Annotated in this window: 199 protein-coding genes, 5 pseudogenes and 1 riboswitch (2 of these 205 running past the window's edge); of the genes and pseudogenes, 117 read left to right on the top strand and 87 right to left on the bottom strand. The window is 71.9% G+C overall.

All coding sequences use genetic code 11. The annotated features are described in order from the left end of the window. From ACFY93_RS02120 to ACFY93_RS02100, 5 genes and pseudogenes are all read left to right on the top strand, one after another. Positions 1 to 894: the 3' portion of a polysaccharide deacetylase family protein gene (locus ACFY93_RS02120; RefSeq protein ID WP_391352967.1), read on the top strand. 48 nt of this gene lie to the left of the window's left edge; the window shows 894 of its 942 coding nt (coding positions 49-942); its start codon lies off the left edge, out of view; its stop codon occupies positions 892 to 894. Further along, entirely contained in the window at positions 891 to 1640 is a 750-nt protein-coding gene (locus ACFY93_RS02115) for a polysaccharide deacetylase family protein (protein WP_391352779.1), read from the top strand. The genes ACFY93_RS02120 and ACFY93_RS02115 overlap by 4 nt, the downstream gene beginning before the upstream one ends. A 300-nt stretch (positions 1641 to 1940) precedes the next feature. Beyond that, a complete protein-coding gene (groES, locus tag ACFY93_RS02110) occupies positions 1941 to 2249 on the top strand; it encodes a co-chaperone GroES (RefSeq protein ID WP_101389639.1) in 309 nt (102 codons plus the stop codon). A gap of 119 nt (positions 2250 to 2368) precedes the next feature. Continuing rightward, on the top strand, positions 2369 to 3991 hold the full coding sequence (groL, locus tag ACFY93_RS02105) for a chaperonin GroEL (protein ID WP_391352776.1): 1623 nt from the start codon (positions 2369 to 2371) through the stop codon (positions 3989 to 3991). 194 nt (positions 3992 to 4185) lie between these two features. Next, positions 4186 to 4302 (top strand): annotated as a pseudogene (locus ACFY93_RS02100) (type II toxin-antitoxin system Phd/YefM family antitoxin); the annotation flags it as partial. Between the two features lie 101 nt (positions 4303 to 4403). Here ACFY93_RS02100 and ACFY93_RS02095 read toward each other — a convergent pair. From ACFY93_RS02095 to ACFY93_RS02070, 6 genes and pseudogenes are all read right to left on the bottom strand, one after another. Continuing rightward, positions 4404 to 4523, bottom strand: a pseudogene (locus ACFY93_RS02095) (ATP-binding protein); the annotation flags it as partial. Positions 4524 to 4799: 276 nt separating this feature from the next. Further along, a complete protein-coding gene (locus ACFY93_RS02090) occupies positions 4800 to 5264 on the bottom strand; it encodes a hypothetical protein (RefSeq protein WP_391352774.1) in 465 nt (154 codons plus the stop codon). 2 nt (positions 5265 to 5266) lie between these two features. Beyond that, complete coding sequence (locus tag ACFY93_RS02085) at positions 5267 to 5764, bottom strand: hypothetical protein (protein WP_391352773.1); 498 nt, start codon at positions 5762 to 5764, stop codon at positions 5267 to 5269. 44 nt (positions 5765 to 5808) lie between these two features. Further along, positions 5809 to 7113: a hypothetical protein gene (locus tag ACFY93_RS02080; protein ID WP_391352771.1), complete on the bottom strand. Its 1305-nt coding sequence runs from the start codon at positions 7111 to 7113 to the stop codon at positions 5809 to 5811. 144 nt (positions 7114 to 7257) lie between these two features. Beyond that, positions 7258 to 7716 (bottom strand): hypothetical protein, encoded by a 459-nt coding sequence (locus ACFY93_RS02075; RefSeq protein WP_391352769.1) that lies wholly within the window; start codon positions 7714 to 7716, stop codon positions 7258 to 7260. Between the two features lie 234 nt (positions 7717 to 7950). Continuing rightward, complete coding sequence (locus ACFY93_RS02070) at positions 7951 to 9048, bottom strand: hypothetical protein (RefSeq protein ID WP_391352767.1); 1098 nt, start codon at positions 9046 to 9048, stop codon at positions 7951 to 7953. A gap of 187 nt (positions 9049 to 9235) precedes the next feature. Between ACFY93_RS02070 and ACFY93_RS02065 the strand changes: the two genes are divergently transcribed. Both ACFY93_RS02065 and ACFY93_RS02060 read left to right on the top strand, forming a co-directional pair. Beyond that, positions 9236 to 9457: a Scr1 family TA system antitoxin-like transcriptional regulator gene (locus ACFY93_RS02065; protein WP_391352765.1), complete on the top strand. Its 222-nt coding sequence runs from the start codon at positions 9236 to 9238 to the stop codon at positions 9455 to 9457. Further along, positions 9454 to 9714 (top strand): DUF397 domain-containing protein, encoded by a 261-nt coding sequence (locus tag ACFY93_RS02060; protein WP_391352763.1) that lies wholly within the window; start codon positions 9454 to 9456, stop codon positions 9712 to 9714. Before ACFY93_RS02065 ends, ACFY93_RS02060 begins: the two co-directional genes overlap by 4 nt. 71 nt (positions 9715 to 9785) lie before the next feature. Here the strand turns inward: ACFY93_RS02060 and ACFY93_RS02055 are convergent, their stop codons facing one another. Further along, positions 9786 to 10085, bottom strand: a complete 300-nt coding sequence (locus tag ACFY93_RS02055) for a DUF7008 domain-containing protein (RefSeq protein WP_391352762.1) — start codon at positions 10083 to 10085, stop codon at positions 9786 to 9788. A gap of 301 nt (positions 10086 to 10386) precedes the next feature. Between ACFY93_RS02055 and ACFY93_RS02050 the strand changes: the two genes are divergently transcribed. Both ACFY93_RS02050 and ACFY93_RS02045 read left to right on the top strand, forming a co-directional pair. Beyond that, positions 10387 to 10989, top strand: coding sequence for a hypothetical protein (locus ACFY93_RS02050; RefSeq protein ID WP_391352760.1), 603 nt, complete (start codon positions 10387 to 10389; stop codon positions 10987 to 10989). A gap of 112 nt (positions 10990 to 11101) precedes the next feature. Further along, positions 11102 to 11287 carry a hypothetical protein gene (locus tag ACFY93_RS02045; RefSeq protein ID WP_391352758.1) on the top strand — a complete coding sequence of 62 codons (186 nt, stop codon included), beginning with the start codon at positions 11102 to 11104 and terminating at the stop codon, positions 11285 to 11287. A 142-nt stretch (positions 11288 to 11429) separates the two neighbouring features. On the opposite strand, the gene ACFY93_RS02040 is transcribed toward ACFY93_RS02045, so the two are convergent. From ACFY93_RS02040 to ACFY93_RS02015, 6 genes and pseudogenes are all read right to left on the bottom strand, one after another. After that, positions 11430 to 12062 (bottom strand): RloB domain-containing protein, encoded by a 633-nt coding sequence (locus ACFY93_RS02040; protein WP_391352756.1) that lies wholly within the window; start codon positions 12060 to 12062, stop codon positions 11430 to 11432. Continuing rightward, positions 12016 to 13386 (bottom strand): AAA family ATPase, encoded by a 1371-nt coding sequence (locus tag ACFY93_RS02035; protein ID WP_391352754.1) that lies wholly within the window; start codon positions 13384 to 13386, stop codon positions 12016 to 12018. Before ACFY93_RS02035 ends, ACFY93_RS02040 begins: the two co-directional genes overlap by 47 nt. Before the next feature lie 97 nt (positions 13387 to 13483). Beyond that, the gene (locus tag ACFY93_RS02030; protein ID WP_391352979.1) at positions 13484 to 14071 is read right to left on the bottom strand and encodes a hypothetical protein; all 588 of its coding nucleotides are present in this window, start codon (positions 14069 to 14071) and stop codon (positions 13484 to 13486) included. Positions 14072 to 14222: 151 nt separating this feature from the next. Continuing rightward, positions 14223 to 14543 (bottom strand): annotated as a pseudogene (locus ACFY93_RS02025) (hypothetical protein); the annotation flags it as partial. A 353-nt stretch (positions 14544 to 14896) separates the two neighbouring features. Continuing rightward, positions 14897 to 15670, bottom strand: a complete 774-nt coding sequence (locus ACFY93_RS02020) for an SDR family NAD(P)-dependent oxidoreductase (RefSeq protein WP_391352752.1) — start codon at positions 15668 to 15670, stop codon at positions 14897 to 14899. Between the two features lie 347 nt (positions 15671 to 16017). Beyond that, entirely contained in the window at positions 16018 to 16695 is a 678-nt protein-coding gene (locus tag ACFY93_RS02015) for an MOSC domain-containing protein (RefSeq protein WP_391352750.1), read from the bottom strand. A gap of 81 nt (positions 16696 to 16776) precedes the next feature. Between ACFY93_RS02015 and ACFY93_RS02010 the strand changes: the two genes are divergently transcribed. Beyond that, positions 16777 to 17670 (top strand): LysR substrate-binding domain-containing protein, encoded by an 894-nt coding sequence (locus tag ACFY93_RS02010; protein WP_391352748.1) that lies wholly within the window; start codon positions 16777 to 16779, stop codon positions 17668 to 17670. A 116-nt stretch (positions 17671 to 17786) separates the two neighbouring features. Here ACFY93_RS02010 and ACFY93_RS02005 read toward each other — a convergent pair whose 3' ends face one another. Next, a complete protein-coding gene (locus ACFY93_RS02005) occupies positions 17787 to 18128 on the bottom strand; it encodes a WhiB family transcriptional regulator (protein WP_391352746.1) in 342 nt (113 codons plus the stop codon). Positions 18129 to 18519: 391 nt separating this feature from the next. Here ACFY93_RS02005 and ACFY93_RS02000 point away from each other — a divergent pair, with 391 nt between their 5' ends. From ACFY93_RS02000 to ACFY93_RS01985, 4 genes are all read left to right on the top strand, one after another. Next, positions 18520 to 19131 (top strand): response regulator transcription factor, encoded by a 612-nt coding sequence (locus ACFY93_RS02000; RefSeq protein ID WP_003948568.1) that lies wholly within the window; start codon positions 18520 to 18522, stop codon positions 19129 to 19131. Positions 19132 to 19852: 721 nt separating this feature from the next. Next, positions 19853 to 20428, top strand: a complete 576-nt coding sequence (locus ACFY93_RS01995) for an RNA polymerase sigma factor ShbA (protein ID WP_391352744.1) — start codon at positions 19853 to 19855, stop codon at positions 20426 to 20428. A gap of 220 nt (positions 20429 to 20648) precedes the next feature. After that, a complete protein-coding gene (gene guaB / locus ACFY93_RS01990) occupies positions 20649 to 22154 on the top strand; it encodes an IMP dehydrogenase (RefSeq protein ID WP_391352743.1) in 1506 nt (501 codons plus the stop codon). A gap of 126 nt (positions 22155 to 22280) precedes the next feature. Continuing rightward, entirely contained in the window at positions 22281 to 23405 is a 1125-nt protein-coding gene (locus tag ACFY93_RS01985; RefSeq protein ID WP_391352741.1) for a GuaB3 family IMP dehydrogenase-related protein, read from the top strand. Between the two features lie 335 nt (positions 23406 to 23740). Here the strand turns inward: ACFY93_RS01985 and ACFY93_RS01980 are convergent, their stop codons facing one another. Beyond that, positions 23741 to 24385, bottom strand: a complete 645-nt coding sequence (locus ACFY93_RS01980; protein WP_391352739.1) for a hypothetical protein — start codon at positions 24383 to 24385, stop codon at positions 23741 to 23743. 143 nt (positions 24386 to 24528) lie between these two features. Beyond that, the gene (locus ACFY93_RS01975) at positions 24529 to 25737 is read right to left on the bottom strand and encodes a nucleotide sugar dehydrogenase (RefSeq protein ID WP_391352737.1); all 1209 of its coding nucleotides are present in this window, start codon (positions 25735 to 25737) and stop codon (positions 24529 to 24531) included. A gap of 387 nt (positions 25738 to 26124) precedes the next feature. Here ACFY93_RS01975 and ACFY93_RS01970 point away from each other — a divergent pair, with 387 nt between their 5' ends. Then, the gene (locus ACFY93_RS01970) at positions 26125 to 27831 is read left to right on the top strand and encodes an FAD-dependent oxidoreductase (protein ID WP_391352735.1); all 1707 of its coding nucleotides are present in this window, start codon (positions 26125 to 26127) and stop codon (positions 27829 to 27831) included. Between the two features lie 171 nt (positions 27832 to 28002). Here the strand turns inward: ACFY93_RS01970 and ACFY93_RS01965 are convergent, their stop codons facing one another. Continuing rightward, the gene (locus ACFY93_RS01965) at positions 28003 to 29067 is read right to left on the bottom strand and encodes a serine hydrolase (protein WP_391352733.1); all 1065 of its coding nucleotides are present in this window, start codon (positions 29065 to 29067) and stop codon (positions 28003 to 28005) included. Between the two features lie 189 nt (positions 29068 to 29256). Between ACFY93_RS01965 and ACFY93_RS01960 the strand changes: the two genes are divergently transcribed. The 5 genes from ACFY93_RS01960 (at position 29257) to ACFY93_RS01940 (ending at position 40442) form a co-directional block, all read left to right on the top strand. Further along, entirely contained in the window at positions 29257 to 31437 is a 2181-nt protein-coding gene (locus ACFY93_RS01960) for a protein kinase (RefSeq protein WP_391352965.1), read from the top strand. A 333-nt stretch (positions 31438 to 31770) separates the two neighbouring features. Next, positions 31771 to 34392 (top strand): protein kinase, encoded by a 2622-nt coding sequence (locus ACFY93_RS01955; RefSeq protein ID WP_391352731.1) that lies wholly within the window; start codon positions 31771 to 31773, stop codon positions 34390 to 34392. A gap of 315 nt (positions 34393 to 34707) precedes the next feature. Then, a complete protein-coding gene (locus ACFY93_RS01950) occupies positions 34708 to 36540 on the top strand; it encodes a protein kinase (RefSeq protein WP_391352963.1) in 1833 nt (610 codons plus the stop codon). A gap of 194 nt (positions 36541 to 36734) precedes the next feature. Then, the gene (locus ACFY93_RS01945; protein ID WP_391352729.1) at positions 36735 to 38543 is read left to right on the top strand and encodes a protein kinase; all 1809 of its coding nucleotides are present in this window, start codon (positions 36735 to 36737) and stop codon (positions 38541 to 38543) included. A gap of 111 nt (positions 38544 to 38654) precedes the next feature. Beyond that, positions 38655 to 40442: a protein kinase gene (locus tag ACFY93_RS01940; RefSeq protein ID WP_391352726.1), complete on the top strand. Its 1788-nt coding sequence runs from the start codon at positions 38655 to 38657 to the stop codon at positions 40440 to 40442. 27 nt (positions 40443 to 40469) lie between these two features. On the opposite strand, the gene ACFY93_RS01935 is transcribed toward ACFY93_RS01940, so the two are convergent. After that, complete coding sequence (locus ACFY93_RS01935; protein ID WP_391352724.1) at positions 40470 to 40835, bottom strand: hypothetical protein; 366 nt, start codon at positions 40833 to 40835, stop codon at positions 40470 to 40472. 84 nt (positions 40836 to 40919) lie between these two features. Between ACFY93_RS01935 and ACFY93_RS01930 the strand changes: the two genes are divergently transcribed. From ACFY93_RS01930 to ACFY93_RS01920, 3 genes and pseudogenes are all read left to right on the top strand, one after another. Next, a complete protein-coding gene (locus tag ACFY93_RS01930) occupies positions 40920 to 47267 on the top strand; it encodes a polymorphic toxin-type HINT domain-containing protein (RefSeq protein WP_391352722.1) in 6348 nt (2115 codons plus the stop codon). Between the two features lie 133 nt (positions 47268 to 47400). After that, positions 47401 to 47775 (top strand): hypothetical protein, encoded by a 375-nt coding sequence (locus ACFY93_RS01925; protein ID WP_391352720.1) that lies wholly within the window; start codon positions 47401 to 47403, stop codon positions 47773 to 47775. Positions 47776 to 47938: 163 nt separating this feature from the next. Further along, positions 47939 to 48223: pseudogene (locus ACFY93_RS01920) on the top strand (IS5/IS1182 family transposase); the annotation flags it as partial. 130 nt (positions 48224 to 48353) lie between these two features. On the opposite strand, the gene ACFY93_RS01915 reads toward ACFY93_RS01920, so the two are convergent. Further along, the gene (locus ACFY93_RS01915) at positions 48354 to 49190 is read right to left on the bottom strand and encodes a hypothetical protein (protein ID WP_391352718.1); all 837 of its coding nucleotides are present in this window, start codon (positions 49188 to 49190) and stop codon (positions 48354 to 48356) included. A gap of 408 nt (positions 49191 to 49598) precedes the next feature. Here ACFY93_RS01915 and ACFY93_RS01910 point away from each other — a divergent pair, with 408 nt between their 5' ends. From ACFY93_RS01910 to ACFY93_RS01900, 3 genes are all read left to right on the top strand, one after another. Next, on the top strand, positions 49599 to 51056 hold the full coding sequence (locus ACFY93_RS01910; RefSeq protein ID WP_391352716.1) for an AAA family ATPase: 1458 nt from the start codon (positions 49599 to 49601) through the stop codon (positions 51054 to 51056). Positions 51057 to 51246: 190 nt separating this feature from the next. Beyond that, positions 51247 to 53130, top strand: a complete 1884-nt coding sequence (locus ACFY93_RS01905; RefSeq protein WP_391352714.1) for a succinic semialdehyde dehydrogenase — start codon at positions 51247 to 51249, stop codon at positions 53128 to 53130. A gap of 101 nt (positions 53131 to 53231) precedes the next feature. Then, positions 53232 to 55157: a GMC oxidoreductase gene (locus ACFY93_RS01900; protein ID WP_391352712.1), complete on the top strand. Its 1926-nt coding sequence runs from the start codon at positions 53232 to 53234 to the stop codon at positions 55155 to 55157. Between the two features lie 145 nt (positions 55158 to 55302). Here the strand turns inward: ACFY93_RS01900 and ACFY93_RS01895 are convergent, their stop codons facing one another. Continuing rightward, a complete protein-coding gene (locus ACFY93_RS01895) occupies positions 55303 to 56307 on the bottom strand; it encodes an LPXTG cell wall anchor domain-containing protein (RefSeq protein WP_391352710.1) in 1005 nt (334 codons plus the stop codon). A gap of 321 nt (positions 56308 to 56628) precedes the next feature. On the opposite strand from ACFY93_RS01895, the gene ACFY93_RS01890 reads away from it, so the two are divergent. After that, positions 56629 to 57363: a hypothetical protein gene (locus tag ACFY93_RS01890; protein WP_391352708.1), complete on the top strand. Its 735-nt coding sequence runs from the start codon at positions 56629 to 56631 to the stop codon at positions 57361 to 57363. A gap of 338 nt (positions 57364 to 57701) precedes the next feature. Here the strand turns inward: ACFY93_RS01890 and ACFY93_RS01885 are convergent, their stop codons facing one another. Continuing rightward, on the bottom strand, positions 57702 to 58025 hold the full coding sequence (locus ACFY93_RS01885) for a chorismate mutase (protein ID WP_391352706.1): 324 nt from the start codon (positions 58023 to 58025) through the stop codon (positions 57702 to 57704). A gap of 490 nt (positions 58026 to 58515) precedes the next feature. Here ACFY93_RS01885 and guaA point away from each other — a divergent pair, with 490 nt between their 5' ends. The 4 genes from guaA to ACFY93_RS01865 all read left to right on the top strand — a co-directional run bounded on the left by guaA (position 58516) and on the right by ACFY93_RS01865 (position 63451). Then, positions 58516 to 60102, top strand: a complete 1587-nt coding sequence (gene guaA / locus ACFY93_RS01880; RefSeq protein ID WP_391352704.1) for a glutamine-hydrolyzing GMP synthase — start codon at positions 58516 to 58518, stop codon at positions 60100 to 60102. A 246-nt stretch (positions 60103 to 60348) separates the two neighbouring features. After that, the gene (locus ACFY93_RS01875) at positions 60349 to 61143 is read left to right on the top strand and encodes a class II aldolase/adducin family protein (RefSeq protein WP_391352702.1); all 795 of its coding nucleotides are present in this window, start codon (positions 60349 to 60351) and stop codon (positions 61141 to 61143) included. Positions 61144 to 61431: 288 nt separating this feature from the next. Then, positions 61432 to 62790, top strand: a complete 1359-nt coding sequence (locus ACFY93_RS01870; protein ID WP_391352701.1) for a hypothetical protein — start codon at positions 61432 to 61434, stop codon at positions 62788 to 62790. A 130-nt stretch (positions 62791 to 62920) separates the two neighbouring features. After that, positions 62921 to 63451 (top strand): DoxX family membrane protein, encoded by a 531-nt coding sequence (locus tag ACFY93_RS01865; RefSeq protein ID WP_391352699.1) that lies wholly within the window; start codon positions 62921 to 62923, stop codon positions 63449 to 63451. Positions 63452 to 63531: 80 nt separating this feature from the next. Here ACFY93_RS01865 and ACFY93_RS01860 read toward each other — a convergent pair whose 3' ends face one another. Beyond that, positions 63532 to 63768, bottom strand: coding sequence for a hypothetical protein (locus tag ACFY93_RS01860; protein WP_391352697.1), 237 nt, complete (start codon positions 63766 to 63768; stop codon positions 63532 to 63534). Continuing rightward, positions 63755 to 65149: a PspC domain-containing protein gene (locus ACFY93_RS01855; protein ID WP_391352695.1), complete on the bottom strand. Its 1395-nt coding sequence runs from the start codon at positions 65147 to 65149 to the stop codon at positions 63755 to 63757. Before ACFY93_RS01855 ends, ACFY93_RS01860 begins: the two co-directional genes overlap by 14 nt. A gap of 178 nt (positions 65150 to 65327) precedes the next feature. Between ACFY93_RS01855 and ACFY93_RS01850 the strand changes: the two genes are divergently transcribed. Then, the gene (locus ACFY93_RS01850) at positions 65328 to 66620 is read left to right on the top strand and encodes a PspC domain-containing protein (RefSeq protein WP_391352693.1); all 1293 of its coding nucleotides are present in this window, start codon (positions 65328 to 65330) and stop codon (positions 66618 to 66620) included. Continuing rightward, on the top strand, positions 66617 to 67408 hold the full coding sequence (locus tag ACFY93_RS01845; protein ID WP_391352691.1) for a LuxR C-terminal-related transcriptional regulator: 792 nt from the start codon (positions 66617 to 66619) through the stop codon (positions 67406 to 67408). The genes ACFY93_RS01850 and ACFY93_RS01845 overlap by 4 nt, the downstream gene beginning before the upstream one ends. 190 nt (positions 67409 to 67598) lie before the next feature. Here the strand turns inward: ACFY93_RS01845 and ACFY93_RS01840 are convergent, their stop codons facing one another. Further along, a complete protein-coding gene (locus ACFY93_RS01840; RefSeq protein ID WP_391352689.1) occupies positions 67599 to 68231 on the bottom strand; it encodes a hypothetical protein in 633 nt (210 codons plus the stop codon). 142 nt (positions 68232 to 68373) lie between these two features. Next, positions 68374 to 69429 (bottom strand): NlpC/P60 family protein, encoded by a 1056-nt coding sequence (locus tag ACFY93_RS01835; protein ID WP_391352687.1) that lies wholly within the window; start codon positions 69427 to 69429, stop codon positions 68374 to 68376. Between the two features lie 459 nt (positions 69430 to 69888). Between ACFY93_RS01835 and ACFY93_RS01830 the strand changes: the two genes are divergently transcribed. Further along, a complete protein-coding gene (locus tag ACFY93_RS01830; protein ID WP_391352685.1) occupies positions 69889 to 70242 on the top strand; it encodes a hypothetical protein in 354 nt (117 codons plus the stop codon). Between the two features lie 110 nt (positions 70243 to 70352). Here the strand turns inward: ACFY93_RS01830 and ACFY93_RS01825 are convergent, their stop codons facing one another. Continuing rightward, entirely contained in the window at positions 70353 to 71516 is a 1164-nt protein-coding gene (locus ACFY93_RS01825) for an NlpC/P60 family protein (protein ID WP_391352684.1), read from the bottom strand. A gap of 471 nt (positions 71517 to 71987) precedes the next feature. Between ACFY93_RS01825 and pcrA the strand changes: the two genes are divergently transcribed. Next, positions 71988 to 74543, top strand: coding sequence for a DNA helicase PcrA (gene pcrA, locus ACFY93_RS01820; protein ID WP_391352682.1), 2556 nt, complete (start codon positions 71988 to 71990; stop codon positions 74541 to 74543). A gap of 78 nt (positions 74544 to 74621) precedes the next feature. On the opposite strand, the gene ACFY93_RS01815 is transcribed toward pcrA, so the two are convergent. Together ACFY93_RS01815 and ACFY93_RS01810 are read right to left on the bottom strand one after the other, a co-directional pair. After that, entirely contained in the window at positions 74622 to 76328 is a 1707-nt protein-coding gene (locus ACFY93_RS01815; RefSeq protein WP_391352680.1) for a peptidoglycan DD-metalloendopeptidase family protein, read from the bottom strand. A 219-nt stretch (positions 76329 to 76547) separates the two neighbouring features. Beyond that, complete coding sequence (locus ACFY93_RS01810) at positions 76548 to 77408, bottom strand: alpha/beta fold hydrolase (RefSeq protein WP_391352678.1); 861 nt, start codon at positions 77406 to 77408, stop codon at positions 76548 to 76550. A 436-nt stretch (positions 77409 to 77844) separates the two neighbouring features. Here ACFY93_RS01810 and ACFY93_RS01805 point away from each other — a divergent pair, with 436 nt between their 5' ends. Next, positions 77845 to 78261, top strand: a complete 417-nt coding sequence (locus tag ACFY93_RS01805) for a cobalamin-dependent protein (protein WP_391352676.1) — start codon at positions 77845 to 77847, stop codon at positions 78259 to 78261. A 176-nt stretch (positions 78262 to 78437) separates the two neighbouring features. Here the strand turns inward: ACFY93_RS01805 and ACFY93_RS01800 are convergent, their stop codons facing one another. Both ACFY93_RS01800 and ACFY93_RS01795 read right to left on the bottom strand, forming a co-directional pair. After that, positions 78438 to 80111: a DUF5691 domain-containing protein gene (locus ACFY93_RS01800; protein ID WP_391352674.1), complete on the bottom strand. Its 1674-nt coding sequence runs from the start codon at positions 80109 to 80111 to the stop codon at positions 78438 to 78440. 137 nt (positions 80112 to 80248) lie between these two features. Continuing rightward, on the bottom strand, positions 80249 to 81598 hold the full coding sequence (locus ACFY93_RS01795) for an SWIM zinc finger family protein (RefSeq protein ID WP_391352672.1): 1350 nt from the start codon (positions 81596 to 81598) through the stop codon (positions 80249 to 80251). 141 nt (positions 81599 to 81739) lie between these two features. Between ACFY93_RS01795 and ACFY93_RS01790 the strand changes: the two genes are divergently transcribed. From ACFY93_RS01790 to sucD, 6 genes are all read left to right on the top strand, one after another. After that, the gene (locus ACFY93_RS01790; RefSeq protein ID WP_391352961.1) at positions 81740 to 82963 is read left to right on the top strand and encodes an AAA family ATPase; all 1224 of its coding nucleotides are present in this window, start codon (positions 81740 to 81742) and stop codon (positions 82961 to 82963) included. Continuing rightward, positions 82960 to 85434 carry a DUF5682 family protein gene (locus ACFY93_RS01785; protein ID WP_391352670.1) on the top strand — a complete coding sequence of 825 codons (2475 nt, stop codon included), beginning with the start codon at positions 82960 to 82962 and terminating at the stop codon, positions 85432 to 85434. Before ACFY93_RS01790 ends, ACFY93_RS01785 begins: the two co-directional genes overlap by 4 nt. Continuing rightward, positions 85431 to 86585, top strand: coding sequence for a VWA domain-containing protein (locus ACFY93_RS01780; RefSeq protein ID WP_391352668.1), 1155 nt, complete (start codon positions 85431 to 85433; stop codon positions 86583 to 86585). The genes ACFY93_RS01785 and ACFY93_RS01780 overlap by 4 nt, the downstream gene beginning before the upstream one ends. A 219-nt stretch (positions 86586 to 86804) precedes the next feature. Next, entirely contained in the window at positions 86805 to 87941 is a 1137-nt protein-coding gene (locus ACFY93_RS01775; protein WP_391352666.1) for a hypothetical protein, read from the top strand. Positions 87942 to 88556: 615 nt separating this feature from the next. Beyond that, positions 88557 to 89735 (top strand): ADP-forming succinate--CoA ligase subunit beta, encoded by a 1179-nt coding sequence (gene sucC / locus ACFY93_RS01770; protein ID WP_391352664.1) that lies wholly within the window; start codon positions 88557 to 88559, stop codon positions 89733 to 89735. A gap of 20 nt (positions 89736 to 89755) precedes the next feature. Beyond that, entirely contained in the window at positions 89756 to 90640 is an 885-nt protein-coding gene (sucD, locus tag ACFY93_RS01765) for a succinate--CoA ligase subunit alpha (protein ID WP_391352662.1), read from the top strand. A gap of 183 nt (positions 90641 to 90823) precedes the next feature. On the opposite strand, the gene ACFY93_RS01760 is transcribed toward sucD, so the two are convergent. Then, positions 90824 to 91846, bottom strand: a complete 1023-nt coding sequence (locus tag ACFY93_RS01760) for an RNA polymerase sigma factor (RefSeq protein ID WP_391352660.1) — start codon at positions 91844 to 91846, stop codon at positions 90824 to 90826. 156 nt (positions 91847 to 92002) lie between these two features. Between ACFY93_RS01760 and ACFY93_RS01755 the strand changes: the two genes are divergently transcribed. Both ACFY93_RS01755 and ACFY93_RS01750 read left to right on the top strand, forming a co-directional pair. Then, entirely contained in the window at positions 92003 to 94072 is a 2070-nt protein-coding gene (locus ACFY93_RS01755) for a DUF6350 family protein (RefSeq protein ID WP_391352658.1), read from the top strand. Positions 94073 to 94562: 490 nt separating this feature from the next. Then, positions 94563 to 94928, top strand: coding sequence for a tetratricopeptide repeat protein (locus ACFY93_RS01750; RefSeq protein WP_391352656.1), 366 nt, complete (start codon positions 94563 to 94565; stop codon positions 94926 to 94928). Here the strand turns inward: ACFY93_RS01750 and ACFY93_RS01745 are convergent. The 4 genes from ACFY93_RS01745 to ACFY93_RS01730 all read right to left on the bottom strand — a co-directional run bounded on the left by ACFY93_RS01745 (position 94925) and on the right by ACFY93_RS01730 (position 97712). Beyond that, on the bottom strand, positions 94925 to 95611 hold the full coding sequence (locus ACFY93_RS01745) for a transposase (protein ID WP_391352654.1): 687 nt from the start codon (positions 95609 to 95611) through the stop codon (positions 94925 to 94927). The two genes, ACFY93_RS01750 and ACFY93_RS01745, sit on opposite strands and share 4 nt — an antisense overlap. 132 nt (positions 95612 to 95743) lie before the next feature. Next, the gene (locus tag ACFY93_RS01740; protein WP_391352652.1) at positions 95744 to 96523 is read right to left on the bottom strand and encodes a hypothetical protein; all 780 of its coding nucleotides are present in this window, start codon (positions 96521 to 96523) and stop codon (positions 95744 to 95746) included. Beyond that, the gene (locus tag ACFY93_RS01735) at positions 96510 to 97028 is read right to left on the bottom strand and encodes a SigE family RNA polymerase sigma factor (protein WP_391352650.1); all 519 of its coding nucleotides are present in this window, start codon (positions 97026 to 97028) and stop codon (positions 96510 to 96512) included. The genes ACFY93_RS01740 and ACFY93_RS01735 overlap by 14 nt, the downstream gene beginning before the upstream one ends. Before the next feature lie 168 nt (positions 97029 to 97196). Further along, positions 97197 to 97712, bottom strand: a complete 516-nt coding sequence (locus ACFY93_RS01730) for a SigE family RNA polymerase sigma factor (protein ID WP_391352648.1) — start codon at positions 97710 to 97712, stop codon at positions 97197 to 97199. Between the two features lie 257 nt (positions 97713 to 97969). Between ACFY93_RS01730 and ACFY93_RS01725 the strand changes: the two genes are divergently transcribed. The 4 genes from ACFY93_RS01725 to ACFY93_RS01710 are packed head-to-tail and all read left to right on the top strand — an operon-like array spanning position 97970 to position 102304. After that, complete coding sequence (locus ACFY93_RS01725) at positions 97970 to 98884, top strand: hypothetical protein (RefSeq protein WP_391352646.1); 915 nt, start codon at positions 97970 to 97972, stop codon at positions 98882 to 98884. Further along, positions 98881 to 100323, top strand: a complete 1443-nt coding sequence (locus tag ACFY93_RS01720; protein ID WP_391352644.1) for a peptidoglycan-binding protein — start codon at positions 98881 to 98883, stop codon at positions 100321 to 100323. Before ACFY93_RS01725 ends, ACFY93_RS01720 begins: the two co-directional genes overlap by 4 nt. After that, on the top strand, positions 100320 to 101045 hold the full coding sequence (locus tag ACFY93_RS01715; RefSeq protein WP_391352642.1) for an ATP-binding cassette domain-containing protein: 726 nt from the start codon (positions 100320 to 100322) through the stop codon (positions 101043 to 101045). Before ACFY93_RS01720 ends, ACFY93_RS01715 begins: the two co-directional genes overlap by 4 nt. After that, positions 101042 to 102304: an FtsX-like permease family protein gene (locus ACFY93_RS01710; protein ID WP_391352640.1), complete on the top strand. Its 1263-nt coding sequence runs from the start codon at positions 101042 to 101044 to the stop codon at positions 102302 to 102304. The genes ACFY93_RS01715 and ACFY93_RS01710 overlap by 4 nt, the downstream gene beginning before the upstream one ends. Positions 102305 to 102791: 487 nt before the next feature. Here ACFY93_RS01710 and ACFY93_RS01705 read toward each other — a convergent pair whose 3' ends face one another. Then, positions 102792 to 103640 carry a hypothetical protein gene (locus ACFY93_RS01705; protein WP_391352638.1) on the bottom strand — a complete coding sequence of 283 codons (849 nt, stop codon included), beginning with the start codon at positions 103638 to 103640 and terminating at the stop codon, positions 102792 to 102794. Between the two features lie 312 nt (positions 103641 to 103952). On the opposite strand from ACFY93_RS01705, the gene purN reads away from it, so the two are divergent. Continuing rightward, positions 103953 to 104582: a phosphoribosylglycinamide formyltransferase gene (gene purN / locus ACFY93_RS01700; protein ID WP_391352636.1), complete on the top strand. Its 630-nt coding sequence runs from the start codon at positions 103953 to 103955 to the stop codon at positions 104580 to 104582. Between the two features lie 5 nt (positions 104583 to 104587). Then, entirely contained in the window at positions 104588 to 106150 is a 1563-nt protein-coding gene (gene purH, locus ACFY93_RS01695; protein WP_391352960.1) for a bifunctional phosphoribosylaminoimidazolecarboxamide formyltransferase/IMP cyclohydrolase, read from the top strand. Positions 106151 to 106248: 98 nt separating this feature from the next. Here purH and ACFY93_RS01690 read toward each other — a convergent pair whose 3' ends face one another. Further along, on the bottom strand, positions 106249 to 106896 hold the full coding sequence (locus ACFY93_RS01690; protein ID WP_391352634.1) for a hypothetical protein: 648 nt from the start codon (positions 106894 to 106896) through the stop codon (positions 106249 to 106251). Positions 106897 to 107165: 269 nt separating this feature from the next. Here ACFY93_RS01690 and ACFY93_RS01685 point away from each other — a divergent pair, with 269 nt between their 5' ends. Both ACFY93_RS01685 and ACFY93_RS01680 read left to right on the top strand, forming a co-directional pair. Then, positions 107166 to 108020 carry a bifunctional methylenetetrahydrofolate dehydrogenase/methenyltetrahydrofolate cyclohydrolase gene (locus ACFY93_RS01685; RefSeq protein ID WP_391352632.1) on the top strand — a complete coding sequence of 285 codons (855 nt, stop codon included), beginning with the start codon at positions 107166 to 107168 and terminating at the stop codon, positions 108018 to 108020. Continuing rightward, positions 108010 to 108666 (top strand): DUF3017 domain-containing protein, encoded by a 657-nt coding sequence (locus ACFY93_RS01680; RefSeq protein ID WP_391352630.1) that lies wholly within the window; start codon positions 108010 to 108012, stop codon positions 108664 to 108666. Before ACFY93_RS01685 ends, ACFY93_RS01680 begins: the two co-directional genes overlap by 11 nt. Before the next feature lie 78 nt (positions 108667 to 108744). On the opposite strand, the gene ACFY93_RS01675 is transcribed toward ACFY93_RS01680, so the two are convergent. Next, positions 108745 to 109269, bottom strand: a complete 525-nt coding sequence (locus ACFY93_RS01675) for a peptidoglycan-binding protein (protein ID WP_391352628.1) — start codon at positions 109267 to 109269, stop codon at positions 108745 to 108747. 247 nt (positions 109270 to 109516) lie between these two features. Between ACFY93_RS01675 and ACFY93_RS01670 the strand changes: the two genes are divergently transcribed. The 9 genes from ACFY93_RS01670 (at position 109517) to ACFY93_RS01630 (ending at position 122455) form a co-directional block, all read left to right on the top strand. Beyond that, a complete protein-coding gene (locus tag ACFY93_RS01670; RefSeq protein ID WP_391352626.1) occupies positions 109517 to 110707 on the top strand; it encodes a histidine kinase in 1191 nt (396 codons plus the stop codon). Between the two features lie 91 nt (positions 110708 to 110798). Beyond that, positions 110799 to 111467, top strand: a complete 669-nt coding sequence (locus ACFY93_RS01665) for a response regulator (protein ID WP_391352624.1) — start codon at positions 110799 to 110801, stop codon at positions 111465 to 111467. Between the two features lie 498 nt (positions 111468 to 111965). Continuing rightward, complete coding sequence (locus tag ACFY93_RS01660; protein ID WP_391352622.1) at positions 111966 to 113105, top strand: DUF2690 domain-containing protein; 1140 nt, start codon at positions 111966 to 111968, stop codon at positions 113103 to 113105. Between the two features lie 394 nt (positions 113106 to 113499). Then, entirely contained in the window at positions 113500 to 114489 is a 990-nt protein-coding gene (locus ACFY93_RS01655) for a malate dehydrogenase (RefSeq protein ID WP_391352620.1), read from the top strand. A 420-nt stretch (positions 114490 to 114909) separates the two neighbouring features. Beyond that, on the top strand, positions 114910 to 116430 hold the full coding sequence (locus ACFY93_RS01650; RefSeq protein ID WP_391352618.1) for an aldehyde dehydrogenase family protein: 1521 nt from the start codon (positions 114910 to 114912) through the stop codon (positions 116428 to 116430). A 278-nt stretch (positions 116431 to 116708) separates the two neighbouring features. Further along, entirely contained in the window at positions 116709 to 118247 is a 1539-nt protein-coding gene (locus ACFY93_RS01645) for a GMC oxidoreductase (RefSeq protein WP_391352616.1), read from the top strand. Continuing rightward, complete coding sequence (locus tag ACFY93_RS01640; RefSeq protein ID WP_391352614.1) at positions 118244 to 119494, top strand: betaine/proline/choline family ABC transporter ATP-binding protein; 1251 nt, start codon at positions 118244 to 118246, stop codon at positions 119492 to 119494. The genes ACFY93_RS01645 and ACFY93_RS01640 overlap by 4 nt, the downstream gene beginning before the upstream one ends. After that, complete coding sequence (locus tag ACFY93_RS01635) at positions 119494 to 121452, top strand: ABC transporter permease subunit (protein ID WP_391352612.1); 1959 nt, start codon at positions 119494 to 119496, stop codon at positions 121450 to 121452. Before ACFY93_RS01640 ends, ACFY93_RS01635 begins: the two co-directional genes overlap by 1 nt. Before the next feature lies 1 nt (position 121453). Continuing rightward, complete coding sequence (locus tag ACFY93_RS01630) at positions 121454 to 122455, top strand: glycine betaine ABC transporter substrate-binding protein (protein WP_391352610.1); 1002 nt, start codon at positions 121454 to 121456, stop codon at positions 122453 to 122455. Positions 122456 to 122513: 58 nt separating this feature from the next. Here the strand turns inward: ACFY93_RS01630 and ACFY93_RS01625 are convergent, their stop codons facing one another. Both ACFY93_RS01625 and ACFY93_RS01620 read right to left on the bottom strand, forming a co-directional pair. Beyond that, positions 122514 to 123236 (bottom strand): isocitrate lyase/phosphoenolpyruvate mutase family protein, encoded by a 723-nt coding sequence (locus ACFY93_RS01625; RefSeq protein ID WP_391352608.1) that lies wholly within the window; start codon positions 123234 to 123236, stop codon positions 122514 to 122516. An 87-nt stretch (positions 123237 to 123323) separates the two neighbouring features. Then, a complete protein-coding gene (locus ACFY93_RS01620; RefSeq protein WP_391352606.1) occupies positions 123324 to 123842 on the bottom strand; it encodes a carboxymuconolactone decarboxylase family protein in 519 nt (172 codons plus the stop codon). A gap of 46 nt (positions 123843 to 123888) precedes the next feature. On the opposite strand from ACFY93_RS01620, the gene ACFY93_RS01615 reads away from it, so the two are divergent. From ACFY93_RS01615 to ACFY93_RS01585, 7 genes are all read left to right on the top strand, one after another. Then, the gene (locus ACFY93_RS01615) at positions 123889 to 125373 is read left to right on the top strand and encodes an aminotransferase class I/II-fold pyridoxal phosphate-dependent enzyme (RefSeq protein ID WP_391352604.1); all 1485 of its coding nucleotides are present in this window, start codon (positions 123889 to 123891) and stop codon (positions 125371 to 125373) included. Between the two features lie 126 nt (positions 125374 to 125499). After that, positions 125500 to 125853 carry a hypothetical protein gene (locus ACFY93_RS01610; RefSeq protein ID WP_391352602.1) on the top strand — a complete coding sequence of 118 codons (354 nt, stop codon included), beginning with the start codon at positions 125500 to 125502 and terminating at the stop codon, positions 125851 to 125853. Between the two features lie 131 nt (positions 125854 to 125984). Then, on the top strand, positions 125985 to 127169 hold the full coding sequence (locus tag ACFY93_RS01605; protein WP_391352600.1) for a glutathionylspermidine synthase family protein: 1185 nt from the start codon (positions 125985 to 125987) through the stop codon (positions 127167 to 127169). Positions 127170 to 127255: 86 nt separating this feature from the next. Then, a riboswitch (ZMP/ZTP riboswitch) is annotated at positions 127256 to 127342 on the top strand. 27 nt (positions 127343 to 127369) lie between these two features. Next, the gene (locus ACFY93_RS01600; RefSeq protein WP_391352598.1) at positions 127370 to 128815 is read left to right on the top strand and encodes a glycine hydroxymethyltransferase; all 1446 of its coding nucleotides are present in this window, start codon (positions 127370 to 127372) and stop codon (positions 128813 to 128815) included. 331 nt (positions 128816 to 129146) lie between these two features. Further along, entirely contained in the window at positions 129147 to 130160 is a 1014-nt protein-coding gene (trpS, locus tag ACFY93_RS01595) for a tryptophan--tRNA ligase (RefSeq protein ID WP_391352596.1), read from the top strand. Positions 130161 to 130338: 178 nt separating this feature from the next. Then, positions 130339 to 130923, top strand: coding sequence for a 2'-5' RNA ligase family protein (locus tag ACFY93_RS01590; protein WP_391352594.1), 585 nt, complete (start codon positions 130339 to 130341; stop codon positions 130921 to 130923). 28 nt (positions 130924 to 130951) lie between these two features. Further along, positions 130952 to 132208: a hypothetical protein gene (locus ACFY93_RS01585; RefSeq protein WP_391352592.1), complete on the top strand. Its 1257-nt coding sequence runs from the start codon at positions 130952 to 130954 to the stop codon at positions 132206 to 132208. A gap of 12 nt (positions 132209 to 132220) precedes the next feature. On the opposite strand, the gene ACFY93_RS01580 is transcribed toward ACFY93_RS01585, so the two are convergent. Next, positions 132221 to 132976 (bottom strand): decaprenylphospho-beta-D-erythro-pentofuranosid-2-ulose 2-reductase, encoded by a 756-nt coding sequence (locus tag ACFY93_RS01580; protein ID WP_391352590.1) that lies wholly within the window; start codon positions 132974 to 132976, stop codon positions 132221 to 132223. Positions 132977 to 133051: 75 nt separating this feature from the next. Next, on the bottom strand, positions 133052 to 134422 hold the full coding sequence (locus tag ACFY93_RS01575) for an FAD-binding protein (RefSeq protein ID WP_391352588.1): 1371 nt from the start codon (positions 134420 to 134422) through the stop codon (positions 133052 to 133054). Between the two features lie 142 nt (positions 134423 to 134564). Between ACFY93_RS01575 and ACFY93_RS01570 the strand changes: the two genes are divergently transcribed. Genes ACFY93_RS01570 through ACFY93_RS01555 form a run of 4 tightly spaced genes read left to right on the top strand, consistent with a single transcriptional unit; the run spans position 134565 to position 137472 of the window. Beyond that, complete coding sequence (locus ACFY93_RS01570; protein WP_391352586.1) at positions 134565 to 135104, top strand: phosphatase PAP2 family protein; 540 nt, start codon at positions 134565 to 134567, stop codon at positions 135102 to 135104. Next, positions 135097 to 136038, top strand: coding sequence for a decaprenyl-phosphate phosphoribosyltransferase (locus ACFY93_RS01565; protein ID WP_391352585.1), 942 nt, complete (start codon positions 135097 to 135099; stop codon positions 136036 to 136038). The genes ACFY93_RS01570 and ACFY93_RS01565 overlap by 8 nt, the downstream gene beginning before the upstream one ends. A gap of 4 nt (positions 136039 to 136042) precedes the next feature. After that, the gene (locus ACFY93_RS01560) at positions 136043 to 136480 is read left to right on the top strand and encodes a GtrA family protein (RefSeq protein WP_391352584.1); all 438 of its coding nucleotides are present in this window, start codon (positions 136043 to 136045) and stop codon (positions 136478 to 136480) included. Beyond that, on the top strand, positions 136468 to 137472 hold the full coding sequence (locus tag ACFY93_RS01555) for a YhjD/YihY/BrkB family envelope integrity protein (RefSeq protein ID WP_391352582.1): 1005 nt from the start codon (positions 136468 to 136470) through the stop codon (positions 137470 to 137472). Before ACFY93_RS01560 ends, ACFY93_RS01555 begins: the two co-directional genes overlap by 13 nt. Here the strand turns inward: ACFY93_RS01555 and ACFY93_RS01550 are convergent. Beyond that, entirely contained in the window at positions 137420 to 138790 is a 1371-nt protein-coding gene (locus ACFY93_RS01550) for a D-alanyl-D-alanine carboxypeptidase family protein (protein ID WP_391352580.1), read from the bottom strand. The genes ACFY93_RS01555 and ACFY93_RS01550 overlap by 53 nt on opposite strands. A gap of 88 nt (positions 138791 to 138878) precedes the next feature. On the opposite strand from ACFY93_RS01550, the gene ACFY93_RS01545 reads away from it, so the two are divergent. Both ACFY93_RS01545 and ACFY93_RS01540 read left to right on the top strand, forming a co-directional pair. Further along, positions 138879 to 139133 (top strand): SCO4848 family membrane protein, encoded by a 255-nt coding sequence (locus ACFY93_RS01545; RefSeq protein ID WP_391352578.1) that lies wholly within the window; start codon positions 138879 to 138881, stop codon positions 139131 to 139133. A 27-nt stretch (positions 139134 to 139160) separates the two neighbouring features. Continuing rightward, complete coding sequence (locus ACFY93_RS01540) at positions 139161 to 140510, top strand: metallophosphoesterase (RefSeq protein WP_391352577.1); 1350 nt, start codon at positions 139161 to 139163, stop codon at positions 140508 to 140510. 22 nt (positions 140511 to 140532) lie between these two features. Here the strand turns inward: ACFY93_RS01540 and ACFY93_RS01535 are convergent, their stop codons facing one another. From ACFY93_RS01535 to ACFY93_RS01525, 3 genes are all read right to left on the bottom strand, one after another. Next, on the bottom strand, positions 140533 to 142491 hold the full coding sequence (locus tag ACFY93_RS01535; RefSeq protein ID WP_391352575.1) for a sulfatase: 1959 nt from the start codon (positions 142489 to 142491) through the stop codon (positions 140533 to 140535). A 137-nt stretch (positions 142492 to 142628) separates the two neighbouring features. Next, positions 142629 to 144059, bottom strand: a complete 1431-nt coding sequence (locus ACFY93_RS01530) for an ATP-binding protein (protein WP_391352574.1) — start codon at positions 144057 to 144059, stop codon at positions 142629 to 142631. Next, a complete protein-coding gene (locus ACFY93_RS01525) occupies positions 144056 to 144745 on the bottom strand; it encodes a winged helix-turn-helix domain-containing protein (RefSeq protein ID WP_391352572.1) in 690 nt (229 codons plus the stop codon). Before ACFY93_RS01525 ends, ACFY93_RS01530 begins: the two co-directional genes overlap by 4 nt. A gap of 175 nt (positions 144746 to 144920) precedes the next feature. Here ACFY93_RS01525 and ACFY93_RS01520 point away from each other — a divergent pair, with 175 nt between their 5' ends. After that, positions 144921 to 147347, top strand: a complete 2427-nt coding sequence (locus ACFY93_RS01520; protein WP_391352959.1) for an MMPL family transporter — start codon at positions 144921 to 144923, stop codon at positions 147345 to 147347. 18 nt (positions 147348 to 147365) lie between these two features. Here ACFY93_RS01520 and ACFY93_RS01515 read toward each other — a convergent pair whose 3' ends face one another. The 5 genes from ACFY93_RS01515 to ACFY93_RS01495 all read right to left on the bottom strand — a co-directional run bounded on the left by ACFY93_RS01515 (position 147366) and on the right by ACFY93_RS01495 (position 150350). Then, entirely contained in the window at positions 147366 to 147980 is a 615-nt protein-coding gene (locus ACFY93_RS01515; protein ID WP_391352571.1) for a Uma2 family endonuclease, read from the bottom strand. 90 nt (positions 147981 to 148070) lie between these two features. Continuing rightward, positions 148071 to 148748, bottom strand: coding sequence for a TetR family transcriptional regulator (locus ACFY93_RS01510; RefSeq protein ID WP_391352958.1), 678 nt, complete (start codon positions 148746 to 148748; stop codon positions 148071 to 148073). Between the two features lie 168 nt (positions 148749 to 148916). Next, entirely contained in the window at positions 148917 to 149420 is a 504-nt protein-coding gene (locus ACFY93_RS01505) for a DCC1-like thiol-disulfide oxidoreductase family protein (protein WP_391352569.1), read from the bottom strand. Between the two features lie 5 nt (positions 149421 to 149425). Then, positions 149426 to 149833, bottom strand: coding sequence for a hypothetical protein (locus ACFY93_RS01500; RefSeq protein WP_391352568.1), 408 nt, complete (start codon positions 149831 to 149833; stop codon positions 149426 to 149428). A 106-nt stretch (positions 149834 to 149939) separates the two neighbouring features. Next, on the bottom strand, positions 149940 to 150350 hold the full coding sequence (locus ACFY93_RS01495) for a VOC family protein (protein ID WP_391352567.1): 411 nt from the start codon (positions 150348 to 150350) through the stop codon (positions 149940 to 149942). Positions 150351 to 150504: 154 nt separating this feature from the next. Here ACFY93_RS01495 and ACFY93_RS01490 point away from each other — a divergent pair, with 154 nt between their 5' ends. The 3 genes from ACFY93_RS01490 (at position 150505) to ACFY93_RS01480 (ending at position 151961) form a co-directional block, all read left to right on the top strand. Continuing rightward, positions 150505 to 151008 (top strand): NINE protein, encoded by a 504-nt coding sequence (locus ACFY93_RS01490; protein ID WP_391352566.1) that lies wholly within the window; start codon positions 150505 to 150507, stop codon positions 151006 to 151008. Next, complete coding sequence (locus tag ACFY93_RS01485; RefSeq protein ID WP_391352564.1) at positions 151001 to 151408, top strand: DUF2752 domain-containing protein; 408 nt, start codon at positions 151001 to 151003, stop codon at positions 151406 to 151408. Before ACFY93_RS01490 ends, ACFY93_RS01485 begins: the two co-directional genes overlap by 8 nt. Positions 151409 to 151676: 268 nt before the next feature. Then, positions 151677 to 151961, top strand: coding sequence for an NINE protein (locus ACFY93_RS01480; RefSeq protein ID WP_391352563.1), 285 nt, complete (start codon positions 151677 to 151679; stop codon positions 151959 to 151961). A gap of 148 nt (positions 151962 to 152109) precedes the next feature. Here the strand turns inward: ACFY93_RS01480 and ACFY93_RS01475 are convergent, their stop codons facing one another. From ACFY93_RS01475 to ACFY93_RS01455, 5 genes are all read right to left on the bottom strand, one after another. Further along, entirely contained in the window at positions 152110 to 152889 is a 780-nt protein-coding gene (locus ACFY93_RS01475; RefSeq protein ID WP_391352561.1) for a succinate dehydrogenase iron-sulfur subunit, read from the bottom strand. Further along, a complete protein-coding gene (gene sdhA / locus ACFY93_RS01470; protein WP_391352560.1) occupies positions 152889 to 154643 on the bottom strand; it encodes a succinate dehydrogenase flavoprotein subunit in 1755 nt (584 codons plus the stop codon). Before sdhA ends, ACFY93_RS01475 begins: the two co-directional genes overlap by 1 nt. 19 nt (positions 154644 to 154662) lie before the next feature. Continuing rightward, positions 154663 to 155142: a succinate dehydrogenase hydrophobic membrane anchor subunit gene (locus ACFY93_RS01465; RefSeq protein WP_391352558.1), complete on the bottom strand. Its 480-nt coding sequence runs from the start codon at positions 155140 to 155142 to the stop codon at positions 154663 to 154665. Positions 155143 to 155147: 5 nt separating this feature from the next. Continuing rightward, positions 155148 to 155528 carry a succinate dehydrogenase, cytochrome b556 subunit gene (gene sdhC / locus ACFY93_RS01460; RefSeq protein ID WP_391352557.1) on the bottom strand — a complete coding sequence of 127 codons (381 nt, stop codon included), beginning with the start codon at positions 155526 to 155528 and terminating at the stop codon, positions 155148 to 155150. Positions 155529 to 155677: 149 nt separating this feature from the next. Next, positions 155678 to 156337, bottom strand: coding sequence for a 2-oxo-4-hydroxy-4-carboxy-5-ureidoimidazoline decarboxylase (locus ACFY93_RS01455; RefSeq protein WP_391352956.1), 660 nt, complete (start codon positions 156335 to 156337; stop codon positions 155678 to 155680). 201 nt (positions 156338 to 156538) lie between these two features. Here ACFY93_RS01455 and ACFY93_RS01450 point away from each other — a divergent pair, with 201 nt between their 5' ends. The 4 genes from ACFY93_RS01450 to ACFY93_RS01435 all read left to right on the top strand — a co-directional run bounded on the left by ACFY93_RS01450 (position 156539) and on the right by ACFY93_RS01435 (position 160463). Then, positions 156539 to 158182: a family 20 glycosylhydrolase gene (locus tag ACFY93_RS01450; protein WP_391352555.1), complete on the top strand. Its 1644-nt coding sequence runs from the start codon at positions 156539 to 156541 to the stop codon at positions 158180 to 158182. A gap of 153 nt (positions 158183 to 158335) precedes the next feature. Continuing rightward, positions 158336 to 159205 carry a DUF4328 domain-containing protein gene (locus tag ACFY93_RS01445; protein ID WP_391352554.1) on the top strand — a complete coding sequence of 290 codons (870 nt, stop codon included), beginning with the start codon at positions 158336 to 158338 and terminating at the stop codon, positions 159203 to 159205. Between the two features lie 157 nt (positions 159206 to 159362). After that, a complete protein-coding gene (locus tag ACFY93_RS01440) occupies positions 159363 to 159926 on the top strand; it encodes a hypothetical protein (RefSeq protein WP_391352553.1) in 564 nt (187 codons plus the stop codon). Positions 159927 to 160082: 156 nt separating this feature from the next. Then, the gene (locus ACFY93_RS01435) at positions 160083 to 160463 is read left to right on the top strand and encodes a hypothetical protein (RefSeq protein ID WP_391352551.1); all 381 of its coding nucleotides are present in this window, start codon (positions 160083 to 160085) and stop codon (positions 160461 to 160463) included. Between the two features lie 91 nt (positions 160464 to 160554). Here ACFY93_RS01435 and ACFY93_RS01430 read toward each other — a convergent pair whose 3' ends face one another. Next, entirely contained in the window at positions 160555 to 163272 is a 2718-nt protein-coding gene (locus ACFY93_RS01430; protein ID WP_391352550.1) for an FG-GAP-like repeat-containing protein, read from the bottom strand. 311 nt (positions 163273 to 163583) lie between these two features. Here ACFY93_RS01430 and ACFY93_RS01425 point away from each other — a divergent pair, with 311 nt between their 5' ends. From ACFY93_RS01425 to ACFY93_RS01405, 5 genes are all read left to right on the top strand, one after another. Next, the gene (locus ACFY93_RS01425) at positions 163584 to 164021 is read left to right on the top strand and encodes a hypothetical protein (protein WP_391352955.1); all 438 of its coding nucleotides are present in this window, start codon (positions 163584 to 163586) and stop codon (positions 164019 to 164021) included. A 111-nt stretch (positions 164022 to 164132) separates the two neighbouring features. Beyond that, positions 164133 to 164750, top strand: coding sequence for a sigma-70 family RNA polymerase sigma factor (locus ACFY93_RS01420; RefSeq protein ID WP_391352548.1), 618 nt, complete (start codon positions 164133 to 164135; stop codon positions 164748 to 164750). Positions 164751 to 164786: 36 nt separating this feature from the next. After that, entirely contained in the window at positions 164787 to 165596 is an 810-nt protein-coding gene (locus ACFY93_RS01415) for a hypothetical protein (protein ID WP_391352546.1), read from the top strand. A 419-nt stretch (positions 165597 to 166015) separates the two neighbouring features. After that, positions 166016 to 166678 (top strand): sigma-70 family RNA polymerase sigma factor, encoded by a 663-nt coding sequence (locus ACFY93_RS01410; RefSeq protein ID WP_391352545.1) that lies wholly within the window; start codon positions 166016 to 166018, stop codon positions 166676 to 166678. After that, positions 166678 to 167793: a hypothetical protein gene (locus ACFY93_RS01405; RefSeq protein WP_391352543.1), complete on the top strand. Its 1116-nt coding sequence runs from the start codon at positions 166678 to 166680 to the stop codon at positions 167791 to 167793. Before ACFY93_RS01410 ends, ACFY93_RS01405 begins: the two co-directional genes overlap by 1 nt. Positions 167794 to 168119: 326 nt before the next feature. On the opposite strand, the gene ACFY93_RS01400 is transcribed toward ACFY93_RS01405, so the two are convergent. Continuing rightward, complete coding sequence (locus ACFY93_RS01400; protein ID WP_391352541.1) at positions 168120 to 168968, bottom strand: L,D-transpeptidase family protein; 849 nt, start codon at positions 168966 to 168968, stop codon at positions 168120 to 168122. A 356-nt stretch (positions 168969 to 169324) separates the two neighbouring features. On the opposite strand from ACFY93_RS01400, the gene ACFY93_RS01395 reads away from it, so the two are divergent. Next, a complete protein-coding gene (locus ACFY93_RS01395) occupies positions 169325 to 170905 on the top strand; it encodes a methylmalonyl-CoA mutase family protein (RefSeq protein WP_391352540.1) in 1581 nt (526 codons plus the stop codon). Between the two features lie 265 nt (positions 170906 to 171170). Next, on the top strand, positions 171171 to 171575 hold the full coding sequence (locus tag ACFY93_RS01390) for a Uma2 family endonuclease (RefSeq protein WP_391352953.1): 405 nt from the start codon (positions 171171 to 171173) through the stop codon (positions 171573 to 171575). A gap of 38 nt (positions 171576 to 171613) precedes the next feature. Here ACFY93_RS01390 and ACFY93_RS01385 read toward each other — a convergent pair whose 3' ends face one another. Beyond that, complete coding sequence (locus ACFY93_RS01385; RefSeq protein WP_391352539.1) at positions 171614 to 173098, bottom strand: FAD-dependent monooxygenase; 1485 nt, start codon at positions 173096 to 173098, stop codon at positions 171614 to 171616. 39 nt (positions 173099 to 173137) lie between these two features. On the opposite strand from ACFY93_RS01385, the gene ACFY93_RS01380 reads away from it, so the two are divergent. Then, on the top strand, positions 173138 to 173788 hold the full coding sequence (locus ACFY93_RS01380; RefSeq protein ID WP_391352538.1) for a TetR/AcrR family transcriptional regulator C-terminal domain-containing protein: 651 nt from the start codon (positions 173138 to 173140) through the stop codon (positions 173786 to 173788). A gap of 12 nt (positions 173789 to 173800) precedes the next feature. Here the strand turns inward: ACFY93_RS01380 and ACFY93_RS01375 are convergent, their stop codons facing one another. Then, positions 173801 to 174931 carry an acyltransferase family protein gene (locus ACFY93_RS01375; RefSeq protein WP_391352537.1) on the bottom strand — a complete coding sequence of 377 codons (1131 nt, stop codon included), beginning with the start codon at positions 174929 to 174931 and terminating at the stop codon, positions 173801 to 173803. 258 nt (positions 174932 to 175189) lie between these two features. Here ACFY93_RS01375 and ACFY93_RS01370 point away from each other — a divergent pair, with 258 nt between their 5' ends. The 3 genes from ACFY93_RS01370 to ACFY93_RS01360 are packed head-to-tail and all read left to right on the top strand — an operon-like array spanning position 175190 to position 180699. Continuing rightward, entirely contained in the window at positions 175190 to 176605 is a 1416-nt protein-coding gene (locus ACFY93_RS01370) for a glycosyltransferase family 29 protein (RefSeq protein WP_391352536.1), read from the top strand. After that, the gene (locus tag ACFY93_RS01365; protein ID WP_391352534.1) at positions 176602 to 178944 is read left to right on the top strand and encodes a glycosyltransferase; all 2343 of its coding nucleotides are present in this window, start codon (positions 176602 to 176604) and stop codon (positions 178942 to 178944) included. The genes ACFY93_RS01370 and ACFY93_RS01365 overlap by 4 nt, the downstream gene beginning before the upstream one ends. 3 nt (positions 178945 to 178947) lie before the next feature. Next, complete coding sequence (locus ACFY93_RS01360) at positions 178948 to 180699, top strand: hypothetical protein (RefSeq protein ID WP_391352533.1); 1752 nt, start codon at positions 178948 to 178950, stop codon at positions 180697 to 180699. Between the two features lie 165 nt (positions 180700 to 180864). Here the strand turns inward: ACFY93_RS01360 and ACFY93_RS01355 are convergent, their stop codons facing one another. The 5 genes from ACFY93_RS01355 to ACFY93_RS01335 form a co-directional block, all read right to left on the bottom strand. After that, positions 180865 to 182133, bottom strand: a complete 1269-nt coding sequence (locus ACFY93_RS01355) for an FAD-dependent oxidoreductase (RefSeq protein WP_391352531.1) — start codon at positions 182131 to 182133, stop codon at positions 180865 to 180867. Further along, the gene (locus tag ACFY93_RS01350; RefSeq protein WP_391352530.1) at positions 182130 to 182582 is read right to left on the bottom strand and encodes a GtrA family protein; all 453 of its coding nucleotides are present in this window, start codon (positions 182580 to 182582) and stop codon (positions 182130 to 182132) included. Before ACFY93_RS01350 ends, ACFY93_RS01355 begins: the two co-directional genes overlap by 4 nt. Continuing rightward, positions 182575 to 183636 carry a glycosyltransferase gene (locus ACFY93_RS01345; RefSeq protein ID WP_391352529.1) on the bottom strand — a complete coding sequence of 354 codons (1062 nt, stop codon included), beginning with the start codon at positions 183634 to 183636 and terminating at the stop codon, positions 182575 to 182577. Before ACFY93_RS01345 ends, ACFY93_RS01350 begins: the two co-directional genes overlap by 8 nt. A 157-nt stretch (positions 183637 to 183793) precedes the next feature. Further along, a complete protein-coding gene (locus tag ACFY93_RS01340) occupies positions 183794 to 185140 on the bottom strand; it encodes a polysialyltransferase family glycosyltransferase (RefSeq protein WP_391352527.1) in 1347 nt (448 codons plus the stop codon). Next, positions 185140 to 186117: a glycosyltransferase gene (locus tag ACFY93_RS01335; protein ID WP_391352525.1), complete on the bottom strand. Its 978-nt coding sequence runs from the start codon at positions 186115 to 186117 to the stop codon at positions 185140 to 185142. The genes ACFY93_RS01340 and ACFY93_RS01335 overlap by 1 nt, the downstream gene beginning before the upstream one ends. 198 nt (positions 186118 to 186315) lie before the next feature. Between ACFY93_RS01335 and ACFY93_RS01330 the strand changes: the two genes are divergently transcribed. The 13 genes from ACFY93_RS01330 (at position 186316) to ACFY93_RS01270 (ending at position 201193) form a co-directional block, all read left to right on the top strand. Further along, positions 186316 to 187623, top strand: coding sequence for a DUF6716 putative glycosyltransferase (locus tag ACFY93_RS01330; RefSeq protein ID WP_391352524.1), 1308 nt, complete (start codon positions 186316 to 186318; stop codon positions 187621 to 187623). Between the two features lie 32 nt (positions 187624 to 187655). Beyond that, positions 187656 to 188933 (top strand): cytidylyltransferase domain-containing protein, encoded by a 1278-nt coding sequence (locus ACFY93_RS01325; protein ID WP_391352522.1) that lies wholly within the window; start codon positions 187656 to 187658, stop codon positions 188931 to 188933. A gap of 13 nt (positions 188934 to 188946) precedes the next feature. Beyond that, positions 188947 to 189894 (top strand): N-acetylneuraminate synthase family protein, encoded by a 948-nt coding sequence (locus ACFY93_RS01320; RefSeq protein ID WP_391352521.1) that lies wholly within the window; start codon positions 188947 to 188949, stop codon positions 189892 to 189894. 27 nt (positions 189895 to 189921) lie between these two features. Continuing rightward, positions 189922 to 191148, top strand: a complete 1227-nt coding sequence (locus ACFY93_RS01315) for a hypothetical protein (RefSeq protein ID WP_391352519.1) — start codon at positions 189922 to 189924, stop codon at positions 191146 to 191148. 210 nt (positions 191149 to 191358) lie between these two features. Further along, positions 191359 to 192597, top strand: coding sequence for an amidohydrolase (locus tag ACFY93_RS01310; RefSeq protein WP_391352518.1), 1239 nt, complete (start codon positions 191359 to 191361; stop codon positions 192595 to 192597). A 309-nt stretch (positions 192598 to 192906) separates the two neighbouring features. Beyond that, complete coding sequence (locus ACFY93_RS01305) at positions 192907 to 193959, top strand: BMP family ABC transporter substrate-binding protein (protein WP_391352516.1); 1053 nt, start codon at positions 192907 to 192909, stop codon at positions 193957 to 193959. Positions 193960 to 194236: 277 nt separating this feature from the next. Beyond that, positions 194237 to 195928: an ATP-binding cassette domain-containing protein gene (locus tag ACFY93_RS01300; protein ID WP_391352514.1), complete on the top strand. Its 1692-nt coding sequence runs from the start codon at positions 194237 to 194239 to the stop codon at positions 195926 to 195928. Next, the gene (locus ACFY93_RS01295; protein ID WP_391352512.1) at positions 195925 to 197052 is read left to right on the top strand and encodes an ABC transporter permease; all 1128 of its coding nucleotides are present in this window, start codon (positions 195925 to 195927) and stop codon (positions 197050 to 197052) included. Before ACFY93_RS01300 ends, ACFY93_RS01295 begins: the two co-directional genes overlap by 4 nt. Then, complete coding sequence (locus ACFY93_RS01290; RefSeq protein WP_391352510.1) at positions 197052 to 198338, top strand: ABC transporter permease; 1287 nt, start codon at positions 197052 to 197054, stop codon at positions 198336 to 198338. Before ACFY93_RS01295 ends, ACFY93_RS01290 begins: the two co-directional genes overlap by 1 nt. Further along, positions 198335 to 198745, top strand: coding sequence for a cytidine deaminase (locus ACFY93_RS01285; RefSeq protein WP_391352509.1), 411 nt, complete (start codon positions 198335 to 198337; stop codon positions 198743 to 198745). The genes ACFY93_RS01290 and ACFY93_RS01285 overlap by 4 nt, the downstream gene beginning before the upstream one ends. Before the next feature lie 71 nt (positions 198746 to 198816). Continuing rightward, a complete protein-coding gene (locus ACFY93_RS01280; RefSeq protein ID WP_391352507.1) occupies positions 198817 to 200094 on the top strand; it encodes a thymidine phosphorylase in 1278 nt (425 codons plus the stop codon). Positions 200095 to 200188: 94 nt separating this feature from the next. Beyond that, positions 200189 to 200773 (top strand): Uma2 family endonuclease, encoded by a 585-nt coding sequence (locus ACFY93_RS01275; RefSeq protein WP_391352505.1) that lies wholly within the window; start codon positions 200189 to 200191, stop codon positions 200771 to 200773. Positions 200774 to 200794: 21 nt separating this feature from the next. After that, complete coding sequence (locus tag ACFY93_RS01270) at positions 200795 to 201193, top strand: STAS domain-containing protein (protein WP_391352503.1); 399 nt, start codon at positions 200795 to 200797, stop codon at positions 201191 to 201193. Here ACFY93_RS01270 and ACFY93_RS01265 read toward each other — a convergent pair. Together ACFY93_RS01265 and ACFY93_RS01260 are read right to left on the bottom strand one after the other, a co-directional pair. Next, on the bottom strand, positions 201086 to 202099 hold the full coding sequence (locus ACFY93_RS01265; protein ID WP_391352502.1) for an RNA polymerase subunit sigma-70: 1014 nt from the start codon (positions 202097 to 202099) through the stop codon (positions 201086 to 201088). The genes ACFY93_RS01270 and ACFY93_RS01265 overlap by 108 nt on opposite strands. 151 nt (positions 202100 to 202250) lie before the next feature. Continuing rightward, positions 202251 to 203600, bottom strand: a complete 1350-nt coding sequence (locus ACFY93_RS01260; protein ID WP_391352500.1) for an MFS transporter — start codon at positions 203598 to 203600, stop codon at positions 202251 to 202253. A 62-nt stretch (positions 203601 to 203662) separates the two neighbouring features. Here ACFY93_RS01260 and ACFY93_RS01255 point away from each other — a divergent pair, with 62 nt between their 5' ends. Beyond that, positions 203663 to 204616 carry a LysR substrate-binding domain-containing protein gene (locus ACFY93_RS01255; RefSeq protein WP_391352499.1) on the top strand — a complete coding sequence of 318 codons (954 nt, stop codon included), beginning with the start codon at positions 203663 to 203665 and terminating at the stop codon, positions 204614 to 204616. A gap of 72 nt (positions 204617 to 204688) precedes the next feature. On the opposite strand, the gene ACFY93_RS01250 is transcribed toward ACFY93_RS01255, so the two are convergent. Next, positions 204689 to 205453 carry an alpha/beta hydrolase gene (locus tag ACFY93_RS01250; protein ID WP_391352497.1) on the bottom strand — a complete coding sequence of 255 codons (765 nt, stop codon included), beginning with the start codon at positions 205451 to 205453 and terminating at the stop codon, positions 204689 to 204691. A gap of 112 nt (positions 205454 to 205565) precedes the next feature. Here ACFY93_RS01250 and ACFY93_RS01245 point away from each other — a divergent pair, with 112 nt between their 5' ends. Together ACFY93_RS01245 and ACFY93_RS01240 are read left to right on the top strand one after the other, a co-directional pair. After that, entirely contained in the window at positions 205566 to 206720 is a 1155-nt protein-coding gene (locus ACFY93_RS01245; RefSeq protein WP_391352495.1) for an adenosine deaminase, read from the top strand. Positions 206721 to 206853: 133 nt separating this feature from the next. Continuing rightward, a complete protein-coding gene (locus ACFY93_RS01240) occupies positions 206854 to 207207 on the top strand; it encodes an ATP-binding protein (RefSeq protein ID WP_391352494.1) in 354 nt (117 codons plus the stop codon). A gap of 81 nt (positions 207208 to 207288) precedes the next feature. Here the strand turns inward: ACFY93_RS01240 and ACFY93_RS01235 are convergent, their stop codons facing one another. The 5 genes from ACFY93_RS01235 to afsQ1 form a co-directional block, all read right to left on the bottom strand. Then, complete coding sequence (locus tag ACFY93_RS01235; RefSeq protein ID WP_391352492.1) at positions 207289 to 207492, bottom strand: PspC domain-containing protein; 204 nt, start codon at positions 207490 to 207492, stop codon at positions 207289 to 207291. Between the two features lie 133 nt (positions 207493 to 207625). Beyond that, positions 207626 to 208177 (bottom strand): VanZ family protein, encoded by a 552-nt coding sequence (locus ACFY93_RS01230; protein ID WP_391352491.1) that lies wholly within the window; start codon positions 208175 to 208177, stop codon positions 207626 to 207628. A gap of 126 nt (positions 208178 to 208303) precedes the next feature. Further along, on the bottom strand, positions 208304 to 208906 hold the full coding sequence (locus ACFY93_RS01225; RefSeq protein ID WP_391352489.1) for a hypothetical protein: 603 nt from the start codon (positions 208904 to 208906) through the stop codon (positions 208304 to 208306). A gap of 119 nt (positions 208907 to 209025) precedes the next feature. Then, positions 209026 to 210597, bottom strand: a complete 1572-nt coding sequence (locus tag ACFY93_RS01220) for an ATP-binding protein (protein ID WP_391352487.1) — start codon at positions 210595 to 210597, stop codon at positions 209026 to 209028. Next, the gene (gene afsQ1, locus ACFY93_RS01215) at positions 210594 to 211271 is read right to left on the bottom strand and encodes a two-component system response regulator AfsQ1 (protein ID WP_391352485.1); all 678 of its coding nucleotides are present in this window, start codon (positions 211269 to 211271) and stop codon (positions 210594 to 210596) included. Before afsQ1 ends, ACFY93_RS01220 begins: the two co-directional genes overlap by 4 nt. 313 nt (positions 211272 to 211584) lie before the next feature. Between afsQ1 and ACFY93_RS01210 the strand changes: the two genes are divergently transcribed. Beyond that, complete coding sequence (locus tag ACFY93_RS01210; RefSeq protein WP_391352484.1) at positions 211585 to 212370, top strand: SigE family RNA polymerase sigma factor; 786 nt, start codon at positions 211585 to 211587, stop codon at positions 212368 to 212370. Positions 212371 to 212585: 215 nt separating this feature from the next. On the opposite strand, the gene ACFY93_RS01205 is transcribed toward ACFY93_RS01210, so the two are convergent. Then, on the bottom strand, positions 212586 to 213239 hold the full coding sequence (locus ACFY93_RS01205) for a uridine kinase (RefSeq protein WP_391352482.1): 654 nt from the start codon (positions 213237 to 213239) through the stop codon (positions 212586 to 212588). Positions 213240 to 213378: 139 nt separating this feature from the next. Between ACFY93_RS01205 and ACFY93_RS01200 the strand changes: the two genes are divergently transcribed. After that, entirely contained in the window at positions 213379 to 213771 is a 393-nt protein-coding gene (locus ACFY93_RS01200) for a hypothetical protein (RefSeq protein ID WP_391352481.1), read from the top strand. Between the two features lie 70 nt (positions 213772 to 213841). Here the strand turns inward: ACFY93_RS01200 and ACFY93_RS01195 are convergent, their stop codons facing one another. After that, entirely contained in the window at positions 213842 to 214093 is a 252-nt protein-coding gene (locus tag ACFY93_RS01195; protein WP_391352480.1) for a type II toxin-antitoxin system RelE/ParE family toxin, read from the bottom strand. Continuing rightward, the gene (locus tag ACFY93_RS01190) at positions 214090 to 214344 is read right to left on the bottom strand and encodes a type II toxin-antitoxin system Phd/YefM family antitoxin (protein WP_391352478.1); all 255 of its coding nucleotides are present in this window, start codon (positions 214342 to 214344) and stop codon (positions 214090 to 214092) included. The genes ACFY93_RS01195 and ACFY93_RS01190 overlap by 4 nt, the downstream gene beginning before the upstream one ends. 152 nt (positions 214345 to 214496) lie before the next feature. On the opposite strand from ACFY93_RS01190, the gene ACFY93_RS01185 reads away from it, so the two are divergent. After that, entirely contained in the window at positions 214497 to 214646 is a 150-nt protein-coding gene (locus ACFY93_RS01185) for a hypothetical protein (protein WP_391352476.1), read from the top strand. A gap of 26 nt (positions 214647 to 214672) precedes the next feature. Here the strand turns inward: ACFY93_RS01185 and ACFY93_RS01180 are convergent, their stop codons facing one another. Beyond that, a complete protein-coding gene (locus ACFY93_RS01180; RefSeq protein WP_391352475.1) occupies positions 214673 to 215263 on the bottom strand; it encodes an MFS transporter in 591 nt (196 codons plus the stop codon). Between the two features lie 179 nt (positions 215264 to 215442). On the opposite strand from ACFY93_RS01180, the gene ACFY93_RS01175 reads away from it, so the two are divergent. Further along, on the top strand, positions 215443 to 216648 hold the full coding sequence (locus ACFY93_RS01175) for an IS256 family transposase (RefSeq protein WP_391352952.1): 1206 nt from the start codon (positions 215443 to 215445) through the stop codon (positions 216646 to 216648). A gap of 357 nt (positions 216649 to 217005) precedes the next feature. Here the strand turns inward: ACFY93_RS01175 and ACFY93_RS01170 are convergent, their stop codons facing one another. From ACFY93_RS01170 to ACFY93_RS01145, 6 genes are all read right to left on the bottom strand, one after another. After that, on the bottom strand, positions 217006 to 218001 hold the full coding sequence (locus ACFY93_RS01170; protein WP_391352474.1) for a CU044_5270 family protein: 996 nt from the start codon (positions 217999 to 218001) through the stop codon (positions 217006 to 217008). After that, positions 217994 to 218569: a sigma-70 family RNA polymerase sigma factor gene (locus ACFY93_RS01165; protein ID WP_391352473.1), complete on the bottom strand. Its 576-nt coding sequence runs from the start codon at positions 218567 to 218569 to the stop codon at positions 217994 to 217996. Before ACFY93_RS01165 ends, ACFY93_RS01170 begins: the two co-directional genes overlap by 8 nt. 204 nt (positions 218570 to 218773) lie before the next feature. Next, positions 218774 to 219016, bottom strand: a complete 243-nt coding sequence (locus tag ACFY93_RS01160) for a hypothetical protein (RefSeq protein WP_391352471.1) — start codon at positions 219014 to 219016, stop codon at positions 218774 to 218776. 96 nt (positions 219017 to 219112) lie between these two features. Next, positions 219113 to 219829, bottom strand: a complete 717-nt coding sequence (locus ACFY93_RS01155) for a hypothetical protein (RefSeq protein WP_391352469.1) — start codon at positions 219827 to 219829, stop codon at positions 219113 to 219115. A gap of 727 nt (positions 219830 to 220556) precedes the next feature. After that, on the bottom strand, positions 220557 to 220766 hold the full coding sequence (locus ACFY93_RS01150; protein ID WP_391352467.1) for a DUF397 domain-containing protein: 210 nt from the start codon (positions 220764 to 220766) through the stop codon (positions 220557 to 220559). Next, positions 220745 to 221593, bottom strand: a complete 849-nt coding sequence (locus tag ACFY93_RS01145) for a Scr1 family TA system antitoxin-like transcriptional regulator (RefSeq protein WP_391352465.1) — start codon at positions 221591 to 221593, stop codon at positions 220745 to 220747. Before ACFY93_RS01145 ends, ACFY93_RS01150 begins: the two co-directional genes overlap by 22 nt. 203 nt (positions 221594 to 221796) lie before the next feature. On the opposite strand from ACFY93_RS01145, the gene ACFY93_RS01140 reads away from it, so the two are divergent. Both ACFY93_RS01140 and ACFY93_RS01135 read left to right on the top strand, forming a co-directional pair. Beyond that, the gene (locus ACFY93_RS01140) at positions 221797 to 222123 is read left to right on the top strand and encodes a hypothetical protein (protein ID WP_391352464.1); all 327 of its coding nucleotides are present in this window, start codon (positions 221797 to 221799) and stop codon (positions 222121 to 222123) included. Further along, complete coding sequence (locus ACFY93_RS01135; RefSeq protein ID WP_391352463.1) at positions 222123 to 222437, top strand: hypothetical protein; 315 nt, start codon at positions 222123 to 222125, stop codon at positions 222435 to 222437. Before ACFY93_RS01140 ends, ACFY93_RS01135 begins: the two co-directional genes overlap by 1 nt. A gap of 90 nt (positions 222438 to 222527) precedes the next feature. Here the strand turns inward: ACFY93_RS01135 and ACFY93_RS01130 are convergent, their stop codons facing one another. Both ACFY93_RS01130 and ACFY93_RS01125 read right to left on the bottom strand, forming a co-directional pair. Continuing rightward, positions 222528 to 223115, bottom strand: coding sequence for an HD domain-containing protein (locus ACFY93_RS01130; protein ID WP_391352462.1), 588 nt, complete (start codon positions 223113 to 223115; stop codon positions 222528 to 222530). Positions 223116 to 223135: 20 nt separating this feature from the next. Continuing rightward, on the bottom strand, positions 223136 to 224134 hold the full coding sequence (locus ACFY93_RS01125; RefSeq protein ID WP_391352460.1) for an XRE family transcriptional regulator: 999 nt from the start codon (positions 224132 to 224134) through the stop codon (positions 223136 to 223138). A 52-nt stretch (positions 224135 to 224186) separates the two neighbouring features. Between ACFY93_RS01125 and ACFY93_RS01120 the strand changes: the two are divergent. Both ACFY93_RS01120 and tgmC read left to right on the top strand, forming a co-directional pair. Then, a pseudogene (locus tag ACFY93_RS01120) lies at positions 224187 to 224768 on the top strand (ATP-grasp ribosomal peptide maturase); the annotation flags it as partial. After that, entirely contained in the window at positions 224765 to 225934 is a 1170-nt protein-coding gene (gene tgmC / locus ACFY93_RS01115; RefSeq protein WP_391352458.1) for an ATP-grasp peptide maturase system methyltransferase, read from the top strand. The pseudogene ACFY93_RS01120 and the gene tgmC, both read left to right, overlap by 4 nt. Before the next feature lie 314 nt (positions 225935 to 226248). Here tgmC and ACFY93_RS01110 read toward each other — a convergent pair whose 3' ends face one another. Then, positions 226249 to 227136, bottom strand: a complete 888-nt coding sequence (locus tag ACFY93_RS01110) for an aldehyde dehydrogenase family protein (protein ID WP_391352456.1) — start codon at positions 227134 to 227136, stop codon at positions 226249 to 226251. Further along, a protein-coding gene (locus ACFY93_RS01105; protein WP_391352454.1) for an aldehyde dehydrogenase family protein crosses the window boundary here: on the bottom strand, positions 227129 to 228491 show its 3' portion. 74 nt of this gene lie beyond the right edge of the window; only the last 1363 of its 1437 coding nucleotides appear in the window; its start codon lies off the right edge, out of view — the gene reads right to left on this strand; it ends in the stop codon at positions 227129 to 227131. The genes ACFY93_RS01110 and ACFY93_RS01105 overlap by 8 nt, the downstream gene beginning before the upstream one ends.

Here is a 228491-nt window from a genome sequence, read left to right as displayed (position 1 = left end):
GGTACCGGAGCGGGGGCCGGGACGGGTACCGGCGCCGGCGACCGGAGGCTGGAGCAGCAGGCGCGGCCCGCACAGCCGGGCCAGCCCGCCGGGCACGCGCAGGGGCGGCCTCCGCTGAAGGCGCCGGCCGCCCGCGCCCTCGACTCGTACGCCACCGGACTGCACAGGTCGTACGCCGCCCGGGTCGCCGCCGCGAAACACTGGAAGCTGGCGAAGCTCCCCCTCGTCCCGCCCCCGCCCCCGGCGAAGAAGCCGGTCCTCACCACCCGCGAGGGCTTCGAGGTGGACGGGCACGAGGACGAGGACCTCCCGCCCGTCTTCACCACCGTCCCCACCGAGGACAAGGTCGTCTTCCTCACCATCGACGACGGCGCCGAGAAGGACCCGGCGTTCCTGCGGATGATGAGCGAGCTGAAGATCCCGTACACCGTCTTCCTCAGCGACTTCGCGGTGAAGGACGACTACGGCTACTTCCGCCGGATGCGCGACCGCGGTGTCGTACTGAACAACCACACCCTCCACCACCGCTACCTCCCGGCGCTCTCCTACAAGGAGCAGAAGCACGAGATCTGCGGCATGCAGGAGGTGATGAGGAAGCAGTTCGGCGAGCGCCCGGCGCTCTTCCGGCCGCCCTACGGCAACTACGACCGCGACACCCTGCGCGCCGCGAAGTCCTGCGGGGTGAAGGCGGCCCCGCTGTGGGACGAGGAGGTCTACGTCGACCACTGGGAGTACCGCGAGGACGACCGGGACCTGCACCCCGGCGACATCGTCCTCACCCACTTCCGGGGCCGCGGCGAGTGGGACGGCACGATGCCCGACATGGTCCGGCGCTTCCTGAAGAAGGTCACGGACAAGGGGTACGCGGTGGCGCGGCTGGAGGACTACCTGTGACCTCGCGGACGCGCGCCCCGCTCGCGCTCGTGCTCGCGTCCGTGCTGCTCGCCGGGCTCGTCGGCTGCGCCCAGTCCGTCGATCCGATCGAACGGCTGGGCAAGAAGGCGGCGCAGCGGGTGCGGACGCCGGAGCCGGACGCGGTGAGCTACGGCCGCTGGGGACTCGCGGGACCACTGGCGCCGCCGCCGAGACCGCCCGCCCGGCCCGCCGTCCGCGTCGGGCGCCGCGGGCTGCCCCCGGTCGTCGACCGGGTGCCGACCCGCGAACGGGTCGTCTTCCTCACGTACGGTGACGGCGCCGAGCGCGACCCGCGCTTCACGGAGATGGTGCGGGAACTGCGGCTGCCGGTCACGCTCTTCCTCACCGACCGGGTCGCGGGCCCCGGATACGGACAGCTGGCGCGGCTGCGGTCGGCCGGCGCGAGCGTCGAGAACAACACCCTGGACCACACCTCGTTGCGGGGACTGCCGTACGCGGGCCAGCGCGCGGAGATCTGCGGCCAGCAGGAGAAGCTGAGGCAGCGCTTCGGAGTCCGCCCCCGGCTGCTGCGCCCCCCGTACGGCACCTACGACGAGACGACGCTCCGGGCCGCCGCCGACTGCGGCGTCGACGCCCTGGTCCTGTGGCGCGACCCCCACCGCCTCCACCCCGGCGACATCATCCGCCACCACCCCACTCCCCGGCTCCTCCACCACATCCAGCGACAGGGCTTCACGGTGGCCCGCCTGGAGGACTACCTGTAGGGGAGGTTTCCAGCCCGTCCGGCGTCTGAGGACGAGGCCGTCAGGCCGATACGGGGGCCCGGGGGCAGCGCCTCCGAGACGCCCACACCCGCCCCGGGTGACGAAAAACCCACGCCGCGCCGCAGGCGATTGGCACTCCGCTTGACCGAGTGCTAATCGCGGTCATAGTCTCGGACCTGGCACTCCCCACCGGAGAGTGCCAATAGCGACGGGCAGGTCCGGCACCCGCGACGACGGATCCACCTGGTCGCCACCTCAGACAGTTAACCCCGTGAGATCTCCGAAGGGGGAGGTCGGATCGTGACGACCGCCAGCTCCAAGGTTGCCATCAAGCCGCTCGAGGACCGCATTGTGGTCCAGCCGCTCGACGCCGAGCAGACCACGGCCTCTGGCCTGGTCATCCCGGACACCGCGAAGGAGAAGCCCCAGGAGGGCGTCGTCCTCGCGGTGGGCCCGGGCCGTGTCGAGGACGGCAAGCGCGTCGAACTCGACGTCGCCGTCGGCGACGTCGTGCTCTACAGCAAGTACGGCGGCACCGAGGTGAAGTACAACGGCGAGGAGTACCTCGTCCTCTCGGCTCGCGACGTGCTCGCGATCATCGAGAAGTAGTTCACCGGCACCACCAGTTTTTCTACGAACTGCGCCCCTGGCCCCCGCGACCTCATGAAGCCGGGCGCCGGGGGCGCTGTTCTTTTTTTCCAGAGGTTCGAGAGGACTGACTCAGCTCCATGGCGAAGATCCTGAAGTTCGACGAGGACGCCCGTCGCGCCCTTGAGCGCGGCGTCAACAAGCTTGCCGACACGGTCAAGGTGACGATCGGCCCCAAGGGCCGCAACGTCGTCATCGACAAGAAGTTCGGCGCCCCCACCATCACCAACGACGGTGTCACCATCGCCCGTGAGGTCGAGGTCGACGACCCGTACGAGAACCTCGGCGCGCAGCTGGTGAAGGAGGTGGCGACCAAGACCAACGACATCGCGGGTGACGGTACGACCACCGCCACCGTGCTGGCCCAGGCGCTCGTCCGCGAGGGCCTGCGCAACGTCGCCGCCGGCGCGTCCCCCGCCCTCCTCAAGAAGGGCATCGACGCCGCCGTCAAGGCCGTCTCCGACGAGCTGCTCGCCACGGCCCGCCCGATCGACGAGAAGTCCGACATCGCCGCCGTCGCCGGTCTGTCCGCCCAGGACAGCCAGGTCGGCGAGCTCATCGCCGAGGCGATGGACAAGGTCGGCAAGGACGGTGTCATCACCGTCGAGGAGTCCAACACCTTCGGTCTGGAGCTGGACTTCACCGAGGGCATGGCCTTCGACAAGGGTTACCTGTCCCCGTACATGGTGTCCGACCAGGAGCGTATGGAGGCCGTCCTCGACGACCCGTACATCCTGATCCACCAGGGCAAGATCTCCTCCATCCAGGACCTGCTGCCGCTGCTGGAGAAGGTCATCCAGACCAACGCCTCCAAGCCGCTGCTGATCATCGCCGAGGACGTCGAGGGCGAGGCCCTGTCGACCCTGGTCGTGAACAAGATCCGCGGCACGTTCAACGCGGTGGCCGTCAAGGCGCCCGGCTTCGGCGACCGCCGCAAGGCCATGCTCGGTGACATCGCCACCCTCACCGGTGGTCAGGTCATCGCCGAGGAGGTCGGCCTCAAGCTCGACCAGGTCGGCCTGGACGTGCTCGGCACCGCCCGTCGCGTGACCGTCACCAAGGACGACACCACGATCGTCGACGGCGGCGGCAGCGGGGACGAGGTCGTCGGCCGCGTCAACCAGATCAAGGCCGAGATCGAGAACACGGACTCCGACTGGGACCGCGAGAAGCTCCAGGAGCGCCTCGCGAAGCTGGCCGGCGGCGTCTGCGTGATCAAGGTCGGCGCCGCGACCGAGGTCGAGCTCAAGGAGAAGAAGCACCGTCTGGAGGACGCCATCTCCGCGACCCGCGCCGCGGTCGAGGAGGGCATCGTCTCCGGTGGCGGCTCCGCGCTCGTCCACGCCGTCAAGGTGCTCGAGGGCAACCTCGGCAAGGAGGGCGACGAGGCCACCGGTGTCGCCGTCGTCCGCCGCGCCGCCGTCGAGCCGCTGCGCTGGATCGCCGAGAACGCCGGCCTCGAGGGTTACGTCATCACCTCCAAGGTCGCCGAGCTCGACAAGGGCCAGGGCTTCAACGCCGCGACCGGCGAGTACGGCGACCTGGTGAAGGCCGGCGTCATCGACCCGGTCAAGGTCACCCGCTCCGCCCTGGAGAACGCCGCGTCCATCGCCTCCCTGCTCCTCACGACCGAGACCCTGGTCGTCGAGAAGCCGGCCGAGGAGGAGCCCGAGGCCGGCCACGGCCACGGCCACTCCCACTGACGCACACCGCGGCAGGCATCACCGAGGCCCGGCGTCCCCACGGGGACGCCGGGCCCCGGCGCGTCCGGGGGCCTGGAGCTCGGGCCCCGTCGCACAACGACCTCGCCGGGCACGATCGGTTGATCTGGTACGTGATACTCGTACCAGTCGAGTGGTTACCGTACGCCCGTACCACTTATCGGAGGAGGGGGCCTGTGGCCATCACCGCCAGCGAGGCCCGCGCCCGGCTGTTCCCGCTCTTCCAGCAGGTCAACGACGACCACGAACCGGTGGAGATCACCTCCAGGGGCGGCGACGCCGTCCTGATGTCCGCACCGACTCGTCTACCGGCGTCCCGCGCCCCGGGCAGCCGTTCACCCCGCGCGTCGCTCACCTCGACGCGTACGCTCCCGTCGTCCCGTCTGCTCAGCCGCAGCTCGGCGTCCCGGCCGGGGACACGCCCGTGGGTCACGGCGTTGGCCGCCAGCTCGGCGGCGATCAGCTCCACGGCGTCGTGGACGGGGGTGTCGTAGCGCCAGCCCCAGGCGTCCATCCGGCACGAGGCGAGCCTGCGGGCCAGCCGGGCGCCGCGGGGCGAGGCGGTGAAGCGGAACGAGAACACCGCCTGATCGGCGAGGGGGAGCGGGAGCGCGGCCGTCCGCTCCCGGCGGGGGGAAGTGGTCATGCGTCGAAGATCCCGTGACGACCCCCGCTCACCAGGTGCGGCGCCCGCACGGCGGTGATCTGTGGGGGCCCCGTGGCCCGGTGTGGGGGTTGTCGGGCAGGCCACGGTTCCGTGTGCGAGTTCCGCTCCGCCGGCGGTTCGGCTTCACCGCCTGAAGACGCCTCGCCAGGTCCATCCGGCGCCGAGAACGACGCGCTGCAGGGGATGTATGACCTGCCGTGTGTCGAAGCGGAACTCGACCTTTCGGCGCTTGCCGTCCGGGTCTCGCTGGTATTCGAACTGCCGGTAGACCGCGTGCCCGTGGCCTCGTGAGTACTGTTTGCCGGCGTTTTCGGAAGACCGGTTCTCCCACCGCTCCTGAAGAACCCGCACCTCGTACGTTTCCGGCACCAGGCGCATGCTGACTTTGATTCGTACGCCCGCCCTGCGGGAGTGGCACTCGACCACCAGATCGACCTTCTTCTCGCCCGGTTCGGCGGCACGCACCTGGAAGGGCGTCTGCGGCCCGTTGAGCGCGAGCAGTGCCGCGGTGACCTCCGCGGGCGCCAGGCGCCGTGCGTTACCGCCGGGGTACCTGGTACCGGTCAGCTTGTCCCAGAAGCGTCCCATGGTCACACCTCCGTGCCGGTGTCGGGGCGCACCGAGCCCACGAACACCTGGAAGTCCGGAAGTACGTCGTCATGCTGAGCCTCGGTCGCGGTCAGTACGAGCTGGATGACCGCGCGTCTGCGCGGATCGGTGACGTCCGGCAGGAACAGGTACACCTGGGACTGGACCAGATCGCGGCGCACGCCGTCGACGATGGTGGAGAAAGCGACGCGCTGGGTCAGGCCGGGTGCGTCGGCGGAGCCGATCTCTCGTCGGTGAACGACTGCCACCGACTCGGCGGCTTCGCGCAGGCGTCCTACCGCCGCGTCCGCACAGTCGGCCGGTGTTGCTTCCTCGGCCGGCATATGTCCGTCGATGGTGATGGTGGCGGCGAAACCCGCGTCGGGGCGGGGATGAACGGCGGCGAAGGCCACGGAGGTGGCGCCGGGGTCGTCCTGGCGGGCGGCGAGCCAGCCGTCCGGCAGCCGGAATTGCAGGGGCACGGGCAGCGTCGTGGGCACGGTGGACTCTCCTTTCATGGGTCAGGGGTGGAGGGGCGAGTAGATCAGAACCAGTCGGTGACGCCGTCCTTGAGGGAGCTGAGGCCGTCTCCGACGGCGTCGGTGGCGTCTCCCAGTGCGTCGACGGCGTCACCGGCGGTTTCGCTGATCTTGTCCGGGTCGACGGTGATCTCGACGCCCACGGAGCCGCCGAGGATGGGCGAGAGACCGGCCTTTCCGCCCAGGTGCCAGACACCGTCGTCGTCCTTCTTGTAGCCGTACCAGGCCTCGGCGCCGGGGCCGGCCCAGCCCTCGGCCGTCGCGCCGATGCCGATGCCGGCGACCTCGCCGCCCCCGGCGACGGAAGCCTTTCCCCCGGCGAAGGCCTTCGCACCGACGGTGACCTCCTCCTTGGTGATTTTGGCGTTGACTCCGGCCTCGCCCCCGGCGAAGCCCTCGGTGCGGACGTAGGCGCCGCCGTACGGCCCGTACTCGCCCCTGCCTTCGGCCACCGTTCTCAGCCCGGCCGAGACCTCCGCCTTGCCTACGACGCCCTTCTCGTTGAAGCCGTAGTTGGCGGTGGCCCGGGCCCCGTAGTAGGTGTCGGAGATCCCGGCGAGCGTGAAGTCGCCGTTGGTCAAGGTGCCCCGCCCGGTCACGTGCCAGAGGTCGGCGTATGCCTTGACCGACCCCTCCTTGCCGTACTTGGGGTCGGTGGTCACGGAGAACCCGGCATCCGGGCCGTTGTCGTACCATCCGTCGGGCTGCGTCGTGGCGGGCTTCGGCGGGGCCGGGGCGTACTGCTCCAGGTGACCGCCGGCCTGGCCGTTGAAGCCGGCCGGGGTACCGTCGGCGACATCGCCGTCGACCGTCACACCTTGCAAAGCCCTCTTGACCTCGTTGTCGGCGCTTCCCACCTTCTTGACCCGCTGATCGATGGCCTCCTGCCAGGAGCCGACGGCCTTACGGCAGCTTTCCTGGTAGTCCGGGTCATGAACCCAGGCGGTGCGCTCGGCGTCGGTCAGTTTCTCGGTGTCGAAGGTGACCAGCCCCTGGTCGGAAACTTTCATGCCGGCGTCTGTGGCGTCCTGGCGGGTGGACTGCAGCTCGCCGCGCAGGGACGTGAACAACGTGTGTGCCTCGCGCAGGAGTGAGGCGACCGCCTTCGCCTCGGTCTGGGCTTTTTGGAATTCCTTCAGCGTGATGCCGAACCGTGCGTGGGCGGCGTCCGCGCTCAGCCCCGCCCAGCTGTCGCCCATGACTATGCCGTGCACATCCCGTTTGTAGGCCACTTCCTGCTTGTGGAACCGCTCGGCCATGCCCTCCCACCGGTCGGCCGCGGTCGTGAGAGCGGACAGGTCCGTCGTCATGATCTCGTGATAGGTCGGCACGGTTCCCCCCGTTGAGCGCTACGGCGGCATCCTCCGCCCGCCGGGTACGCGCGATCAGTACTGGTGCGTCGGTACAGGCGCACTGCTGCCCCTGGCCCGTGACGTCCGCTGCGGCGGGCCCGGTCAGTAATCGTGGAACACCGAGATCGACTGAGAACCGTTTCCGACCGCCGCGTCGGTGCCGTGGAGCACGGTATGGGTCTGGCGTAGCGCCGTCTTCTCCGAGGACAGCCGGTTCATCAAGTTCTTGACCTGGTCGTCCCAAGCCGTGTGCGCCTTTTTCAACGCACCCGAGGTCGCCCAGCCGTCACGGAACGCCTTGACGGCGGCGTCGGTTTCCGTTTCCGCCCAGTCACCGGCTGTGCGGGTGTCGGGCTCAATGTTGTCCTCGATGGCCTTCGCGGCGGCTTTCTTCTCTGCTGGTGAGGAGGCGAGGTCCGGCTTCTTCAGCGGCGGCTGACTCGCGGGACCCGTGATGTCGCCTGGCAACTGGTCGATCCGCATGCCGACGGACTGTTCCGCCACTTTGTCCCTGCCTCTCCCCGTGCGCCACCCCAGGGTGCGGGCGATGGCAGCAGCCATGTGCGTCCTCGTCGAGCGCAGAATAGCGTCTGGCGCTCTCCCCTCTGCGGCTGGCCAACCAACTCGCATAGGCGGGGCGCAATCGCGGCGCACTGGAGCTACTCCAGGCCGCGGTTCCTTGCGGCTCCCGCGGTCCTGTCCGCAGGGCCGCGGGAGCCGCCGCCGGGTGGGGCTCCGCCCGGGAGCTGGACCGCCGGCGCTGCCCGTCGGTCGTCGAGATGAAGAGGCGTCGCCTCAACTGAGGGTGATGTTCCCGTCCTTGTCCATGCGGGCGTTCCACCCGAGGGGCGCGGCAGGGCGGTACGCGCACGAGGGGCAGAGGGTTTCGTCGTGGACGGGCCGGAAGAGCGTGGCTTGTACGTGGTCGCCCTCGCACTCGCGGAGGGCGGCGAGCCGGGCGGAGACGCCGGGGCGCTCCTGCGGGGCGTACGGAGGGGTGTCCCGCGGAGGCGAGGCGGGCGGTGCGGGCGGTACCGGCGGTACCTCGCCGAGGAGGTGGCGCAGGAGGCCGCCGGGGCGGTGGACGGGGGCGCCGCTGTCGGGGAGGTTGCGCAGGATGTGGGCGCGGACGGCGGCCGGGGAGTGCCCGGCGGCCAGCCAGCGGGCGGTGAGGGCCGTCAGCTCGGCGTACATCGGGCGGGGGATGGTGCGCAGGGCCGGGTCGAGATCGCGGTAGGAGGCGGCGAGGGCGCGGGCCTCTTCGAGGTGGGGGACGGGGCGGTCGTGCCGGTGGTTCGCGGGGGCTACCTGGGCTTGCGCGGCGTGCGCGGCTTCCGTGGTCGGCGCGGCGTGCGCGGCTTCGGGGGCTTCGGCGGGTGCGGGGGCATCGGGGGCGTCCTCGGGGGGTTTGGGGGGTTGGTTGTGGGTGTTCACAGGGGTCTCGCCGTAGGGAAGACCGTCGGGCAGCCGACCGGTCCGCTCACCGACCGCCGGATTCCGGGGACTCGGTACGACCTGCGGGGACTGCGCGACCTGCGGCGGCTGCGGGGGCTGTGCCACGGGCATCCGGGCGAGGAGCTTGGCGGCCTCGCCGGGGCTCAACGGGACGTTGGACACGAGCTGTTGGGTGACCCAGTGGCCACCGGGACCCTGGACGCGCCGCTCGTGCACGAACCCCTCGTCCTTGAGTTGCCGCTTGGCCCGCGTGAAGGCGCTTCCGCCGATCCGGGCGCGCTCGGCGGTGCGCGACAGTGACTCGCGCGTCCCCTCCGGAAGAGAGAGCTGCCAGGTCAGCAGCCGCACGGCGTCGGAGGACAGCCGGGGGTGCCGGATCAGGTCGTGGGAGAACTGCGTGAACGCGCGCGGGGGCGCGATAAGGTGCCGGTAAATCACGGTGGAGTCGCTTTCCACTGGTGGTCCAGGCCCTCGCTGACGGGTGCAACCGTCGCGGGGGCCGTCTTGTCGTCCGTGCCTTGTTCACGTGACCGTACCGCACGCAACGTGCGCGCGATATCGCGTTGAGTGAAGACCTCGGGTCAGACGATCCGGTGCTGTCCAAGACGACTACTGCTGAGGAGCTATGAACCGTGACGAACATGCGGGCCTGGGCGGGGCATTCACGTTGATCCACCTCGAAGGTGAGCACAGGATTGGCTACATGGAGGTGCAGGAGGCGAGCATCCTGTACACCACGCCCAAGAAGGTCAGCCCCTTGGCGGCAACGTACGGCGTTCTCCGAGCGCAGGCGCTTACTCCTCGGGAGTCGCTGACCTTCATCGAGAAGCTGTTGGGAGAGCTATGAAGGCAAGCAGCCCCGAGCCTGCCGCTGACGAGCTGAGCTGGTTCAAGAGCAGTTACAGCTCAGGAAGCGGCGGTGACTGCGTTGAGATCGCCTGGGTGAAGAGCAGCTACAGCGCGGGCGATGGTGGCGACTGCGTCGAGGTCGCGGACGCTGGTACGGCCGTGCTGGTCCGTGACTCCAAGCGGCCGGGGGAGGCGCTTCTCTCCGTCGGAGCCGATGGGTGGGCCGCGTTCGTACGGATGGCGGCGCGCGGCTGACGTAGGCGAAAGCGGCGGGCGGGAGCCAGGACTTGGCTTCCGACCGCCCCTTCCTCTTGGGCGTACTCCGCTTACTCGGCCTTCTTGGCCCGCCCTCGGGTCTTCTTCTCAGGGCGCCAGTTGATGAGATCCGCCTCGGACAGCTCACGCTCCGCGCGACCGGTGTCGAGGGCGGCCTGGAACTCCTCGGCGGGGTTGCCCTCCCACTCCTCGTCGTATTCGCCGTACCACTGGTGGACCCAGGGCAGCACCTCGCGCAGACCGGCGAGCAGCGGTACGAAGCGGGGGTCGTCCTCGGCCCAGCCGCCGTTCTCCACGCGGTCGCGGATTGTGGACGCCCGCGGCAGAAGTTCCGTCGCTCCACGCGTCACGAACAGCAATGAGGGCCGCGCCCGGACGCCCGTCAAAATCGCACCCGCCTACATGCGACTGACCCCGGAGGAAGCGCGGCGTGAGCGGCTTATGACGGAAGCCCGGTGGAAGAGGGAGGTGGAGCGGCGGGCGAAGAAGGCGCAGTCCGCCAAGGAACTCGGGGAAGCCCGCCGCCGGACCAAGACGAGCAGGACAAGGCCGCGGGACACATCCAGCCCCTCCCAGTAACGGATGAAACCCACCGGCTGGTCCACACCCCGCCGTGTGGCGCCGGCCATCTCAGAGAGGACGAACCACACCGTGCCTTCCCGCACATCCATGGCGACCCACGACCACGGCGACTGGGCGGTCCCGTACCAGCCCGCCGACTTCACCGATGTGGACCCGGCGTCGGTCACCTGGCGGGGGAAGACACCGTCCCCCACGCTCGTGGACGCCGTACGCCGAATCGTCGAGGGGGAGGGGCCGATCCACCGGGAGGTACTTCACCTCCACCTCGGGGAGGTGCTGTACCAGCCCCGGCTGACCGCCGCGAAGAAGCGCCTCGTCGACGCGGCGGAGGAGCTGCTGACCGACGAGGGGCAGATCGTCGAGAAGGATGACTTCCTCGACGTACCCGACAGGCCCTGTACACAGGCCCGTTGGCCGCTGCCGGGGCTGACCCGGCGCCCGGTCGAACACGTTGCCCCGGCCGAACGCCGGCGTGCGCTCCTCGGCCTCGTCGAGGACCGCTCACGCGAACTCACCGCCGAACAGGCGGTAGCCGAGGCAGCCGCCTTCTTCGGCTGGTCCGCGCGCACCAGCCGCGTACCGGCCCGCCTGATGTCCGACCTCTACCGCCTCCGCGACACCGGAGCCCTGACCGGCTGGCCGACCGCGCTGGAATTGGTCACCGGAGACTGACCGCGCCCCCACCGACATGCAGCCCATCCGTCACCGCGGGAAGTGGGGATACCCTGCACGCCGACCGTCCACGTGCTGTACCGACCGGCGCAAGCCAGTGAATGGGGAACGGGTGGGAGACGAACGACGTCGCCCTGATGCGGCGGACCTGGTAGTGGCCGGGTGCGGCTGGCTCCTGATCGTGGCCGTGATCGCCATGCCGGGGCTCGTCCTGGACGACGGCCCCTTGACGGCATACATGGTCGTGGTGGGCGGGGTGATCGGGTCCCTGTGGGCTCGCAGGAGGCTGGGCCGCTGACGATGCCGACCACCAGCGAAGTGCCGGGGTGACCGTCCGCCGGCCGTCTGGCCGAACTGTCCTGGGGCGGGAACGTTCCGCGAGCTCCACCACTTGCTACGCCCACTGTCGGGCGATCTTCGGTCGACCGTGAAGCAGTGAGTCAGCCCCTTACATTCGCCGGGACAATCACCTCAACCAGCCGCCACATCCCGCTCGAAGGGTTGGTCTTGGCCTCCTCGCCCTGCCTCGCGAGCTTCCTCGCCCGCTCGACGGCGTCCCGCCAGCCCTCGCGGTAGCGGCCGAAGTCGAATTCGCGGGCCACTTTGCTGTAAGCGGGGTGGTGGGTGACCAGGTGGCGCTTGGCCTGCTGGTATCCGGCGACCGATGCGGTGTGTTCGCGGTGATGGAGGAGGAGCCACAGCTCGAAGCAGGGATTGGAGAGGGCCACCTGGACGTCTTCGGTCTCGGCCAGCCGCAGGGCTTCCTCCAAGTGAGCGAACTCGTCCACGTCCAGGACGCACCACGCCTGGTGGTAGTGGCCGTCGGCCCTGTCGCGCTCGGTCACGGTGTGCCGTACGACCGACACCGGGTCCTGGTCGCACACCTTGATCTTCACGGAGACGGCGCGGTTGTCCACCGACGCCAACAGGCCGCGTAAGTAGGCCGGCTCCGTGTTCCTCGCGCCGCAGACCACCAGGACCGGCACGCAGGGTTCCCGGTGCGCGGGCCTGCGGCGGAGCGTGGACTCACGCCTCGGTGTCTTCCGGCCGTCCGGCTTCGGTGCTCTCGCCATGCGCTCCCCCTCGCCCGGCAACAGCCGGCGCGAAACTGTCGTCGATCACCGGCACCGCGCCGTAACTACCGCTCAGGTACCGCCGTTCCCGGTTCTCCTCCGAGCGTGGCCGGAAGTCCGAAAGCGGGTAGAGCGAGGTCTCCCCGAACTCGTTCTTGGACGCGAACCAGATCTGGTCGCGCTTGAGGATGTCCTCACCGGCCTTGCGGCCGAGCAGACTCGCGTCATGGCTGGTGAAGAGGAGCTGTGCGCCGTGGGGATTGCGCGCCGGGTCCTGGAAGAGGCCGACGAGGAAGGCGCTCAGGCGGGGGTGCAGACTGCTGTCGAGTTCATCGACGACCAGGGTCCCGCCCAGCTCGGTCACTCGCTCCAGAGCGATGGCGTACTCCACGATCGCCCGGGTCCCGGAGGACTCGGCGGACAAAGGCAGCTCGAACGAGCCGTTCCGGCCGGTGTGCCGCAACCACAGTTCATGGCGTACGCGCCGCCGACCCGGTAGCGCCTCGATCCGCGCGTCCGGCGCCTTGGCGTCCGAGGGCCGCTGGGGCCTCAGCCGAGGCCGGCCGCCATCGAGGGGCTGTTCTTCCACGGCTTCCACCCGGAAGTCCTCGATGCCGAGATCTGCCGCGCGCAGCAGTTCCCGCAGGTGCGCCGGTTCGCCCATCCGGTCGAAGTGCAGGGCCAGTTCCCTGGTGAGGAGGCGCAGCGAGTAGGGGAAGGCGCGGCCCAGCACAGGCCCACCGAACACCAGATCGTGACGGAACCAGCGGTACACACGGCTGAGTGAGGTCACGGATGCCTTCGACCGGGCCGCCATCGACAGGAAGAGCGCACTCGACGCGGTCACTTCGGCCACCGTGCTCAGCGCCCTGGCATCCCGTTGTGAGCTGCCGACGTGGAACGCGTCGCCGTCACGCTCGAACACCACCCGTCTGCGTCCCTCGGGATAGGCGTACAGCCATTCGCTGCGGACGCTCTCGTCGTCGACCTCGAAGCCGTAGACGTAGCGCTCTCCGCGTACCAGGAGATCGGCGACGTACCAGGAACACTCGGAAGGTGCCACGGTGTCCAGTAAGAAGGGCCGCCTGCGCACGCCCTCGTCCTCCTCCGCCATGAGAGGGGACTGGCTCACCATCTCCGCCATGTACCGCAGTGCGTCCACGACGTTCGACTTGCCCGCCGCGTTGGACCCGAAGATCCCTGCCACCGGCACCGCCTGCCAGGACGTACCCGGTGGCCGCTCGCCGCCGTACACCGGGTGGAGCTGCCATTCCAGCTCGTCCCTGATCGACCGGTGATTGGACACCCGGAAGTTGAGAAGCAATGCGCACCCCCTTGCAGAAGCTGCTTCCAGGCTACTCTCACCCGACTTCGTGCAAGTGAATCGCCGATAACCATGTCTGGCAAGCCGGATCGGGCAATCAGGAGGGTGAACCCGTCGGCCGCAGGCTCTTCAGGAACAGGCCGTCCAGGACCTCCCACTCCGTGGCGCGGTCCACCACCTCCACCGTGCGGCCGTCCAGCGTGGGGGTGGCGTGCGGGTCCTCGGCCGGCAGCAGCAGCCACAGGCCGTGCGGGCGGTCGGCGGGGCGGCGGGCGGACTGCTGGAGACCGGCCAGCAGCTCCCGGCCGCCGGCCTCCCAGTAACGGGCGATCAGGCCGGCCTCGTGCGCGAGCAGGACCGTACGCGGGCCGGAACGTTCCGCGAGCTCCACCACCCGCAGCCCCACCCGCTCCGCCGCCGACCGCGTGTACGAGGCGAGGGCGGCGCTCAACGTGCCGGTCGGAACGGTCGGCTGGCTGATGCCCAGCGCCTTCGCGATCAGACTCTGCGCCGGCCACGGCTCCAGCGGCTCACCGGCCTCCAGGACCCCCGGCAGCTGGAGGGTCGCCCGGACCACGTCGGAACGGGGCCGGGTGCGGCGCCTGCCCCCGGGCGGCGTGAGACGCGCGGCCAGGGTGTCGACCGACTCCAGGACCTCTTCCGGCGCGTCCGGCTCCAGGGCCACGGGCTTCCTGGCGGCGGTCTTGCGGCGCAGCGCCTGCGTCCACTGGCGGTGCCGGCGGTTGAGCTCCTTGCGGATCGCGTTCCCCGCACCCCGGGCGCGCGATGCAGTGCGGTGGAATGTCCAGCAGCTCTTCGACGGTGTGGGCCTTCAGGCCCTCGGCCACCGGCCTCTCACCGGACGCCATCTCGTGCAGGGTGACCGCGGCCGCGTACCACTCGGCGTGGTCGTCGTAGCGCGAACGGCCCGCCCCGCCGAGGAACGGATCGAGGTAGCCGCGCGTGCCCGCGTGCACATCCTGGTCCGGGGCGTCGGCCGGCGAGAAGTCGAACAGCATCAGCTGCCAGGAGCCGTCGCTGCGCTTGAACAGGCCGAGGTTGTCCGGCTTGACGTCCCGGTGCCGCACGCCGCGCGCCGCCAGAATGTCCAACGCCTCGAACGTCGCCCACGCCCGGTAGGGCTCCGCCTTTGGCATCAGCCCGCGCAGGTGGTCCAGCCCCTCCTGCTCCCACCGGAACCCCGACCGCCGGGGCTGGAACCACCGCTCCCGCGGCGCGGGAGCGGGCTGGAGAACAGGCGGACACCGAACACCTCCGGCGATGGCGGGCAGGACAGGGAGCTTAGTCGCCGGGGAAGTCAGCCCCTCCGGCGCTTGAGGAGCGGGGCCCTGAGGGGCGGGGCCCGGGGCGGAGCCCCGGGGGAGGGGAGGGTGCAGGGAAGGGGCGGAGGCGGGGCGAGAACACCCCAGCGGCCCGCCCCGCCTCCGCGCCACCCCGCCCCGCCTCCGCGCCCCCCACCGTCCGGCGTCGCCGCCCCGGAGGCCTCGCCCTACTGCGGCCCGTACTTCCGCCCCGTCCGGGACGTGAGGCCGCCCAGCAGGGCGCGGGGAGTCACCTTCACCAGGCCCATCAGGGTCTTGTAGCGGGCGTCCGGGACGGAGAGCGTCTTGCCGCGGGCGAGGTCCGCCAGGGCCGCCGTCACCAGCTTGTCCGCGTCGAGCCACATCCACTTGGGGATGTTGTCCGTACCCATGCCGGCCCGCTGGTGGAACTCGGTCCGTACGAACCCGGGGGCCAGCGCCATCAGCCGGACCCCGCTGCCCGCCAGGTCCCGCGCCGCTCCCTGCGTGAACTGCACGACCCACGCCTTCGACGCCCCGTACGTCCCGCGGGGCACGAACGCGGCCACCGAGGCGACGTTGACGACTCCGCCCCGGCCGCGCTCCCGCATGCCCGCGGTCGCCGCCGACGTCAGGCGCAGGACCGCCTCGCAGTGCACCTTGAGCATCGTCAGCTCGTCGGCCATGGGGACGTCGAGATAGCGGCCCTTGTTGCCGAAACCGGCGTTGTTGACCAGCAGGTCGACCGGGCTCTTGCGTTCCCCGAGGCGGGCGGCCACGGCCTCGATGCCGTCGTCCGACGCGAGGTCCGCCGTCAGCACCTCGGCCTCGATGCCGTGGCGGTCGTGCAGTTCGGTGGCCTGCTCGCGCAGCCGTTCCGTATCGCGCGCCACGAGGACGAGATTGTGGCCGTCGGCCGCCAGACGCCGCGCAAAGGCGGCACCGATACCCGCGGTCGAACCCGTAATCAGAGCCGTTGTCATGGCCCAAGGCTAGTGACCCAGGCCCCGTCCACCACGCCCAGACGCCCCTTCCGGCGCCCCGTCGGGAGGCGGCTGCCCAACGCCCTTGCACACGGGGCCTCCTGACGGTCGGTGAGCTGAGCGGGGTGCGGGAAGCTGAGCGACCGGGCTGGACGGACCCGCGTCCGAAGGGCCGGTCCGGGCCGGATGGACCCGCGCCCGGAGGGCCGGTCCGGGCGGCCGGCCGTTCAGGGCGCGCCTCGGCGGATCGGCCGGGGTCGCGCGTCGGCGGTTGCCGACCCGGGAGGGCGCCCGGCGGTCACGGGGCCGCGCGCCGGCGGTCGGCCGGGCGCGGCCCCAGCCCGGGTTCACACCGAAGGCGCCCCGTACTTCTCCACGTACTTCCGTGCCAGGTCCCGCTCCTCCCGTGGCAGCGCGTCCCCCGCCGCCAGGATGCGCGGCAGCAGCTCCCGCTCCGTGGTGACCGCGCGGAACTGGAGGGAGACGGTGATGTCGTGGCCGGGCCGGTGCACGATCTCGATCGGGTCGCCGGTCCTGATCTCGCCCGGCTGGATGACCCGCAGGTACGCCCCGGGCGCTCCTTCCCGCGTGAACCGCTTCACCCAGCCGTGCTCGCCCAGGTGTCCCTGGAAGGTGCGGCACGGTATCCGTCCGCAGGTGACCTCCAGGACCGCCTCGTCCCCGACCCGCCACCGCTCGCCGATCAGCGCGCCGGAGACGTCGAGGCCCTGGGTGGTGAGGTTCTCCCCGAAGTTCCCGTTGGCCAGCGTCCGGCCCAGCTCGCGCTCCCAGACGTCGAGGTCCTCGCGTGCGAACGCGTACACCGCCTGGTCGTCGCCGCCGTGGTGCCGGGTGTCGCACACCGCGTCCCCGGTGAGTCCGCTCGCGCCGACCCCCTTCGGCCCGGGCGCCGCCACCCGCACCGGCCCGTCCACCGGTCGCTTGTCGATGCCGGTGACCCCCTGGGGCTGGTCCGTGTACGGGACGGACTTCGGGCGGCCCAGGTTCAGAGACAGAAGCTTCATGGCGGCCACGGTAGGCGAGGCCAAGTCAAAGTGTCGACGCATTATGAGGCGATGTGCCCAAGAGCCGCTTATGATCGAAGGGTGATCGAGGCTCGTCATCTCCGTGTTCTGCGCGCCGTGGCCGCCACCGGCTCCTTCTCGGCGGCGGGGCGCGAACTGGGCTGCACCCAGCCCGCCGTCAGCCAGCAGATGAAGGCCCTGGAAGCCTCGGTCGGCACCCCGCTGCTGATCCGCACCGGCCGCGAGATGCGGCTCACGCAGGCCGGCGAGGCGCTCGTGCGGCACGCGGCCGGCATCATCGCCGGGCTGACCGCCGCGGAGGAGGAGGTCGCCGCGATCGCGGGCCTCAGGGCGGGCCGGGTCAGGCTCGTGTCGTTCCCGAGCGGCAGCTCCACGCTCGTGCCGACGGCGCTCGCCGCGCTGCGCGCCGCGCACCCCGGGACCCGTGTCTCGCTGGAGGAGGCCGAACCGCCGCGCTCCGTGGAGATGCTGAGGGAGGGCGAGTGCGACGTGGCGCTCGCGTTCCGCTACGAGGACGCGGCGGCGGAGGAATGGGACGACCTGGTCGTACGCCCCTTGCTGGTCGACCGGCTCGTCGGACTGGTCCCGACAGGACACCGGCTGGCCAGGGCGGAGTCGGTCGCCATAGGAGAGCTGGCCGAAGAGCCGTGGATCGCGGGCTGTCCCCGCTGCCGCGGGCAGCTCGTCGAGGTGTGCCGGGGCGCGGGCTTCGTACCCCGCATCGACTTCGCCACCGACGACTACCCGGCCGTCGTGGGGCTGGTCGGGGCGGGTCTCGGAGTCGCGGTGCTGCCCGAACTGGCCATCGAATCCGTACGACCCAAGGGTGCACGCACCGTGACGGTCGAGCCGCCGGTGCGCCGGGAGATCGTGGCGCTCACGCTGCCGGACCTGGCTCAGGTGCCCGCGGTCATGGCCACTCTCGACCACCTCGGGCGGGCAGCGGCGCGCTGAGCGGGCGTCGGCGGGACGTCAGGCGGGCAGTTCGTGTCTCGCGTACGTGAAGGGCTTCGTACGTTCCGCTGTGGACTACGGGAATGTGGACGTACGGGGAGTGAAGAAACGTTCCTTCATTTGTGCAGGTGATGATCCGGCGGTGAACCGCCGCCGGGAGGCGACGCCGAGACCAGGCGGTTGCGCGCCCGGCCCATGAGTTCCTCGCGCTCGTCCTCGGTCAGTCCGCCCCACACCCCGTACGGCTCGCGCACCGCCAGTGCGTGGGCCGCGCACTGTGCGCGCACCGGGCACCGCATGCAGACCTCTTTGGCCGAGTTCTCACGAGCGCTCCGTGCCGCACCGCGCTCGCCCTCCGGGTGGAAGAAGAGCGAGCTGTCGACCCCGCGGCAGGCCGCGAGGAGCTGCCAGTCCCAGAGGTCCGCGTTCGGACCGGGAAGGCGGGAGAAATCTGCCATTACATGTCCCCTTGTCGCCGTTCTGGGCTGATAGGTGCCCACGACCGTACAGCTACGATCTAAGGAGATGAAAATATGACTCATTGCGAATCTAGCCTCAGACACCAGTGAATGGGAAGAAAAAGGGCTGAATGGGGCACGGGGTTGTGATGAAACGTTGAGGGTCGGCCGCACATGTCTGCCCCGTGTCCGCTCCCTCACGTAGAGTGCCGAAGACGTCCGGCTGCCCCGTAACTCTTTCGAGTGACCGTCGTTGAGAGTGCCGAGGCGGTTGAAGGAACAAGCGCTCGGGCAGACGGCATCGACCGTCGGCGAGTGTCGACCGCACAGGTGACGATTCGTAACCAGCCTGGAGGCTCAAGGTGACGCGCATCAGCTGCGGAGGGCGGCCATGACATCCGTCCTCGTCTGCGACGACTCCCCGCTTGCCCGAGAGGCGCTCCGACGTGCGGTGGCGACCGTGCCCGGCGTCGAGCGTGTGACGACGGCGGCCAACGGCGAGGAAGTCCTCCGCCGCTGGGGTGCCGACCGCTCGGACCTGATTCTGATGGACGTACGCATGCCCGGCCTGGGCGGCGTCGAGACGGTCAGGCGGCTGCTGTCCGCCGACCCCGGTGCACGCATCATCATGCTCACCGTCGCCGAGGACCTGGACGGCGTGGCGCTCGCCGTCGCCGCGGGTGCCCGCGGGTATCTGCACAAGGACGCCTCCCGCGCGGAGCTGCGGGCCACGGTGACGCAGGCACTCGCCGACCCGACCTGGCGGCTCGCCCCACGCCGGCTGCGGTCCGCCGAGATGGGCGCGGCGCCCACGCTCACGGCGCGTGAGATCCAGGTCCTGGAAGGCATGAGCCACGGCCGGTCGAACGCGGAGATCGGCCGTGAGCTGTTCCTCTCCGAGGACACCGTCAAGACGCACGCCCGGCGGCTCTTCAAGAAGCTCGGCGCCTCGGACCGGGCGCACGCCGTGGCGCTCGGCTTCCGGTGGGGCCTGGTCCGTTAGGCCCTGTCTTCCATGTCCCCTCGTCGCCCGGAGGGCGGCCCCACGGCGTCCGGTGCGGCGAGAGGGCGTGCCGGGCGCCGCGGGGCAGAGGAGAGATCGAAGACAGGGCCTGGGGGGTGTCTGGCGGTGTCGGACATTGCCTGAGGCCTTTCGTTCGGGTCATGCCGGATCAGGGAGCGGGGCGCGGTGCGTGCAGAGGCAAGGCGGAGAAGGGCTGCATGGCGGAGCCATGGGCATCCCTCCCTGCCCGAGCGCAGCCGGGACCACGGGGGAAACCGACGTCGACGTGGCGGATGCGCGCACCACGCCCCGCGAGCCCGGCATGACCCGCTCGACAGGCCGTGGGTGAGCCACCGCGGGGGCACGGTCGTCCCCGGTCCCGGTCGCGTGACCGGCCCTCTCCCCGTCCCCGGCCCCGTACCGGGCGGGGCCGGTCCGTCGGGGCGGCCTCGCGGGAGCGACCTCGCGGCGCGACGTGAGGCGGGCCGGGCCGATTCCCCGGTGCCTCGCATGCCGCCCCGTCCGACGGGCCGGTGGACGTCCGATCCCCGTTTCGGCGGCGATGCCGCATCCTTGAGATGTGGAGTTCCTCGGGGACGAGTCGGACGAGCGGAAGAGGAGGGCGCAGGAGATGAGTTCCGGCGCACCTGCTCATAACGCTTCGGTGCACAACAATGGACGCGGTGCCACGGACCGCTCGACGCCAAGGCACCATGGACCGATGCGCGACGACGAGACGACGGTGATCGGTGCGCTCGTCCATCGCGCTGTGGACGGCGACGAGCAGGCCACGCACGATCTGCTCGCACACGTCCACCCTCTCGCCCTGCGCTACTGCCGCACCCGGCTCTCCCGGCTGCCGGGCGACGCGCGGCACTTCGTGGAGGACTTGGCCCAGGAGGTCTGCGTCGCGGTGCTGCTCGCGCTGCCCCGCTACAAGGACACCGGCCGTCCCTTCGAGGCCTTCGTCTTCGCCATCGCCGCGCACAAGGTCGCCGACCTGCAGCGCGCAGCGATGCGCCACCCCGGTTCGACGGCCGTCCCCTCCGACGAGATGCCCGAGCGGCCCGACGACTCGCTGGGCCCCGAGGAGCGCGCCCTGCTCAGCAGCGACGCCGCGTGGGCCAAGAAACTCATGGCTAACCTCCCCGAGAACCAGCGCGAGCTGCTCCTCCTCCGGATCGCCGTGGGTCTCACCGCCGAGGAGACCGGTCAGATGTTGGGAATGTCACCGGGAGCGGTCCGGGTCGCCCAGCACCGTGCCCTGAGCAGGCTGCGGGCGCTCGCGGAGCAGTAGCGCGCCCGAGGGGCAGGAGCCGCGGCGGCGGGCCCTGTTCCGGGCGTGCGCGGCGGCGCGGGCACCCGGGGCCGTGGGGTGAACGCGGAGCCCGTCCGTTCCGTAGGAGTTCCGTAGGAAGCTACGAAGCAGTGGGGTGCCCCCGTTTGTGGAATGAGTGGGCTCCGCTTCCCGTTAGCATGGACATCCGCACCGATCAAGGCCATTTGGGGAAGGTGTCATGACTGCCAACGTCGACGGAGTGCCCGCCAAATTCGCGACACTCGGGCTGACCTACGACGACGTGCTGCTGCTGCCGGGAGCGTCGGAAGTCCTTCCGAACGCGGTCGACACCTCATCGCGTATCTCCAGGAACGTCCGGGTGAACATTCCCCTGCTGTCCGCCGCCATGGACAAGGTGACCGAGTCCCGCATGGCGATCGCCATGGCCCGGCAGGGCGGCGTCGGTGTGCTCCACCGCAACCTGTCCATCGAGGACCAGGTCAACCAGGTCGACCTCGTGAAGCGTTCCGAGTCCGGCATGGTCACCGACCCGATCACCGTGCACCCCGACGCGACGCTCGCCGAGGCCGACGCGCTGTGCGCCAAGTTCCGTATCAGCGGTGTGCCGGTCACCGACGGCGGCGGCAAGCTGCTCGGCATCGTCACCAACCGCGACATGGCCTTCGAGACCGACCGCTCGCGCCAGGTGCGCGAGGTCATGACCCCGATGCCGCTGGTCACCGGCAAGGTCGGCATCTCCGGCAGCGACGCGATGCAGCTGCTGCGCCGCCACAAGATCGAGAAGCTTCCGCTGGTCGACGACGCGGGCGTCCTCAAGGGCCTCATCACGGTCAAGGACTTCGTGAAGGCCGAGCAGTACCCGAACGCCGCGAAGGACGCCGAGGGCCGCCTGCTCGTCGGTGCCGCCGTCGGCGCCAGCCCCGAGGCCCTCGAGCGCGCCCAGGCGCTCGCCGAGGCCGGTGTCGACTTCCTGATCGTCGACACGTCGCACGGGCACAACAGCAACGCCCTCAACTGGATGGCGAAGATCAAGTCGAGCGTCGGCGTCGACGTCATCGGCGGCAACGTCGCCACCCGCGACGGCGCCCAGGCCCTCATCGACGCGGGTGTCGACGGCGTCAAGGTGGGCGTCGGCCCCGGCTCGATCTGCACCACCCGCGTCGTCGCCGGCATCGGCGTCCCGCAGGTCACCGCCATCTACGAGGCGGCCCTCGCGGCCCGCGCCGCCGGGGTCCCGGTGATCGGCGACGGCGGCCTGCAGTACTCCGGCGACATCGGCAAGGCGCTCGCAGCCGGCGCCGACACGGTGATGCTGGGCAGCCTCCTCGCCGGCTGCGAGGAGTCCCCCGGCGAGCTGCTGTTCATCAACGGCAAGCAGTTCAAGTCGTACCGCGGCATGGGCTCGCTCGGCGCCATGCAGTCACGGGGCCAGGGCCGGTCGTACTCGAAGGACCGCTACTTCCAGGCGGAGGTCGCCTCCGACGACAAGCTCGTGCCCGAGGGCATCGAGGGCCAGGTCCCCTACCGCGGCCCCCTCGCCAACGTGCTGCACCAGCTCGTCGGCGGCCTGCGCCAGACCATGGGGTACGTCGGTGCCGCGAGCATCGACGAGATGGAGTCCAAGGGCCGTTTCGTACGGATCACGTCGGCGGGCCTCAAGGAGAGCCACCCGCACGACATCCAGATGACCGTCGAGGCACCCAACTACAGCCGCGGCCAGTGAGCAGCCGGTAGAGCCGGCGACGGCCACGCGCGTGTGAGGGCGGCCCCGGGTGTTCCCGGGGCCGCCCTCGGCGTGGGTGTCGGGGATACTGGAAGGCGCTGAAACGCAGAGGGAAAGGCCACACACGTGACTGAGATCGAGATCGGGCGCGGCAAGCGCGGCCGCAGGGCGTACGCCTTCGACGACATCGCCGTCGTCCCGAGCCGCCGTACGCGAGACCCGAAGGAGGTCTCGATCGCCTGGCAGATCGACGCCTACCGCTTCGAGCTGCCCTTCCTGGCCGCCCCGATGGACTCGGTCGTCTCACCGGCCACCGCCATCCGCATCGGCGAGCTCGGCGGCCTGGGCGTCCTGAACCTGGAGGGGCTCTGGACGCGGTACGAGGACCCGCAGCCGCTGCTCGACGAGATCGCCGGCCTCGACGCGGACACCGCGACCCGCCGCCTCCAGGAGATCTACGCCGCTCCCATCAAGGAGGAGCTGATCGGGCAGCGCATCAAGGAGGTGCGCGACTCGGGCGTCGTCACCGCCGCCGCGCTCTCCCCGCAGCGCACCGCGCAGTTCTCCAAGGCGGTCGTCGACGCGGGCGTGGACATCTTCGTCATCCGCGGTACGACGGTCTCCGCCGAGCACGTGTCGGGCGCCGCCGAGCCGCTGAACCTGAAGCAGTTCATCTACGAGCTGGACGTCCCGGTCATCGTCGGCGGCTGCGCCACCTACACGGCGGCCCTGCACCTGATGCGCACCGGCGCGGCGGGCGTCCTCGTCGGTTTCGGCGGCGGCGCCGCGCACACCACGCGCAACGTGCTGGGCATCCAGGTCCCGATGGCGACCGCCGTGGCGGACGTCGCGGCGGCCCGCCGCGACTACATGGACGAGTCCGGCGGCCGGTACGTGCACGTCATCGCGGACGGCGGTGTCGGCTGGTCCGGCGACCTGCCCAAGGCGATCGCCTGCGGAGCCGACTCGGTGATGATGGGCTCCCCGCTCGCCCGTGCCACGGACGCGCCCGGCAAGGGCAACCACTGGGGCATGGAGGCGGTGAACGAGGAGCTGCCGCGCGGCAAGAAGGTCGACCTCGGCACCGTCGGCACCATCGAGGAGATCCTCACCGGTCCCTCGCACATCCCGGACGGCTCCATGAACATCTTCGGCGCCCTGCGCCGTGCCATGGCCACGACCGGCTACAGCGAGCTGAAGGAGTTCCAGCGCGTCGAGGTGACGGTCGCGGACTCGCAGCACAAGCGGTAACCCGCACCGTCGTACGGAAGGGCCCGTCCACGCGCGCGTGGACGGGCCCTTCCGGCGTCTCCGGGTCCGTCAGCCGCCGGCCGGCAACTCGGCGACGCCCGCCGGCACGAGGACGACGCCGCTGAGGCAGGCGGCCGCGGCCCAGGCCGCAGACCGACGGCGTCGACCCTGTTCCACTGCGGCGCGAAGCTGCCGGAGGCGAGGCTGTTCAGGTCGTGGTGTCGCCGCTGGAAGGCCTTCATGGCGTCCGCAGCGCCCCGGACGTCGAAGGCCACCCACCCCCGGCGGCCGCGATCGGCGGACCGAGCAGCATCAGGAGCAGGTGGACGGCATCATCAGAGCCCGCCCGCCTTGCGCGTGCTCTGGAACGCCACGTACGCGGCGATCGCGAAGAACAGGAAGGTCAGCGGGTCCGCGGTCTCCTTCCAGGCATCCTGGACCAGGCCGAAGTGGTCGAAGAAGAGCTCGCTGAAGTCGACGCCCAGATCCTTCGCGCCGATCATCGCCGTACCGACCAACTGGCCGATGTAGACCGAGGCGGCGGACAGCAGGACGCTGACGACGGGGAGGACCGGGTTGCGTCCGCCGAAGCGGCCCGCGGCGAGACCGATCAGGAAGCCGACGCCGACGGCCGCGTAACCGATCTCGTGCTCGGTGAGGCCGATGACCGCGCCGTAGACACCCGCCGCGACCACGGCGGCGGCGAGGGCGGCCGCGAGGCCGAGGCCGATGTTGTCGCGGACCGGCGCGGCTGGCGCGGCCGGCGCGAAGGGCGCGCTCGGGGCCATCGGCACGCCCGGGGAACCGGGTGCGCCGGGGCCGGCGACGGGTGTGCCCGGAGCGGCCGGGAAGCCGGCCTGCGGGGCGGCGGGCGGCTGGCCGGGCTGCGCGGCGGGCGGCTGGCCGGGTTGCGCGGCGTACGGGTTGCCGGACTGGGCGGCGTACGGGTTGCTGCCGGGCGGCGGAGACGTCTGACTCATGTGGATCCCCCCAGGGACGTAGGGCACACGGACGTACGTCCGGACGACGGACGTAAGTGTGTGCGAGAGCTGCCGCACATTAGCAGGCGGCAGTGACGTCCCCTACCGGGATATTCGCCCTGCCCCGGAGGCCGCCGGGAGGGTCAGAGCCGGTGTGCCGCCCCCGTGGGGGTGGCGCCCCTGGTGTCCAGGAGCAGTTGGGCCTTCACGGAGAGACCCTGCAGGTCGTACGTACGGTGCTGCTGGAGCAGGATCGTCAGATCGGCGTCGGCCGCGGCCTCGTAGAGCGAGTCGGCGCGCGGGACGGGGCGGTCGAGGACGCTCCACGCGGGCACGTGCGGGTCGTGGTAGCTGACGGACGCGCCGAGTTCCATCAGCCGGACGGCGATCTCGCGGGCGGGGGAACCCTGTTGGTCGGCGAGGTCCGCCTTGTAGGTGACGCCGAGCAGCAGCACGCGTGCGCCGCGGGCCGATTTGCCGTGCTCGTTGAGGAGGGCGGCGGCGCGCTGGATGACGTACTGGGGCATCTGGTGGTTGACCTGCTGGGCCAGCTCGACCATGCGCAGCGGGCGGGACGGACGGTCCGTCAGGTCCTGGGCGACGCCGTGGCCGCCGACGCCGGGGCCCGGCCGGAACGCCTGGAAGCCGAAAGGTTTCGTCTCGGCGCAGCGGATGACGTCCCACAGGTCGACGCCCAGGTCGTGGCAGAGGACGGCCATCTCGTTGACGAGGGCGATGTTGACGTGCCGGTAGTTGGTCTCCAGGAGGTGCACGGTCTCCGCCTCGCGTGGTCCACGCGCGCGTACCACCTTGTCGGTGAGGCGCCCGTAGAACGTGGCGGCCGATTCCGTGCACGCCGAGGTCAGACCGCCGATGACCTTGGGCGTGTTGGCGGGGCCGAAGTCCCGGTTGCCGGGGTCGACGCGGCTGGGCGAGTAGGCGAGGTGGAAGTCGCGGCCGGCGCGGAGCCCGGAACCCTCCTCCAGGATCGGGCGGAGGTAGTCCTCCGTGGTTCCCGGATAGGCGGGCGATTCGAGGATCACGGTGGTGTGCGGGCGCAGCCGGGTGGCCAGGGTGCGGGCGGCGGCGGCGACCTGCTGGAGGTCGAGCGCGCCGTCCGCGCCCTGTGAGGTCGGGGCGCAGATGACCGCGGTGCGGACCCGGCCGAGTTCGGCGGGGTTGGTGGTGGGCCGGAAACCCTCCGAGTGCATCCGGCGCAGTTCTGCCGCGGTGAGGGAGCCGCCCTCGGGTCCGGTCTTGTAACCGATGGTGGGGATGCCGGCGGCGACGGCGGCCTGGGCCAGCGGCAGGCCGAGATGACCGAGTCCGATGACGGCGAGATCTGCGGGCATGGCGTGGGCCGTCCTTCCCAGTAGCCGAAGTGGGACAGGTGCGCAAGCCCTGTGGACAGGATGGGCCAGCGCAATGTCAGACTAGGAGTAAATATGACCGTTATGCGGGATTCGTCGGCTGTGTTTTCTTGAAAGTCCCTGATTGCCGCCGGTCGCGGGCCGCCGCCTCGTACCGCCGCCGCCTCGTACCGCCGCCGCCTCGTACCGCCGTCGCCTCGTACCGCCGTCGTCGCGCCTCCTGGCCCTCGCCGTCGCTCCCGGGTTTTCCACAGGCGGGAGGGCGGCCTGTGGCCGAAGGTGGGCAACACCGTCAGAATTTGGGCAGGGGGCATGTGATCGGGCTTCGCCCTCCGGGTGCGGCCGCGCGACCAACAGTGGGAGGCAGCGGTGAGGACAGCGACACTGGGGCCGGCGGAGCGCGCCGAGTCACTTGCGGCAATGGCCGAGCGGGAGCTGGACGTACTGGTCGTGGGCGCGGGCGTGGTCGGCGCGGGCACGGCCCTCGACGCCGTGACGCGCGGACTGTCCACCGGGCTGGTCGAGGCGCGTGACTGGGCGTCCGGCACGTCGAGCAGGTCCAGCAAGCTGATCCACGGCGGACTGCGCTACCTGGAGATGCTCGACTTCGCACTGGTGCGCGAGGCACTGAAGGAGCGCGGACTCCTCCTCGAACGGCTCGCCCCACACCTGGTCAGGCCCGTCCCATTCCTCTACCCGCTCCAGCACAAGGGCTGGGAGCGGCTGTACGCGGGATCGGGCGTCGCGCTCTACGACGGCATGTCGATGGCGCGCGGACACGGCCGCGGGCTGCCGATGCACCGCCACCTGACACGCCGCCACGCCCTGCGCGTGGCACCCGCCCTGAAGAAGGACGCGCTGGTCGGAGCGTTGCAGTACTACGACGCGCAGATGGACGACGCCCGCTACGTGACGACGCTGGTGCGCACGGCGGCGTCGTACGGGGCGAAGGTCGCCAACCGCGCCCGCGTGACCGGCTTCCTGCGCGAGGGCGAGCGGGTGGTCGGGGCCCGCGTCCAGGACGTCGAGGGCGGCGGCGAGTACGAGATCCGCGCCCGGCAGGTGGTCAACGCCACCGGCGTGTGGACCGACGACACCCAGGCGATGGTGGGGGAGCGCGGGCAGTTCCACGTCCGCGCGTCCAAGGGCATCCACCTCGTCGTCCCCAAGGACCGCATCCACTCCACGACCGGACTGATCCTGCGGACCGAGAAGTCCGTGCTCTTCGTCATCCCGTGGGGCCGCCACTGGATCGTCGGCACCACGGACACCGAGTGGGACCTCGACAAGGCCCACCCGGCGGCCTCCAGCGCCGACATCGACTACCTCCTGGAACACGTCAACTCCGTGCTGGCGGTGCCCCTGACCCGTGACGACGTCCAGGGCGTCTACGCGGGACTGCGGCCTCTGCTCGCGGGCGAGTCCGACGCCACCAGCAAGCTGTCGCGCGAGCACACGGTGGCGCACCCCGTGCCGGGCCTGGTGGTGGTGGCGGGCGGCAAGTACACGACGTACCGGGTCATGGCCAAGGACGCGGTCGACGAGGCGGTGCACGGCCTCGACCAGCGGGTCGCCGACTGTGTCACCGAGGACGTGCCGCTGCTGGGCGCGGAGGGCTACCGGGCGCTGTGGAACGCGCGGGCGCGCATAGCCCAGCGGACCGGACTGCACGTGGTCCGCGTCGAGCACCTGCTGAACCGGTACGGGGCGCTCACCGAGGAGCTGCTCGACCTGATCGCCGAGAACCCGTCGCTGGGCGAACCGCTGCCGGCGGCCGAGGACTATCTGCGGGCCGAGATCGTCTACGCGGCATCCCACGAGGGCGCCCGGCACCTGGACGACGTGCTGACCCGCCGGACCCGCATCTCGATCGAGACGTTCGACCGCGGCACGCGCAGCGCGCGCGAGGCGGCCGAGCTGATGGCGCCCGTCCTCGGCTGGGACAAGGGCCAGATCGAGCGGGAGGTGCAGCACTACGAGAAGCGGGTCGAGGCCGAGCGCGAGTCGCAGCGCCAGCCGGACGACCTGACGGCGGACGCGGCACGGCTGGGAGCGCCGGACATCGTGCCGCGGTGAGGGGCCGGCCGCTCCGGGCGGACATCGGGCTGGGCCGTCGGGTCGGGTCGTCGGGAGGCCGGATAGGCGGGGGGCCGGGTCGCCTGGCCGGGTCGTCGGGGCGGGGTGTCGGACGGAACATCACCCGAACGGGTGTAGGGCGCCGGGATATCCGCTCGGATCCCGTCCGTTCTACGGGGTGCGGGGGCAGAACTCGGCAGTGAGGAGGGCGGTTTCGGGGTCGCGGTCCGCCATCCCGTCCGTGTTCACCCGGAAGGTGAGGACACGACGCCCGTCGACGGTGGCCGCGGTGCGCACGTAGCTGCCGGAGATCCGGCCGTTGTGTCCCCACACCGTGGTCCCGCACGGCAGCTTCACCGGAAAAAGGCCCATGCCGTACGCACCGTGTGCGGTGCGGGTGTCGCGCATGGTCCGCAGTTCGCCGGGCGGCAGGAGCCGGCCGCCCAGCAGGGCCGCGTAGAAGCGGTTCAGATCGGCGAGGGTGCTGACCAGCTCGCCCGACGCGCCGGCCACGCGCGGGTCGAGGTCGGTGACGTCCGTGCCGTCGGCGGCGTAGGCGCGGCCGTGGGGAGAGGGGAGGGTGGTGTCGGCGCCCGGGAAGGAGGTGCCCGTCAGGCGCAGCGGGGTGAGGATGCGGCGCCGCACCTCGGCGGCGTACGAGCGGCCGGTGACCCGCTCCACGACCATGCCGAGGATGACGTAGTTGGTGTTCGAGTAGGCGAAGCGGCCGCGGTCGGCCAGGGGGTGGGTGAGTGCGATGTGTACGGCCTGAGGCGGCGTGAGGGGAACGGTGCCGCCGGTGTCCTCGGCGAAGTCGTGCAGGCCGCTGGTGTGGGTGAGCAGCGCGCGCAGCGTCGTGCGGCGGCCGTCGTCACCGGCCTCGCGCAGCAGGCCGGGCAGATAGGTCTCCACCCGGTCGGACAGGGACAGCCGGTGCTCGGCGACGAGTTGCAGGACCACCGTGGCGACGAAGGTCTTCGTGACGCTGCCCGCGCGGAAGTGGTCCGCGCGGCCCAGGGCGCCCGCGGGGCCCGTCCGTGCCGATTCGGCGTGGGCGTAGCGCGGGCCGGACTCCTCACGGGCGAGCAGTGCGGCGGCCGGGGCCCGGTCGGGGGTGACGAACCGTGCGAGTTCCGGGTCCGTGGCGGGAGACGCGGGCGCCTGGGAGGCGGCCGTGGTCAGTCCGAGAAGGGCGACCAGCACGGGAATGGCCATGAGTGTCCGGATGGTTGGCATCCCAGCCCTTTCTTCTTCCGGCCTTGTCCGGCCTTGCCCGTGCTTGTTTCGGCCTTCCTCCCGCACATGATGCGGGATGACCGGAGGTGGACGCCGTGTGAGCCACCTGTGAGGGCACCCTGGGCGTCGAGCGGTCGCCGCGTGAGAGACAATGGTGGCTCTGTCAGGGCGGGTTGCATGAGGGGACGCATGTCGGAGGCGGAGCGGGCGGGAGCATCCCGTCAGGACAAGAGCGAACGTCTCCTCGCCGGGCGGTACCGGCTGGGGGATGTTCTCGGCCGCGGCGGCATGGGCACGGTCTGGCGCGCCAAGGACGAAACCCTGGGCCGCACGGTCGCCGTGAAGGAGCTGCGGTTCCCGTCGAGCGTCGACGAGGAGGAGAAGCGTCGGCTGATCACGCGCACGCTGCGTGAGGCCAAGGCCATTGCCCGGATCCGCAACAACGGCGCGGTGACCGTCTTCGACGTGGTCGACGAGGACGACCGGCCGTGGATCGTGATGGAACTCGTCGAGGGCAAGTCGCTCGCCGAGGCCATCCGCGAGGACGGCCTGCTCACCCCGAGGCGGGCCACCGAGGTCGGTCTGGCCATCCTCGACGTGCTCGGCTCGGCGCACCGCGAGGGCATCCTGCACCGTGACGTGAAGCCGTCGAACGTGCTGATCTCCGACGACGGCAGGGTGGTGCTCACCGACTTCGGCATCGCCCAGGTCGAGGGCGACCCGTCGATCACGTCGACGGGCATGCTCGTCGGCGCGCCCTCGTACATCTCGCCCGAGCGGGCGCGCGGCCACAAGCCCGGCCCCGCGGCCGACCTCTGGTCCCTGGGCGGCCTGCTGTACGCGTCGGTCGAGGGAGTGCCCCCGTACGACCGGGGCTCCGCGATCGCGACGCTCACCGCGGTGATGACCGAGCCGGTCGAGCAGCCGAAGAACGCCGGTCCGCTGGAGAAGGTGATCTACGGGCTCCTCGCCAAGGATCCCGAGCAGCGGCTCGACGAGCGGCGTGCGCGGGCCATGCTCACCGAGGTCCTGCACATCCTCGACGCCGACGAATCCGGTCCGGAGCCGCCGGACGCGACGAAGGTCGTGGCACTGCCGCCGGTGCCGGACGCGACACCGCGCAAGCCCGGAAAGGCGGGCGGCACGGCTGCGTCCGGTTCCGGGTCCAAGCGGGGCGAGGAGGCCGGGGAGCGGGTGCGCGGCGCCCTGCGTTCCGTGCGCAAGGCCGCGGTGACGGCGGGTGCGGCGACCGCGGCGAACGTACGGAGCAGGACGGGCGGCGGCACGGACGCGGCGACCACCGGGAGCGCCGGGAGCGCCGGTGCCAAGGCTCCCGACGCCGCCGGCACCGGTGGCGCGGGTGCGGCCCCGGCCGGTGCGGCCTCTGGCGCGGGCGCGGCGGCCGGGCCCGGCGCCGGGAAAGCCGGGTCCGCTGACGGCGGTACCGCCGGTGCGGCGGCCGGTGCCGCCGGCGGGAGCGCGGGTGCTTCCGGCGGAGGGGCGAGGGCGACGACGGGGCGGACGTCCGGGTGGCCGGCGGTTCCGGTGCCCGACGCGCCGCCGCGGTCCGCGCCGCGCGCCCCCCTCACCGACGTGGTGCCCCGGCGCACGCTGCTGATCATCGCGGTCGTCGTGGCGCTCGCCGTGATAGGAGCGGTCCTCGCGCTCGTCCTGAACGGCGGCGACGGCGGCGGGGACTCCAAGAGCGGTGGCACGAAGTCCACGTCCACCGCCCGCGGCGGCGCGACCGCGGGGGGCGACGGCAGCGGCAAGAGCGGCGGCGCCGGGACCGGTACGGACGGTGGGGACAAGACCGACGCTGCACAGGGCACGGACGCCGGCGCGGCCACGGGCGACGACGGCACGTCCGACTCGGACACGTCGGGCGACGGCGAGGACGACGACGCCCAGGGCGGCGACGGCAAGGGGTCGGGCACCACCAAGGTGACGACGTACAAGAGCGGCCAGGGATTCACCATCGGGCTGCCGAAGGGCTGGAAGTACCAGTCGACGGGCGCGGCGGGAGCGAGGTTCACCGGCCCCGAGGGCCAGAAGCTGCTGGTCGGCTGGACGAGCACGCCCAAGAGCGACCCGGTGGCGGACTGGAAGAACCAGGAGCGCTACATGGTGCGCTCGCAGTACAAGCGCATCCGCATCGAGAAGGTGGGCTATCGGGGCTGGAACACGGCCGACTGGGAGTTCACCTACGTGGACGGCGGTACGAAGTACCGGTCGGTGGACCGGGGCTTCGTCGTCAACAGCCATCAGGGGTACGGGATCATGTACACCGCGAAGGCCGGCAAGTGGGACGAGGACCTGCGCAGGGACACCTGGCGGACGCTGACGAAGACGTTTCAGCCGAAGTTCTGAGGCTAGGGAAGCCCTGGGGACCGAGGTGGTTTCGGGGTTCGGGGAAGTCCCGCGGCCCGAGGGCGTACCCGGGGGCCGGTGGGGTCCCGTGCCGGGGGCCGGTGGCGTCCGGTACCGGGCCGGCTCCCCGGGTTCCGCCGCGGTTCCGGGCTTCGGTTTCGGGTGGGTTCGTCCGGGCTGTACCGGGCGGGCCCGGCAACGGAACGGTGACATCTCGCATCACCTCATTGCGGGTTGCCTCCGGCACGTATCGTGAGTGGTTGAGAACCGTACGCAGCCACAACGGGACGCTAGGCGAACGGATTTGACCACCGGTCCGCCGGGGGAGGCATCGTGGACGAATATGCGGGACGGGTACTCGCCGACCGCTACCGCCTGCCGCTGCCGCCGTCCGACGAGTTCGAACTGGCCGAGACGCGCGCCTTCGACACCTACAGCGGACAGGAAGTCCTGGTCCGGCAGGTGCCGTTGCCCGAGGTCGTCGAAGCGGAGATGCTCGACGCCGACGGGCTGCCCGAGGGCTACGTGGCCCGGGACGGCGGGACCCGCCGGCCGTCCGGGCGGGCCTCGCGCAGCCCCGCCGAACCGGCCGTGCGGCGCGCCATGGAGGCCGCCCAGGCCGCCGCGCAGATCCCCGACCACCCCCGGCTCGACCAGGTCTTCGACGTGTTCGCCGAGGGCGGCTCGCTGTGGATCGTCAGCGAGGTGGTGAACGCCCGGCCGCTGGCCGCGCTGCTCGCCGAGAGACCGCTGAGCCCCTACCGGGCGGCCGAGGTCGCCGCCGACGTCCTCACCGCACTGCGTGCCCTGCACGCACACGGCTGGGTGCACCGGAACATCACCGCGCGCACGGTGCTGGTCTGCGACGACGGCCGCATCGTGCTGACCGGCCTGGCGGCCGGGGCGGCCGAGGAGGCCCTGTGCGGCTACGACCCCGTCCCGGCCCCGGACCACGAGGACGGCGGGAACACGGGCCCCGGTGCCGGCCGAGGCGCGCAGGACTCGGGACCCGCCGGGGCGGCCGCGATACCCATGGCCACACCCGGCGCCCCGCACGGGACTCCTCCCGGCATCCCGGCGGGCGGTCCGGGCTCCGGGACGCTCGGCGCGATGGCCTTCGACGCCCGGGGAGCGGACGCCGAGGCCGCGCGACGCGCGGCGATCGAGGCAAGGTCCGGCGGTGCGGCACAGGTTCCGGGCCCCTCCACCGGGCAGGTACCCGCCACCGGCGAGCGCGCGCTCGAAGCGGGCGGCGACGCGCGCGCCGCGCGCGCCGGGGCGATCGCCGCCTACCGGGCAGGAGCACGCGCCGCCGCCCGGGTCCACGAGGCGCAGCGGAGCCGTCAGGCCGCGCTGCCCGCGCCCCGGCCGGCCGAGTCGGACGCCCCGGCCGCCGCACCCCCCGGCCAGATCGCCGACCCCTACGGAGTGGCGGGACGCCCGGCCGACTGGCACGGAGCCGCCCCCCGCAAAGGCGCCGGTGGCGGCCCCGGGCCCGGAGCGGTCTCGGGCGGGAGCGACGGCCTCGCCGCCCTCGGCCCGGGGCGGGGCGTGGCGGAGGGCCCCGTACCGGGACACGGCCCCGGCGGACCCGCGCCCGGAGCCGGACCCGCGACCGTACCCGGTGCCGGTGCCGGTGCCGGTGTTGGTGTTGGTGCGGTGCCGCCGCGTCGCGGTCCCGCCACCGCCCTCGCGGCCGAGCGTGCGCGCCAGGCGCGGATGGCCGTCGTCGGCGCCGTGACCGAGCGCTGGGCACCCGAGCAGGCCGGCCCCGTGCACGAGAACTGGCAGCTGGCCGCGCCCATCGGCCCCGCGACCGACCTGTGGGCGCTCGGAGCGCTGCTCTTCCGGGCGGTGCAGGGACACGCGCCCTATCCCGAGGAGAACACCGCCGAGCTGGTCCAGCTGGTCTGCGCCGAGCCGCCCGCGTTCGCGGAGGAGTGCGGCCCGCTGCGGCCGGTCGTCGAGTCGCTGCTGCGTCAGGACCCCACGGAGCGCCTGGATTTCGAGGAACTGCGCGGATGGCTGCGCTCGCTCGTCCGCTCGGCGCCCGAACCCGAGGCCGGCGCGCACGTCATAGCGGCGCCCCCGGTCGACCCGCGCCGGCTGCCGATCGTGCGCCGCCGGGGCGAACTGGTCCGCAGACGCCGTGCCAAGCTGCCCGCGACGAGCCCGCACGCCCGCCACAAGCGGGCCAGACAGGACGCCGCCGCCCGCCCCCGGCGTCTGGGGAGGAACCTGCTCCTGCTGGTTCTGCTGCTCCTGGCGGCGGCGATCGTGTACGCGATGGTCTTCATGCCCAAGTCCGGTACGGGCGACGCGGCGGGAGGGCGCCCGGACTCCGCCGGTGAGGCAGGCCCCGCGCCGGGCCACTCCTCCGACGCGGGGGCCGACGGAAAGGCGAGCGGACGGCCGGACACGGACAAGAGCTCGCCCGGCGACGACAAGAGCCCCTCCGGGAAGTCCAGTTCGACCAGGACGCAGAGCACCGACCCGGACGTGGCGCGGGGCTTCACCCTCCGCAAGGACACCGAGGGCTTCCGGGTGGCCGTGGCCGACGGCTGGGACCGTACGCCGAAGAACGGACGCGGTCAGGTGGTGTACCGGCACGGCGACTTCGAGCTGATCGTCGTACCGGGCCGGGACAGTACGGCCGACGGCGGCTCCGACCCGATGGCGTACCAGCGGGAGACGGAGCGTGAGCTGCAGCCGTTCCGCGACTCGACCTGGGCGACCTCCAGCGGCATGCGCCGCATCGACGTGGGAGGACGCGCTATGGCCGAGGGGCAGTTCACGTGGCAGGACTCGGCGGGGCACGAGCTGTACGTACGCAACCTGGCGATGATCGTCGGCGGCCGCTACCACGTCGTGCAGGTGCGCGGCCCGGAGGCCGAGCGCGACGAGGTGACCCGGCTGTACGAACAGGCTTCGGCCACCTACCAGGTGACGGGCTGACGGACCGGCTGTCCAGGCTGCTGACCGAGAGTGACACCGCGTCAGCCCGCCCGCCGGCTCCCGCGGACGCCGGATGACTGCCGAGTGAGCGTCAAGTGAGCGTCGTGCGCGCCTCATACGGGCGTCATGCGGGCGTCATGCGGGGTGAACCGGCCGTCACCCGCCTGGTTCTCCCGGGTTCTTCCCCGGTTCCCTGCGGGGCGCGGAAGGGACAAGCGTCACAGTGCTGTCTCCGTACGGCCCCGCCCGTTCCCTGGGTGAGGGCCGCTCCTTAGTCTGACCCTGTCAACACCATTGCGGGGAAACGTGAATCAGATGCAGGGCCTGCTGCTCGCGGGCCGCTACCGGCTCGTCGACGCGATCGGCAGCGGGGGCATGGGCCGGGTGTGGCGCGCTCACGACGAGGTGCTGCACCGAGCGGTCGCCGTCAAGGAGTTGACCGCCGCTCTGTACGTCACGGACAGTGACCGCGCGGTTCTGCTCGCCCGGACCCACGCCGAGGCGCGGGCCGCCGCCCGGATCAACCACTCCGCCGTCGTCACGGTGCACGACGTGCTGGAGCACGACAACCGGCCGTGGATCGTCATGGAACTGGTCGAGGGCGGCTCCCTGGCCGACGCGGTCAAGGACCGGGGGCGGATGGAACCGGCCGAGGCGGCGCGCATCGGGCTGTGGGTGCTGCGGGCCCTGCGGGCCGCGCACACCGCCGGTGTGCTGCACCGCGACGTGAAGCCCGGCAACGTACTGCTGTCCGACGACGGCCGCGTGCTCCTCACGGACTTCGGGATAGCGCAGGTCGAGGGCGACACCACGATCACCCGCACCGGTGAGATCGTCGGCTCCGTCGACTACCTGGCGCCCGAGCGGGTGCGCGGCCACGATCCCGGCCCCGCGTCCGACCTGTGGGCCCTCGGCGCGACGCTGTACACGGCGGTGGAGGGCAAGTCGCCGTTCCGGCGGACCTCACCGCTGACGACGATGCAGGCCGTGGTCGACGAGGAGCCGGAGTCCGCGCGGTACGCGGGCCCGCTCGAACCCGTGATCACGGCGCTGCTGCACAAGGATCCCGCCGGCCGGCCCGGCATGGGCGAGGCGGAGCAGATGCTCGCGGAGGCGGCGGAGGGCCGCAGGCCCAGCACGGCTCAGGCGTATGTGCCGACACAACATGTGCCCTCGCACCACGGACGCGTCCCCCAGGGCGCGACGCCCCATGGGGCCGGGCACCGTGGGACGGGGCCATACATGGCGACGCCACACGACCCCACCACGGCCGCCGGCACGCACGCCGACACGCACGCCGGCGCCCACGGCGGCACCCATGGCGGTACGAGCGGTGGCACGCACGGTGGCACGCAGGGCAGTGCGTACGGCGCCCCGTACGGCGGGGCGCCGGCCTCGCAGGGCACCCCCGGCTCGACCCTGCACGGACCACTCACCGCGCACACGGCACCGACGTACGCGACGCACACGCCCGCCCCCGCCCCCGTGAAGCGCGGCCGTGCCCGGACGATCGTCGTCGTGGCCGTCCTGGCGGCGCTCGTCGGCGGTGGCGGCGCGGTGCTCACGCAGTACCTGGATGGCCGGCGCGGCGACTCCCACGCCTCGACCGGCACGGAGGCCGACGAGGCCGAGGGCGGCGCGGCCGGGGAGTCGAGCCAGGGGATGGACGGCCTCCAGACGTCCGGAGCCGTCCCCGACGGCTGGGTACGCGTGAAGGACGCCCAGGGTTTCAGCCTCGCGCTGCCCAAGGGCTGGAAGCGGCAGGCCGGCGGCACCCAGGTCGACTACACGCCCGACGACGGCGAGCACTTCGTCCGCATCGCCATCGACGACTCGCCCGACTTCGACAGCGCGTACGCCCACCAGCAGGACCTGGAGCAGCAGTTGGAGCGGCTGCACGAGTACCGGAGGATCAGCCTGGCGCCCAACACGTTCCGGGACCGGCCGGGTGCGCTGTGGGACTTCACCTGGACCGCCCTGGCCAAGGACTCGAAGCATCCCGGCCCGCGCCGGGCCATCGAGGAGACGTACGTCGGCAGGGACGGCGTGGAGTACGCGATCTACATGTCGTCCCCCGCGGCCGACTGGGACAAGACACGCCAGCAGTTCGGCGCCGTCCTGCGCAGTTGGCGACCAGGGAGCGGGTGACGGCGTCCCGGGTTCGGGTGACGGCGACCCGGGTTCGGGGTGACGGCGTCCCGCGAGCGGGCGACGGCCTCCGCCACCCGCCCGGACGGACGCGGGGCGGCGGACGCCGAAGGCGCCACGCCGGTACGTCGGTTGTCGGCCACCTGGGACGCGGCGTCGCGGAAGCGCTGAGTCCGTTGCGGCATGATGGGCGCATGGGGACCGAGGGGGAGCACGTCCGTGTGATCGCGGGCCGGTACCGGCTGGAGGCCAGGATCGGCCGGGGCGGCATGGGAGTCGTCTGGCGGGCGACCGACCAGCTGCTCGGCCGCGAGGTCGCCGTCAAGGAACTCGCCCTCGACGACACCCTCTCCGCCGACGAGGCCCGCCAGCAGCGCGAGCGCACCCTGCGGGAGGCCCGCGCGGTCGCCCAGCTGCAGCACCCGCACATCGTCGTCGTCCACGACGTGGTCGAGGACGACGAACGCCCGTACATCGTCATGGAGCTGATCACCGGCGGCTCGCTCGCCGACCGGATCTCCGCGCACGGACCCGTGGACGCCTCCGAGGCCGCCCGCATCGGCATCGGCCTGCTCGGCGCGCTGCGCCGCGCCCACGACGCGGGCGTCCTGCACCGGGACCTGAAACCGGCGAACGTCCTGATGGAGGCCGGCACCGACCGCGTCGTCCTCACCGACTTCGGGATCGCCCAGGTCGCGGGGGCGACGACGCTCACCGAGACCGGGTCGTTCGTCGGCTCACCGGAGTACACCGCACCCGAACGGATGTCCGGGGCGAGGACGGGACCCGAGTCCGACCTGTGGTCGCTCGGCGCGCTGCTGTGCACGATCCTGAGCGGCGAATCGCCGTTCCGGCGCGACTCGCTGGGCGGCATCCTGCACGCGGTGGTGGTCGACGACATCCGCCCGCCCGCGCAGGCCGGACCGCTGCTGCCCGTCGTACGGGGGCTGCTGGAGCGCGATCCGGACCGCCGGCTGGACGCGGTCGAGGCGGAGCGGCTGCTGCGGGCGTTCCGCGCGACCGGCCGTACGCCGCGGGTGCCGCTCGGGTACACGCCGACGCGGCGGGACGTACGAGGACCGGTGGCCGCGGCGGGGGAGAGCGGCGGCGCGCAGGGGCCGGGGGAGATCCGGGACGCCCAGGACAGGCGGCCGGGCGACGCGAACCAGCCGCCCGTGCTCCCGGGTCCCGGCCGGGCCGCGCCCGCGTCCCCGCCCGGTCCGCTTCCCTCCTCCGCGGCGCTCGCGTCCCCCGGCGTCCCGTCGGCCGGGAGCTTCCCGGGTGCCCCGGCCCCCGGGGGCTCCGCGGGCGGCGGTCCGGCAGAGAGGCGTTCGTCGCGAAGTGTGCTCATGGCCGCCGCGCTGGTCGCCGCGATGGCGGGCGCGGGCGTCTCGGCGGCGGCCCTCCTGATGCACAAGGGCGGCGACGGCGTCGGCCCCGGCATCACGGCCACGTCCTCGGCGCCGCACAGCCCGTCCCGTACGACGCACAGCGACGTCACCCCGACCGTGACGGTCACCCGGCAGCCGACGCGGGCACCGGGCGGGGCGTCCGCCCGCACGGCGCCGTCCGGCTACCGCATGGTGCGGGACCCGAACGGCTTCTCGCTCGCCGTGCCCGACGGGTTCACGCGGGACGCGCGCGGTGAGCGGATCTTCTACATGTCGCCGGGGCAGACGTTCCGCATCGGCGTCAAGGTGACCGACCGCGAGCCGGGCGGCCCGCTCGCGGTGATGCGCCGGGCCCACGCCGGGGGGCCGTCCAGTAACCCGGGGTACCACGACGGCAGCGTCACCCGGACCACGCACGGCGGCAGTCCGGCGGCGCTCTGGGAGTTCACCTGGGACGGCTTCACCAAGGCGGAGGGCGCGCGGCACACGTACGACCTGTGCTGGGAGTGGGACGGGCGGACGTACGACGTGTGGGTCTCCGCGCCGGTCGGCAAGGTGCGTGAGGCGAAGGAGCACTTCGACGTCGCGGTGGACACGTTCGCGGCCGGGTGAGGCGGAGCCTTCGAGACCAAAGGTGAGATAAGGGACGTCGTGCGTCACGGGTCTGTGACCGGAAAGCGGCGAGGCTGGAAGCGGGGCGCCCGCCGCGATAAGGATGGACGCATGAGCGACAACGGGGGAGCACCGTACGGGCCGGACGAGACGACGAGTTTCGGTCTGCAACCGCCGCGTCCCGGCGGCCCCGGGCAGTCCGCGGGCACACCCGGCGCGGCGCGGCAGCCGGCCGTACCGCACCCCGGCAACCCGTACGCGACGCCGACCCGGATCCTGCCGGACCAGCAGCCGGCGCCGCAGGCGATGCCCGGCCGGCCGCCTCTCGCACCCGACCCCCGGCGCGCGGCCGCCGAGCCCACGCAGGTGAACGCCGCGCCCACCCGGGCGGTGCCGGCGCCCGAGGGTCCCGAGCCGGGGACGGGGCGGCTCATCGCGGGCCGCTACCGGCTCCTCGCGAAGCTCGGCGCCGGCGGCATGGGCACGGTGTGGCGGGCGAAGGACGAGACGGTGGGCCGTGAGGTCGCCGTGAAGGAACCCCGCGTTCCGGACCACCTTCCCGAGCGTGAACGCGCCAACGCGTTCGAGCGGATGCGCCGCGAGGCGCGCGCCGCCGCGCGGCTCGACCACCCAGCGGTGGTGAACGTCCACGACGTGGCCGTCGTGGCCGGGCAGCCGTGGATCGTGATGGAGCTGGTGCGGGGCCGCTCGCTCGGTGCCGCGCTCCAGGAAGGAACGCTCGGTCCGCGAGAGGCGGCGAAGGTCGGCCTGGAGGTCCTGGGCGCGCTGGAGGCGGCGCACGCGGCGGGGATCCTGCACCGGGACGTCAAGCCGGACAACGTGCTGCTCGGCAGCCACGGCCGCGTCGTCCTCACGGACTTCGGCATCGCGCAGATCGAGGGGGAGACGAACCTGACGGACACCGGCGGCTTCGTCGGTTCCCCCGAGTACATCGCCCCGGAGCGCGTGCTGGGCCAGCGGCCCGGCCCGGCGTCCGACCTGTGGTCGCTGGGCGTCGTCCTGTACGCGGCGACGGAGGGGGTCTCACCGTTCCGCCGCACCAACACCCCGGCGACGCTCCAGTCCGTGTTGAACGCGACCCCGGCGGCCCCGGCGTCGGCCCGGGGACCGCTCGCCGAGGCGATCAACGGCCTGCTGGCGAAGGACCCGGCGAGCCGCCCGGACGCCGCGCGGGTCCGCCGGCTCCTGGAGGAGGCCGCGCAGCCGCCGAAGGAGACGCAGGTCGTCCATGTCGCGGTCCCCGGCGCGGGCGGCCGGGGCATCCGCCTCGGCCGCAAGACCTTGCTCGGCGTGGGTGCGGCGGTCGTCGCGGCGGCGGTGGCGGCGTACCTGGTGGTCGCGGACCCGTTCGCGGGCCCGCTGCCCGACCACTGGAAGCAGGAGGAACAGAAGGCGCTGGGTGTGACGCTGGCCGTACCGGAGGGCTACAAGCGGCACCTGCCCGGAACGACCGACTCCGACAAGAACTGGGTCAGCTACGCCGACCTGAGCGGCGCGATCTCGGTCAACCTGCACCTCGCCAAGAAGTCCGAGGACACCGCCGGCGAGATCAAGGCGTCGGCGGCGGCGCAGATGTACGCGGACGAGGGCGAGTTCAAGAAGAGCGGCGCCTACGACTACGGAATGCCCCAGGGCCCGGAGACCACCCCCGACGAGACCACCTACCAGGGCAGGCCCTCGGCCGAGAACACCGTCGCCTACACCACCACGGACAGCGACAACCCCCTGCCCCGCGAGCTGAAGATCTTCTACTACAAGACCTCCAAGGGCGACATGTACAAGCTCACGATCAGCTACCCGGGCAAGGGCGACTTCACCTCCCGCGGCCGCGAGGTCGCGAGAACGGCGATCGAGAACCTGGACATCGACAGGCTCTGACCGACAGGGCCGGACAGCTCCGGCCCGTCAGCCGGCGCTGAGCGCGAGGTCGTTGGTGACGGTGAAGAAGGGCCGCACGTCCACCGGTTCACCGGACGGACCGGGCAACGCCGCCTTCGGATACTTGTCGGTCCGTTTCCGGTCCACGATGTCGTCGGCGACCCGTCCGAGACGGATCGGTTCCGCCGTCCGGCTGGGGCGCACCGACACATCCCACACCACCTTGCCCGAGCCCGCCTGCCCGGGCAGGGATGCCAGCCGGCCGGCCAACCGCCGACCGGCGGTGACCGTCAACGGCACCTCGAAGCCCGGCACGCCCTCGGTGCGCGAGACACCGAGCAGCGCGGCCCCGTTGCCCGCGCCGACGGCGACGCTGCCAAGGGTCCGGCTCAAGTCACGCTCGACTATGCGGATTTCGCCGATGCGTACGGCGGCGCCTACGGAACCCGGCCGCGGCTCGCTCAGTACCCGTCGTGCGTGCTGATCACGCCGGAGAAGAAGAAGTGCTCCACCCCCACGTACCTGAAGAGCAGCAACAACGCCGCGAAGCAGACCCTGACGGCGACGGTCAGTGCCCCCGGTGACGACTCCGGTACGGCAGCTCAGCTCCTGACAGCCGACTCGGCCAAGGCTGCTTCCTCGTCCGGCACAGCCACCGTCCTCGCCGCGACGGCGGACACCGGAGGCGACGGAGGCGACTTCAATGCGACGGGGCTGGCTCCGTCATCGGAGTGGGGCGTCGACGCCGGCTCGGGCGCCTTCACCTGGTCGTACCCGATGACCGCTCCGCCCGTTCCCGGCGGTCTCCAGCCCACGGTCGGCCTCAGCTACAACTCGCAGTCCATCGACGGCCAGACGGCGACCACGAACAACCAGGGCTCCTGGATCGGCCAGGGATTCTCATTCGACCCCGGCTACATCGAACGTACCTACAAGCCGTGCGCCGAAGACGGCCACGGTGACACCAACGGTGACGAGTGCTGGGCCTTCGACAACGCCACGCTCGCTCTCACAGGCGGAACCTCCGGTGAGATCATCAAGGACGACACCACCGGCGACTGGCGGATCAGCAGCGACGACAACTCCAAGGTCGAGCACCTGACCGGCACCACGAATGGCGACAACAACGGTGAGTACTGGAAGGTCACGACCGCCGACGGCACCCAGTACTTCTTCGGCCTCAACCAGCTGCCCGGCTACGCGAGCGGCAACGAGACCACCGGTTCCACCTGGACCGTGCCCGTCTACGGCGACGACTCCGGCGAACCCTGCTACGACGCCACCTTCGCGGACGCCTTCTGTACACAGGCCTGGCGCTGGAACCTCGACCACGTCATCGACCCGCACGGCAACGTCATGTCGTACTACTACGGCAAGGAGACGAACCACTACACGCAGGGTCTGAAGACCACCGAGAACGGCAAGGCGTACGTCCGCGGCGGCTACCTCAAGCGCATCGACTACGGTCAGCGCGCCGGCAAGGTGTACTCGACGCAGCCTGCCGCCCGCGTCGTCCTCACCACCGCCGAGCGCTGCATCGGCGACCTCACCGACTGCGAGGCGAGCGACCTCACCGACTCCACGGCCGCCGACTGGCCGGACGTTCCCTGGGACCAGAACTGCAAGGCCGACAGCAAGTGCCCTGGCCAGAACTCCCCGACGTTCTGGACCCGCAGGCAGCTGACCAAGGTCACCACGCAGATCCGTACCGGCGACTCGTCCTTCGGCGCCGTCGACGAGTGGAGTCTCGCGCACGACTACACCGACAACGGTGACGGCTCCAAGTCGCTGTGGCTCAAGGGCATCGACCACACCGGCAAGCCGGGTACTGACGTCTCCGTGCCTTCCGTCGTGCTCGGTGGGCAGCAACTCGCCAACCGTGTCGACAAGTCCGGGGACAACCTTCAGCCGTTCTACCGCTTCCGCCTCTCCTCGGTGAAGAACGAATCCGGCGGCGTGCTCAGCGTCAACTACGCAGATCCGCAGTGCACCACCAGCAACCTGCCCGCCGAGGACTCATCGACCAAGCGGTGCTTCCCGGTGAAGTGGAATCCACCGGGTGCAGAGGACCCGATCCTCGACTGGTTTCACAAGTACGTCGTCGCCTCCGTCACGGAACAGGATCTGACCGGGGGCAACGCCGACCAGGTCACCTCGTACACCTACCTCGGCGACGCCGGCTGGCGGAAGGCGAAGCCGGACGGGATCACCAAGGCCGAGTACCGGACCTGGGGTGACTGGCGCGGCTACGGAAAGGTGCGCGTCGAGACCTCGGACGGCACTGTCTCCGACGCGAACACGAAGACCGAACACATCTTCTTCCGCGGCCTGGACGGTGACGTCGACGCGAGCGGTGACTCCCGCTCCGCGACCGTGACCGACTCCAACGGGACCTCGTACGAGGACTCGGACTGGAAGGCCGGCCAGGAACTGGAGACGCTGACCTACAACGGGTCCGACGTCACCGAGAAATCGGTCACCGTGCCGTGGACCGAGGTGACCGCCACACACGCCGCGGACTGGGGGACACACAAGGCGCGTTACGTCCGGCCGGGTTCGACGGACTCCTACACCGCCCTCATCTCCGGCGGCTGGCGCCACACACGTTCCTCCACCACGTATGACACCGCTACCGGCCGCGCCACGCAGGTCGACGACGACGGTGAGGTGGGGGCAACCGACAACGAGTGCACTCGCACCACCTACGCCGACAACAGCAGCCTGCACCTGTACTCCTACGTGGCGCGGGTGGAGAAGGTGAGCGTCGACTGCGCCACCACCCCCGACCGTGCCACCCAGGTCATCTCCGACGACCTCACCCTGTACGACGGCACTTCCACCGTGGGCGCCGCCCCCACCAAGGGAAATCAGACCACCACCCGGCAGCTCGCGTCACACGACGGGACCACGGCTACCTACCGGACGACGGCCGTCACGACGTACGACGACTACGGCCGTCCGCTCGTGGTGAAGGACGCCTCCAACTACTCCTCGCCCACGGCTTATACCTCCTCCACCACCTATACCGAGACGAACGGCCTCGCGACCCGCTCGACCGTCACCAACCCCCTCGGCTGGACCACGTCCACCGAGTACGCCCCCGAGCGGGGCCTGCCCACCGCGAAGGTCGACCAGAACGGCAAGCGCACCGAACTCGCCTATGACGCCCTCGGCCGGCTCGCCTCCGTCTGGCTGCCGGACCGCATCGGCCTGAGCGCCTCCATCAAGTACGCGTACCTGATCCGTGGTGAGAGCGGTCCGACCGCCGTCCACACCCAGAAGATCGAGAACGACGGCACCTCGTACGGCAGCGAGTGGTCCCTCTACGACGGCCTGCTCCGCCCGCGCCAGGAGCAGACCGAGGGGCCGGACGGAAACCGCCTGGTCGCGGACACGCTCTACGACGGTTCCGGCCGTGTGTTCAAGACCAACGACACCTACTACACCACCGGCGCCCCGTCCTCCTCGCTCTTCGAACCCGTCAACGCGAGCCTTGAGGCGCAGACGGTGACGGAGTTCGACGGCGCGGGCCGCACCACGGCTTCCGTCTTCAAGGTGAAGGGGGCGGAGAAGTACCGCACCTCGTACGCGTACGGCGGTGACCGCGTGACCACCACGCCGCCCTCCGGCGGCACGAAGACCACCGTCGTCACCGACGCCCGGGACCGCACGACGACGCAGATCGCGTACCCGTCGGGCGGCGACGCGGTCACCACCTCCTACGACTACACGGACGCCGGCCTGCTGTCCGGGGTCAGGGACGACGCCGGGAACGCCTGGAAGTACACGTACGACCAGCTCGGCCGCGCGAAGACCGCCGTCGACCCGGACACCGGCACGGCGTCCTACACCTATGACGCGCTGGACCGGCAGACGTCCGTCACCGTCAACGGCGACAAGACATCCACCGTGTACGACGCGCTGGACCGCCCTGTGTCGACCTGGCAGGGCGAGGCGGACACCGGCACAAAGCTGTCGGTGACGAAGTACGACACGATCGCCAGAGGCGAGTTGTACGGGACCTACACGTACAAGAACGGCGCCGTCTATTCGGCGGTCACGTACCCGAAACTCGACGAGCGGAACGACTACAAGCCCACCCAGACGAAGTACACCCTGTCCAAGACGGCCGAACCCGAACTCGGCGGCACCTACGAGTACACCGCCCAGTACAACGACGATACGACCGCCAAAGCACAAGGGCTCCCGGCCGCGGGTGACCTGTCCGCCGAGTCTCTCTCCTACCAGTACGACAGCCTGCAACGCCCCGTCGGTCTGACCACCTCGCTGGGCGGCTTGAGTTATGTCTCGAGCGCTTCCTACTCAGCGACGTCCTTGCTGCAGACGCTCCAGCTGACCACAGGCGGAGCGAACGATCCCAAGTCGACGCTGGGCTTCGCGTACGAGGCGGGCACGGACCGCCTCACCCACGCGACCGTCCAGCCGGGCGGCGCCACCACTCTGGCCTACGACGCGCGCTACACGTACGACGACATCGGCAACATCCGCTCGATCGCCGACACCCCGGGCACGGGCGCGGGCGACGCACAGTGCTTCAGCTACGACGGGCTGCGCCGGCTGACCGAGGCGTGGACCTCATCGGAGTCCTCGGACAACGCCTCCGGCACCGGTGGGACGGACGCGGCCTGCACAGCCGGGGCGTCGTCCACGACGGTCGGCGGAGTGTCCCCGTACTGGACGGAATACGGCTACGACTCGATCGGCAACCGAACCAGCGAGACCCGGCACGGCCTGAACGGCGCCGGCACCGCGACGCGCGCCTATGCCTACGGCGACGGATCCGGCCCGAACGGTACGGACTCCGGCCCGCACACCGTGGCGTCGGTGACGGAGAAGACCGAGGCGACGAGCACCACGCCGCAGGTCACCTCGCAGGACACCTACACGTACGACGCGTCCGGCAACACGAAGACGCGTGTCCTGTCCGGAGACACACAGTCCCTGGACTGGGACAAGCAGGGTGAGCTGACCAAGGTCACGAACGCGGACGGCACGGTGACGTCGTACACGTACGACGCGTCCGGCGAGCGGATCATGCGGGAGACGCCCAAGGAGAAGACGCTCTACCTGCCGGGCACCGAACTCCACCTGGACAAGTCCACGTCCAAGGTGACGGCGACCCGGTACTACTCCTTCGGCGGCCAGACGATCGCCATGCGGGAGGCGGACGGCGTCCACTTCCTCGCCGCGGACCACCAGGGCACGGCGGAGTTGGCCATCGACGCCAAGACGGGCGAGACGACCCGCCGCCGTTCGGACCCGTTCGGCAACGCCCGCGACGAGTCCTCTTCCTCTTCCTCCTCGTCCTCCGGCTGGGTGAACGACAAGGGCTTCGTGGGCGGCACGATCCAGGACTCCACCGGCCTGACGACCCTGGGCGCACGAGAGTACGACTCCGACACGGGCCGCTTCCTCTCCGCCGACCCGGTCATCGACTACAACGACCCGCAGCAGATCAACGGCTATGCCTACGCCAACAACAGCCCGGTCAGCTTCAGCGACGCCTCGGGTCTGCGGCTCGCGGACTGCGTAGGCGGCTGGGACGAGTGCGGCCCGGGCCCGAAGAAGCACTCCGGGGCTGTCGGCACCCGCGACAACTCGGGCAGCAACGGGAGCATCAGCCCCAGAGTCTCTGTGGGCGACTACTACACGCCCGCCCAGCAGAAGGCGGACGAGGCCCGGGCCAAGGAGGAGGAGAACAAGCAGCGGGCGATCGCCATCGCCAAGGAGCTCGCCAAGATCGTCGCCGACGAACTCGGCATCACGGACGCGCTGGACTGCTTCACCACAGGCAACCTGGGCGCCTGCGGCAACACCGCGCTCAACGTGGTCTCCTCCTTCCTGGGAGGCGGACCGCTCGCCAAGTTGGCCAAGAAGTACTTCCTCCGCTGGGACAAGGCCGCCGCTCTGGCCAAGCGAATCGTCGGCCTGGGCAAGAAGCTGTGGGCCGGCTTCCAGGACTGGCGAAAGAGCAAGAAGGCTGCGGGGGCGGCCGAGGAGGCAGTCCAGGAGTGCAACAGCTTCACGCCCGACACCAGAGTCCTCATGGCCGACGGCAGCAAGAAGAAGATCAAGGACGTCGACATAGGCGACGAGGTCGTGGCCACCGACCCGGAATCCGGTGAAACGAAGACCGAGACGGTCACGGCAGAGATCCAGGGCACAGGCCTGAAGCACCTGGTCAAGATCTCCGTCGACGTCGACGGGAAGAAGGGCTCGAAGACGGCTTCGGTCACCGCGACCGACGGGCATCCCTTCTGGGTTCCGGAGCTCGGGGAATGGCTCCAGGCCACTGACCTCCAGCCGGGTGAGTGGCTGAGCACGAGCGCGGGCACATGGGTCCAGATCACAGCGGTCAAGCGCTGGAGCGCGCCGACGGCCACTGTTCACAATCTCACTGTCAGTGACCTGCACACGTACTATGTGCTGGCGGGGGATGCATCAGTACTCGTACACAACATCGGCGGAAAGAAGGGCGGGTACGGGGATGCGTGCAAGCTCTTCTTTCCCGGTGAGCATGCCGGAGGCACGATTCCAGCACGTAATCAGGGTCGTTCGTGGACGCCGGCCGAAATTAACCAGACAAACGTGAATGGAAACATGTACGGGTGTCATACTTGTGGGACGAAGACATCCGGATATCCGGCGGGAACGTGGGTTAAGGATCATCAACCGGTCTCGACATTCGTAGACCGTAGTGTTGAGCAGCAGCTGTTCCCGCAGTGCATGGCATGTAGTGCGGCTCAAGGAAGGGCGGCAGCGCAAATGAAGCGGGATAATATCAATCCATACACGGACTTGTGATTTAGAGTAAGCGTGCGTCGCCTGGGGTGGTGTGACAGGCGGCGCGGGTCGCCTCGTGCTCGCGTAAAAGACTGCGGGAGGGGTCTCCGACTCGTTTCGCGGCCTCAGGTAAAGGGTAAAAGGTGAAGTGCAGATGGAAGAATTCTTGGCGAATGTGCCGTGGGGGATTTTGAAGATTGAGGCGGTAGGTGGCGATGGGGATATCCCGGACGCAGATCCAGGCCTTGGACCCGTCTCGGCCAATGAAACATGTGTGACCGTTACGGTTATCCATGGCGATTTCGGGCAGGTTCGGGTGCGAATCGGTAAGGGTGTTCTTGTAGAGTCGGAAACGGTCGCATTCTCTGGTGTTATTGCGTGCCCGACCAGGATTGTCGAAATTTCGGACATCATCGGAGATGAATCCTACTTGCAGTTGCCGGTCAGTTCCAGCAGGGTGGAGATCACCGTCGGGCTTGACCGGCTAGAACTGGCGGAGGCGGTAACTATCGGCTTGCGGGAATTGTAATGTATTTTGCGGCCGCTATGGATGATCGACTTCCCGCCACCGCTCGCTCACGCTTCAAAATGGAATGGCTGCGTCCCCGATGCTGGAAGGGCGATTAGAGCCTGTTCGGCGGATCATGTGCCCTTTCTGACCGGTCGCTCGTTGGTCCGGTCATGGGTCGGGGGGCGGCTGCCGCCCAATGGCCATCCTGCGCACGCCAGGTCAGCGGGGCGACGCCCCTCACCTGGTTGAAGTCCTGGACCGGAACTATGTCCCCCCCCCGGCCGCTGGGCGGGCGGCCTCGAACCAGGCCCGACCACGTCAGCGGCGACAAGACAACAGCTCCCGCCGAAAACGCTGTTACCTGCGAAGACGCCGCATCCGGCACACGATCCCGGAACCGAAGGATCAGCGGGCCAACCGGCGACGTAGAGGCAGCCAGGGCGGCAGGTCCGTCGGCTTCGACCGCGACCGGTTCCTCGTGTGCCACTATGCGGAGACGTAGGGCCGCACGAACCTGCTTATCGGAGGGCTGATAGTGAATGCCCTGCGGCGCCGGAGGGCGGGGCTCGGGCGGGTGCCAGTGGGAACGGGCGGGCTCAGTCCAGCTTGGCCGCCTGGGCCTTGATGAGGTCCTTCGGGATGTCGTACTTGGGGGCGTCCTTGCCGGCGAAGGAGGCCAGGCTCAGGGAGTAGTACGTGGCGATCGTGTTGCCGTGGCGGGCGATCTCGCCGTGGACCAGAGCCGGTTCGCCCTCCGCGTCGGCCGTCACCGCGAACGCGACCGACTCGTCGCCGATGCCGGACGCCTTCTCCGCCTCGACCTTGGTGAATCTCTGCGTCTCGCCGTCGGTCGTCGCCGTGAACCCGCCCGTACAGCCCTTGACCGCCTCCCTCACCGCGGACATGGTGTCCTGAGCGCTCCCACCCTCGTACGAGGAGAGCGAGACGACCGTCACCGTGCCGCCGAGGGCGTCGGTGGCCGCGTCCATCGCGGCGTCGAGTTCCTCGTCCGTCATGTCCTCCATCTTCTTGGTGGACGTCGCGGCAGGGGCCGGCTTCCCCTCCTCGGTGGCCATGAGGTTGACGTCCGCGGCCGAGTCACCGGGCGAGAACCCGGTGGACACGTACGCGAGCGGCGCGCACTTCTCGTCCTTGACCTTGATGTCGTCCTTGCTCGACGCGAACTGCTCGCTCTTACCGGTCGACTCGACCTTGAAGCCGTCGACGTCCTCCGCCGTGATGAGCAGTTTCTTCAACTCGCCCTTGCTCAGCACCGTGCCGGTGGCCGAGGAGCCCTTGTCCGCGGAGGCACTGGACGGCTTGCTGTCCGAACCCGAGTCCGACCCGCTGTCGGAGCAGCCGGTCACCAGGGCGAGCGAGAAGGCGGAGGCCGCGATGGCAGTTCCGGTGCGCGACAGTGCGAGTCTCTTCATTTTCGGAACGGTTCCTTCGGTCGGTACGCGGATCGGGGCCCCGGCCGAGCCGAGGCAGACCGATCGTCCGTGATCTTGAGGTGGACGGGAGCATGGGGTAGTGGTCAAGGGCACGTCAAGGACACCCTTGGCGTATCGCGCCATGCGCTCTCTCGCTGCGGAGACCACCTTCCGGCGCCGGGAGATTGGCAGACATGGGCCACTCGGGCGACGGGAATTGCCCCGAATGCGGCCTTTGAATGTGGCCCAAATCTGCCATTCGCGCTGTCAAGCCTGGCGAGCTGGGGTGGTCCTGAGGTAGGGGCCGAGCCCCCGCGGTTGCACGGCGCTGTAAAGTAGGAATGACCCCTACTTTGCGGCAACCCTACTTTATGGCTCCGAGGGGAGCTCCGACGGCGGGAGAGTGCGATGGCCTTCACAGGGCGTCGGCGGGAGTTGCGCATCCTTGACTCATGGCTCGGCAAGGTGCGCTCGCCGACCGGAGGCAGTCCCGGGCAGGCGTTGGTCCTCAAGGGGCGGCGCAGGATCGGAAAGACCCGGCTGGTGCAGGAGTTCTGCGCGAGGTCCGGGGTTCCGTACGCGTTCTTCCAGGCGACCCGCAGCCAGCCCGCGCCGCTGGCCCGGCAGGCGCTGTTCGATGCCGTGGCCGAAGGGGAAGGGTTGCGGGAACACGCGGGGGCGCTCGGCCATGCGGCGCCCCCCGAGGACTGGGTGCGTTCCCTCGCCGCTGTCGCGGCGGCGCTGCCGACTCGGGAACCCTCGATCCTCGTACTGGACGAGGTTCCCTGGCTCGCCGAAACCGACCCCGGATTCGACGCGGCGCTGAAGACCGCGTGGGACATGCATCTGTCCGCCAAGCCGGTGTTCCTGCTGCTGTTGGGGTCCGACCTGGCCATGATGGACCGGCTCACCTCCTACGACCATCCGTTCTACGGCCGGGCAGGGCAGTACACGGTCGGCCCGCTCAATCCGGCGGACGTGCGCGACGTCACGGAACTGGACGCCGCCGCCGCCTTCGACGCCTACCTCGTCACCGGCGGGTTCCCGGAGGTCGTCACCGGTTGGCGGCCCGGGGAGGAGCTGTCCTCCTACCTCGCGCGGCAGCTCGAGGACCCGTCCTCGGTGCTGCTGACTACAGGAGAGCGCTCGCTCGCGGCGGAGTTCCCGGCGCGGTTGCAGGCGGGTCGGGTGCTGCGGGCGATCGGGTCGGGTGAGCGGACGTTCTCCGGGATCGCGGCCAGTACGGGGGGCACGGGCGGTCAGCCCCTCGCGCACGGGACCCTCGCTCCGATACTGACCGAACTCGTCGACGCCAAGAAGATCGTGGCCGTCGACATGCCGCTCTCCGACCGCCCCGCCCCGAAGCTCAAGCGGTACCGGATAGCCGACACCTATCTCCGTTTCTGGCTCGCGCATCTCGAGAACGCGGTCGCGCAGGCCGAGCGAGAGCGAGGCGCGCAGTCCCTGGCCCGGATCCAGAAGTCCTGGCCCTCCTGGCGTGGCCGGGCGATCGAGCCGGTGGTGCGCGACGCGCTCCTCCGACTGCTGCCCGACGCGGCTTTCCCCGACGTCTTCGAGGTGGGCGGCTGGTGGAACCGGCAGAACAACCCGGAGGTGGACCTGGTGGGCGCGGACGCCGGCCCCGTGGCCGGTGCCGTGCACTTCGTGGGATCGGTGAAGTGGCACGACGACGCCCCCTTCGACGGGCGGGATCTGGCGGAGCTCAGGGAACACGCGCGCCACGTGCCGGGCGCGGAGCGTGCCGTGCCGGTCGCCGTCACCCGAACCGCTCCCGACGCCCGGACGCGCGACGACCTCGCGGCGTGCTGGCAGCCGGACGACCTGCTCGCCGCGTGGAACGCGTAGCGGGTCCTGCGGGGGTGGCGGCGGCTGACAGTTCGAGGTACGGGGATAACGCCGGGCCGCGGCGAGTGGCAGGTGTAACCCCGCTGATCAGGAGCTTTGCTGCCATTGATCACTGGCGTGGTGTGTGTGCCGCGTGAAAGCCTGTTACCGACGGGTACCCAAAAGGTCGCGACCGGCATACCCTGCGCGCATGACGGACTCGCAGGCCCCCGAGCAGGCCACGGACAGCACCACCGCGGACACGACCGGTACGGACGCGGCCGGGACGGCTGCCGCGGTCGGTACCGATACGACCGGCGCCGACGCGGCCGGGACGGCTGACGCCGCCGGGACCGCCGAAGCCGACGGGACGGCTGACGCGGCCGGGACGGCTGCCGCGGTCGGTACCGATACGACCGGCGCCGATGCGGCTGACGCGGCCGGGACGGCTGACGCGGCCGGTGCCGGTGGCGGCGCTTCCCACGCCCCGGCCGGGACCCCCACCCCGGCCGGTACGAACCCCCTCGCGCCCGCCCCGCAGGGTGCCCGTACCGCCGCCGACGTGGTCACGCCCGAGCTGGTCGCGCAGCTCACCAAGGGTGTCGTCGGCTCCGGGCGGACCGCCAACCACACGCCGTTCACCGGCGAGAAGCTGGCCGACCTGCCCGAGTCCACCCCCGAGGACGTGGCCACCGCCTTCGAGCGGGCCCGCGCCGCGCAGGCCGTCTGGGCCGCGACCCCCGTGCGGGAGCGCGCCGCCGTGCTGCTGCGTTTCCACGACCTGGTGCTCGCCCGGCAGGCCGAGGTGCTGGATCTGATCCAGCTGGAGACCGGCAAGGCCCGTCTGCACGCGCACGAGGAGGTCCAGGCCGTCGCCGTGGCCGCCCGCCACTACGGCCGCAAGGCACCCGCCTACCTCAAGCCCAAGCGGCACACCGGCGCCGTCCCCACACTCACCCGCGTCAGCGAGCTGCGCCACCCGCGCGGCGTCGTCGGCCAGATCGCGCCCTGGAACTACCCGCTGGAGCTGTCCGTCGGCGACGCCCTGCCCGCCTTCGCCGCGGGCAACGCCGTCGTGATGAAGCCCGACACCGAGACCTGCCTGACCGCCCTGTGGGCGCGCGACCTGCTCATCGAGGCCGGGCTGCCCGCCGAGGTGTTCCAGGTCGTCCTCGGCGACGGCCCGGTCGTCGGTCCGGAGATCGTCAAGCACGCCGACTACGTCTCCTTCACCGGCTCCACCCGCACCGGCCGCGAGGTCGCCCAGGGCGCCGCCGCCCGCCTGGTCGGCGTCTCCCTCGAGCTCGGCGGCAAGAACGCCATGCTGGTCCTGGAGGACGCCGACCTCGACAAGGCGGCCGCCGGTGCCGTCCGCGCCTGCTTCTCCTCCGCCGGCCAGCTCTGCATCTCCATCGAGCGCCTCTACGTCCACGAGTCCGTCGCCGACGCCTTCCTCGAGCGCTTCGCCGCCCGCACCAGGGCCATGCGCCTCGGTACGTCCCTCGCGTACGGCGCGGACATGGGCTCGCTGGTCGGCGAGCGGCAGCTGGAGACGGTCACCCGGCACGTGGAGGAGGCCGTCGCGAAGGGCGCGACCCTCGTCGCCGGCGGCGTCGCCCGGCCCGACATCGGCCCGTACTTCTTCGAGCCCACCATCCTCGACGGGGTCGAGGCCCCGATGGCGGTCTGCGGTGAGGAGACCTTCGGACCGGTCGTCTCGATCTACCGCTTCACGACCGAGGACGAGGCCGTCGAGGCCGCCAACTCCACGTCGTACGGCCTGAACTCGTCCGTCTGGACGAAGGACGGCCGGCGCGGACGTGCCGTCGCCGCCCGGCTGCGCACCGGCACCGTCAACGTCAACGAGGGTTACGCGCCCGCGTACGGAAGCGCCCAGTCGCCCATGGGCGGCATGAAGGACTCCGGTCTCGGCCGCCGGCACGGCTCCGAGGGCATCCTCAAGTACACCGAGGCGCAGACCGTCGCCCACCAGCGGCTGTTGCCGATGGCGCCGTCCCTCGGCATGGACGACGAGAAGTACGCGGCGTTCATGAGCACCAGCCTCCGGGTCATGAAGGCGCTCCGCCTCCGTTAGACCGGCCGCCAGTGGCCAGTGGCCAGTGGCCAGTGGTCAGCCGTCGGCCTTGAGCCGTCAATCAGGCCCCGGAACCCGCCCGTTCTCGATGAGGAGAGCACGTGTCACAGGAGAACTCCGTCCAGCAGGACAAGGGCGGCGACGGCGCCCACGACGGCAGTAAGCCCGACGGCAACGCCCATGACGACAGCGCGTACGACGACAGTGCCTACGACTACGACGTCCTCGTCGTCGGTTCCGGCTTCGGCGGGTCCGTCACCGCGCTGCGGCTGACCGAGAAGGGCTACCGGGTGGGCGTCCTCGAAGCGGGCCGCCGCTTCGAGCGCACCACGCTGCCCAAGAACTCCTGGGACATCAGGAACTATCTGTGGGCGCCCGCCCTCGGCATGTACGGCATCCAGCGCATCCACCTGCTGGGCAACGTGATGGTGCTGGCGGGCGCCGGTGTCGGCGGCGGCTCCCTCAACTACGCCAACACCCTCTACGTACCGCCGAAGCCGTTCTTCGAGGACCCCCAGTGGAAGGACATCACGGACTGGGAGGAGGAGCTGACGCCGTACTACGACCAGGCCCGGCGCATGCTGGGTGTGCGGCTCAACCCGACCATGACCCCCTCGGACGTCCACCTCAAGGCCGCGGCCGAGCGGATGGGCGTCGGCGACACCTTCCACATGGCTCCGGTCGGCGTCTTCTTCGGAGACGGCGAGGACGCCGCGGGCGAGACGAAGGCCCGGCCCGGTGAGGAGGTCACCGACCCGTACTTCGGGGGCGCGGGGCCCGCCCGCAAGGGCTGCATCGAGTGCGGCGAGTGCATGACCGGGTGCCGGCACGGCGCGAAGAACACCCTGAACGAGAACTACCTCTACCTCGCCGAGAAGGCCGGCGCGGTCGTCCACCCCATGACGACCGTCGTCTCCGTGACCGACGACTCGCGGGGCGGATACGCCGTCGCCACCCTGCCCACGGAGGCGAAGCGGAAGGGCGCGAAGAAGCGCGGGGGCGCGGGTCGTACGTTCACCGCGCGCCGGGTCGTGGTCGCCGCCGGTACGTACGGCACGCAGACCCTGCTGCACCGGATGAAGGCGGGCGGACAACTGCCGTACCTCTCCGACAGGCTGGGTGAGCTGACCCGTACCAACTCCGAGGCGCTGGTCGGCGCGCAGACCGACAACCGGCGCTACCGCAAGGCGCACGGCGCGCCACGGGCCGACTTCACGCGCGGAGTGGCCATCACGTCCTCGATCCACCCGGACGAGAACACCCACATCGAACCCGTCCGCTACGGCAAGGGGTCCAACTCGATGGGCGGGCTGTCCATCCTGCAGGTCCCGTACGCCGAGGGGTCGTCCCGGGTCCTCGGCTGGCTCGCCCACGCGGCGAAGCACCCGATGCTGGTGGCCCGTTCGCTGTCGAACCGCCGCTGGTCGGAGCGGACCATCATCGGCCTGGTGATGCAGTCGCTGGACAACTCCCTGACGACGTACCTGAAGCCGAAGGGCGCGGGGAAGGGGCTGCTGACCGCCCGCCAGGGACACGGTGCCCCCAACCCCAAGCAGATCAGGGCCGCTTCGGAGGCCGCGACCGCGATCGCCGAGGAGATCAACGGCTTCGCGGGCAGCAACGTGGGCGAGCTGATGGGGACGCCGCTCACCGCCCACTTCCTGGGCGGCTGCCCCATCGGCGACTCCCGCGAGACCGGGGTGATCGACCCGTACCACCGGCTGTACGGGCACCCCGGTATCTCCGTCGTGGACGGTGCCGCCGTCTCCGCGAACCTCGGCGTCAACCCGTCGCTGACCATCACGGCTCAGGCCGAGCGCGCGATGTCGTACTGGCCCAACAAGGGCGAGGCCGACCCGCGTCCGGCGCAGGGCGGGGCCTACGCACGCCTGAAGCCGGTCGAGCCCCGCACGCCCGCGGTCCCGGCTGACGCCTTCGGCGCCCTGAGGCTGCCGCTCCTGGGGATACCGGCGGTGCCGCCCAAGAAGCGGACGACGCCCGGGAAGCAGGCGCCGGCGAAGAAGTAGCGGCGTCCGCGTCAGGACGTGATGAGAGAAGAAGGACCTGTGCCCCCCTCCTGGCCCAGGTCCTTCTTCTCTGGCTTCTTACGCGGTACTGCTGCGTGGTACGGCTGCGCGGCACCGTCGAGCGGTAGTGCCGCGCGGCGGAGTACTACGCGGCCGCGTCACCGCTCCTGCGGCGGCGGACCGTGAACACCGCACCGGCACCCGCGACGACGGCGATGCCGCCGACGAGGCCGATGGTCGGCAGCGCGGAGCTGGAGCCGGTCTCGGCGAGGCTGCCGGTCGGCAGCTGGGAGACGTCACCCTGCGGCTTCTTGACGGAGCCCTTGTCACCCTTGTCGTCCGGCGTGGCGTCGCCCGGCTCCGGGTTCGCGGAACCGGCCTTCAGGACCTCGAAGTCGTACTGGGCCCAGCCCTCGGCGATGCAGTCCTGGCCCTTGACGTTGTCGAGGTAGGCACCGGAACCGAAGGAGTAGGCGTCGCCCGCGGGCGCCTTGGCGTCGATGCTGACGCGCAGGTCGACCTTCTCGCTGGCCTTGGCCTCGAGAGTGTCGACGAAGAAGAAGTAGTCACCGGCCCACTCGTCGGTGCCGATGCGCTCCCACTTGCCGGACTCGGGGTTCTTGAACTCCAGGTCGACGTACTGGCTGAGGAACTTGTCCACGTCCAGCTCGTAGTTCTCCACCTCGGCGTAGAAGGCGACGTCCTGGACGTCGGCCTTGCTCTCGTTGGTGACGACCAGCTTGAAGGAGTGGTAGCCGTCTCCGGCGACGATCTTGCCGGGCAGGCCCTTGAGGTCGGCGGACACCTTGGCGGAGCCGTAGTCGCCGTCCACGTCCTCGCAGAAGGGGGCATCGGGGTCGGTCGGCTCGTCGCTCGGTTTGGCGGTCGGCGAGGCCGGCGTCGACACGGAGGCCGAGGCGGACGGCGAGCCGCTCGCGGAGGCGGAGGCGGACGACGCGGACGCGCTGGGCGCCGGACTCGTCGTCTCGTCGGAGGCCGGGGTGGACGCGGGCGTCGACGCTGCCGAGGAGGACGACGTGGACTCCGCGGTGTCTCCGTCTCCCGCGAACGCTGCCGGTGCCGACAGCAGAGCCAGCGGTGCTATGACAGCGGTCGTGGCCGCTGCGGCCATGGCGCGGCGAAGCTTCATGAGGACCTCGGTAAGTCGGTTTGCACCGCACGTCGCGGTACGGGCGTCAGGGAGGCCGCTACGCGTGTGGGGCGCGGATGTGGCCGGTGGTTCAGCAGGTGTGACCGGCGAGGGTCGTGGATGGTTGCCCCTTCATTCACGGAATTCTTATGTGGACTGGATCACACCAGGGCTTCCTTCTCGGTGGTCCCGAATCGTTACCTGCCTGGACGTGTAAACCGCTGGTAAAAGAGCTGGTCGAGCGCTTACATAATGGCTCGGCGCGGACGGGGGTCCGCGCCGTTCAACGTGAAGCATGAGGGTGGAATCGTGAAGTCAAGGGTGTCGCGTGTCGCAGTCGCCGTTTCGGTCGTGGCCGCGCTGGGGTTCACCGCGGCCTGTGGCGGGGACGGTGACAAGGACGGGGAGTCGTCCTCCAAGCCGGCGAAGACCGCCGGGTCCACGGCCTCGAAGGACGCCGGTGACGCGAAGGAGACGACGGCCAAGAAGCCCGCGCTGACCGAGGCTCAGCTGAACGAGGCGGCCCTCGCCGACGGTGACGTCAAGGGCTACAAGGTCGAGAAGATGCCCGCCGCGGACATGCCTGCCGCGAGCGTCCCGGCGACGCCGGCCACCTGCCAGCCGCTCGCCGACATGTTCTTCTTCACCTCGGACCCCGCGGCCACCGACCGCACCGGCCGCACCCTCGCCGCGAAGGACCAGCTGGACGCCACGGTGACCTCGCTGGCCCTGCTCGCCCACGACGACGGCGACGCCGAGAAGGTCATGGCCGGTCTGCGCACGGCGACGGAGAAGTGCAAGTCCTACGAGCACACCGACTACAAGTACAGCGACGTACAGGCCCTCGAGGCGCCCGAGGCGGGCGACGAGGCGGTCGCGTACAAACTGAAGGGCAAGATCGAGGGCACCACCATCCCGATGGCCTTCACGATCGTCCGCAGCGGCTCGACGCTCGCGGGGTTCTACTCGATGAACGCGCTCGACGCCGCCAAGGCGAAGATCCCGGCGGACGTCATCGAGGCGCAGGTGGCGAAGCTGGAGAAGCTCGCGAAGTAGTGGGGGACCGTCGGCCGGCTCCGGGCGTCCCCGGAGCCGGCCGTTCTCTTGGGTGACCGGGCTGCTGTCCCCTGCCGTCCGGTCACACCCCTGGAGCGAGGTCCCACGGCGCACGGCGCGAGCCGTACGCCTCACCGCTCCAGCGGAGCCACGCGTGGTTTCTTTCGGGGCCGCCCCTGGCTGGCACGGACAACGGGACCAACGAAGCGGGCGGCGCACCGGTCACGCGCCGTACGGGTGACACGACGTACGCCCCGGTTACGCGCGCCCCGGTTACGCGCGCCCCGGTCACGCGCGCCCCGGTCACGCGCGGCGCCTGGCCCACGGGGCCGCGCCGGTCAGATGCGGCCCCGGCACAGCTCCAGCAGGGTCATCGCCAGGGACGTGCCCTGCTTGCCCAGCGCGTCCCGGAAGTGACCGAGGACCTCCATCTCGCGGGAGAGGTTCACCCGGCGGCCGCCGGAGGAGATCCGGGCCTCCTGGATCACCGCCGAGACGGCCATGCGTTCCTGTACGAGTCCGATGATCCGGTCGTCGAGCGCGTCGATGCGCTCGCGTGCGCCGGTGATCACGTCCGCGGCCTCGTCGGTGCGTGCGCCGGTCTTGTCGAGTACGTCCGCCATGGTGGGGCTCCTGTGGGTCGGGGTGCCCCGGAGCGGCAAGGTCCGGAAACGGCAGGCGCCCCGGGCCTTGTCGGCCCGGGGCGCCTGGGAAGTCGCTTGTCAGTTGCTCAAGCAGCACGACCATGGCAGCCGGTGGGCCCGGTGCCATAGGTAAAGACGAAGGTCTGGTGCGTGAGCATGGCCGCAGTATGCCAGCGGGGGCGGGGCGGGCGGTACACGGGGCCGCATGGTGAGACGCGGGGCCGAGCGGGGCCTGGGCCGGGCCTGGGTCTTGGCCGCGCCTGGGTCTTGGCCGCGCGTGGGTCTGAGCCGGGACTGCGCCGGGCCTGAACCGGGCCTGAACCGGGTGGGCCCGCCCTCTCCGCCGCCGCCCCCTCCGCCCCCTCCCGTTCCGGGTCCGGAGCCCCCCGCCCCGGACCCGCTCCCGGGCGCCGGACGGGCCGAATCCCGGCCCGGAAGGGGCGCGGTCGGCACCCGGTAGAATTGGCCTACAGCCCCCGCTCACCTGCTCACCGCCGGAAGGCAATCCGTGCCATCAGCGAACCCCGCTGCCGCCGCCCCCGACACCGTCCTGGTCGTCGACTTCGGTGCGCAGTACGCCCAGCTCATCGCCCGCCGTGTCCGTGAGGCCAGGGTCTACAGCGAGATCGTGCCGAGCACCATGCCGGTCGCCGAGATGCTCGCCAGGAACCCGGCTGCGATCATCCTCTCCGGCGGCCCCTCGTCGGTGTACGCGGAGGGCGCTCCTAGTCTCGACCGCGCGCTCTTCGAGGCCGGTGTGCCCGTCTTCGGCATGTGCTACGGCTTCCAGCTGATGGCCACCACCCTCGGCGGCACCGTCGACAACACCGGCGCCCGTGAGTACGGCGGCACGCCGCTGCACGTCTCCAAGCCCGGCTCCACCCTGTTCGAGGGCACTCCCGACGAGCAGTCCGTGTGGATGTCGCACGGCGACGCGTGCAGCGCCGCCCCGGAGGGCTTCACCGTCACCGCGTCCACGGACGTCGTACCGGTCGCGGCCTTCGAGAACGACGAGAAGAAGCTGTACGGGGTCCAGTACCACCCCGAGGTCATGCACTCCACGCACGGCCAGCTGGTCCTCGAGCACTTCCTCTACCGCGGCGCGGGTCTCACCCCGTCCTGGACGACCGGCAGCGTCATCGACGAGCAGGTTGCCCTCATCCGTGAGCAGGTCGGCACCAAGCGTGCCATCTGCGGTCTCTCCGGAGGCGTGGACTCCGCTGTCGCCGCCGCCCTCGTGCAGAAGGCCATCGGCTCGCAGCTGACCTGCGTGTACGTCGACCACGGTCTGATGCGCAAGGACGAGACCGAGCAGGTCGAGAAGGACTTCGTCGCGGCCACCGGCGTCCAGCTGAAGGTCGTCGAGGCCGAGGAGCGCTTCCTGGCAGCGCTCAAGGGCGTCTCGGACCCGGAGCAGAAGCGGAAGATCATCGGCCGGGAGTTCATCCGGGTCTTCGAGCAGGCCCAGGCGGAGATCATCGCCGAGGCCGAGCACGGCGAGGACGTCGCCTTCCTCGTCCAGGGCACCCTCTACCCGGACGTCGTCGAGTCCGGTGGCGGCACCGGCACGGCGAACATCAAGTCCCACCACAACGTGGGCGGGCTCCCCGAGGACCTCGAGTTCGAGCTCGTCGAACCGCTGCGCAAGCTGTTCAAGGACGAGGTGCGGATGGTCGGCCAGGAGCTGGGCCTGCCGGACGAGATCGTCCAGCGCCAGCCCTTCCCCGGCCCCGGCCTCGGCATCCGGATCGTCGGCGAGGTCACCAAGGAGCGTCTGGACCTGCTCCGCGAGGCCGACGCCATCGCCCGCGAGGAGCTGACGGCGGCCGGCCTCGACCGCGACATCTGGCAGTGCCCCGTCGTGCTGCTCGCCGACGTCCGCTCGGTCGGCGTGCAGGGCGACGGCCGGACCTACGGCCACCCGATCGTGCTGCGCCCCGTGTCGTCCGAGGACGCCATGACGGCCGACTGGTCGCGGCTGCCGTACGACGTCCTCGCGAAGATCTCGACCCGCATCACGAACGAGGTCGCGGACGTCAACCGCGTCGTCCTCGACGTGACGAGCAAGCCGCCGGGCACCATCGAGTGGGAGTAGTCCCACCCGCTTCGTGAGAAGGCGCCACCCGCCCGGGCGGCGCCTTCTCACATACGCGCGACCCTCAGCCGGACACGTGACGAGACGTATTCCCGTCCGGGTCGCCCCGCCGGTCCCCGCTGCCGGCCGGACGTGTCCGCGCGCCCCGCGCGACCGTCGTCCGCTCACTTCACGGACGGCCCTGTTCTCACCGGCTCACCGCGGGTACCTTCCGCTCCGTAACGATCCGCCAGTGCTGGAGGAGCTATGCACGGGCCCACACCGCCCCTGCCCGTACCGACCGACCAGCTGCGGTTCGCCATGCCGCCGATGTACGAGTCGCTGGAGGACGAGCGCAGGCACCGCAAGGAGCGGCTGGCCGGGGCGCTGCGGATCTTCGGTCGCCTCGGCTTCGAGGACGGGGTGTCCGGGCACATCACCGCGCGCGACCCGGAGTTCAGCGACTGCTTCTGGGTGAACCCGTTCGGGATGCCGTTCAAGCACGTCACCGTGAGCGACCTGGTGCTGGCCAACCAGGAGGGGCAGGTGGTCGAGGGCCGCTACCACGTCAACCAGGCGGCGTTCACCGTGCACGCCCAGGTGCACGCCGCGCGGCCCGACGTCGTCGCCGTCGCCCACTGCCACTCCGTGCACGGGCGCGCCCTGTCGGCCCTCGGCGGCCTGCTCGACCCGATCACCCAGGAGTCCTGCGCCTTCTACGAGGACCACACGCTGTACGACGCGTACAGCGGAGTCGCCGTCGACGCCGAGGAGGGGCGGCGGATCGCCTCGGCGCTCGACACCCACAAGGCGCTGGTCCTGCGCAACCACGGACTGCTGACCGTCGGCGACTCGGTGGACGCGGCGGCCTGGTGGTTCCTGTCGATGGAACGCTCCTGTCAGGTGCAGCTGACCGCCAGGGCCGCGGGCCGCCCCGTGCTCATCGACCACAAGCAGGCCGTCGCGACCCGCGAGCAGCTCGGTGGCGACCTCGTCGCGTGGATCAACTACCAGCCCCTGTGGCAGGACGTCAGCCGCGCGGAGCCGGACCTGCTCTCCTGACGGCCCGACGCCCCCGACGCCGACGCCCCTGATACCCCTGACTTCCTCTGGCCATCGGCGTACCGACAGGACCGTCCCTCGCCTCCCGTGACGGGCCCGGCGACCCTTCCCCGTCAACACGGCGCCGGGTCGTCACCCACCGCTGACCAGACCTGCCGGACGCGAAGGGCCCTCAGTACGGCACAATGCGCTGTCGTCACGGGGGCAATGGGTGGGTAGTCGGCGGGGCGGCCGGATGTACGGAGGTCCGGCCCCACGGGAATCGGTGCGGGGAAGGCGGCGGCGGGCGTGGCGGTGCAGGAGGCGCGACACGGCGCGGAACGCGGTGCGGGAAGCGGTGCCGGACCCGGTGCCGGATCCGGGCGCGGCGGCACGGGACCCGGCGCGGGGACCGGCGAAGGGCCGGGAGCGCACGCGGGCGGCTGCACCTGCGGCGACTGCCCCCACGGGGCCCGCGAGGGGCACCGGCGGGCCGTCGCCGCGTTCCTGCGCAAGCGCGACGAACTGGCGTCCGGGGTGGGCCTGCCCGCGGCGGTCGCCCACTCGGTGTCCGCCTCGCGGCAGTGGGTCTCGGACGAACTGACCCAGTCCGCCGACCTGGTGGCCGAGTGCGGGCGGGCCGAGGGCCAGGCCTGGCTGGGCCGGCTGTGGCGGCGTACGGCGTGCGTGGTGTGGGGGGCCGTGACGGTGCTGCTCCTCGTGCAGGCGCTCACCGCGATCGGCGCGGGCTGGACGGCCGCCCGTACGGCCGGACTGGCGGCCGCGGTGCTGGTGGGCGGTCTGCTGACCGCCGCCGGACACGTGCACCGGGCGCGCGGCGGTGCCCTCGCGCCCGTGATCGGCGAGGACAACCGGCTCTCCACCTCCCGCGCGATGGCCGCGAGCTGGGTGCTGCTCGCCGTCTACTCCGTACTCGTCCTCGTGGGGCAGCTGGCCGCCGCCTCCGGACACCGTTCCCGGGACGGCCTGATCGCCGGGCTGGACCTCGCCCGCGGCGCCGGGATGGTGACCGTCGTCGCCGTGGTCTGCGGGATCGCGGTGCTGGTGCGCCGGGTCGTGGGACTGCGGGTGCTCGGGCAGCGGCTGCAGAAGGTGCGCGCCGACCGGCCGCGGGCCGCCGACCTGCTCACGGACGACTCCGGGCGCGGCAGTTTCGCCGACATCCAGTACGTGGTGGTCGGCACCGCCGCCCTGCTCTTCGCGGTGGTGCGGCTCGCCCGGCGACCCGGTCAACTGCCCGACCTGCCCTGGGGGCTCGCCCTGCTGGTGCTGGTGTCGGCGGCCACGTATCTCGCGGGGAAGTACGCGGAGGGCGGGCGCCCGGTGATCCTCTCCGTGGTCCGCGCCCGCGAGGCCGGCGACCTGGACGCGCCCATCCGTACCGGCGACGACATCGAGATCCGCGGCGCGGGCTTCGTCCCGCCGGGCGCCACCACCGCCGGCAGGCTGTCCCGCATGGTCGTCCGCATCGGCGCAGTCAACGTCCACGTCCCGCTGGTCCCCGTGACGGGCGGCTTCAGCAACCCCACGGACGCCGTCCTCACCGTCCCCGTGCCGGTCGACGTGGAACCGGGCCGCGTCGAGGTCCAGGTCGTCACAGCGGCGGGAGTGGAGACGAACCGCTGCGTGATCGAGGTGGCGGACTAGGCCAGGCCGCGCAGAGCCGAAGGTCGCCCCAACAGAAGAAATCGGTGCCCGAGGGTTGAGCGGGAGCCGGTTGGCGTACGTATGGTCTGTTGATGGGTCAACCATGTGGGGCGAGAGGCGGCTGACTGTGATGACGCACGGTATACGTACGGATACCCGGTCTCCTCATCTCGGCGGCGACCGGGGCTGGCGCGACACCGCCTCGCGGTACGCCCTGGTGCCCCTGCGTGTCTTTCTGGGCGTCACCTTCATCTACGCCGGCCTGGACAAGCTCACCGACAGCGCGTTCATGTCCGACTCCGGGACGGGGTCGATCGGCGACATGATGCGCGCCGTCCGGGACTCCTCGGCGATCCCGGCCCTCGTCGACCTGTCCCTGAAGAACCCCGTCGGCTTCGGCTACGCCATCGCCTTCGGTGAGCTCGCTGTCGGGATCGGCACGCTGCTGGGCCTGTTCGCGCGGCTCGCCGCGCTCGGCGGGGCGCTGATCTCCCTCAGCCTGTGGCTGACGGTGAGCTGGGCCTCCGACCCGTACTACTACGGAAATGATCTCGCCTACCTCATGGCCTGGCTGCCACTCGTCCTCGCCGGTGCCTCCGTCCTCTCCGCCGACGCCGCCCTGGGCGCGCGGCGACGGCAGAGGCAGGGCGGCGGGTACTGAGCGTCCGGGCGCCGTCGACGGGCCGGACCGTCGTCCGGTCCTCGGTGCCCGGCGGTCGCCCGGCTCCGGTGCCCGCCGCGCTACGGCTTCTCGGCCGCGGGCGGCTGTCCGTCCTGGGCGGACGGACGACGGCTGCGTATCGCGTGGCTCACGGCGCCCGTCGCCCCGGCCAGGGACAGCCCGCCCACGACGAGCGGGAGGGCGGTGAACCACGGAGTGGTCCACCAGCCGCCCGCGTCACCGGCGTAGACGACTCCCGTGCAGGCGAGGAAGAGGCCGGCCACCAGCTTTCCGGGCCGGATCTCATGACGTAGCACGGGTCACCTCCGCCAGTCCCGCTCCGACCTCGAGGTCCAGGTCGAGCGTGCCGCCGTCCTTGCCGCCCCCCTTGGGGGAGAGCGTCACCTGCTTGTTCTTGCCCGGCTCCACGTCCAGGTCCTTCTTTCCGTCGCCCGGCAGCTGGATGTCACCGACACCGACGTCGGCGCTCAGCCTCACCGTGGCGTCCTTCGGGACGATCACATGCAGCCGGCCCAGGCCCACCTGAACGCGTGTGGTGACCGTCCGGTCCTTGGAGAGGTCGAGGCCGGTCAGGTCCAGCGTCCCCACTCCTGTGCCCAGCTCGTACTTCTGCTGTACGTCGGAGACGGCCGTCGGCGTCCAGTCGGTCCGTGCCCAGTGGGTGCTCATGTTCTCGGGCAGCGCGGCGGAGCCGGCGAGCAGCCCCGCGGTGACGACGGCCAGGAAGACCGATCCGGCGCCGGTCCGTCCGGCGAACGCGCTGACCGCGATGCCCGTCCCGAACACGGCGAGCGCGCAGGCCAGGCCGGTCTGCAGGCTGGTGCCGAGCGTGTGGTCCTCCCACGTCAGCCCGGTGCCCAGGCCGGCCGCGAGGAGGGCAAGCAGGAATATGTAGCCGCCGATCCAGCGCGGACCCCGCTGCCTCGGCACCGTCGACGCGCGCACGTCCCGCCGGGGCACCGTGCCCCGGGCGATGTTGACGGCGGCCGCGATGTCGCGGTCCCGGCTGTCCCGGGGGCCCCAGAGATATCCGGTGCCGCCCACGTGCGAGCCGTCCTTGACGATCGGGTCGCGCCACCAGGACGGGTAGGCCGTCGGGACCGGTGGTGCCTTCGCCTCCGGCGGGGCGTCCGCGGCGGCCTGGGCGGCCAGCGGGTCGGGGTCGGGGGCGCCGCGGTGCTGGGACCAGTACCCCGCGCCCGCGAGGAGCAGGGAGAGGATGACGGCGAAGGCCAGCACGCTGCCGTTGTTGAGCATGGAGAGGAACACGCCGCAGCCGACGAGGGCGAACAGCACCCCGGCCAGCGACTGGCCGTCGACGCGGCCGGTCAGCAGCTTGCGCACCTCGTTCTCGTCCTCGTCGTCGGACGGGACGAACAGCCACGCGAACCCGTAGAAGATGAGGCCGAGGCCGCCCGTGGCCGCGAGCACCGCGAGGACGATCCGGAAGATCACCGGGTCCATGTCGCACCGCCGCCCGAGCCCGGCACAGACACCGCCCAGCATCTTCTGCCGACGGTCGCGCCGGAACCCGCGCGGAGCCCCGGCCGTGTCCCCGGCCATGTCTCCGAGCGTGGCCCCGGGCGCCCCCGGCGGCGCGGTGCCGGGCGGCTCGGCGCCGGGGCCGGGCCGCGGGCCCGGTTCCCGTTCCGATGCCGCGTGCTGCTGATCTGTCATGCGTACATCGTGACGGCTGGGGCCGCCCGGTGGCAGCCGGGATGACCCTGGACGAACCCTGAGATCGTCCCTGACACCCGGCCGGGAACCGTTCGAACGGCGCTCCGGCGGAAGATCAGGGGAGTCTCGGGGGCCGACCCTGATGCCCGTGTCGGCCGGGCGTGTGAATATCGATGCCATGCCGGAAGCCGCGACTGCGCCCCTCGACGACCCGCGGCCCCCACGCAAGCTCTACCGCAGCAGCGACGGACGCTGGCTGGGGGGCGTGTCGCGGGGGCTCGCCGGACATCTCGGGCTGCCCGTGATCTGGGTGCGGCTCGTGTTCGCCGGCCTGCTCATGGCCGACGGGCTCGGCGCGTTGCTGTACGCGGCGTTCTGGTTCTTCGTCCCGCTCGGTGTCGGAGGCGTCGGCGCCGGACGGCCCGCCCCCGCCGTCCACACGGAGACGGCGCCCGACGGCCGCCGCAGACTCGTCGCCCGCAAGCCGGACAAGGGGCAGATCGTCGCCCTGCTGCTCATGGTCGTCGTGGCCCTGGTCTTCGTCGGCAATGTGAACCTCGGCGGGGGGACCAAGGCCTATCTCTGGCCGACCGTCCTCGTCGGCGCGGGCGTCGCCCTGGTCTGGCGTCAGGCGGACAACGCGCGGCGGGCCCGCTGGATGGAGGTGGGCCGCCGCAGGCGCACCCTCACCCTGCTGCGCTCGGCCGCGGGAGTCCTGCTGGTCACCGCGGGCGTCTCCGGGATATTCGTGCTGCAGGGCTCCGCCGCCCACCTCGCATCGGTCCTGCAGGCCGCGCTCGCCGTGCTCGTCGGCATAGCCCTGCTCGCCGGTCCTTATCTCGTGCGCATGACGCAGGACCTCTCCGAGGAGCGGTTGATGCGTATCCGCGCCCAGGAGCGGGCGGAGGTCGCCGCACACGTCCACGACTCGGTGCTGCACACGCTCACCCTGATCCAGCGCAACGCGGAGAACGCGGGCGAGGTCCGGCGTCTGGCCCGCGCCCAGGAGCGCGACCTGCGCGCCTGGCTCTACAACCCGGAGGGCACGGGCAAGGAGGAGGACGACGAGCCCACCACCCTCGCCGAGGCGGTCCGGCGCAACGCCGCGGAGGTCGAGGACAAGCACGGTGTCCCCCTGGAGGTCGTGGTCGTCGGCGACTGCCCCCTCGACGACGGCCTGACCGCGCAGATGCAGGCCGCGAGGGAAGCGATGGTGAACGCCGCCAAGTACGGTGGCGACGGCGGCGCGGTACAGGTCTTCGCCGAAGTCGAGGGCAGAACGGTCTTCGTGTCCGTTCGCGACCGCGGTCCCGGTTTCGACATCGACGCGATACCCGCCGACCGTATGGGCGTCAGAGAATCGATCATCGGCCGCATGGAGCGAAACGGCGGCGCGGCGCGGCTGCGCGCGGTGCCGGACGGCGGCACGGAGGTCGAGCTGGAGATGGAGAGGGCGGAGACGACGTCATGAGCGACGAGAACGGGCCGGTGGAGACCGGCGGTTCGACCGGGGCGACCGGTTCGACCGGGGCGACGGGGGCGGCCGGTCCCGCCGGGGCGTCCGACGGGGGCGCGGCCCTCGCGGGCGGTGGGGCCGGGCGTCATGTGCGGGTCGTGCTCGTCGACGACCACCGCATGTTCCGTACGGGGGTGCAGGCCGAGATCGGGGAGACCGCGCGCACCGGTGTCGAGGTGATCGGCGAGGCCGCCGACGTCGACCAGGCGGTCGCCGTCATCACCGCCACCCGGCCCGAGGTCGTCCTCCTCGACGTCCACCTCCCGGGCGGCGGCGGCGTGGAAGTCCTGCGCCGCTGCGCCCCGTTGATGGCAGACGCCGAGCAGCCGGTCCGCTTCCTCGCGCTGTCCGTGTCGGACGCGGCCGAGGACGTGATCGGCGTCATCCGCGGCGGAGCCCGGGGCTATGTCACCAAGACGATCACCGGTACCGACCTCGTGGACTCCGTCTTCCGGGTCCAGGACGGCGACGCCGTCTTCTCGCCGCGCCTGGCGGGGTTCGTGCTCGACGCGTTCGCCTCGACGGACGCCCCGCCCGTCGACGAGGACCTCGACCGGCTCACGCAGCGCGAGCGCGAGGTCCTGCGCCTCATCGCCCGCGGGTACGCGTACAAGGAGATCGCCAAGCAGCTGTACATCTCCGTCAAGACGGTCGAGTCCCACGTGTCGGCGGTTCTGCGCAAGCTCCAGCTGTCCAACCGTCACGAGCTGACCCGCTGGGCGACGGCCCGCAGGCTGGTGTGAGGGCCGGCGGAGCGCGTAGGTGACGTCTGGTCCGGCCCGCCGGGGCGGGGCCGGGCCGGACGTGGTGCGCCCGCGGGCCCGCGAGGGTGACGGCACGGAGCCGGCCGGTCCCGTCCTCGGGCGCCGACGGGGCCCGCCACACGCTGACGCTCCGGACCGCCCGCGCCGTGCCGCACGAGGAGCACGCCGCCTACCGGTGCTGCGGCACCGGCACCGGTCCCAGGGCCCGCAGCGCCCAGCGGTAGTGACGTACGGCCTTCGTGACCCCGATCAGACCGGTGATCCACAGGATCAGGCCGATGCCCAGTCCCAGGGCCACGTCGCTGTACCGGTCCCGGCCTGGCTCGGCGCCGGCGGTCGCCGCGAGGGCGGCCCATACGCCGATCGCGCCCACGGCGAACGAGGAGAGCAGCCAGAACAGGCTCAGGCCGGGGGAGCGGAGCCGGGCGTCGGCCGGTGGATCACGGTCGAGCGCCAGCCAGGCGTCGCGCAGTCCCCGCATGTCACGCTCGCGCCGGACGGCGAGGACGACGGCGATGACGGAGGGCGAGAGGGCGGCGAGACCGAGAACCGCGAAGACCGGCCCGAGGATGATCCCGGTGGGGTCCTGCTGCTCGATCTGCTGCAACGGCAGGACCAACAGCGCCCATCCGACGATCGCCGCGACCGCCAGCAGCCACAGCAGCAGCACCCGGTGCACCCCGAGACTCCGTCTGCGCAGTTCCTCCAGCGCCCGGTAGCGGTCCGCCAGCAGTGCCGCTCTGTTTGGCCAGGTCCTCAGATACGGAGGAGGAGGGGGTGGCGGCAGTGAGGAGCGGGGCATCGGGACCTTCTCGGACGGCGACGGCGGACCGGGACCGGCTCTGGCGGCCCGCGCCGACGCTACCGCGAACGTGCGCATGCCATAACCGGGCCTCCGCCACCCCGCCACCTCCGCCGCCCCGGCCGGCTCCGTCCGCCGGTCCTCACGTCACGCGCGTGGCCCCCGCGAACGGCATCTCGTCGACCGGCGCGAGCCGCACCGGAGCCGAGGGGTTAGGGGCGTGGATCATCCGGCCACCGCCGACGTAGATGCCGACGTGGCTGATCCCCGAGTAGAAGAAGACCAGGTCACCGGGGGCGAGTTCGGAACGGGAGACCCGTCGGCCCGCACCGATCTGCGCGTACGTGGTCCGGGGCAGCGAGACGCCCGCCGAACGGTACGCGGCCTGGGACAGCCCCGAGCAGTCGAAGGCGTCGGGGCCGGTCGCGCCCCAGACGTAGGGGCTGCCGAGCTTCTCGTACGCGTAGGCGACGGCGGCCGCCGCCCGGGCGTTCGGGGCCGTGGCAGTGGCAGTGGCGGAGGGGACCGGACCCCGGCCGGTGTCCCGTGACGCGCGCCCCGCCCCGCCGTCCCCGAGCCGCGCCCGCTGCCCGTCCGTGAGCCCGGACAGCAGCCGACGGGCCTCGCCCAGCTTCCCGTTGACCGTCCTTCGGTGCCGCCGCAGCTCCGCCTGGCGGGACTTCAGCGCGGACAGCTCGACGCGTGCGGTCCCGCGCAGCTGCTCGATCCCGCGCAGCTGCCCCCGTACCCGGGACACGGCCGCCGCCTGTCTGCTGCCCGCCCGCTCGGCCACGGCCGCGCCCTCCAGGAAGCGGTCGGGGTCGGCGGAGAGCACCAGCCGCACCGCCGGGTCGATCCCGCCCTCGCGGTACTGCGCCGCCGCCAGCGAACCCAGCGTGTCCCGCGTGTCGTTGAGCCGCTCCGTCCTGCGCGCCGCCTCGTCGCGCAGCGAGTCCAGATGCTTCTCCGCCGTGTCGGCCTTCTCCTTGGCACCGTTGTACTTCTCGGTGGCGACCTCGGCCTGCTGGTACAGCGCGTCGACCCGGGCCCGCACCTGGGCCGGTGACAGCGGTGGCTCGGCGTGCGCCGTCCCGCCGAGACCGGTCGCCGTCGCCGCTCCCGCGAGGGCGAACGACGCGGCGGTGCGGGCGGTGCTGCCACCGAGCGGTCGCCGCCCGGCCTTGCGGTGCGCTGCCACGAGGGCCCACTCCTTCCTGGGGGAACGGTCCGGAGATCGTTCCGCGGAACAGTCCGTGCGTCCGCCCAGGCCGCCAGGAGCGGTGACGCGTCCGGCGGCGGCCCCGCACAGGGGGGAGCGGGCCGCCGCCGGACCCTTCTCGGCGGAGGCGACCGGCTGCCGCCCCCGCCGGAGCGGCGAGGGTGGTGGGGTGCCGGTCACCTGGTCCAGGACGCTAGGCCGCACGGTCACGGGGCGGCGACGCGATGTACGGAACTGACGGGACCCGGCCGCCGGATGACCGGGTACGACCGCGGTTCCGGCGAGACGGCGACGGCTTCGTTCGGCGCGATGACCGATATGCCGGTTCTTGGGTGTCCGGGGCGCGCCCGCTGCTACGGAGTACCCGAGGTGAGGGTGTCGCGGAGTCGGCGGAGGCGCCCGAAGCCGCCGCGAAGGCCCCGGATAGGCTCCGGTCCCATGGACGTACTCATCCATCTCTTCGTCGGCCTGCACATCATCGGCATCGCCGCGCTCCTCGGCGGCTTTCTCACCCAGATGAAGGCGATGGGCCGGGGCACGGCACGATTCGTCCCCGGAATGCTGCACGGCGCGCTGACCATGCTCGTCACCGGCGTCGCCCTGGTCGGACTGAACCAGGCCCAGGACTACCCGATCGACAACGTCAAGATCGGCGTCAAGCTCGCCCTCCTGATCGTCATCCTCGGGCTCGTCTACGTGAAGCGCGACGAGGAGAAGGTGGACAAGAGCGTGTTCGGCCTGGTCGGGCTGCTGACCACGGCCAACATCTTCATCGCGCTGCTCTGGACCTGACGGGCCCGCCCGCGCCGGGCGGACCTCGTGTCACCTGAACCGGCCTGAACCGGCCTGAACCAGCCTGAACCGGCCGGTCTCGCGTCAGGCGGGCGCGGCCGGTTCCGGCGTCACGCCGGCCGCACCACACTGTGGATCGGCATCGTGTCGCCCGCGTAGTGGATCGACTCCTCGCGCACGTACGCACCCGGCTTCGGGGCGTGGATCATCAGGCCGTTGCCGATGTACAGGCCCACGTGGCTGATGTCGTCGTAGAAGAAGACCAGGTCACCGGGCTGTATGTCGGAGACGGAGACCGTCGTCCCCGCGTTCACCTGGTCCCAGGTGGTGCGCGGCAGGGTGACGCCGGCGGACTTCCAGGCCGCCAGGGTGAGTCCGGAGCAGTCGTACGACTCCGGACCGGTCGCGCCCCACACGTACGGCTTGCCGACCTGGGCGCGGGCGAACGCGACGGCCTTCGCGGCCTTGGTGGCGTACGAGGAGTCAGCGGTGGAGCCCGAGGACGACGATCCCGATGTCCCGGACGAGCCCGGCTCCTGCTGGGCCTCCTCGCGCTTCTTCTCCTCGGCGGCCTGCTGCCGGGCCAGCTCCTCCGCCTGGCGCTTCGCCTCAGCCCGCTTCTTCTCCTCGATGGCCGCCAGCCGCTTCTTCTCCTCGGCGGTCAGGTCGGAGAGCAGTTCACGGGCCTGGGACAGCTTCGCCTGGACGTCCGCCTTGCTCGACTTCAGCGCGCTCTGCGAGTCGGTCAGCGTCTGCAGGCTCTCCGACGCCTCCCGGCGCTTCTTCGTCGTCTCGGCCTGCTCGGTGATGTAGTCGTCGACCGCCGACTTCTGGCGGCTGGTGAGCCGGCCCATCAGCTGGTTCTGGTCGAAGTAGTCCTGCGGGTCGTCGGCCAGCAGGAGCGTCGCGGTGCTGGGGGCGGCGGCTCCGGTCCGGTACTGGGCGGCCGCGAACGAGCCGAGTTCGTCGCGCGCGTCGTTGAGTTTCCCGGTGCGCTTGGCCACGTCGTCGAGGAGGGTGTCGACGTGCTCGCGCTGCTGGGAGGTCTTCTCCTTGGCCGCGTTGTACTTCTCCGTGGCGGTCTCGGCCTGGTGGTAGAGGGCGTCCACCTTCTTCTGGACTTCCTCCAGGCTCGGCCGGGGCCGGGCCTGGGGCGCGGCGGTCGCCGTCTGGGACAACAGGGCCACGGAGGTGAGGGCGGCCGTCGCGAGGGCGGGGGTCCGTATGCCTGCGACGCGCGCACCCGAGGGGTGCGCTCTGCGGTGCGACGCCAAGAGAGGCGACTCCTTCCGTACACCGCCTACCGAGTTGCGATGGGGGCACCTCCCAGGCCGTTCAGGCTCCGGGGGAGGGTTCGGGCGGAGATCCGGAAGGTTTGCCCTACGGCCGTCGCGCCCGCGAGGGCGGTCGGCCGATTCACCCCAAGGTCGGTCGGGTCCCCGGCTCCGGCTGCCGTGCGGCGCACCGGACTCGGCGGAAGCCGCACGGCCCGGCGATGTTCGCCGGTGGAGGTCGGACGGCCCGCCCGCACGCTAGCCAATTCGTGCGGTCCCTGTGAAGGTCGGTGCGTGATATGCCCGATACATTTTCGTGACCTCGGCCGGTCGCGGACGATTTGATCGCCCTGCGTGACCCGGGCGGCGCAGGTCGTGAGCGGTCGGCGTGCGGCCGCGGGCCCGGGGAATCCCGCGAGGTTTCCGGGGTGGCCACGGGGTGTCAGTGGGGGCGCCTAGACTCGGAGAGCGATGAGCAGCCTCTTTGACGACAGCTTCCTGGCGGACCTCAAGCCCTCGAGGGCGCACGAGGGACCGCCTCCGCCGCCCGAGGACGAAGCCCCGGAGCCGCTTCCGGACGACCTGTTCGGCGGCCGCTTCGACGTGCCGCCGGCCCGGGACACCCACTACCGCGACGGTGCCCCGCGCCCCGTGGTGGACCCTGCGGCGCTCCTGGACGGGCTGAACGAGAACCAGCGGGCCGCCGTCGTGCACTCCGGCTCCCCGCTGCTCATCGTGGCCGGGGCAGGTTCCGGCAAGACCCGTGTGCTCACGCACCGCATCGCGCACCTGCTCGGCGACCGCGGCGTCCACCCCGGCCAGATCCTCGCGATCACCTTCACGAACAAGGCCGCCGGGGAGATGAAGGAGCGCGTCGAGCAGCTCGTCGGCCCGCGCGCCCACGCGATGTGGGTGATGACCTTCCACAGCGCGTGCGTGCGGATCCTGCGCCGCGAGTCCAAGAGGCTCGGCTTCACCTCGTCGTTCTCGATCTACGACGCCGCCGACTCCAAGCGCCTCATGGCGCTGGTCTGCCGTGACCTGGACCTCGACCCGAAGCGCTTCCCGCCGAAGTCCTTCAGCGCCAAGATCAGCAACCTGAAGAACGAGCTGATCGACGAGGAGGACTTCGCCGCCCAGGTCGCCGGGAGCGCCTCCCAGACGGAATCCGGGGGAGGGTTCGAGAAGACGCTCGCCCAGGCGTACGCCATGTACCAGTCGCGGCTGCGCGAGGCGAACGCGCTGGACTTCGACGACCTGATCATGACCACGGTCAACCTGCTGCGCGCCTTCCCGGACGTCGCCGAGCACTACCGCCGCCGCTTCCGGCACGTCCTGGTCGACGAGTACCAGGACACCAACCACGCCCAGTACGCCCTGGTCCGCGAGCTGGTCGGCACCCCCTCGGAGCGCCCCGTCGACGTGCCGCCCGAGGCCGAGGTGCCGCCCGCCGAGCTGTGCGTCGTGGGCGACGCCGACCAGTCGATCTACGCCTTCCGCGGCGCGACGATCCGCAACATCCTCCAGTTCGAGGAGGACTACCCGGACGCGACGACGATCCTGCTGGAGCAGAACTACCGCTCCACGCAGACCATCCTCAGCGCGGCCAACGCGGTCATCGAGCGCAACGAGTCGCGCCGCCCCAAGAACCTGTGGACCAACGCGGGCGCCGGTTCGAACATCACGGGCTACGTCGCCGACACCGAGCACGACGAGGCGCAGTTCGTCGCCGACGAGATAGACCGTCTCACCGACGCGGGCGACGCCAAGGCCGGGGACGTCGCCGTCTTCTACCGGACGAACGCCCAGTCCCGTGTCTTCGAAGAGGTCTTCATCCGCGTCGGCCTGCCGTACAAGGTCGTCGGCGGCGTCCGCTTCTACGAGCGCAAGGAGGTCCGGGACGTCCTCGCCTACCTGCGGGTGCTCTCCAACCCGGAGGACTCCGTCCCGCTGCGCCGCATCCTGAACGTGCCCAAGCGCGGGATCGGCGACCGCGCCGAGGCGATGATCGACGCGCTCGCGCAGCGCGAGAAGATCAGCTTCGCGCAGGCGCTGCGCCGGGTCGACGAGGCGTACGGCATGGCGGCCCGGTCCACGAACGCGGTCAAGCGGTTCAACACGCTGATGGAGGACCTGCGGACGATCGCCGAGTCGGGCGCGGGCCCGGCCACGGTCCTGGAGGCGGTCCTCGAACGCACCGGCTACCTCGCCGAGCTGCAGGCCTCGACCGATCCGCAGGACGAGACACGCATCGAGAACCTCCAGGAACTCGCCGCCGTCGCCCTGGAGTTCGAGCAGGAGACCGGCGAGACCGGCGCGGGCGGCGCGGGTGAGGACACCGGCGAGGGGGCGGGCGTCGCGCCGCCGGGCGGGCTCTCCGACTTCCTGGAGCGGGTCGCGCTCGTCGCGGACTCCGACCAGATCCCCGACGAGGAGGACGGCAACGGCGTCATCACCCTGATGACCCTGCACACCGCCAAGGGCCTGGAGTTCCCGGTCGTCTTCCTGACCGGCATGGAGGACGGCGTCTTCCCGCACATGCGGGCCCTCGGGCAGACCAAGGAGCTGGAGGAGGAGCGGCGTCTCGCGTACGTGGGCATCACCCGCGCGCGGGAACGGCTCTATCTGACCCGGTCCTCGATGCGCAGCGCGTGGGGGCAGCCCTCGTACAACCCGCCGTCCCGTTTCCTGGAGGAGATCCCGGACACCCATGTGCGGTGGAAGCGGACGGGCTCGATGCCCTCGCAGGCGTCCGGTCCGGTTTCGGGCATCGCCGCCTCCCTGTCGTCCTCCCGCTCCCGTTCGGCGGCCTCGGGTGCGTCCGGTTTCGCGACGCGCCGGGGCGGAGCGGTCGAGCGGCCCGTGGTCGCGCTGGCCGTCGGCGACCGCGTCACCCACGACCAGTTCGGCCTCGGCACGGTCGTCGGGGTGAAGGGCACCGGAGCGAACACGGAGGCGACGATCGACTTCGGCGACCCGAAGCCGAAGCGGCTGCTGCTGCGGTACGCGCCGGTGGAGAAGCTCTGAGCGGGCGGGAGCGCTGACGCGTCGGTCCCCTCGCGCACAGCGTGGCGGGGGACCGTGCGGCCGGCCGGCCGGGAGTCGTCAGGTGGGGTCGAGTCCGTGGCTGCGCAGCCACGGCAGCGGGTCGATCGCCGAACCGCCGGCCGGGCGCACCTCGAAGTGCAGGTGCGGCCCGGTGGAGTTGCCGGATTTCCCGGAGAACGCGATGGGCTCACCGGCCTTCACCGTGGTGCCCGAGGGGACCTTGTAGCTGGAGAGGTGGCAGTACCAGGTCTCCGTGCCGTCCTTGGCGGTGATGATCGCCATGTTCCCGTACGCGGAGTTGAACTGCGTCCGCACGGTCCCGTCGGTCGCGGCCATCACCGTCGTACCGTACGAGACCGGGAAGTCGATGCCGGTGTGCACGGACATCCAGTTGACGCCCGACTGGCCGTAGTAGGCGCTGAGGCCGTGGCGCGTCACGGGGAGCGCGAACTTCGGGCGCAGCCGCTCCTTGCGCGCCGCCTCTTCGGCGGCCTGCTTCTTCTCGGCCGCCTGTTCTGCCTTGAGGTCGATGCGCTCCTGGGTGCGGCTCGCGCGGTCGGCGAAGTCGTCGGCGCCGGCGGAGAGGCTCTCGAGCTGGGTGTCCAGCTTGTTGTTGGCGGCGGACGGTTTCACCGAACTGGGGTCCACGGCGCTGGCCGAGGTCTCCTTGCCGTTGTCCCCGCCGACCACACCGACGGACGCGGCGGCGATACCGGCGACCCCCATCACACAGGCGGAGGGCACGGCGACGGTCAGCAGGGCGGAACGTTTCGCGGGCGCGCGGCGCCGGGAACGGGACGCGGAACGGGAGGCCGCGCGGGTCGGGGCGGGGGTGATCTCCTCCACGCCGTCGAGCAGCACGGCGCCGGGCTCACCGGCGGTGAAGCCGTCTTCGCGGCCGGTCTCTTCGGAGTCGGCCCGGTCGTGGGCGACCTGGTCGAAGGTGGCGGTCGCCAGTTGGTCGAAGGGCACCGGCTCCGGTTCGGACTCGGAAGCCGGCTCGGCGGTGTTCCACTGCGTTGCGTCGTACGCGCCGGTGTCGCCGGCCTGGGGGAGCGTGCCCCACTGCTGTGTCCGGTCCGGCTCGGCGGCCCCGTCCTCCCCGGGGGCGAGCCACGCGCTCGCGTCCCACTGGCCGGTCTCGGGGCTCGGGTGCTGCGCCGGGATGTCGGCGAGCTGCTGGTAGCCGGTCGCCCAACTCGTCGTCTCGTAGTGCCCGGTGTCGTAGGCCGCCTGATGCTGGGCCGCGTACGGGTCGGGCTGCGCGGTCTGGAGACTGCCGGTGCCCCACTGGGTCGCGTCGTAGGTGCCCGTGGTGTCGTACGAACCGGTGGTGTCGTACGAGCCGGTTGCGTCGTAGGAACCGGTTGCGTCGTAGGAACCGGTGGTGCCGTAGGAACCGGTGGTGTCGTACGCGCCGGCCTCGGCGTACGCCCCGGTGTCACCGTACAAACTCGCCCCCGTGCCCGGCAGGTTGCCGTAGAGCGGGTCGGCGCCGTAACCCTGATTGTCGTAGTTCTGCGCCTCGTAGGTCTGCGCCTCGAAAGTCTGGGTACCGAAGGACTGTCCCGGGAAGACCTGGGTGCCGTCGGGCGGGGTGCCGAGGTGCGCGGTCGCGTAGACACCCGTGGCGGCATAGCCGTCGTAGGCGGTGAAGTCGCCGTACTGGGCTTCCTGTCCGCCGTACGACGCATAGGGCGCCTGGGCGGCATCGGAAGCCGGGGCCGGGGACGTCTCGGTCCCCGACGGGTGACGGTCGTTCACCAACTTCTCTTTCGCCTCGACAACAGGGGCTGGCAGAGCAGTGCGGTGACTGTACCCGGCGGTACGTGGGCGCGACAATCTTCGGCAGGTTTCACGCCTGCGGGAAAAGGGCATTCGGCCGTGTTTCGGGGAACTGCGGGCGCGACCTTGGCCCTGCGTTCGATGATTGTTCGAATAGCTGAGGGGCTCAGGAGCTCGTTGTGGCCGGGTGGTGGGCGTCTAACCCGCCCGGCCGGGCAGGGCGTCGCGTGCGACGTCGGCCTGCGTCTCGCTTTCGAGCGCCTGGCGTATGCCGGCCGCCACCGCCGGATGGACCGGCAGCGCGAGATGGCCGATACCGCTCACCCGCACGCTGTGCCCGAGGAGGTCGGGATGGTCCAGACGGGCGGTCTCCAGCGGGTCCATCACATGATCGAGGTCGCTCCAGAAGCTCACGAAGTACGTACGGCAGCCGGGCGCGGGCAGGGCCAGCTCCCTCAGAACCTCCGAACCCGGCCGCATCTGGCGCACGATCGGGTGGGCGTTCAGCAGCGGCACCACCCGGGTTCCGGCGTGCGGGGTCCCCAGGGTGACGAGTGTGCGCACATGGGTGTCGCCGCCGAGACGCTGCACGTAGTAGCGGGCGATCAGTCCGCCGAGGCTGTGTCCGACGACGTCCACGCGGTCGTGGCCGGTGCGCTCACAGATCTCCTCGATGTGCCGGCCGAGCAGCTCGGCGGCGGTGCGGATGTCGCAGGTCAGCGGCGAGTAGTTCAGAGACTCGACCTGCTGCCTGCCGTGCTGGGCCAGTGAGCGGCGCAGCAGCAAGAAGACCGACCGGTTGTCGATGAACCCGTGCAGCAGGACGACGGGAGGTCTGGCCGCGGTGGGCAGTGCTGCCGTCCCGTCCCCCGGGGGCTCGGCCCGGCCGCCGGGGCGCCGCTCCTGGGCGATGCCCGAGGGGTAGAGGAACAGGTGCCCGGCGAGGATCGCGACCTCCAGGGCCGTCGCCTTCAAGAGCGCCACCGACAGGCCCGCCAGTCTGCGCGGAACGAGGCTCTGGCGGAACGGAAGAAGGAATCCTGCCCGGGTGACCTTCATGGCCGACCTCCCGTCGGCACGCGTGAGGACGGCTGCGTCCCCGTGTGCCCTCTGCGGAGAGCCGTGGCGGTGGCCGGTGAGACGCCCGCGGCGGGTGGGGTGCCGGTGGGCGCTACGGGGCCGCGACCGCGGCGGTGACGAACGGTGCCGTCGTCACTACGGTGAGCACTTCTCGCCACCTTTCAACGGCTCTTCTCGCGCACGTTGTCCTGGCCGCGGTCCGTACGCCGCGTCGGTGCGAACGTGTCCCACCGTGTGATTTCCCCCTCGGTCTCCACCGCGAAACTGCCGGTTGCGGGATCCTGGCGATAACGTTCGTTCACTTACCGGGCGCAGACCCGGGGGCCGTGCCCGCCGGGCACGTCCGGCGCGACGAGTGGCGGAATGTGCGATACGTGTCGGTACGGGATGGTGTAGTCGGTTCATGGAGGCAGTGATGGGTGTGGCAGCCGGTCCGATCCGCGTGGTGGTGGCCAAGCCGGGGCTCGACGGCCACGATCGCGGGGCGAAGGTGATCGCGCGGGCGCTCCGCGACGCCGGTATGGAGGTCATCTACACCGGCTTGCATCAGACGCCGGAGCAGATCGTCGACACCGCGATCCAGGAGGACGCCGACGCGATCGGGCTCTCGATCCTGTCCGGCGCCCACAACACGCTGTTCGCGGCGGTGATAGAGCTGCTCAAGGAGCGCGACGCCGAGGACATCAAGGTCTTCGGGGGCGGCATCATCCCCGAGGCCGACATCGCCCCGCTCAAGGAGAAGGGCGTCGCGGAGATCTTCACCCCGGGTGCCACCACGGCGTCCATCGTCGACTGGGTGAACGCGAACGTCCGCCAGCCGGCCGAGGCGTAACTCCTCCGCATCCGGCGGGGCGCCGGACAGCCCCCGGCGCCCGTGGGCGGAGCGGGTCCCACCGGTGCGGCGGGGCCCGGTGGAGCAGCGCGCCGCGTCCCGTGCGGGGGCGGCCGCCGGTCCCCGAGGGGCACCGTCGGTCGGCGAGAGGCACGCGGCGAGACGGCGCGGGCGTCTCACGGGGGTGTGAGTTCCGCCTGGATGGCGGCGCGCAGACGCAAGGTGGTGACGAGGCGCTGGAACGCCTCGGACCAGTACCCTCCGGCCCCCGGTGACGCGTCCTCCGACTCGTCGGGCACGGCCGTGAGCGTGTCCAGCCGTACCGCCTCCGCGGGGTCCAGGCACCGCTCCGCGAGGCCCATCACCCCGCTGAAGCTCCACGGATAGCTGCCCGCGTCCCGTGCGATGTCGAGCGCGTCCACCACGGCACGCCCCAGCGGCCCCGCCCACGGCACCGCGCACACCCCGAGCAGCTGGAACGCCTCGGACAGCCCGTGCGTGGCGATGAACCCCGCCACCCACTCGGCCCGCTCGACGGAGCCCAGCGTGCCCAGCAGCTTCGCCCGCTCGGCCAGTGACACCGCCCCCGGCCCGCCCGCCTCGGGGGCGGACGGTATGCCCAGCAGCGCCCGCGCCCACCCCGGGTCGCGCTGCCGTACCGCCGCCCGGCACCAGGCCGCGTGCAGCTCGCCCCGCCAGTCGTCGGCCACCGGCAGGGCCACGATCTCCTCCGGCGTACGCCCTCCGAGCCGCCGGGGCCATGCCGCGAGCGGCGCCGCCTCGACCAGCTTGCCCAGCCACCACGACCGCGCGCCCCGGCCCGCCGGGGCCTTGGGCACCACCCCGTCCCGCTCCATGCCGGCGTCGCACTCGTGCGGCGCCTCGACCATGATCGTCGGCGTGCCGCGCGTGTGGTCGACGGCCACGCAGGATCCCGCGCGGTCCGCCATCCGCCCGGCCAGTGCCGAGTCCGGCAGCGCGGACAGCAACTCCGCCGCCGTGGAGCGCACGTTGCGGCTCCGGTCGGTGAGCGCCCGCTCCAGGAACGGCTCGTCCGCAGCGCACAGCCCCGTCCGCAGCGAGTCGAGGAACATCAGCCGGTCCTCGGCGCGCTCCGTCCCCCAGGTCGCCGCGAGCAGCTCGCGTGCCGCTCCCGGGTCGCGCGCTCGCAGGGAGGAGAGCAGTGCCACGCGCTCCGCGAACAGCCCCTCCTGCCACAGCCGCCGCACGCGCTCCGCGTCTCCCGGCGCCGGCAGGGCCGCCCCGCCGCCCGGCGTGGCGCGCAGCGCGAACCGCCAGTCCGGGTTGAGGCGCGCCAGCCACAGGGCACGCGGGCCGCCGAAGGCCAGCGCGGCGGGGCGCAGGTCCGTACGCCCCCGGGCCGCGTCGAGGAGCGCCGGCAGCGATTCGGGGGGCGGCGCGAACCCGTGCGCGTTCGCCGTGGCCAGCCACTGCGGCAGCAGCTCCATGAGGTCCGGTGCGGTGCCCCGGCGGCCTCCGCCTCCCGCGCCGGGCCGGTTCGCCAGGAGTGTCGTGAGCCGGCGCGCGGCGGCGGGCGGCAGCGCCGGGCGGGCGTCCCGCGCGGCGGGCTCCGGCAGTGCCGCCGCGGGAGCCGGCCGCAGGCCCGCCCTCCGCCGTACGGTCTGCACGGCGGCCGCGTCCAGCAGGGCGACCGGGGCCTCGCGGCCCGCCGCGTCCCCCGGTGGCGTACGCCGGTCGGTGCCGAGCAGCGCGGCGGTGACGAGCTCCTCCCAGGATCCCGCGCCGTCCGTGTCCACGGCCTCCGCGGCTTCCCCGGCCACGGCGTTCACGGCTCTCCCGCGAGCCGGTGCGGTCGAAGCGCTGGTCATCGCGGCTCCTCTCCTTCCCGTTCCCTCTGGTCCCTCTGGTCCCTCTGGTCCGGTTCGCCGGTCATCCGTGCGGGGCGGGTCCGCGGACGGGGCGCCGGTGCCGGCGTGGACCGCAACGGGCCGGGCGGGCCGTGCCGTCAGCACAGGGCGACCGCCTCTCCCGTGTCCGCCGTCCAGGCCGTCAGCGGAGTGAAGCCCTGGTGGCCGCACTCCCCGAAGACCGTGACCGGGGTGCCGCCGGACAGCGCGACCAGGCGCCACAGGCCGGACCGGCCGCACGCCGACGGGGTGAGCGGCAGCGCCAGGCCACCGTCCGCGTCCGCCACTTGCCAGCCGTCACCGTCCGGCGTCGGTATCACTCCGGCCAGCGTCACCGGGCACGCGTCGAGCCAAGGGTCCTCCCGCAGCGCGTCCCCGTACCGGGCGGCCGCCTGCGACGTGGTCACGCCCGCCGGCCGTACCGTCGAGGGTGCCGGTGCCGTGAACCGCTCGCCGAGCGCCGCTCTGAGCCGCCCGGCGCCCGGGTATGCCGACAGTTCGGCCTCGAAGGCCAGCCCCACCGGCAGCGTCAGCTCCGGCGCACGCCCCGCCGCCCCGTAGGAGAGGAGCAGCGCGACGCGCCCCGACTCCACGCCGTACAACCAGATCCTGCGCGTGGTGAGGCGGCTGTCCGTCGTGTCGTACTGGGCGAGGACCAGCCAGTCGTCGCGCTCGGGCGGGCCGTCCGCCGGGGCGGGCAACCCGACCCGTGAACGGACCGTCGCGGCGAGTCCTTCCGGCAGCGCGGCACGGCGCAGCCAGCCCTGGTCGAGGAGGTGCACCAGCGCGCACTCCTCCAGCAGCCGCACCGGCCAGCCCGGCCCGGAGCCTGGGACGGCCCCCAACTCCCGCACCCGGGACGCCAGTCCGGGCGCCTGGGCGTCGACCATCCGGGCCGCCGTCTCCTCCCACAGCCCGTATCCCGCCTGCTCCGCCGAGGCCAGCCCGCCGCGCAGCAGGTCGGTCAGCCGCTGCTCCAGCTCGGTCGCCCCGGCGGTGACGCGCTCGGCCCGCCGCTCCGCCCTGCGCCGCGCCGCCTCCGGATCGGCGGCGGGGGAACCGGGCGCGTCCCCCGTCCGTTCCCGCGGGGCGCGCGCCCCGCGCCCCGCGAGCCACTGCTCCGCCCATTCCGGCGCCGGCCCCGCCGGGACGGCGCCGTCGTCGCCGGCCCAGAGCAGCAGCAGCCCCAGAGCGTGCTTGCAGGGGAACTTGCGACTCGGACAACTGCACTTGTAGGCGGGGCCCGCGGAGCCCGAGATGTCGACGACCGTCCGATACGGCTTTCCGCCGCTGCCCTTGCACAGCCCCCACACCGCCCCCTCGTCGCCCCTGCCCGCCTCCGACCACGGCCCGGCCACGCCGAGCCTGCTTCCCGCCGTGCGCGACGCCGCGTCAGGCGCCAGTGCCAGCACCTGATCCGCGGTCCAGCGCACCCCCTGCTGAGTCATGGTCCCGACGGTAGGTCCCACCACTGACAATCGGTCACCCAGCGTACGAACGTGCAGGTCAGAGGTGATTGTCAGTGGCGTGGTGCACGGTGGAACCAGATCCGAACCGGCCGAGCTGGAGGGGGACCCTTAGCCATGTCCGTGTCTGCCGAACCCACGTCCACCACCCCGACATCCACCAACGCGGCGTCCACCGCCCCGACGGCCACCGGCATGACGTCCACCGATACGAACGGGGCCGGAGGCCGGGCCGTTCCCGCGCTCGCGAAGGGTCCGGGCGAGGCGGGCGAGACGCTGCGGCCGCACGCCGAGGACGCCTTCGCCGCCGAACTCGCCGCGCTCGCCGCCCACGACGACCGGCCCCGCCCCGTCCGCTGGCGGCTGTCACCGTGGGCCGTGGCGACCTACCTCCAGGGCGGCACCCTGCCGGACGGCACGGTGATCACACCGAAGTACGTGGGCCCGCGGCGCATCGTCGAGGTCGCCGTCACCACGCTCGCCACCGACCGCGCCCTGCTCCTGCTGGGTGTCCCCGGCACCGCGAAGACCTGGGTCTCCGAGCACCTGGCCGCCGCGGTCAGCGGCGACTCGACGGTCCTCGTGCAGGGCACGGCCGGCACCCCGGAGGAGGCGATCCGGTACGGGTGGAACTACGCGCGACTGCTCGCCCACGGTCCCAGCCACGACGCGCTCGTGCCCAGCCCCGTCATGCGGGCCATGGCCGAGGGGATGACGGCCCGGGTGGAGGAGTTGACGCGTATCCCCGCCGACGTGCAGGACACGCTCATCACCATTCTGTCGGAGAAGACCCTGCCGATACCGGAGCTGGGGTCGGAGGTGCAGGCGGTCCGCGGCTTCAACCTCATCGCGACCGCCAACGACCGCGACCGGGGGGTCAACGAACTCTCCAGCGCCCTGCGCCGCCGCTTCAACACGGTGGTGCTGCCCCTGCCGGAGAGTGCCGACGCCGAGGTCGACATCGTCTCGCGCCGCGTCGACCAGATCGGCCGCTCCCTCGACCTGCCCGCGGTGCCCGACGGCGCCGACGAGATCCGCCGGGTCGTCACCGTCTTCCGCGAGCTGCGCGACGGCATCACCTCCGACGGCCGCACGAAGCTCAAGTCGCCCAGCGGCACGCTGTCCACCGCCGAGGCGATCTCCGTCGTGACCAACGGCCTGGCTCTCGCCGCCCACTTCGGTGACGGCGTCCTGCGTGCGAGTGACGTCGCCGCCGGCATTCTCGGCGCCGTCGTCCGCGACCCGGCGGCCGACCGTGTCGTGTGGCAGGAGTACCTGGAGGCGGTCGTCCGGGAGCGGGACGGCTGGAAGGACTTCTACCGGGCCTGCCGGGAGGTCAGCGCATGACGGCATCCCGTACCAGGGAGGGCGGACCGCTGCTCCTCGGCGTGCGGCACCACGGGCCCGGTTCCGCGAGGGCCGTGCGAGCCGCCCTGGACGCGGCCCGCCCGGCAGCCGTGCTGATCGAGGGTCCCCCGGAGGCCGACGCGCTGATCCCCCTCGCCGCGGACGAGGACATGCGGCCGCCCGTCGCGCTGCTTGCGCATGCCGTGGACGAGCCCGGCCGCTCGGCCTTCTGGCCGTTCGCCGAGTTCTCACCGGAGTGGGTGGCGATCCGCTGGGCCCTGAGCCACGACGTCCCCGCCCGCTTCATCGACCTTCCGGCCACCCACACGCTCGTATGGCAGCAGGACGAGAAGGAGGAGGACGGGAAGGAGGAGAAGGACGACAGGGGGCAGGAGGGGCGGGGGGACGTCGGCGCGGGGCCCGGGCCGGAGGGCGCTGCCGCGGTGGACGCCGTCCGGGTGGACCCCCTCGCGGTGCTCGCGGAGACCGCCGGGCACGACGACCCCGAGCGGTGGTGGGAGGACGTGGTCGAACACCGGGGCGCGGGAGGCGACCCGTTCGTGCCGTTCACCGTGCTGGGCGAGGCGATGACCGCGCTGCGCGAGGCGTACGGGGCCGGGGGAGACGACCGGGACCTGGTGCGCGAGGCGCACATGCGGCTGAGGCTGCGAGCGGCGCGGCGGGAGTTCGGGGACGACGTGGCCGTGGTGTGCGGGGCGTGGCACGTGCCCGCGCTGCGGCAGAGGGCCACCGTCGCCGCCGACCGGGCCCTGCTCAAGGGGCTGCCGAAGGTGAAGGCCGAGATGACCTGGGTGCCGTGGACGCACCGCCGGCTCTCCCGGGCCAGTGGATACGGCGCGGGCATCCACTCGCCCGGTTGGTACGGGCACCTGTTCGGCGCCCCCGACCGCCCCGTCGAGCGCTGGATGACGAAGGTGGCGGGGCTGCTGCGGGACGAGGGCAGAGCCGTCTCGTCCGCGCACGTCATCGAGGCGGTCCGGCTGGCCGGCACACTCGCCGCGATGCGCGGCCGCCCGCTCCCCGGGCTGGCCGAGACCACCGACGCCGTACGGGCCGTGATGTGCGACGGATCGGACGTGCCGCTGTCCCTCGTGCACGAACGGCTCGTCGTCGGCGACGTGCTGGGGGAGGTCCCCGAGGACGCGCCCGCCGTACCGCTGCAGCGTGACCTCGCACGCCTCCAGCGCGGACTCAGGCTCAGACCCGAGGCGTCGGAGCGCGAGCTGGAGCTCGACCTGCGCAAGGAGACCGACGCCGGACGCAGCGGACTGCTGCACCGGCTGCGGCTCCTGGGCGTCGACTGGGGCCTGCCCGCCGTCTCGCGCGGCAGCACCGGCACCTTCCGGGAGACCTGGCGGCTGCGCTGGGAGCCCGAGCTGTCCGTGCGGGTCGCCGAGGCCGGGGTCTGGGGCACCACCGTGCTCGCCGCCGCGACGGCCAGGGCCGAGGCCGACGCGGTCATGGCTCCTTCCCTGGCCGACGTCACGGCGCTCGCCGAGCGGTGCCTGCTCGCCGGACTCCCGGACGCGCTGCCCGTCGTGATGCGTGTCCTCGCCGACCGGGCCGCCCTGGACGCCGACGTCGGCCACCTCGCGCAGGCGCTGCCCGCGCTGGTCCGCTCCCTGCGCTACGGCGACGTGCGCGGCACGGACACGCACGCGCTGACGGACGTCGCGGCCGGACTCGCCGAGCGGATCTTCGTCGGTCTGCCACCGGCCTGCGCGGCCCTCGACGCCGATGCGGCCGAGGAGATGCGCGCCCATGTCGACGCGGTCCACACGGCCGTCGGGCTGCTGGGTGAACCTCAGGCACAGCGGCAACGGCCCCGGCCGGCCGCCGCGCCGGGGCACGGGCAGGCTCCGTCGGCCCCTGCCGCCACCGAGGGGATGCGAGACCGCTGGCACGCCGTGCTGACGGTGCTCTCCGGACGGGACAGCGTCCCCGGAGTCGTCCGGGGACGGTCCGTGCGGCTGCTGCTCGACGACGGCCGACTGGCGCACGACGAGGCCGCGCGGCTGATGGGACTCGTCCTGTCCCCGGGGACGGCGCCGGGGGACGCCGCCGCGTGGATCGAGGGATTCGTCGGGGGAGGCGCCGGGGGCGGGATGCTGCTCGTGCACGACGAGCGGCTGCTCGGGCTCGTGGACGCGTGGCTGACCGGGGTGCCGGCGGAGGCGTTCACCGACGTACTGCCGCTGCTGCGGCGCACGTTCTCGGCGTACGAGCCGGGGGTGCGCAGAACGCTCGGGGAACTGGTGCGGCGCGGCCCGAAAACGCGGGCGGACGGCGGCTCACCCGTCGCCACCGGCATCCCCGGCTTCGGCCCCGCACTCGACACCGGGCGCGCGGATGCCGTCCTTCCGGCGCTGCGCCTGCTGCTGGGCCTGGACCGGCCCGCGCCCGAAGCGGACCCGGCCGACGACAACGACCTTGTGGGGGCGACGCGATGACCGCATCGACGGCCGACGAGAGACTGCGGCGCTGGCGGCTCGTCCTCGGCGGTGACCCGGCGGACGGGACCGGGTGCGCGCTCACCGGCCAGGACGCGGCGATGGACGGAGCGCTCACCGCGCTGTACGGAAAGGGCGGCACACCGCGCACCGGACGCGACCGGTCGGCGGGGCTCGGGGCGTCCGCCCCGTCCGTGGCCCGGTGGCTCGGCGACATCCGCACGTACTTCCCGTCCTCCGTCGTCCAGGTCATGCAACGCGACGCCATCGACCGGCTCGGCCTCTCCGCCCTGCTGCTCGAACCGGAGATGCTGGAGGCGGTGGAGGCCGACGTCCACCTCGTCGGCACGCTGCTCTCGCTCAACAAGGTGATGCCGGAGACGACCAAGGAGACCGCGCGCGCCGTCGTGCGCAAGGTCGTCGAGGACCTGGAGAAGCGGCTCGCGAGCCGGACGCGGGCCGCACTGACCGGCGCGCTCGACCGCAGCGCCCGCATCAGCAGACCCCGCCACCACGACATCGACTGGAACCGCACCATCGCGGCCAACCTGAAGCACTACCTGCCCGAGTACCGGACCGTCGTCCCGGAGCGGCTGATCGGGTACGGGCGCGCCTCGCGGTCCGTGAAGAAGGAAGTCGTCCTTTGCATCGACCAGTCGGGGTCGATGGCGGCGTCGGTCGTCTACGCCTCGGTGTTCGGTGCCGTGCTCGCCTCCATGCGGTCCCTGTCCACCCGGCTCGTCGTCTTCGACACGGCGGTCGTCGACCTCACCGACCAGCTCGACGATCCGGTCGACGTCCTCTTCGGCACCCAGCTCGGCGGCGGCACGGACATCAACAGGGCGCTCGCGCACTGCCAGTCCCGGATCACCCGGCCCACCGAGACCGTCGTGGTGCTCATCAGCGACCTCTACGAGGGAGGCATACGCGACGAGATGCTCAAGCGGGTCGCGGCGATGAAGGCGTCGGGGGTGCAGTTCGTGACGCTGCTCGCCCTGTCCGACGAAGGGACGCCCGCGTACGACAGGGAGCACGCGGCGGCTCTCGCGGCTCTCGGCGCACCGGCCTTCGCCTGTACGCCCGACCTCTTCCCCGAGGTGATGGCGGCGGCGATCGAGAAGCGGCCGCTGCCGATACCGGACACCGCCTGAGGACAGCCGAAAATCCGGACATGATTACCCATCGGTAACAGGGGGCTTGCGCAACCTCGGGAGTCCCGTGCGAGGATCGGGCCGTCTTCTTCACAGCCTTCATACGGTGCGCGCGTTTCCCCCTCGTACCGACCCGTTCCGCACGGGAGGACCCTCCCCGTCTTGGCCCCGTCAGCCGTCCTGTCAGCCGCCCCGTCCGGTGCCGGCGCCGCTCCGCGCGTGACGCGCGCGGAGTCGCTCCGCCGTGCGCTGCGGGTGGTGCTGTTCGTGGGCGGCCTGTTCGCCCTCGGGCTGTTCTGCGGCGGACAGGCGTACGCGGCGGACGCGAAGTCGGCGCCCCCGGGGGCGGTCGTCCCACAGGTCGTCAGGGACACGGCCGGACTCGACGTCGGCGACGCCGTCACGGACGTCGTGCGCCGAGTGGTCCGGCCCGCCGCACAGGACCCGGTCGAGCCCCGGCCGTCCCGTCCGGCCCCAACGTCCGCCCGCACGACGGCACACCCCGCCGGGGCTGCCGGGGATGCCGTACGAGAGAAGGACGCTCGCAAGCGTGCCGTGCGGACGGGCGGCGTACAGGGCGGCGTACGGGGCGGTGCGGCACGGCGGGTCACCGATCGCGTCGTCGAACCGGTCGCCCGCGATCCGCGTCCGGTCGGCCACCACCTCCTGTCTCCGGCGGAGGACCATCTCGTACGTCCGGTCGCCGACGGCCTTGTACGTCCGGTCACCGGCGGCCTCGTGCGTCCGGTCGGTGATCTCGTGGAGACGGTGACCGGCGAGCCGGCCGGAACGGCGGTACGGCTGCCCGCGCTCGACGAGTTGCCGGTGCTCAGCGACCTGCCCGTACTCGGTGATCTGCCCCTGCTCGGTGATCTGCCCGTGGTCGATGGGCTGCCCCGACCCCCGGATTCGGATTCTCTTCCCTCTCTTCCCTCTCTTCCCTCCCGCCCCTCCCTCCCGGGGCTGCCCGGCGGAGACGCCACGGACCCGGAGTACGCCACGTCCGGCACGTCCGGCAGCGACAGCGACGCGGGGGAGGATGCTGCGGCTGCGTACGGGCCCGAGCGTGGCGACGGCGGTTCGCCGCTCGTGCGGACGCCGCCCCGGGGCCGTGCCCCAGGGGCCACCGGTACCGGAGCCGGGCAGCCGCCCGCGCACCGGGCGCCCGGCGGAGACCCCACCGGCGAACTGGGCGGACAGTCGGCCGTCGACAGTGGCGCCCCGCGCCACGGCGACCCGCAGGGCGTCACCCCGCACCACCCCCTGCCGCCGCGGCTCGTGCCCGGCGCCGCCGCGGTCGCCCCCGCGGGCGAGACCCGGGACAGCCACCGGGACGTCCCCGAATTCCCCGGCTAGCGCACCGACCCTCTGCCCTCGCGTCCCCACAGGTCATGTCCACGGACAAGTCCCGCAGGACGGCCCGAGGGCGAGGGGGCAGGGCACAGGTCTGCCCGCTGTCCACGGACCGCTGACCGCTGACCGCTGTCCGTGAACCCGCCGAGCCGCTCCCTCCGTAGCGCGCTCCCGTCTCCCGGACGCCGCGGTCACCGAAGCGACCAGACCGAGCAGACCAGAAAAGACCAGATCTCCCAGATCTCCGCGGGGCCGCGAACCCGGACGGTCGAAAACCGTCGGTTCCGTCCGGCCGGTACCCCGCGGGTGACGGTGGACGGTCCCCATTGGGGTGGGGCACGTCCGCCCGGGGCGCCTTCCGTCCGTGGAAGGGGCTCCGCGAGGGGCCTCACCGGGCCAACCCCAGCCGGGTGAGGCCCCGCTCTGTGACAGGTATCACCGCTCATCTGTGATCTGCGATTTAGGGACCCACCGCAACCGGCGATAACCTGCGAGACGGACATGCCGCGCGCTCGGACACCGTGTGCGCCACCCTTGTGACAGCGGACGTCACGTTGCCCTTCGCGGCACGCCCACGCAGACAACGAACCGCGAGATCACTGATAGGGACGGACGCGCGTGGACCTGTTCGAGTACCAGGCGAGGGACCTCTTCGCCAAGCACGGTGTACCGGTGCTGGCCGGTGAAGTCATCGACACGCCTGAGGCAGCCCGCGAGGCGACCGAGCGTCTTGGCGGCAAGTCCGTCGTCAAGGCCCAGGTGAAGGTCGGAGGCCGTGGAAAGGCCGGCGGCGTGAAGCTCGCCGCCACCCCCGACGAGGCCGTCGCCCGCGCGACGGACATTCTCGGCATGGACATCAAGGGCCACACGGTCCACAAGGTGATGATCGCCGAGACCGCGCCGGAGATCGCCGAGGAGTACTACGTCTCGTACCTCCTCGACCGCACGAACCGCACCTTCCTCGCCATGGCGTCCGTTCAGGGCGGCATGGACATCGAGGAGGTCGCGGAGAAGACCCCCGAGGCCCTCGCGAAGGTCCCGGTCGACGCCGTCGAAGGCGTGTCGATCGAGAAGGCCCGCGAGATCGTGGCCCAGGCGAAGTTCCCGGCCGAGGTGGCCGAGAAGGTGGCCGAGGTCCTCGTGACCCTGTGGGACACCTTCGTCGCCGAGGACGCGCTCCTCGTCGAGGTCAACCCGCTCGCCAAGGTCGCCTCCGGTGACGTCCTGGCGCTGGACGGCAAGGTCTCCCTGGACGCGAACGCCGAGTTCCGTCAGGCCGACCACGCCGCCCTGGAGGACAAGGACGCCGCCAACCCGCTCGAGGCGGCTGCCAAGGCCAAGAACCTCAACTACGTCAAGCTCGACGGCGAGGTCGGCATCATCGGCAACGGCGCGGGTCTCGTCATGAGCACCCTGGACGTCGTCGCGTACGCCGGTGAGGCGCACGGCGGTGTGAAGCCCGCCAACTTCCTCGACATCGGTGGCGGCGCCTCGGCGCAGGTCATGGCCAACGGCCTCGAGATCATCCTCGGCGACCCGGACGTCAAGTCCGTCTTCGTCAACGTCTTCGGTGGCATCACCGCCTGTGACGAGGTCGCCAACGGCATCGTCCAGGCCCTGCAGCTGCTCGCCGACAAGGGTGAGGACGTCACCAAGCCGCTGGTCGTGCGCCTCGACGGCAACAACGCGGAGCTGGGTCGCAAGATCCTGTCGGACGCCAACCACCCGCTGGTGCAGCGCGTGGACACCATGGACGGAGCGGCCGACAAGGCCGCCGAGCTCGCGGCTGCGAAGTAAGGGACGAGGGGCTAACAGCCATGGCTATTTTCCTCAACAAGGACAGCAAGGTCATCGTCCAGGGCATGACCGGTGCCACGGGTATGAAGCACACCAAGCTCATGCTCGGTGACGGCACGAACATCGTCGGCGGCGTGAACCCGCGCAAGGCCGGCCAGACCGTCGACTTCGACGGCACCGAGGTACCCGTCTTCGGCTCGGTGGCCGAGGCGATGGAGAAGACCGGCGCCGACGTGTCCGTCCTCTTCGTGCCGCCGGCCTTCGCGAAGGCCGCCGTGGTCGAGGCGATCGACGCCGAGATCCCGCTCGCCGTGGTCATCACCGAGGGCATCGCCGTCCACGACTCCGCCGCCTTCTGGGCGTACGCGAAGTCGAAGGGCAACAAGACCCGCATCATCGGCCCGAACTGCCCCGGCCTGATCACGCCGGGCCAGTCCAACGCCGGCATCATCCCGGGCGACATCACGAAGCCGGGCCGCATCGGCCTGGTCTCGAAGTCCGGCACGCTGACGTACCAGATGATGTACGAGCTGCGTGACATCGGCTTCTCGTCCGCCGTCGGCATCGGTGGCGACCCGGTCATCGGTACGACGCACATCGACGCGCTCGCCGCGTTCGAGGCCGACCCCGACACCGACCTGATCGTCATGATCGGTGAGATCGGCGGCGACGCCGAGGAGCGTGCGGCGGACTTCATCAAGGAGAACGTGACGAAGCCGGTCGTCGGCTACGTCGCCGGTTTCACCGCGCCCGAGGGCAAGACCATGGGCCACGCCGGCGCCATCGTCTCCGGCTCCTCCGGTACGGCCGCCGCGAAGAAGGAGGCCCTCGAGGCCGCCGGCGTCAAGGTCGGCAAGACCCCGACCGAGACGGCGAAGCTCGCGCGCGCCATCCTGGCCGGCTGACGCTCCGACGCTCCCTCCGGCGGCGACGCCGGGCGTGACGTCGAACACGGACGGGCCCGCACCCCTTCACGGGGGTACGGGCCCGCCCGCGTTCGGGGGTACGGGCCCGCCCGCGTTCCCCCGGGTCGCGGGCGTACGGCCCGACCGCGGGTCCGGCGGAGACGTCCGGCGGAGGCGGCGGGCTCAGCGGATCTCGGGGGCGAGCCGTTCCGGGCCGCTCGCCGCCTCGGATCTGAGCTTGGCGCGCAGTTCCCGCTCGTCCTCGGAGAGGGGGCCGGGAGCCGCTTTGGGCGGCACGCCCCGCACGGTCGCCCCGGGGGCCACCGGCGCCTCGTAGTGGTCAGGGGCGTCGCGGAGGGTCAGCGCGGTGGCGCCCATGATCAGGACGGTGACGGCGATGGCCGCGCGCGTCCAGTGGCGGGCGCGGCGCTCCCCCTCCGACCGTACGAGCGGTGCCTTCGGCGCGTTCAGGCGCTCGGCCGAGGCGAGCCCGGTCAGCCTCCGCCGCAGTTCGGCGGGCGTCGCGAGCGCGGGCAGCCGTTCCGCGAGGGCCTCGCGGGCGTGCAGCAGCCGGCCGGCCGTCGCCGGGGTGCTGGCCTCGGTCTCGGCGGCCGTCTCGGGCAGATCGAGGCCGACGCCGTCGTAGAGCAGCAGGGTGCGGCGGTACGGCGGAGGCAGTTCGAGGAGGGCGTCGAGCAGCGCACGGTCGTCCGCGTCGGCGGGCGGTGGCTCCGGGTGCCGGTGGCTCGGGCGCAGCCGGTGCCAGGGTGACAGCGCGTACTCGTGGGCGACGGCCCGCACCCAGCCACCGGGATCGCGGTCGACGGCCACCTCGGGCCACCGCTGCCAGGCCGCCTGGAAGGCCCGCTCCACGGACTCCCGGGCCAGTTCCCGCCGCCCGGTGAGCAGATAGGCCTGCCGTACGAGGGCGGGGGCGCAGAACGCGTACAGCGCGTCGAACGCCTGAGTGGGCGTCAGCCCGAAGCCCGAGCCCGAGCCCGAGCCCGAGCCGGAATCGGTGTCGGCGTCGGCGTCGGCGTCCGAGCCGGCCTCGGCCTCGGCCTCGGCCTCGGCGTCGTCATGGGCATCCGCGTCCGCCGGTGCCCGGGCCGGCCGGTGCACCCGGATCGCGGACCCGGCGGACTCGACCACCACGGGAGCCTCCGCCGAGTCGGCCGGCTCCCTCTCCGCGGCGGATTCCGTCACCTCGACGGACACGCTCGCGGGTGCGGCCGAGGACGGTGGAGATGCGCGTCTCTGACTCACAGGGCGCCCCTGCGTACGGAAAAGTACATAAGCGTATTTTGGGCGACACTTCCGAGCTGCGCCTGTTGCGACGGGAATGCGGGTGTCATTGGGAGCATGGCCGTCGTGACCCACATGACCGGCCGCCGCCCCACGTTGTCCCTCGTACTCGCGCGGATGCGGGGACGATCACCCGGCCTGACCACCGGCCTGCTGGGCGGCGTCCTCGCGGCGGGGCTAGGGCTCGGCGCGTTCGCCGTCCTCGTCATGGCCCTGTGGGTCAGCTCCCCCTACCCCGACAACGGCCCCCAGGGAGCCCTGCACGTGGCCGCCGCCCTGTGGCTGCTCGCGCACGGCGTCGAACTGACCCGCACCGACACCCTGACCGGGGCGCCGGTGCCGGTCGGTGTCACCCCGCTGCTCCTGGTGGCGCTGCCGCTGTGGCTGCTGCACCGCGCGGCGCGCGACGCCGCCGACGCGGACGCCGTGGCCGCGCCCCGCACCGCGTGGGCGAGTGTCCTCGCGGGCTATCTCACGGTCGGCACCGCTGCCGCGCTGTACACCTCGGGCGGTCCGTTGCGCCCCGACTGGTGGTCGGCCGTGCTGTGCCTTCCGCTGCTCGCCGGGGCGGCGGCGGGCACCGGGGTGTGGACGGCCTACGGGCGCCCGCACGGGCCGCTGCCCGCGCCGCTGCGCCGGGCGTTCGTCACGCTCTGCCCGGCGTCGCGCCGTTCCCCCGCCGCCCTGTCCGCGGCCTTCGCGGCGGACGCGGGCGCGCGGCTGGTGGCGGCCGTACGGGCGGCCGGGGCCGGGGTGGCGGTGCTCGTCGGGGGCGGCGCCCTGCTCGTGGCCGTCTCGCTGGTGTGGCACGGCGGGGCGGCCCGCGACGCGTTCGTCCAGCTGACGGACGTGTGGTCGGGCCGCTTCGCCGTGCTGCTGCTGTGCGCGGTACTGGTTCCGAACGCGGCGGTGTGGGCGGCGGCGTACGGGCTGGGCCCCGGGTTCGCGCTCGGCGCCGGTCACACGGCGGGCCCGCTGTCCGCCGCGTCGCCGGGCCCGCTGCTGCCGCCCTTCCCGCTGCTGGCGGCGGTGCCGGACGCCGGAACGCCGATGGGCTGGGCCGCCACGGCGGTACCGGTGATCGCCGGCGTGATGATCGCCTGGTTCGTCGCGATCGCCGCCGCCCCCGCGTCCGCGAACCCCGACACGGTCTGGGCCTGCCGCCGGACGGCGAGCGCGGCGCTGCTGGCGGCCGGGCTGTGCGGTGCTGCCTTCGCGCTCCTCGCGGCCTTGGCGGGCGGTCCGCTCGGCGTGGCCGTGCTCTCCGACTTCGGCCCGGTGTGGTGGCAGACGGGGCCCGCCGCCGCGGCCTGGACGGCGCTGACCGGGGTCCCCGCGGCCCTTGTCCTGCGCTTCTGCCGCCACCGTGGGCTGCGGACGAGCGCGGCCCGAACCGCCACCGGGGCGGCCGCGTCCGGTGCCGGTGTCGGTGCCGGTGCCGGTACGGGCCCGGCGCGCCGGTTCGGGCTCGGCCGACCGGATCGCCCGGAGGGTGCCGGGGCGAACACGGCGGGGCCGGGCTCGGCGGACGGCCGGGCCGCCTCCGCCCGGGATGTCGCGGCCGGGGACGCCGTGGGGCCGGTACGCCGCGCGTGGCCGTGGCGTATGCCGCGACGGAGGGCTGCCCGGGTGGGTACACCGTCCCTGGCCCGCACGACGGATCTCGCCCCCGCGAAGTGCGCGACGCCGGACGTCCCCGGCGCCGCGCCCGACGCGGCGCCGCCGGCCCACGCCTCCGGGGAGGCCCACGCCTCCGGGGCGCGGAAGTGGCCGCGACTCGGGCGCCGGCCGGCCGCCTCCGTACCGGAAGCCGAATCCGAACCGGGGGCGGACGACGACCCCGTGACCCTCGAAGGGGCGGAGGCCGACTTCGAGCCGTACGACTTCCTGCCGTCCGGCCGGCCGGAGGCCTCCGCCTGGCACGACGACCTCTCCCCGGAAGCCCGCTGGGCCGCGCTCAGGAAGGCGTCCACCCCGTCAGCCCCGCCCACCCCGTCCGCGCCCTCGCGCGGCGAGGACACGGACGACGCCGGGGGCGTGGAGACCGCAGAACCGGAGGGTCGGGGAGGGACGGGGACACCGGGGGAGCCGGACGCCCCGGAAGCGGAACGGGCCGGGCCGAACTAGCCACGCCGAACCGGGCGCCGCCGGGACCAGTGCTGCTCCGCCCTAGGGCCTGTTGCGAAAGCCACGGACGGCTGGGCTCGACTGCCCAAGCAAGCCTCTCTGGGAGAAGCCGACGGTCAGGGTGGGCGCGCTGGAGAACGCGGCCGTTCAAAAGTTCCCGGCTTCCGCCGGGGCGCGGAGATAGCCTCGGCCTGCCAATCGTCCAGCGGGAGGGGTAGAGGTATGCAAGGGCAGGGCTGGATCGAACGTGCGGGAGATCTGTTCGAAGCGGCGATGTTCGGCGGGGACGCGTCCGCGCTGGACCGGTCCGATGACGTGCTGGACGCAGTTGAGGCGCCGCTTTGCATGGCGCGGGGCAAGGTATGCACGTCCGCTTCCTGAACGAGCGCGAGGAGAACAGCGAGGAACTGGTGCTGTTCGAGCGCGCGGCCACGTTGTACGGGCGTCGGGTGAGGCGGACGCGTTGTTCTGGGTTGGCTGCTGGCATCAGATGGTGAAGGGCGACGGCGTCACCGGCAGGCCGTGCTTCGAGCGGTTGTATGCGCTGGCGAGATCCGTCGACGACCGGATGACGATGTCGTATGCGATTCGCCACCTGGGCTTCGCCGACAAGGACGCAGGTCATTTCGATCAGGCCCGCGAGCGGCTGACCGAATCGGTGACACTGCGCCGGGAGATCGGTTTCAGGCCAGGGGAAGCGGCTGGCCTGGTGGCGCTGGCCTACCTCGCGGCCGAAACCGGCGACCCGTCGGCGGCGTTCCACCACCTCGACGAGGCCCACTCGGTCGCTGAGAGCTGTGGTGCCAAGGCCGTGTTGGGGTGGATCGACCAAGCCCGCACACTCATCGGCTCCTAGCATCTGATGGGAAACTGCTGGTCACAGCCACTCGTTGAGGACGGCGACCAGCACGGCCGCTTCGTAGCGGACGGCGAGCTTGTCGTATCTCGTGGCCACGGCCCGATGGCGCTTGAGGCGATCGATCCCGCACTCGACGGCATGCCGCTCGCGGTAGTCGTCTTGTCGAACTTCGGCGGCCGACCGCCTCGGGAGCCCAGCTTCTGACGGTTCCGGACGCGGTCCGCCGGGACTGGGACGGTCGCCTTGAGTCCGCGCTTCCGCAGGTGAGCCCGGTTATTGCGGGAGTCGTACGCCTTGTCGGCCCGTACCCGGTCCGGGCGCCTGCGGGGCCGGCCCCGCCCGAGCCGGGGCACCCGGATCGCTTCCAGGACCGGTTCGAACTGTGGTGAGTCACCCCGCTGACCGGCTGTGATCACGACGGACAGTGGCTTCTGTCCCTGCTCGACGGCAAGGTGGATCTTGGTGGTCAGCCCGCCCCGGGAGCGTCCGAGACCGTGGTCGGCCGGCTCGACAGCGATGCCGCCGGGCGGTTCCTTTTGCAGGTCCCCCTTTTCGCCGCCCCGGCGGCATGCTGGTGGGCCCGGCAGACGGTGGAGTCGACGTTCACGTCCGAGGCGTTCAGGCCCTTGGCCGCCGTCGGCGGGGGCAGACCACGCGTGACCCGCTCCACCGCAGATCACACGGGGCCTTGGGGCTCCTGTCCGGGTTCACCGCACACCGGAGACCTTGGTGCGATCCGTACGCCGGCCCAGCGGCTTTCGGTGAAGCCCGCACCAGCGGCAGCGCCGGAATGCCCGACGCCACCCTTCGTGTCACGATCCCGCCCGAGTGTCGATCGACTGCCTCACATCACGGCCGTCGGCCGCGCCCTGCGGTTCTCGTGTCGGCGTGGTGTGGTCGTAGGCCGCACTGTTGACGATGGCCCTGACCTCGGCGAGCGTCGTGTCCGACGCGCCCCTGAGGCAGACACGCACGAAGGGGAATTCCTCTATCGGGTTGGAGCCCAGTCGCGACGCACCCGCCGGGCGGCCCCACTCCTGGTCCCCTCCGAGCGTACGGCAGCCCTTGCCCGGCCGTGGGTACGGACTGAACCCGGGGACCGTGTCCGAGTCGAAAGCCCCCATGTCTTCTGCGCGACGGAAGAAGATCAGAGCCTCTCCCTCGGCAAGTCCGGTCAAGGGCGGGCAGTGGTAGTCGCCATTGTCGATGATGCGACACGATGTCGCAGGCAAGGTTCTGTTGGCGACATAGACGTCGACGGTGGCTGACCGGTCCGCAGAGTCACGCGCGTACCAGCCGTTGGGCAGATCGAACCTGAGCGCTCCGTCCGCGAGGTTGGTCCGATGACTGTGCGGGGACTGCGCGGCGACCTGACGTCGCAACGGCTGGACGACGAGAGAGCCGTAGAGCAGGGCGATTGCCGTCCCGCACGCCACGCCCGCCGCCCAGGCCGCGCGCCGTCGTCTGCGGGCCCTCACCCGCCGGTGAACCCGGCGCATACGGTCCGCGGGAGCCGGCAGGCTCGGCACCGCTCGCTCCAGCAGCTCTCGCAACTGCCGTTCGTGCAGTTCCTGTTCGTCAGTGTCGTACACCGTGCTCTCCTTCCTGCGCGTGCGTGTGCAGGGCCGGCAGGCCGCGCAGCGTGCGCAGTGCCTTGGCGGCCTGGCTCTTGACCGTGCTCGGTCGGCAGCCGAGTATCCCGGCGGTCTCCTCGACGCTCAGGTCCTCGAAGTAGCGCAGCACGATCACCGCCCGCTGCCGGGGCGGCAGGGTACGCACCGCGGCGGCGAGCGAGTGGTGCAGGTCGACCCCCGCGTACGTGTCCGCCGCGGCAGACGCGGGCACTTCGTGGTGCGGAACCTCCGCTCTCCACCGTCGCTGCCACCATGACGAGAAGGTGTTGACCAGGGCCTTGCGGGCGTAGGCCTCGGGATTGCCGTCGGCGATCCGGTGCCATTTGGGCCACAGCTTGGCCAGTACCGTCTGCAGCAGGTCCTCGGCCAGGTGGGCGTCGCCCGTCAGCAGCCAGGCCGCGCGCAGCAGCCGTGGACCGCGTGCCGCGACGAAGGCCTCGAAGTCCGACGACGAGCCTTTCACCGGTGTCCCTTCACCCTCGCTACCGAGCCCGGGGCAGACGTCCCAGGCGCTCCGGGCGCCCGGCATGCTCCGGGTGCCCGGCGACCGCGTCATGACGGGCCCCGACCCGCCCCCTGCCCCGAGTGTCTCCGCGCTGTCGGCGACGGAGGTGAGCGCCCGGCTCACCGCTCACGCCGCCAAGTCCGCTTCGGCGCCGCCGATCAGTGACCGCAGCGTCGCCACGCCCCGTGAGGCGAGCGAAGAGACCGTCCCCGGGGCGCAGTTCAAGTCGTCGGCAACCTGCCTCTCCGAGAGGTCACAGTAGTGGCGCAGCACCACGGCCGTCCGCTGCCGTCGCGGCAGACGGGTCAGGGCGGCCGTCAGCCCGAGGCGGGCCTCCACCAGGTCTGCCGAGTCGGCTGCGCAGGCAGGCTCCGGCACTCTCTCCGTGGGCTGCTCGCCCCGCCAGCACCGTCCGGCCGCGCGTGCGGCCGCATGCACCAGTATCCGCCGGGTGTAGGCCTCCGGTGCGCCGTGCGCGATCCGGGGCCAGACCAGCCACAGCCTGACGAGTGCCTCCTGCACCAGGTCCTCGGCCGTGTGACGGTCCCCGCCCGCCAGGGTGCGGGCGTAGCCCAGGAGAGCCGGCCGGCGGGTCGTCACGAACTCACCGAACTCACGTTCCGCCGCGCTACTGATCCGCATGCGCTGTGCTCCTCGTCTGTCATGTTCTCCGGGCCGGGCGGGCGGTCCTCGCCGCCTGCCTCCGCCCCTGTAACCGGGTGGAGGCCGGGGTGCGGCGGCCCTGACTCCGTGAAATGTGGTGGACGTCACAAGCCGGTCGTGCAGGAAAGCGGCTGGGCCAGCGCCTTTCCCCTGTGCGGCGATGTCACAGGGGCCGGACCGCCGCACGACGTCCCCCATCGAACGGACAAGTGATCCCCTTGCGACTACGCAGTACATTGACGGCGCTCGCGGCCATGGGCCTGGTCGCCCTGTCGGCCTGCGGGCAAAGCGACTCCGGCGCGTCCTCCCCCGGAGAGACCCAGGGCGGCGCCGCCCGGGGCGGAGACAGTGCGTCGGCCGCGCCGGGCGGCGAGTTGACCGTCCCGGAGGACGCCGACCCGGATACGAAGAACTACTACCTGACCGAGAACGCGATAGCGGCCTGTATGAAGAAGCGCGGGTTCAGCTACACACCGGTTCCCGGCATCACACCGAACGAGGACATGAACGCGGGCGAGGGAAGGGACTACGGCCTGGCGAAGAAGTACCGGGAGAAGTACGGCTTCGGTACCTACTCGCGCATCGTGTATCCCAACGACCCGGCCGTGGCCCTGCCGGAAGAGGAGAGCGACCCCAACGAGCCCTACCGCAGTTCCCTTCCCGCCGCGCAGCAGAAGAAGTACGACAAGGCGTTGGGACGGTTGCGCTTCATCCGCAAGACCAACGGCGTGATCCAGCGTCCCCCCAAGGACGGATGCCTCGCGCAGGCGGAACGGAAGGTGCTCGGGCCGCCCAAGTCGAAAGCCGAGCAGGACCGGGAGAACGCGGAACAGCAGGAACGCGACAAACAAGCCGGGCAGGCACTCAACGGAGACCCCCAACTTGTGTCCCTCGCCCAGACGTACGCCAACTGCCTGCGCAAGGAGGGCATCACCGTCACCACCACTCAGCCCACCAGCATCGCCGACATGGTGAAATTCCAGGTGAGCGGCAAGATTCCGCCGGACGGGATGCCGGGAAAGGAAGAAGCACTGGCCAAGCTCCCCGGTGAGATCGACCTCGCGCTCAAGGACCTCGAGTGCGGCAAACAGTTCAGGGCCGCGTACTGGCCCAAGTACGACAAGAACCCCTACGTGGGGAACAACGGGTGAAGCGCCGCAAGAGGCAGCAGCGCAGCCGCACCAGACGACTGGGTGCGACGGTCGCCGCGGTCGCCGTGATCGGAGCGGGCGGCTGGTTCGCCGGCACCCGTATGCAGTCGCCCGCCGACGCCGCCGCCTCGCAGCGGGCGCCCAAGGCGGGTCCGGTGACCGTACCGGTGGAGCAGCGCACACTGACCGCCACCGTGGTGGCCCAGGGCAGCCTGGAGTACGGATCCCCGCGGAGTCTCACCCTGGCCGGTTCCGTCGGTTCCTCCCAGGAGAGCGACGAAGAGGGGGATGCGGCACAACGGGTCACCAGGGCACCCTCCTCCGGGAGCCGGCTGAAGGAAGGCGACGTCCTGATGCAGGTGAACGGAAGGCCGGTCCTGGTGCTGCGCGGGTCGATACCGATGTACCGCAACATCGTCCCCGGTTCGCGCGGGGACGATGTCAGACAACTGCAGAAGGCCCTGAACAGGCTCGGTTTCTCAACGGGCGGCGTCACCGGGACCTACGGCCAGGGCACGGCCTCCGCGGTCGGCCGGTGGTACCGGAGCAAGGGGCACACGGCCCAGGAGCCCACCAGCGCCGACCGGCAGAAACTGGGCGAACTCGAAACCGCGGTGTCCGACGCACAGGTCGCGCTGCTCACCGCGCGTGGCGACGGCGAGCAGGATCCTGGCGGCGGTACGCCCGGAAAGGAGTCGGAGAAGATCCGGAACCTGCGTATCAAGTCCGCGGAGAAGCAGCTGCAGCTGGCGAACGCGGCGCTGAGCGCCTTCAAGGCCGGCTACGGAACCAAGGTACCCGCGGGAGAAATCGTCTTCCTGCCGCGGCTTCCGGTCCGCGTCGACAAGGCCAAGGTACGTGCCGGTGACACCCCGGACGGAGAGGTCGCCACCGTGACGAGCTCCGACGTCGTGGTCGAAGCGGTCGTGCCGGGTTCGGACGCCGCTTCCCTGCGGGAAGGCATGACCGTCCAGATCACCACAGCGGACGGCAAGCAGGCCGAGGGTGTGCTCAGCGAGATCGGAGGGTCGGGCACGACATCCGAGGACGCCGGCTCGGGCGCCGGGACGGGCCCGGACGCCGAGCCCGGCGGGACATCCGGAAGCGGGGAGCCCGAGAGCACCGGAACGTCCGGCGGCGGCGCATCGGAACCCGTGCCCCTGAAGGTGACCATCGCGAAGCCCGGCCCGCTCGCCGAGAGCACGGGAGGCGCGGCGACGGTCACCATCGAGGTGGGCGAGTCGGACGGCAAGGTTCTGGCCGTACCCGTCGCCGCGGTGCAGACATCGGCGGGCGGTCAGGCCCGCGTGCGGGTCGAGCGGGACGGACGGGTGCGGCGGGTCGATGTCGTCCTCGGAATCTCCGCCGACGGGCTCGTCGAGGTGAAGCCGGACGGCGGCGCGCTCAAGAAGGGCGACCTCGTGGTGGTCGGCCGGTGACCGGAGAGCCGGCCCCCACCGAGGCGCCGGACCGGGACGACGTCATCAAACTGGACGGTGTCCACCGCGTCTTCGACTCCCAACCGCCCGTACACGCGTTGCGCGACGTGCACCTGACGGTGAGGCGAGGAGAGCACCTGTCGATCGTCGGACCGTCCGGATCGGGGAAGTCGACCCTGCTGAACACCCTCGGCCTGCTGGACACCCCGACCTCGGGGGACTACTGGCTCGACGGTGTGAGGACCGGGGCCCTCAGCGACCGGCAGCGCACCTCGCTGCGCGGAAGCAGCATCGGCTTCGTCTTCCAGTCCTTCCACCTGCTTCCCTACCGGACCGTGGAAGAGAACGTCATGCTGGCGGAGATCTACCGCAGGCCCCGCACGGGCCAGCGGCGCCGCAGCCGCACCGCACGGGCCGGAGCGGCCCTGGACCGGGTGGGCCTCTCCCACCGCACCGGTTTCCGGCCCGACCGTCTCTCCGGCGGCGAGCGCCAGCGCGTCGCCATCGCACGGGCCCTGATGAGCGAACCGGCCCTGCTGCTGTGCGACGAACCCACCGGCAACCTCGACAGCGAGAACACGCACTCGGTCCTGGAACTCTTCGACCAGCTCGGCGCCCAGGGCATGACCCTCGTCGTGATCACCCACGACGATGCCGTCAGCCGACGCGCCGGCCGACGGGTCCGCATCCGCGACGGACGGCTCATGGAGGAACCCGCATGAAACGCCGTCACCGCGCCACCGCTGCCGGTCCCGGCAAGCGGGTGGACCGTCCCCGGATCCATCCGAAAGACCTGTGGACGGAGGCACTGTCGGGAGTACTGGCCCGCCCCGTCCGCTCCGCACTGACCACCTTGGGCACGGTGCTGGGCATCGGCACGCTGGTCATCACGATCGGGGTGGCGTCGACGGCCGCCCACCAGATCGTCGGCCGGTTCAACGCACTCACCGCCACCTCGGTCACCGTCGTGGTCCCGCCTCCACCCCCGGCGTCCGACACCGTCCCGCTGGTGGACTGGGAAGACGTCGACGCCGTCGACCGGCTGGCCGGGGTGGAGTCGTCCGCCGCGCTCGCGCAGACGGACGAACTGGCCGCCGTGCAGGTGCGGGCCAACGACGTGGTCGCCCCTGGCGGCCTGTCCGGCCAGACGCTGGCGGTCGTCGCGGCCTCGTCCGCTCTGCCGGCGGCGGTGCGCGGCGACATCACGGCCGGCCGGTTCTACGACGAGGGCGACATCGCCCGGAGCGCCAGAGTGGCGGTTCTGGGCGACCAGGCCGCTCGCCTTCTCGGCATCACACGGGTGGAGGACTCGCCCGCGGTGTTCTTCAACGGCCATTCCTTCACCGTGATCGGGATCCTCGGCGGAATCGAGCGCGAGCAGCGCCTGTCCACCTCGGTGATCCTGCCGCCCACGACGGCGAAGGACCGCCTCGGCCTGGACACGGTGAACCGCGTCCTGATCAACACCTCCCTCGGTGCCGCGCAGCAGGTCGCCAGGCAGTCACCCGTCGCTCTGGCACCCAACAGCGCGAAGGCGCTCACCGTCCTCGCCCCGCCCGATCTGTCGAAGGCACGCAAAGGTGTCCAGGGCGACGTCAACGGCCTGTTCCTGGTACTCGGGCTCGTCTCGCTGATCGTGGGTGCCATCGGTATCGCCAACGTCACGCTGGTCACCGTGATGGAACGGGTCGGAGAGATCGGACTGCGGCGTGCCCTGGGCGCCTCGCGCCGGCAGATCGCCGGGCAGTTTCTCCTGGAGTCGACGACGATCGGACTGCTGGGGGGCGTCATCGGTGCCGCCCTGGGCGTGGTCGTCGTGGTGGCCGTGTCAGCGGTCAAGGACTGGACTCCCGTACTCGACGGTCGGCTTGCCGTCGGTGCCCCGGCCGTCGGCGCGGTGGTCGGCCTGTTGGCGGGTGTGTACCCGTCTCTGCGGGCTTCCCGGATGGAACCGGTCGAGGCATTGCGAGCCCCCTCGTGAAGACTGCCCCCCGACGGCCCTGCCCCGCCCACCATCCGGTGGGCGGGCGCGGCGACCCCGATCGACGCGGGGGCGTACCGGACGGCCCGCCTGCCGCCCGCAACCGTGGCTCTCATGCAACGAGTCCTGCTGATCGACGGCGACCGAGCGGTTCGGGACGACATCGCTCTCCCCTGAGACAGCGGGCATGCGAAGTCGCCGCCGTCGACGCGGGCGAAAAGGAACAGGCGCGGTTGCGGCCGCCGGGGAGGTGCACGGTGAGCCGTCGGAAGCGTCCGTCGTCGGTCGTGCCGATCGGTGCGGTCCTGGTCGTCCGCGTCGGCCAGGACGAACGGGGTCTCGTGGGTCTGGCGCAGACGGCCGTGACGCCGTGGCGCCGGCTGCGGAGGACCCGCGTGGTGTGCAGGGTCCCGGCACACCACGGTACGGGGCTGGTGTCGGGCACTGGTCTACTCGCCTTCGAGTTTGGCCAGGCCGGGTGTGGGTCCTAGTTCTGCGTCCCCAGCACGCTGCGCAGCTCCTCGGGCAGCAGGTCGTTGCAGGACATCTCGGCCTTGTGGGTGAGGGCGTCGTCCGCGCAGGTGTAGTAGTCGCTGTAGACGAGGTGGGCCGTGAACGTCGCGGCGACCAGCGCGATGGCCAGGGACGCGGTGACCAGGCCGCTCACCGCGGCGGTCGTCTGCGGCCGGGTCGCCGGATCGGGAGCGGCGGGGGAGTCCGGGTTCGCCGGGCGGGGCTTGGCCCGCAGCGAGGACGCGCCCCAGTACACGGCGAGCGCCCCGAGCAGCAGGGCCACGTACGGCCAGCTGAAGAGGGCGAAGAAGAAGGCCCACATGCCGCACAGCAGTGCGTACCGGGCGCGCCGCTGGGCCGGGTCCGTGGGGTCCCAGCGCATCCCGCCTCCGGACCCGCCGCCGGGCCCGCCGCCCGAACCCTCCGGACCGCCGTCGCCCTGTCCCCGCTGGCCGCCCTGCCCGGGCCGGTCGCCGAAACCGCCGTCCGTGGCGCGCCCCGGCTGCCGGTCGCTCCACTGGCTGCCCCACGGGGACTCGCCGCCCCCGCCGGTGTCCTGGCCGTCCGGCCCGCGCGACCCGTGGTCGCCGCCCGCGGGCCGCCTCGGCCGCCAGGGGCGGTCGGGCGCCCCCTCGGGCGGCGGAGCGAACGGATTGTCGTCGGAGCCGGAGCCGGAGCCGGAGCCGGAGCCGGAGCCGGAGCCGGAAGGGCCGGTGGCGTCGGCGTCCGGGCGCCGCCCGTCGGCCGAGTCGTGTCCTGGCGTCGGGGAAGGGCGCCGCTCGCGCAGCAGCGGCGAAGGGAGTCGGAGACTGCGGTCCGGCATCAGGTGTGCGTCTTCCCCTTGGTAATTCGACCCTTGGTCGTGCTGACTGGTCATTCTGGCTGGTGGACTGGCTCGTCCGGTCAACGTCCCGCACCCGCGGGGCGTTCCCCGCCGCGGCGGCGCCGCACCGGACGGGCTTCCCGGGCGGATGCTCCCCAGACGCTACCTTCCGGCCATGCCCCCGTCCCGTGGGGGCCGCCCGGTGTGCCGGTATCGTTGCCGACGGTCGGCCGCTTCGTAGACTTCCCCGTATCCCGGGGCGCGAAGCATTCGTATGACCGTACAAACGCTTCCCCGAGAAAGGGCCCCGCCGTGGCCAAGGCCAAGCGCCTCGTCGTGCTGGTCTCCGGATCAGGCACGAATCTGCAGGCACTGCTCGACGCCGTCGCGACCCAGGGCAGCGAGGCCTACGGGGCCGAGATCGTGGCCGTGGGCGCCGACCGCGAGGGCGTCGAGGGCCTCGCACGTGCCGAGCGCGCCGGACTGCCCACGTTCGTGTGCCGGGTCAAGGACCACGCCACCCGTGAGGAATGGGACGCGGCGCTGACGGAGGCGACCGCCGCCCACGCGCCGGACCTCGTCGTCTCCGCCGGGTTCATGAAGATCGTGGGGAAGGAATTCCTCGCCCGGTTCGGCGGCCGGTTCGTCAACACGCACCCCGCCCTGCTGCCGAGTTTCCCGGGAGCCCACGGCGTACGCGACGCGCTCGCGTACGGCGCGAAGGTGACCGGATGCACCGTCCACTTCGTCGACGACGGCGTCGACACCGGCCCGATCATCGCCCAGGGCGTGGTCGAGGTCCGGGAGGCGGACTACGAGGACGAAGGTGCCGCTCTCCACGAGCGCATCAAGGAAGTCGAGCGAAGCCTGCTCGTCGATGTCGTGGGACGGCTCGCCCGCCACGGCTATCGCATTGAGGGACGAAAGGTAGTTATCCCGTGACCGCAGTGACCGCCGAGAGCTCGAAGCGGCCCATTCGCCGCGCACTGGTCAGCGTCTACGACAAGACAGGGCTCGAGGAGCTCGCCCGCGGCCTGCACGAGGCGGGCGTCGAACTCGTCTCCACCGGTTCCACCGCCGCGAGGATCGCCGCCGCCGGAGTCCCGGTCACCCGGGTCGAGGAACTCACGGGCTTCCCCGAGTGCCTGGACGGGCGGGTCAAGACCCTGCACCCGAAGGTGCACGCCGGCATCCTCGCCGACCTGCGCCTGGAGGACCACCGGGGCCAGCTCCAGGAGCTGGGCGTCGAGCCGTTCCAGCTGGTCGTCGTCAACCTGTACCCGTTCGAGGAGACCGTCGCCTCCGGTGCCTCGGACGACGAGTGCGTCGAGCAGATCGACATCGGCGGCCCCTCGATGGTCCGCGCCGCAGCCAAGAACCACCCGTCGGTCGCCGTGGTCACCAGCCCCGGGCGGTACGCGGACGTCCTCACGGCCGTGAAGGACGGCGGCTTCGACCTGACCGCCCGCAAGCGGCTCGCCGCCGAGGCCTTCCGGCACACGGCCGCGTACGACGTGGCGGTCGCCTCCTGGTTCGCCGACGGCTACGCCGCCGCGGACGACACCGGCTTCCCGCAGTTCCTCGGCCACACCTACGAGCGCGGCAGCACCCTGCGCTACGGCGAGAACCCGCACCAGGGCGCCGCGCTGTACCTCGACGGCACCGGCGGCCTCGCCGAGGCCGAGCAGCTGCACGGCAAGGAGATGTCGTACAACAACTACACGGACACGGACGCCGCGCGCCGTGCCGCGTACGACCACGACGAGCCCTGCGTCGCGATCATCAAGCACGCCAACCCCTGCGGCATCGCGGTCGGCGCGGACGTCGCCGAGGCGCACCGCAAGGCCCACGCCTGCGACCCGCTCTCCGCGTTCGGCGGGGTCATCGCGGTCAACCGGCCGGTGTCCAAGGAGATGGCGGAGCAGGTCGCGGAGATCTTCACCGAGGTCATCGTCGCGCCCGGGTACGAGGACGGCGCGCTGGAGGCCCTCACCAAGAAGAAGAACATCCGCGTCCTGCGCGCGGACAAGGCGCCTTCCAACCCCGTGGAGGTCAAGCCGATCGACGGCGGCGCCCTCCTCCAGGTCACCGACCGGCTCCAGGCGGACGGCGACGCCCCGGCCAACTGGACCCTGGCGACCGGCGAGGCGCTGAGCGCCGGGGAGCTCGCCGAGCTGGCCTTCGCCTGGAAGGCGTGCCGCGCCGTGAAGTCCAACGCGATCCTGCTCGCCAAGGACGGCGCCTCCGTCGGCGTCGGCATGGGCCAGGTCAACCGCGTCGACTCCGCGAAGCTCGCCGTCGAGCGGGCCGGCGAGGAGCGGGCCCGGGGCTCGTACGCGGCCTCGGACGCGTTCTTCCCGTTCCCCGACGGCCTCGAGATCCTCACCGCGGCCGGTGTGAAGGCCGTGGTCCAGCCCGGCGGTTCGGTCCGTGACGAGCTGGTCGTCGAGGCGGCGAAGAAGGCGGGCGTGACCATGTACTTCACGGGCACGCGCCACTTCTTCCACTGAGCGAAGCACCTGGTGACGCGCCGAGGGCCGTGTCCCCTGAGAAGGGGGGCACGGCCCTCGGCCTGCTGTGCGACGCGACGTGCCGGTCGCCTACCGCCTCAGTACCGCGGACGCGCGAACCAGGCGGTGCCGCTGGGGACGACGGGCGCCAGCGTGATGATGACGCCGAAGGTGACCCACAGCAACGGGAAGATGATGGCCGAGGCCAGACCGGAGTCAAGGCCGGCGAAGAGCATGATGAGCCCGACGATCGTGCCCAGCGCCCCGTAGACGACGGTCGTGATGCGGACGCCCTGAGCGCCCTTGCTGAACTTCACGCCGAGAATGATGGACAGCGCGGCGAGCCCCAGGAGGAGGATCGCGATGAACGCGAGCACGCCGGTTGCCACGTCCGCGCCGTCGCTCAGCGAGCTGAACGGGTCCTCGGACGACGAGCCGAAGTCGTCGGCGGCGTCGGAGACGTCGTTGGCGAGGGCCGCGATGTAGAGCCAGACGAGACCGCCGATGATCTGCGTCGCCGAGATGATGAACAGGAACACGCGGGCCGTCATCAGCAGCCCCGGCATCGACTGCTGGAACTGGTTGCCGCCCGGGTAGCCGGGGTACGCCGGCTGCTGCGGGTAGCCGTAGCCCTGCGGCGGGATCCCGGGGGGTGCCTGGGGATAGCCGTAGACGGGAGCGGCCGGTGGCTGCTGGGGAGGCTGGGGCGGCTGCCCGTAGGGGTTGTTCGGGTCGCCGAAACTCATGGCGGTGGTTCCTCCGATGCCTGATGCGGGGACGACGCGCGGCACGGTGCGGAGGAGATTTCTACAGAGCGGTCCGTCCCCCCGGTACTGCCCGCGGCACTGTGCCGTTCATCGTTCTCAAGGGTGAGCCGCTTTGTCCAGCCGCATTCACTATGTGTTGTGCAAGTGCAACATCGCTGATCATGCGCATATACGGGCGTACGGAGCGCCTCGGGAGCGGCGGCCACCCGGATTGGAACCGGGACGGGGTCATCCGCGAGGATGGGGGCATGACCGCCCAGATTCTCGATGGCAAGGCCACCGCAGCAGCGATCAAGTCCGACCTGACCGCCCGCGTGGCGGCCCTGAAGGAGAAGGGTGTGACGCCCGGCCTCGGTACCGTCCTGGTCGGCGACGACCCCGGCAGCCAGAAGTACGTCGCGGGCAAGCACCGCGACTGCGCCCAGGTGGGCATCGCCTCCATCCAGCGCGAACTGCCCGCCACCGCCACGCAGGAGGACATCGAGGCGGTCGTCCGCGAGCTGAACGAGGACCCGTCCTGCACCGGCTACATCGTCCAGCTGCCGCTGCCCGAGGGCATCGACGAGAACCGCGTCCTGGAGCTGATGGACCCGGAGAAGGACGCGGACGGCCTGCACCCGATGAACCTCGGCCGGCTGGTCCTCAACGAGCCGGCCCCGCTGCCCTGCACCCCGAACGGTGTCCTGACCCTGCTGCGCGCGCACGGGGTCGAGATCAAGGGCGCCGAGGTCGTCGTCGTCGGCCGCGGCGTCACCATCGGCCGCTCGATGCCGCTGCTTCTCACCCGGCGCTCCGAGAACGCCACGGTCACGCAGTGCCACACCGGTACCCGCGACCTGTCGGCGCACCTCAGGAGCGCCGACATCATCGTCGCGGCGGCGGGCTCCGCGCACCTGATCCGCCCCGAGGACGTGAAGCCGGGCGCGGCCGTCCTCGACGTCGGTGTCTCGCGCAACGCCGAGGGCAAGATCGTCGGTGACGTCCACCCGGACGTGGCCGAGGTCGCCGCCTGGATCTCGCCGAACCCCGGCGGCGTCGGCCCGATGACCCGCGCGCAGCTGCTCGTCAACGTGGTCGAGGCGGCGGAGCGCAGTGCCGGCTGAGAAGAGGCCCGAGGGCACGGGAGCGCGGAAGACCGAGGACGCGCGGTCCACGGACACGCCCGCGGCACCGGCCGCCGACGACCGGGAGACCCCGGAAACGACCCCGGCCGCCGACGACCGTGGGACTCCGGAGGCGGCCCCGGCGGCCGACGACCGGGAAGACCCGGAGACGCCGGCGGACCCGGACGGCCGGGAGACCGCCGCCGAACCCACCGTGCGCGACGCCGTCAGCGCCCCCGACGCCGAGGGCAGGCCGCGGCGGGTGACCCGGCGGTTCCCGCTGTTCACCCGGGACACCGCGCGGCCCGAGGGCGGTGGCAGGGCGGCGCCCCGTGACGCCCCGGCGCCCGCGCGGCAGTGGCCGATCCTCGCCGTGCTGTCGGGCGTCGGACTGGGCCTGCTGCTGACCGCACTGGACGTGTTCCGCGTCGGGACGATGCTGGTGGGCGTGGCGCTGCTGGCCGGCGGGGTGCTGCGCTGGGCGGTGCCCGACGTCGGCATGCTCGCGGTCCGTTCCCGCTTCACGGACATCGTCACGTACGGGGTGCTCGGCACCGCCATAGTCCTGCTCGCGGCGATGGCGCAGCCCGAACCTTGGCTGGTCATACCGTTCCTCGACGACACCCTGCACTTCACGGTCAGCTGAGACGCCCGCCCGGCGTCCGCGCGTGACGGTGGCCCGTCCTCTCCCCCGAGGGAGGACGGGCCACCGCGGTATCACGGGTCAGCCGCAGGCCGAGGCGGAGGTGTACGAGGCCGCCTTGTACCCGATCGAGGTGTTCACCCTGATGTAGTGGGCGCCGCCTCCCTCGGTGCGCTCGATCCACAGGTCGTGCGCGGTGCCGTCGTACTTGAAGACGTCCTTGTTGCCCTCGTTGCGCTGGTAGGACAGCTTGGAGTCGTTCTTGCCGAAGGTGTTCTTGCCGACGATGCCGTCGTCGTCCAGGCCGTGGGCGCGCTGCCAGGCCTGCGTGGCCCGCACGGTGTCGCCGCCGAACCAGCAGTCGATGCCGGAGTAGGGCAGCTTGCCGTCGGCCCACAGCACGGCCTGCCACAGGGCGGTGGCGTTGCTGTGCGCGTGGTAGTGGGCGCCGAGCAGGCCCTCGTCGCCCCAGTCGTCGTTGATCGAGCCCTGACCCGAGACGTAGCCGGAGCCGACGCTCGCCGAGGCCGGCGCGGCGGAGACGGCGAGCGCCCCGCCGAGCGCGGCGACGACGGCCAGGGCGGCGGTCTTCGTTCGCAGAGACATGTCAGTCCTCTCCGGGAGCGGGCCAGGTCCCCCCGTCGGGTCCCCCGAACAGCCCGCGATCCCCGCGGCGCCGCCGGTCGGGCGGTGCCGCTGTGCAAGGAACGTACGGGTGCGCCCGCCTCCGCCGCGTCCCGCACAGGGTGGAAGTCCCGTTGCCCCGGGCGCGGTAGCGGGATGGTTCCCGCAACTTCCGCGGTACCGCGAAAGGTTGACGCCGACCGCCGCGTACCGGCGTTACGCTGCGGCGATGCGCTTGAGGACGCCCCGGCCGTACGTCGTCGACTCGCTCATCGCGGTCGCCATGGTGGGCGTGGCCGTGCTGATGGGCGCCGACTCGGCGCGCCAGGGGTGGCCTGAACTCGACGCGGGCGCCTACGTGCTGGTGGTGCTGGCGCACCTGCCGGTCGCCCTGCGCGGCCGCGCCCCCGTCGCCGTGTTCGGCGCGACGCAGCTCGCGAGCGTCGCGTACGTCGCGGGCGGCCACTGGCCGGTGCTGTGCACGTTCGGTCCGATGCTCGCCCTGTACACGGTGGCGTCGGTGCGTCCGGCGCGGATCGCCGTCTGCTGCGCGGCGGCGCTGTCCGGGGTCTGGGTGTACGCGGGTGTGGTGAGCGGGAGCGACGCCATGGCCTCCGTCGTCGGCCAGGCGCTGCTCTACTCGGCCGTGCTGGTCCGGTTCGGCATGGTCGCCCGGAGGTCCGCCGCCCTCGCCCGCCGGCTGCGGGCCGAACAGGAGGAGCGGGCCCGCCGCGAGGTCGCCGAGGAGCGCGGGCGGATCGCGCGCGAACTGCACGACGTGGTCGCCCACCACATGTCGGTGATCTCCGTGCAGTCCGGCCTCGCCCGGTTCGTCTTCGACTCCGACCCGCGCACCGCCCGTACGTCGCTGGACACCATCTCGGACACCAGCGCCGAGGCCCTCGACGAACTGCGCCGGATGCTCCAGGTGCTGCGCGAGGAGGACCTGAGGGACCCGGCGGACCCCGACGGCCTCGGCGGCCCCCCGGCCGCTCCCATGCCGGGCCTCGCCCGCCTCGCCGAGCTGGTCGAGCGGATACGCGCCGGCGGGGTGCGGGTGGAGCTGCGCGTCGAGGGCACCGCGCGGCCCCTCGCCCCCGGCGTCGAACTCTGCGCGTACCGCGTCGCCCAGGAGGCTCTGACCAACATCCTCAAGCACGCCCGCGGCGCCCGGGCGAGCGTCGCACTGACCTACCGCCCCCACCATGTGGACGTCTCCGTCACGGACGACGGGAAGGGGGTGATTCCGGCCAGAGTCCCGGGGGGTGCCGGGCACGGCTTGATTGGCATGCGCGAGCGGGCCAAGCTCTACGGCGGGACGATCAGTATCGGCCCGCGGAGCGACGGAGGGTTCGCCGTGCGGCTGACCCTGCCGACCTCGGCGACGGCCGCACGGCAGAGGGACGACCGTACGGAATGACCGCACGAACCAGGGGGACGGGCCGGCCCGGGCGCACGCGAGCCGTCAGGGGCGTGGCCCCCGGCCGCCCCGGTCCTGCCGGGCGCGCCGGATGACCCGGGTGCTCGTCGTCGACGACCAGTTCCTGATCCGGGCGGGTCTGGTGGGACTGCTGAACGCGGCGCCCGGGGTCGAGGTCGTCGGGGAGGCGGAGGACGGCGAGGAGGCGGTACGGCTCGCCGCCGAGACCCGGCCCGAGGTGATCCTGATGGACATCCGGATGCCCGGTACGAACGGCATCCGGGCCACCGAGCGCATCCTCGCCGAGGCCGCCGACCCGCCTCCGCGCATCCTCGTCCTCACCACCTTCGACCTCGACGAGTACGTCTACGGGGCGTTGCGGGCCGGTGCGTCCGGGTTCCTGCTCAAGGACTCGGGGCCGGAGCGGCTGCTCGCGGCGGTGGCGGCGGTCGGCGGCGGCGACGCGCTCTTCGCGCCGAGCGTCACCCGGAGGCTGATCGAGGCGTTCGCCCGGCAGGCCGCCTCGGGAGCCGGCGGGGAACCGGCGCCGGACCTTGCCGCGCTGACCTCCCGCGAGGTCGAGGTCCTGAAGCTGATCGCCCGCGGCCTGTCCAACCTGGAGATCGCCGACCGCCTCTACATCAGCGAGGCCACCGTCAAGACCCACCTCAACCGCACGATGACCAAGCTCGGCCTGGACAGCAGGGCGCAGGCGGTGGTCGTGGCGTACGAGACGGGGCTGGTCACTCCGGGCGGGTGAACGCCGGAGCGCGGTGAGGGAGTCGGGTGCCGCGGCCCATCCTCTCCCCCGAGTAAGGACGAGCCGCGGCGGGCGGTGTTCCACCCGGGGTCAACACTTGTGCAGGCCGGAGGTCCGGTACAACAGCGGGCCGCCCGCTGTGGCACGGAAGTGACCATTCCGCTACGGTGTCCGCGCCCCGCAACGGGAACCGCGGCCGCGCCGCCCGGCGGCAGGCGCCCGGATCGTCGAAGTCCGGGTCGTGGAGCGGATGTTCGAACGGCCGCACATGAGGGCTCCGCGTCCGGCGCCGGTGGGACACTGGACCGCGAAACGACGGCGTGCGACCGTGCGTGCCCGGCCCCGAGGCACTCCCGCGCGCCCCGGCCGGGGAACTGCGACCACGGCCCGGCGCATCCCTGTGGGTGACCGGGACGGGGATCGGCCGAGGACACCGGGCACGAGGCATGCCACGCACGCCACGCACGTACCGGGGGAAAGCAGTGAGGGGGACAAGCAATGCCTCGTTGGAAGGCCCTGCCGGATGAACTCGACCCGCAGGTCCGGGAGTTCGCGAGTCAGCTGCGCAGGCTCGTCGACCGGAGCGGACTGAGCATCGCCGCGGTCGCCGACCGCACGGGGTACAGCAAGACGTCCTGGGAGCGGTATCTGGGCGGCCGGCTGCTCGCGCCCAAGGGCGCGATCGTCGCCCTCGCCGAGGTGACCGGTACCGACCCGGTCCATCTGACGACGATGTGGGAGCTGGCCGAGCGGGCCTGGAGCCGCTCGGAGATGCGGCGCGACATGACCATGGAGGCGATCCGGATCTCCCAGGCGCGGGCCGCGCTCGGGGACTCCGGCGCACCGCCCGCACCGGACGCCGGCGGCACGGCCTCCCGCGGGGGCGGCGGTGCCACCGGGTGGCCCGGGATCGCCGGGCCCGCGGGCGTGTCGCCGACGGTGCCGCCGCAGGGCGCCGGGCCGGGCGGGGGGTGGCCGCCGTCCGGCGGGGCAGCGCACGGTGGTGACCGGGAAGCGGGGGTCCGCCCGGACACCGCCGGGGTGCGAGGAAGCGCCGGGTCTCCGGGTCCCGCCGGGGCCTTCGGGCCCGCCGGTCCGCCCGAGGACGCCCGGCCGCCGGGCGCCGGTTCGCCCGGCGGGGCGCGCGGCAGGCGATGGCTCACGGCGGTCCTGGCGGGCGTCGGCGCGCTCGTGGTGGTCGCGGCGGCCCTCTACGTCACCCGCGACGGCGGGGAGACGAAGGACGAGACCGCCACGAAGAAGCCGTCGGTCTCCGCGACCACCCGGCCCGGCCTGCCGGCCGGCGTCAAGTGCGCGGGCGAGGACTGCACCGGCGAGGACCCGGAGACCATGGGCTGCGGCGGGGAGTTGGCGGAGACCACCGACACCGCCACCGTCGGCACCGCCGTCGTCGAGGTCCGCTACAGCAGGACGTGCCGGGCGGCGTGGGCCCGCATCACCCAGGCGGCCGGGGGCGACAGGGTCGAGGTCTCCTCGGCCACGGCGAAGAAGCAGACCGGCACCGTCGACGCGGACGCCGACACGGACGCGTACACCCCGATGGTGGCGGTGAAGGACGCGGGCGACGTCAAGGCCTGCGCGGCCCTGGCCTCCGGCACGACGGGGTGCACCGGCTGACGCCCCGGCACCCCCGCCGCCGACTCGTCGCCCGGCGCGGGCATGGCCGGGCCGGGACCGGGCAGACGATGGGTAACCCCCACGGGATTCCGGCGTGACCGGGAGGCCCCGCCCTCCTGGCCGGCACCCGCACGGCGGCCGCCTTCCCTCTCTCCCGGCAGGCGGCCGCTTCCCCGTGCGTCACGGGCGCGTTGCCCCGTGCGGGGGTCTGTGGGGTGGGCCACACGGACCCGGCCGTCCCGTGCGGCGGATGCGCGATAGCCTGACGGGCGGATCTCTCTTGACGCCAAGAGATCGATCATCTGTACCCCTGATCGATCACCGCGGCGGCCGCAGGGGATCCTGCACCCCGGGGCAGGGACGCCCCACCGCCTGCTGTCATACGGAGAACGCCATGACCCGCACTCCCGTGAACGTCACCGTCACCGGCGCGGCCGGCCAGATCGGTTACGCCCTGCTCTTCCGCATCGCCTCCGGCCAGCTGCTCGGCGCGGACGTGCCGGTCAAGCTGCGCCTCCTGGAGATCACCCCGGCGCTCAAGGCCGCCGAGGGCACCGCGATGGAGCTCGACGACTGCGCCTTCCCGCTCCTCAAGGGCATCGACATCACCGACGACCCGAACGTCGCCTTCGACGGCACGAACGTCGGTCTCCTCGTCGGCGCCCGCCCCCGCACCAAGGGCATGGAGCGCGGTGACCTCCTGGAGGCCAACGGCGGCATCTTCAAGCCGCAGGGCAAGGCCATCAACGACCACGCCGCGGACGACGTCAAGATCCTCGTGGTCGGCAACCCGGCGAACACCAACGCGCTCATCGCGCAGGCCGCCGCCCCCGACGTACCGGCCGAGCGCTTCACCGCGATGACCCGCCTCGACCACAACCGCGCGCTGACCCAGCTCGCGAAGAAGACGGGCTCGACGGTCGCCGACATCAAGCGCCTGACCATCTGGGGCAACCACTCCGCCACCCAGTACCCGGACATTTTCCACGCCACGGTCGCCGGCAAGAACGCCGCCGAGACCGTGAACGACGAGAAGTGGCTGGCCGAGGACTTCATCCCGACCGTCGCCAAGCGCGGCGCCGCGATCATCGAGGCCCGTGGCGCCTCCTCCGCGGCCTCCGCCGCCAACGCCGCCATCGACCACGTGTACACGTGGGTCAACGGCACCGCCGAGGGCGACTGGACCTCCATGGGCATCCCGTCGGACGGCTCCTACGGCGTCCCCGAGGGCATCATCTCCTCCTTCCCGGTCACCACGAAGGACGGCGCGTACGAGATCGTCCAGGGCCTGGACATCAACGAGTTCTCGCGCACCCGCATCGACGCGTCCGTCAAGGAGCTCACCGAGGAGCGCGAGGCCGTCCGCTCCCTCGGCCTGATCTGAGCCACCGCGGCACTGCCGCACGCCGCACCGCGGCACACCGCCGAAGCCGTCCCCGCCGTCACCGGGGGCGGCTTCGGCCGTCGCGGAGCCCGCGCCGCGCGAACCGCCGTTCCGCCGCCCGGCCCCGACGCGCCCAGCCGCACGCTGCCTGCCGCCTGCCGCCTGCCGCCTGCCGCCTCCTGGTTCCGCCGTCCGTCGCCGCGCGTCCCCCCGCCGTTCCCCCGAGGGGCCGCCGCCGTTCACCGAGTACGTGCGCGTGTGCGCCTTCGCCCTTTTTTGTCCGTGTTCTGAGTGACGCCGCGCACTTCCGGCCAGATATCGCGCATGCATTCCCGCCCCTGGGGCAGGTGCTCACGGCCCTCGACCGGGCGTCCTTCGTGACGCAGGGGCACGGACAAGGAACGGAAGGCAGCATCGATCATGGCGGCACGAGCGGAACGACCGGGGCCACAGAGCATTCACGCGGGCGGGGAGTGGCTGGACGCGGCCTCGGGGGCCACCCGCGACATCCTCGACCCGGCGGACGCCAAGCCGTTCGCCGTCGTCGCCGAGGGCGACGAGCGGGACGCGGACCTGGCCGTCGCCGCCGCGCGGCAGGCCTTCGACGAGGGCACCTGGCCCCGCACACCCGTCGCCGAGCGCGCCGCCCTGCTGCGCCGCGTCGCCGGCCTCCTCGTGCGCGACCGGGAGGAACTCGGGCTGCTGGAGAGCCGGGACGCGGGAAAGACCGTCGAGGAGGGCCGCGTCGACATCGACTGCGTCGCCGACGCCTTCCGGTACTTCGCCGACCTGGTCGTCGCGGAGGGCGCCGGCCGTGTCGTCGACGCCGGGTCCGACGAGATCCACAGTGTCGTCGTGCACGAGCCCGTCGGCGTCTGCGCGATGATCACCCCCTGGAACTATCCGCTGCTGCAGGCCAGTTGGAAGATCGCCCCGGCGCTCGCGGCGGGCAACACCTTCGTCATCAAGCCCAGCGAGATCACGCCGCTGACCACCGTCGCCCTCATCGGCCTGCTCGTCGAGGCCGGGCTGCCCGCGGGGGTCGCCAACATCGTCACCGGGCCCGGCCACTCCGTCGGCGCGCGGCTCGCCGAGCACCCCGGCGTCGACCTCGTCTCGTTCACCGGCGGACTGCTCAGCGGAACCAAGGTCGCGCAGGCCGCCGCCCTGACGGTCAAGAAGGCCGCCCTCGAACTCGGCGGCAAGAACCCCAACGTCGTCTTCGCGGACGCCTGCGCCACCGAGGAGGGCTTCGACACCGCCGTCGACCAGGCCCTCAACGCCGCCTTCATCCACAGCGGCCAGGTCTGCTCGGCCGGGGGGCGCCTCATCGTCGAGGAGTCCGTGCGCGAGCGCTTCGTCGCCGAACTCGCCCGCCGCGCGCAGCGCATCCGGCTCGGCCGGGGCACCGAGGAGGGCGTCGAGTGCGGGCCCCTCGTCTCCGAGCAGCAGCGCGCCAGGACCGAGGCGTACGTCGCCTCCGCGCTGGCCGAGGGAGCGGTGCTGCGGGCCGGCGGGAAGCGGCCCGAGCCGTCCGCCGAGCGGCCCGCCACCGGCTGGTTCTACGAGCCGACCGTCCTCGACGAATGCCACCGCGGGATGAAGGCCGTCCGCGAGGAGGTGTTCGGGCCCGTGCTGACGGTGGAGACCTTCCGCACCGAGGACGAGGCCGTCACACTCGCCAACGACACCGAGTACGGGCTCGCGGGCGCCGTCTGGACCGCCGACGCCGGCCGCGCCCGGCGCGTCGCCGGACGCCTGCGGCACGGCACGGTCTGGATCAACGACTTCCACCCCTACCTCCCCCAGGCGGAGTGGGGCGGCTTCGGCAAGAGCGGCGTCGGGCGCGAACTCGGCCCGGCCGGCCTCGCCGAGTACCGCGAGAGCAAGCACGTCTACCAGAACCTCGCGCCCAGGCCGGTGCGCTGGTTCGCCGGCTGAACACATGTGGCGGACGGCCGCGCCCTGGCCGTCACCCGCACCCGGCGGCCGCGCCCTGGCCGTCACCCGCACCCGGCGGCCGATCCCTGGCCGCCACCCGCACCGGACCGGCCAGAGGATCGGCGCGTCCCCGGACCAGGGCATCCCCCGCCCGGCCCCGCGCCCGTCCCCGCCCGTCCCCGACCCCTCGCCCGCCCCGTCCACCCCGCACACCCACCCCACCGCGTACCGAGTACCCACTACGCGCAGCACCTTGCACGCCGGAGGAGCAGCACACCATGCCCGAGTACGAGCAGCAGAAAACGTACGACTACGTCGTCGTCGGAGGCGGTACGGCCGGCTCCGTGATCGCGTCCCGTCTGACCGAGAACCCGGACGTCACCGTCGCCGTCATCGAGGGCGGCCCCAGCGACGTCGGCCGTGAGGACGTCCTCACCCTGCGCCGCTGGATGGGCCTGCTCGGCGGCGACCTGGACTACGACTACCCGACCACCGAGCAGCCGCGCGGCAACTCGCACATCCGGCACAGCCGCGCCCGGGTCCTGGGCGGCTGCTCCTCCCACAACACGCTGATCGCGTTCAAGCCGCTGCCGTCCGACTGGGACGAGTGGGAGGCGGCCGGCGCCGAGGGCTGGGGCGCGGTGCCCATGGAGGCGTACTACGCGCGGCTCCTCAACAACATCGTCCCCGTCGACGAGAAGGACCGGAACGCGATCGCCCGCGACTTCGTCGACGCCGCGCAGGCCGCGCTCTCCGTGCCCCGCGTCGAGGGCTTCAACAAGAAGCCGTTCACCGAAGGCGTCGGCTTCTTCGACCTCGCCTACCACCCGGAGGACAACAAGCGCTCCAGCGCGTCCGTCGCCTATCTGCACCCGGTCATGGACGACCGGGCCAACCTGACGCTGCTGCTGGAGACCTGGGCGTACCGGCTGGAGCTGGAGGGGACGCGCGCCACGGGCGTGCACGTGCGCACCCGGGACGGCGAGGAACACGTCGTACGGGCCAGGCGTGAAGTCCTGCTGTGCGCGGGCGCCGTGGACTCGCCCCGGCTGCTGCTGCACTCCGGCATCGGGCCGAAGGCCGACCTGGAGCGGCTCGGCATACCCGTCGTCGCCGACCTGCCCGGCGTCGGCGAGAACCTGCTCGACCACCCGGAGTCCGTGATCGTCTGGGAGACCGACGGGCCGATCCCGGAGAACTCCGCGATGGACTCCGACGCGGGCCTGTTCGTGCGCCGCGACTCCGAACAGGCGGGCCCCGACCTGATGTTCCACTTCTACCAGATCCCGTTCACCGACAATCCGGAGCGTCTCGGCTACGAACGCCCCGCGCACGGCGTGTCGATGACCCCCAACATCCCCAAGCCGCGCAGCCGGGGCCGCCTCTACCTGAAGAGCGCCGACCCGGACGAGAAGCCCGCCCTGGACTTCCGCTACTTCACCGACGAGGACGACTACGACGGCCGCACCCTCGTCGACGGCATCAGGATCGCCCGCCGCATCGCGCGGACCGAACCGCTGGCCGGCTGGCTCAAGCGCGAGGTGGCACCGGGCCCCGACGTCACCGGCGACGACGAGCTCGGCGAGTACGCGCGGAAGGTCGCGCACACCGTCTACCACCCGGCGGGCACCTGCCGGATGGGCGCCGCCTCCGACGAACTCGCCGTCGTCGACCCCGCGTTGCGCATCCGCGGACTCGACGGCATCCGGATCGCCGACGCGTCCGTCCTCCCGACCATGCCCGCGGTGAACCCGATGATCGGAGTGCTCATGGTCGGCGAGAAGTGTGCCGAGCTGATCGGTGGTGGTGAGCTGTGAGTACGACGCTTCCCGTCACCCCGGCCCCCGAGGCCCGGGACGGCGCCGCCGAGTCGTCCGTCTTCTCCGTCGACCGGCTGTGGAAGGTCTTCGGGCCGAAGGCCGACCGGATACCCGGCGACGCCGGGCTCGCCGCGCTGTCCCCCGCCGAGCTGCGGGAGCGCACCGGCTGCACCGCCGCCGTCCGCGACGTCTCCTTCGACGTCCGCAGGGGCGAGGTCTTCGTCGTCATGGGCCTGTCCGGCTCCGGCAAGTCCACCCTCGTGCGCTGTCTGACCCGGCTCATCGAGCCGACGTCCGGTTCGATCCTGATCGACGGCGAGGACGTGCGGGCCATGGACCGGGCCCGGCTGCGCGAACTGCGCCGGCACCGTGCCGCGATGGTCTTCCAGCACTTCGGCCTGCTGCCGCACCGGTCCGTCCTCGACAACGTGGCGTACGGCCTGGAGATCCAGGGCGTCCCGCGCGCCGAGCGCCGGGCACGGGCCGCGGAGGTCGTCGCCAAGGTCGGCCTCGAAGGCATGGAGCAGCGCAGACCGAACCAGCTGTCGGGCGGTCAGCAGCAGCGCGTCGGCCTCGCCCGGGCGCTCGCCGTCGATCCCGAGGTCCTGCTGTTCGACGAGCCGTTCAGCGCGCTCGACCCGCTGATCCGGCGCGACATGCAGGAGGAGGTCATCCGGCTGCACCGCGAGGAGGGCCGCACGATGGTCTTCATCACCCACGACCTGAACGAGGCGCTGCGCCTCGGCGACCGCATCGCCCTCATGCGCGACGGCGGCGTCGTCCAGCTGGGCACGCCCGAGGAGATCGTCGGCTCGCCCGCCGACGACTACGTGCGCGAGTTCGTCCGTGACGTGCCGCGCGAGCAGGTCCTGACCGTCCGCAGCGCCATGCGTCCCGCCGACGGTGACGAGGACGGCCGCGGGCCGGCCGTCGCCCCCGCCGCGACCGTCTCCGAGGCCATCGAGGCGGTGGCGCGCACCGGCCTCCCGGCCCGCGTCATGGACCACGGCCGCTGTCTCGGCGTGGTCGGCCACGAACAGCTGCTGGGCGTCGTCGCGGGCACGGACCGGACGGCCGGGAACACCCCCGCGACCACGGCCACCGCCGCGACCGCACCGGGCGGAACCGTACCCGCCGCGACCGCACCCGGCGGGACCGAGGCAGCGGGACCGGCGGGCGAGGGCCCCGGCCTCGCCCCCGGCTCCCCGAAGGGTGCCGCGCCCGCCGGTGAGGAGGCGGTCTGATGGCCACCGCCACCGCGTCCGTCGCCCCCGTCCGGACGGGGGACCGCCTCAGAGGCCTGGTCCGCCACCGCGCCCTCGGCAAGCTCCTGCTGCTCGCCGCCGTCGCCGCCGTCCTCGTCCCGGTCGCGCACGCCCGCTGGGCGAGCGGCACCTGGCCGCACGCGCTGACCGTCGACCTCTCCGGGCCGCTCGGCAGGACGAGCGACTGGATCATCGACAACCGGGACAGCCACCCGCTGTTCCTGTACTTCTTCGGGTACGTCAGCAACGCCGTCGTACTGTCCGTGCGCGCCGTCTACCTGGTGCTCCTCGCGGCGGGCTGGGCGGGCGTCACCGCGCTCGCGGCCGCCGTCGCCTGGCGGACCGCAGGGGTGCGGCTCGCCCTGGGCACGGCCGTGGCGTTCCTCGCCTGCGGGCTGCTCGGCATGTGGGTGCCGACCATGCAGACGCTGGCGCTCATGGTGGTCGCCGTGCTCGTGTCGGTGGTCCTGGGCGCCCTGCTCGGTCTCGCCGCCGGGCTGTCCGACCGTACGCACCGCGCGCTGCGTCCCGTCCTCGACACCATGCAGGTGCTGCCCGCCTTCGCGTACCTGCTGCCGGTCGTCCTCGTCTTCGGCATCGGCGTCCCCGCGGCCGTCCTCGCCACCGTCGTGTACGCGGCCCCGCCGATGGCACGGCTGACCGCGCTCGGCCTGCGCGGCGCCGACACCGGCGTCATGGAGGCCGTCGCCTCCCTCGGCGCCACGGGCCGCCAGCGGCTGCTGACCGCCCAGCTCCCGCTGGCCCGCAAGGAACTCCTGCTCGGCCTCAACCAGACGATCATGATGGCGCTGTCCATGGCCGTCATCGCCTCGGTGATCGGCGCGGGCGGCCTCGGTGACCGCGTCTACCAGGCGCTCGCCTCCGTCGACGTCGGCGCCGCGCTCGCCGCGGGCATCCCCATCGTGCTGCTCGCCGTCGTCCTCGACCGGGTGACCGGCGCGGCGGGGGAGCGGCTCGGCACGGGCACCGGCACGAACCCCCTGCTCTGGCTGTACGCGGCCGCCGGCGCCGTCACCGTGGCGCTCGCCGGACGTCTCGCGGGCCGCCTCGACTGGCCCGGATCCTGGGAACTGGGCATCGCCGAGCCCGTCAACCGCGCCGTCGACTGGATGACCGACCACCTCTACTCCGGCGTCCCCTACGTCGGCGGCACCGCCGACTGGGCGGGCCACTTCACCACCTGGGTCCTGGACCCGGTCCGCGACGGACTGCAGTGGCTGCCCTGGTGGGCGGTGCTGCTGATCGTCGCCGCCCTCGCCTGGCTGATCGGCACCTGGCGCACCGCGCTCACCGCCGTCCTCGCGATGGCCGCGATCGGGGTCCTCGGCGTGTGGAAGCCGTCCCTCGACACGCTCTCGCAGGTGCTGGCCGCCGTCGCCGTGACCCTCGTCATCGGCTTCGCCACCGGCATCGCGGCGGCCCGCAGCAGCCGTCTGGAGCGCGCCCTGCGACCCGTCCTCGACGTCTTCCAGACGATGCCGCAGTTCGTGTACCTGATCCCCGTCGTCGCCCTCTTCGGGGTCGGCCGCGCCCCCGCCGTCGCCGCGGCCGTCGTCTACGCGCTGCCCGCGGTCGTCCGCATCACCACGCAGGGGCTGCGCGCCGTCGACCCCGCCGCGATGGAGTCCGCGCGCTCGCTCGGCGCGACCAGCGGCCAGCAACTGCGCCAGGTGCAGCTGCCGCTGGCCCGCCCCGCCCTGCTCCTCGCCGTCAACCAGGGCGTCGTCCTGGTCCTCGCCGTCGTCATCATCGGCGGCCTCGTCGGCGGCGGGGCCCTCGGCTACGACGTCGTCTTCGGTCTCGCCCAGGGCGACCTGGCGACCGGCCTGGTGGCCGGCGCGGCGATCGTCTGCCTCGGCCTGATGCTCGACCGGGTGACCCAGCCGACCGGACGCCGCACGAAGAAGGGAGCGTGACATGCGTATCCGAACCCGCCCGCGCACCCTCGCGCGTACGAGCCCGCGTACGCGCGTGACGGCGCCGGTCGCCGCTGTGTCGGCCCTGCTGGTGCTGACCGGCTGCGGCGCGGCCGACATGACCAGGCAGGCGTCGCCGTTCGCCAACGCCCAGGGCGCGAAGACGGTCACCCTGTCCGTCCAGTCCTGGGTGGGCGCGCAGTCGAACGTGGCCGTCGCCCAGTACCTCCTGGAGCACGAGCTCGGCTACCGCGTCGACACCGTACAGGTCGACGAGGTCCCCGCCTGGGACGCCCTCAGCCAGGGCCGGGTCGACGCCATCCTGGAGGACTGGGGCCACCCCGACCAGGAACAGCGCTACGTCGAGGACAAGAAGACCATCGCCCCCGGCGGCGGCCTCGGCGTCACCGGCCACATCGGCTGGTACGTCCCGACGTACTTCGCGAGGCAGCACCCGGACGTCACCGACTGGAGGAACCTCGACAAGTACGCCGACCGGTTCCGCACCGCGGAGAGCGGCGGCAAGGGCCAGCTGATGGACGGCTCCCCGTCCTACGTCACCAACGACAAGGCGCTCGTCGCCAACCTGAAGCTGGACTACCGGGTGGTGTTCGCGGGCTCGGAGGCGGCCCAGATCACCCAGATGCGCCAGTTCGCCAAGGAGAAGAAGCCCTTCCTGACGTACTGGTACACACCGCAGTGGCTCTTCGAGAAGGTCCCGATGACCGAGGTGAAGCTGCCCCCGTACAAGGAGGGCTGCGACGCCGACCCGAAGAAGATCACCTGCGCGTACCCGAAGACCCCGCTGCAGAAGTACCTCAACGCGGACTTCGCGAAGAACGGCGGGAAGGCGGCCGCCTTCCTGAAGAACTTCACGTGGTCGACCGAGGACCAGAACGAGGTCTCCCTGATGATCGCGAACGAGAAGATGTCCGCCCAGGAGGCCGCCGCGACCTGGGCGCGCGGCCACCGGGAGACCTGGAAGGCGTGGATCCCCGAGTGACCGCGTGCGGCGGGCGCGTGACGTGACAGCGTGACGTGACCGTGCGACACGGCTCCGCTCAGCGCAGCGCCGCGGCGGCCTTCCCCAGGGCCGCCGCGGCGGCGCGCTGCAGTCCGGGCCCGTACGTGAGCCGGGTGGCCCCGCGCTCGCCCCACTCCTCGGGGCGGGGCCCGTCCGTGGTCGCCAGGGCGTTCAGCGGGCCGGGGATTCCGGCGCGCAGCGAGGGCAGCGCGTCCAGGGGCGCGCGGATCGGGTACACGCAGTCGGCGCCCGCGGCCACGTACAGCGCGGCCCGCTCGACCGCCTGCTCCACCGCCGGCCGCACGGCACCCCCGGCGAGGAACGTGTCGACGCGCGCGTTGACGAACAGGTCCTCGCCCGCGGCGGCCCGCACCTCGGCCAGCCAGTCGGCGTGCGCGGACGGGTCCTTGAGCACGCCCTTGTGCGAGTCCTCCAGGTTGCACCCCACCGCGCCGGTCTCCAGCAGCCGTTCCACCAGCTCGCGCGGCGCGAGACCGTACCCGTCCTCGACGTCCGCCGAGACGGGCACCCCGGCGGACCGCACGATCCGCGCGACCGCCGCGAACAGCTCGCCGGCGGGCGTGGCCCCGTCCTCGTAACCGAGGGAGGCGGCGACCCCCGCGCTGGGCGTCGCGAGCGCCGGGAACCCGGCGTCCACGAAGACGCGGGCGCTCACCGCGTCCCAGGGGCCCGGCAGCACCAACGGATCGCCGGCGGGACGGTCGTGGTGCAGTGCGCGGAACGAGGCGAAGGCGTTCACGGTGTGCTCCTCCTGGGTGCGGCCGGCCGGGCGCCGGCCTGTCGGGACGGGGCCGGCTGTGGCCGCCCGCCGTGTGGTGGCCCGGGATCAGCCGTGGTCGCCCGCCTTGTAGTGGCCCGGGACCATCCGGCAGGTCACCGCGAAACGGTTCCACGCGTTGATCACGTTGATCGCGGCGATCAGCTGGGCCAGCTCCGCCTCCTCGAACTGCGCCGCGGCCTTCGCGTACACCTCGTCCGGCACGAAGCCGTCCGTCAGGACGGTGACCGCCTCGGTCAGCTCGATCGCCGCGAGCTCCTTCTCCGTGTAGAAGTGCTTCGACTCCTCCCACGCGGTGAGCTGCACGATCCGCTCGAAGCTCTCGCCCGCCGCCAGCGCGTCCTTGGTGTGCATGTCGAGGCAGTACGCGCAGTGGTTCAGCTGCGACGAGCGGATCTTCACCAGCTCCAGGAGAACGGGATCGACTCCCTTCCGGGCCGCGATGTCCAGCCGGACCATGGCCTTGTAGACCTCCGGGGCGTGCTGGGCCCAGGCGAGGCGGGGCGTGTGCTCGGGGGCGTAGGCGTCGGTGGTGCCGGTGCCGGGGTTGCTCTCGTTCGTCGTCATGCCTCGACCCTACGAGGCGAGTAGCCCAGGGGTATGGTCCATTTCCATGGTGAAATCTTGGGCCACTTCTGCCGACGGCAACCGGTCGGATCCGCCCCGTAACGCGGGTCTGCGGGCCGCGCTCGGTGTGGACCTGCATCTCGAACCCGCAGGTCACGGGGTGCGCCGGGGACTGACCGACGCCCTGCGCGAGGCGGTCCGGGGCGGGCGGCTGGCCCCCGGCACCCGGCTGCCGTCGTCCCGGACGCTCTCCGCCGACCTGGGTATCGCGCGCAACACGGTCGCCGACGCCTACGCCGACCTCGTCGCCGAGGGCTGGCTCACCGCCCGCCAGGGCTCCGGCACCCGGGTCGCCGAGCGGGCCGCCGAACCGGCGGCCGAACCGCGGCGCCGCCGCCCCCGGGAACGCCACCGGCCCGCCTACGACCTGATCCCCGGCACACCCGACCTCGCCTCCTTCCCCCGCGCCGAGTGGCTCAGGGCCGCCCGCCGCGCCCTCGCCCACGCACCGCACGAGGCCCTCGGCTACGGCGACCCGCGCGGCCGCGTCGAGCTGCGCACCGCGCTCGCCGGCTACCTCTCCCGGGCGCGGGGCGTCCACGCCGACCCGGACCGCGTCCTGATCTGCTCCGGCTTCCTGCACGGGCTGATGCTGATCGCGACGGTCCTGCGCGAGCGGGGCGTGCGCTCCCTCGCCGTGGAGTCGTACGGCCTCGACGTGCACTGGGACGTACTGGAGCGCGCGGGCCTGCGCGGCGTCCCGCTGCCCTTCGACGAGCGGGGCACGCGCACCGAGGAACTCGACGCCGGGGCCGCCGGGCAGCGCCCGGACACGGGGCTGTCCGGGGTCGGGGCGGTGCTGCTGACCCCCGCCCACCAGTTCCCGATGGGCGTGCCGCTGCGCCCCGGCCGCCGGTCCGCCGTCGTCGACTGGGCGCGGCGCACCGGCGGACTGATCGTGGAGGACGACTACGACGGGGAGTTCCGCTACGACCGCCAGCCCGTGGGCGCGCTGCAGGGCCTGGGCCCCGACCAGGTGGTGTACATCGGCACCGCCAGCAAGTCCCTCGCCCCCGGACTGCGCCTCGGCTGGATGGTCCTCCCGCCGTCGCTGGTGCCGGAGGCCGTCGCCGCGAAGGGCCGCGCGGACTGGTCCTGCGGTGTCCTCGACCAGCTGACGCTCGCGGAGTTCCTCACCTCGGGTGCGTACGACCGGCATGTGCGCGCGGTCCGGCTGCGCTACCGGCGCCGCCGTGACGCCCTGGTCGAGGCCCTCGCCGCCCGCGCCCCCGAGGTGCACGCGACCGGGATCGCGGCCGGACTGCACGCCGTCCTCGAACTGCCGTCGGGCACCGAGCAGTCGGTGGTGCGGGCGGCCGCCTGGCGGGGACTCGCGGTGCACGGGCTGACCCGCTTCCGGCACCCCGACTCCGTCGCAGCGCACCGGGACGCCCTGGTCGTCGGCTACGGCACCCCGCCGGACAGTGCCTGGTCCGGAGTCCTCGACGCCCTGTGCCAGGCCCTGCCGTAGCGGCCGCCGGACGGAAACGGGGGCCGCCGCACGGCCGGGTCCGGTGATCCCTAGGCTGTACGGGCGCTCGCCCGGACGACGGCGGGCGGGCACCATCACGACGGCACATCCACGGGGAGCACGGACATGGCGGACACACGACGGCAACTGCGCTCGGCCACGGTCGCGCTCGGCGGTATGGGGCTCCTCGCGGCGGCCCTGACCGCCTGCTCCTCGGACCCCGACAAGCGCTGCGTCGACCGTGACAGCTACAACGCCGGCCGCGGCTACAAGGTCGTTGCCGACAAGAACTGCAAGTCCGGCACGGCCAGGACGCCCGTCAACGGCTCCTGGTACTACGGCGGCGACAAGAAGAGCGGCTGGGTCGACAGCGGCTCCTTCACCAAGCCCGGCAAGGGAGGATCGTCCGGCGGCTCGGGCGGTCACAGCGGCGTCGACCGCGGCGGCTTCGGCAGCCACAAGGGCGGCTCCGGCGGCTGAGCCGTCCGCCGGACACCGGTGCCCGCCGAGGCGCCGGGACACCGGGCACCTGCCAACCGGTGCCGCGGCAAAGGGACTTCGGGCCGGAGCGCTTCGGGCCGCAGCACTTCGAGACGTCGGGAAGCAGGACAGTGGAACGCCGCACGATCGAGCCCAGGGACGGCTGGCAGCGGACCGTCGAGGAGCAGGGGCTCATCTACCCCCTCACCCGGTATCCCGACGGCTCCCTGCGCCCCTACTGGGACGAGAGCGCCTACTACGCCTTCTCGCTGCCCGAGGTCGAGGCCCTGGAGGAGGTCGTCGAGGAGCTGCACCGCATGTGCCTGGCCGCGGCCGCGCACATCGTGGACACCGGCCGCTTCGCCGACCTCGGCATCACCGACCCGCGGCTGGTCGAGGCGGTCACCGAGGCCTGGCGTCGCCGTGCCGAACTCCCGTCCCTCTACGGCCGCTTCGATCTGCGCTACGACGGTACGGGCCCCGCGAAACTCCTGGAGTACAACGCGGACACGCCCACGTCGCTGGTGGAGGCCGCCGGCCCGCAGTGGTTCTGGATGGAGGAACGGTTCCCCGGGGCCGACCAGTGGAACTCCCTCCACGAGCGCCTCGTCGACGCCTGGCGGAAGCAGGCGCCCCTCCTCCCGCCGGGCACCCCGCTGCACTTCGCGCACTCCGCCGCCGACGAACTCGGCGAGGACCTGATGACGGTCGCCTATCTGAAGGAGACCGCCGAGCAGGCAGGCCTCGACACCGACTGGATATCCATGGAGGAGATCGGCTGGGACCCGCTGTCCGGCCGGTTCGTCGACCACCACCTCCGGTTCATCCGCAGCTGCTTCAAGCTCTACCCGTGGGAGTGGCTCGTCACCGACCGCTTCGCCGGACACGTCCTCGACACCCTCGACAACGGCGGCGGCACCGGCTCCACCCTGTGGATCGAACCCGCCTGGAAGATGCTCCTGTCCAACAAGGCCCTGCTCGCCGTCCTGTGGGAGCTCCACCCCGGCCACCCGAACCTCCTGGCCGCCCACCTCGACGGCCCCCGTGAACTGGCCGCCACCACCGGATACGTCGCCAAACCCCTCCTCGGCCGCGAGGGAGCCGGCGTCACCGTGCACGAAGCGGGCGCCGCCCCCGTGATCCGCGACGAACCCTGCTGCTACCAGGAGCTCGCGCCGCTGCCCTCCTTCGACGGCAACCGCGTCGTCCTCGGCACCTGGGTCGTCGACGGCGCGTCGGCGGGCCTCGGCATCCGCGAGTCCGCCGGGCTGATCACCGACGAGTACGCCCGCTTCCTGCCCCACGTGATCGTCTGACCGCGGCGCCCGCTCCGGCACCCAGGGGATGTCCGGCGCCCGTATCGTGGACCGCGCGGCCCCGATCCGGCTCCGCCGGTAGGCTGGCGGCGGGCCGTGACTGGCGCGCTGGGATGGGACCGACCATCGGGGAGCGGCCCGCGAACTGTGTGCCGTGCGCCTGGGCCGACCGTGAGGGAACACCACGTCCGGAGGCCGTCATGCCCGAGCCCCTGTCCACCGAGTCCACCGCCTTCCGCAGCGCCCTCGAAGTGATCCGCGCCGTCGAGCCCCGGGTCGCCGACGCCATCGGCCAGGAGGTCGCCGACCAGCGCGAGATGCTCAAGCTGATCGCCTCCGAGAACTACGCGTCCCCGGCCACCCTGCTCGCGATGGGCAACTGGTTCAGCGACAAGTACGCCGAGGGCACCGTCGGCCGCCGCTTCTACGCCGGCTGCCGCAACGTCGACACCGTCGAGTCCCTGGCCGCCGAGCACGCCCGCGAGCTCTTCGGCGCCGAGCACGCCTACGTCCAGCCGCACTCCGGCATCGACGCCAACCTGGTCGCCTTCTGGGCCGTCCTCGGCGCCCGCGTCGAGGTCCCCGCCCTGCGGGAGGCCGGCGTCCGCAACGTCAACGACCTGTCCGAGGCGGACTGGGCCGAGCTGCGCCGCGCCTTCGGCAACCAGCGGATGCTCGGCATGTCCCTGGACGCCGGCGGCCACCTCACCCACGGCTTCCGCCCGAACATCTCCGGCAAGATGTTCGACCAGCGCTCCTACGGCACCGACCCCGCCACCGGGCTCATCGACTACGAGGCCCTGCGGACCTCCGCCCGCGAGTTCAAGCCGCTGATCATCGTCGCCGGCTACTCCGCCTACCCCCGCCTCGTGAACTTCCGGATCATGCGGGAGATCGCCGACGAGGTCGGCGCCACCCTCATGGTCGACATGGCGCACTTCGCGGGCCTGGTCGCCGGCAAGGTCCTCACCGGGGACTTCGACCCGGTCCCGCACGCCCAGATCGTCACGACCACCACCCACAAGTCGCTCCGCGGCCCGCGCGGCGGCATGGTCCTGTGCGACGAGTCCCTCGCCGAGCAGGTCGACCGCGGCTGCCCGATGGTCCTCGGCGGCCCCCTCCCGCACGTCATGGCCGCCAAGGCCGTCGCCCTCGCCGAGGCCCGCCGCCCCGAGTTCCGCGACTACGCCCGCGCCGTCGTCGACAACGCCCGCGCCCTCGCCGAGGGCCTGACGCGCCGCGGCGCCACCCTCGTCACCGGCGGCACCGACAACCACCTCAACCTGATCGACGTCGCCTCCTCCTACGGCCTCACCGGCCGCCAGGCCGAGTCCGCGCTGCTCGACTCCGGCATCGTCACCAACCGCAACGCCATCCCCGCCGACCCGAACGGGGCCTGGTACACCTCCGGCATCCGGATCGGCACGCCCGCGCTGACCACGCGCGGCCTCGGCGCCGCCGAGATGGACGAGATCGCCGGCCTGATCGACCGGGTGCTGACCACCGCCGAGGCCGGCACCACCGCCAAGGGCGCCCCGTCCAAGGCCCAGCACGTCCTGGACCCGAAGATCGCCGACGAGATCTCCCACCGGGCCACGGACCTGCTCGGCGGCTTCCCGCTCTACCCGGAGATCGACCTCGGCTGACCCGCCCGCCCGCCCGCCCGCTCTGCCTCGCCCGCCCTGCCCCGCACCCGGGCGCGCGGGCCCGGAGCGCGATCAGCTCCTGACACGGATGCCCTCACGGCGGCCCGTGCTCACGACGGCCCGTCCTCACGGCGGCCCGCAGTGGGGACGGGCCGCCGTGAAGCGTGTCGGGGGCGTCCCGCCGGCCCCGGCGGCAAGCTCGCCGGGCGCCCGTCGCGCCGTGCACGGCCCTCGCCGCGTCGGGCGCGTCCGCGATCCCTGTCACACCCCGGAGACGGATCACATCCCACCTGTTCGAGACCTCCCGGCCGTACCTGAGAGAATGGTGAGCATGGCCTCTGACAGTCCCCGCGTGCTCTCCGGAATCCAGCCCACCGCGGGCTCGTTCCACCTCGGCAACTACCTCGGCGCCGTCCGCCAGTGGGTGGCCCTGCAGGAGACCCACGACGCGTTCTACATGGTCGTCGACCTGCATGCGATCACCCTCCCGCAGGACCCCGCGGACCTGCGCGCCAACACCCGGCTCGCCGCCGCGCAGCTGCTCGCGGCCGGTCTCGACCCGGAGCGCTGCACGCTCTTCGTCCAGAGCCACGTCCCCGAGCACGCCCAGCTGGCCTGGGTCATGAACTGCCTCACCGGCTTCGGCGAGGCGTCCCGGATGACCCAGTTCAAGGACAAGTCCGCCAGGCAGGGCGCGGACCGCGCCTCCGTCGGCCTCTTCACGTACCCGATCCTCCAGGTCGCCGACATCCTGCTGTACCAGGCCAACGAGGTACCGGTCGGTGAGGACCAGCGCCAGCACATCGAACTCACACGCGACCTCGCCGAGCGGTTCAACGGCCGGTTCGGCCGGACGTTCACCGTCCCGAAGCCGTACATCCTGCGTGAGACGGCGAAGATCTACGACCTCCAGGACCCGGCGATCAAGATGAGCAAGTCGGCGTCCACGCCGAAGGGCCTCATCAACCTCCTCGACGACCCCAAGGCGACGGCCAAGAAGGTCAGGAGCGCGGTCACCGACACGGACACCGTCATCCGGTATGACACGGAACACAAGCCGGGCGTGAGCAACCTGCTGACCATCTACTCGACGCTCACCGGGACCGGTATCGCCGATCTGGAGCAGAAGTACACCGGCAAGGGCTACGGTGCGCTCAAGACGGACCTCGCCGAGGTCATGGTCGAGTTCGTGACGCCCTTCAGGGAGCGCACCCAGCAGTATCTGGACGACCCGGAGACGCTGGACTCGATCCTGGCCAAGGGCGCGGAGAAGGCGCGTGCCGTGGCCGCGGAGACGCTCGCCCAGGCCTACGGGAATGTCGGCTTCCTGCCCGCCAAGCACTGAGCCCCACCCCCCCCAGGACCCGGCGGGCACCGCGCTCCGCCCCGGCGCCGTCGTACAGTCGAAAGCCGGGCGGACACAAACGGACGTAACGCCCCGGCCCCGCGGGACTCCGGACCGCGGGGTCCGGGACCGCAGGACCTCGGTGACGCAGAACCTCGACACGACGACAGGAGATGACGTGGGGACCGTAACGATCGGTGTGTCGATCGCGGTCCCGGAGCCCTACGGCAGCCTGCTCCAGCAGCGGCGCGCGGACTTCGGTGACCCGGCGGCTTCGGGTATCCCCACGCACATCACCCTGCTCCCGCCGACGGAGGCCGACACCTCGGCGCTGCCCGGGATCGCGACCCACCTCATGGAGGTCGCGGCCGCAGGCCGGCCCTTCCCGGTGCGGCTGTCGGGGACGGGCACCTTCCGCCCCCTGTCGCCCGTCGTGTACGTCGCGGTCGTCCAGGGCGCCGACACCTGCGCCTGGCTGCAGAAGCAGGTCAGGGACCCCTCCGGCCCCCTGGCGCGTGACCTGCAGTTCCCGTACCACCCGCACGTCACGGTGGCGCACGGCATCGCCGAGGAGGCGATGGACCGGGCGTTCGAGGAGCTGTCGGCGTACGAGGCCGACTGGTCGTGCACCGGCTTCGCCCTCCACGAGCAGGGCCCCGACGGGGTCTGGCGCAAGCTGCGCGAGTTCGCCTTCGGGGGAGCGGTCGTCCCCCCGCAGGCCTGCGCCCCCGCCAAGCGGGACACCACCCTGCCGGCCCACTGACCGACCGCGTACGGGGGGACACCCGAGGATGACCGCCACGAGGACACGCCGCGGGAGCGCGGGCAGGGCCGTGACCCTCGCCGTCACGGTGACCGCCGCCGCGCTGCTGGCAACCGGCTGCGGGACACCGGACGGCGAGGACGCCCGGCCCGGCACGTCCCGCGGCGGGGCCGACGCCGCGTCTCCGTCCGGCGGCGGGAGCGAGAGCCCGGCCGCTTCCGGCGCGCCCGCCCTGTCCTGGTCGTACGACCGCGTCCTCGACGGGGACGCGAGCCTCGCCGACATGGCGGTCGTCGCCGAGGACGACATCTGGGCGTACGGCACCGGCCGCGGGCCGACGGGCGGGACGAACGACCAGTACCTGCTCCACTACGACGGCACGCGCTGGCGTGAGCGGCCGCTGCCCGGCGTCCTCGGCAGCGAGCCCGGCACGGTCCGGCTCGACGCGGTCGGCTCCGGCCAGGTCTGGCTCACGGCCACCGGCGCCGCCCAGGACCAGCCGCGCGTCGCCCGCTGGGACGGCCACCGCTGGTCCGCGCTGCCGCGGCCTCCGGCCGGCCGCGTCGCGGACGTCGAGGCCTTCGCCCCCGACGACGTACGGATGCTGGCCGGCGAGGACCAGGTGCTGCGCTGGGACGGCCGCCGCTGGACCGCCACGCGCCTGCCCGCGTCGGTCGAGTCGCTGGACGGCACCGCGCCCGACGACCTGTGGGCCGTCGGCTTCCGCCGCACCGGCTCGGAGACGGGGGAGCTGACACAGCCCGCGACCGTGCACTTCGACGGGCACTCCTGGCGGCTCGTCGAGACCCCGGCCTACCACTTCGCCGAACCGGTACCGCCCGAGCCCGACGCCACGCTCGACCACGTGTTCGCCCTCGCCCCCGACGACGTCCGCGTGTACGGCACGCACACCTTCAACCACGGTGAGGGCGAGGACGAGCCCGACGACGAGAGGATCCGGCTGCGCTGGGACGGCACCGCGTGGCGCGACCAGCCGTCCCTGCCGGGGGAGTGCGGCGGCAGGATCCCGGTGGCGCGGGACGGCGACGCCGGGCTCGTCCTCGACGGCAACTGGTACGTCACCACCGACGGCGCCTGCGCCAAGATCAAGCGCTCCCGGCTGCCGGAGAGGGGCGGCGTCACGAAGGAGTCCCACCAGTCGCTCTGGCTGGAGGAGGTGGCCCCGGTGCCCGGCACCGACGAGATCATCGGCGTCGGTCACGTCCAGGTCAACCAGAGCGGCAACCCGATGGCCAAGGCCGTGATCGTCAGCCTGAAGCGCTGAAGCGCCAGGCGCTCAGACCGGAAGCCGCCGGAACAGCGGCCGCGGGGCGTGCCGCAGCGCCGACATCACGACCCGCAGCGCCCCCGGCACCCACACCGTCTCCGAGCGCCGCCGCAGCCCCGTCTCGATGGCCAGCGCCACCGCCTCCGGAGTCGTCGCGAGGGGTGCCTCGGGCAGATGGGCGGTCATCCTCGTACGGACGAAGCCGGGGCGTACGACCATGACGTGCACGCCCGTGCCGTGCAGCGCGTCCCCCAGGCCCTGTGCGAAGGCGTCGAGGCCCGCCTTGCTGGAGCCGTAGATGAAGTTGGAGCGGCGGGCCCGCTCGCCGGCGACCGACGAGAGCACGACCAGGGAGCCGTGCCCCTGCGCCTGGAGGGCCCGCGCGCACACCAGCCCCGTGGAGACCGCGCCGGTGTAGTTGGTCTGCGCGACCCGCACCGCGCCCGCCGGGTCCCGCTCGTCACCGGCCTGGTCGCCGAGGACGCCGAAGGCCAGCAGCACCATGTCGACGTCCCCGTCGGCGAAGACCTTGCCGAGGACGGTCTCGTGGGAGTCGGCCTCCAGCGCGTCGAAGGCGATGGTACGCACCTGTGCACCGAGCCCGCGCAACTGCCCGGCGGCGGCCTCGAGAGCCGGGGAGGGCCGCCCCGCCAGCCAGACCGTGCGGGTGCGCCGGGCGATCAGCCGGCGCGCGGTGGCGAGCGCGATCTCCGACGTGCCGCCGAGGATCAGCAGGGACTGCGGGGTTCCGAACGCGTCCTTCATGGCAACTCCTTGAGCCAGATCGGTGCGGAGGCGGGCCCTCCCGCGCGGGGAGGCCGGGGACAGGGCCTGGAGACCCTAGAGACCCAGCCTGCGGGCGAGGTCCGAGGTGAAGACGGAGCGCGGGTCCAGCTCGGCCCGCAGCGCCCGGAACTCGTCGAGGCGCGGATACATGCCGGCGAGCAGTTCCGGGCGCAGCCGGGAGTCCTTGGCGAGGTACACCCGGCCGTCCGCCGCGGCGACCTCCTCGTCCAGTTCGTCGAGGAAGGCGCCGAGCCCCGGCAGGCTCGCGGGGATGTCCAGGGCGAGGGTCCAGCCGGGCATCGGGAAGGACAGCCAGCCGGGGTCGCCCTCCCCGAAGCGCTTCAGCACGGCCAGGAACGAGGGGCAGCGCCGCTTCGAGACGCGCCCGACGATCCTGCGCACGGCCTCGGCCCGCGCGTGCCCGACGACGAACTGGTACTGCACGAAGCCGCCGCGCCCGTAGATCCGGTTCCAGTGCGGGACCCCGTCGAGCGGGTGGAAGAAGGTGGAGATCCGCTGCAGTTCGCCGACGCGCGCGCGGGGCGCCTTGCGGTACCAGAGCTCGTTGAACAGGCCCACGCTCCGGCGGCCCAGCAGCCCTTCGGGGAGCAGGTCGGCCAGGACGTCGGGCGCGGCCGGGAAGCTCCCCGGCCGGAACGCCAGCGGATCCCTGCGCCGGCGCGGCGGCAGCGCGTCCAGCGGGGCGTGGTCGCCGCGGGTCAGCACCGAGCGTCCCATCGACGCGCCGCGCGCGAGCAGGTCGATCCAGGCGACGGAGTAGCGGTAGCGGTGGTCGGTCGCGGTGAGACGGGCCATCAGGTCGTCGAGATCGCCCGCCCGTTCGGTGTCGACGGCCATCTTCGACGTCTCCACGGGCTGCAGCCGGACCGTCGCGGTGAGGATGACGCCGGTCAGGCCCATGCCGCCGGTGGTGGCGTCGAAGAGGGGGGTGCCGCGGCCCACCGTCCGGATCTCGCCGTCGGCGGTGAGCAGTTCGAGGGAGAGGACGTGACGGGTGAACGCCCCCGAGACGTGGTGGTTCTTGCCGTGGATGTCCGCGCCGATCGCGCCGCCGACCGTCACATAACGGGTCCCGGGAGTCACCGGCACGAACCAGCCGAGCGGCAGCAGGAGTTCCATCAGCCGGTGCAGGCTCACCCCGGCGTCGCACAGGACGAGCCCCTGGTCGGCGTCGATCACGTGCACGCGGTCCAGGGCCGTCATGTCGAGCACGGACCCGCCCGCGTTCTGCGCCGCGTCCCCGTACGCCCGCCCCAGACCCCGGGCGATGCCGCCGCGCGCCCCGGCCTCGCCGCACGCGCGGACGGCGGAGACCGCCTCCTCGTAGGTGCGCGGACGGACCAGACGGGCGGCGGTCGGGGCGGTGCGGCCCCACCCCGTGACGGAGACGGTGTCGGCAGACATGAGCGTGACCGTAGCGCCGGAAAGGGGACATGACGCCCGAACGGCCCCGCCCCTCACGGCCCCTCACCGAAATGGGTGATTAGTGGGATGTCGTCCTGGATTGCCGTCATTCCGCGACCGGTCCCTAGAAGAGTGACGAAGCATGGACGACCTTGACGACCTGGACCACCGGCTCCTGTCGGCACTCCACGGCCTCGGTACGGATCCGCGTGTGGCCGCCGTCGCACGCGGTCTGTCCCGGGCCGGTGAACACGGCGCGCTCTGGTTCGCCGCGGGCCTCGCCGGAGCCGCCGCCGACCGTCCCCGGCGCGGCGCGTGGCTGCGCGGCACGGCGCTGACGGCCGGCGCCCACCTGGCCAGCATGGGCGTGAAGCGGATCGTCCGCCGGCCCCGCCCCGGACACGTCGAGCCCCGCGTCCGCACCGCCGGCCGGCACTCCTTCCCCAGCTCGCACGCCACCTCGGCGGCGGCCGCCGCCGTCGCCTTCGGGGCGCTCGGCGCCCGGTCGGCCGCGCCGGTGGCCGCGGCGATGTGCGTCGCCCGCCTGGTCGTCGGCGTCCACTACCCCTCGGACGTGGCCGCCGGCGCGGTCCTCGGCGCGCTGACGGCCCGGCTCGGCGGCCGCTGGATGGCGGCCGGCACCGGCCGACCGGCCACCTCGGCAGGGAGCATCCATGACTGAGCGCGCCGCAGTCGCCGAACGCCCGCTCGCCCCGACCGCCACGCGGGGCACCGCCGTCCTCGCCCTCGGCCTGCTGCGCACCGCCCGCCCCCGCCAGTGGGTGAAGAACGTGCTCGTCGTGGCGGCCCCGGCGGCGGCCGGCGAGCTGTTCACGGCCCACGCGCTGGCCCGGCTCGGCCTGGTCTTCGTCCTCTTCACCGCCTGCGCGTCCGCCGTCTATCTGATCAACGACGCACGGGACGTGACCGCCGACCGCGCCCATCCCGTCAAGCGCCACCGGCCGGTCGCCGCCGGACAGGTCCCCGTCACGGTCGCGTACACGGCCGGCGGCGTCCTCGCCGTCCTCGCCCCGGCCGCCGCCGTCCAGCTCTGCTCCCCGCTCACCGCCGCGCTGCTGAGCGCGTACGTGGCCATGCAACTGGCCTACTGCGTCAGCCTCAAGCACGTCCTGGTCGTCGACCTCGTCGTCGTGACCACCGGCTTCCTGATGCGGGCGATGGCCGGCGGACTCGCCCTCGGCATCCCGCTGTCCCGCTGGTTTTTGATCACCACCGGTTTCGGCGCGCTCTTCATGGTCTCCGCGAAGCGCTACTCCGAGGCCGTGCGGATGGCCGGCCGGGGCGGCGAGACCCGCGCGCTGCTCACCGAGTACACCACCGGCTATCTGCGCTTCGTCTGGCAGCTCGCGGCCGGGGTCTCCGTCCTCGGCTACTGCCTGTGGGCCCTGGAGGACGGCGGCGCGCCCGGCCAGGGCCTGCTGCCCTGGCGGCAACTGTCCATGGCCGCCTACATCCTCGCCGTCCTGCGGTACGCCGTCTTCGCCGACCGGGGCACCGCGGGCGAACCGGAGGACGTCGTCCTGCACGACAGGGCGCTCGCCGTCATCGGCCTCGTGTGGCTGGCGATGTACGGACTCGCGGTCGCGAACTGGTGAGCCGGTGAGCCCCGCCGTACGGCCCGCGGCCCGGGAGCTCCTCGGCTTCGCGACCGTCGGCGCCTTCGCCTACGCCGCCGACCTGGGCCTCTTCGTCTGGCTGCGCGGACCGGCGGGGTTCGGCCCGCTCACCGCCAAGGCCCTGTCGTTCCTCGCCGGCTGCTCGGTCGCCTACGCGGGCAACGCGCTCGGCACCTACCGGCACCGCACCGGCCCACGGATGCGCCAGTACGCGGTGTTCCTCGCCGTGAACCTCGCGGGCGCCCTGGTCCAGCTGCTGTGCGTCGCCGTCAGCCACTACGGGTTCGGGCTCACCTCGCAGCGCGCCGACACGGTCTCGGGCGCCGGAGTGGGGATGGCACTGGCCACGGTCCTGCGGTTCTGGGGTACCCGGACATGGGCGTTCCGCGGTGAGGGGAGAGTCGGATCATGGACTGGCTGAAGAAGATCCCCGGCGTGGGCCCCTGGGTGACCCGCCTCATGACCACGCACGCGTGGAGGTCGTACGAGCGGCTCGACCGCGTGAAGTGGACCCGGCTCGCCGCCGCGATGACCTTCACCAGCTTCCTCGCGCTCTTCCCGCTGCTGACCGTCGCCGCCGCCGTGGCCGCCGCGACCCTCGACGAGTCGGGGCAGGCAAAGCTCCAGGAGAAGATCGCCGAGCAGGTGCCGGGCATCTCCGACCAGCTCGACATCGGCGCCCTCGTCGACAACGCCGGGACGGTCGGCCTCATCGCGGGCGCCCTGCTGCTGTTCACCGGCATCGGCTGGGTCGGCTCGATGCGCGAGTGCCTGCGCGCGGTCTGGGAGCTGCCGGAGGACGATGGCAACCCGCTGGTGCGCAAGCTCAAGGACGGCGGCGTCCTGGTCGGCCTCGGCGGCGCCGTGCTCGTCACGATCGCCGCCTCCACCCTCGCCTCGGCGATGGTCGGCTGGACCACCCGGCAGCTCGGCATAGAGGAGAACGGCTGGGGCGGCATCCTCCTGCAGATCGCCGCCTTCGCGGTCGCCGTGCTCGCCGACTTCCTGCTGCTCCTGTACGTCCTGACGCTGTTCCCGGGCGTCGAACCGCACCGCCGCCCGCTGTTCACCGCCGCGCTGATCGGCGCCGTCGGCTTCGAGCTCCTCAAGCTGCTGCTCAGCGGCTACATCCAGGGCGTCGCGTCGAAGAGCATGTACGGCGCCTTCGGGGTGCCCGTCGCGCTGCTGCTGTGGATCAACTTCACCACCAAGCTGCTGCTGTACTGCGCGGCCTGGACGGCGGCGCAGAAGGACCACGCGGACCGGGAGGCGGACCGGGAGGCACGATCCGGCGACGGCACCGGCCCCCGCACCGGCACGGACGCCGGCACCTCCACCTCCACCTCGACCGGACCCGGGCTCAGGGGCGTGAGCGGCGGCGCACCAGGTCGGGCAGCGGCCACCGGCGGTTGATCACATAGATCCCGGCCGCGAGCAGCACCAGCGCGCCGCCCGCGATGGCCAGCGCGGTGAGCATGCCGGTCGAGCCGGCGGGGGCGGAGGAGGCCGCGGCCACCGGCTTCGAGGAGGTCGCCCCGCCCGCCGCGTTCGCACCGGCGGGCGCGCTCGGCGACGTGCTCGGCCGGGCGCCCCTCGGCGGCACCAGTTCGCCCACCGGCCGCACCTTGCCCGCCGCCTTGAACCCCCAGTCGAAGAGGCTCGCCGTCTCCCTGTAGACCTCGTTGTGCTCGTTCTTCTCCGGGTTCATCACCGTGACCAGCAGGACCTTGCCGTCTCGCTCCGCGACCCCGGTGAAGGTGGCGCCCGCGTTCGTGGTGTTGCCGTTCTTCACCCCGGCGATGCCCTGGTACGTGGTGATGTCGCTGTCGCCGGTCAGCAGCCGGTTGGTGTTCTTGATCTCCGAGGACTCACGGGTCTTCCGGCCGTTCGCGCCCTTCTTCGTCCCGCCCGGGAACCGCGCCCGCACCGTCGAGCAGTACTCGCGGAAGTCCTGCTTCTGCAGGCCCGAACGGGCGATCAGCGTCAGGTCGTACGCGGACGACACCTGCTCCTTGGCGTCGTAGCCGTCGGGCGTGACCACGTTGGTGTCCAGGGCCTGCAGTTCCTGGGCGTGCTCCTGCATCTCCTCGACGGTCCTGTCGACGCCGTGGTTCATCGCCGACAGGACGTGCACGGCGTCGTTGCCGGACTTCAGGAAGACGCCGAGCCACAGGTCGTGGACCGTGTAGGTCTCGTTCTCCTTGATGCCCACGACGCTGGAGCCCTCGCCCATGCCGGCCAGGTCGGAGGGGACCACCTTGTGCTCGGTGGTCCGCGGCCACTTCGGCAGCAGCGTGTCGGCGAAGAGCATCTTCAGCGTGCTCGCCGGGGGCAGCCGCCAGTGCGCGTTGTGCGCGGCCAGCACCTCGCCCGACTCCGCGTCCGCGACGATCCAGGACCGCGCGGAGAGGTCCTTGGGCAGCACCGGGGCGCCGTCGCCGAGGTCCACCTGCGTGCCGGCCATGCCGAGCCGTGCGCCGCCCACCGTCGACATGCCCGCCGGAGGCGTGACGCTCGGTGAGACGGTCGCACCGGGGGACCCCGACGCGGACGAGGACACGGAGGGCGACGCGGACGCCGTGGACGAGGGCGCCGTGGAGGCCGTCGACGTCGGCGTCGGGCTTCCGTCCGCGAAGGCGGGCGCCGTGAGGGCCAGCGGCAGGGAGAGCGACAACAGGGCGGCGGGGACGACCGGCAGGCGGCGCGAGACGGTCTTCTTCGAGGCGGGCACGGTCGAGAACGTACATGCCCCCGGGCGGGAAGTCCCGCCCTCCCCACCCCGGCGGCGGCGCCCGCTGGACGACGGCGATACTGAGCGCATGAAGCTCAGCCGCCCCGTCTCCTGGTTCCTGCTCGCCTTCGGGGTGTGGAGCTGGATCATCTGGGTCACTTTCGTCAAAAACCTCTGGAAGGACGGCAGCGGGCTCGCGTTCGACGACGCGGGCGATCCGACGGCGTACTTCTGGGTGCACCTGACACTCGCGGTCGTCTCCTTTGTTCTTGGGACGGTCGTCGGGGCCATCGGGTTGCGCGGACTGCGCGCACTGCGCCGCACCGGCGCGACGCACCCGTAGGGCACCGGGACACCAGGGGGATCCGCCGTGGTCATCGTCTTCGTACTCGTCGGCCTGGCCGTACTGGCCGCGTTCGCCGCCCTCCACCGGTACGCCTGGTGCCGCCTCGTCCGCGACACCACACGCGGACCGGGCCCCGCCCGCCGGACGGGCACGGCGGTGATCGTCGCCGGGCCCGTGCTGATGTTCGGCGCCCTCGTCGCCGAGCGGGCCGGCGCCCCCTTCTGGCTCCAGCGGACCCTGGGCTGGCCGGGGTTCCTGTGGATGGCGCTGTCACTGTACCTGCTGCTGGCGCTGGTGGCGGGCGAGTTCGTACGTCCGCTGCTGCGGCGCTTCCTGGAGCGCCGGGCGGCGGCGACGGAGCCGGCGGTGCGGGAGACCTCCCCGGCCCCGGCCGGAACGCCCGCCGGGCACGAGCCCGGCGACGAGCCCCGTGACGCGCCCGGCGACGAGCCCGCGGACGGTCCCCCCGCCCCCCTGGACGCCGAGCCGGCGTCACCCGGCGCCGGCCGTACGCCGGCCGGAACCCTCACCTCCGCGGCGGCCTCCGAGCCCTCCCGGCGGCTCTTCGTCTCCCGGGTCGTCGGCGGCGGGGTCGCGGCGGCGGCCGTCGGCACGGTGGGGGACGGCACGTACGGCGTGCTGCGCGGCCCGCGGGTCAAGCGGGTGACCGTGCCGCTGGCCAAGCTGCCGCGCCCGGCGCACGGGTTCCGGATCGCGGTGGTCAGCGACATCCACCTCGGGCCGGTGCTCGGCCGCGGCTTCGCCCAGCGGGTCGTCGACACCATCAACGCCACGCAGCCCGACCTCATCGCGGTCGTCGGCGACCTGGTCGACGGGAGCGTCAAGGACCTCGGGCCGGCCGCCGCGCCGCTCGCCGGGCTGCGGGCCCGGCACGGCGCGTACTTCGTCACCGGGAACCACGAGTACTTCTCCGGCGCCGAGCAGTGGGTCGAGGAGGTGCGCGAGCTGGGACTGCACCCCCTGGAGAACGCGCGCACCGAACTGCCCGGGTTCGACCTGGCCGGCGTCAACGACGTGGCGGGGGAGAGCGAGGGGCACGGACCCGACTTCGGCCGGGCGCTCGGCGACCGGGACCGGGCACGCGCGTGCGTGCTCCTCGCCCACCAGCCCGTCGTCATCGACGACGCCGTACGGTACGGCGTCGACCTCCAGCTCTCCGGCCACACCCACGGCGGCCAGCTCTGGCCCGGCGAGTACGTCGCCGCGCTGGCCAACCCCACGGTCGCCGGACTGGAGCGGTACGGCGACACCCAGCTCTACGTCTCCCGGGGCGCGGGCGCGTGGGGTCCGCCCGTCCGGGTCGGCGCGCCCTCCGACATCACGGTCGTCGAACTGGCGTCCCGGCAGGCCTGAGCACGCGGGTGCCCGCACCGCGTCACTTCGTGCGGCTCGGCTCGCTGCCGTAGGCGCCGAGGAAACGGTCGCGGAAAGTGTCCATCCGCCACTCCGGAGCCGTCTTCCCGGGCTTCAGGCCCTCGCTCCAGCCCCAGCCGGAGATCCGGTCCAGCACCTTCCGGTCGTGGGCCACGATCGCGACCGGCACGTCACGGCCCGCCTTGTCGCCGGTGACGGTCCGGTTGGGCTGGTGGTCGCCGAGGAAGACCAGGACGGTGTTCTTGTCGCCGTACCTGGCCACGTAGTCGGTGAGGCTGGTCACCGAGTACTGGATGGAACGGCGGTACTCGTCCCGGACCCGGGCGGGGTCCTTCCAGACCTCCTTGGGGTCCTTGCCGGCCCGCATGATCGAGTCGTAGACCGAGCCGTCACCGACCTCGTCCCAGCCGATGGTCCTCGGGATCGGCGCCCACGGGTTGTGACTCGACGTCAGGATGATCTCCGACATCAGCGGCTTGCCGTGCTCGCGTCCGTGCTCCAGCCGCTCGAAGGCCGACAGGCTGTACTGGTCGGGCACCGGCGACCAGCTGAACTTCGGTCCCTGGTAGCCGAGCTGCCGGGAGTCGTAGATGTGGTCGAGCCCGAAGAACTTGCCCTCGGGCCAGGCCCGCGTGACGCCCGGCATGATGCCGACGGTCCGCCAGGCGCCGGTGCGGCGGAAGGCGTCGGTGAGGGTCATGCGGTCGCCCGAGGTGAGGTTGCGGTACCGCTGCTGGTTCTTGATCCACAGGCCGGACAGGAAGGTGGAGTGGGCGAGCCAGCTGCCGGCGCCCGCCACGGGGGAGCGGAGATAGGCGCTGCGCGAGGAGAACCCGGCCGCCTCCAGCTCGGCCGTGCTCCCCTTCAGCGTCGCGCCGATCTGCGAGGCCATCGCCGGGTCGTCGATGGCGCTGCGGCCGTAGCTCTCGATGAACGCGAAGATGACGTCCTTGCCGCGCAGTCCGGTCAGCAGCCGGTCCGGAGGGGTGTTCCCGTAGGCGTCGACGGCGGCGACCTTCGCGAACTCCTCCTCGTCCTTCAGCCCGGCCCGTACCGCGTCCACGCGCCTCTCGACCAGCGCGGCCGCACTCCGCGACGCCATCGGCACCCCGGCGACCTCCACGCTCAGCACGGAGCAGGTCATCCAGGCGATGCCGAGGACCAGCAGCGTACGGCTCGCCGTGTGCCGGTGCCGGACCATGAGGTTGCTGATCCGGACGACGGCGAGCGTCGTCAGGGCGAGCACGGCGAGTGCGAGCAGGACCGCCGCGACGGCGGTGAGGGTGGCGCCGGTGGAGCCGATGGAGTCCTTGAGGAACGACTCGGCGTCGTCGAGGAGGATCCAGTCGAGCACCAGGTCGAAGGGGCGGTCGAGGGCCCAGTAGAAGCCCATGTCGAGGAACTTGAGGAGGGTCAGCAGGCCGAGCCCGGCCCCGGCGGCCACGGCGGCCCACCTGCGCCCGCGCGGCGGCAGCGCGAGCAGCAGGGCGGCCCCGAGGACGCCCTCGGCGGGGATGCGGACGAACCGGGCGGGCGTCAGGCGGGTGAGGTCGTTCGGCAGCAGCAGCGCGGCGAACACGAGCGCGAGACACAGCCCGGTCACGCCCCACGCGAGCACCCGCGCCGCCTCGGGATACCGCTCCCGCAGACCCCGCAGACCCCGCAGACCCCGCGGGGCCGGGCGTTCCCCGTCGCCCGCGTCACCCGCGTCGCCCGCCTCTGCGGTCGCGGTCCCGCCTTCGGCGGTCCCGGTCCCGGCGGTCCCGGTCCCGGCGGGTTCGGCCTCTGTGGACTCGGTCTTCCCCTCGGCGGTCCCGCTCCCGGCCTCGGGTTCGGCCTCGCTCTCGCCCTCGGTTCCGGTCTCGGTTCCGGCGTCGGCGTCGGTCTCGGCGGGTTCGTCCGGGGGAGCGGTCTGCCGGTCCGTGTCCGACGGCTGTTCGGAGTGCGTGTTGAGCGACAACCCGGGGGTCCTTCCGTGCGAAACCCGTGGTGGCGTGGCGGACCGGCCGGGCAGGCCGGGGCCGTCGGTTGCCCCTGTGTACGGGCGGCCGGCACTCCGCGTTCAAGCCCCCGCCGAACCCCTGCCCGGCCCTGCGTTCAGTCGGACCGGCGCACCGGAAGGGTGACCGTCACCGCGAGGCCCGCGCCCGGTGCCGTACGGACGGCCACCTCGCCGTCGTGCGCCGCGACCACGCCCTGCACGATGGCCATCCCCAGGCCGCTGCCCGCGCCCCCGCCCACCCGGAAGAACCGGTCGAAGACGCGCGCGGCGTCCTCCTCCGCGAGCCCAGGGCCCTCGTCCACGACAGACAGCCGTACGACCCCGTCCTCGCGCTCCAGCCCCAGCCGCACCGGCACGTCGGCGGGCGTGTGGGTGCGCACGTTGCCGACGAGGTTGCCCAGGACCTGGCGCAGCCCCGACTCGTCGGCGCGCACCATCAGCGCGCCGCCGGCGTCCACGGTCACGGGGCGGCCGGGCTGCTGGGCGCGCAGATCCTCGGCCGCGTCCCGCACCAGCCGGCTCAGGTCGACGTCCCGCAGCCGCAGTTCGGGCCGCTGGTCGAGCCGGGCCAGCACCAGCAGCTCGTCCACGAGCCGGCCCATCCGGTCGACCTCCCCGTTCATCCGGTCCCAGGCCCGCTTGCGTTCGGCGGGCTCGCGCAGCATCCCCTTGTCGTACAACTGGAGGTAGCCGCGGATCGCCGCCAGCGGGGTGCGCAGCTCGTGCGAGGCGTCCGCGACGAAGCGGCGGAGCTGGGAGGCGCTGCGCTCGCGCGTGCGGTAGGCGGACTCGACCTGGTGGAGCATCGAGTTGAGGGCGAGCCGCAGCTGCTCCACCTCCTCGGTCGGGTGGTGGCTGGAGGGCACGCGGCGGGTCAGGTCGCCCTCGGCGATCGCCGACGACGTCTCCACCATGTCCTCCAGCGGCCGCAGCCGGCGGCTCACGCTGACCATCGTGAGCGCGGCGAGCAGCGTCAGCAGCAGTGTTCCGGAGGCCAGATCGAGCTTCAGCGCCTTGCCGACGCCCTTGTGGAGCGCGTCGGTCGACGCGGCGAGCAGGACGACGGTGCCGTCGTCGAGCCGGGTCCCGGTGACCCGGTACGGGGTGCCGCGCACGCTGACATCGTGCGGCTCGGGGTCGGCGGCCAGCGCGTCCGGGTCGTGCACGGCCGAGGCGAGCGCCCGCTGCGTCGAGGTCGGCTCGAACCCGGCGACGCTCACGCTCCTGCCCTGCCGGTCGACGGCCGTGAAGAGGGAGCCGGGGTCCGTATCGCCCCCGGACCGCGGGTCCATCATGTCGTGGAGGGCGGTCAGCGCGCTCAGCGAGTCGATCTGCCGCAGGGTGATCCGGCTGCCGCCGATCCCGTCCCGGGTCCTGAGGAGCTCCGCGTCGATCTGGTCGATCAGATAGTGCCGCATCCCCATCAGGCTCACGGCGGTGGCCACGACGATGCCCAGGGCCAGCACGCCCACGTTCGCCAGGGTCAGCTGGGAGCGCAGTGAGTGGATCCCGCCCCGGCGCCTCATGCCAGCCCGTACCCGACGCCCCGCCGGGTCTGGATCACCGGCGGGCCGAGCACGGCGAGCTTGCGCCGCAGATAGCTGATGTACGTTTCCACCACCGTGGACTCGGCCGGATGCTCGTACTGCCAGACGTGCCGCAGCAGTTGCTCCTTGGGCACGATCCGCCCGCCGTTGCGGACGAGGAAACGCAGCAGCGCGTACTCGGTGGGCGTCAGCTCGACCGTGCGGCCCGCGCGGTGCACGCGGTAGGTCGTCTCGTCCAGCTCCAGGTCCCCGTACCGCAGGGGCGGCCGTTGCGGCAGGACGTCGGCGGGCCGCGTACGGCGCAGTACGGCGATGATGCGGGCGACCACCTCGTCGATGTTGAACGGCTTGGTGATGTAGTCGTCGCCGAAGCCGAGCGCGCCGACGACCTCGGCGGGCGCGTCGCGCGCAGTGAGGAAGACGAGCGCCAGGTCCGGCCACCGGGACCGCAGTTCGCGGCCCAGCGCGCGGCCGTCGCCGTCCGGCAGCATCACGTCGAGGAGCGCCGCGTCGGGCGTGGTGCGTCCGGCGAGGGCGAGCGCCTCCTGGACCGTGCCCGCGGTCATCACCTCGAAACGGTGGTAGCGCAGGGCGATGGTGAGGACGTCCGCGATGCTCGGCTCGTCCTCGACGACCAGCACGGTGGCCCCCTCGTGAGCTGTCATGGCCTCCAGTATCCGTGCGGGCGCCGCCCCGCGGGCCGGTCGTTGCCTTGGAGTTCCTTGAGAGTCATGGCCGGGTCGTGTCCCCGCGCGCCCGGTGCCGTCGATGCTTCCTGGAGGACCTGGGGGACCGACCGACCTTTCGCATGGCGGACAAGGAGTGTTGAGCGTGGCGACATTGGCACGGTGGTGCTACCGGCACCGGCTGGTGGTCCTGTTGTTGTGGGTGGGGGCGTTGTTCGGTCTGGGGGTCGCGGGGACCACCGCGGGCACCGACTACGCGAACACCTTCTCCCTTCCGGACACGGACTCCAAGAGCGCGTACGACCTGATGGAGAAGGCCTTCCCGGAGCGGTCGGGCGACACCGACACGGTGGTGTGGAAGGTCGAGGAGGGAACCGTCCGGGACGCCTCGGTGCGGTCGCGGATCGAGCCCGCGCTCGCGGAGATCGGCCGGATGAAGGGCGTCGGTGACGTCACCGGCCCGTACAACGCCCGGGGCGCGGCGCAGATCAGCGAGGACGGGCACATCGCCTACGCGCAGATCACCTTCGCCGAACAGGCGGACTCGGTACCGAAGGAGCTGGTGCAGGACGTCGTCGACACCGCTCAGGACGCCGGACGGGACGGCCTGCGCGTCGAGTTGGGCGGCCAGGCGATCACCCGTGTCCAGGAGCCGCCGACCGGCATCGCCGAGATGGTGGGCATCGTGGCGGCCGCCGTCGTCCTCTTCCTGGCCTTCGGCTCGCTCCTCGCGATGCTGCTGCCGATCGTCATCGCCGTGTTCGGCGTCGGCTCCGGCATGTTCGCCACGCAGCTGCTCAGCCATGTCACCAACGTGCCCGAACTCGCCTCGCTGCTCGCCACGCTGATCGGGCTCGGCGTCGGCATCGACTACGCGCTGTTCATCGTCACCCGGCACCGGCGCGGCATCCTGCGGGGCGAGAGCCCCGAGGACGCGGCGGTGACCGCCCTCAACACCTCGGGCCGGGCCGTCCTGTTCGCGGGCGGCACGGTGTGCATCGCGCTCGCCGGGATGCTGGTGATGAACCTGCGCTTCCTGGACGGCGTGGTCATCGGCACCTCGCTCACGGTGGTGCTGAGCGTGCTCGCCGCCGTCACCCTGCTGCCCGCGCTGCTCGGCCTGCTCGGCACCCGGGTCCTCAGCCGCCGCCAGCGGCGCGCGCTCGCCGCGCACGGCCCGCGCACTCAGGCGGCGAGCGGCATCGCGGCGCGCTGGTCGGCGACCGTCGAGCGGCAGCCCCGGTCGGTCGCGGTGCTGGCCGTCGTGGTGATGGCGGTGCTCGCGCTGCCGCTGCTGTCGCTGCGCCTCGGCACGACCGACCAGGGCAACGACAAGGAGGCCACGACGACCCGGCAGGCGTACGACCTGCTCGCCGAGGGCTTCGGGCCCGGGTTCAACGGCCCGCTCCAGGTCGTCACCCAGGGCGGCGACACCACCGCCCTGGTCGCCGGCATCAAGGCGACCGAGTCGGTCGCCCAGGTCGCCGCGCTGCCGCCCGCCCGGGGCGTCACGGTCATCCAGGTCGTGCCGAGCACCTCTCCGCAGTCCGTGGAGACGGACCGGCTCATCGACACCCTGCGCGACGAGGTGATCCCCGAAGCGGGGGTGAGTGCCCACGTCGGCGGGGTCACGGCCGTGTCCAAGGACTTCGCGTCGGTGACCGGTGACCGGTTGCCGTACTTCATCGCGACGATCATCGGCCTCGGCTTCCTGCTCCTGCTGGTCGCCTTCCGCTCCCTGGTCGTCCCGCTGACGGCGGCCGTCATGAACCTGGTCGCCGCCGCGGCGTCCTTCGGCGTGCTCGTCGCGGTCTTCCAGTGGGGCTGGGGCCTGGATCTGCTCGGCCTCGGCAAGGAGGGCCCGGTCAACGCCTATCTGCCGGTGATCATGCTCTCGCTGCTCTTCGGCCTCTCCATGGACTACCAGGTGTTCCTGGTGAGCCGGATGCACGAGGAGTGGGTGCACACCGGGGACAACGCGCGCGCGGTCCGGGTGGGCCTCGCGGAGACCAGCCGGGTCATCAACTCCGCCGCCCTGATCATGGTCTGCGTGTTCCTCGCGTTCGTGCTGAGCGGCGACCTGGGCGCGGCGATGGCGGGCGTCGGCCTCGCGGCGGCGGTCGCACTGGACGCGTTCATCCTGCGTACGGCGCTGGTGCCGGCCGCGATGCATCTGCTGGGGCGCGCCAACTGGTGGCTGCCGGCGGGCCTGGAGAAGCGGCTGCCGCACCTGGCGGTCGAGCCGGCCGAGGAGGCCCGGCCGAGCGGGGCCGTCCCCGTTCCCGGTGAGACGTCCGCGACGGGGGCGACGGCCGTCCACGGCCTGGTCCGCGACGCCGACGGCGGACCGGTCGGCGGAGCCGTGCTGACGCTGATGTCCAAGGGCGGGCGGCAGCTCGACCGCGTGGTGTCGCTGGCCGACGGCTCCTACATCGCGTCGGCTCCGTCACCGGGCACCTATCTGCTGGCCGTGTCGGCTCCCTCGTACGCGGCTCACGCCCGGCATGTCGCCGTGTCCGACGAGCCCCTGGTGCACGACGTCGAACTGACGGCGGCGGACGAGGTGGACGCGGTCGGCTAGGACACGTGCCGGCTTCCGTTAGCCCTTCTTCTGCGCGGTCCTGAGGATCTGCTCCACGTCGAGCGTGACCTTGGCGCCGATGGAGTCGGGCAGGGTGACGAGCTCGCCGGGGGCATGGGGGCGGTGGTTCTCGTAACCACCGTCCACCGGGTCCGTCAGGACGTGCAGGCGGCTGTGCTTGCGGTCGACGATGACGTAGACCGGAATTCTGGCCTCGGCGTAGGCGGCGACCTTGGTCTTGAGGTCGTTCTTCCAGTTCTTGGACGTGACCTCAAGAACAAGGCGGAAGCAGACGGGGTCGTAGGCGTTGTTCTCGACGAGGTGGTCCTCGACATCGGCATCCACCACCACGAGGTCGGGGATGGCGTAGTCCTCGCTGTCGGTGGGAAGCCAGAGACCGATGCCCTGGAGGACTTCTGTCTCGCCGTCGTCCAGTCCCGCGTCGATGAACGGGCGCATGAGCTTGGTCAGGGCACGGGCGTGGGCCACGTCCGGGGCGGGGGTCACGAGGAGGTAGCCTCCGATGATCTCGACGCGGTAGCCCGGATGGCGCTCCATGATCTCGTCGGCGATGGCCGTCAGAGTGACCGGCTCGTCGTCGTGAAAGGGCTGCTCGACGGCTGCAGCGGACATCGCGTGCCTCCCGTGGGCTGGTGTCGAGACCATCATCGTAGGCAGACCGGGCCTCGAAGGCCCCCTTCACACCGGTTCACCCGGAAGTGATCACTCGGCCGCTCGCCCGCCGGCTGCCGGGCGCTTGCCGGCAGCCGGGTCCGGCAGCGCCTTCGTCATCCCCGGCAGGAAGTCCGTGAACAGCTCGTGCACCTCGTGGACGAGGGGGCGCAGGACGCGGAAGCGGGCCAGGGAGACGCCGCGGGTGGTGATGCGGGCGCCGCGCTCGGCGAGGCGGTAGCTGCGCTCGCGGCCCTCGGTGCGGTCGAAGACCCAGTACAGGACGAGGCCCATCTGGGAGAGCCACAGCAACTCGGGGAGGATGTCGCGCAGTTCCTCCGGCACCTTGGCCTTCGATCCGGCCAGCACCTCGCGGTGGACGCTGATGGCCTCCACGCGCGCGTGCTCCGACTCGGGGGAGAAGGGGCTGAGCGGGCTGTCCGGGTCGGCGGCGTTCTTGAAGAACTGCACGGCGAACTCGTGGTACGGCTCGGCGATCTCCAGCCAGGCCTTCAGCACCCCGGAGATCCGGGCCTCCAGGTCCCGCTCCTGGTCCAGGACCTCGCGGACGGCCACCTGGTGTTCGGCGGCGATCCGGTCGTAGAAGCCCTGGATCAGGTGTTCCTTGCCGGCGAAGTAGTAGTAGGCGTTGCCCACGGAGACACCGGCCTCCTTGGCGATGGCCCGCATCGTCGTCTTGTCGTACCCCCGCTCCTGGAAGAGCCGCATCGCCGTCTCCAGGATGAGGGCGCGGGTCTGCTCGCTCTTGGCGAGACCCTTGTGGGGGCCTGCTGGAGCGTTCGCCGGGGCGGTCTCGGAGGCACTCCCGGTGGGAGCGCCCCCCTCGTCCCCGGCGCTGGGGCTGTCCTTGGCTTCGGATGCTGGCACGTGTCGAGCCTAACCAGTGGAGCAGGCGCCGCTGTCACAGCCGGCGGGGTCGTACGACCATCCCCGCCGCGGGTCGTACGTCCACCCGTCCCCCCGCCGGTAGGCGGTCCCGCCCCACCGGTCCGCCGTGTGCGCCTGGCGCCACTTGGCCGCGGCCAGCACCGCGCCCCTGGCGAGGGCGGCACCGGCCGGGGTGCTCAGCCGGTGGGCGAGCGACCGGTACTCGCGCAGTGCCCACAGGCACACGACCCAGGCGGCGGGCCCCCGGTAGACCTGCCCGCCGTCCCCCACGACGGTGATCTCGTCGAGGGTGGCCCGGTGGTCGAGGCCCGGGAAGCGGCGCCGGGCGTCCTCGGAGCCCGCGGGCACGAGGTCGAGGGGCACCAGCTGCCGCTGCCGTACGAGCCAGTCGCGCACGAAGGCGCAGAGCGAGCACCGGGCGTCGTACAGGACGGTGAGCCCGCGGACCGGGACGCGCGCGGCGCCCCGGCCGGCGGTGGCCTCGGCGGCCATCGGGCTCAGGCCCCGGCCGTCGGCGCGACCCAGCCCTGCGGGGCGACCGGCGGGAGCTGCTCCCGCTCCATGACACCCCGGCGGCGGATCCGGTTGAGGATGTAGACGTTCCCCAGGTGCATCACGCCGAGCACCAGCAGCACCACGCCGAGCTTGGTCGACAGCGCCTCGAACACCTCACGCGTGGTGTGGATGACGGTGTCGTCGCTCAGATACAGCGCGACGAAGCCGAGGTTGACGAGGTAGAAGCCGACCACCAGCAGGTGGTTGACGGCGTCGGCGAGCTTCTCGTTGCCCTGGAGGACGTCGGCGAGGAAGATCCGCCCGTTCTTGCTGAGCGTGCGCGCGACCCAGACGGTCAGTCCGATGCTGACGACCAGGTAGACGACGTACGAGACCACTGTGAGATCCATGTCCCACCCCTTCGGAAAGTGCCCCTGAGCACTCTTGAACGTGTTCAAAAGCTTGACTGGGCATGACAGTAGCCCGCTTTTTGAACGTGTTCAAGTCGAGAGGGGTTCAGCGCACCCGCGCCAGCTCCGGCCGTTTGCCGTAGTCGGTGAACCCGAGGACGTTGCCCCACGGGTCGGCGAACTCGACGGTCCACCCGGTGGCGCCGGGGAAGGGGTCGTCGAGGAGGCGGACGCCGGCGGCGGTCAGCGCCGAGGCCGCGGCCCTCGCGTCGGCGACCTCCAGCCACACCCGGGGCGAGGCCCACTCCGGCGGCCGCACCGCGTGCTCCGACTCCAGGCGGAGCAGCAGTCCGGGGGACTCCTTGCCCACGCTCAGCAGCGCGATCCCGGCCTCGTCGAGCCGGAAAGCCAGGGGGAAGCCCGCCCGCCCGTAGAACGCCACCGCCGCGTCCAGGTCCCCGACGGGCAGCAGGACGTTGTCGAAACCGAGCAGCTCGTACGACTCATCATCTGACATTCCGTCACGGTAGGCCCGTCCCGTCCGGCCCCGGGGGAGGACCGGCCCCCGGGTCACTCGTTGGGACCCGGATGCGCCGCCGGGCGCGCCCTCCTGCAAGATGACGTGATCGCCGCGCCAGCGCGTCCCCGCACCAGAACTCGGAGCCACAGCCTTGAGCGAACAGCCCTCCCAGTCCCCGCCGCCGCACCAGCCCCCGAACCAGCCCCCGGGATACGGGTATCCGCAGCAGGCGGCCGGACCCCACGGGTACGGCGCCGGGCCCGGCGCGCAGGCGCCGGGTGCCGCCCCGTACGGCAGCACCCCGCCGCCGTACAGCGGTCCGTACGGCTACCAGCAGCCCGGTGGCTACCAGCAGCCCGGCGGCTACCCGCCCGGCCCCGTGCCGCCCGGGACCTACACCGGTGACCCGAACGCGCCCTACGGCTACGACCCGTTCGGCCGCCCGTACTCCGACAAGTCGAAGATCGTCGCCGGTGTCCTCCAGCTGACCCTGGGCACCCTGGGCATCGGCCGCTTCTACATGGGAAGCGTCGGCATAGGCATCGCCCAGCTCTTCACCTGCGGAGGGATGGGCATCTGGGCGCTCATCGACGGCATCCTGCTGCTCACCGGCAACGACGCCCAGGACGGGCAGGGCCGGATCCTGCGTGGCTGACTCCGTCACCGGACCGGCCGCAGCCCTGCGGCACCCGGCGGCGGCACCTTTCGGGGTGCTCGCCGCCGGTCTCGCCGGTGCCGGATACCTCTACACCACCGACCCGCACGAGCCGGGGCACCTGCTGCCCGGCTGCCCGTTCCGGGCCGTCACCGGACTGCTCTGCCCGGCCTGCGGCGGGACGCGCATGGTCTACGACCTGATGCACGGTCAGTTCGCCGGCGCCTGGCTCGACAACCGGATGCTGCTGCTCGCCTCGCCCCTCGCGCTGGGCCTGTTGGGGCGCTGGTTCGTCGAGGGGGTGCGGGGCAGACGCTGGCGGCCCCGGCTGGGCACGCGCACGCAGGCGGTGATGCTCGCGGCGGCCGTCGCGTGGACCGTCGCGCGCAACGTCGTCTGACGGCTCGTACGCCTGACGGTTCATATGCCTGACGGATCGTGCGTCTGGCGGTTCGTGCCTCCGATGGTTCGTACGTGTGATCGCCCGTACGTTTGATCACGGAATCGGAACGATCAACGCCTGTCCCTCCCCCCGGCCCCACCTGCTTCTTTACGCTTCCATGACCCGGGGGGGTTGATTCGAACACGACATCTGTCGTGCGCTCCCGCCTGGGCTCCCGCCGGCGCAACTCGCTCCGGCCTCCCCAGTTCCATCAGGAGCGTTCTCCATGACTGTCCCCACCCCCGGCGCCCCGTACGGCAACCCCGCGGCCCCCTACGGCGTCGACCCGCTGGGCCGCCCGTACTCCGACAAGTCGAAGATCGTCGCCGGTGTCCTCCAGCTCTTCCTCGGTTGCTTCGGTGTCGGGCGTTTCTACGTCGGCTCCGTCGGCGTCGGCGTCGCGCAGCTCCTCACCTGCGGTGGCCTGGGCTTCTGGGCGCTCATCGACGGCATCATCTTCCTGACCAGCAACGACCGCACCGACAAGGACGGCCGCGTCCTGCGCGGCTGACCCCGGCCTGTCCCGGCAGACCCCGCCTGTCCCGGCCGCTCGCCGGCGGGTCCGCTGCCGGGCGTACCGCCGGCGCGGACACGCGAAAGCCCCGCTCCTCGACGGAGCGGGGCTTTCGCCGGTCCTGGCCCAGCGGCCGGGGCGGGTCTCAGAAGCGACGCGTGATCAGCGCGCGCTTCACTTCCGCGATCGCCTTGGTGACCTCGATACCGCGCGGGCAGGCGTCCGTGCAGTTGAACGTCGTGCGGCAGCGCCACACGCCGTCCTTGTCGTTGAGGATCTCCAGGCGCTGCTCCCCGGCCTCGTCACGCGAGTCGAAGATGAAGCGGTGGGCGTTGACGATGGCGGCCGGACCGAAGTACTGGCCGTCGTTCCAGAACACCGGGCACGAGGAGGTGCAGGCGGCGCAGAGGATGCACTTCGTCGTGTCGTCGAAGCGCTCGCGGTCCTCGGCGGTCTGCAGACGCTCGCGCGTCGGCTCGTTGGTGTCCTTCGTGATGAGGAAGGGCATCACGTCGCGGTACGCCTGGAAGAACGGCTCCATGTCCACGACCAGGTCCTTGAGGACCGTCAGGCCCTTGATGGCCTCGACCGTGATGGGCTTCTCGGGACTGATGTCCTTGATCAGCGTCTTGCAGGCGAGCCGGTTCTTGCCGTTGATCCGCATGGCGTCGGAGCCGCAGATGCCGTGCGCGCAGGAACGGCGGAAGGTCAGGCTTCCGTCCAGGTCCCACTTGATCTTGTGCAGGGCGTCGAGGACGCGTTCCTTCGGGTCGATCTCCAGCTGGAAGTCCTGCCAGACCGCCTCGGCCGAGGCCTCGGGGTTGAACCGGCGGATCCGGAAGGTGACCGTGATGTACGGGCTGTCGGCGAAGCCGGGCTCGGGGGCGCCGGCCGCGTCCGCCTTGTCGAGGGTCGGGGTAGCCATCAGTACTTACGCTCCATCGGCTGGTAGCGGGTCTGGACGACCGGCTTGTAGTCGAGCCGGATCGACTCGGTGCCGTCGTCGCCCACCTCGCGGTACGCCATGGTGTGGCGCATGAAGTTGACGTCGTCGCGGTTCGGGTAGTCCTCGCGGTAGTGACCGCCGCGGGACTCCTTGCGGGCGAGCGCGGAGACGGCCATGACCTCGGCCAGGTCGAGCAGGTTGCCCAGCTCGATGGCCTCCAGCAGGTCCGTGTTGAACCGCTTGCCCTTGTCCTGGATCGAGACGTTCCGGTAGCGGGCGCGGAGTTCGGCGATCTTCTCCACGGCCGTCTTGATCGTCTGCTCGGTCCGGAACACCATGACGTTGGCGTCCATCGTCTCCTGCAGCTCCCGGCGGATGTCGGCCACCCGCTCGGTGCCCGTCGCCGAGCGCAGCCGCTCGACCTGGGAGACGACCAGCGACGCCGGGTCCTCGGGCAGCTCGACGAAGTCGGCCTTGACCGAGTACTCGGCGGCGGCGATGCCGGCCCGCTTGCCGAAGACGTTGATGTCCAGCAGCGAGTTGGTGCCGAGGCGGTTGGCGCCGTGCACGGAGACGCAGGCGACCTCGCCGGCCGCGTACAGGCCCGGGACGACGGTGGTGTTGTCGCTCAGCACCTCGCCCTGGACGTTCGTCGGGATGCCGCCCATGGCGTAGTGCGCGGTCGGCTGGATCGGGATCGGGTCCGTGTAGGGCTCGATGCCGAGGTAGGTCCGCGCGAACTCCGTGATGTCGGGCAGCTTGGCGTCCAGCTGCTCCGGCGGGAGGTGGGTGAGGTCCAGGTAGACGTGGTCGCCCTCGGGACCGCAGCCCCGGCCCTCGCGGATCTCCGTGTAGATGGAGCGCGAGACGACGTCACGGGACGCGAGGTCCTTCATGACCGGCGCGTACTTCTCCATGAAGCGCTCGCCGTCCTTGTTGCGGAGGATGCCGCCCTCACCGCGGGCGCCCTCCGTCAGCAGGATGCCCATGCGCCAGATGCCGGTCGGGTGGAACTGGAAGAACTCCATGTCCTCCAGCGGCAGCCCGCGGCGGTAGACGGCGGCCTGGCCGTCACCGGTCAGCGTGTGCGCGTTCGACGTCACCTTGAAGAACTTGCCGGTGCCGCCGGACGCGTAGATCACGGCCTTCGCCTGGAAGACGTGGATCTCGCCGGTGGCCAGCTCGTAGGCCACCACGCCCGCCGAGCGCTTGACGCCGTCGACCTCGGTGATCAGCTGGTCCAGGACGTAGAACTCGTTGAAGAACTCCACGCCCTCCTTGACGCAGTTCTGGTACAGCGTCTGGAGGATCATGTGGCCGGTGCGGTCCGCGGCGTAGCAGGACCGGCGGACCGGGGCCTCGCCGTGGTTGCGGGAGTGACCGCCGAAGCGGCGCTGGTCGATCGTGCCGTTCGGGGTGCGGTTGAACGGCAGGCCCATCTTCTCCAGGTCGAGGACCGAGTCGATGGCCTCCTTCGCCAGGATCTCCGCGGCGTCCTGGTCGACCAGGTAGTCGCCGCCCTTGACCGTGTCGAAGGTGTGCCACTCCCAGTTGTCCTCCTCCACGTTGGCGAGCGCGGCGGCCATGCCGCCCTGCGCCGCGCCCGTGTGGGAGCGGGTGGGGTAGAGCTTCGTCAGCACGGCGGTGCGGCTGCGCTTCGTGGACTCGATGGCCGCGCGCATGCCCGCGCCACCGGCGCCGACGATGACGGTGTCGTACTTGTGGATCTTCATGATTCTCGCAGCCCCGTGCCTAGCGGATGTTCGGGTCGAAGGTGAAGATCACCAGCGTGCCCAGCAGGATGGTGAACACCGTGGCGGTGTAGAGCAGGCCCTTGAGCCACAGCCGGGTGCCCGGCCGCTCCGCGTAGTCGTTGATGACCGTGCGCAGGCCGTTCGCGCCGTGCAGCATGGCGAGCCAGAGCATGCCCAGGTCCCACGCCTGCCACCACGGGGACGCCCAGCGGCCCGCCACGAAGGCGAAGCCGATCTTGGAGACGCCGCCGTCGAGGACGAGCTGGATGAGCAGGTGGCCGAGGACCAGGACGACCAGGACGATGCCGGACAGGCGCATGAACAGCCACCCGTACAGCTCGAAGTTGCCGCGGGTCGACTTCGGCGTCTTCCTGGTGCGCTTGCGCGGCGGCTCGATGAACGGGGCCGGGTTGTCGACGCCGTAGAGCGAGGCGCCCTCGACCGGGCCGATGCCGGAGGTGGTCTCAGTAGTGGACATCTGCGTCAGCTCCCGAACACTTCGCGGAACGCGTGACCGAGGACGGGGTAGAGCGCCCCGGCCATGAGCACGATCCAGATGGCGCCGACGGTCCAGAGCATCTGCTTCTGGTAGCGCGCGCCCTTCGACCAGAAGTCGACAGCGATGACACGCAGGCCGTTGAGCGCGTGGAACAGGACTGCGGCGACGAGGCCGTACTCCAGCAGCGCGACGATCGGCGTCTTGTACGTGGACACGACCTTGTCGTAGTCCTCGGGGGAGACACGGACGAGAGCGGTGTCCAGCACATGTACGAACAGGAAGAAGAAGATGAGGACGCCGGTGACTCGATGAGCCACCCAGGACCACATTCCTTCCCGGCCGCGGTACAGCGTTCCAGCCGGCACGGAAGAACCCTCCGGGAGCGGGGATTGGGGCCGCGCCGGCTTGGTGTGTCGGTCGGGCCCGGCCGGGTACGGTCCACCGGCCCCGGCCATCGTAGCGACGACTTGTCGGAACGCTTACAGCGGGCCCGTCTGTGTGATCAAACAGGCAATCAAACAGGCACGTACGGGCTATCGGGACGGCCGGAATCGGTCGATTCCCGGCAGATGGCGGGGCCGGCGCCGGCGTCCGCGCCGGATGCCGGGTCCGGGCGTGTCCCACACTCTTCGAACGCGTGCACGAGACGGAGGAGGCGGCCCCCCGCGAGGCGCCTCAGTTCCTCGGTCGCGACGACGCGCTCCTCCTCCCGGTCGTGGCCGAGGCGGGAGCGGATCGCGGCGAGCACCTGGTCCAGGGCCTCCTCCGGGGCCCAGCCGTCCAGGCAGATCACGAACACGTGCCCGAAGCGCGCCTCGTACGCGGCCTGCGCGGCGCCCAGCGCGGTGTGCGCCGCCGAGTACGCGCCCTTCGGGAGTGCCGCGAGCGACTCGCCGGCCAGCGCGTCCGCGAGATCGGCGGGCGTCAGGTCGTACGCCGCCTCGTCGGCGGCGGCGAGCAGGGCGCCCAGGTCCGGGTAGGGCCGGTGGCCGGCCAGCCGGCGGGCCCAGCGGACGCTGCGGCAGCAGTCCAGGAGCGCCGGCTCGACGGTCTCGGCCGCCGCGGCGTTGAACCGCTCCAGGCCGCTCGCGTACGCGGCGGCGGTACGGGCCTGCTCCGGCCCGTGCGGCGCGGCGGCCTGGCCGGGGAGGTGCGGGAAACGGAACGCGGGCAGCGTGAGTCCTCGGCGTGGAAGTCGGTGGAGCCGCCGGACGGCGTCGCACGCGATGCGGCAGGGGAAGAGTGAAAAATCTGTTCTCACGCTATCCAGGCGTGTCGCGCGCTGTCCTTCGGATGCCCGAATTTCACTCGCACGGGAGAGTTCCGCCACGTGTGGTGGACGGCGACCGCGGTGCCGGGGCCTTAGGTTGGCGCCGTGAGCGAGCGCAGGCGCCGGGCACCGGCGAACAAGAGCAGGCGCCGGGCACCGGCGAACAGGAGCCGCGTACTGATCGGGGCGGGTGTCGCCGTGGCCGCGGCCGCCGGACTCGCCGTGGCCCTCTGGCCCAGCGGTGACGGCGGCACGTCGGGCGGGCCCTCGCAGCGGACGTCCGCCGCGTCGGCGAACCGGACGGCCGCTCCCACCCCGACCCGCAGCTACCCCCTGTCGAAGACACCGCGCACCATCCCCGCGGTCCGCGACCACACCCCCGCCAGGGGACCGGGCTGGCGGCCGTCCCCCGGCGGCCGGGTGGTCGTCGCCGACAAGGGGCTCGCCGACGAGGGCAGGCTGCTCGCCGGTGAAATCGGCCTGACCTACGGAGGCGACGGGAAACCGCGTGCCGGGGACGTCGAGCTGAAGCTGGACGACTCCGGCGCCGGCCCGGAGTCGTACACCCTGACCGTGAGGAACGGCCGGGTCACCGTCAGCGGGCCCGGACAGCCCGGCGTCTTCTACGGCACCCGCACCCTCAAGCAGGAGGTGCACGGCGGCGCCACGGCACCCGAGGGCGTCGTCCGCGACAAGCCCGCCAAACCGCGCCGCGGCTTCATGATCGACATCGCCCGCAAGCCCTTCACGGCCGACTGGATCGAGGACCGGGTCCGGGAGCTGGGCGACCTCAAGTACAACGAGCTGGGGCTGCACTTCTCCGACGACCAGGGCTTCCGCATCGAGTCCGACTCGCACCCCGAGATCGTCTCCTCGAACCACCTCAGCAAGGCCCAGGTCAAGAAGATCGTCGACCTGGCCGCGAGCCGCCACATCACCGTCGTCCCGGAGATCGACTCGCCCGGCCACCTCGGCGCGGTGATCGCCGCCCACCCCGACCTCCAGCTGCGCAACACCCAGGGCACCGCCACCCGGGGCGCCATCGACATCTCCAAGCCGGCGTCGGCGGACATCGTCGACGACCTGCTGAACGAGTACGCGGGCCTCTTCCCCGGCCGGTACTGGCACCTCGGCGGCGACGAGTACCAGGCGCTGACGGTCTCCGACCCGCAGGCGTCCTTCCCGCAGCTGGCCACCGCCGCCCGGAAGCGCTACGGCTCCGGTGCGACCGTCGCCGACCTCACCACCGGCTGGCTCAACGACCGTGCCGAGGTGATGCGCGGCCACGACCGGACCCCGCGGGCCTGGAACGACGGGTTCTTCCGGGGCGGCAAGGCGCAGGCGGACAAGGACCTGGAGGTCGCCTACTGGACCGGCAAGGAGATCGGCGCGCGCGAACCGGCCGCCTACCTCGGCGAGGGCCACAAGCTGATCAACTACAACGACGAGTACCTCTACTACGTGCTCGGCCAGCCGCAGACCTTCGTCTACCCGACCGGGCAGCGCATCTACGAGCAGTGGACCCCGCTCGTCGTCCGCGGCACCAAGCCCGTGCCCGCGAAGTACGACAGCCAGATCCTCGGCGGCGTCCTCGCGGTCTGGTGCGACCTCGCGAACGCGCAGACGCAGGACCAGGTGGCGGCCGGCATCCGGATGCCGCTGCGGGCCACCGTCCAGAAACTCTGGGACCCGGACACACCGCCGCTGTCCTGGACGGAGTTCAGGAAGCTGGCGGACCGGCTGGGCTGACGCGGGCGGCATTCCGCTGGACGTACCGGCCGGCCGAACCGTATCTTCCGCATATTCCATGTGCCGGGCGTGCCCCTGGGGAGGGGGCGCGCCCGGCATTCTGCCGATGTACCCCTGGGGGGCCGCTCCACCATGCTGTGCGAGAGATGCAGAATGCTCACCGCGACCACGAGCCAGGGTCTGTGCGACGCCTGTGCCGCGGCGCAGGAACCGGGCGCGCCGGAAGCCGCCGCCCCCGGTGCCACAGGCGCCACCGCGCCTCCGGCGGCCGGCGGTCTGCCCGTCGCGCCGCCCCTGCGCACGACGGCCGACACCGGCGGCGCCCCCGTCCCGCTTCACCTCGACGGCCACCGGCTCGTCTCACCGGTCCCCCTGGGCCGGGCCGCGGCCGTGCTGCTCGGCGTGACCATCGCCGTCGACCTCTTCTCGCTCTGGGTCGGCACCCGGATGTACTCCCTGATGAGTGCGATCGTCGACCGGGACTTCGCCGGCTTCAGCGACGAGGAGGCCGACAACGTCGACCGGCTGTACCGCCTGTCCGGCTTCCTCCAGATCGGCGCGCTGGTGGCCACCGCGGTCGTGTTCATCGTCTGGTTCCGCCGGGTGCGGATCAACGCCGAGGTGTTCTCCCCCGGCAGGCACTCCAAGACCCGCGGCTGGGCGGTCTGGGGATGGTTCGTGCCGGTCGCGAACCTCTGGTACCCGCGCCGGATCGCGCTGGACACCTGGGACGCCAGCGGTCCCGACGCCTTCCGGGACGCCGAGCGCATCGGCGGCCCGCGTCCTTCGCGTGCCGTGGTCAACGCCTGGTGGACGCTGTGGATCGTCTCCGTCCTCTTCGGCCGGTACGCCTCGTCCTCGTACGACGCCGCCGAGAGGGCCGAGGACATCAAGGAGGCGGTGGGGCAGCTGATGCTCTCCGACTGCCTCGACATCGCGGCCGCCGTGCTCGCGATCCTTTTCGTCCTGCGCCTCACCCGGATGCAGCACGAGAAGGGACTGCGCGGCCCGGCTGCCCTCTGAGCCGCCTCGCGTGGTGTGGCCGAAAACCCCTTCATGGGCCCCGCCGGGATGGTTCCGGTGGGGCCCCTGTGACACTCCTGGACCGTCGCACGCAGTAAGGGGAAATGCGGGCTCCGTGAGATGAGGCGCCTGGCGAGGCAGTTTTGAAGGAGGCGTGATGAGCCTGGTGGAGTTGATCGCTCAGGCCGACGAGTGCGGGCTCGCGGCCGGCGGGTTGGCTTGTTTGGATCGGTGTGTGCCCCTGCTGGGCGGCGACGACGAGATCCTCAGGCCGCTGTGGGCGAGCCTCGCGGACGGCGCGGACTGGGCGCGGCGGCTCGCCGAGGCGCGGGGCGGACTGGAGGCGCAGGCGCCGGACGCGGCCTCCGCGTGCGAGGACGAGGCCGCCGTGCTGGCCCGCGCCATGCTCGCCGCGGCACCGGACGACCCGTCCGGCGACGCCCTGCGGGCCTGGGCCGACACCTGCTCCGTCGGCGCGCTCCAGATCCACCAGCTCCTCGACGCCTCCGACGACGGCTCCGCACCCGTCGCCGACCGCCGCGAGGGCCGTACGGAGGACATGTCACCGCTCGTCGCCGCCGAACTGCGGCGCCAGATCACCGTCCTCGAACTGCTCGCCGAACACGGCAAGGGCGGCCTGCGGCCCGCCCTGGAGGCGTCCACCGAGGGGCGGCGCGTACTGCGCGCCGTGGTGTCGCGGCGGGCCCGCGGCCGGGGGTAGTGCCTCCTCACCGGCCGCGGGGTAAACCCCGGCGGCCGGGAGAGTCCTGTGACAGTCCTGGGGCGGAGATGGCCGGGGTGCGGCGGTCCTGCGCCGGTGTGCCGGGGACCCGCCGCCCGGCGTGACGATTCGCGCCGCGCCCGCGCTCTTCCTTGTGTGACAGCACAGCAAGCAACAAGGCCCCAGGCAGCGTCCAAGCCGATCCGCTGGGCCGCGGACGCGGTCGCCGCCATGCGCGAGGGCGCCCGGCTGCGCCTCGACTACTCGGCGCAGAGCCTGTGGCGCGTCGACCGGATGATCGAGGAGATACGCAGGGACGGCGCGCCCCTGGCGGCCGTCGAGAGCGCGCTGCGCGGCTTCGGCGCGTACGCGGGAGAGGTGATCGTCCGCCGCACCGGCGCCGACTGGCTGGAGACCGGCGGCATCCACTGGATCCGCACCCCCGACGGACGCCTGTGGGACCCCATCGACGAGGCCCGCCGCTGCTACGCCGGCGACGGCTCCCTGCGCCTGCTGTCCCGCGACGCCGGCGTCTGACCGGTCCCCGGTACGGGCACGGACGCGTCGGCCGGGGCCCCGGTGGGACCCCGGCCGACGTCGGGCCTTCGCCGCGGGCGCGGCGGGCGGGTTACGGCGTCAGGACCTGGCCCAGGTGGGCCGCGGTCGCCGTGCCCAGCTGGGTCACGCCGTAGTACACCGACGACGCCGGCGAGACGGAGCCGCCGGTGACGGGCACGTACAGCAGCGTGCCGTTCCCGGTGTCCTCGCCGTCGACGCCGAGGACGAGATCGGCGTAGCCGTCGCCGGTGAGGTCGGTCAGCGAGACCGCGGAGCCCAGCCTGTCGTCGGTCTCCGTGGAGCCGGGGACGCCCGCCGTGTCCTGCGACAGGGCCACCGAACCGGTGCCGGTGAGACCGGACGAGGTGCCCTTCAGCAGCCACGCCGAGCCCGCGTTGGAGCGGTTCTTGGAGTCCCGGGTGACGTCCTCGTTCGGGGCGCCGGTGAGGACGTCCGCGTACCCGTCGGCGTTGACGTCGCCCGTCGAGACCGAGGTGCCGAAGGCGTCACCGGACTCGGAGGCGCCCTCCACCCCGCTGGTGCTCTGGTGGATCGTCTTCATCCCGGTGGTGGTGAAGCCGGTGGACGTGCCCGGGACCACGGTGACCTGGCCGCCCGAGTGGGCGCCGGACTCGGAGGTGTAGGGCTGGCCGATGACGATGTCGTCGTAGCCGTTGCCGTTCACGTCGCCGGCCGCGATGGAACGGCCGCCCTTGACGGACAGCGTGGACACCTTCGACAGGCCCAGGGACCTGGAGCCCTTGAACCAGGTGACCCGGCCGACGCCGGACGCGTCACGGTAGGTCAGGGCCACGTCCGCGTAGCCGTCCCGGTTGAAGTCGCCGGACGCGGCGTCCGCGTAGGCGAGCGCGCCGGAGTCGGTGGTCAGGTCGCCCGCCACCTCGTGCCCGTTCTCGAAGCGGGCCGCCCAGTTGCCGCCGGTCCCGGTGGACATCGTGAAGACGTCCGCCCTGCCGTCGGCGTTGAAGTCGCCGACCGCGATCGCCGAGCCGAACTTCGCGCTGTCCATGGTGTAGTCGTCCCCGAGCGCCATGGTGTCGGGTGCGGTGTCGAACTCCGGGCCGTACAGGATGGTGACGGCGCCGCGGTCCTTGTGCGTGCTGTCGTCCTCGCCGGGCGCGCCGATCGCGAGGTCCGCGTACCCGTCGCCGTTGATGTCGCCCCAGCCTGTCGCGGCGCCCCACTGGTCGCCGGACTCGGCGGCACCCACGACACCGGGGCTCGCCTGGTTGAGCCTGACCTTCGACGCGGAGACGGGGCCGCCGACGCCGCCGGGCGCGATGGTGATCCAGCCGCTGCCCTGCTTCGGAGTGGCCGCGACCAGGTCGTTCAGGCCGTCGCGGTTGAAGTCGGCCGTCGGGACCGCGGAGTTGCGGCCCGCGCTCGACGCGTACCGGCGGATCTCACCGAGCTTGCTGTACAGGTTCTTGCCGGGGCACGCGGTGGCGAAGCCGTCCCGGTGACCGGAGATGGTGCTGAGGGTGGCCTGCTCGCCCGTCTTGTAGACGCCGGTGTCACCGGCGGCCGTCAGCGTGACCTTGCCGCTCGGGTCGCCCCCGTACTGGCCGAGCTTCCAGGCGGCCACGCGCGCCACGGACTCCAGGGTCGCCCGGGTCGGCTTCCCCGCGATCTTCGGCGGGGTGCTGGTGGGGTCGCCCTCGAAGTCACCGAGCACCGCGATGCCCGCCGAGTCGCCGTTGAAGCCGAACGTGTGCGCGCCGCGCACCGGCAGGTCGACGCCGCCGCCACGGCCCTCGAAGATCTGGCCGCACTTGTCGACGAGGAAGTTGTAGCCGATGTCGTTCCAGCCCTCGACCTGCACGTGGTACGCCATGACGCCGCGGACCAGCGACGCGGACTCCGCGCAGCTGTAGTCGTTGGTGTCGACCGTGTGGTGCACGAAGACCGCGCTGACCTTCTCGATGTACTCCGGCGGGTCCTCGACGGCCGACTCGTCGGCGCCCCACTGCTGGCGCGAGATGATCGGCGGCTGGTTCACCGTCGACGGCGGCGGAGTGGGTATCGCGGTCGGAGTCTGCGAGGGCGACGCCGACTCGCTCGGCGAGGCCGAGGCGGAGCCCGGCGCGGACGCCGAGTCCTCCGGCGTGGGGCTCGCGTCCGGGGAGCCGGAGGGGGACGCGGAGCCGGTCGGGTCCTCGGCGACGAACGCCGCGTTGTCCATGTTTGTCGCGCCGGGGTCGAGTGCCTTGTTCCTGGCCTCGGCGCCGGTGACGCCCGGGTCGACCAGGTTGACCTGGAGTCCCTTGGGCAGCCCGGTGCTGGTGGAACCGTCGGCCGCCACCACCCGGGCCTCGACGCCGTCGCTCGCGCCGACCCACAGCGGGTCGGAGGCGCCGCGCGCGTCCTTCGCCCCGGGCTCGGCCCGGTCCACGGGGTGCGGCTCCAGGTCCAGGCTCTGCCAGCCGGTCCACTTCCCGCTCTCGCTGCTGCGGGTGCGCACCTGGGCGGTGCCCTCGAACTCCTGGGCGGCGCCGGTCCACGAGACACCGACGAGGGAGAAGGCGTCCGTGCCGGTGCGCCCGAGTTCCCGCTTGCCCGCGCCGTCGCTCTTCAGCGCGAGACCGTGCACCTTCACCGGCCGCTTGCCGCGCGCCGCGTCGGCGGTCGCGTCACTGCCCGGACTCGCCACCGCGTACGTCACGACCCCGGCCCCGCCCAGCACGACGGCCCCGAGTGTCAGCCACGTTCTCCGCTTGAGACTCAACGGCTTGTACGCATGGGTCTTACGTCGACTCAAATGCCCCACCCCTAGAAAAAAGGCACAACGAAACCACCCCTCCCAGAGGTGGCCTTCTATTCAGCGCACAGCGGCCGCCGAACATCACGCCGCAGCGGTGTGCCGTACATCACGTATCCATGCGGGCGTCGCCTGACGGTCCGCCGCCGTCCCGCGTCCGGCGTGGCCTCCGCCGGGGTGACGGACCGTCGGTTCGCGGGGCCGGGAGTGACGTTTGGCGCCGCCGGTCCGCTTGGTCTCAGAGAGATGTAGGAGACACCCAGTCGCGGGAGACTTTGAGGGGCGGACACGTGGAGGAGCGGAGAGCGGCCGACCTGAGGATGCGGCAGGACGCGGCGGAGTTCGTACGGAATGTCACGGCACGCACCCGGCTGCCGCTGGACTACACCGTGGACAGCCTGCGCGTCGTCGACTTCATCGTGGACGGGCTGCGCAAGGGCAGGCCGGGACGGACGAGCGTGCAGAGCGTGCTGTACGGCCTCGGCGCGTACGCCGGTGAGGTGCTGGTGCGCCGGGCGGGCGCCGAGTGGGTCCCGTTCGACGCGGCCCAGCGTGAACTGTTCGGGCAGGCCGTCGGGGTGCGGATGCCGGACGGGCGGGTGTGGAACCCGCTGGGGAAGGTGGTCAAGCGGTTCGAGGTGGGGCAGCGCGAGTCCATGCGCACCCTGTATCTCCAACTGCACGGCCGTGCGGCCCCGGTGGCGCGCCCCGCGGGACCGGGCGCCGTCCGGGAGGGAAGGGTCGTCAACGGCTGCTGACCGACTGTGACATTTCTGTGAGGCCCGACGCTGATGACACTGGGGCGTGGACACGGCCGACCGTGCCCAACCCGGCGGATTCGGTCGAACTCGGCATGAACGAGGGCAGCGTTGGGTCAGCGAGGGGACACCCGCCGCGAACGCGCGTACGACGGGGAGCTGGGTGAGGCCGTCACGCGCGCGCAGGGCGGGGACGAGGCCGCCTTCGCGGTCGCCTACCGCATCGTGCAGCCCGGCCTGCTCGGATATCTGCGCGGACTCGTCGGCGAGGACGCGGAGGACGTGGCGTCCGACGCCTGGCTGGAGATAGCGCGGGACCTGGGGCGGTTTCGGGGGGACGGGGCGGGGTTCCGCGGCTGGACCGCGACGATCGCCCGGCACCGGGCACTGGACCATCTGCGCCGGCAGAAGGTGAGGCCGCGCGCGACCGCGCTCGAACAGGACGTGCTCGACCTGCCCGGCGCCCACAGCACACTGGAACAGGCGCTGGAGTCCCTCTCCACCGAGCGCGCCCTGGCACTGGTCGCCGGCCTTCCGCGCGACCAGGCCGAGGCCGTGCTCCTGCGGGTCGTCGTCGGGCTCGACGGCCCCTCGGCCGCCCGTGTCCTCGGAAAGCGCCCGGGTGCGGTCCGTACCGCCGCACACCGTGGACTGAAGCGCCTCGCGCGGCAGTTCGGGGCCGAGGGTGTGACGGAAGACGGTTCCAGGACGCTGGGGGAGTCGGGATGAACGCGAGGAGGTCGTCGGTCAGGGATGGATCCGAACATGGGTGAACGGCACAGCGGCGGCGGTCCTTCCGGCCGCCGCGTCGAACACCCGGACCTCGGCGACCTCATCGCCGCCGCACTGCGCGAGGAGGCGGACCGGGGTGACGGGGAGGCCCGGGCGGTCGCCGCGTTCCGGGAGGCCCGCGACCGGGGCGCCCACGCCACGACGCGGGCGCGGCGCCGGGACGACTGGAGCGCGCGCGGGCGACGCCGGGCGGGCCGGCGCTCGCTGCGGACCACGGTGACGCTGCTGCTCGCCACGCTGGCCCTCGGCGGGGTCGCGTTCGCGTCCATCGGATCGCCGCTCGACTTCTCCTCGGACGACGACCCGGACGAGCCCCCGCGGACACCGCCGTCGAGCAGCGCCCCGGCCCAGCCCGGCCCGGACACCGCGACGTCGGAACCGGGCACGCCGTCCCCGTCGGCCCACGAGAAGCCGAAGAAACCGAAGAAACCGAAGAAGTCGAAGAATCCCGGGAAGGCCCAGAATCCCGGGAAGGCCCAGAGCGGGAAGCAGGCGAAGCCCGCCAAGCCGACTCAGGCGGCGAACGGCACGAACGGCACGAACGGCATGAACGGAACGAATGGCGCGAACGGCGCGAGCGGTTCCAAGGGTGCGAACCCTGGCAAGTCCAAGTCCAAGCCCGCCGGCCCCGACAAGTCCACCAAGCCCGCCGGCCCCGGCAAGTCCGCACAGAGCGGCGGGAGCGGTGGGAGCGACCGGCGCGGCGGCAACGGCGTCGGCGGCGCCGACGGTGGCGGCAACGGCGCCGGCGGCGACCACGGCAGGTCCGTGAAGAAGAAGTGAGGGTCCGGGCGTCCGGGTGTGCCCACGCGGTCCCCGCGTCGAGGTGCCGGTGGCCGGATACCGCCCCGCGACGGCACCGCCCGTGTGTCCGGCGGCCGCCGATGGCAACGGCCGGAGCCGCCACCCCCCACAGGAGAGGCCCCGGCCGTCGCGCGGCACGGGCCGCGCGGCGGCCCGTATCTTCTACAGCGTCATGAGTGCGTTTTCTGTCACACCCCGCGGGGTGTGACTTGGTTGCATGTTGTACGAACATGGACGTGGAGCGGTTTCAGGTCGTAACGTGCCATTCGCGCCGGACCGCGGGGCCACGACCTCGACCGACATGAGTGGCCCGTGACCGCGACCATCGATCGAGTGACCACGGTGGCGAGCGGCCATGTCCGCGAGAGCGGCGCCGTTTCGGGCGCAGGGGGAGTGCGGTGCTGGGGGACGACGCGGAGCTGACCGCCGCGGTGCTTGCTGCGCAGGACGGGGACGAGACCGCGTTCCGGACCGTGTACCGCGCGGTGCATCCACGCCTGCTCGGATACGTGAGGACGCTGGTCGGCGAACCGGACGCGGAGGACGTCACCTCCGAGGCCTGGCTGCAGATCGCCCGCGACCTCGGACGGTTCAGCGGGGACGCCGACCGTTTCCGCGGCTGGGCGGCGCGCATCGCCCGCAACCGCGCGCTGGACCACATCCGTATGAGGGGACGCCGCCCCGCGATCGGCGGTGACGAGTCCGAGCTGACCGCCAGGGCCGCCGAGTCGGACACCGCGGGCGAGGCGATGGAGGCCCTGGCCACCGGGAGCACGCTCTCCCTCATCGCCCAGCTGCCGCAGGACCAGGCGGAGGCCGTCGTCCTGCGGGTGGTCGTCGGCCTCGACGCCAAGACCGCCGCCGAGACCCTGGGCAAGCGGCCCGGCGCGGTCCGCACGGCGGCGCACCGCGGCCTGAAGCGGCTCGCGGAGCTGCTCGGCGGCGATCCGGAATCCGGCGGCGGGCTGGGTGTCGTCCCCCCGCCGAGGCAGTCGCGCACACGGACGGTGACATCCGCCGGTGTGACGCATTCGCGTTCGCGGACGCAGAAGGACATGTGATGGCCGACGAGCAGTACAGGTGGCTGGACCGCGAAACCGCGGAGCGTCTGCTGCGGGGCGAGCCGTTGGAGGGCGTGGACGCCCGGGTCCGCGAGCAGGCCGAACGGCTCGCCGGGGCCCTGGACGAACTGGCCGCCGTGCCGTCGCGGACCGATGCCGCGGTGCCGGGCGAGGCCGCTGCCCTGGCCGCGTTCCGCACCGCTCGCGCGGGCGGTGACGGCGCGGCGAAGGTGAGCCGGCGGCCGGTCGCCGCACTCGGTGCGGTGGGCTCCCCGGACGCCGGACTGGTCCGCCTCGGACCCGTGGCCGGAAGCGGTCGCGGGAGCCGCTGGGGCCGCCCGGTGCGTCTCGGGATCGCCGCGGCGTTCGCCGTCGGGACGATCGGCTCCGTCGCCGTCGCGGCCGGAACCGGAGTGCTGCCGACTCCGTTCAGTGACGACCGGCCGGGCCCCGCGGCCTCAGTCTCCGCGGCCGGAACGGCGGACCAGCCGCTCGTCTCCCCGTCGCCGGGCGTCCCGGGGGACGCGGGCGGGAGTTCCTCGGCACCCGACGGCACCCCGGACGGCTCCTTCGCCGACGGCCTCCCGGGCGACCGCGCGACCGAGGGCGCCACCGGGAGCGGGAAGCCGAGCCCCGACGGTTCCCCGTACGCGGGCGAGTCGCGCGCGTGGTGGAACAGGGTGGTCACGGCCTGCCGCGACCTCCGTGACGGCAGGGACGTGACCACCGCCGGCCGGCGCACCCTCACGGACGCGGCCCATGGCGGAAAACTGACCAAGTACTGCGACGGCGTGCTGGCCGGCGGGCACGGCCGGACCGACGCCGAGCGGGACGGCCGTGAGGACCGGGACGACCGCTCCGGGGACGGCCGGGACGACAACGACCCGGGCACGGGTGACCACGGTGGAGAGGGCGGAGGCGGGGACGACGACGGGCGCCATCTGCTGCCCGGCGACACCACACACCTCGGTAACGGCGGGATCCTGACCGCCTCCCCGTCGCGCTCGGCCCTGTCCGCACCGGGAACGACGGCCGGGACGCGGCATCACGTGGTCCTGGCGACGACGGGCTCGGCGTGGCTCCAGAGCCTGCCGCCCGTGCCGGCGGCCGCCTGACCTGCGGTCACCCGGCGGGGCGGCCGAGCGGCCTCCCCGCTGACCGGAGTCCGGAGGTCCGGGAAGCGGCGGCCCACCGATCGGACTGTCTGACCTGCGCTTTCGTATTCTTTTAAACTTTCTTTCGGCTGGGTGTGACATTTTCAGCCGCCGGTACGCAGTACTGAGTGAGCCGACTGGTCATCGGCCGTCGCACCGTGCCGGGGTTCCCCCCGTACCCACGGCATGGTGCGCACCGGCGCGGGCGGGACACGTTCCCCCGGTCCCGCCCGCGCCCCATACGCTGTGCCGCGCCGACTCCGGGCAGACCGGCGCGGCCGTCGCCGTCACCAGGAGACGACGACCTTGTCGCCCGGCCGGACCTGCGCGAACAGCGCCGCGATCTTCTGCTCGTCCCGTACGTTCACACAGCCGTGCGAGGCGCCCGTGTAGCCGCGTGCCGCGAAGTCGGCGGAGTAGTGGACGGCCTGGCCGCCGCTGAAGAACATCGCGTACGGCATCGGCGAGTCGTAGAGCGTCGACACGTGGTGGCGCGACGTGAAGGTGACGTGGAAGACGCCCTCGCGGGTCGGCGTGTACTGCGAGCCGAACCGCACGTCCATCGTGGAGAGGGTCCGGCCGTCGATCATCCAGCGCAGGGTGCGGCTCGTCTTGCTGACGCACAGCACGCGACCGGTCGTGCAGCGCGGATCCGGCGCCGCCGCGGGCTGGCCGCCCGACGCGTACAGCTCCCAGCGGCCCGGCTCGTGCGTCATCCCCAGAAGCCTGTCCCAGGTCGTGGCGTCCGTCTCGCCGGTGCGCGGCAGCCCGCGCTTGCCCTGGAACCCCTTCACCGCGGTGACCGTCAGCTCGTCGTAGTCACCGGTCGGCCCGTCGAAGAGCCACGCCACCTGCCGCAGCCTGGCCTGCAGCTCCCGTACCCCCATGCCCTTGTCGCCGCGGGACCACAGCACCTCGGGGGCGGCGGAGGGGGCTTCGGCGGACCGGGTCGCGCCCGGGGACCGCTTCGCGGAGCCGCCGGACGGACCGGAGCGGTCCACGGCGGCCGGTCCGGTGGTCGTGACCTCGATCCGCACCGGCGGCCGCGGTCTTCCGTCGCCGTCGACGGCCTGCGCCTTGCAGCCCGCGACCGCGAGGAGCACGGCGAGCGCGCCCCCGAGGCCCACGGCCCGCACGGTGCTCCCCCTGCTCCCCCCGCTCCCTTGGCCCTCGCGCCCGTCCATGCCCCTGATACGCATAGCGACCCCCGACGTCTCACCGCTGCCCGGCCCCGGCCCGGCCGTCCAGCCGTCCCGGCCGTCCGGTCGTCCCGCTCTCCCCTGAGATGTTCCCCGCGCGTGCCCGGTCGCGAACTACGCGGCATGGTGGGGTGCGGAGGCCGCGCCGAGGCACCTGGCCCCTGGTACCTGGTGACGCTGTGAGGAAGGTCCTAGCCTGGGGCTCTCCACCGGGCGCTCCGGCGCCGCTACAGTCCGTCGCGAGGGTCGGCTGTACCGGGCAGTAACAGGGAATTGAGCGGGAGGCACACACCATGGCGCGCGAGTCGGAGTCCGGACTGCCCATCGAACCGGTCTACGGGCCGGACACCCTGAAGGGCTGGGACCCGGCACAGAAGCTGGGAGAGCCCGGGGCCTACCCCTTCACCCGGGGCGTCTACCCGTCGATGTACACGGGCCGTCCCTGGACGATGCGCCAGTACGCCGGTTTCGGCACCGCCGTGGAGTCGAACGCCCGCTACAAGCAGCTCATCGCCAACGGCACGATGGGCCTGTCGGTCGCCTTCGACCTGCCGACCCAGATGGGTCACGACTCCGACGCGCCGATCGCCTCCGGCGAGGTCGGCAAGGTCGGGGTGGCGATCGACTCCATCGAGGACATGCGCGTCCTCTTCGGCGGCATCCCGCTGGACAAGGTGTCGACGTCCATGACGATCAACGCCCCCGCGGCGCTGCTCCTGCTCATGTACCAGCTGGTCGGCGAGGAGCAGGGCGTCCCGGCGGACAAGCTCACGGGCACGATCCAGAACGACGTGCTCAAGGAGTACATCGCGCGCGGCACGTACATCTTCCCGCCCAAGCCCTCCCTGCGGCTGATCGCGGACATCTTCAAGTACTGCAAGGCCGAGATCCCGAAGTGGAACACGATCTCGATCTCCGGCTACCACATGGCCGAGGCGGGCGCCTCTCCCGCGCAGGAGATCGCCTTCACGCTCGCGGACGGCATCGAGTACGTCCGTACGGCGGTCGCGGCCGGCATGGACGTCGACGACTTCGCCCCCCGGCTGTCGTTCTTCTTCGTCTCCCGCACGACCATCCTCGAGGAGGTCGCCAAGTTCCGCGCCGCGCGCAGGATCTGGGCGCGGGTCATGCGCGAGGAGTTCGGCGCGAAGAACCCCAAGTCGCTGATGCTCCGCTTCCACACCCAGACGGCGGGTGTCCAGCTGACGGCCCAGCAGCCGGAGGTCAACCTGGTCAGGGTCGCTGTGCAGGGCCTCGCCGCCGTCCTCGGCGGCACCCAGTCCCTGCACACCAACTCCTTCGACGAGGCGATCGCCCTCCCCACGGACAAGAGCGCCCGCCTGGCCCTGCGCACCCAGCAGGTCCTGGCGTACGAGACCGACGTGACGGCGACGGTCGACCCCTTCGCCGGGTCGTACGTCATCGAGCAGATGACCGACGAGGTCGAGGCGGCCGCGGTCGCCCTGATGGAGCGGGTCGAGGACCTCGGCGGCGCGGTCAACGCCATCGAGCACGGCTTCCAGAAGAGCGAGATCGAGCGCTCCGCGTACCGCATCGCCCAGGAGACCGACTCGGGCGAGCGCGTCGTGGTCGGTGTCAACCGCTTCCAGCTCGACGCGGAGGAGCCGTACGAGCCGCTGCGCGTCGACCCCGCCATCGAGGCCCAGCAGGCGGCCCGCCTCGCGAAACTGCGCGCCGAACGCGACCAGCCGGCGGTCGACGCCGCCCTGGAGGCTCTGAAGAAGGCGGCCGAGGGCACCGACAACGTCCTCTACCCCATGAAGGACGCGCTCAGGGCCCGCGCCACCGTCGGCGAGGTCTGCAACGCCCTGCGCGACATCTGGGGCACGTACGTCCCGTCGGACGCGTTCTGACCTGGCGGTTTCTTCATACGGGTGATCGGGGGCGGAAAACGAACGCTCCCGGTTACGCTCGTGAAGAGTGACCCCGCAGAGGAGGCTGCCGTGGCGGTACTGCAACACGAGCTGACGTTGAGCGAAGCCGCCGACCAGCTTTCCCGTGCACTGCCTGGGCACCGCGTGGAGATCCTCCAGGGGAGGCTCACTGTGACACCGCCGCGGGACGGCTCGCACGGACTGTCGCTGACGAAGGCGTGCAGGGCGCTCGAGCGCGCGGCGGATCGAGGGCAGCGGGGCCGAATGTGTTCAGGGCGTCGGTCTCTGGCTGCCGACGCTCCCCGAGGACTTCGCGATCCCCGACCTGTCGGTCGTGGACGAGGACTTCCGGGACGCTCACGTCACGAAGAACTACTACGCCCCGAACGTCTTCCGTCTCGTCGTCGAGGTGACCTCCTCCAACTGGTCCGATGACCTCTACACCAAGGTCGAGTGTTATGCCCAGGCGGACATCCCGGCCTACCTCGTCGTGGATCGCAAGCACGGCGAGGTGCTGTTGTATCAAGGCCCGGTGGAGGGCGCCTATCCGGCGCCCCAGCGGTACGAGCGGGGTGTGAGCGTGCCGCTCCCGGAGTCCGTCGGTGTCAGTGTGGAGCTGGCCGTGGACACCCTCCTGGACGGCGGCTGACCACCCCGGCCGCCCGCCCTCCCCCTGGCGAGGTGCGGCTAGCCGACGGCGGGCGCGCCGGTCACCGCGGTCGCGTACTCCGCGAGTCCCGCGGCCGTGTCGCCCGCCCAGCCCACGTAGCCGTCGGGGCGGACGAGGAAGACGCCGGTGCCGTAGGCCTCGTACGGCGGGATGCGGACGGCGCGGACCGAGGGCAGCGGGGGCAGGGCGGTGTCCGTGCCGACCGCCAGGAGCGTCCAGTGGGGGCCGCGGAACTCGTCGAAGAGCCTGACGCCGCCGCGGCGTCCGTCCGGGGCGCGGTCACCGGCGCGCAGGGCGCCCTCGGGCAGATCCGTTCGCGTCTCCACGGTGAGCGCGGAGTCCCGGTAGCCGAGCCCGAGCTGCTGGGTGTCCCGGCCGCGCCGGGCCTCGCCGCGGTGGATCCGGGTGGACAGGCCCAGCATCCCCGCGGCGACGGGCAGCCGCTCCTCCTCGTACGAGTCGAGGAGTGACGCGGGGGCTTCGCCGTGCAGGACCGCGCCCAGCTTCCAGCCCAGGTTGTACGCGTCCTGCACGCTGGTGTTCAGGCCCTGCCCGCCCGCGGGGGAGTGGACGTGCGCCGCGTCCCCGGCGAGGAACACCCGTCCCTCCCGGAAGCGTTCGGCGAGCGCCGTGCGCGCCTGGAAGCCGGAGGCCCAGCGGATCTCGGTCACGTCGTCGGGGGTGAGGTGGGTGCGGGCGGCGACGACCTTCCGTATGCCCTCGGGCGACAGGTCGGGCGTGGTCCCCTCGGGGAAGCTCGCGACCAGCTGGAAGTCCTCGGTCCCCCGCAGCGGGCAGAGCGCCAGGAGGGTGTCGCCCGGGTTCTCGCGGGTGCCGTCCGCGGACGGGAAGAAGTGCCAGTTGGCGCGGTCGAGGCCGGTCAGGCGGACGTCGGCGACCACCATCGGCTTCGGGTCCACGGTCTCGCCGGTCATCGCGATCCCGAGCGCGCGCCGCACGGCGGACCGCCCGCCGTCGGCCGCGACGGCGTACCGCGCGCGGACCGGCGCCCCCGACGCGAACGACGCGGTCACCCCCTCCGCGTCCTGGGCGATGTCCACCAGCTCGCGGCCGAACACCACGTCCCCGCCCAGCTCGCGCAGGCGCTCGAAGAGGATCTCCTGGGTGCGCCACTGGGGCAGCATCAGCGACGCGCGGAAGGGCTCGGCCTCGCTGGGTCCGGTCTCCTCGAACAGGTGGTGCTCGCCCTGGCGCTGCCCGTCGCGCCAGATCATCCCGACCGGATAGGTGCCGCCCGCGGCGCGGGCCGCGTCGAGTACGCCGAGGTCGTGGAGGACCTCCGCGGTGCGCGGCTGGATGCCCTTGCCGCGTGAGCCGGGGAAGAGCTTGTCGCCCCGCTCGACGACGAGCGCGCGCACCCCGCGCCGGGTCAGGTCGACGGCGAGGGCGAGCCCGGTGGGCCCGGCCCCGACCACGAGGACGTCGGTCGTGCCGGCCGGGGCGATCACTCGCCCACTGTCCTTAACGTTGTTAAGTTCCATGTCCCAGAGCATTGCCTTAACGGCGTTAAACTGTCAAGCGTGGCGCAGCGGAGAACCCCCAAGCTGGACAAACGGCAGGTCGTCGGGACGGCCCTCGACCTCCTCAACGAGGTCGGCCTGGAAGGACTCACCCTCCGGGCCATCGCCAAGGAGCTGCACGTCCAGGCCCCGGCCCTGTACTGGCACTTCGAGAACAAGCAGGCCCTGCTCGACGAGATGGCGACCGAGATGTACCGCCGGATGACCGAGGGCACGCGCCCCGCTCCCGGCGCGGGCTGGCGCGAGCGCGTCCTGGAGGCCAACCGCGGCCTGCGCCGGGCCCTGCTCGGCTACCGCGACGGAGCGAAGGTGTTCAGCGGCACGCGCTTCACCGGCACGGAGCACGCCGCCGAGATGGAGCTCAACCTCCGCTCGTTCCTGGACGCCGGATTCGAACTTCCGCAGGCCGTCCGCGCCTTCACCACGGCGTACCTCTACACCCTCGGCTTCGTCACCGAGGAGCAGGGCGTCCACCCGGTGCCGGGGGAGCGGCGCGAGGGCTTCGACGTCGAGGAACGCGCCCGCGCGATGCGGGACTTCCCCCTGTCGGCCGCGTCCGGCGCCGAGATCTTCGAGAACTACGACGAGCACTTCGAGGAGGGACTGGCCCTGGTGGTCGCGGGGATCGCGGCGCGGTACGGGATCGCGTGAGCGGCGGCGTGCTCAGCGCCGGGAGCCGAGGGCCGTCCGCAGCCGCGGGGTGAGCCGGTCCTCGACGTACCGGTTCAGCAGCCAGGCCAGGGCGAGCATCGTGGCGACCGTCAGCGGCAGCGTGCCGTACGACGGGATGCCCAGCGACCGGTGGTAGGCCCCGATGGCCACCCAGCCCAGGTGCTCGTGCACCAGGTAGAACGGGTACGTCAGCGCACCGGCCGTCGTCAGCCACCGCCAGTTCACCCGGTTCAGCCACCCCAGGGCGACCGCCCCGACCGCCACGAAGGCGAAGGCGACGACGAGCAGGATGCCCGGCGTGGTGCGGTGCGCGAAGGCGCCGGGGTCCGAGGCGTTCCACAGGTCGCGCACCGCGTAGTGCTGGCCGATCAAGAAGCTCACGCCCACGATGCCCCACCCGTAGGCGTCGCGCCGGTCGCGGTGGAGGAGGTGGAGGCCGACACCGCCGATGAAGAACGGCGCGTACTCGGGCATCAGGACCAGATCGAGCATCGGCTGGTGCGCGGACTGCGCGATCGCCGCCGCCAGGGTCCAGCCCGCGCAGAACAGGATCACCCGCCGCCGGGTCGCCCCCGGCAGGACCACGCACAGCGCGAACAGCGCGTAGAACCGGACCTCGGCCCACAGCGTCCAGCACACCCCGAGCACCCGGTCGGCGCCCAGCGGCATCTGCAGCATGGTCAGGTTCAGCAGCGCGTCGCTCGGCGACACCGTCCGGTACGCCACCACCGGCAGCGCGAACACCGCCGCCACCAGCACGACCGCCGCCCAGTACGCCGGCAGCAGCCGGGACGCGCGCGAGGCGAAGAACGACGTCAGGCTCCGCCCCCACCCGCTCATGCAGATCACGAACCCGCTGATCACGAAGAAGACCTCGACGCCGAGGCAGCCGTACGAGAAGACCGTGTGCAGCGTGGGGAACTGATGCTTCGGCGAGCTGCCCCAGGCCCGGGTGACCTCGCCGCCCCGGCCGCCGTAGTGGTACGCCGCCACCATCAGCGCGGCCAGCAGCCGCAGCCCGTCCAGGGCGCGCAGCCGGGACTCCCGCCGTGGCGCCACCGGTGCCGTCGGCCCCGGCCGCGGGGGCGCGTCGGTCCTCGGACGGGCGGTCGTGCTGGTCACGGCAATCCTCTCGGCGGGCTTCGTCTGCGGGTACGGCTTTGCACGTTAGTGCGAAACGCGGGGGTGTCCCGGCCGCCGGGGAAACCCTTGTCCGCCTGGCCCCGGTGCGTTCACCCGGACGTCGTTTTGGCTTCCTAAATTCGCTCGGAATCCCCCCACGCAGTACGACATCACCGAACACCGCCTGAGCGCCGGGCGAAGACCAGGAGTGCCATGACGACGGTCCGGAAGAGACGTGCACGGGCGCGTGGAGGGGAGTTGGACGACTGCCTCCGCGCCTGCGCGGCACACAGCGGCAAACTCGTCGGCAGCGTCGACCGCCGCCGCGTCGAACTCGCCGAGCAGCTCAGGAAGCTGCTCGTCGCCTGGAGCACCGCGGGCACCGGTTCCCCCGCGCCCGCCCCGTCCGGCGCCACCGCCCTGCTCAAGCGGGCCGTCAAGGGCACCGCGTCCCCGGCCCCCGGCATCAGCGGGGAAGTGCTCGACGCCCTGCTCGCCGTCGCCAACAAGGCGCTGGAGTGCGGCTACGACGACGAACTGAACCTCGCCCTGGTCATCAGTGACACCGCCCTCGCCCAGCGGAAGAACTCCCGCGCCGGCTGGCGGCTGCGCGCCCGGCTGATGGAGGCCCTCGGCGACGAGACCGAGGCGGTGGAGGCGTACGAGAAGTACCTCACGCTCACCGACGACGACGGTTTCGGCGTCCGCGCCCGCGTCGCCGGACTGCGCCTCGCGGCGGAGCGGGAGCGGGAACTCCTCGACCTGCTGCGGCGCGAGGTCCCCGGCGCCGCCGACCACGCCGGCCGCCCCGCGACCGACGTGTGGGCCCAGGGCCTGGCCGCGCACACCGCGGGCGACCGGGCCGCCGCCGAGCCCCTGCTGGTGGGAGCGCTTCTCGCGCAGGCCGCCGAGGGCGCCCCGGTCACCGACCGGCAGGAACTGCTCAGCCAGTACCTGGACCTGCGCACCGCCGGGGGCACGGACCTCCCGGCCCTCACCGAGGCCCTCGGCCTCTACGCCGACCTGCGCCGCAACCGGATGCGCGGCCCCGTCGCCGACCCGGCCGTCGGCGGCGTGCGGTGGATCACCCTCGGCGAGTTCCGCAACCGGATCGCCGGCAGATCCGTCTGCCTGATCGCCAACTCCGGCCGCGTCGGCACCAGTGGCATGGGCGCCGAGATCGACGCCTACGACCTGGTGGTGCGCTTCAACTCGTACCGGATCGACGCCCGGCACACCGGCGGCCGCACCGACATCCACGCCACCATCCACAAGCACGGCTTCAACTGGGACCAGCGGGTCACCACCCGGCTCGTCTTCGGCGGGATGTCCGGCGACTGGAAGCACTCGCTGCGCAACCGCCTGGTGCCCGGCGCCCAGGAGTTCCTCGGCGACGAGTCGCTGCGCTGGCCCGTACGCAACATCGGAAGACTGACCGGCGACGAGTGGTCCGGCATCCCGACCACCGGCTTCAACATGCTCTGGCTGCTGGACTTCCTGGACGTCAGCCCGACCCTGGACCTGATCGGCTTCGACTTCTACGAGAGCGGCGCCTACCGCCTCCAGGAGGCGATGAAGCAGCCCATCACGTCCGTGCACGAGTACACCAGCGAGAAGGAATGGGTCATGCGGCGGGCCCGGAGCGTGACCGACATGAGGATTTCCCTGCGATGACCACGACCCTCCCGGCCCAGACAGCCGCCCCGGCCGCCGGCCCGGCCCCGGCCACCGACGCGCACACGCTCACCGGCAAACGGCGCATCGCCTTCGCAAGCTTCGTCGACGAGAACTACCTGCCCGGCTTCCTCGCCCTGCTGCGCAGCCTCGCACTGTCCAACCCGGACGTGTGCGAGGACTTCGTCGTCCTCCACGACGACCTGAGACCCGGCTCGATCGCCCGGATCCGCGCCCTGCACCCCCGCATCGTGCTGCGCCGCGTCGACGCCGACCACTACGACGCGTACAAGAAGGGCGACCAGGACAACTACCTCGTCCGCAAGGCGTACTTCATCCTCGACGTCTTCAGGATCCGCGAGTACGACACCGTCATCACCCTCGACACCGACATGGTCGTCCTCGACGACCTGGGCGAACTGCTGCGGCTGCGCGAGGGACTGGCCGCCGTCCCGCAGTTCTTCTACGGACAGCACAAGCTCAACTCGGGCCTGCTGGTCATCCAGCGCGAGTACCTGAGCGACGAGTTCTGCGCGCGGCTGGACCGCTGCGGCCGCAGCGGCGACTACGAGCTCGACAAGCACGACCAGGGCATCCTGAACTCCGTCCTCGACGGCGGCTTCGTCCGCCTCGACGCTCGCTACAACTTCGTCAAGCGGCGGCTCAGCGGCGATCTGCCCGTCCCCGAGGACACCGCGATCCTGCACTTCACCGGCCGGCACAAGCCCTGGCAGGGCGGCGAGGCCGGATACGCCCTGGCGGAGGAGCGCTGGCGCGAGTTCGAGCTGTCCGACCCCGACTTCCACGCCGCCTACCTCGCCCTGCCCGGCAGCCTCCACCCCGACCTGGTCGTCCACTACGGCACCCCGCACGTCAGGCGCACCGGCGACGTCGAGACCGCCCGCCGGGTCGCCGCCGCGCACATCGCCTCCGGCGACTACCAGAGCGCCGTGGACATCCTGAGCGGCGTCCGCATCCCGGTCGACGAGGCCTGGCCGCACGAGGTGCTCGGCCACGCCCTGATGAGCGTCTCCCGGTACGAGGAGGCCAGGGCCCGGCTGCTGCTGGCGACCGCCGCCCCCAACCGGGCCGCCACCGCCTACGCGCGGCTCGCCCAGATCGCCTGGGTGCACGGCGACGACGACGAGGCCCTGCGGTACGCCACCGCCGGCATGTCCGTCGACCCCACCCACCGCTCGAGCCGGCTGTGGGCGCAGCGCGCCGCCACCGTGCCCCCGCAGGAGCAGGGCAGCCCCGGGGACCAGCTCGCCCACGTCGCGTTCTACATGGACCGCCAGGGCAACGCGGGCGACAAACTGCTCCCCGAGAGCGTCCGGCTCGCCTTCGGCCCCGACACCACCTCCCGCCGCTGGCACCCGGTCCACGCCCACCGCCTGTTCGACGAGGCGGCGCTGCGACGGGTCAACGCGCGCCGCGGCCTCGTCATCGGCGGCGGCGGCCTGTTCATCCCGGACACCATGCCCAACGGCAACAGCGCGTGGCAGTGGAACGTCCCCGACGAACTGCTGGACCGCGTCGACGTGCCGATCGCGGTCTACGCCGTCGGGTTCAACGCCTTCGACGGCCAGTCCTACCGGGCCCACCGCTTCCGCGAGTCGCTGCGCCTGCTCGTCGAGCGGTCCTCCTTCTTCGGGCTGCGCAACCACGGCTCGATCGAGAAGGTGCGCGCCATGCTCCCGGCCCGCCTGCACGACAAGGTCCGCTTCCAGCCCTGCCCGACCACGGTCACCCGGCAGCTCGTCGCCGGCTGGCAGGACCCGGACCGCCGCGACGACACCATCCTGGTCAACGCCGCCTACGACCGGGCCGGTCTGCGTTTCGGCCACGACTACGGCCACTTCCTCGCGCAGATGGCGCGGGCCGTCCGCGACCTCGGCGAGCTCGCCGAGGTCAAGTGCGCGGCGCACTCGCTCGACGACGAGAAGCTCGCCTTCGACCTGCGCCGCGAGCACGGCGTCTCGCTGCCCGTCATCCCGATGTACGACTTCGGCAACGACGCGATCCGCGACCTGTACGCCCGCACCAAGCTGGTGATCGGCATGCGCGGCCACGCGGGAATGATCCCGTTCGGCTGCGGGACGCCCGTCATCAGCCTGATCTCGCACCCGAAGATGGCGTACTTCCTGCGGGACATCGACCGGCCCGAATGGGGCGTGTCGGTGCACGAGCGCCACCTCGCCGACCGTCTGGTCGAGCGTGCCCGGGACCTGCTCGCCGACCACGACCGCACCGTCGCCGACGTGCACGGCCGGCAGCGGGAACTGTGGAAGGTCACCGAGGCGAACGCGGCCGACCTGCGTGTCGTCCTGGGCGGCTGACGCATGGCGACCGCCCTGGCCGACGGCACGTCCTCCGAGGAGGTGGCGCGCGAGGGCGGCCGCCGGTCACGGCTGTGGTGGCCGGCGGTCGCCCTGCCCGCCGCGCTCGCGGTGGCGTACACCGTGGCCACCCGCCGCCTCACCGGCGACCTGCACCACGTCCTCGCCGCCCTGCGCACCGGCGGCGAGGCCGGCTACTCGCCGTCGGAGGTCTTCACCCACCGGCCGTACTTCTACCGGTGGTTCGTCGCCGGTCTCGACACGCTCACGTTCGGCTCGGGCGGCACGGCGGTGCGCGAGACGGTGATGGAGGCGGCGGGCGTACTGCTCGCCGCCGCGGCCGCCCTGGCCCTGTACACGGCGCTGCGGCGCCGGGTGAGCGGACGCGAGGCGGCGTTCACCGCGGGTGCCACCGGTCTCGCCCTGGCCCTGGCCCCCCGCAACGACTTCCTGCAGCCCGAGTGGGCGGCCGTGGTGCTCACGGTGGTGGCCGTGGCGGCGGCACTCGGACCGGCCCGTCCGTGGCGCGGCGCCCTGTACGCCGCGCTCCCGCTGGGGCTCGCCGTGATGATGAAGTACTCCACCGCCGCCACCGCGGCGATCGGCGTACTCCTCGTGTACACCGTGGACCGCGGGCGGGCCGTACGGGCCGCCCTGGCCGCGGTGCCCGGCGCGGTGGCCCTGTTCGGGCTGAGCCTGCTCGGCGGGACGCACGAGTGGCAGTGGACCGGGGACATGCCGCGGATCAACCAGTCGGCGCTCGGCCGCACCGGCGTCCACCCCGGCCACGTCCTCGGCCGCACCGTGGACTTCCTGGCCGACCGGGCGGTGGAGAGCCCCGTACTGCTGCTCCTGCCGGGCGCGCTGCTGCTGCTCCTGGCCCGGGTGCGCGGGCGGGGCAGGCGCACCGAACTCGCCCTGGTGGCCGTGGCCGCCGGGCTGGGCGCCCAGGCGGTCGTGGTCGTGCAGGGCAACTGGTTCCTCTACCACGGCGCCCAGATGCCCGTGCTGGCCGCCGCCCTGTGGGGCCTCGCCGTGGGCGGCGCCCGCCGCTCGCCCCCCTGGTGCTTCGCCGCCGTCACCCTGCTGTACGGGGCGCTGCCGGTGCTGTACGCGCGGGCACCCGAGGGCGCGCAGCGGCCGTACGTCGTGTGGGCGGCAGGTCTGCTGGCCCTGCTCGCGGTCGGTGCGGACGGGCTGGTGGAGGCCCGTGGGCGGACGGCGGCGAAGAGCGCGGCAGACCGCCCCGGGCGCCCGCGGACCGGGCCGGCGGTACTGGTCGCCCTGGCCGGTGTGGTGTGCGCGGCCGCGAGCGACTGGCCCGGCTCCCCGCACCTGGTCCTGCACGGCAAGGTCACCATGACCAACGCCGGTTACCTGGACGGGATGCGGCGCACCGAGCGGGACGCCGACCGGCTCCGTGACCGGATACCCGCCGGCGCCCCGGTGCTCTACCTCGCCTTCGGCGACACCACGTACTACGTCGGCCGTCCCGCCCGGTGCCGCTACCCGGTCGCCACGTTCCTCCAGCGCACCCGCTACCTCGCGGACGTCACCGGCCTCGACTCGTACAAGGAGAACGCGGACTGCGTCGACCACGCGCCGGCCCCGTACGCGGTGCTCGACCGGGCCTGGTTCCGGCCCGGGAACGTCGACCCGGTCCTGTGGCGGCGCGTCACAGCCGTGTACGACTGCCCGCCCGCGAGCGCGGGGACGAAGACGGTGCTGTGCGTACGCGGGAGCGGCACGCCGTAGGACGGTCCGTCCCGCGGCGAAGGGGCCCCGGTCGCCGGCCGGGGCCCCTTCGCCGTGCGGACCGTCTGCCGTGCGGACCGTCTGCCGTGCGGACCGTCTGCCGTGCGGACCGTCTGCCGTGCGGACCGTCTGTCGTGCGGACCGTCTGCCGTGCGGACCCGGTCCTCAGCGCAGCCCCAGGGACGCGGTCACCTTCCTGGCCAGCTCCACCGAGTAGCTCTGGCCCCGGTCCTGCGGGTAGATCTGCGCCATCGTCAGCAGCGTCACCCGGCTCATCGGGGTCTCGTGGCCGGGGATCAGCGAGCGGTACGCGGGCGTGACCACGGGCTGGGCGAAGCCGGCCCTCGAGAAGTGCCGGGCCTTGATCCAGGACGGGTCGAAGTCCGGGTTGATCCGCCGCAGATACGGGACGAACGCCTGGAGCAGCTCGTCCGGTCCGGTGGTGAACCTCCAGTCGTCGCGCTCCACGTAGTTGCCGACGTAGAGGATGTGCCGGCCGCCGTACACGGACGGGTCGATCATCCGGGTGTGCTCGACCACGGCGAGGAACGGGAAGTCCGGCTCGTTGATGTTGAGCCAGTAGTACGGGATCACGCTGCGGTCCAGCTCCAGCACGAAGCAGGTCGCGCCCAGGTACTGGTTGCGCCACACCGTGTCGTCCGCCGGCAGTCCGGCGGCCCTGGCGAAGGCGGGCTGCGGGGTGGTGACGATCAGCCGGTCGAACGCGTAGCGGGAGCCGTCCGCGCAGGTCACCACGGCAGGCGCGGTGTCGTCGTCCTGCCGGATCGTCTCCACCGCCTTGCCGAACTCCACCTTGCCGCCGCGCTCCTCGACCCCGTCCCGCAGCGCCGCGTACACCCGCGCGAACCCGCCGTCCACATAACCGAGTTCGAACGTACGGCAGTGGATGCGGGCCCACAGCCAGGCCATCGACACCTGCTCGGCCCGGTCGCCGAACTTGCCGCGCAGCAGCGGCTCCCAGATCGCCTCGGTCGCCTTCTTCCCCGCCCGGCGGCGCAGCCAGGCGAGGGCCGCGAGGTCGTTGTACCGCTCACCGTCGCGCACCGCCTTCAGCATCGCCGCCGACCCGGCGAACCGCACCGCGTCGAGCGGGGAGAACTCCGGGAAGCGCAGCATGTCCAGCGGGGTGGTGAAGTCGGTCAGCCGGCCACCGCGGTAGACGCCCGTGGCCGGCTTGTGGAAGCGCAGGGCGTCCCCCAGCCCCAGCTCCTCGATCAGGGAGATCATCGCCTTGTCGCTGCGGAAGATGTGGTGGTAGTAGCGCTCCAGCGGTACACCGGCCGCCTCCAGCGAGGCGGCGAGGCCGCCGAGTTCGTCCGCCGCCTCCAGGACGGTGACCTGGTGGCCGGCCCGTACGGCGTCCCATGCGGCGGTCAGGCCGCTGGCACCCGCGCCGATGATGCCGAGGTTCATGCGAAGCTCCACTTTCTGTTGAGCACGAACTGGAGCGCCAGCACCAGCGGCAGCGAACCCGCCTTGACCAGGTTGGCGTCGATCCCCAGCGCGTCGGTGAAGGCGAGGAAGAGCAGATACGTCAGGGCGATGCCGGTCAGCCCGACGGCGTAGAAGCGCAGGAGGCGCACCACGATCCGGTCGCGCCGCTCGAAGGTGAACAGCGCGTTGAGAACGAAGTTGTTGGCGATGCCGAGCGAGGTGCTCAGGACGTTGGCGATCTGCTCGTCCATCGCCCACACGTTGTGCAGCAGCAGGAAGGCCACCATGTCGAGGGCGACGCCGCTGCCGCCGATCAGGCTGTAGCCGACCAGCTGGCGCACGGTGCGGGCCGGGCCGTCCGGTGCCGCCTTCGCCGCCTCCGGCCCGGCACAGGCCGTGGAGGCGGCACCGGCCGTGGTCTCAGTCATCGGAGCCGGGACCGCCCCGCCGGGCGCCGTGCACGTCGCGCACCAGGTACAGCGGGCGTCCCTGCGCCTCGCTGTAGATGCGGCCCACGTAACTGCCCAGCACGCCGAGCGAGAGCATCTGGGTGCCGCCGAGGAACAGGACGACGACCATCAGCATCGTCCAGCCGGAGACGGTGATGTCGGGCCGGAACGCCTTCATCGCCAGCGCGTACACGATGCCGGCCAGGGACAGCGCGAGCACCACGAAGCCGAGCCGGGTGATCATCTTGAGCGGCACCGTGGAGAAGCTGGTCATCCCGTCGACGGCCAGCCGGGCCATCTTGCGCAGCGGGTATTTGGTCTCGCCCGCGAACCGCTCGTCGCGGTCGAACGCCACCTCGGTCTGGCGGTAGCCCATCGACGCGACGATGCCGCGCACGAAGCGGCTGCGCTCGCGGTACTTGCGCAGTTCGTCCGCGACCCTGCGGTCGAGGAGCCGGAAGTCCCCGGTGTCCAGGGGGATGTCGACCTCGGTGGAGGAGCGCAGCACGCGGTAGTACAGATGCGCGGTGGTGCGCTTGAAGACGGTGTCCTGCCGGCTGCGGCGGCGGGCATGGACGATCTCGGCGCCCTCCTGCCAGGCGTCGACCAGGTCGAGACTGACCCGTGGCGGGTCCTGGAGATCGGTGTCCATGACGATCACCGCGTCGCCCTCGGCGAGGTCGAGGCCGGCGGTGAGCGCGATCTGGTGCCCGAAGTTGCGGGCGAAGTCGACCACCCGGACCCGGTCGTCCTTCTCCGCGAGCTCCCTCAGCAGGGCGAGCGAACCGTCACAGGAGCCGTCGTTGACGTAGATCAGCTCGGTGTCGAGGTCCGGGCGCCCGGCGAGGGCGGCGGTCAGTTCGGCGTGGAAGGCGGCGATGCCGTCCTGCTCGTTGTAGACCGGCAGCACGTACGAGACCAGCGGGCGCCGGCCCGGCCCCGGCTCCACCGGCGCCGACGCGACGGAGACCGGGGCCGGCCCGCGGGAAGGGGCCGGAGCGTGCACGGGCGGGCGTAGGTCCTGCTGCGTCATAGCGGCCCGCCCTCGAACGCGAACGGAGTGGAGGAAAAAGCTGTTTGGGGCATTGATGGAAGCTATGGAGCGTTCGTTAACCTCGCCCCAACGCCCCGCGTCGGAATGCCGTCGTCCCCGTTTCTCTTCGCTCCCGCTCCTCCTCGCCGGTACGCCCTCAGCGCCGCACCGCCTTCCGCAACGCCCGCGCCCGTCGCACCACCCGGCGGGCCGTGGCGTTGCGGGGCAGGAACGCCAGGCGCTCCGGGATGCCCCCGGGCAGGCCGAGCGAGGTCAGCCGCCTCTTGTGGAAGTAGCGCCGGGTGCGCGCGCCGAGGTGGCCGGAGAGGAATTGGGTGGCGGCCGGGCGCAGCGCCGGGTGCAGCCGCGGCTGCATGGCGAAGCCGACCGCGGTGACCAGTTCGTTCAGCGTGTCCGCCGGCACCGGCTCCTCGCCCGCGCGGCCCTCCAGGTCGGGCAGCAGCGCGTCGGCCAGCACCACCGGGACGCGGTTGCTGTTCTGGTACGGCGTCAGCCGGCCCAGGAGCCGCTCCGTACCGGTCCGGGCGACCGGAAGGCCGTAGAACGCGGAGGCGGTGAACAGCGCGGTGGAGAAGCAGCCGACCACGAGGGCGGGCCTGGCCGTCTCGAACAGCACCTCGGCGAGCACCGGCGTGTCCAGCACCGTGAGCGCCACACCCAACTTCTCCGCCTCCGCCTCCAGGGCGCGGCCGTAACGGGCGGGCGCGGTCGGATGCGGTTTGAAGACGACCGTGCGGTGTCCGCGCGCGACGGCCCCGCGCAGCATCCGTACATGCAGGTCCTCCTCTTCCTCGGCGGAGAGGATGTTCAGCGCCGACAGGTACTGGCCGAGCAGCAGCGCCGCTTCGACGGGCACCTCCGGCAGCTCCGGCAGTACGGCCGCGGTGAGGCGGCCCAGCACCGTGCGGAAGGCGGGCGCCGGCACCAGGTGCGCGGGCACGTCGAACTCGGTCAGCAGCAGCGGCGTCAGCCCCGGCACCAGGTCCAGGTGGAGCAGCCGGCGCACCCGGCCGCCGACCAGCGGGTCGAGCTTGTTGCGGGTGGGGCTGTAGCTCATCAGCCCGTCGGCGTAGACGTCGATCGGGGCGTCGGTGAACAACTCGGCCACGGTGAGCGCCGGAGCGACCTGGAGGGACTCCAGGACCAGCTCCACGCGGTCCTCGCCCAGGTCCCACAGCAGCCGCAGATGCCGCTCGAACAGCGGGACGTCGTCCGGACGCGGTGCCCAGGCGCCGGGGTGGAACGGGCTGATGGCCTCGTTCCAGGACAGCACGGCGTCGAAGTGGTCCCGCAACGGGGCGAAGCCCGGCATCGCGTCGAGCGCCGGGGTGGTCTCGGGCGTCGTCGACGTGTTGCACACCAGCAGCAGGCGGCGGTCGGCCTCGCCGAAGAGGCCCGACTCGATCGCGGCGGCCAGGGTGGCGGCGCCGTACAGGGTCGAGGCGCAGAAGATCCGGGTGGTCCTCCGGGTGGTACGGGGCATCAGGCGGCCGCCTTCGCTGTGATGACCCGGCGCCGCAGCCGCCGTAGCCTGGACGATCGGTGCGGATCCATGGTGTCGAGCACGTCGCCGAGCGCGTCCTGCGGCATGCGCTGGATGGCGGCCGCGCTCATCGACCGCAGCGCCTTGGCCACGGCCGGCTCGAACTTGGCCTCGTCCGAGAGGTGGTGGGCGATGATCGCGCAGTACGTGCGCAGCGCCTTCGGCAGCAGCCGATCGGCGTCGGGGTCCGCCGCGGTCTCCTCGATCACCTGGTCGAAGGCCCGGATGAAGTCGAGCTGGCGTACGTCCCCGATCTGGGTCAGGGACGAGGCGACGCCGCGCCGGTAGAAGACGCCGAGCAGGCCGACCACGGCGAAGGAGTCCGCCCCGCGGTGGAGCCTCCAGATCCAGGGGCGGTCCTCGGCGGTCCGCAGCCCGTCGGTGAAGTGCAGCAGGCCCCGGTCGGCGAGCCGGCGGTGGTAGATCCCCGCCCAGGCGTAGGCGTAGTCCACGGACGTGGACCGGTCGGCGGGCAGGATCGCGTCGCGCGGGTTCATGACGACGCCCCGCCGGCCGTGCGGGACCCGGCGGACGGAGCGGGCGCGCGCCGTGCACTGGACGTGGTCCGTGCGGACGAAGTCGCAGCCGAGGTCCTCGATGGCGGCCAGGAGCCGGTCGTAGTGACCGGGGGCGAGCCAGTCGTCCCCGTCGAGGAACGTGAGGTATTCGCCGCGCGCCGCGTCGATGCCCGTGTTGCGCGCGGTCGCCAGCCCTCCGTTCTTCTCGTGTCTGACATGCACCACGCCCGGGAGTTCGCGCGCCGCACGCGCGAGAATGTCCGGGGTCGAGTCGGTGGAACAGTCGTCGACGAGAATGAATTCGAAGCCGTCACGCGCGTTCGCGCGCAGGCTCCTCAGGGTGTCGGGCGCGTATTGCCGCACGTTGTAGAACGGCACGATGACGGAGAGCTTGACCACCCGAGCGACGTTAGGGTCCGGCCCGGCACTCGCCCTGACCGCCGGTGGGATACCAGGTGAACGACGCGTGGCGGTACCGTGAAGCGGGCTTCCTTCCGGTCCGGTCCCGGCCCGGAACGCCATTCGGCGGTGTGCTGTTAACCCTTTGTTGCATTCCGGTTGGGCCGCACCTCGAAATGGCTTCCTAGCGTCGTCGACGTGCCAGCAAGCAACCCGAAATCCCTGCGGGTGGCCGTCCTCGCCGATTCCGACACCCGGTGGAAATGGGGCTCGCTCACCGCGAGCCGCCTCTCACCCTCCGGACCGGACCTCGCACTCGACGGCTTTCTCCTGCGCGGCCGTGCCACCCCCACCGCCCGCCAGCTCGACGAGGTCGGCGTCCGGGCGGACTCGCTCCGCGAGGTCACCGCCGCCAAGTTCCTGCGCGCGATGGAGCGGGAGGAGTACGACGTCGTCGTACTCGCCCTCGTGGGCGGCGCCGTCCAGGCGATGCTGCACGGACTCGCCCACACCTGGCAGGGCCGCGCGCGGCGTCCCGTCGTCGTCACCGGATACGTCGGTGTCGTCTACGAGAAGCTCGCCGACGGCCTACTGCTGCGCCACGGCGCGGACCTCGTCCTCGCCAACTCCCGTCAGGACGCGGACCGTTTCCGCGCCGTGTACGAGGGGGTCGGCGCCGACGCCGGTGCCGTGACCGAGGTCGCGCTGCCGTTCCTCGGCGGCGGGACCTATGTGCCGAACGACCCCCGCACCGTGGTCTTCGCCGCCCAGCCCTCCGTACCGGAGAGCCGCAAGGACCGTACGTACCTGCTGGACCGGCTCATCGGGCACGCCCGGCTGCACCCGGACCGCGAGGTGCTGCTCAAACTGCGCTCCCGGCCCGGCGAGCACACCACGCACATCGAGGAGCTGCCCTACCAGAAGCTGGCCCAGAGGACGGATGCGCCGGCCAACTTCCGCCTCGTGTACGGGCACATGAGCGAGGTCCTCGACCGTACGGACCTGCTGGTCACCGTCAGTTCCACGGCGGCCCTGGAGTCCCTGCACCGCCGCATCCCCACCGTCGTCCTCACCGACCTCGGGGTGCGCGAGGCGCTCGGCAACCACCACTTCGTGGGCTCCGGCTGCCTCGCCTCCTGGGACCAGCTCGACGCCGGGCACCTGCCCGCCCCGGACGCGGCGTGGGTGGCCCGCCAGGGCGTCGCCGCCGACGGCTCGTACGACACCGCGTTCGACGTGGCCCGGTTCCGCATCACCGAACTGCTGGACGCGCCCGCGCTGCCGCCCCTCGCCCCGTACTACACACCCACCACCGCCCCCGGCTACCTGCCCGGCATCCTCGCCCGCCACCACCTCGCCCCGGACGGCGGCCCGCTGCCCGGCGCGCCCGCCGCCGACAGGGAGCCGGGCGCCGTACGGCAGATCGTCCGCCGCGCCGCCCGCGGCGCCTACCGCCACGGCGTCCAGCGCGTCGCCCCCGTCATCCGGCGGATGGGGGAGCTGTGAGCGGCCCCGTCCCCTCCCAAGGAGTACAGCCCATGTCCCCACCCGAAGCGGGCGCCGCGGCCTCGGTACGCCGTGTGCTCGCCGTGATCCCCGCGCGCGGCGGTTCCAAGGGCGTCCCCGCGAAGAACCTGGCCCCCGTCGGCGGCGTCCCCCTGGTGGCCCGCGCGGTGCGCGAGTGCCGGGCGAGCCGGCTCGTCACCGACGTCGTCGTCTCCACCGACGACACGGCCATCGCCGCCGTCGCCCGCGAGGCCGGTGCCGAGGTCGTCCTGCGGCCCGCCGCCATCGCCGGCGACACCGCCACCTCCGAGGCCGCCGTCCTGCACGCCATGGACGCCCACGAGGCCCTGCACGGCGCCCGCGTCGACGTGGTCCTGCTCGTGCAGTGCACCAGCCCGTTCCTGGTCCGCGAGGACATCGACGGCGTCGCGGCCGCCGTCGCGGAGGACGGCGCGGACACGGCCCTGACCGCGGCCCCGTTCCACGGCTTCGTCTGGCGGGACGCGACGGAGGACCCGGCGGCGGAGACCGGCCCGGCGGGTGCCTGCGCCACCGCGGTCGACGCCACCGGCGGACACGGCGTCAACCACGACAAGTCCTTCCGCCCCCGCCGCCAGGACCGCCCCCAGGACCTCCTGGAGACCGGCGCCGCCTACGCGATGGACGCCGAGGGCCTGCGCACCCACCGGCACCGCTTCTTCGGACGCACCGAACTGGTGCGCACCGACCCCGCCCGCGTGCTGGAGATCGACGACCCGCACGACCTCGCCCGCGCCCGGGCCCTCGCGCCGCTCCTCGACGCGCACCGGCCCGGCTCGCTCCCGACCGCCGACGACATCGACGCGGTCGTACTCGACTTCGACGGCACCCAGACCGACGACAGGGTGCTGATCGACTCCGACGGACGGGAGTTCGTCTCCGTGCACCGCGGGGACGGACTCGGCATCGCGGCCCTGCGCCGCAGCGGCCTCGCGCTGCTGATCCTGTCCACGGAGGCCAACCCGGTCGTCGCCGCACGTGCCCGGAAGCTGAGGCTCCCGGTGCTGCACGGCATCGACCGCAAGGACCTCGCGCTCAAGCAGTGGTGCGAGGAACAGGGCATCGCGCCCGAGCGCGTGCTCTACGTCGGCAACGACGTCAACGACCTCCCGTGCTTCGCCCTCGTCGGCTGGCCCGTGGCGGTCGCGAGCGCCCACGACGTCGTACGCGGCGCCGCACGCGCGGTCACCACCGTCCCCGGTGGCGACGGCGCGATCCGAGAGATCGCCAGCTGGATCCTCGGCCCCTCTCTCGACTCCCTCGACACGTAAGGAACGTCCTCCCATGAGTGCTGTGACCTCCATCTCCCGTCTGCGCACGTTCGGTTCGAAGACCGCGGGACCGGGACAGCCCGTCTACGTCACCGGCGAGATCGGCATCAACCACAACGGCGACCTCGACAACGCCTTCAAGCTGATCGACGTGGCCGCCGAGGCCGGCTGCGACGCCGTCAAGTTCCAGAAGCGCACCCCGGAGATCTGCACGCCGCGCGACCAGTGGGACATCGAGCGCGACACCCCCTGGGGCCGGATGACGTACATCGACTACCGCCACCGCGTGGAGTTCGGCGAGGACGAGTACCGCCGCATCGACGCCCACTGCAAGGAGAAGGGGATCGCCTGGTTCGCCTCCCCGTGGGACACCGAGGCCGTCGCCTTCCTGGAGAAGTTCGACGTCCCCGCCCACAAGGTCGCCTCCGCGTCCCTCACCGACGACGAGCTGCTGCGCGCCCTGCGCGCCACCGGCCGTACGGTCATCCTCTCCACCGGCATGTCCACCCCGCGCCAGATCCGCCACGCCGTGGAGGTGCTCGGGAGCGACAACATCCTGCTCTGCCACGCCACGTCCACCTACCCGGCGAAGGCCGAGGAGCTCAACCTCCGCGTCATCAACACCCTCCAGGCCGAGTACCCGAACGTCCCGATCGGCTACTCCGGCCACGAGACCGGCCTGCAGACCACCCTCGCCGCCGTCGCCCTCGGCGCGGCCTTCGTCGAGCGCCACATCACCCTCGACCGCGCCATGTGGGGCTCCGACCAGGCCGCCTCCGTCGAGCCGCAGGGCCTGACCCGCCTGGTCCGCGACATCCGCACCATCGAGGCCTCCCTCGGCGACGGCGTCAAGAAGGTCTACGACTCCGAGCTCGGCCCGATGAAGAAGCTGCGCCGCGTCCAGGGGGTCGTCGCCGAGGCGGAGATCGCCGCGGCGGCCGGCGAGCCGATCGCGGTCTGACCACCCCGACGGGACGGTCGTACGCCGATGAGCCCCCGCGCCGGAACCGCCGGCCCCCACACGCTCGCCTTCGTCGAGAGTCCGGTGCAGCTGCTGAACGTCCTGGAGTGGGCCCACGCCGGCACGCTCCGGGACCCCGGCGCGGGAGCCTCCGGCCCGGCGGCGCGGACCCTCGCGCCGGAGCCGGAGCCGGAGCCGGAGCCGGAGCCGGTGTCCGGCGGAAGGCCCGCGCCGACGGGGGCCGCGTCCGGCGCGGGCGTCCGCCCCGCCGGGGCCGTCACGGGGCTCACGCTCGTCGTCCTGTCACCCACCGACCCCATGACCCGCGGCCAGCTGCGCCGCATGGCGGAACTCGCCCGCGAGGAGGGGCACGAGGTCCGCTGGGAGGAGGCGCGCGGCGGCACGACGGCGCCGTTCCACACGATCGGCGGCCTCGCCCCGCTGCTGCGCGGAGCCCACCGCGTCGTCATGGGCGACCCGTTCTCCCGCTACGTACAGCTCCTCCTGACGATCACCAGGGCCCGCGAGCTGGTCGTCGTCGACGACGGCACGGCGACGATGGAGTTCGTCGCCCAGCTGGCCCGGGGTGAACGCCTCGTCCGCTGGCACCGGCGCGGCGGCCGCCCGCGCCCCCGCGACCTCCTCTTCGCCCCGGTCTCCTCCTCGGCGCGCCGTCGTCTGACGCCCACCGGGTCCCGCTCGGTCGAGGTCTTCTCCTCCATGCCGATCGACCCGGCCCCGGAGGGCGTGCGCGTCACCGCCAACGACTTCTCCTGGACCCGCGCCCGCTTCGGCCCGCCCCGCGTCACGAAGGGCGCCGACCTGGTCGGTACGTCCCTGGTGGAGACCGGCGTGGTCGACGCGGACCGCTACCTGGACGCGGTCCGCGCGCTCGCCGGGGCCCACGGCGCCACCCGCTACTTCGCCCACCGCCGCGAGAGCGTCGAGAAACTCCACCGCCTGGCCACCGAGGCCGGGCTGGAGATCGTCCGCCCGGACCTCCCCCTCGAACTGATAGCCCGCCGGGGACCCATCGGCCGCACGATCGTCAGCTTCCCCTCCACGGTCGTCCACACCCTCCCCCTCGCCCTCACCGGCACCGGGGTCCGGGTGGCGGTCTGCGACATAGACCCCGCCTGGCTCACCGACACGGCCTCCCCCCGGGCCCAGGGCTTCCTCTCCGGCGTCACGGGCACGGCCAGGGACGTCCACCGGCTGCCGACGGTGACGCCGGGCGCGCCGGGAAGGGCGTGAGGTGGGCGCGCCGGGACGGGCGTGAGGTCCGGGATTCCGGGAACCCGTGCCGAGGGGCCGCGCTCGGGCCGAGGGGCCGGAAGTTTACCCATGCGGGGTGGGGGCCATGCGCCGAGTCGCCGGTCTTTCTGCCCTGAGAGGCTGAAGTTTTGTTGATCGTGGGTCGGTCGGCCGCCCTGTCGCCCTACCCTTCAAAGGGTGAACCAATTGATGTCCCGAGAGTCCGAGGCCGACCATCCCGGGGAAGCCGTGCTCCCCGGCGCGCTGCCGGAGGCACTGCGCGCCGAGCTCGTCGCGTTCCGTCGCGACATGCACATGCACCCGGAGCTCGGCAACCAGGAGTTCCGTACCACCGCCGCGCTGAAGGAGCGCCTTGAGCGGGCGGGTCTCGAGCCGCGTGTGCTCGATCTCGGGACGGGGCTCGTGTGCGACATCGGAGACGTCGGGGGCTCCGAGGGCGAGCGCTTCGGCGTGCTCGCCCTGCGCGCCGACATCGACGCGCTGCCCATCCCGGACACCAAGACCGACTGCGCGTACCGCTCGACCGTGCCCGACCGCGCCCACGCCTGCGGTCACGACGTGCACACCGCGGTCGTCCTGGGCGCCGGGCTGGTCCTCGCCGACCTGCACCGGCAGGGGCTGCTGCCGCGCCCCGTACGGCTGATCTTCCAGCCGGCGGAGGAGGTGCTCCCCGGCGGAGCCTCCGACGCGATCAAGTCCGGCGTGCTGGAGGGCGTCGGCCGGATCATCGCCGTGCACTGCGACCCGAAGGTGGACGCCGGCCGCATCGGCCTGCGGCACGGCCCGATCACCTCGGCCTGCGACCGGCTGGAGATCTCCCTCGACGGACCCGGCGGCCACACCGCCCGCCCGCACCTCACCACCGACCTCGTCACCGCCGCCGCCCGCGTCGCCACCGACGTGCCCGCGCTGGTCGCCCGCCGCATCGACGGGCGCAGCGGCCTCGCGGTGACCTGGGGCCGTATCGAGTCCGGTCACGCGTGCAACGTGATCCCGCAGCACGCCGAGCTCGCCGGGACCGTGCGCTGCCTCGACCTCGACGCCTGGCGGGCCGCGCCCGACCTCGTGCACGCGGCCGTGGACGAGATCGCCGGCATCTACCGGGCGAAGACGGAGATCAACTACGTCCGGGGTGTGCCGCCCGTCGTCAACAACCCCGACGTCACCGATCTGCTGCGCGACGCGATGACCGCCCGGCGCGGCCAGGACGCGGTCGAGGACACCTCGCAGAGCCTCGGCGGCGAGGACTTCTCCTGGTACCTGGAGCACGTGCCCGGCGCGATGGCCCGGCTCGGCGTCCGCAGGTCCGGCGACCGGGTCAGCCGCGATCTGCACCAGGGCGACTTCGACGCCGACGAGGCGGCCATCACGGTGGGCGTGGAGCTGTTCACCGCGGCCGCGCTCCTGGACGGCGCCGCGCGCCCGTGAGGGTGAACCGGACCGCGTGAGGGGCGGGCCTTCGCGGGCCCGCCCCTATGCCCTCACGCCCATCCGGCGCAATACTCCCGTAGGCCATTCGTGCACTGTCGGCGATCGGGCGTGTGCCGTCCGCAGAGACGGAGTTCAGGCGCTGTTTGCCTCGAATCGATAACGGCTTAGGAAGAGGTCTTTTTCTGACATCTACGCGCGTTACGATGCCGCGAAGCCGACGCCGACGGGGCGTCCCGGCTGGAGTACTGACAAGGTGCTCACATCAAGCGCCGACATGGCGCTCAGGTCAGGTGAAGGAGCCTTCCCGTGCGCCGGGTAGCCAAGCTTTCCGCTGCGTGTATCGCGTCCGCAGCTCTCGCACTGTCTGCCACCGCGTGTGGCAGCACCTCCTCCGACAACGACAGCTCGTCGTCCAGCTCCGACAGCAAGGGGCTGAAGATCGGTCTCGCCTTCGACGTCGGCGGCCGTGGTGACCACTCCTTCAACGACTCCGCCGCGCGCGGTGCCGACAAGGCGAAGAAGGAGTTCGGCGCCGAGCTCAAGGAGCTGACCGCGAAGACCTCCGACACCGAGGCCGACCGCGAGCAGCGCCTCTCCGACCTGGCCGAGGCCGGCTACAACCCGATCATCGGTGTCGGCTACGCGTACGCCGCCTCCATGACGAAGGTCGCCGCGAAGTACCCGAAGACCAACTTCGGCATCGTCGACTCCGTCGTGGACGCGAAGAACGTCGACAGCATCACCTTCACCGAGGAGCAGGGCTCCTACCTGGCCGGTGTCGCCGCCGCGCTGAAGACCAAGAAGGACCACGTCGGCTTCATCGGCGGCGTCGACGTCCCGCTGATCAAGAAGTTCGAGGCGGGTTACGTCCAGGGCGTCAAGGACACCAACGCGAAGATCAAGGTCGACACCCAGTACCTGAGCCACGGCTCGGACACCTCCGGCTTCGCCAGCCCCGACAAGGGCAAGGAAGCCGCGCAGGGCATGCTCGACAAGGGCGCGGACGTCATCTACTCGGCCGCCGGCTCCTCCGGCAACGGCGCCATCGAGGCCGTCGCGGGCGTCAAGGGCGCCTGGGCCATCGGCGTCGACTCGGACCAGTACAACATCCCGGGTCTGGCCAAGTACAAGAACTCGATCCTGACCTCGGTCGTCAAGAACGTCGACCTCGGTGTCTACGACCTGATCAAGTCGGTCAAGGACGGCGACCCGAAGACGGGTACCAACACCTACGCGCTGAAGGACAACGGCGTCTCGCTGTCCACGAGCGGCGGCTTCATCGACGACATCCAGGGCAAGCTGGACGAGGCGAAGAAGAAGATCGCCGACGGTGACATCAAGGTCAAGACCACCCCGTAAGGTCACGACCACCCCGTAAGGTCACGACCGCCCCGTACGGTCGGGGACCGGCCCCGCGGCACATGCCGCGGGGGCCCCGGTCCACCGGCTCGGCGGACCCGGCTCGGCAGGGGGAATCCGCAGTACTTCCCCCCTTGCCGAGCCATAACAATGTGTCAACTCTACGCGTGTAGCATGGAGTTGCCGCGTTAGGGTCTTCGGCTTGGATCAGGCCGGATCAGGGAGCGGGGTCCGGTGCCGTGCATCGCAAGGCGGAGGAGGGCGACATGGCGGAGCCATGGCAACCGACGACAACGCGGCGAGGCGCGGTGCCAGACCCCGCGAGCCCGGCCTGATCCAAGCCGAAGACCCTGAGCGTCGCCGACGCCTGCCCTCCCCACGCAGCCCCTTTCCCCGAGGAGAGTGCGCCATCAACGCGTCCAGCCCTCCCGCTGCCGTCGAACTGCGCGGCATCACCAAGCGTTTCCCCGGAGTCGTCGCCAACCGCGACATCGACATCACCATCCGCCCGGGCACCGTGCACGCCCTCTGCGGTGAGAACGGCGCCGGCAAGTCCACGCTGATGAAGATCCTCTACGGCATGCAGCAGCCGGACGAGGGCACCATCACCGTGCACGGCGAGCGGGTCACGCTCCACAACCCCGCCGACGCCATCGCCCGCGGCATCGGCATGGTGCACCAGCACTTCATGCTCGCCGACAACCTCACCGTCCTCGAGAACGTCGTCCTCGGCGCGGAGAAGCTGCACGGCATCGGCGGCAAGGCGCGCGCCAGGGTCAAGGAACTCTCCGACGCGTACGGGCTGAACGTGCGCCCGGACGTCCTCATGGAGCAGCTCGGCGTCGCCGACCGCCAGCGCGTGGAGATCCTCAAGGTCCTCTACCGCGGCGCCAAGACGCTCATCCTCGACGAGCCGACCGCGGTCCTGGTGCCGCAGGAGGTCGACGCGCTCTTCGACAACCTGCGCGAGCTCAAGGCCGAGGGCCTCACCGTCATCTTCATCTCGCACAAGCTGGGCGAGGTGCTGTCCGTCGCCGACGAGATCACCGTCATCCGGCGCGGCACCACCGTCGGCACCGCCGACCCGAGGACCACCACGACCAAGCAGCTCGCGGAGCTGATGGTCGGCAGCGAGCTGCCCACGCCGGAGACCGAGGAGTCCACCGTCACGGACGTCCCGATGCTCGACGTGGCGAAGCTGCGCCTGACGCAGACGGACCTCGACGGCGTCGAGCGGATCATCCTCGACGACATCACCTTCACCATCCACAAGGGCGAGGTCCTCGGCATCGCCGGCGTGGAGGGCAACGGCCAGTCCGAACTGGTCGAGGCGATCATGGGCATGCGCCGGCCGGACGGCGGTGTCGTCACCCTCGACTCCACCGACATCTCGCACGTCGCCACCCGCCGCCGCCGCGAGGCCGGCGTCGGCTACATCCCCGAGGACCGCCACCGCCACGGACTGCTCCTCGAGGCGCCGCTGTGGGAGAACCGCATCCTCGGCCACGTCACCGAGCGGCCCAACTCGCGCGGCGGCCTCCTCGACATCAAGGGCGCCCGCGCCGACACCGAGCGGATCATCGGCGAGTACGACGTCCGCACCCCCGGTATCGACGTCACGGCCGGCTCCCTGTCCGGCGGCAACCAGCAGAAGCTGATCATCGGCCGCGAGATGAGCCACCGGCCCAAGCTGCTCATCGCCGCGCACCCCACCCGCGGTGTGGACGTCGGCGCGCAGGCGCAGATCTGGGACCAGATCCGCGAGGCCCGCCGCGACGGCCTGGCCGTACTGCTGATCTCCGCCGACCTGGACGAACTGATCGGCCTCTCCGACACCCTGCGGGTGATGTACCGCGGCCGGCTGGTCGCCGACGCCGACCCCGCCACCATCACGCCCGAGCAGCTCGGCTCCGCCATGACGGGCGCGGCCGCCGGCCACCTCGAGCACACAGAGGACGACGCCCGATGAAGAAGCTGACCTCACGGATCGACAAGGAGCGACTGCTCCTCGGGATCGGCGCGCCGCTGCTGGCCGTCGTCGCCGCGATCATCGTCACCACCCTGGTGATCCTCGCCACCGGCAAGAACCCGGGACCGGCCTTCAGCGACATGGTGAGCTACGGCTCCGCCAGCGACAGCCAGGTCTTCATCCTGAACAAGGCGACGACGTACTACCTCGCGGGTGTCGCGGTGGCCATCGGCTTCCGCATGAACCTGTTCAACATCGGTGTCGACGGCCAGTACCGGCTCGCCGCGTTCATCGCCGCCGTCCTCGGCGGCGCGCTGACCCTGCCGGGTTTCATCGCCATCCCGCTGATCATCCTGTGCGCCATGCTGACCGGTGCGCTGTGGGCCGCCATCGCGGGTGTCCTCAAGGTGACCCGCGGTGTCAGCGAGGTCATCGCGACGATCATGCTGAACGCGATCGCCACCGCGATCATCGGCTACCTGCTCCAGCCCGGGAAGCTCGGGCAGCTCGACAAGGCCGGCACCCTGGTCTCCACCAAGCCGCTGCCGGAGGCGTCGTTCCTGCCGAACTTCGACGCGGGCCCGGCCGGCATGGTCAACAGCATGGTCGTCCTCGCCGTGCTCGTCGGCCTCGCGTACTGGTTCGTGCTCGGCCGCACCCGCTTCGGCTTCGACCTGCGCACCGTCGGCCAGTCCGAGTCCGCGGCCGCCGCGAGCGGCGTCGGGGTGAAGAAGATGATCGCCACCAGCATGATCATCTCCGGTGCGGTGGCCGGCCTCATCGGCATGCCCACGCTGCTGAACGAGAGCCACCAGTTCGACAACAGCTTCCCGAACGGCATCGGCTTCACCGGCATCGCCATCGCGCTGCTGGGCCGCAACAACCCCGTCGGCATCGCGCTCGGCGCCCTGCTGTGGGGATACCTCGAGCGCACCACCAACCACCTCGAGTTCGAGGGCTACGACAAGGAGATCCTCGGCGTCATCCAGGGCGTCATCGTCCTGTGCGTCGTGATCGCCTACGAGGTCGTGCGCCGGTACGGACTCAAGCGCCAGCAGCAGCGGGTCGGCGCGGAACTCGCCGCCCAGGCCGCCGCCACGACGAAGAAGCAGGAGGTGGCCTGATGACTGCCACGATGACCGACGCGCCGCCGCCCGCGGCGCCCAAGGCGGACACCGCGGGGAAGCGGTCGGGCCGGTCCCTCGGCCAGATCCTCATGATCATCGCGGGTGCCCTGCTCCTCGTCGCCGCCGTCCGCGTGATCACCGGCGCGAACCAGCTCGACTCCTCCGGGCAGGTCAGCGCCGCGCTCGGCCTCGCCGTGCCCATCGGCCTCGCCGGACTCGCCGGCCTGTGGTCGGAGCGGGCCGGCGTGGTCAACATCGGCCTCGAGGGCATGATGATCCTCGGCACCTTCGGCGCCGGATGGATCGGCTGGCAGACCAACCCCTGGCTCGGCCTGCTGGGCGGCATCGCCTTCGGCGTCCTCGGCGGCCTGCTGCACGCCGTCGCGACCGTGACCTTCGGCGTCGACCACATCGTCTCCGGTGTCGCGGTCAACCTGCTCGCGCTCGGCGCCACCCAGTACCTCGCCAAGGTCTTCTTCTCGAAGGGCGACGCCGCGGCCAAGGGCGGCAACCCCAAGCAGTCCCCGCCGTCCGAGTCCCTCGGCGACATCACCGTTCCCGGTCTGTCCGACGCGCTCGAATCCCTCCAGAACCACCACTGGTTCCTGATCTCGGACCTGGCGGGCATCCTCGGCGGGCTCGTCACCAACGTGTCGGTCGTGACCCTGCTCGCGGTCGTCCTGTTCGTCGCCAGCTGGTGGCTGCTGTGGCGCACGCCCTTCGGCCTGCGGCTGCGCTCCTGCGGTGAGAACCCGGTCGCGGCGGAGTCGCTCGGCGTCAACGTCTACCGGTACAAGTACGCGGCCGTGGCCGTCTCCGGCGGCCTCGCCGGACTCGGCGGCGCGTTCCTCTCCCTGGTCACCTCGCACATCTACCTGGAGGGCCAGACCGGCGGACGCGGCTACATCGGCCTCGCCGCGATGATCTTCGGCAACTGGCGGCCCGGCGGCCTCGCCATGGGCGCGGGCCTGTTCGGCTACTCCGACGCGCTCCAGCTGCGCAACGGCGGTGTGACCGTGCACGCGCTGCTGCTCCTGCTCGTCGTGCTCCTCGTGGTCCTCGCCGGCTGGAAGCTGTACCGCAAGGCGCTGTGGCAGGGCGTCGTCAGCGCCGTCATGGCCGCGCTGGTCCTGGTCTGGTACCTGGTCACCGACGAGGTGCCCAGCGACTTCGTGGGCGCCACGCCGTACGTGGTGACGCTGCTCGTGCTGTCGCTGTCCGCACAGCGGCTGCGGATGCCCAAGGCGGACGGTATGCGTTACCGGAAGGGGCAGGGCAAGTGACCGGCGCCGCGGCCGCGGGAGACGTCGACTGGGAGGCCCTGCGGGCCGCCGCGCGGGACGCCATGTCCCGCGCCTACGCCCCGTACTCGGGGTACCCGGTCGGTGTCGCCGCCCTCGTCGACGACGGCCGGACCGTCACCGGCTGCAACGTCGAGAACGCCTCGTACGGGCTCGGCCTGTGCGCCGAGTGCGGCCTCGTCTCCGCGCTCAACAACTCCGGGGGCGGCCGGCTGACGCACTTCACCTGCGTCGACGGGCGCGGCGAGATCCTCGTCCCGTGCGGCCGCTGCCGTCAGCTGCTGTTCGAGTTCGGCGGCCCCGGACTGCTCCTGGAGACGCCGGCCGGCATCCTGCCGCTCTCCGAGATGCTGCCGCAGGCCTTCGGCCCGGGCCACCTCGACTCGTAAACCACGGGCGGCCCCCTCCCCGGCGCGTGCCGGGCGGGGGCCGCTGCTCTTTCGGAAGGGAAGCCATGGCCATGGACGCCATCTCCGTCATCCGCACCAAGCGGGACCGCGGCGAGCTGAGCGACGAGCAGATCGACTGGGTCGTCGACGCCTACACCCGCGGTGAGGTCGCCGACTACCAGATGGCCGCCCTCAACATGGCGATCCTGCTCAACGGCATGAACCGCGGCGAGATCGCCCGCTGGACCGCCGCGATGATCGCCTCGGGCGAGCGCATGGACTTCTCGTCGCTGTCCCGCCCCACCGCCGACAAGCACTCCACCGGCGGCGTCGGCGACAAGATCACGCTGCCGCTCGCCCCGCTGGTCGCCGCCTGCGGCGCGGCCGTCCCGCAGCTCTCCGGGCGCGGCCTCGGCCACACCGGCGGCACCCTCGACAAGCTGGAGTCGATCCCCGGCTGGCGCGCCCTGCTCTCCAACGAGGAGATGCTGGACGTCCTCGACGGCGTCGGCGCGGTCATCTGCGCCGCCGGTGACGGCCTGGCCCCGGCCGACAAGAAGCTGTACGCGCTGCGCGACGTGACCGGCACCGTCGAGGCGATCCCGCTGATCGCCTCCTCGATCATGTCGAAGAAGATCGCCGAGGGCACGGGCTCGCTCGTCCTGGACGTCAAGGTCGGCAGCGGCGCCTTCATGAAGACGATCGAGGACGCCCGGGAGCTCGCCTCCACGATGGTCGGCCTCGGCACCGACCACGGCGTGAAGACGGTCGCCCTCCTGACGGACATGTCGACCCCGCTCGGCCTCACCGCGGGCAACGCCCTCGAGGTGCGCGAGTCCGTCGAGGTCCTGGCGGGCGGCGGGCCGAGTGACGTCGTCGACCTCACCGTCGCCCTGGCCCGCGAGATGCTCGACGCGGCCGGCGTCAAGGACGCCGACCCGGCGAAGGCCCTCGCGGACGGCTCCGCGATGGACGTCTGGCGCCGCATGATCGCCGCGCAGGGCGGCGACCCGGACGCCGAGCTGCCCACCTCGCGCGAGCAGCACGTGGTGAAGGCGCCGTCCTCCGGTGTCCTCACCCGTCTCGACGCGTACGACATCGGCGTCGCCGCCTGGCGTCTGGGCGCCGGCCGGGCCCGCAAGGAGGACCCGGTGCAGGCCGCCGCCGGCGTCGAACTGCACGCCAAGCCCGGCGACACCGTCACGGCCGGCCAGCCCCTGCTCACCCTCCACACCGACACCCCGGAGCGCTTCGCGTACGCCCTGGAGCCGGTCGGGGGCTCGTACGACATCGCCCCGGCGGGCACGGACTTCACGGCCACGCCGATCGTGCGGGAACGTATCGCCTGACCTGGGATTCTCTTCTTCGGGTGAACGGGACCGGTGGACCTCCGCCGGTCCCGTTCGGCATGCTGGGATCGGTGACGTACCGAAGGAGACCGCCATGAGCGCACTCACCGTGAGCCAGGACCCCGAGCAGAGCTGGGACGACCTCGTCCGGTTCTGGGAGGAGATGGAATGGCCCGAGGGCAGCAAGGTGGAGATCATCGAGGGGATCATCACCGTGTCACCTGCTTCCGCGTACCGTCACAACGTCATCGCGGCCCGTATCCAACGTCGCCTCTACTCCGTGATTCCCGAGGACTGGGAGGTCTTCCAGACCCTGGCCATCGCCGTGCCGTCGCGTCTGGGCATGCTCATCCCCGACCTCGTGGTGGCCCCGGTTCGCGACCACACCGAATCGGACACCCACATCCCCGCCGGGCTCGCCGAACTGGTCGTCGAGGTCACCTCGAAGTCGAACGCCGGCCATGACCGGATCAGCAAACCCGCCGCCTACGCCACCGCCGGAATCCCGCTCTACCTCCTCGTCGACCGCTGGGCTCCCGACGGCCCGACCGTGACGCTCTACGGAGAACCGAGGGGCGACGTCTACCGCTCGCTGAGCACCGCCAAGTTCGGCGAGAGCGTCAAGCTGCCCGCTCCCTTCGACCTGGTCATCGACACCGGCGCATTCCCCACGAACTGAACCCCCGGCCCGCGGTGGCCGATGATTTCCGGGTGTCCGCCGGGTCTACCGTCCGTGGATGCCACGACACCCGCCGTACTCGTGCTGCCGGGACCCGTCCGACCGGACGAGGTGCCCCGGCTCTGTGACGACGTACGCGCCCTTCTGGAGACCACCGCTGCCGGGCCCGGGGCCGGTGTGGTGGTCTGTGACGTCGCCGCTCTCGGGCCGGGCGGGCTCGGTGCCGTCGACGTGCTGGCCAGGCTGGCGCTGGCCGCCCGGCGGGCCGGGGGACGGATACGGCTGCGGGACCCGGCCCCGGGGCTGCGCGACCTACTCGCTCTGGTCGGACTCCGCTTCGAGTTCGAGGGGCAGGCCGAAGAGCGGGAACCAGCGGGCGGTGTCCAGGAAGCAGTGGAGACCGGTGATCCGCCCCTCTGACACCTCCAGCACCTGCACGGCCCAGGGCACGAAGCCGCCCGTCTGCGGGTCGGGCTTGTAGTGCGCGAACCCCGGCAGGCCGTTCGCCTCGACCGGCACCAGGCGTGAGCCCGCGCAGGGGGCGCCCAGGGTCGTCATGAAGCCGGTGATGTCGTCGGTGCCCCGCAGCCACAGGTCGAACGGCGGCATCGTCATCACCGCGTCCTCGTGCAGCAGCGCGGTCAGCGCCGTCATGTCGTACCCCTCGAACGCCGTCACGTAGCGCTCCAGGAGCTTCTGCTGGTCCTCGTCGAGCGGGTCCGAGGTCGCCGCCTGCCCGCCGTCGGCCGCCGTGCCGTCCGCGAGGGTCGCGCGGGCCCGCTGGAGCGCGCTGTTGACCGAGGCGACCGTCGTGCCGAGCAGCTCGGCGACCTCGCTCGCCTTCCACGCCAGCACCTCGCGCAGGATGAGCACCGCCCGCTGCCTGGGCGGCAGCTGCTGCAGGGCGGCCATGAAGGCGAGGCGCACCGACTCCTTCGCCACCGCCGCCTCGGCCGGGTCGGCCACCGTCGGCAGCACGCGCGCGTCGGGCATCGGCTCCAGCCAGGTGTGGTCCGGGCGGCTGTTGAGCGCCGCCTGTGCCAGCGGGGTGGGGGAGGTGAGGTCCATCGGGCGTGCCCGCTTGTTGCCGGCCGTCAGCATGTCCAGACAGACGTTCGTCGCGATCCGGTACAGCCAGGAGCGCATCGAGGAGCGGCCCTCGAACCGGTCATAGCCGCGCCAGGCGCGGACCATCGTGTCCTGCACCGCGTCCTCCGCCTCGAAGGACGAGCCGAGCATCCGGTAGCAGTATCCGGTCAGCTCGACCCGGTGCTTCTCCAGCCGGACGCCGAGGTCGTCCGTCGTAGTCGCCGCAGCGTCGTTCATCGCCCACCCCTGTGGCAGATTCCGTCGTGCCCGACGCGCTGGGCGTCGACACTTCGGAAGCTACCGCAGGGCACTGACAACGGCGCCTCGGAAGGCGGAACACGCAGGTCAGGAGCGAAGGACGAGGAGGGGGAGAGCAGGGACCGCGGGGTCAGTGCGCCGTTGCCGGTGCCCGCCGGGCCCCCGCGCGGGCCGCCCGGGTGCCGAGGACCGTGATCGCCACGACGCCCGCCACCGAGAGCATGCCCAGCGCGACGGAGCCCGCCCAGCCGCCCGAGTGGAAGGCGACCGCGCCGAGCGTGCTGCCGGCGCTGGACCCGATGTAGTACGCGGACTGGTACAGCGCGGCGGCCTGCGCACGGCCCTCCTGCGCGGTGTGGCTCACCGCCGAGGACGCCACCGAGTGCCCTGCGAAGAAGCCCGCGGTGATCAGTACGAGACCGAGCAGCACCAGGAGCAGCGAGCCGCCCAGCGAGACCAGCAGCCCCACGGTCGTGGTGCCGCCCGCCAGATACAGGGCGCCGCGCCGTCCCAGCCGCTCCACCAGCCGGCCCGCCGTCGACGCGGAGACCGTGCCGACGAGATAGACCAGGAAGACCGAGCCGATGACGCCCTGCGGCAGCGAGAACGGTGCCTCGGTGAGCCGGTAGCCGATCACCGTGTAGACGCCGCCGAAGACGGCCATGAACAGTGCGCCGATCGCGTACAGCCGGCGCAGCAGCGGGTCGGCGAGGTGGTCGCGGACCGTCCGGGCCAGCACCCGCGGCCGCAGCGATCCCGCCCGGAAGTGCCGGGGGGCGGGCAGCAGCAGCCGGAAGGCGGCCGCGCACGCCACCGCGATCAGGCCGATGACGCCCACGGCGACCCGCCAGCCCCACACCTGCGCGACCCAGCCGGTGATGACACGGCCGCTCATGCCGCCGACGCTGTTGCCCGCGACGAACAGGCCGATCGCGGTGATCAGGGCCCGGGGGCGGACCTCCTCGGCCAGATACGCGGTCGCCGACGCCGGCAGCCCCGCGAGGGCCGCGCCCTGTACGGCGCGCAGCGCGATCAGCGCGCCGATCGACGGGGCGAAGGGGACGAGCAGGCCGACCGTCACGGCGACCGCCAGGGACGCCGTCATCAGGGTGCGGCGCCCGAACCGCTCCGACAGGGCGCTCATCGGCAGCACGAACAGCGCGAGTCCGCCGGTCGCGGCCGACACCGTCCAGCTCGCCTGGCTCGCGCTCGCCCCGAAGTCCGCGGAGACGAGCGGGAGCAGCGCCTGCGTCGAGTACAGCAGGGCGAAGGTCGCGACACCGGCGAGGAAGAGGGCGAAACTCATCCGGCGGTAGCCCGGTCCGCCCGGGGCCATCCGCGCGTCGCCGTCGTGAGCGGGGGGCGTGGCGGAGGCGGCGGCGGTGTCCGCGGGAGCGGCGGCCGCGTGAGTGGTGTCGGCGACAGGGGCGAAGGCGGCGGCGCCCACGGTGGTGGGCGCCTCGGTACTGGCGGAAGGCATGCCTCGAACGTAGGCAGCCGCCACTCATCCGTCCAATGCATGAAACATCCATAATCGATCCCATGGAGCATCAGCAGAGGTCACGGCGGCGGCTGTCACCGTCCAGTGACACAGAAGACATCGTCGCGCTGCTCGCGCCGCGTCTCGTCCACTTCGCCGGGGCGGCCCGCACCGAGCACGTGACCCGGGCCGCGCTGGAGATGGGCGTCCCGCAGTCCACGCTCTCCCGCGCCCTCGTGCGGCTGGAACAGGACCTGGGTGTCGACCTGTTCGCACGGCGCGGCCGCACCGTCTCGCTGACCGCTGCGGGCCGTACGTTCCTGGCCTCCGTGGAGCGCGCGCTCGCCGAGATCGAGCGCGCCGCCGAGGAGGTGCGCGCGGACGCCGACCCGGCCACCGGGAAGGTCGCCTTCGGCTTCCTGCACACCATGGGCTCCGAGACCGTACCCGGCCTCCTGCGCGCCTTCCGCGCCGACCATCCACGGGTCCGCTTCAGCCTCGTGCAGGACTACGGCGAGGCGATGATCGGGCGGCTGCGCTCGGGGGAGCTCGACCTCTGTCTCACCTCGCCGGTGCCGGACGCCCCCGACCTCGTCGGCCACCGCCTCGACGAGCAGAAACTGCGGCTGGTCGTCCCCGCCGACCACCGGCTCGCGTCCCGCAGGAGGATCCGGCTGGCCGAGGCCGCCGAGGAGTCGTTCGTGACGCTGGAGCCCGGCTACGGGATGCGGCGCATCGCCGACGACCTCTGCCGGGAGGCGGGATTCCGGCCGCGGATCGCCTTCGAGGGCGAGGAGGCGGAGACGCTGCGCGGGCTGGTCGCCGCCGGTCTCGGGGTCGCCCTGCTGCCGCCGCCGGCCGTGCCCCGCCCCGGGGTCGCCGAGCTCACGGTCACCGCCCCGCGCGCGGTGCGCGAGATCGGCGTCGCCTGGCTGGAGGGCCACCCCGACACCCCGCCGGTGGCCGCCTTCAAGACGTTCCTGCTCTCCCGGCGGGGCCACCTGCTGCCCGACTGAGCCGTCGGAGCGGTACCGGCCCGCCCCGCGCCACCCCGACGGGCGGCGGCCCGGTCCCCGTCCGGTTCCGGCTCAGCCCCGGCGCAGTGACCGGCCGAAGCCCGCCGCCAGCGGCATCCGCAGGCCCAGCGGCGGCGGCGCGGCGAGCGCGTCCTCGACCGGGCGGGAGAAGGAGCGGCCGAAGAGCGTACCCATGATGAAGTCCTCGGCGAGCGCGTGGACTTCGGACCGGTACTGGTGCAGCGCGTGCCCGTCGGCGTGCACCTCGAAGCGGCAGATGTCGCGGTTGGCCTTCTTGGCGCGGGCGGCGAGGCGGAACGACAACTCCGGGTCCGTGCGCGCGTCCTTGGTGCCGTGCACGATCAGCACCCGCCGTCCGGCGAGCTGTTTCACCGGTTCGGGTGGCGCGGCCCCGTTCTCCTCGGGCAGCCAGGGGGCGAGGGCGAGCACGGAGTCGACCGCCGGGTGACCGCCCGCGCGCAGCGCGGCGCGGCCTCCCATACCGACGCCGACGAGGCAGACCGGCACGTCCCCGTAGCGGCGGACGACCTCGTCGGCGGCCCAGGACGCGTCGGACGCCGGATGCGCCTCGCCGCCGTTCCAGCCGCGGAAGCGGTAGTGCACGACGTGCGTCACCAGGCCGTCCGCGCGTCCCGCGCGCGCGATCCGCCGTCCCAGCGCCCGTACGGAGGCGGTCGCCACCATGGGCGACGGTCTGCGCGCGGAGACCTCTTCGCCGCCCGGGAGCAGCAGCACCACTCCGCTCACCGTGTCCGGCTCCGGACCGAGCGAACTCCCCAGCCGGGCCCTGCGAACCGGCGTCGCTTGCTGTGCCATGACAGAACAGTGTCAGAAGCCCGGGTGTACGCCACCGGTCCGCGGGGTCACCGTTACGTATCGACGGGTGCGGGAACAGGCGTTCTACGCGCGTAGGAGTTAGAGTGCGGAAATGACGAGCCAGCACAAGAACATCCCGAGCTCGGAACAGATCCGCCGGGCGCCCAAGGTCCTGCTGCACGACCACCTCGACGGTGGCCTGCGCCCCGGGACGATCGTCGACCTGGCCCGCGACAGCGGGTACACGTCACTGCCCGAGACCGACCCCGACAAGCTCGGCGTCTGGTTCCGCGAGGCCGCCGACTCCGGTTCGCTGGAGCGGTACTTGGAGACGTTCGCCCACACCTGCGCCGTCATGCAGACCCGCGAGGCGCTGGTCCGGGTCGCCGCCGAATGCGCCGAGGACCTCGCCGAGGACGGCGTCGTCTACGCGGAGGTGCGGTACGCGCCCGAGCAGCACCTGGAGCAGGGGCTCACCCTGGAAGAGGTCGTCGAGGCGGTCGACGAGGGCTTCCGCGAGGGGGAGCGGCGGGCCCGCGAGAACGGCCACCGCATCCGGGTGGGTGCCCTGCTGACCGCGATGCGGCACGCGGCCCGCGCCCTGGAGATCGCCGAACTCGCCAACCGCTACCGGGATCTGGGCGTCGTCGGCTTCGACATCGCGGGCGCCGAGGCCGGCTACCCGCCCACCCGGCACCTGGACGCCTTCGAGTACCTCAAGCGCGAGAACAACCACTTCACCATCCACGCCGGGGAGGCCTTCGGCCTGCCGTCGATCTGGCAGGCGCTGCAGTGGTGCGGCGCCGACCGGCTCGGTCACGGAGTGCGGATCATCGACGACATCCAGGTCGCCGGCGACGGCAGCGTGAAGCTGGGACGCCTCGCCTCGTACGTCCGTGACAAGCGCATCCCGCTGGAGCTGTGCCCCAGTTCCAACCTGCAGACCGGCGCCGCCGCCTCGTACGCCGAGCACCCCATCGGGCTGCTGCGGCGGCTGCATTTCCGGGCGACCGTGAACACGGACAACAGGCTGATGTCCGGGACCAGTATGAGCCGTGAATTCGAGCAGCTTGTCGACGCTTTCGACTACACGCTCGACGACATGCAGTGGTTCTCGGTCAATGCTATGAAGTCGGCATTCATCCCTTTCGATGAACGACTGGCCATGATCAACGACGTGATCAAGCCCGGATACGCCGAGCTGAAGTCCGAATGGCTGTTCGCGCAGACGGCTTCGACCAGCAGTCCCGTGGTGCGGGAGAACTGAATTCACGCGCGCGTCGGGCGGCCGGATCTCCGCGATCCGGCCGCTTTTCGCTGTTTGCGGTCCCTGACGGTCCGTGTTTACGTTTCCGGACCGCTCACCTCCCGCCCACGGAATCCAAGGACGCGACAAGAAGATGAAGCAGTCAGCTGCCAGGACCCTCGGTGTCGCCGCTCTCGGTGCCGCCTTCGCCGCCGCGGGCGCGGGCGCCGCCAACGCGGCCCCCGCCGCTCCGGACGCCGGTTCCGCCCTGGACACGGTCACGAGGACGCTGCCCGCCGAGAACGTCACCAAGGTGCTCCCCAGCGGCACCGAGGCGCTGACCCAGGGGCAGGGCGCGCTGGGCATGGGCGTGGCCGCCGCCCAGCCGGTCGCACAGCACCTCACCGCCGACAGGCCGGCCGCCCCGGCCGCCGGCCTGCTCGGTGGCATGCCGGTCCACGGCACGCCCCTGCACGGTGTCCCGCTGAACGGGGTGCCGCTCGCCTGAGCCGCCCGCCGCACGACGCCGATGGGGCGCACCCGCGAGGGCGCGCCCCATCGGCGTACGCGCGTCCGGCGCGCGGCGGGGTCACCAGGCGGCGGTGCGTGCCTTGCCCTCGGCGGGCAGCAGGATCCACAGCGCTATGTAGAGCAGGAACTGCGGGCCCGGGAGCAGGCAGGACACCAGGAAGATCGCGCGCATCGTCGTCGCGGAGGTGCCGAAGCGCCGTGCCAGCGCGGCACACACTCCGCCGATCATCCGGCCGTCGGTGGGGCGGGCAAGGGCGGTCATGATGGCTCCTTCGTGAACCGTGGACGGGGCGCGTCCGAGCCGTGCCACCGGATCCTCCGATGGCCGCTCGCCGGTCCGTACCGGCTGCCCCGTATCACCGAAACTACGGTCACGAAGCGGGCAAAGCATCGCTCTACGGTGCGATACCGACCCTGGGAATCGTCGGGGTCCGACCCTGAGCCGGCTCCTCCCGCAGGACGGCCGGACCCTCCCGCGTCTCCACCCGGCGGCGCAGCGCGGCCCTGACGGCCGGGACGACCGCGAGATGGGCCACGGCCACCCCGAGGGCGTTGAGCAGGATCGAGTCGACGTCCACGACCTGCCCCGGCACACCGGTCTGCAGCAGTTCGATGCCGAGGGAGATCAGCGCGCCCGCGGCGACCGTACGGGCCAGCGAGCCGAGCCGGGAGACGGCGAGCCTGCCGCCCGCCAGCGGCAGCAGCACCCCCAGTGGGGCGAGCAGGGCCAGCCCCTCGCCGATGCGGTGCGCGGCCTGGCGCGGTCCCAGCGCCAGATCGGCTCTGATCCCGGCGAACGGCCGGAGGTTGGCCGCGCTCACCCAGGGGACGTCCAGGGGCCGCAGCGCGATCCAGGCGACGAGCGCGAGGTGGGCGGCGAGGAGGACACCTCCTGCCACACGGACGCGGTTCACGGCATTGCCGCCGCTGGAGCCTTGACGCTGCACGCACCCCAAGACGCGAGCGCCGGCGGAATCGGTTCCGCGTCGCGGCCGGGTGTGGCGCGGACGGGTGAGGAGCGTGCCGCGCGCTCCCCGCCGCGGGCGGGACGGGACCGGCACGGCCCGCCGGTGTCAGGTCCCGTCGGCCTTCGTGGCGGGCGGTGTCTCGGTGCCCGGCCGGGAGCGGACCTCCGGGGTGCACTCGTAGCGGCGCGGCGGTGCGCCGTCCGGACCGCCGAGCACGACCGAGCCGTCGTCCTCGGCCGCCGCGGACTCCGAGAACGTGCAGACGATCTGCGCGAGGGCGTACGCGCTGAGGCTCTGCGGCGGGGTGCTCAGCCGCAGCGCGTTCTCCGGGTCACCCTCACGCGGTCCGCCGACCGTCGTACCGCCCCGTACGTCCGTCGAGTAGCCGGCCTGCTCCTCCTGGGCGGAGGGTGCCTCGGTGAGCTGGCCGAGCAGGGCCTGCGCCACGAGCATCCGCTGCCGCGCCTCCGCGGTCCCGTCGGGGATGCGGACGGTGCGGTCCACGGTGACGAGCTGCGAGGAGCACAGCAGGAAGACCTGGACCGGGATGCCGGGCGAGGACCGGGTGGAGACGTCGGGGCCGGACAGGGCGCACGGCACCCGTGACGGCGCGGCGCCGAAGTCCGTCGGCACCTGGGTGGAGCGGATCCCGCAGCCGGCGAGCAGCGCGGCCAGCACCGGGACGACCAGCAACGCGCGCCCGCGCACGCCCGGACGTCCGACGCCCGCAGCGGGCCGCGCGCCCGTGTTCCCGGCCGCCCGGGAGCGGCGTATGCCGGCCCGTGCGGCCCCTTCTCGGGCCCCTGGGCGGGCCCCTCCCCGGGCGGTCATCCGGCGTTCTCCTCCGTGCTGTCCGGCGTGCTGTCCCGCCGGTCCTCGTCGAGCAGCGGCGAGGCGTCCCGCGGCAGCCGCAGCGTGAACACGGCACCGCCGTCGGGCGAGTTCGCGGCGGTGATCCCGCCGCCGTGGATGTGGGCGTTCTCCAGGGCGATCGACAGTCCCAGGCCGCTGCCCTCGGAGCGGGGCCGGGACGCGCTCGCCTTGTAGAAGCGGTCGAAGACGTGCGGGAGGACGTCCTCGGGGATGCCGGGGCCGTGGTCCCGCACCGCGATGAGCAGGTCGTCGCCCTCCTCGCGGACCGAGACCCGCACCGGCGAGCCGCCGTGCTTGAGGGCGTTGCCGATCAGGTTGGCCAGGATCACGTCGAGGCGGCGGGGGTCGAGGTGGGCCATGATGCCGCGCTGGGCGACCAGGTCCACCGCGTCCAGCCAGGCCCGCGCGTCGATGCACGCCGTGATCTGGTCGGCGATGTCCACGGTGTCCAGCACGAGCCGGGCCGTCCCCGCGTCGAAGCGGGTGACCTCCATCAGGTTCTCGACGAGGTCGCCCAGCCGGCGGGTCTCGCTGACGACGAGCCGGACGGCCGGCTCGATCATCGGGTCGACACTGCCCGTCTCCGCGTCGAGCTCCTCCTCCAGGACCTCGGTCACGGCCGTGATCGCGGTCAGCGGCGTCCGCAGCTCGTGCGACATGTCCGCCACGAAGCGGCGGGACGCCTCGTCGCGGGCGCTCATGTCCGCGACGCGTTTCTCCAGCGACTCGGCCGTGCGGTTGAACGTCCGCGACAGATCCGCGAGTTCGTCCGTGCCCGACACGCGCAGCCGGGTGTCGAGCTTGCCCTCACCGAGACGGCGGGCCGCGATCCCCAGCCGGTGCACCGGCTTGAGCACCGTCGTCGCGGCGGCCTGCGCGAGCAGCGCCGAGCCGATCAGCGCGAGCCCGGTGGCGATCCCCAGGGACCAGGCCAGCGAGTTGAGGTCCTTGGCCTCCGGCTCCAGGGACTTGAGCATGTAGCCGGTCGGGCCGCCGCCGATCACCTTCGCGCCGCCCACCAGGTACGGCTGGTCGCCGTCGACGATCCGCTGCCAGTACAGGTGGTACGCGTGCTTGTTGTTCGAGGAGACCGGCTGCTTCTTGTTCACCGCGTTCCGCAGCGACTTCGGCACGTCCTCCAGCGTGAACGCGTCCAGCTCCGAGTTGCCGGTCACCGTACGGCCGTTCTCGTCCTCGGCGACCAGGAGCACGCTGAAGCGCTGGCTGCTGGTCGCCATCTGGGCGGCGGTGTGCTGCAGTTCGTCCTGGGTCGGATGGACCGGCAGCGCGCTCGCCCGGTTCTGCATCTCCTGCTGGAAGTCGCCCAGCACCGCGTCCTGCGTACGGGTGAGCACGGCCTCGCGGTTCAGCCAGTACGCGATCCCCGACGCCGACACCGCCGCGGTGAGCGCCACCAGCCCGAACACGACGACCAGCCGCAGCCGCAGACTGGTGAGCCGCAGGCCCGCCGTGACCGCCCTGCGCGCCGCGGCCCAGCCGCGGCGCCCGCCCCCCTCCTCGGTCACTGAGGACTGTCCAGCCGGTAGCCGACTCCGCGCACCGTACGGATCAGGGTGGGGGACGAGGGAACGTCCTCGACCTTCGCGCGCAGCCGCTGCACACACGCGTCGACCAGCCGCGAGTCACCGAGGTAGTCGTGCTCCCAGACCAGCCGCAGCAACTGCTGCCGGGACAGCGCCTGCCCGGGCCGCCGGCTCAGTTCGAGCAGCAACCGCAGCTCGGTCGGCGTCAGCTGCAGGTCCTCGCCGTTCTTGGTGACCGTCATCGCCGCCCGGTCGATGACCAGGCTGCCGAACGACGCCGAGTCGTTGGCCTCGCGCTCGCCACGTCGCAGCACGGCCCGGATCCGGGCGTCGAGCACCCGCCCCTGGACGGGTTTGACCACGTAGTCGTCGGCACCGGACTCCAGCCCGACCACGACGTCGATGTCGTCGCTGCGGGCGGTCAGCAGGATGATCGGCAGCTGGTCGGTGCGCCGGATACGCCGGCACACCTCGAACCCGTCGATGCCTGGCAGCATCACGTCCAGCACGATCAGATCCGGCCGGTGCTCGCGCAGCAGCTTCAGTCCGTCCTCGCCGGTGGCAGCGGTGGCCACGCGGTGTCCCTGGCGAGTCAGAGAGAGCTCCAGGGCCGTACGGATGGCGTCGTCGTCCTCGATCAGCAACAGGGAAGGCACGCTCGTCATTCTGGCCCATCTCATGGCCGGGTTTCGACACTTGGAGCGCTCCCACCCATCTCCCCCACAGATACCGGGCGCCGGACCCCCGGCTGTGACCGTCTGCGTAGTCGTCCGGATCTCCTGCGTGATCGCGTCGAGCGCCGCTCCCGGCGAGCGCGCGGACGGGCCCTGTGACAGCTCTGTGACAGTCGGGGGACAGCGCCATGAAGTCGCCCGTGCAGGATTTTCGACACGAGCACGACAGCAGGACCGCACGCCAGCAGGACCGCACGACAGCACGAGAACCGGACTCCACGACGGGGGGCGCAGGATGAACACGCTGCACAGCACCAACACTGCCGCAGTTGTCACGCGTCTCCACGACGTCACGCGGGTCACGGAGAAGTCCGGTGCCCTGGGAGGGCGGGGGTGCTCCCGTGGCACCGGGCGTCAGCACACCGCCTTCATGACGGTGGTGGCCGACGCACCCACGGGGGGAAGCGGTACGGGGGTCCACGGGGGCACGGGGGCGCCCGGGGAAGCGGCGTACGGGGAGGTCACGGGGGAGCGGCGGACCGGGGCGGAGACGGGGAGCGCCGAAGCGGCGTTCACCGCCTACGTCCAGGAACGGCGCGCCTCCCTGTACGCGACCGCCTACCACCTGACCGGTGACCGCTTCGAGGCCGAGGACCTGCTGCAGAGCGCGCTGTTCTCGACGTACAGGGCGTGGGACCGGATCAGCGACAAGGCCGCGGTCGGGGGCTACCTCCGCCGCACCATGACGAACCTGCACATCAGCGCGTGGCGCCGCCGCAAGCTGAACGAGTACCCGACCGAGGAGCTGCCGGAGACCGTCGGCGACACGGACGCGATGCGCGGCACCGAGCTGCGCGCCGTCCTGTGGCAGGCGCTCGCCCGGCTGCCCGAACTCCAGCGCACCATGCTGGTCCTGCGTTACTACGAGGGCCGCACGGACCCGGAGATCGCCGACATCCTCGGCATCAGCGTCGGCACGGTGAAGTCGAGCATCTGGCGGTCGCTCCGCCGGCTGCGCGAGGACGAGGTCCTCAGCTTCGGCCGTGACCAGGAGGAGTCCTTCGGGGAGCTTGTCGCCTGACAGGCCCGGCCGAGGGCTACGGGGGAAACGGGGGAACGTACGGGGGCTGTCCGCCCCACCGGGGGGAGAGGCGGACGGAGTACGGGAACGGGGGACGGTACCGGGGGAAACCAACGGGGTCACGGGGGACCACGGGGGAGCACGGAGAAGAAGCGGGACTGGCGGACCGGGGGGTCCGGCCAGTCCCGTTCTTCGTGTGCGAGGGCCCGGCGCCGCTAAGGGACCAGCGGGCGGGGATGCGTACGCGGTCCGGGAACGGTCGCCGGGGCGGCGGCCGCCGCGAGCCGGGCCAGGGCCTCGTCCTTGCCGCACGCGTACGCGCCGAGCGCCGTCTGCCGGGCCACGATCGTCCGCTCGGTGCGCATCAGCCGCCAGCCGCGGCGCAGCAGGAACGGCACGGACTTGCGGGCCTCCCGCAGATCACGCAGGAACCGGCGGCGGAACGTCCTGACGGGGCCCCGGCTCAGGCACAGCGCGTCCGCCAGCACGCCGAGCTCCTCGCACCGCCGGACGATCTCCGCCGCGAAGATGCCCTCCGCGATGAACAACGGCTGCGAGCCGATGCCCAGCGTCTCCTCGCCGGTGCGGGCGCTCTTGGAGATGTCGTACACCGGCACGGTCGCCCGCCCGGTGCGGCACAGCTCGGTGATGGCCGCGACGGCGGCGTCCGCGTCCCAGGACAGCGGGTGGTCCCAGTCGATGTCGGAACTCCCCTCCACCTGCGGCAGCGTCGGGTCCGTGCACTCTTTGTAGAAGTCGTCGAGGCGCAGCACGGGCAGGCCGGACTCGGCGGCGAGGAGGGACTTTCCGGAGCCGGACGGGCCGGACAGCAGCACGACCCGGGCCGGTGTGGAGGGAGGGGAACTCACGAGACACCAGTCTGCGGCATCGCGCGGCGCAGGCCGACCCCCGGGGCCGAACGCGTCGAGGTTGGAGCGCACATCACACTCCGTCAACTACCCTACGTACCGACACGATTACCTTGCGCAGCAGAAGGTGGCACCAGCGATGGCACGACACTCCGCTCCCCGTACCCCGACCGCCCGGCGCGTCCTGCGGGCCCTCACCACGGCGGGGCTGGCCCTCGGCGCGGGCGCCGGCGCGGCCTCCGCGGCCCCGGCGGCGGAGGCGGGCGCCCGGCCCGTCTCGCTCGCCGACGTCGATCCGCAGGCAGGCCTGGCGGCGGCGACCGGCACCGTCGGGAACGTGACCGGGCCGGTGGCGAACCTGAAGCCCAACCCGCTGGCGGGCACGGGAGTCGACCCGCTCGACAACGGCGTCGGCACCCAGCTCTCCGACTTCAGGCCGGTCTCCTCCCAGGACGTGACGGGCCCGGTCGCCCAGGCCCCGTCGCTCGGCGGCGTCCCGGTGGCGGGTCAGGCGCTCGGCGCGGCGGGCTGAGCCCGGGAACCAGAAGAGCCGCGCCTTTCCCCGGACGGAGGGGAGGCGCGGCCCTCTGCTTGCTGCGCTGTCAGGGCGTCCGGCCGAGGTGCGTGATCACGATCCGGATCACCTCGGCCTCGATGATGTAGAGAACCCGGTAGTCACCGATTCGCAGGCGCCGGAGGTCGGGTGACCCGTACGCGAGCGACCCCGCCGGACGGGGGTCGTCGGCCAGCTTGTCGATGGTGTCCAGGACCAGAGCGAGGCCACCTGGGTCCTCCTCCAGGAACCGCGCCGCGGAGTTCAGGGCGTGCGGTTCGAAGACGATCTCGTACGTCACTGTTGCTCAAGCCCCAGTCGCTCGCGCACTTCCGCCATGGGAATCCCCGGCTCCAGCGTCCCCTCGGCCCTGCGGCGCTGGTAGTCGGCGAAGACCAAGGCGTCTTCGAGATCCTCTATCACTTGCGGCGAGACCAGGAGGGCGGCGACGTGCCCGTGATCGGTGAGCGCGATCGTCTCGCGCCCATGGGCGGCCCGACGAACCAGGTCACCGAGCTGGGAACGGGCTGCGCTGATGGCAATCTCGGTCATGTGTACATGATTGCACAACTGCAACCTTGTGGGCAATCGTACATCCGGGTCGGTGGGGCGCTCGCGTGCAGCCCTTCACGCGAGGGGAGGTGAACTTCCCGTACGCTGCCCGAGCCCTGCTCGTCGTTTCATGCTGTCGCTCTAGAGTCCGGATGGTGCGCGTCTCCTCAAGAGGGTGGGGCCTGCCGCCCTTGCCTCGCGGCTGGGCGGTGCTCCTGTCCGCCCCGCCCGCGTCGTACGCCGCGGCGGTCGAGCGGTACCTCACCGGCGCCGGGATCGCGAAGTCCCCGGCGCGGATCTGAGGGAGAAGAGGGCCACGGGCTTACGGCTATTCGGTTACGGCTGTGCTCGGTACCGCTGTGGTCTTCTCCGGTATGGGCTCGGGTGTGAGTCGGAGGGCGCAGACGGCTGCGAGGGCGGCAACGAGTGCGAGTCCGAGGGTGATCGGGCGCGGCGTTGTCTGTGTGAGAAGCCACCCGCAGGCGGCTGCTCCGGTCGCCGAGCCGATGCAATACCCAGAGCCGAGCCAGGCGTTGGCTTCGGTCTGCCGGTGGGAGAGGCGTTCGTCCACGAGCAGGCATCCGATCACAAACATGGGTGTGAGGGGGAGGCCGACGAGGAGTATCGCCAGCAGTGCGGCAGGAGTGCCCAGGGCTGGCGCGAGGAGGCAGGTCGCGGCCGCCAGTACGCCGCCTGCGGCGGTGTAGCGCAGCCGCAGCGGCTTGGACCAGCGGATCCTTCCGTAGGTGAGTCCGCCGATGACGCCGCCCACGGAGAAGAGGGCGAAGAGGTAGCCGGCCGACGTGATGTGCCCGTGCTGGGCTGCGGTGGCAGGAAGCAGCACGTTGAGGCTTCCGCCGACCAGTCCCAGCGCGATCAGCGGCGTGATTACGCCTTGGCCTTCCCTGGCCAGGATCAACGAACGCCGGGTGGAGGCTCGTCGAAGGGAGGGAGGGCAGTGGGAGTGTCTAATCAACGGCGGATCTGCTGATCAAGGAGAGACGCCAAGTGAGTGAGACGACGATCGAGCACGAGTCCGCCGAGGAGTCGGCTGGCGGTGTGGTGCCGCCGGCCGCGTCGGATGAACAGCTCGTCGCGATGCTGGTTGACCGGGCCCGGAGTGAGGGCCTGCAGTTGACCGGCGAGGGTGGACTGCTGCAGCAGCTGACCAAGCGGGTCCTGGAGTCGGCCCTGGAGGGCGAGATCACCGATCACCTCGGCTACGAGAAGCACGATCCGGCCGGGAAGAACAACGGCAACAGCCGCAACGGCACCCGCGCGAAGACCGTGCTGACCGACGTCGGCCCGGTTGAGGTCAAGGTGCCCCGGGACGTGGCCGGCACCTTCGAGCCGCAGATCGTCAAGAAGCGGCAGCGCCGGCTGTCTGGCGTGGATGAGATGGTGCTGTCGCTGTCCGCGAAGGGCCTCACGCACGGAGAGATCTCCGCGCATCTGGCCGAGGTCTGTGGCGCCGAGGTGTCCAAGCAGACCATCTCCACGATCACCGACAAGGTGATGGAGGGGATGACCGAGTGGCAGAACCGGCCGCTCGATCGCGTCTATCCCGTCCTGTTCGTGGACGCCATCAACGTCAAGATCAGGGACGGGCAGGTTGCGAACCGTCCTGTCTACGTCGTCATGGCTGTCACGGCCGAGGGTACCCGCGACATCCTCGGCATCTGGGCCGGCGACGGCGGCGAGGGCGCCAAGTACTGGCTGCACGTGTTCACCGAGCTGAAGAACCGCGGCCTGGACGACGTGCTCATGCTCGTCTGCGACGGACTCAAGGGCCTGCCCGAGGCGGTGGAAACCGTCTGGCCTCGCACAATTGTTCAGACCTGCGTGGTTCACCTCCTGCGCAACAGCTTCCGTTACGCGGCGCGCCAGGACTGGGACAAGGTCGCCAAGGCCCTCAAGCCCGTCTACACCGCCCCCAGCGAGGACGCGGCGACCGAACGGTTCCTGGAGTTCCAGGAAGCCTGGGGCCGGAAGTATCCGGCGATCATCAAGCTGTGGGAGAACGCCTGGGCCGAGTTCGTGCCCTTCCTCTCCTTCGACGTCGAGATCCGCAAGGTCATCTGCTCGACCAACGCGATTGAGTCCGTGAACGCCCGCATACGCAAGGCCGTCCGCGCTCGTGGGCACTTCCCCAACGAGGCCGCCGCCCTCAAGTGCATCTACATGGCGCTGATGAGTCTCGACCCGACCGGCAAGGGCCGCAAGCGGTGGACCATGCGCTGGAAGGCACCCCTCAACGCGTTCCAGATCGCCTTCGAGGGTCGGCTCACCCCGGCCAACAACTGAACCTCAACAACCAAGATCAGCCGTTAAATTGACACACCCGCCGGCCTCGTACGGCATCGCCACTGTCAACCGCAAGCGGCCGGAACAGCGCTCCGGGCCGAACGCGCGGTGGGCTCGGCGGGTTGGGCTGCCACGAGCGCGTCGACCAACGCGTCGGACGTGCGGCCCGCCATCTCGTTCTCGAGACTGCCGTCGGCATCAGCGGTGCCGACGGGCGCCTCGCCTGCTGTGTTGTCTGCGTACGGCCTTCCTGCTCACTGTTGCCGATGACAGCGTCGTCGAACGGAATCTCGGAGCCCCCACCCAGTCCGCGCCACTGTGCCGGCTGTACTCCGTCGCCCTCGGCGCACTGATCGCCTACGAGAGGCGTTCGGCGGTCAGGAAGGTCATGTATCCGGTAACGGAGTTGGGCTTGACGTTGAGCGCGCCAGGATCGTCGAGAATCTGCTCCTCGTCCGCAAGAAGTGTCCCCGTCTGAGGATCGAAGATCAACGTGCGCTTGCTGGGCAGGCCCCCGGACTGTTCTGACAGAGAGAACGCTTCACCAGCGCGGTCAGCGCGGTCCGTGACCGCCCCTTCGTACTCCACGCCTTGGGCTTCTGCAAGGACCCTCAGCAGTGCGGCTCGCTGGCCCGGTGAGAAGACGTGCTCCTGAGCCCGTTCAGGCACAACCTCGTATAGAAGTCCCGCCGTAAGCCTGGTTCGTCCATCGGCCAGCCACTCCCTCATCCCATCGACTGTCGTGGGTGGTTCGGTGGCAGATCGCTGGGAGGTCGGCCCGCTGGATCCCGTGAATTGCTGGGGCGTTCGTCCGACTGCACCAGTCTCTTCCCACGCATCACGCTGCGTTTCGTTCTGGAACACGGGTGCCAGCGTCCGAGCCTTCCAACGAGTGGATTCGTCGGGCTTTTGCCACGTTTCCCGGTGTTCGGGAATAACGGCGGAAGTGACCTGGACGCCGTCGATGCGTGTCGACAAGGACCAGGAGTCCCAAACGAAGTGCTCGGTCTTCCACGGTGACGGTCGCTCGTCCGGCAGCTTCTCGACTCGGTCCGCGATTGCTTCGAGTACTCGCGAGGCAGGCTGGCTATCGGGGTGGTAGGCGAGGGGGGGTGGGGTCAACGCCAGGGCGGGTTGCGTCGCCGTTCCGAACGGGTCGACGACGGTGTACACCACTGCTGCAGCAGTCGCGGCAGCCACTGCTGCGATCGCCCAACGCATCTGCGGGCGAGGCCGCGGACGAGGCGTGACGGGCCCCTGTGTGGCAAGGATGGTCTCAAGGCGCTCGCGTTGCGCCGGCGCGCCGACGTGTACCGGATTCAGGGCACGCAAGGCTTTATAGATGTCATGCATCTGCTCCTCCAAGGATCGACGAGACCGTCTTGACCGGGCTGGAGGGAACGCGCTCGAGTTGTTGGCGCAGCCGTCTGCGAGCGCGGTGGAGTCGTACATGAAATGTTGCTGTCGTGCACCCAATCACTCTGGCTGCGTGCCGGGCTGGCAGCTCTTCCCACAGAGCGAGACGCAGGATCTCTCTGTCGGTTCCGCTGAGCGAGTCGAAGGCTACAGCCACCGCCTGGGCCCCTGCGACATCGTCAGCTGGGTCACCCTGGTGGCTGTGCCGCTGCCATGCGATGGTCTCCGCCAGCGCTTGGCGGCGTTGTTCGGCGCGGTACGTGTTCGCCAGAATCCGGCGGGCCGTGGCGTACAGCCATGGCAAAACCGCGCTATGTGGCACTTCGTCCAGTCGACGCCATGCGGTCAGGAAGGTCTCGGCGACTACGTCATCGATGTCCTGTCCGGAAGTCAGGCGTCGGCGAACGTAGGCTTCCACAGCCGGATGATGCTCGTGATAAAGCGCGGTGAAGACTTGCTCATGTCCTGTGTTCACATCCCCTCCAGCTGTGTATGTGTTCAGCACCCGCCGATCCTTACAGGTGTCTGAGAACAAACTTGTCGAGGACGTGCCACGCCCATGCACGATGTCCGTAGATCCGGGTGGTGCTAGCGCCTGGATCCGCAGCGTGCGACGGCTTCGGCAGCGCACTGGGCTGTAGAGCCCACGCGGGCGCCCCACGTGACGTTGTCGGCAACGATCGCTGCTGGTGAGGCGAGTGTTTGACTGCTATCGACCCCCGTTGTCTCTGGGGAGGTCCTGAAAGTCTTGCTCCTCCCTCAACCGGGCAGCCTGTTCGCGCAGTGCGTTGACCGAGGCAGAGGTTTCTTCCCGCAGGCGTGCAGCCTGCTGGCGCAGGGAACCAAGCATCTCTGAAGTTTGTTCTTCGAGCCGGTTAGCTACAGCTTCCAGTAGCTGGTCCAGCGGCGTCTCGACAACATCGGCAGCTACATCTCGGTCGTTTTCGTGCATTTTGCGCCTGCCCTTCTTCCTGTCGGCGGCTCATGAACAAACGCCGGACGGGGCGAGAGAGGTCATCTCTCGCCCCGTTTAGCTCAGTTCCCGAGCTTAGGAGGTCCAGAAGCAGTCTGCGGTGTTGTCCAGCGACGAGGACAGGGCGGAAGAGGAGCTGTGGGCCTGCTCGGTCCAGCCGTTGTGGGAGTACTGGTTGCAGGAGCCGTCATCCCCGGACTCCGTCCGACCAGCGACGTAGATGGTCTTTCCGCCCTTGTTCGACCAGGAAGACGTGCGGTTCACGAAGTTGTACGCGGAGAAGTACATGTAGTCGTGGTGTGTGGCGTTCCATGACAGCCGCCTGCCGGCGTAGCTCTTGTACTGGTAGAAGCAGTACCAGTCGTTGCCGAACGTCTCGGTGGGGCAGTCCGCGCTGGCCGTTGCGACTACTCCAGCCGGTTCGGCTTCGTCGGACGGAACGCTCTCGGCCGCAGGGACACCAGTGGGCTCCTTCTCTGCTGCGGCGACCGCGTCAGCGGTCTTGGCCGAGGACAGTCCTGCGATCTTGGCTTCGAGCTTCACCGCCGCGGCGCTGCTGGGCGGAGCATAAGTCTCCCCCGGCAGCGGAAAGGCCATGATGGCCTCGCCTTCGTTCCAAGCGATCTCGTATCTGCTGATCTGGACACCTCCCTCGGTGTTGCTAAGCACCTCGTTGATCTGCTGCTGCAGAACATCGGGCGCATCCGTAGCGCTGGCGTCGGTCGCTAATCCGGCCGCACACAGCATGGCCGTAGCAACTGCTCCAGCCATACGGAACTTCAGAGGTGTCATCAGAACCCTCCCTATTTCGAATGTAAGTTCGAGCACTTCTGGGAGTGATCTTGTCATGTAACTGCTCGGACCGGCCAGTAAGTACACGAGCGAGGTGAGACCTTCACGAACGGAACAGTAAGATCCGATTATCCAGTTCCTGCGACGTGTACATCGTTGCTGGCAGCGGCACGTCTTGGCCGCGGTGATGTGGGCATGGGGATGGCTGTGCTGTGATACCAAGCGCTGCTGGTTCTGGGTCGAGCGACTCCAAGATCGATCACTTGGGGCCCGGCCACATGGAAGAGTTCTCCCTTCCCGAGGACATCACCGCTCTCAACGATGAAGAGTCGGACGTCCTTCTCGAAGGCGCTGTGCGGGCCTTCGACGTGAAGGCAGGCAGCACCACTGTCACCAAACGACGACCTGGTCAACCTCCACACGCTGGCCACCGCCGTTAGCTAACGGCGGGGTGGACATGGGGTGAGTTCTGCCAGCCCATGCCGCGAAGGTGGGGCCGCGCCGCGTGCAGTGACAACGTCGAGCGCGAGCCTAGTCCGGGCTACGCCATCGTGACCAGTTCACCATGGCCACCGGCGCGGCGACCCGCCCTTCTCCGTGCCTTGCGACCACCACTCGTCCGCGACCGATCACACCATAAGGATCTGAGGCTGTAGCAGTGACCGGCCGGATCGCTACCTGCCTCCTGGATCCGGTCCGGATGCCCCGGAAGCCGGTTTTGGTCGTCCTACAGTGAGCCGTGCTTGACCCCGTCGACGAACGGCTGCCAGGTCGCCCGGTTCAACATCAGGACGGGACCGGCGGTGTTCTTGCTGTCGCGGACGGGGACGGCGCCGGGAAAGTCGTCGCAGACCTCGATGCAGGCATCCCCCTGCTGGCCCCCGCTGTAGGAGGACTTGCGCCAGCGGGCAGTACTCAGGTCCGGGGTGACTCGCATGACTCGTACGTCTCCATCGTCGCTTCGATCAACTTTGCGGACTCCTGTGGCGGGAGAGCGCGGGCCTTCATCAGATCGTACTCTCGCACGCGCTGCCTGACGGTCTCGTGGTCGTCGAAGATCTCGCCGTTCCTGGGACCCTCCAAGTACACGGTGGTGGAGTGGTCCGGGAGGGTGAGCAAGATGAGTGTGCCGTTCATCAAGGTGCACGCGCCCGCCGCGAACGGGACGACCTGAATCGTCGTGTGACGTGTGTACACCAGGGGTAGAAGTGACGCGAGTTGCTCGCGCATCACCGTCGGTCCGCCCACTGCCTGCCGCAAGGTTGCTTCACCGAGGACCCACCACAAGCCTGGTGGGCAGGTACGGCGCAGGACCTCTTGGCGGCCCAGGCGGACTGCCACCAGGCTGTCGATCTCCCGAGGGCTCCTTCCAGGCTCGGCCTCGGTGAACAGTTCCCGCATGTATGCCTTCGTCTGCAGGAGGCCGGGGACGAGACTCGCGCCGAACTCCTGAATCCGCACCGCCCGCGCCTCCAGCTCCAGGCAGTGATCGAACCGCCTCGGCGTGTACTCCCGCTTGACCGCGCCCCACAGCCCCTGGAACAGCGCCCCCGTGCCGAACGCCGCGTCCAGCTTCTCCGAGATCGGGGGCAGTGGAAGCCGTTCCCCCGTCTCCACTCCGTGCAGGTGCGTCTTGCTGTAGTTGACGATGTCCGACAGGCGGTCCAGCGACAGGTCGGCGAGCCGGCGTTGGCGGCGCAGCTCGACGCCGTACAGGTCGCGGGCGGAGCTGGCGGGTTCGAGGTCCCGGGCGGGCTGGGTCATGGCGGTCGGTGCTCCCTTGCCGTGTGCCGTGTCGGCGTCCGTTCCGTGTCCCCCGAGGGAACGGGACACCCGCCAACGATAGTCGCGTTTGGTGACAGTGTGGGCGCGAACGGTGAGAATGTGCAGGTGAGGGCCGTTCCGCAACCCGGTTCGGAACACCGTCCCCCTGGCCGGCCTTCGCCGCTCACGGCGACGCTGAAGGTGTGAACAGTGAAAAGCACCAGGAGGCTGCGTCCGTGCCCTCCCGCGGACGTCGGACGACCGGCACCGAGCCCCGCCCCACCCGCTCCGAACTGGAGGCGACCCGGCTCCCGGTCGGTGAACTCGCCCTTGACGTACGGCAGCAGAAGCGCGGGATCGTCATGGACCACCAGGACGGGCTCGTGTGGTTGCGCCCGGAGGGTGGCGGCACCGAGTGGACGGCGCTGCCCTCCGACGTGCGGCCGCCGCACGTACGCGAGCGTGCTGAGGAACTGATGTGGGCCCGGGTCGCCAGGGCCAACGCCCGCAGCAGGGGAGAGGTCCTCTGATGATGTTCGCCCCGTCCGTCGAGCACCCGTGGCGGGACGGGTGGCCCCTGGCCGCGCGGGTCGGCGACGGCAACGCGTGGGTAGAGGGCACGTGTTGGCTGTACTGCCGCCGTCAGGGCGTCGCCGTGCTGTGGGTCGGCACCGTCACCACGCCCGGCGCGACGGGCGATGTGTACGCCTGCGGTCCGTGCATGGCGGAGCTCGACCATATGGTCCGCGGTCAGTCGCATCACCGGGACGGTGTCGTCGGCCGGTCTCTACAGTCCGCCGCGCACACCGAGACCGCACACCCGGTCGCGCGCCCTGGCCGCTGACCGCGGGCGCCTTCAGGGACCGTCACGGATTTCCCGCCACTGAAGACTCCGAGCCCGGCCGGATCATCTGCCCGTCGCCTGCGGTCGAACTCAGTGGAGGTATGTCTGTTGCCACTCGATCGAGGTCATGGTGAGCGCGGCGTCGGCGAGGGACTGGGCGGAGGCGGTCTTGAGCTGGGCGAGGCTGCTGTCGATCCAGGGCTGGACGTTCGAGCAGCCCTGTTCGCGGTACTCGACGGCTTGGAGAAGGCATTCGAGTTTGTCCGCGTCGTGTGCGCAGATCACTTCGGGAGAGTCGCCGTTCTCGTATTCCTCGACGATCTGCTGAGCGCCGGCCTTCACGGCAGGGTGGGCGGCGGACACCTGGTCCGCGGTGACCTTCTCGTTGTCAGCGGCTTCGAGGTAGCGGCGGCCGATGTGCGGGATGTCGCTGACGCGGGTCTCCTGGGTGTCGTGCCAGAGCCCGAGAAGGGCCGTCCTCGCTGGGTCGGCACCCTCCATCATGGCGAGTACGGAGCCGATGAGTGCCACGCGGAACGAGTGTTCGGCGATCGTCTCGGGGTCTTTCACCCCGGCGATCCACCAACCTGTCCGCTTCGCGCGCTTGAGCATCCCCATCTCCAGCAGGAAGCCCGTGGTGCCCTTTGCCTGCCCCTGCCCCTGCTCCGTGTCCGCCATGAAATGCGTCCTCCGATGTGTCATGCGCGGGTCTCGCGTAGAACGTAATGCACCGCACTGAGTTCCCGCCTCGCTCGCGGGGAGATCTCGCCGTGATCAAGAAGACGGATGGTGTGTGCGTCCAACCTGTCCGTCAGGGCAGGGTCTGCCAGGGGAAGCCATCGGTTGATGGTCAGCAAGGCCCAGAGCGAGTGGACGTACAGGTCCATGTACGCCGGAGCTTGACAGAGACCGGCGGCGAGTCCGCGCAGGAGCTGCACGGGCTCCCAGCTGGTCGGCCCGTGCAGCATGAAGCCGTCGTCCGGCTGTGGTTCACGCATGGCCCCCAGCCAGTAGGCCCAGTAGTTGAGGTTCGCGGTTTCGGCGACGTCGTCGCCCGCCAGACCTCGGTCGATGAAGTCCAGCAGCGGACGGTGGTTCCCAACCCGTGCGAGTGCGACCGCCGTTGACCGCGCCGTCGCCCAGTGAGGCGTCCAGCCCTGCGCGGCGATCAGGTCGTGACGGATGTGGAGGGCGTGACTCATCCACGACGTGGCCTCGGAGGACCGGTCGTAGGAGCACAGGTAGAGCGCCTGTCTTTGAAGCAACAATCCGTCGTCTCCGGCGCGCAAGGCGGACTCGGCATGGGCCCGGAGGTGGGAGAAGAACACACAGCGGTCAGGGGCGGACAGGAGCGGGGCCTTGGCGACCGGGCCACGACGTCCCGGTACCACTCTGCGGGCGAGAGGCGGAGGAGTGGTGCCGTTCAATGCCCACTCGATCATGTGGGCCGTGTCGCGGGTATGCACCCAGTCCGCCAGCGGGTGGCGGGTGTTGGCCTCCGGGTGAATCGTCGCGGCGAGGACACGGTCCGCGTCCATCGCCGGGTCGAGAAGGTGGAGAACGCTGGGGGCTGCCCCCAGCGCGAGTAACCTGCGCCGCAGGCTTAGGAGAGCGCCGGCCTTCACATGGGCGAGTGGCCGTCGTCCGGTCTCCCAGCCCTGCCAGGTGGCGAGATCAACCCCCGTCGCTTCGGCCATGCCGACCTGCGTGCGGCTTGCGCTCTCTCGGGTGACGCGGAGTACGAACCCGGCGGACCACAAGCCGAACCAGCTTGCCGTCGCCCAGCGCTTCGGGTTGACCGTGCCACCGACCCTGGTCACGAATGACCCGAGCGAAGCGCGAGCTTTCATCAAGAGCCATGATCAGGTCATCTTCAAGACGCTCCGGTGGACGCCCTACCAGCGCGACGGTGTGCCTGTGACTGGCTGGGCCGACCCGGTCACCGCGGCCGAGATCGACGAGAGCGTGTCCCACGTGCCGCACCTGTTCCAGGCCGTCGTGGACAAGGCAGCAGACCTGCGCGTCCTGGTGGTCGGCCGAGAGGTGTTCGCCGTACGGATCGATTCCGGGATGCTGGACTGGCGCAAGGACTACTCGGCCCTGACTTACCGCGTGGCGGACCTGCCCGACCGCGTGGCGAGTGCACTCCTCGCGTACCTCGATCACTTCGGTCTGGTCTCGGGGAGTTTCGACTTCGCGGTGGACAAGGCAGGCGACCTCTGGTGGCTGGAGCTGAACCCGAACGGACAGTGGGGATGGCTGGAGGAATCCACCGGCCTTGCGATGGCTGCCGCATTCGCCGAACTGCTGACGCAAGGAGTTGTCCCATGACCGACACCGCTCCTCAACGGCAGGCTTTAGCAGGCCGCCTCACACAGCTGGGCGTCCTGTCCAGCCACCCCTGGCGGGCGGCAGTGGAAGCCGTACCGCGCGAGCTGTTCCTGCACCCTGGCGTGTTCCTGCCCGCTGACGGCGGCGGGTGGCGCCCGGTCACCACGGCAGGAACCGACCCGGCAGACTGGGCTCGGATCGCCTACCGCGACGAGTCCCTGACTACCCAGCTCGACGGCCACCTCACAGCCGACCAGGCCGGCGGACTTGTGACCGGCTCTCCGACCTCCTCGTCCACCACTCCGGTCACCGTCGTGGACATGTTGGAGAAGCTGGAAGTGGCGGACGGGCACCACGTGATGGAGATCGGTACGGGGACCGGCTACTCCGCTGCTCTGATGTGCTTCCGCCTCGGGGAGGACAACGTCACCACGGTCGAGGTGGACCCGGACGTCTCGGCCCGCGCGGACGCCGCCCTGGAGGCAGCCGGGTACTCGACATGGACCGTCACCGGCGACGGGCTCCTCGGCCACCCCCGCCGCGCACCGTACGACCGAGTCGTTGCCACGTGCGCGGTGCGGCGCATCCCCTACACGTGGATCAGGCAGACAAAGCCCGGCGGCATCATCCTCGCGACGGTCGGGGGCTCCTGGCATTACGGCACCGGACTGGCGAAAGTCACGGTCGCCGAGGACGGCACCGCCATGGGCAGGATCATCGGCCGCAGTTCCTTCATGCAGGCCCGCTCCCAGGCGGAGGCGCCGATCGCCGGTGACCTGTCGGCTCGCACCGCCTACGCCGACAGCGAGCGCGAGTCCGAGGTGTCCCCCCTACGACTCGAAGAGTGGATGCCGGCGTTCCTCGCCCAGCTCGCCGCCCCGGGGGCGCGCTTCACTCGCGTCACATCGATGGACGGCACCCGGCGGCTCTACCTCTTCGACCCGGACCGTGAATCCTTCGCCTCGTTCACGGAGAACGATGGCACGTGGACGGTCCGCCAGGGCGGCCCCGTTGCCCTATGGGACGCGATGGAGCAGACCCTCACCGCCTGGCAGGACGCGGGCAGACCCGACATCACCGCGGTGCAGCTCCACGTCACGCAGGAGACCCACACCTACTGGATCGACGACCACCCCGCGCTCCGCTGGCAGCATCACCTCATTTGATCGAGACGACACACGGCGCTGCGCACTCCTCTGCTGCGGCAGGATCCGCCGACCGCCCTCCGGTAACCGGCCTCAGTCGCTCCAGTCCGGGCGGGGCGGCACCTCTGTCCGGCGACCGGCAGCCCAGGCCGCCTCACCCGTCGCTCAGCAACAGCGAGATGCGCCGCCCGGCAGCTGTGCGGGGGCGGACGCCCACTGAGCCGTTCCTGTGCGCCCGGCGGGTGGAGTGGGAGGAGGGAGTGGCAGGAGGGGGAGTGGCAGGTCCGGGGGGTGGGTACCGGGTGTCCCCGTGCCCACCCCCCAGGCTCCCGATGTCAGTACGACGAGCCCGACGCGCCCAGGGCGCCGGTCGGGTGCCAGACCGTCTTGGTCTCCAGGAAGGCCGTCAGGCGCTCGGTGCCAGGTGTGGCCGACCAGTCGTCCACAGGCTGTGCACGCAGGACCCGCTTCAGGTTGTCCGCCGCCGCGATCTCCAGCTCCTTCGCCAGCGCCTCGTCGGCGCCCGCGAGGTCGATCGCGTTGACGTCCTGGTGCGCGGCGAGCGGGGCCGCGATCTCCGCCGTACGGCCGGACAGGATGTTGACCACGCCGCCGGGCACGTCGGAGGTGGCCAGCACCTCGCCCAGCGACAGCGCCGGGAGCGGGGACCTCTCGGCGGCGATCACGACCGCCGTGTTGCCGGTGGCGATCACCGGGGCGGTCACGGAGACGAGGCCCAGGAACGACGACTCCTGCGGCGCCAGGACCACGACCACGCCCGTCGGCTCCGGCGCGGACAGGTTGAAGTACGGGCCCGCCACCGGGTTGGAGCCGCCGGTCACCTGGGCGATCTTGTCGGTCCAGCCCGCGTACCAGACCCAGCGGTCGATCGCGGCGTCCACGACGGCCGCGGCCTTGGACTTCGACAGGCCCTCGGCGTCCGCGACCTCGCGGACGAACTGCTCGCGCCTGCCCTCCAGCATCTCGGCGACGCGGTAGAGGACCTGCCCGCGGTTGTACGCGGTCGCCCCCGACCAGCCGCCGAACGCCTTGCGCGCGGCGACCACGGCGTCGCGGGCGTCCTTGCGGGAGGACTGCGGCGCGTTGGCCAGCCACCTGCCCTTTGCGTCAGTCACCTCGTACACCCGGCCGCTCTCGGAACGCGGGAACTTCCCGCCCACGTACAGCTTGTAGGTCTTGAAGACAGACAGGCGGTCAGACATCGAGGTATGCCTCCAGGCCGTGACGGCCGCCCTCGCGGCCGAAGCCCGACTCCTTGTAGCCGCCGAAGGGCGACGTCGGGTCGAACTTGTTGAACGTGTTGGACCACACGACACCCGCGCGGAGCTTGTTCGCCACCGCCAGGATGCGGGAGCCCTTCTCGGTCCAGATGCCCGCCGACAGCCCGTACGCGGAGTTGTTGGCCTTCGCGACGGCCTCGTCGGGGGTGCGGAACGTGAGGACGGACAGCACCGGGCCGAAGATCTCGTCGCGGGCGATCGTGTGCGCCTGGGTGACGTTCGTGAACAGCGTCGGTGCGAACCAGTAGCCCGCGGAGGGCAGCTCGCAGGCCGGGGACCAGCGCTCCGCGCCCTCCGCCTCACCCTGGTCGGTGAGCGCGGTGATACGGGCCAGCTGCTCGGCGGAGTTGATCGCGCCGATGTCCGTGTTCTTGTCCAGCGGGTCGCCCAGGCGGAGGGTGGTTAGCCGGCGCTTCAGGGAGTCGAGCAGCTCGTCGTGGATCGACTCCTGGACCAGCAGCCGGGAACCGGCGCAGCAGACCTGGCCCTGGTTGAAGAAGATGCCGCTGACGATGCCCTCGACGGCCTGGTCGACCGGGGCGTCGTCGAAGACGATGTTGGCGCCCTTGCCGCCCAGTTCGAGCGTGACCTTCTTGCGCGTCCCGGCGACCTGGCGGGCGATGGCCTTGCCGACCGCGGTCGAGCCGGTGAAGGCGACCTTGTTCACGTCCGGGTGCTCGACGAGCGCCGCGCCCGCCTCCCCGTACCCGGGGAGGATGTTGACGACGCCCTTCGGCAGGCCCGCCTGGCGGCAGATGTCCGCGAAGAACAGCGCCGACAGCGGGGTCGTCTCGGCGGGCTTCAGCACGACCGTGTTACCGGTCGCGAGGGCCGGGGCGATCTTCCACGCCAGCATCAGCAGCGGGAAGTTCCACGGGATGACCTGGCCGGCGACGCCCAGCGGACGCGGGTCCGTCCCGAACCCGGCGTGGCCGAGCTTGTCGGCCCAGCCCGCGTAGTAGAAGAAGTGCGCGGCGACCAGCGGAAGGTCCGCGTCGCGGGTCTCCCGGATCGGCTTGCCGTTGTCCAGCGTCTCCAGGACGGCCAGCTCGCGGCTGCGCTCCTGGATGATCCGGGCGATCCGGAACAGGTACTTGGCGCGCTCGGAGCCGGGCAGCGCCGACCACTTCTCGAAGGCCCGCCGCGCCGCCTTCACCGCGCGGTCGACGTCCTCGGCGCCCGCCCGGGCGACCTCGGACAGCACCTCCTCGGTGGACGGGCTGACCGTCTTGAAGACCTTGCCGTCGGCGGCCTCGGTGAACTCGCCGTCGATGAAC

Origin of the sequence: Streptomyces sp. NPDC008313 (assembly GCF_042956125.1) — a bacterium.
Classification (GTDB): domain Bacteria; phylum Actinomycetota; class Actinomycetes; order Streptomycetales; family Streptomycetaceae; genus Streptomyces.
This window is presented reverse-complemented; position numbering and strand designations above follow the sequence as displayed.

Coding starts and splice junctions, on each gene's coding strand:
- ACFY93_RS01135 (WP_391352463.1), top strand. CDS start 222,123: ATGATGTTCGCCCCGTCCGTCGAGCACCCGTGGCGGGACGGGTGGCCC.
- tgmC (WP_391352458.1), top strand. CDS start 224,765: ATGACCGACACCGCTCCTCAACGGCAGGCTTTAGCAGGCCGCCTCACA.
- ACFY93_RS01565 (WP_391352585.1), top strand. CDS start 135,097: ATGACTGAGCGCGCCGCAGTCGCCGAACGCCCGCTCGCCCCGACCGCC.
- ACFY93_RS02090 (WP_391352774.1), bottom strand. CDS start 5,264: ATGGGACGCTTCTGGGACAAGCTGACCGGTACCAGGTACCCCGGCGGT.
- ACFY93_RS01350 (WP_391352530.1), bottom strand. CDS start 182,582: ATGACTGAGACCACGGCCGGTGCCGCCTCCACGGCCTGTGCCGGGCCG.
- ACFY93_RS01830 (WP_391352685.1), top strand. CDS start 69,889: ATGGACGTACTCATCCATCTCTTCGTCGGCCTGCACATCATCGGCATC.
- ACFY93_RS01510 (WP_391352958.1), bottom strand. CDS start 148,748: ATGCGGCTCTTCCAGGAGCGGGGGTACGACAAGACGACGATGCGGGCC.
- ACFY93_RS01630 (WP_391352610.1), top strand. CDS start 121,454: ATGCGTATCCGAACCCGCCCGCGCACCCTCGCGCGTACGAGCCCGCGT.
- ACFY93_RS01340 (WP_391352527.1), bottom strand. CDS start 185,140: ATGCCCCGTACCACCCGGAGGACCACCCGGATCTTCTGCGCCTCGACC.
- ACFY93_RS01545 (WP_391352578.1), top strand. CDS start 138,879: ATGAAGCTCAGCCGCCCCGTCTCCTGGTTCCTGCTCGCCTTCGGGGTG.
- ACFY93_RS01440 (WP_391352553.1), top strand. CDS start 159,363: ATGAGCCTGGTGGAGTTGATCGCTCAGGCCGACGAGTGCGGGCTCGCG.
- ACFY93_RS01385 (WP_391352539.1), bottom strand. CDS start 173,098: ATGGAACTTAACAACGTTAAGGACAGTGGGCGAGTGATCGCCCCGGCC.
- ACFY93_RS01555 (WP_391352582.1), top strand. CDS start 136,468: ATGGACTGGCTGAAGAAGATCCCCGGCGTGGGCCCCTGGGTGACCCGC.
- ACFY93_RS01405 (WP_391352543.1), top strand. CDS start 166,678: ATGGCCGACGAGCAGTACAGGTGGCTGGACCGCGAAACCGCGGAGCGT.
- ACFY93_RS01670 (WP_391352626.1), top strand. CDS start 109,517: ATGCGCTTGAGGACGCCCCGGCCGTACGTCGTCGACTCGCTCATCGCG.
- ACFY93_RS01785 (WP_391352670.1), top strand. CDS start 82,960: ATGACGGCATCCCGTACCAGGGAGGGCGGACCGCTGCTCCTCGGCGTG.
- pcrA (WP_391352682.1), top strand. CDS start 71,988: ATGAGCAGCCTCTTTGACGACAGCTTCCTGGCGGACCTCAAGCCCTCG.
- ACFY93_RS01530 (WP_391352574.1), bottom strand. CDS start 144,059: ATGAGGCGCCGGGGCGGGATCCACTCACTGCGCTCCCAGCTGACCCTG.
- ACFY93_RS01395 (WP_391352540.1), top strand. CDS start 169,325: ATGGCGCGCGAGTCGGAGTCCGGACTGCCCATCGAACCGGTCTACGGG.
- ACFY93_RS01650 (WP_391352618.1), top strand. CDS start 114,910: ATGGCGGCACGAGCGGAACGACCGGGGCCACAGAGCATTCACGCGGGC.
- ACFY93_RS01950 (WP_391352963.1), top strand. CDS start 34,708: ATGCAGGGCCTGCTGCTCGCGGGCCGCTACCGGCTCGTCGACGCGATC.
- ACFY93_RS01500 (WP_391352568.1), bottom strand. CDS start 149,833: ATGGATCTCACAGTGGTCTCGTACGTCGTCTACCTGGTCGTCAGCATC.
- ACFY93_RS01415 (WP_391352546.1), top strand. CDS start 164,787: ATGGGTGAACGGCACAGCGGCGGCGGTCCTTCCGGCCGCCGCGTCGAA.
- ACFY93_RS01505 (WP_391352569.1), bottom strand. CDS start 149,420: ATGGCCGCCGAGGCCACCGCCGGCCGGGGCGCCGCGCGCGTCCCGGTC.
- ACFY93_RS01865 (WP_391352699.1), top strand. CDS start 62,921: ATGACGCACGGTATACGTACGGATACCCGGTCTCCTCATCTCGGCGGC.
- ACFY93_RS01110 (WP_391352456.1), bottom strand. CDS start 227,136: ATGTCTGACCGCCTGTCTGTCTTCAAGACCTACAAGCTGTACGTGGGC.
- ACFY93_RS01710 (WP_391352640.1), top strand. CDS start 101,042: ATGAAACGCCGTCACCGCGCCACCGCTGCCGGTCCCGGCAAGCGGGTG.
- ACFY93_RS01850 (WP_391352693.1), top strand. CDS start 65,328: ATGCCGGAAGCCGCGACTGCGCCCCTCGACGACCCGCGGCCCCCACGC.
- ACFY93_RS01960 (WP_391352965.1), top strand. CDS start 29,257: ATGTCGGAGGCGGAGCGGGCGGGAGCATCCCGTCAGGACAAGAGCGAA.
- ACFY93_RS01250 (WP_391352497.1), bottom strand. CDS start 205,453: ATGGCACAGCAAGCGACGCCGGTTCGCAGGGCCCGGCTGGGGAGTTCG.
- ACFY93_RS01965 (WP_391352733.1), bottom strand. CDS start 29,067: ATGCCAACCATCCGGACACTCATGGCCATTCCCGTGCTGGTCGCCCTT.
- guaB (WP_391352743.1), top strand. CDS start 20,649: ATGACTGCCAACGTCGACGGAGTGCCCGCCAAATTCGCGACACTCGGG.
- ACFY93_RS01245 (WP_391352495.1), top strand. CDS start 205,566: ATGACGAGCCAGCACAAGAACATCCCGAGCTCGGAACAGATCCGCCGG.
- ACFY93_RS01925 (WP_391352720.1), top strand. CDS start 47,401: ATGGAAGAATTCTTGGCGAATGTGCCGTGGGGGATTTTGAAGATTGAG.
- ACFY93_RS01575 (WP_391352588.1), bottom strand. CDS start 134,422: ATGTCTGCCGACACCGTCTCCGTCACGGGGTGGGGCCGCACCGCCCCG.
- ACFY93_RS01300 (WP_391352514.1), top strand. CDS start 194,237: ATGGCAACCGACGACAACGCGGCGAGGCGCGGTGCCAGACCCCGCGAG.
- ACFY93_RS01915 (WP_391352718.1), bottom strand. CDS start 49,190: ATGAAGAGACTCGCACTGTCGCGCACCGGAACTGCCATCGCGGCCTCC.
- ACFY93_RS01615 (WP_391352604.1), top strand. CDS start 123,889: ATGGTGAAATCTTGGGCCACTTCTGCCGACGGCAACCGGTCGGATCCG.
- ACFY93_RS01480 (WP_391352563.1), top strand. CDS start 151,677: ATGACTGTCCCCACCCCCGGCGCCCCGTACGGCAACCCCGCGGCCCCC.
- ACFY93_RS01635 (WP_391352612.1), top strand. CDS start 119,494: ATGGCCACCGCCACCGCGTCCGTCGCCCCCGTCCGGACGGGGGACCGC.
- ACFY93_RS01175 (WP_391352952.1), top strand. CDS start 215,443: ATGCTGGTTGACCGGGCCCGGAGTGAGGGCCTGCAGTTGACCGGCGAG.
- ACFY93_RS01320 (WP_391352521.1), top strand. CDS start 188,947: ATGAGTGCTGTGACCTCCATCTCCCGTCTGCGCACGTTCGGTTCGAAG.
- ACFY93_RS01805 (WP_391352676.1), top strand. CDS start 77,845: ATGGGTGTGGCAGCCGGTCCGATCCGCGTGGTGGTGGCCAAGCCGGGG.
- ACFY93_RS01665 (WP_391352624.1), top strand. CDS start 110,799: ATGACCCGGGTGCTCGTCGTCGACGACCAGTTCCTGATCCGGGCGGGT.
- ACFY93_RS01365 (WP_391352534.1), top strand. CDS start 176,602: ATGACCACGACCCTCCCGGCCCAGACAGCCGCCCCGGCCGCCGGCCCG.
- ACFY93_RS01145 (WP_391352465.1), bottom strand. CDS start 221,593: ATGACCCAGCCCGCCCGGGACCTCGAACCCGCCAGCTCCGCCCGCGAC.
- ACFY93_RS01235 (WP_391352492.1), bottom strand. CDS start 207,492: ATGACCGCCCTTGCCCGCCCCACCGACGGCCGGATGATCGGCGGAGTG.
- ACFY93_RS01895 (WP_391352710.1), bottom strand. CDS start 56,307: ATGAAGCTTCGCCGCGCCATGGCCGCAGCGGCCACGACCGCTGTCATA.
- ACFY93_RS01200 (WP_391352481.1), top strand. CDS start 213,379: ATGGCACGACACTCCGCTCCCCGTACCCCGACCGCCCGGCGCGTCCTG.
- ACFY93_RS01310 (WP_391352518.1), top strand. CDS start 191,359: ATGTCCCGAGAGTCCGAGGCCGACCATCCCGGGGAAGCCGTGCTCCCC.
- ACFY93_RS01345 (WP_391352529.1), bottom strand. CDS start 183,636: ATGACGCAGCAGGACCTACGCCCGCCCGTGCACGCTCCGGCCCCTTCC.
- ACFY93_RS01940 (WP_391352726.1), top strand. CDS start 38,655: ATGAGCGACAACGGGGGAGCACCGTACGGGCCGGACGAGACGACGAGT.
- ACFY93_RS01295 (WP_391352512.1), top strand. CDS start 195,925: ATGAAGAAGCTGACCTCACGGATCGACAAGGAGCGACTGCTCCTCGGG.
- ACFY93_RS01905 (WP_391352714.1), top strand. CDS start 51,247: ATGACGGACTCGCAGGCCCCCGAGCAGGCCACGGACAGCACCACCGCG.
- ACFY93_RS01130 (WP_391352462.1), bottom strand. CDS start 223,115: ATGGCGGACACGGAGCAGGGGCAGGGGCAGGCAAAGGGCACCACGGGC.
- ACFY93_RS01270 (WP_391352503.1), top strand. CDS start 200,795: ATGATTTCCGGGTGTCCGCCGGGTCTACCGTCCGTGGATGCCACGACA.
- ACFY93_RS01155 (WP_391352469.1), bottom strand. CDS start 219,829: ATGACACCTCTGAAGTTCCGTATGGCTGGAGCAGTTGCTACGGCCATG.
- ACFY93_RS02080 (WP_391352771.1), bottom strand. CDS start 7,113: ATGACGACGGACCTGTCCGCTCTCACGACCGCGGCCGACCGGTGGGAG.
- ACFY93_RS01645 (WP_391352616.1), top strand. CDS start 116,709: ATGCCCGAGTACGAGCAGCAGAAAACGTACGACTACGTCGTCGTCGGA.
- ACFY93_RS01945 (WP_391352729.1), top strand. CDS start 36,735: ATGGGGACCGAGGGGGAGCACGTCCGTGTGATCGCGGGCCGGTACCGG.
- ACFY93_RS01445 (WP_391352554.1), top strand. CDS start 158,336: ATGCTCACCGCGACCACGAGCCAGGGTCTGTGCGACGCCTGTGCCGCG.
- ACFY93_RS01325 (WP_391352522.1), top strand. CDS start 187,656: ATGTCCCCACCCGAAGCGGGCGCCGCGGCCTCGGTACGCCGTGTGCTC.
- ACFY93_RS01360 (WP_391352533.1), top strand. CDS start 178,948: ATGGCGACCGCCCTGGCCGACGGCACGTCCTCCGAGGAGGTGGCGCGC.
- ACFY93_RS01995 (WP_391352744.1), top strand. CDS start 19,853: ATGCGCGACGACGAGACGACGGTGATCGGTGCGCTCGTCCATCGCGCT.
- ACFY93_RS02005 (WP_391352746.1), bottom strand. CDS start 18,128: ATGGCAGATTTCTCCCGCCTTCCCGGTCCGAACGCGGACCTCTGGGAC.
- ACFY93_RS01315 (WP_391352519.1), top strand. CDS start 189,922: ATGAGCCCCCGCGCCGGAACCGCCGGCCCCCACACGCTCGCCTTCGTC.
- ACFY93_RS01780 (WP_391352668.1), top strand. CDS start 85,431: ATGACCGCATCGACGGCCGACGAGAGACTGCGGCGCTGGCGGCTCGTC.
- ACFY93_RS01170 (WP_391352474.1), bottom strand. CDS start 218,001: ATGCATGACATCTATAAAGCCTTGCGTGCCCTGAATCCGGTACACGTC.
- ACFY93_RS01125 (WP_391352460.1), bottom strand. CDS start 224,134: ATGGCCGAAGCGACGGGGGTTGATCTCGCCACCTGGCAGGGCTGGGAG.
- ACFY93_RS01655 (WP_391352620.1), top strand. CDS start 113,500: ATGACCCGCACTCCCGTGAACGTCACCGTCACCGGCGCGGCCGGCCAG.
- ACFY93_RS02000 (WP_003948568.1), top strand. CDS start 18,520: ATGACATCCGTCCTCGTCTGCGACGACTCCCCGCTTGCCCGAGAGGCG.
- ACFY93_RS01160 (WP_391352471.1), bottom strand. CDS start 219,016: ATGCACGAAAACGACCGAGATGTAGCTGCCGATGTTGTCGAGACGCCG.
- ACFY93_RS01610 (WP_391352602.1), top strand. CDS start 125,500: ATGGCGGACACACGACGGCAACTGCGCTCGGCCACGGTCGCGCTCGGC.
- sdhA (WP_391352560.1), bottom strand. CDS start 154,643: ATGAAGATCCACAAGTACGACACCGTCATCGTCGGCGCCGGTGGCGCG.
- ACFY93_RS01280 (WP_391352507.1), top strand. CDS start 198,817: ATGGACGCCATCTCCGTCATCCGCACCAAGCGGGACCGCGGCGAGCTG.
- ACFY93_RS01425 (WP_391352955.1), top strand. CDS start 163,584: ATGCGGCAGGACGCGGCGGAGTTCGTACGGAATGTCACGGCACGCACC.
- ACFY93_RS01495 (WP_391352567.1), bottom strand. CDS start 150,350: ATGTCAGATGATGAGTCGTACGAGCTGCTCGGTTTCGACAACGTCCTG.
- ACFY93_RS01810 (WP_391352678.1), bottom strand. CDS start 77,408: ATGAAGGTCACCCGGGCAGGATTCCTTCTTCCGTTCCGCCAGAGCCTC.
- sucD (WP_391352662.1), top strand. CDS start 89,756: ATGGCTATTTTCCTCAACAAGGACAGCAAGGTCATCGTCCAGGGCATG.
- ACFY93_RS01795 (WP_391352672.1), bottom strand. CDS start 81,598: ATGACTCAGCAGGGGGTGCGCTGGACCGCGGATCAGGTGCTGGCACTG.
- ACFY93_RS01150 (WP_391352467.1), bottom strand. CDS start 220,766: ATGCGAGTCACCCCGGACCTGAGTACTGCCCGCTGGCGCAAGTCCTCC.
- ACFY93_RS01585 (WP_391352592.1), top strand. CDS start 130,952: ATGACCGCCACGAGGACACGCCGCGGGAGCGCGGGCAGGGCCGTGACC.
- ACFY93_RS01800 (WP_391352674.1), bottom strand. CDS start 80,111: ATGACCAGCGCTTCGACCGCACCGGCTCGCGGGAGAGCCGTGAACGCC.
- ACFY93_RS01600 (WP_391352598.1), top strand. CDS start 127,370: ATGCCCGAGCCCCTGTCCACCGAGTCCACCGCCTTCCGCAGCGCCCTC.
- ACFY93_RS01265 (WP_391352502.1), bottom strand. CDS start 202,099: ATGAACGACGCTGCGGCGACTACGACGGACGACCTCGGCGTCCGGCTG.
- ACFY93_RS01875 (WP_391352702.1), top strand. CDS start 60,349: ATGCACGGGCCCACACCGCCCCTGCCCGTACCGACCGACCAGCTGCGG.
- ACFY93_RS02015 (WP_391352750.1), bottom strand. CDS start 16,695: ATGAAGCTTCTGTCTCTGAACCTGGGCCGCCCGAAGTCCGTCCCGTAC.
- ACFY93_RS02060 (WP_391352763.1), top strand. CDS start 9,454: ATGAAGGCAAGCAGCCCCGAGCCTGCCGCTGACGAGCTGAGCTGGTTC.
- ACFY93_RS01730 (WP_391352648.1), bottom strand. CDS start 97,712: ATGCGGATCAGTAGCGCGGCGGAACGTGAGTTCGGTGAGTTCGTGACG.
- ACFY93_RS01675 (WP_391352628.1), bottom strand. CDS start 109,269: ATGTCTCTGCGAACGAAGACCGCCGCCCTGGCCGTCGTCGCCGCGCTC.
- ACFY93_RS01210 (WP_391352484.1), top strand. CDS start 211,585: ATGAACACGCTGCACAGCACCAACACTGCCGCAGTTGTCACGCGTCTC.
- ACFY93_RS01840 (WP_391352689.1), bottom strand. CDS start 68,231: ATGCCCCGCTCCTCACTGCCGCCACCCCCTCCTCCTCCGTATCTGAGG.
- trpS (WP_391352596.1), top strand. CDS start 129,147: ATGGCCTCTGACAGTCCCCGCGTGCTCTCCGGAATCCAGCCCACCGCG.
- ACFY93_RS01515 (WP_391352571.1), bottom strand. CDS start 147,980: ATGTCCGCTGCAGCCGTCGAGCAGCCCTTTCACGACGACGAGCCGGTC.
- ACFY93_RS02020 (WP_391352752.1), bottom strand. CDS start 15,670: ATGACAACGGCTCTGATTACGGGTTCGACCGCGGGTATCGGTGCCGCC.
- ACFY93_RS01755 (WP_391352658.1), top strand. CDS start 92,003: ATGGCCGTCGTGACCCACATGACCGGCCGCCGCCCCACGTTGTCCCTC.
- ACFY93_RS01845 (WP_391352691.1), top strand. CDS start 66,617: ATGAGCGACGAGAACGGGCCGGTGGAGACCGGCGGTTCGACCGGGGCG.
- ACFY93_RS01185 (WP_391352476.1), top strand. CDS start 214,497: ATGGTGCGCGTCTCCTCAAGAGGGTGGGGCCTGCCGCCCTTGCCTCGC.
- ACFY93_RS01255 (WP_391352499.1), top strand. CDS start 203,663: ATGGAGCATCAGCAGAGGTCACGGCGGCGGCTGTCACCGTCCAGTGAC.
- ACFY93_RS02065 (WP_391352765.1), top strand. CDS start 9,236: ATGAACCGTGACGAACATGCGGGCCTGGGCGGGGCATTCACGTTGATC.
- ACFY93_RS01975 (WP_391352737.1), bottom strand. CDS start 25,737: ATGCCCGCAGATCTCGCCGTCATCGGACTCGGTCATCTCGGCCTGCCG.
- ACFY93_RS01750 (WP_391352656.1), top strand. CDS start 94,563: ATGGTGAAGGGCGACGGCGTCACCGGCAGGCCGTGCTTCGAGCGGTTG.
- groL (WP_391352776.1), top strand. CDS start 2,369: ATGGCGAAGATCCTGAAGTTCGACGAGGACGCCCGTCGCGCCCTTGAG.
- ACFY93_RS01570 (WP_391352586.1), top strand. CDS start 134,565: ATGGACGACCTTGACGACCTGGACCACCGGCTCCTGTCGGCACTCCAC.
- ACFY93_RS01190 (WP_391352478.1), bottom strand. CDS start 214,344: ATGACCGAGATTGCCATCAGCGCAGCCCGTTCCCAGCTCGGTGACCTG.
- ACFY93_RS02040 (WP_391352756.1), bottom strand. CDS start 12,062: ATGGCGAGAGCACCGAAGCCGGACGGCCGGAAGACACCGAGGCGTGAG.
- ACFY93_RS01240 (WP_391352494.1), top strand. CDS start 206,854: ATGAAGCAGTCAGCTGCCAGGACCCTCGGTGTCGCCGCTCTCGGTGCC.
- ACFY93_RS01660 (WP_391352622.1), top strand. CDS start 111,966: ATGCCTCGTTGGAAGGCCCTGCCGGATGAACTCGACCCGCAGGTCCGG.
- ACFY93_RS01980 (WP_391352739.1), bottom strand. CDS start 24,385: ATGAGTCAGACGTCTCCGCCGCCCGGCAGCAACCCGTACGCCGCCCAG.
- ACFY93_RS01690 (WP_391352634.1), bottom strand. CDS start 106,896: ATGAGTTTCGGCGACCCGAACAACCCCTACGGGCAGCCGCCCCAGCCT.
- ACFY93_RS01525 (WP_391352572.1), bottom strand. CDS start 144,745: ATGACAGCTCACGAGGGGGCCACCGTGCTGGTCGTCGAGGACGAGCCG.
- ACFY93_RS01355 (WP_391352531.1), bottom strand. CDS start 182,133: ATGAACCTCGGCATCATCGGCGCGGGTGCCAGCGGCCTGACCGCCGCA.
- ACFY93_RS01910 (WP_391352716.1), top strand. CDS start 49,599: ATGGCCTTCACAGGGCGTCGGCGGGAGTTGCGCATCCTTGACTCATGG.
- ACFY93_RS02075 (WP_391352769.1), bottom strand. CDS start 7,716: ATGGCTGCTGCCATCGCCCGCACCCTGGGGTGGCGCACGGGGAGAGGC.
- ACFY93_RS01260 (WP_391352500.1), bottom strand. CDS start 203,600: ATGCCTTCCGCCAGTACCGAGGCGCCCACCACCGTGGGCGCCGCCGCC.
- ACFY93_RS01705 (WP_391352638.1), bottom strand. CDS start 103,640: ATGCCGGACCGCAGTCTCCGACTCCCTTCGCCGCTGCTGCGCGAGCGG.
- ACFY93_RS01475 (WP_391352561.1), bottom strand. CDS start 152,889: ATGGCTACCCCGACCCTCGACAAGGCGGACGCGGCCGGCGCCCCCGAG.
- ACFY93_RS01685 (WP_391352632.1), top strand. CDS start 107,166: ATGACCGCCCAGATTCTCGATGGCAAGGCCACCGCAGCAGCGATCAAG.
- ACFY93_RS01620 (WP_391352606.1), bottom strand. CDS start 123,842: ATGACGACGAACGAGAGCAACCCCGGCACCGGCACCACCGACGCCTAC.
- ACFY93_RS01855 (WP_391352695.1), bottom strand. CDS start 65,149: ATGACAGATCAGCAGCACGCGGCATCGGAACGGGAACCGGGCCCGCGG.
- ACFY93_RS01275 (WP_391352505.1), top strand. CDS start 200,189: ATGAGCGCACTCACCGTGAGCCAGGACCCCGAGCAGAGCTGGGACGAC.
- ACFY93_RS01465 (WP_391352558.1), bottom strand. CDS start 155,142: ATGTCCACTACTGAGACCACCTCCGGCATCGGCCCGGTCGAGGGCGCC.
- ACFY93_RS01580 (WP_391352590.1), bottom strand. CDS start 132,976: ATGAAGGACGCGTTCGGAACCCCGCAGTCCCTGCTGATCCTCGGCGGC.
- ACFY93_RS01290 (WP_391352510.1), top strand. CDS start 197,052: ATGACTGCCACGATGACCGACGCGCCGCCGCCCGCGGCGCCCAAGGCG.